The organism is Sphingomonas citri, assembly GCF_019429485.1.
Classification (GTDB): Bacteria; Pseudomonadota; Alphaproteobacteria; order Sphingomonadales; family Sphingomonadaceae; genus Sphingomonas; species Sphingomonas citri.
Genome location: NZ_JAHXZN010000001.1, coordinates 280,006 through 505,264 on the forward strand (window position 1 = coordinate 280,006; position 225,259 = coordinate 505,264).

At 70.4% G+C, this 225,259-nt stretch carries 217 protein-coding genes, 4 tRNA genes and 1 pseudogene (2 of these 222 running past the window's edge); 89 read left to right on the forward strand and 133 right to left on the reverse strand.

Going from position 1 to position 225,259, the window contains the following annotated elements; translation table 11 throughout:
• Positions 1–1,252, reverse strand: partial view of a ComEC/Rec2 family competence protein gene (locus tag KZ820_RS01405; RefSeq protein ID WP_258047670.1) — the 5' portion only. It extends 893 nt beyond the left edge of the window; only the first 1,252 of its 2,145 coding nucleotides appear in the window; the start codon lies at positions 1,250–1,252; its stop codon lies off the left edge, out of view.
• Between the two features lie 104 nt (positions 1,253–1,356).
• On the opposite strand from KZ820_RS01405, the gene gltX reads away from it, so the two are divergent.
• From gltX to KZ820_RS01425, 4 genes are all read left to right on the forward strand, one after another.
• Complete coding sequence (gene gltX, locus KZ820_RS01410; protein ID WP_219746934.1) at positions 1,357–2,781, forward strand: glutamate--tRNA ligase; 1,425 nt, start codon at positions 1,357–1,359, stop codon at positions 2,779–2,781.
• 13 nt (positions 2,782–2,794) lie between these two features.
• Positions 2,795–4,078 carry a citrate synthase gene (locus KZ820_RS01415; RefSeq protein WP_219746935.1) on the forward strand — a complete coding sequence of 428 codons (1,284 nt, stop codon included), beginning with the start codon at positions 2,795–2,797 and terminating at the stop codon, positions 4,076–4,078.
• A gap of 4 nt (positions 4,079–4,082) precedes the next feature.
• Positions 4,083–4,280, forward strand: a complete 198-nt coding sequence (locus KZ820_RS01420) for a hypothetical protein (protein WP_219748173.1) — start codon at positions 4,083–4,085, stop codon at positions 4,278–4,280.
• 263 nt (positions 4,281–4,543) lie between these two features.
• Positions 4,544–4,732: a hypothetical protein gene (locus KZ820_RS01425; RefSeq protein ID WP_219746936.1), complete on the forward strand. Its 189-nt coding sequence runs from the start codon at positions 4,544–4,546 to the stop codon at positions 4,730–4,732.
• Positions 4,733–4,755: 23 nt separating this feature from the next.
• Here KZ820_RS01425 and KZ820_RS01430 read toward each other — a convergent pair whose 3' ends face one another.
• The 6 genes from KZ820_RS01430 to KZ820_RS01455 form a co-directional block, all read right to left on the reverse strand.
• Entirely contained in the window at positions 4,756–6,069 is a 1,314-nt protein-coding gene (locus KZ820_RS01430) for a L,D-transpeptidase family protein (RefSeq protein ID WP_308462091.1), read from the reverse strand.
• 44 nt (positions 6,070–6,113) lie between these two features.
• Positions 6,114–6,362 (reverse strand): hypothetical protein, encoded by a 249-nt coding sequence (locus KZ820_RS01435; protein WP_219746938.1) that lies wholly within the window; start codon positions 6,360–6,362, stop codon positions 6,114–6,116.
• Positions 6,363–7,002: 640 nt separating this feature from the next.
• On the reverse strand, positions 7,003–7,770 hold the full coding sequence (gene flgH / locus KZ820_RS01440) for a flagellar basal body L-ring protein FlgH (protein ID WP_219746939.1): 768 nt from the start codon (positions 7,768–7,770) through the stop codon (positions 7,003–7,005).
• 16 nt (positions 7,771–7,786) lie between these two features.
• A complete protein-coding gene (flgA, locus tag KZ820_RS01445; protein ID WP_258047822.1) occupies positions 7,787–8,248 on the reverse strand; it encodes a flagellar basal body P-ring formation chaperone FlgA in 462 nt (153 codons plus the stop codon).
• A gap of 2 nt (positions 8,249–8,250) precedes the next feature.
• Entirely contained in the window at positions 8,251–9,036 is a 786-nt protein-coding gene (gene flgG, locus KZ820_RS01450; protein WP_183929975.1) for a flagellar basal-body rod protein FlgG, read from the reverse strand.
• Between the two features lie 40 nt (positions 9,037–9,076).
• Complete coding sequence (locus KZ820_RS01455) at positions 9,077–9,823, reverse strand: flagellar hook-basal body complex protein (protein ID WP_219746940.1); 747 nt, start codon at positions 9,821–9,823, stop codon at positions 9,077–9,079.
• Between the two features lie 189 nt (positions 9,824–10,012).
• Between KZ820_RS01455 and KZ820_RS01460 the strand changes: the two genes are divergently transcribed.
• From KZ820_RS01460 to KZ820_RS01475, 4 genes are all read left to right on the forward strand, one after another.
• Complete coding sequence (locus KZ820_RS01460) at positions 10,013–10,528, forward strand: flagellar basal body-associated FliL family protein (protein WP_308462092.1); 516 nt, start codon at positions 10,013–10,015, stop codon at positions 10,526–10,528.
• Positions 10,525–11,823, forward strand: coding sequence for a flagellar motor switch protein FliM (fliM, locus tag KZ820_RS01465; protein ID WP_219746941.1), 1,299 nt, complete (start codon positions 10,525–10,527; stop codon positions 11,821–11,823). The genes KZ820_RS01460 and fliM overlap by 4 nt, the downstream gene beginning before the upstream one ends.
• 56 nt (positions 11,824–11,879) lie before the next feature.
• The gene (locus tag KZ820_RS01470; RefSeq protein WP_219746942.1) at positions 11,880–12,476 is read left to right on the forward strand and encodes a hypothetical protein; all 597 of its coding nucleotides are present in this window, start codon (positions 11,880–11,882) and stop codon (positions 12,474–12,476) included.
• A 71-nt stretch (positions 12,477–12,547) separates the two neighbouring features.
• A complete protein-coding gene (locus tag KZ820_RS01475) occupies positions 12,548–13,327 on the forward strand; it encodes a MotE family protein (protein WP_219746943.1) in 780 nt (259 codons plus the stop codon).
• Positions 13,328–13,588: 261 nt separating this feature from the next.
• On the opposite strand, the gene KZ820_RS01480 is transcribed toward KZ820_RS01475, so the two are convergent.
• The gene (locus tag KZ820_RS01480) at positions 13,589–13,726 is read right to left on the reverse strand and encodes a hypothetical protein (protein WP_219746944.1); all 138 of its coding nucleotides are present in this window, start codon (positions 13,724–13,726) and stop codon (positions 13,589–13,591) included.
• A 338-nt stretch (positions 13,727–14,064) separates the two neighbouring features.
• Entirely contained in the window at positions 14,065–14,463 is a 399-nt protein-coding gene (locus KZ820_RS01485; RefSeq protein ID WP_219746945.1) for a hypothetical protein, read from the reverse strand.
• A gap of 115 nt (positions 14,464–14,578) precedes the next feature.
• Here KZ820_RS01485 and KZ820_RS01490 point away from each other — a divergent pair, with 115 nt between their 5' ends.
• Entirely contained in the window at positions 14,579–14,794 is a 216-nt protein-coding gene (locus KZ820_RS01490; protein ID WP_219746946.1) for a hypothetical protein, read from the forward strand.
• Complete coding sequence (locus KZ820_RS01495) at positions 14,791–16,557, forward strand: hypothetical protein (RefSeq protein WP_219746947.1); 1,767 nt, start codon at positions 14,791–14,793, stop codon at positions 16,555–16,557. Before KZ820_RS01490 ends, KZ820_RS01495 begins: the two co-directional genes overlap by 4 nt.
• Positions 16,558–17,203: 646 nt before the next feature.
• On the opposite strand, the gene KZ820_RS01500 is transcribed toward KZ820_RS01495, so the two are convergent.
• Positions 17,204–18,118, reverse strand: a complete 915-nt coding sequence (locus KZ820_RS01500; RefSeq protein WP_219746948.1) for an ROK family protein — start codon at positions 18,116–18,118, stop codon at positions 17,204–17,206.
• Positions 18,119–18,562: a MarR family winged helix-turn-helix transcriptional regulator gene (locus KZ820_RS01505; protein WP_219746949.1), complete on the reverse strand. Its 444-nt coding sequence runs from the start codon at positions 18,560–18,562 to the stop codon at positions 18,119–18,121.
• Positions 18,563–18,695: 133 nt separating this feature from the next.
• Here KZ820_RS01505 and KZ820_RS01510 point away from each other — a divergent pair, with 133 nt between their 5' ends.
• On the forward strand, positions 18,696–19,604 hold the full coding sequence (locus tag KZ820_RS01510) for an alpha/beta fold hydrolase (RefSeq protein ID WP_219746950.1): 909 nt from the start codon (positions 18,696–18,698) through the stop codon (positions 19,602–19,604).
• Between the two features lie 50 nt (positions 19,605–19,654).
• Positions 19,655–20,833 (forward strand): winged helix-turn-helix domain-containing protein, encoded by a 1,179-nt coding sequence (locus KZ820_RS01515; RefSeq protein WP_219746951.1) that lies wholly within the window; start codon positions 19,655–19,657, stop codon positions 20,831–20,833.
• Positions 20,834–21,158: 325 nt separating this feature from the next.
• Here the strand turns inward: KZ820_RS01515 and glmS are convergent, their stop codons facing one another.
• Positions 21,159–22,982 (reverse strand): glutamine--fructose-6-phosphate transaminase (isomerizing), encoded by a 1,824-nt coding sequence (gene glmS, locus KZ820_RS01520; protein ID WP_219746952.1) that lies wholly within the window; start codon positions 22,980–22,982, stop codon positions 21,159–21,161.
• 1 nt (position 22,983) lies between these two features.
• Positions 22,984–24,333 carry a bifunctional UDP-N-acetylglucosamine diphosphorylase/glucosamine-1-phosphate N-acetyltransferase GlmU gene (gene glmU, locus KZ820_RS01525; protein ID WP_219746953.1) on the reverse strand — a complete coding sequence of 450 codons (1,350 nt, stop codon included), beginning with the start codon at positions 24,331–24,333 and terminating at the stop codon, positions 22,984–22,986.
• A 61-nt stretch (positions 24,334–24,394) separates the two neighbouring features.
• Between glmU and KZ820_RS01530 the strand changes: the two genes are divergently transcribed.
• The 12 genes from KZ820_RS01530 to KZ820_RS01585 all read left to right on the forward strand — a co-directional run bounded on the left by KZ820_RS01530 (position 24,395) and on the right by KZ820_RS01585 (position 35,501).
• Complete coding sequence (locus KZ820_RS01530; protein WP_219746954.1) at positions 24,395–25,063, forward strand: HAD-IA family hydrolase; 669 nt, start codon at positions 24,395–24,397, stop codon at positions 25,061–25,063.
• Positions 25,060–25,470: a VanZ family protein gene (locus KZ820_RS01535; RefSeq protein WP_219746955.1), complete on the forward strand. Its 411-nt coding sequence runs from the start codon at positions 25,060–25,062 to the stop codon at positions 25,468–25,470. The genes KZ820_RS01530 and KZ820_RS01535 overlap by 4 nt, the downstream gene beginning before the upstream one ends.
• On the forward strand, positions 25,467–26,666 hold the full coding sequence (locus KZ820_RS01540) for an ATP-binding protein (RefSeq protein WP_219746956.1): 1,200 nt from the start codon (positions 25,467–25,469) through the stop codon (positions 26,664–26,666). Before KZ820_RS01535 ends, KZ820_RS01540 begins: the two co-directional genes overlap by 4 nt.
• Positions 26,667–26,794: 128 nt before the next feature.
• On the forward strand, positions 26,795–27,853 hold the full coding sequence (locus KZ820_RS01545; protein WP_258047673.1) for a substrate-binding domain-containing protein: 1,059 nt from the start codon (positions 26,795–26,797) through the stop codon (positions 27,851–27,853).
• Complete coding sequence (pstC, locus tag KZ820_RS01550; protein ID WP_219746958.1) at positions 27,853–29,229, forward strand: phosphate ABC transporter permease subunit PstC; 1,377 nt, start codon at positions 27,853–27,855, stop codon at positions 29,227–29,229. The genes KZ820_RS01545 and pstC overlap by 1 nt, the downstream gene beginning before the upstream one ends.
• Positions 29,222–30,517, forward strand: a complete 1,296-nt coding sequence (pstA, locus tag KZ820_RS01555; RefSeq protein ID WP_219746959.1) for a phosphate ABC transporter permease PstA — start codon at positions 29,222–29,224, stop codon at positions 30,515–30,517. Before pstC ends, pstA begins: the two co-directional genes overlap by 8 nt.
• The gene (gene pstB / locus KZ820_RS01560; RefSeq protein ID WP_219746960.1) at positions 30,517–31,284 is read left to right on the forward strand and encodes a phosphate ABC transporter ATP-binding protein PstB; all 768 of its coding nucleotides are present in this window, start codon (positions 30,517–30,519) and stop codon (positions 31,282–31,284) included. The genes pstA and pstB overlap by 1 nt, the downstream gene beginning before the upstream one ends.
• Before the next feature lie 17 nt (positions 31,285–31,301).
• On the forward strand, positions 31,302–32,000 hold the full coding sequence (phoU, locus tag KZ820_RS01565) for a phosphate signaling complex protein PhoU (RefSeq protein WP_219746961.1): 699 nt from the start codon (positions 31,302–31,304) through the stop codon (positions 31,998–32,000).
• Positions 32,000–32,692, forward strand: a complete 693-nt coding sequence (gene phoB / locus KZ820_RS01570) for a phosphate regulon transcriptional regulator PhoB (RefSeq protein WP_132907562.1) — start codon at positions 32,000–32,002, stop codon at positions 32,690–32,692. Before phoU ends, phoB begins: the two co-directional genes overlap by 1 nt.
• Before the next feature lie 222 nt (positions 32,693–32,914).
• Complete coding sequence (locus KZ820_RS01575) at positions 32,915–33,433, forward strand: hypothetical protein (protein WP_219746962.1); 519 nt, start codon at positions 32,915–32,917, stop codon at positions 33,431–33,433.
• Between the two features lie 76 nt (positions 33,434–33,509).
• Complete coding sequence (locus KZ820_RS01580) at positions 33,510–34,409, forward strand: SDR family NAD(P)-dependent oxidoreductase (RefSeq protein WP_219746963.1); 900 nt, start codon at positions 33,510–33,512, stop codon at positions 34,407–34,409.
• A 66-nt stretch (positions 34,410–34,475) separates the two neighbouring features.
• On the forward strand, positions 34,476–35,501 hold the full coding sequence (locus tag KZ820_RS01585) for a hypothetical protein (RefSeq protein WP_219748041.1): 1,026 nt from the start codon (positions 34,476–34,478) through the stop codon (positions 35,499–35,501).
• A 43-nt stretch (positions 35,502–35,544) separates the two neighbouring features.
• On the opposite strand, the gene KZ820_RS01590 is transcribed toward KZ820_RS01585, so the two are convergent.
• Together KZ820_RS01590 and epsC are read right to left on the reverse strand one after the other, a co-directional pair.
• Positions 35,545–35,886, reverse strand: a complete 342-nt coding sequence (locus KZ820_RS01590; RefSeq protein WP_219746964.1) for a DUF2794 domain-containing protein — start codon at positions 35,884–35,886, stop codon at positions 35,545–35,547.
• On the reverse strand, positions 35,886–36,572 hold the full coding sequence (gene epsC / locus KZ820_RS01595; protein ID WP_219746965.1) for a serine O-acetyltransferase EpsC: 687 nt from the start codon (positions 36,570–36,572) through the stop codon (positions 35,886–35,888). Before epsC ends, KZ820_RS01590 begins: the two co-directional genes overlap by 1 nt.
• A gap of 198 nt (positions 36,573–36,770) precedes the next feature.
• Here epsC and KZ820_RS01600 point away from each other — a divergent pair, with 198 nt between their 5' ends.
• Entirely contained in the window at positions 36,771–37,541 is a 771-nt protein-coding gene (locus KZ820_RS01600) for a sulfite exporter TauE/SafE family protein (protein ID WP_219746966.1), read from the forward strand.
• A gap of 40 nt (positions 37,542–37,581) precedes the next feature.
• Here the strand turns inward: KZ820_RS01600 and ahpD are convergent, their stop codons facing one another.
• The gene (gene ahpD, locus KZ820_RS01605; protein ID WP_219746967.1) at positions 37,582–38,103 is read right to left on the reverse strand and encodes an alkylhydroperoxidase, AhpD family; all 522 of its coding nucleotides are present in this window, start codon (positions 38,101–38,103) and stop codon (positions 37,582–37,584) included.
• Positions 38,104–38,227: 124 nt separating this feature from the next.
• Positions 38,228–38,773 (reverse strand): peroxiredoxin, encoded by a 546-nt coding sequence (locus KZ820_RS01610; RefSeq protein WP_219746968.1) that lies wholly within the window; start codon positions 38,771–38,773, stop codon positions 38,228–38,230.
• Positions 38,774–38,916: 143 nt separating this feature from the next.
• Here KZ820_RS01610 and KZ820_RS01615 point away from each other — a divergent pair, with 143 nt between their 5' ends.
• On the forward strand, positions 38,917–39,819 hold the full coding sequence (locus KZ820_RS01615) for a hydrogen peroxide-inducible genes activator (protein ID WP_219746969.1): 903 nt from the start codon (positions 38,917–38,919) through the stop codon (positions 39,817–39,819).
• A 148-nt stretch (positions 39,820–39,967) separates the two neighbouring features.
• Positions 39,968–40,639, forward strand: coding sequence for an energy transducer TonB (locus KZ820_RS01620; RefSeq protein ID WP_219746970.1), 672 nt, complete (start codon positions 39,968–39,970; stop codon positions 40,637–40,639).
• Positions 40,640–40,765: 126 nt separating this feature from the next.
• Here the strand turns inward: KZ820_RS01620 and KZ820_RS01625 are convergent, their stop codons facing one another.
• Genes KZ820_RS01625 through pgsA form a run of 3 tightly spaced genes read right to left on the reverse strand, consistent with a single transcriptional unit; the run spans position 40,766 to position 42,017 of the window.
• Positions 40,766–41,197 carry a molybdenum cofactor biosynthesis protein MoaE gene (locus KZ820_RS01625; protein ID WP_219746971.1) on the reverse strand — a complete coding sequence of 144 codons (432 nt, stop codon included), beginning with the start codon at positions 41,195–41,197 and terminating at the stop codon, positions 40,766–40,768.
• Positions 41,194–41,445: a molybdopterin converting factor subunit 1 gene (moaD, locus tag KZ820_RS01630; RefSeq protein WP_219746972.1), complete on the reverse strand. Its 252-nt coding sequence runs from the start codon at positions 41,443–41,445 to the stop codon at positions 41,194–41,196. Before moaD ends, KZ820_RS01625 begins: the two co-directional genes overlap by 4 nt.
• Positions 41,446–41,450: 5 nt before the next feature.
• Entirely contained in the window at positions 41,451–42,017 is a 567-nt protein-coding gene (gene pgsA / locus KZ820_RS01635) for a CDP-diacylglycerol--glycerol-3-phosphate 3-phosphatidyltransferase (protein ID WP_219746973.1), read from the reverse strand.
• 130 nt (positions 42,018–42,147) lie between these two features.
• Here pgsA and KZ820_RS01640 point away from each other — a divergent pair, with 130 nt between their 5' ends.
• Positions 42,148–43,443: an MFS transporter gene (locus KZ820_RS01640; protein WP_219746974.1), complete on the forward strand. Its 1,296-nt coding sequence runs from the start codon at positions 42,148–42,150 to the stop codon at positions 43,441–43,443.
• A gap of 547 nt (positions 43,444–43,990) precedes the next feature.
• Here KZ820_RS01640 and KZ820_RS01645 read toward each other — a convergent pair.
• Positions 43,991–44,164, reverse strand: coding sequence for a hypothetical protein (locus KZ820_RS01645; RefSeq protein ID WP_219746975.1), 174 nt, complete (start codon positions 44,162–44,164; stop codon positions 43,991–43,993).
• Between the two features lie 95 nt (positions 44,165–44,259).
• On the opposite strand from KZ820_RS01645, the gene KZ820_RS01650 reads away from it, so the two are divergent.
• Together KZ820_RS01650 and KZ820_RS01655 are read left to right on the forward strand one after the other, a co-directional pair.
• Positions 44,260–44,799, forward strand: coding sequence for a gamma carbonic anhydrase family protein (locus tag KZ820_RS01650; RefSeq protein WP_219746976.1), 540 nt, complete (start codon positions 44,260–44,262; stop codon positions 44,797–44,799).
• A gap of 49 nt (positions 44,800–44,848) precedes the next feature.
• On the forward strand, positions 44,849–45,820 hold the full coding sequence (locus tag KZ820_RS01655) for an NAD(P)H-dependent flavin oxidoreductase (protein ID WP_219746977.1): 972 nt from the start codon (positions 44,849–44,851) through the stop codon (positions 45,818–45,820).
• A gap of 274 nt (positions 45,821–46,094) precedes the next feature.
• Here KZ820_RS01655 and KZ820_RS01660 read toward each other — a convergent pair whose 3' ends face one another.
• Both KZ820_RS01660 and KZ820_RS01665 read right to left on the reverse strand, forming a co-directional pair.
• Entirely contained in the window at positions 46,095–46,556 is a 462-nt protein-coding gene (locus KZ820_RS01660) for a DUF1465 family protein (RefSeq protein WP_258047678.1), read from the reverse strand.
• A 69-nt stretch (positions 46,557–46,625) separates the two neighbouring features.
• Positions 46,626–46,835: a YdcH family protein gene (locus KZ820_RS01665; RefSeq protein ID WP_219746978.1), complete on the reverse strand. Its 210-nt coding sequence runs from the start codon at positions 46,833–46,835 to the stop codon at positions 46,626–46,628.
• Between the two features lie 196 nt (positions 46,836–47,031).
• Here KZ820_RS01665 and KZ820_RS01670 point away from each other — a divergent pair, with 196 nt between their 5' ends.
• Positions 47,032–47,190 carry a YdcH family protein gene (locus KZ820_RS01670; protein ID WP_219746979.1) on the forward strand — a complete coding sequence of 53 codons (159 nt, stop codon included), beginning with the start codon at positions 47,032–47,034 and terminating at the stop codon, positions 47,188–47,190.
• A 79-nt stretch (positions 47,191–47,269) separates the two neighbouring features.
• Here the strand turns inward: KZ820_RS01670 and KZ820_RS01675 are convergent, their stop codons facing one another.
• Together KZ820_RS01675 and KZ820_RS01680 are read right to left on the reverse strand one after the other, a co-directional pair.
• A complete protein-coding gene (locus tag KZ820_RS01675) occupies positions 47,270–47,725 on the reverse strand; it encodes a hypothetical protein (protein ID WP_219746980.1) in 456 nt (151 codons plus the stop codon).
• On the reverse strand, positions 47,722–48,474 hold the full coding sequence (locus KZ820_RS01680; protein ID WP_219746981.1) for a prepilin peptidase: 753 nt from the start codon (positions 48,472–48,474) through the stop codon (positions 47,722–47,724). Before KZ820_RS01680 ends, KZ820_RS01675 begins: the two co-directional genes overlap by 4 nt.
• Positions 48,475–48,761: 287 nt before the next feature.
• Between KZ820_RS01680 and KZ820_RS01685 the strand changes: the two genes are divergently transcribed.
• Complete coding sequence (locus KZ820_RS01685) at positions 48,762–49,949, forward strand: thiolase family protein (protein ID WP_219746982.1); 1,188 nt, start codon at positions 48,762–48,764, stop codon at positions 49,947–49,949.
• A 180-nt stretch (positions 49,950–50,129) separates the two neighbouring features.
• On the opposite strand, the gene KZ820_RS01690 is transcribed toward KZ820_RS01685, so the two are convergent.
• From KZ820_RS01690 to KZ820_RS01775, 18 genes are all read right to left on the reverse strand, one after another.
• The gene (locus KZ820_RS01690) at positions 50,130–50,525 is read right to left on the reverse strand and encodes a Dabb family protein (protein WP_258047679.1); all 396 of its coding nucleotides are present in this window, start codon (positions 50,523–50,525) and stop codon (positions 50,130–50,132) included.
• A 274-nt stretch (positions 50,526–50,799) separates the two neighbouring features.
• Positions 50,800–52,884 carry a prolyl oligopeptidase family serine peptidase gene (locus KZ820_RS01695; protein ID WP_219746983.1) on the reverse strand — a complete coding sequence of 695 codons (2,085 nt, stop codon included), beginning with the start codon at positions 52,882–52,884 and terminating at the stop codon, positions 50,800–50,802.
• 240 nt (positions 52,885–53,124) lie between these two features.
• Entirely contained in the window at positions 53,125–54,123 is a 999-nt protein-coding gene (gene nadA, locus KZ820_RS01700; protein WP_219746984.1) for a quinolinate synthase NadA, read from the reverse strand.
• Positions 54,124–54,160: 37 nt separating this feature from the next.
• Positions 54,161–54,868 (reverse strand): DUF4230 domain-containing protein, encoded by a 708-nt coding sequence (locus KZ820_RS01705; RefSeq protein WP_219746985.1) that lies wholly within the window; start codon positions 54,866–54,868, stop codon positions 54,161–54,163.
• Positions 54,853–55,716 carry an MBL fold metallo-hydrolase gene (locus KZ820_RS01710; RefSeq protein ID WP_219746986.1) on the reverse strand — a complete coding sequence of 288 codons (864 nt, stop codon included), beginning with the start codon at positions 55,714–55,716 and terminating at the stop codon, positions 54,853–54,855. Before KZ820_RS01710 ends, KZ820_RS01705 begins: the two co-directional genes overlap by 16 nt.
• Positions 55,717–55,778: 62 nt before the next feature.
• Positions 55,779–57,314, reverse strand: a complete 1,536-nt coding sequence (locus KZ820_RS01715; RefSeq protein ID WP_219746987.1) for a M56 family metallopeptidase — start codon at positions 57,312–57,314, stop codon at positions 55,779–55,781.
• A complete protein-coding gene (locus tag KZ820_RS01720; RefSeq protein ID WP_219746988.1) occupies positions 57,311–57,679 on the reverse strand; it encodes a BlaI/MecI/CopY family transcriptional regulator in 369 nt (122 codons plus the stop codon). Before KZ820_RS01720 ends, KZ820_RS01715 begins: the two co-directional genes overlap by 4 nt.
• Positions 57,680–58,106: 427 nt before the next feature.
• Positions 58,107–58,445: a Grx4 family monothiol glutaredoxin gene (gene grxD / locus KZ820_RS01725; protein WP_219746989.1), complete on the reverse strand. Its 339-nt coding sequence runs from the start codon at positions 58,443–58,445 to the stop codon at positions 58,107–58,109.
• Between the two features lie 24 nt (positions 58,446–58,469).
• Entirely contained in the window at positions 58,470–58,703 is a 234-nt protein-coding gene (locus KZ820_RS01730) for a BolA family protein (RefSeq protein WP_183920569.1), read from the reverse strand.
• 5 nt (positions 58,704–58,708) lie between these two features.
• Positions 58,709–59,032 carry a DUF1476 domain-containing protein gene (locus KZ820_RS01735; protein WP_219746990.1) on the reverse strand — a complete coding sequence of 108 codons (324 nt, stop codon included), beginning with the start codon at positions 59,030–59,032 and terminating at the stop codon, positions 58,709–58,711.
• Positions 59,033–59,346: 314 nt separating this feature from the next.
• Positions 59,347–60,348, reverse strand: coding sequence for an NADPH:quinone oxidoreductase family protein (locus KZ820_RS01740; protein ID WP_219746991.1), 1,002 nt, complete (start codon positions 60,346–60,348; stop codon positions 59,347–59,349).
• On the reverse strand, positions 60,311–60,943 hold the full coding sequence (gene leuD, locus KZ820_RS01745) for a 3-isopropylmalate dehydratase small subunit (protein ID WP_219746992.1): 633 nt from the start codon (positions 60,941–60,943) through the stop codon (positions 60,311–60,313). Before leuD ends, KZ820_RS01740 begins: the two co-directional genes overlap by 38 nt.
• A gap of 135 nt (positions 60,944–61,078) precedes the next feature.
• On the reverse strand, positions 61,079–62,509 hold the full coding sequence (leuC, locus tag KZ820_RS01750; RefSeq protein WP_219748044.1) for a 3-isopropylmalate dehydratase large subunit: 1,431 nt from the start codon (positions 62,507–62,509) through the stop codon (positions 61,079–61,081).
• 272 nt (positions 62,510–62,781) lie between these two features.
• Positions 62,782–63,471, reverse strand: coding sequence for a glutathione S-transferase family protein (locus tag KZ820_RS01755; protein WP_219746993.1), 690 nt, complete (start codon positions 63,469–63,471; stop codon positions 62,782–62,784).
• A gap of 4 nt (positions 63,472–63,475) precedes the next feature.
• Positions 63,476–64,126 carry a 3-oxoacid CoA-transferase subunit B gene (locus tag KZ820_RS01760; RefSeq protein WP_219746994.1) on the reverse strand — a complete coding sequence of 217 codons (651 nt, stop codon included), beginning with the start codon at positions 64,124–64,126 and terminating at the stop codon, positions 63,476–63,478.
• Positions 64,126–65,091, reverse strand: a complete 966-nt coding sequence (locus KZ820_RS01765) for an HAD family acid phosphatase (RefSeq protein ID WP_308462093.1) — start codon at positions 65,089–65,091, stop codon at positions 64,126–64,128. Before KZ820_RS01765 ends, KZ820_RS01760 begins: the two co-directional genes overlap by 1 nt.
• Positions 65,088–65,804: a CoA transferase subunit A gene (locus KZ820_RS01770; protein ID WP_219748046.1), complete on the reverse strand. Its 717-nt coding sequence runs from the start codon at positions 65,802–65,804 to the stop codon at positions 65,088–65,090. The genes KZ820_RS01765 and KZ820_RS01770 overlap by 4 nt, the downstream gene beginning before the upstream one ends.
• Before the next feature lie 15 nt (positions 65,805–65,819).
• Positions 65,820–66,461, reverse strand: a complete 642-nt coding sequence (locus tag KZ820_RS01775) for an HAD-IA family hydrolase (protein ID WP_219746995.1) — start codon at positions 66,459–66,461, stop codon at positions 65,820–65,822.
• Between the two features lie 176 nt (positions 66,462–66,637).
• Here KZ820_RS01775 and KZ820_RS01780 point away from each other — a divergent pair, with 176 nt between their 5' ends.
• The gene (locus tag KZ820_RS01780) at positions 66,638–68,284 is read left to right on the forward strand and encodes a thiamine pyrophosphate-binding protein (RefSeq protein WP_219746996.1); all 1,647 of its coding nucleotides are present in this window, start codon (positions 66,638–66,640) and stop codon (positions 68,282–68,284) included.
• Between the two features lie 239 nt (positions 68,285–68,523).
• On the opposite strand, the gene KZ820_RS01785 is transcribed toward KZ820_RS01780, so the two are convergent.
• Positions 68,524–68,724 carry a CsbD family protein gene (locus KZ820_RS01785; RefSeq protein WP_219746997.1) on the reverse strand — a complete coding sequence of 67 codons (201 nt, stop codon included), beginning with the start codon at positions 68,722–68,724 and terminating at the stop codon, positions 68,524–68,526.
• A gap of 95 nt (positions 68,725–68,819) precedes the next feature.
• The gene (gene thiS / locus KZ820_RS01790; protein WP_183920578.1) at positions 68,820–69,827 is read right to left on the reverse strand and encodes a sulfur carrier protein ThiS; all 1,008 of its coding nucleotides are present in this window, start codon (positions 69,825–69,827) and stop codon (positions 68,820–68,822) included.
• Between the two features lie 100 nt (positions 69,828–69,927).
• Between thiS and aroQ the strand changes: the two genes are divergently transcribed.
• The 9 genes from aroQ to bfr all read left to right on the forward strand — a co-directional run bounded on the left by aroQ (position 69,928) and on the right by bfr (position 78,780).
• Complete coding sequence (aroQ, locus tag KZ820_RS01795) at positions 69,928–70,362, forward strand: type II 3-dehydroquinate dehydratase (protein WP_219746998.1); 435 nt, start codon at positions 69,928–69,930, stop codon at positions 70,360–70,362.
• 36 nt (positions 70,363–70,398) lie between these two features.
• On the forward strand, positions 70,399–70,887 hold the full coding sequence (accB, locus tag KZ820_RS01800) for an acetyl-CoA carboxylase biotin carboxyl carrier protein (RefSeq protein ID WP_219746999.1): 489 nt from the start codon (positions 70,399–70,401) through the stop codon (positions 70,885–70,887).
• A 5-nt stretch (positions 70,888–70,892) separates the two neighbouring features.
• A complete protein-coding gene (gene accC, locus KZ820_RS01805) occupies positions 70,893–72,245 on the forward strand; it encodes an acetyl-CoA carboxylase biotin carboxylase subunit (protein WP_219747000.1) in 1,353 nt (450 codons plus the stop codon).
• Positions 72,242–72,580, forward strand: a complete 339-nt coding sequence (locus KZ820_RS01810; RefSeq protein WP_308462094.1) for an arsenate reductase family protein — start codon at positions 72,242–72,244, stop codon at positions 72,578–72,580. The genes accC and KZ820_RS01810 overlap by 4 nt, the downstream gene beginning before the upstream one ends.
• A complete protein-coding gene (locus KZ820_RS01815) occupies positions 72,577–74,004 on the forward strand; it encodes a phospholipase D-like domain-containing protein (protein WP_219747002.1) in 1,428 nt (475 codons plus the stop codon). Before KZ820_RS01810 ends, KZ820_RS01815 begins: the two co-directional genes overlap by 4 nt.
• A 193-nt stretch (positions 74,005–74,197) precedes the next feature.
• On the forward strand, positions 74,198–76,414 hold the full coding sequence (gene purL, locus KZ820_RS01820; RefSeq protein ID WP_219747003.1) for a phosphoribosylformylglycinamidine synthase subunit PurL: 2,217 nt from the start codon (positions 74,198–74,200) through the stop codon (positions 76,412–76,414).
• Between the two features lie 319 nt (positions 76,415–76,733).
• Complete coding sequence (locus KZ820_RS01825; protein ID WP_219747004.1) at positions 76,734–77,918, forward strand: DUF418 domain-containing protein; 1,185 nt, start codon at positions 76,734–76,736, stop codon at positions 77,916–77,918.
• Between the two features lie 75 nt (positions 77,919–77,993).
• The gene (locus KZ820_RS21710; protein ID WP_132909171.1) at positions 77,994–78,164 is read left to right on the forward strand and encodes a (2Fe-2S)-binding protein; all 171 of its coding nucleotides are present in this window, start codon (positions 77,994–77,996) and stop codon (positions 78,162–78,164) included.
• A gap of 100 nt (positions 78,165–78,264) precedes the next feature.
• Entirely contained in the window at positions 78,265–78,780 is a 516-nt protein-coding gene (gene bfr / locus KZ820_RS01830) for a bacterioferritin (RefSeq protein ID WP_132909170.1), read from the forward strand.
• Positions 78,781–78,889: 109 nt separating this feature from the next.
• Here the strand turns inward: bfr and KZ820_RS01835 are convergent, their stop codons facing one another.
• From KZ820_RS01835 to KZ820_RS01870, 8 genes are all read right to left on the reverse strand, one after another.
• Entirely contained in the window at positions 78,890–79,303 is a 414-nt protein-coding gene (locus KZ820_RS01835; RefSeq protein ID WP_219747005.1) for an Hpt domain-containing protein, read from the reverse strand.
• A gap of 69 nt (positions 79,304–79,372) precedes the next feature.
• Complete coding sequence (gene der / locus KZ820_RS01840; protein WP_219747006.1) at positions 79,373–80,737, reverse strand: ribosome biogenesis GTPase Der; 1,365 nt, start codon at positions 80,735–80,737, stop codon at positions 79,373–79,375.
• A 297-nt stretch (positions 80,738–81,034) separates the two neighbouring features.
• Positions 81,035–82,357 carry a PQQ-like beta-propeller repeat protein gene (locus KZ820_RS01845; RefSeq protein WP_219747007.1) on the reverse strand — a complete coding sequence of 441 codons (1,323 nt, stop codon included), beginning with the start codon at positions 82,355–82,357 and terminating at the stop codon, positions 81,035–81,037.
• Positions 82,354–83,094: a tetratricopeptide repeat protein gene (locus KZ820_RS01850; RefSeq protein ID WP_219747008.1), complete on the reverse strand. Its 741-nt coding sequence runs from the start codon at positions 83,092–83,094 to the stop codon at positions 82,354–82,356. Before KZ820_RS01850 ends, KZ820_RS01845 begins: the two co-directional genes overlap by 4 nt.
• Positions 83,095–83,205: 111 nt before the next feature.
• Positions 83,206–84,084 carry a 3-methyl-2-oxobutanoate hydroxymethyltransferase gene (gene panB, locus KZ820_RS01855; protein WP_219747009.1) on the reverse strand — a complete coding sequence of 293 codons (879 nt, stop codon included), beginning with the start codon at positions 84,082–84,084 and terminating at the stop codon, positions 83,206–83,208.
• Positions 84,085–84,106: 22 nt separating this feature from the next.
• Positions 84,107–84,520: a hypothetical protein gene (locus KZ820_RS01860; protein ID WP_219747010.1), complete on the reverse strand. Its 414-nt coding sequence runs from the start codon at positions 84,518–84,520 to the stop codon at positions 84,107–84,109.
• Between the two features lie 5 nt (positions 84,521–84,525).
• Complete coding sequence (locus KZ820_RS01865; RefSeq protein WP_219747011.1) at positions 84,526–84,870, reverse strand: ArsC family reductase; 345 nt, start codon at positions 84,868–84,870, stop codon at positions 84,526–84,528.
• 105 nt (positions 84,871–84,975) lie between these two features.
• A tRNA-Pro gene (locus KZ820_RS01870) sits at positions 84,976–85,052 on the reverse strand.
• A gap of 181 nt (positions 85,053–85,233) precedes the next feature.
• Between KZ820_RS01870 and yajC the strand changes: the two genes are divergently transcribed.
• The 4 genes from yajC (at position 85,234) to KZ820_RS01890 (ending at position 88,606) form a co-directional block, all read left to right on the forward strand.
• Positions 85,234–85,572 carry a preprotein translocase subunit YajC gene (yajC, locus tag KZ820_RS01875; RefSeq protein ID WP_219747012.1) on the forward strand — a complete coding sequence of 113 codons (339 nt, stop codon included), beginning with the start codon at positions 85,234–85,236 and terminating at the stop codon, positions 85,570–85,572.
• A 1-nt stretch (position 85,573) separates the two neighbouring features.
• The gene (secD, locus tag KZ820_RS01880; RefSeq protein WP_219747013.1) at positions 85,574–87,175 is read left to right on the forward strand and encodes a protein translocase subunit SecD; all 1,602 of its coding nucleotides are present in this window, start codon (positions 85,574–85,576) and stop codon (positions 87,173–87,175) included.
• 73 nt (positions 87,176–87,248) lie between these two features.
• Positions 87,249–88,220 (forward strand): protein translocase subunit SecF, encoded by a 972-nt coding sequence (gene secF / locus KZ820_RS01885; RefSeq protein ID WP_219747014.1) that lies wholly within the window; start codon positions 87,249–87,251, stop codon positions 88,218–88,220.
• Positions 88,220–88,606, forward strand: a complete 387-nt coding sequence (locus tag KZ820_RS01890; RefSeq protein WP_219747015.1) for an Mth938-like domain-containing protein — start codon at positions 88,220–88,222, stop codon at positions 88,604–88,606. The genes secF and KZ820_RS01890 overlap by 1 nt, the downstream gene beginning before the upstream one ends.
• 12 nt (positions 88,607–88,618) lie before the next feature.
• Here the strand turns inward: KZ820_RS01890 and KZ820_RS01895 are convergent, their stop codons facing one another.
• The 6 genes from KZ820_RS01895 to KZ820_RS01920 form a co-directional block, all read right to left on the reverse strand.
• Positions 88,619–89,266: a trimeric intracellular cation channel family protein gene (locus KZ820_RS01895; protein ID WP_219747016.1), complete on the reverse strand. Its 648-nt coding sequence runs from the start codon at positions 89,264–89,266 to the stop codon at positions 88,619–88,621.
• Between the two features lie 7 nt (positions 89,267–89,273).
• Positions 89,274–89,657: a PaaI family thioesterase gene (locus KZ820_RS01900; RefSeq protein WP_219747017.1), complete on the reverse strand. Its 384-nt coding sequence runs from the start codon at positions 89,655–89,657 to the stop codon at positions 89,274–89,276.
• The gene (locus KZ820_RS01905) at positions 89,654–90,103 is read right to left on the reverse strand and encodes a PaaI family thioesterase (protein WP_183920601.1); all 450 of its coding nucleotides are present in this window, start codon (positions 90,101–90,103) and stop codon (positions 89,654–89,656) included. Before KZ820_RS01905 ends, KZ820_RS01900 begins: the two co-directional genes overlap by 4 nt.
• 177 nt (positions 90,104–90,280) lie before the next feature.
• A complete protein-coding gene (locus KZ820_RS01910) occupies positions 90,281–91,018 on the reverse strand; it encodes an SDR family NAD(P)-dependent oxidoreductase (protein WP_219747018.1) in 738 nt (245 codons plus the stop codon).
• 5 nt (positions 91,019–91,023) lie between these two features.
• The gene (gene purF / locus KZ820_RS01915) at positions 91,024–92,481 is read right to left on the reverse strand and encodes an amidophosphoribosyltransferase (protein WP_219747019.1); all 1,458 of its coding nucleotides are present in this window, start codon (positions 92,479–92,481) and stop codon (positions 91,024–91,026) included.
• Positions 92,482–92,638: 157 nt separating this feature from the next.
• Positions 92,639–93,688 carry a histone deacetylase family protein gene (locus KZ820_RS01920; RefSeq protein ID WP_219747020.1) on the reverse strand — a complete coding sequence of 350 codons (1,050 nt, stop codon included), beginning with the start codon at positions 93,686–93,688 and terminating at the stop codon, positions 92,639–92,641.
• A gap of 59 nt (positions 93,689–93,747) precedes the next feature.
• Between KZ820_RS01920 and KZ820_RS01925 the strand changes: the two genes are divergently transcribed.
• The 7 genes from KZ820_RS01925 (at position 93,748) to KZ820_RS01955 (ending at position 100,557) form a co-directional block, all read left to right on the forward strand.
• A complete protein-coding gene (locus tag KZ820_RS01925; protein ID WP_219747021.1) occupies positions 93,748–94,749 on the forward strand; it encodes an alpha/beta hydrolase in 1,002 nt (333 codons plus the stop codon).
• A gap of 97 nt (positions 94,750–94,846) precedes the next feature.
• Positions 94,847–95,647, forward strand: a complete 801-nt coding sequence (gene cobA, locus KZ820_RS01930; RefSeq protein ID WP_219747022.1) for a uroporphyrinogen-III C-methyltransferase — start codon at positions 94,847–94,849, stop codon at positions 95,645–95,647.
• Positions 95,644–95,940: a DUF2849 domain-containing protein gene (locus KZ820_RS01935; RefSeq protein WP_219747023.1), complete on the forward strand. Its 297-nt coding sequence runs from the start codon at positions 95,644–95,646 to the stop codon at positions 95,938–95,940. The genes cobA and KZ820_RS01935 overlap by 4 nt, the downstream gene beginning before the upstream one ends.
• Positions 95,941–96,092: 152 nt before the next feature.
• Entirely contained in the window at positions 96,093–97,724 is a 1,632-nt protein-coding gene (locus KZ820_RS01940) for a nitrite/sulfite reductase (protein ID WP_219747024.1), read from the forward strand.
• 24 nt (positions 97,725–97,748) lie between these two features.
• Positions 97,749–98,180 (forward strand): DUF934 domain-containing protein, encoded by a 432-nt coding sequence (locus KZ820_RS01945; RefSeq protein WP_219747025.1) that lies wholly within the window; start codon positions 97,749–97,751, stop codon positions 98,178–98,180.
• Complete coding sequence (locus KZ820_RS01950; protein WP_219747026.1) at positions 98,173–98,931, forward strand: phosphoadenylyl-sulfate reductase; 759 nt, start codon at positions 98,173–98,175, stop codon at positions 98,929–98,931. Before KZ820_RS01945 ends, KZ820_RS01950 begins: the two co-directional genes overlap by 8 nt.
• 129 nt (positions 98,932–99,060) lie before the next feature.
• Positions 99,061–100,557, forward strand: coding sequence for a DUF4403 family protein (locus KZ820_RS01955; protein WP_308462095.1), 1,497 nt, complete (start codon positions 99,061–99,063; stop codon positions 100,555–100,557).
• A gap of 84 nt (positions 100,558–100,641) precedes the next feature.
• Here the strand turns inward: KZ820_RS01955 and KZ820_RS01960 are convergent, their stop codons facing one another.
• The 9 genes from KZ820_RS01960 to KZ820_RS02000 form a co-directional block, all read right to left on the reverse strand.
• The gene (locus tag KZ820_RS01960; RefSeq protein ID WP_219747027.1) at positions 100,642–101,007 is read right to left on the reverse strand and encodes a response regulator; all 366 of its coding nucleotides are present in this window, start codon (positions 101,005–101,007) and stop codon (positions 100,642–100,644) included.
• A gap of 88 nt (positions 101,008–101,095) precedes the next feature.
• Positions 101,096–101,572 (reverse strand): GAF domain-containing protein, encoded by a 477-nt coding sequence (locus KZ820_RS01965; RefSeq protein WP_219747028.1) that lies wholly within the window; start codon positions 101,570–101,572, stop codon positions 101,096–101,098.
• Between the two features lie 112 nt (positions 101,573–101,684).
• Positions 101,685–101,975, reverse strand: coding sequence for a hypothetical protein (locus KZ820_RS01970; protein WP_258047684.1), 291 nt, complete (start codon positions 101,973–101,975; stop codon positions 101,685–101,687).
• An 11-nt stretch (positions 101,976–101,986) separates the two neighbouring features.
• On the reverse strand, positions 101,987–103,513 hold the full coding sequence (locus KZ820_RS01975) for a L,D-transpeptidase family protein (RefSeq protein WP_219747029.1): 1,527 nt from the start codon (positions 103,511–103,513) through the stop codon (positions 101,987–101,989).
• A 240-nt stretch (positions 103,514–103,753) separates the two neighbouring features.
• Complete coding sequence (locus KZ820_RS01980) at positions 103,754–104,206, reverse strand: MaoC family dehydratase (RefSeq protein WP_219747030.1); 453 nt, start codon at positions 104,204–104,206, stop codon at positions 103,754–103,756.
• Positions 104,206–106,047 carry an acetyl/propionyl/methylcrotonyl-CoA carboxylase subunit alpha gene (locus tag KZ820_RS01985; RefSeq protein ID WP_219747031.1) on the reverse strand — a complete coding sequence of 614 codons (1,842 nt, stop codon included), beginning with the start codon at positions 106,045–106,047 and terminating at the stop codon, positions 104,206–104,208. The genes KZ820_RS01980 and KZ820_RS01985 overlap by 1 nt, the downstream gene beginning before the upstream one ends.
• An 8-nt stretch (positions 106,048–106,055) precedes the next feature.
• Complete coding sequence (locus tag KZ820_RS22110) at positions 106,056–106,658, reverse strand: endonuclease domain-containing protein (protein WP_308462096.1); 603 nt, start codon at positions 106,656–106,658, stop codon at positions 106,056–106,058.
• Complete coding sequence (locus KZ820_RS01995) at positions 106,541–108,142, reverse strand: carboxyl transferase domain-containing protein (RefSeq protein WP_219747033.1); 1,602 nt, start codon at positions 108,140–108,142, stop codon at positions 106,541–106,543. Before KZ820_RS01995 ends, KZ820_RS22110 begins: the two co-directional genes overlap by 118 nt.
• Positions 108,139–109,308, reverse strand: coding sequence for an acyl-CoA dehydrogenase family protein (locus tag KZ820_RS02000; RefSeq protein WP_219747034.1), 1,170 nt, complete (start codon positions 109,306–109,308; stop codon positions 108,139–108,141). Before KZ820_RS02000 ends, KZ820_RS01995 begins: the two co-directional genes overlap by 4 nt.
• A gap of 240 nt (positions 109,309–109,548) precedes the next feature.
• On the opposite strand from KZ820_RS02000, the gene KZ820_RS02005 reads away from it, so the two are divergent.
• The gene (locus KZ820_RS02005; RefSeq protein WP_219747035.1) at positions 109,549–110,451 is read left to right on the forward strand and encodes a LysR family transcriptional regulator; all 903 of its coding nucleotides are present in this window, start codon (positions 109,549–109,551) and stop codon (positions 110,449–110,451) included.
• 46 nt (positions 110,452–110,497) lie between these two features.
• Positions 110,498–113,233 carry a TonB-dependent receptor gene (locus tag KZ820_RS02010; protein WP_219747036.1) on the forward strand — a complete coding sequence of 912 codons (2,736 nt, stop codon included), beginning with the start codon at positions 110,498–110,500 and terminating at the stop codon, positions 113,231–113,233.
• Positions 113,234–113,293: 60 nt separating this feature from the next.
• Here KZ820_RS02010 and KZ820_RS02015 read toward each other — a convergent pair whose 3' ends face one another.
• From KZ820_RS02015 to KZ820_RS02045, 7 genes are all read right to left on the reverse strand, one after another.
• The gene (locus KZ820_RS02015; RefSeq protein WP_219747037.1) at positions 113,294–113,947 is read right to left on the reverse strand and encodes a glutathione S-transferase family protein; all 654 of its coding nucleotides are present in this window, start codon (positions 113,945–113,947) and stop codon (positions 113,294–113,296) included.
• A complete protein-coding gene (locus KZ820_RS02020) occupies positions 113,944–114,813 on the reverse strand; it encodes a class I SAM-dependent methyltransferase (RefSeq protein ID WP_219747038.1) in 870 nt (289 codons plus the stop codon). The genes KZ820_RS02015 and KZ820_RS02020 overlap by 4 nt, the downstream gene beginning before the upstream one ends.
• Positions 114,814–114,948: 135 nt before the next feature.
• Positions 114,949–116,022 (reverse strand): recombinase RecA, encoded by a 1,074-nt coding sequence (gene recA, locus KZ820_RS02025; protein ID WP_132910495.1) that lies wholly within the window; start codon positions 116,020–116,022, stop codon positions 114,949–114,951.
• A 104-nt stretch (positions 116,023–116,126) separates the two neighbouring features.
• Positions 116,127–116,858: an enoyl-CoA hydratase/isomerase family protein gene (locus KZ820_RS02030; protein WP_219747039.1), complete on the reverse strand. Its 732-nt coding sequence runs from the start codon at positions 116,856–116,858 to the stop codon at positions 116,127–116,129.
• Positions 116,831–117,661: a 4-(cytidine 5'-diphospho)-2-C-methyl-D-erythritol kinase gene (locus KZ820_RS02035; protein WP_219748049.1), complete on the reverse strand. Its 831-nt coding sequence runs from the start codon at positions 117,659–117,661 to the stop codon at positions 116,831–116,833. The genes KZ820_RS02030 and KZ820_RS02035 overlap by 28 nt, the downstream gene beginning before the upstream one ends.
• Positions 117,662–117,684: 23 nt before the next feature.
• The gene (locus KZ820_RS02040) at positions 117,685–119,319 is read right to left on the reverse strand and encodes a tetratricopeptide repeat protein (RefSeq protein WP_219747040.1); all 1,635 of its coding nucleotides are present in this window, start codon (positions 119,317–119,319) and stop codon (positions 117,685–117,687) included.
• Positions 119,320–119,565: 246 nt separating this feature from the next.
• Positions 119,566–121,224, reverse strand: a complete 1,659-nt coding sequence (locus KZ820_RS02045) for an electron transfer flavoprotein-ubiquinone oxidoreductase (protein WP_219747041.1) — start codon at positions 121,222–121,224, stop codon at positions 119,566–119,568.
• A 129-nt stretch (positions 121,225–121,353) separates the two neighbouring features.
• Between KZ820_RS02045 and KZ820_RS02050 the strand changes: the two genes are divergently transcribed.
• From KZ820_RS02050 to moaB, 3 genes are read left to right on the forward strand one after another with little or no spacing between them, the layout of a single operon-like run.
• On the forward strand, positions 121,354–122,094 hold the full coding sequence (locus tag KZ820_RS02050; protein ID WP_219747042.1) for a uracil-DNA glycosylase family protein: 741 nt from the start codon (positions 121,354–121,356) through the stop codon (positions 122,092–122,094).
• Entirely contained in the window at positions 122,091–123,920 is a 1,830-nt protein-coding gene (locus tag KZ820_RS02055; RefSeq protein ID WP_219747043.1) for a lytic transglycosylase domain-containing protein, read from the forward strand. The genes KZ820_RS02050 and KZ820_RS02055 overlap by 4 nt, the downstream gene beginning before the upstream one ends.
• A complete protein-coding gene (gene moaB, locus KZ820_RS02060; protein WP_219747044.1) occupies positions 123,917–124,444 on the forward strand; it encodes a molybdenum cofactor biosynthesis protein B in 528 nt (175 codons plus the stop codon). Before KZ820_RS02055 ends, moaB begins: the two co-directional genes overlap by 4 nt.
• A 180-nt stretch (positions 124,445–124,624) precedes the next feature.
• Here the strand turns inward: moaB and KZ820_RS02065 are convergent, their stop codons facing one another.
• Entirely contained in the window at positions 124,625–124,960 is a 336-nt protein-coding gene (locus KZ820_RS02065) for a VOC family protein (protein WP_219747045.1), read from the reverse strand.
• A 54-nt stretch (positions 124,961–125,014) separates the two neighbouring features.
• Here KZ820_RS02065 and KZ820_RS02070 point away from each other — a divergent pair, with 54 nt between their 5' ends.
• Positions 125,015–126,097 carry a PA0069 family radical SAM protein gene (locus tag KZ820_RS02070; RefSeq protein ID WP_219747046.1) on the forward strand — a complete coding sequence of 361 codons (1,083 nt, stop codon included), beginning with the start codon at positions 125,015–125,017 and terminating at the stop codon, positions 126,095–126,097.
• 126 nt (positions 126,098–126,223) lie between these two features.
• Here the strand turns inward: KZ820_RS02070 and KZ820_RS22285 are convergent, their stop codons facing one another.
• Together KZ820_RS22285 and dnaE are read right to left on the reverse strand one after the other, a co-directional pair.
• Complete coding sequence (locus tag KZ820_RS22285) at positions 126,224–126,472, reverse strand: monooxygenase family protein (protein WP_219748050.1); 249 nt, start codon at positions 126,470–126,472, stop codon at positions 126,224–126,226.
• A gap of 117 nt (positions 126,473–126,589) precedes the next feature.
• Positions 126,590–130,084, reverse strand: coding sequence for a DNA polymerase III subunit alpha (gene dnaE / locus KZ820_RS02080; RefSeq protein WP_219747047.1), 3,495 nt, complete (start codon positions 130,082–130,084; stop codon positions 126,590–126,592).
• Positions 130,085–130,185: 101 nt separating this feature from the next.
• Here dnaE and KZ820_RS02085 point away from each other — a divergent pair, with 101 nt between their 5' ends.
• Positions 130,186–130,764, forward strand: a complete 579-nt coding sequence (locus KZ820_RS02085) for an HdeD family acid-resistance protein (RefSeq protein WP_219747048.1) — start codon at positions 130,186–130,188, stop codon at positions 130,762–130,764.
• A 188-nt stretch (positions 130,765–130,952) separates the two neighbouring features.
• Here the strand turns inward: KZ820_RS02085 and KZ820_RS02090 are convergent, their stop codons facing one another.
• From KZ820_RS02090 to KZ820_RS02110, 5 genes are all read right to left on the reverse strand, one after another.
• Positions 130,953–131,432: a glutathione peroxidase gene (locus KZ820_RS02090; protein WP_219747049.1), complete on the reverse strand. Its 480-nt coding sequence runs from the start codon at positions 131,430–131,432 to the stop codon at positions 130,953–130,955.
• Positions 131,429–132,019, reverse strand: coding sequence for a GNAT family N-acetyltransferase (locus KZ820_RS02095; protein ID WP_219747050.1), 591 nt, complete (start codon positions 132,017–132,019; stop codon positions 131,429–131,431). Before KZ820_RS02095 ends, KZ820_RS02090 begins: the two co-directional genes overlap by 4 nt.
• On the reverse strand, positions 132,016–132,690 hold the full coding sequence (locus tag KZ820_RS02100) for an ABC transporter ATP-binding protein (protein WP_219747051.1): 675 nt from the start codon (positions 132,688–132,690) through the stop codon (positions 132,016–132,018). Before KZ820_RS02100 ends, KZ820_RS02095 begins: the two co-directional genes overlap by 4 nt.
• The gene (locus KZ820_RS02105; protein WP_219747052.1) at positions 132,683–133,933 is read right to left on the reverse strand and encodes a lipoprotein-releasing ABC transporter permease subunit; all 1,251 of its coding nucleotides are present in this window, start codon (positions 133,931–133,933) and stop codon (positions 132,683–132,685) included. The genes KZ820_RS02100 and KZ820_RS02105 overlap by 8 nt, the downstream gene beginning before the upstream one ends.
• A gap of 470 nt (positions 133,934–134,403) precedes the next feature.
• Entirely contained in the window at positions 134,404–136,863 is a 2,460-nt protein-coding gene (locus KZ820_RS02110) for a TonB-dependent receptor (RefSeq protein ID WP_219747053.1), read from the reverse strand.
• 205 nt (positions 136,864–137,068) lie between these two features.
• Here KZ820_RS02110 and KZ820_RS02115 point away from each other — a divergent pair, with 205 nt between their 5' ends.
• Positions 137,069–137,536 (forward strand): Hsp20 family protein, encoded by a 468-nt coding sequence (locus KZ820_RS02115; RefSeq protein ID WP_219747054.1) that lies wholly within the window; start codon positions 137,069–137,071, stop codon positions 137,534–137,536.
• A gap of 100 nt (positions 137,537–137,636) precedes the next feature.
• Here KZ820_RS02115 and KZ820_RS02120 read toward each other — a convergent pair whose 3' ends face one another.
• From KZ820_RS02120 to secG, 3 genes are all read right to left on the reverse strand, one after another.
• Positions 137,637–139,472 carry a methyl-accepting chemotaxis protein gene (locus KZ820_RS02120; protein ID WP_219747055.1) on the reverse strand — a complete coding sequence of 612 codons (1,836 nt, stop codon included), beginning with the start codon at positions 139,470–139,472 and terminating at the stop codon, positions 137,637–137,639.
• Positions 139,473–139,565: 93 nt separating this feature from the next.
• Positions 139,566–141,200 (reverse strand): CTP synthase, encoded by a 1,635-nt coding sequence (gene pyrG / locus KZ820_RS02125; protein ID WP_219747056.1) that lies wholly within the window; start codon positions 141,198–141,200, stop codon positions 139,566–139,568.
• A gap of 84 nt (positions 141,201–141,284) precedes the next feature.
• Complete coding sequence (secG, locus tag KZ820_RS02130) at positions 141,285–141,680, reverse strand: preprotein translocase subunit SecG (protein WP_219747057.1); 396 nt, start codon at positions 141,678–141,680, stop codon at positions 141,285–141,287.
• A 264-nt stretch (positions 141,681–141,944) separates the two neighbouring features.
• Between secG and KZ820_RS02135 the strand changes: the two genes are divergently transcribed.
• From KZ820_RS02135 to eda, 8 genes are all read left to right on the forward strand, one after another.
• Positions 141,945–142,280 carry a MarR family transcriptional regulator gene (locus KZ820_RS02135; protein WP_132908177.1) on the forward strand — a complete coding sequence of 112 codons (336 nt, stop codon included), beginning with the start codon at positions 141,945–141,947 and terminating at the stop codon, positions 142,278–142,280.
• A 28-nt stretch (positions 142,281–142,308) separates the two neighbouring features.
• On the forward strand, positions 142,309–142,587 hold the full coding sequence (locus tag KZ820_RS02140; RefSeq protein WP_219747058.1) for an SH3 domain-containing protein: 279 nt from the start codon (positions 142,309–142,311) through the stop codon (positions 142,585–142,587).
• Positions 142,584–143,513, forward strand: coding sequence for an N-acetyl-gamma-glutamyl-phosphate reductase (gene argC, locus KZ820_RS02145; RefSeq protein WP_219747059.1), 930 nt, complete (start codon positions 142,584–142,586; stop codon positions 143,511–143,513). The genes KZ820_RS02140 and argC overlap by 4 nt, the downstream gene beginning before the upstream one ends.
• 21 nt (positions 143,514–143,534) lie before the next feature.
• A complete protein-coding gene (gene zwf / locus KZ820_RS02150; protein WP_132907819.1) occupies positions 143,535–144,998 on the forward strand; it encodes a glucose-6-phosphate dehydrogenase in 1,464 nt (487 codons plus the stop codon).
• A gap of 363 nt (positions 144,999–145,361) precedes the next feature.
• On the forward strand, positions 145,362–146,066 hold the full coding sequence (pgl, locus tag KZ820_RS02155) for a 6-phosphogluconolactonase (RefSeq protein ID WP_219747060.1): 705 nt from the start codon (positions 145,362–145,364) through the stop codon (positions 146,064–146,066).
• A gap of 106 nt (positions 146,067–146,172) precedes the next feature.
• On the forward strand, positions 146,173–147,987 hold the full coding sequence (gene edd, locus KZ820_RS02160; RefSeq protein ID WP_219747061.1) for a phosphogluconate dehydratase: 1,815 nt from the start codon (positions 146,173–146,175) through the stop codon (positions 147,985–147,987).
• A gap of 101 nt (positions 147,988–148,088) precedes the next feature.
• Positions 148,089–149,054 (forward strand): glucokinase, encoded by a 966-nt coding sequence (gene glk / locus KZ820_RS02165; protein WP_219747062.1) that lies wholly within the window; start codon positions 148,089–148,091, stop codon positions 149,052–149,054.
• 4 nt (positions 149,055–149,058) lie between these two features.
• Positions 149,059–149,664 (forward strand): bifunctional 4-hydroxy-2-oxoglutarate aldolase/2-dehydro-3-deoxy-phosphogluconate aldolase, encoded by a 606-nt coding sequence (gene eda / locus KZ820_RS02170; protein WP_219747063.1) that lies wholly within the window; start codon positions 149,059–149,061, stop codon positions 149,662–149,664.
• A gap of 195 nt (positions 149,665–149,859) precedes the next feature.
• On the opposite strand, the gene KZ820_RS02175 is transcribed toward eda, so the two are convergent.
• The 14 genes from KZ820_RS02175 to KZ820_RS02240 form a co-directional block, all read right to left on the reverse strand.
• Positions 149,860–150,912, reverse strand: a complete 1,053-nt coding sequence (locus tag KZ820_RS02175; protein ID WP_219747064.1) for a Glu/Leu/Phe/Val dehydrogenase family protein — start codon at positions 150,910–150,912, stop codon at positions 149,860–149,862.
• A 93-nt stretch (positions 150,913–151,005) separates the two neighbouring features.
• Positions 151,006–151,082, reverse strand: a tRNA-His gene (locus KZ820_RS02180).
• Between the two features lie 48 nt (positions 151,083–151,130).
• On the reverse strand, positions 151,131–151,850 hold the full coding sequence (gene gspN, locus KZ820_RS02185) for a type II secretion system protein N (RefSeq protein WP_219747065.1): 720 nt from the start codon (positions 151,848–151,850) through the stop codon (positions 151,131–151,133).
• Complete coding sequence (locus KZ820_RS02190; protein WP_219747066.1) at positions 151,850–152,326, reverse strand: type II secretion system protein M; 477 nt, start codon at positions 152,324–152,326, stop codon at positions 151,850–151,852. The genes gspN and KZ820_RS02190 overlap by 1 nt, the downstream gene beginning before the upstream one ends.
• Positions 152,323–153,408: a type II secretion system protein GspL gene (gspL, locus tag KZ820_RS02195; protein WP_219747067.1), complete on the reverse strand. Its 1,086-nt coding sequence runs from the start codon at positions 153,406–153,408 to the stop codon at positions 152,323–152,325. The genes KZ820_RS02190 and gspL overlap by 4 nt, the downstream gene beginning before the upstream one ends.
• On the reverse strand, positions 153,405–154,367 hold the full coding sequence (gene gspK, locus KZ820_RS02200) for a type II secretion system minor pseudopilin GspK (protein WP_219747068.1): 963 nt from the start codon (positions 154,365–154,367) through the stop codon (positions 153,405–153,407). Before gspK ends, gspL begins: the two co-directional genes overlap by 4 nt.
• Entirely contained in the window at positions 154,354–155,058 is a 705-nt protein-coding gene (gene gspJ, locus KZ820_RS02205) for a type II secretion system minor pseudopilin GspJ (protein ID WP_219747069.1), read from the reverse strand. Before gspJ ends, gspK begins: the two co-directional genes overlap by 14 nt.
• Positions 155,055–155,444 carry a type II secretion system minor pseudopilin GspI gene (gspI, locus tag KZ820_RS02210; protein WP_219747070.1) on the reverse strand — a complete coding sequence of 130 codons (390 nt, stop codon included), beginning with the start codon at positions 155,442–155,444 and terminating at the stop codon, positions 155,055–155,057. The genes gspJ and gspI overlap by 4 nt, the downstream gene beginning before the upstream one ends.
• Positions 155,431–155,928, reverse strand: a complete 498-nt coding sequence (locus KZ820_RS02215) for a GspH/FimT family pseudopilin (RefSeq protein WP_219747071.1) — start codon at positions 155,926–155,928, stop codon at positions 155,431–155,433. The genes gspI and KZ820_RS02215 overlap by 14 nt, the downstream gene beginning before the upstream one ends.
• 172 nt (positions 155,929–156,100) lie before the next feature.
• Positions 156,101–156,541: a type II secretion system major pseudopilin GspG gene (gspG, locus tag KZ820_RS02220; protein WP_219747072.1), complete on the reverse strand. Its 441-nt coding sequence runs from the start codon at positions 156,539–156,541 to the stop codon at positions 156,101–156,103.
• Between the two features lie 8 nt (positions 156,542–156,549).
• Entirely contained in the window at positions 156,550–157,773 is a 1,224-nt protein-coding gene (gspF, locus tag KZ820_RS02225; protein ID WP_219747073.1) for a type II secretion system inner membrane protein GspF, read from the reverse strand.
• 188 nt (positions 157,774–157,961) lie between these two features.
• Positions 157,962–159,503 (reverse strand): GspE/PulE family protein, encoded by a 1,542-nt coding sequence (locus tag KZ820_RS02230; RefSeq protein ID WP_219748051.1) that lies wholly within the window; start codon positions 159,501–159,503, stop codon positions 157,962–157,964.
• A gap of 41 nt (positions 159,504–159,544) precedes the next feature.
• Entirely contained in the window at positions 159,545–161,761 is a 2,217-nt protein-coding gene (gene gspD / locus KZ820_RS02235; RefSeq protein WP_373368990.1) for a type II secretion system secretin GspD, read from the reverse strand.
• A complete protein-coding gene (locus KZ820_RS02240; protein ID WP_219747074.1) occupies positions 161,758–162,609 on the reverse strand; it encodes a type II secretion system protein N in 852 nt (283 codons plus the stop codon). The genes gspD and KZ820_RS02240 overlap by 4 nt, the downstream gene beginning before the upstream one ends.
• A 114-nt stretch (positions 162,610–162,723) precedes the next feature.
• Here KZ820_RS02240 and KZ820_RS02245 point away from each other — a divergent pair, with 114 nt between their 5' ends.
• Positions 162,724–163,350 carry a prolyl hydroxylase family protein gene (locus KZ820_RS02245; RefSeq protein WP_219747075.1) on the forward strand — a complete coding sequence of 209 codons (627 nt, stop codon included), beginning with the start codon at positions 162,724–162,726 and terminating at the stop codon, positions 163,348–163,350.
• Between the two features lie 40 nt (positions 163,351–163,390).
• On the opposite strand, the gene KZ820_RS02250 is transcribed toward KZ820_RS02245, so the two are convergent.
• The 5 genes from KZ820_RS02250 to lon all read right to left on the reverse strand — a co-directional run bounded on the left by KZ820_RS02250 (position 163,391) and on the right by lon (position 171,289).
• Complete coding sequence (locus KZ820_RS02250; RefSeq protein ID WP_219747076.1) at positions 163,391–166,249, reverse strand: TonB-dependent receptor domain-containing protein; 2,859 nt, start codon at positions 166,247–166,249, stop codon at positions 163,391–163,393.
• Positions 166,250–166,345: 96 nt separating this feature from the next.
• The gene (locus KZ820_RS02255; RefSeq protein WP_219747077.1) at positions 166,346–167,956 is read right to left on the reverse strand and encodes a beta-helix domain-containing protein; all 1,611 of its coding nucleotides are present in this window, start codon (positions 167,954–167,956) and stop codon (positions 166,346–166,348) included.
• A gap of 376 nt (positions 167,957–168,332) precedes the next feature.
• Positions 168,333–168,407, reverse strand: a tRNA-Val gene (locus tag KZ820_RS02260).
• A 52-nt stretch (positions 168,408–168,459) separates the two neighbouring features.
• Positions 168,460–168,732: an HU family DNA-binding protein gene (locus tag KZ820_RS02265; RefSeq protein ID WP_183920663.1), complete on the reverse strand. Its 273-nt coding sequence runs from the start codon at positions 168,730–168,732 to the stop codon at positions 168,460–168,462.
• 160 nt (positions 168,733–168,892) lie between these two features.
• Positions 168,893–171,289 carry an endopeptidase La gene (gene lon / locus KZ820_RS02270; protein ID WP_219747078.1) on the reverse strand — a complete coding sequence of 799 codons (2,397 nt, stop codon included), beginning with the start codon at positions 171,287–171,289 and terminating at the stop codon, positions 168,893–168,895.
• Here lon and KZ820_RS02275 point away from each other — a divergent pair.
• The gene (locus KZ820_RS02275) at positions 171,288–173,069 is read left to right on the forward strand and encodes a M1 family metallopeptidase (protein WP_219747079.1); all 1,782 of its coding nucleotides are present in this window, start codon (positions 171,288–171,290) and stop codon (positions 173,067–173,069) included. The genes lon and KZ820_RS02275 overlap by 2 nt on opposite strands.
• Positions 173,039–173,299, forward strand: a complete 261-nt coding sequence (locus KZ820_RS02280; RefSeq protein ID WP_219747080.1) for a hypothetical protein — start codon at positions 173,039–173,041, stop codon at positions 173,297–173,299. Before KZ820_RS02275 ends, KZ820_RS02280 begins: the two co-directional genes overlap by 31 nt.
• Before the next feature lie 9 nt (positions 173,300–173,308).
• Here KZ820_RS02280 and KZ820_RS02285 read toward each other — a convergent pair whose 3' ends face one another.
• From KZ820_RS02285 to KZ820_RS02310, 6 genes are all read right to left on the reverse strand, one after another.
• A complete protein-coding gene (locus KZ820_RS02285; protein ID WP_258047692.1) occupies positions 173,309–174,409 on the reverse strand; it encodes a calcium:cation antiporter in 1,101 nt (366 codons plus the stop codon).
• A 294-nt stretch (positions 174,410–174,703) separates the two neighbouring features.
• Entirely contained in the window at positions 174,704–175,969 is a 1,266-nt protein-coding gene (gene clpX / locus KZ820_RS02290; protein ID WP_183920667.1) for an ATP-dependent Clp protease ATP-binding subunit ClpX, read from the reverse strand.
• 255 nt (positions 175,970–176,224) lie between these two features.
• Positions 176,225–176,914, reverse strand: a complete 690-nt coding sequence (locus KZ820_RS02295; RefSeq protein WP_207913325.1) for an ATP-dependent Clp protease proteolytic subunit — start codon at positions 176,912–176,914, stop codon at positions 176,225–176,227.
• 56 nt (positions 176,915–176,970) lie between these two features.
• Positions 176,971–177,933, reverse strand: a complete 963-nt coding sequence (locus KZ820_RS02300) for a glycosyltransferase family 2 protein (RefSeq protein WP_219747081.1) — start codon at positions 177,931–177,933, stop codon at positions 176,971–176,973.
• Between the two features lie 141 nt (positions 177,934–178,074).
• The gene (gene tig / locus KZ820_RS02305; RefSeq protein ID WP_219747082.1) at positions 178,075–179,781 is read right to left on the reverse strand and encodes a trigger factor; all 1,707 of its coding nucleotides are present in this window, start codon (positions 179,779–179,781) and stop codon (positions 178,075–178,077) included.
• Between the two features lie 58 nt (positions 179,782–179,839).
• Positions 179,840–179,924, reverse strand: a tRNA-Leu gene (locus KZ820_RS02310).
• 112 nt (positions 179,925–180,036) lie between these two features.
• Between KZ820_RS02310 and KZ820_RS02315 the strand changes: the two genes are divergently transcribed.
• Positions 180,037–180,198, forward strand: coding sequence for a hypothetical protein (locus KZ820_RS02315; protein ID WP_165927005.1), 162 nt, complete (start codon positions 180,037–180,039; stop codon positions 180,196–180,198).
• 11 nt (positions 180,199–180,209) lie between these two features.
• Positions 180,210–180,410 carry a hypothetical protein gene (locus KZ820_RS02320; RefSeq protein ID WP_219747083.1) on the forward strand — a complete coding sequence of 67 codons (201 nt, stop codon included), beginning with the start codon at positions 180,210–180,212 and terminating at the stop codon, positions 180,408–180,410.
• Between the two features lie 39 nt (positions 180,411–180,449).
• Here the strand turns inward: KZ820_RS02320 and KZ820_RS02325 are convergent, their stop codons facing one another.
• The 8 genes from KZ820_RS02325 to gatC all read right to left on the reverse strand — a co-directional run bounded on the left by KZ820_RS02325 (position 180,450) and on the right by gatC (position 187,109).
• Positions 180,450–181,043 carry a hypothetical protein gene (locus tag KZ820_RS02325; RefSeq protein WP_219747084.1) on the reverse strand — a complete coding sequence of 198 codons (594 nt, stop codon included), beginning with the start codon at positions 181,041–181,043 and terminating at the stop codon, positions 180,450–180,452.
• 11 nt (positions 181,044–181,054) lie between these two features.
• On the reverse strand, positions 181,055–182,224 hold the full coding sequence (locus tag KZ820_RS02330; RefSeq protein WP_219747085.1) for a M48 family metallopeptidase: 1,170 nt from the start codon (positions 182,222–182,224) through the stop codon (positions 181,055–181,057).
• On the reverse strand, positions 182,224–182,988 hold the full coding sequence (locus tag KZ820_RS02335) for a hypothetical protein (protein ID WP_219747086.1): 765 nt from the start codon (positions 182,986–182,988) through the stop codon (positions 182,224–182,226). Before KZ820_RS02335 ends, KZ820_RS02330 begins: the two co-directional genes overlap by 1 nt.
• 76 nt (positions 182,989–183,064) lie before the next feature.
• Positions 183,065–184,528 (reverse strand): Asp-tRNA(Asn)/Glu-tRNA(Gln) amidotransferase subunit GatB, encoded by a 1,464-nt coding sequence (gene gatB, locus KZ820_RS02340; RefSeq protein WP_219747087.1) that lies wholly within the window; start codon positions 184,526–184,528, stop codon positions 183,065–183,067.
• Positions 184,521–184,937, reverse strand: a complete 417-nt coding sequence (locus KZ820_RS21715) for a type II toxin-antitoxin system VapC family toxin (protein ID WP_258047693.1) — start codon at positions 184,935–184,937, stop codon at positions 184,521–184,523. Before KZ820_RS21715 ends, gatB begins: the two co-directional genes overlap by 8 nt.
• Positions 184,934–185,233, reverse strand: coding sequence for an AbrB/MazE/SpoVT family DNA-binding domain-containing protein (locus tag KZ820_RS02350; RefSeq protein WP_219747088.1), 300 nt, complete (start codon positions 185,231–185,233; stop codon positions 184,934–184,936). Before KZ820_RS02350 ends, KZ820_RS21715 begins: the two co-directional genes overlap by 4 nt.
• Before the next feature lie 33 nt (positions 185,234–185,266).
• Positions 185,267–186,751 carry an Asp-tRNA(Asn)/Glu-tRNA(Gln) amidotransferase subunit GatA gene (gatA, locus tag KZ820_RS02355; protein ID WP_219747089.1) on the reverse strand — a complete coding sequence of 495 codons (1,485 nt, stop codon included), beginning with the start codon at positions 186,749–186,751 and terminating at the stop codon, positions 185,267–185,269.
• Between the two features lie 70 nt (positions 186,752–186,821).
• Positions 186,822–187,109 carry an Asp-tRNA(Asn)/Glu-tRNA(Gln) amidotransferase subunit GatC gene (gene gatC, locus KZ820_RS02360; RefSeq protein WP_219747090.1) on the reverse strand — a complete coding sequence of 96 codons (288 nt, stop codon included), beginning with the start codon at positions 187,107–187,109 and terminating at the stop codon, positions 186,822–186,824.
• A gap of 139 nt (positions 187,110–187,248) precedes the next feature.
• On the opposite strand from gatC, the gene KZ820_RS02365 reads away from it, so the two are divergent.
• The 6 genes from KZ820_RS02365 to KZ820_RS02390 all read left to right on the forward strand — a co-directional run bounded on the left by KZ820_RS02365 (position 187,249) and on the right by KZ820_RS02390 (position 192,648).
• A complete protein-coding gene (locus KZ820_RS02365) occupies positions 187,249–188,349 on the forward strand; it encodes a DUF3089 domain-containing protein (RefSeq protein WP_219747091.1) in 1,101 nt (366 codons plus the stop codon).
• Between the two features lie 142 nt (positions 188,350–188,491).
• Positions 188,492–189,022, forward strand: coding sequence for a Holliday junction resolvase RuvX (gene ruvX / locus KZ820_RS02370; RefSeq protein ID WP_219747092.1), 531 nt, complete (start codon positions 188,492–188,494; stop codon positions 189,020–189,022).
• Between the two features lie 12 nt (positions 189,023–189,034).
• Positions 189,035–190,024: an aspartate carbamoyltransferase catalytic subunit gene (locus KZ820_RS02375; RefSeq protein ID WP_219747093.1), complete on the forward strand. Its 990-nt coding sequence runs from the start codon at positions 189,035–189,037 to the stop codon at positions 190,022–190,024.
• Positions 190,021–191,238: a dihydroorotase gene (locus KZ820_RS02380; RefSeq protein ID WP_219747094.1), complete on the forward strand. Its 1,218-nt coding sequence runs from the start codon at positions 190,021–190,023 to the stop codon at positions 191,236–191,238. The genes KZ820_RS02375 and KZ820_RS02380 overlap by 4 nt, the downstream gene beginning before the upstream one ends.
• A 125-nt stretch (positions 191,239–191,363) precedes the next feature.
• A complete protein-coding gene (locus KZ820_RS02385; RefSeq protein ID WP_258047695.1) occupies positions 191,364–192,293 on the forward strand; it encodes a glycosyltransferase family 9 protein in 930 nt (309 codons plus the stop codon).
• Positions 192,250–192,648: a DUF6165 family protein gene (locus tag KZ820_RS02390; RefSeq protein ID WP_219747095.1), complete on the forward strand. Its 399-nt coding sequence runs from the start codon at positions 192,250–192,252 to the stop codon at positions 192,646–192,648. Before KZ820_RS02385 ends, KZ820_RS02390 begins: the two co-directional genes overlap by 44 nt.
• A gap of 79 nt (positions 192,649–192,727) precedes the next feature.
• Here the strand turns inward: KZ820_RS02390 and KZ820_RS02395 are convergent, their stop codons facing one another.
• Positions 192,728–195,769, reverse strand: a complete 3,042-nt coding sequence (locus KZ820_RS02395) for a TonB-dependent receptor domain-containing protein (protein ID WP_219747096.1) — start codon at positions 195,767–195,769, stop codon at positions 192,728–192,730.
• A gap of 184 nt (positions 195,770–195,953) precedes the next feature.
• Here KZ820_RS02395 and KZ820_RS02400 point away from each other — a divergent pair, with 184 nt between their 5' ends.
• The 6 genes from KZ820_RS02400 to nagE all read left to right on the forward strand — a co-directional run bounded on the left by KZ820_RS02400 (position 195,954) and on the right by nagE (position 204,202).
• Complete coding sequence (locus tag KZ820_RS02400; RefSeq protein WP_219747097.1) at positions 195,954–196,976, forward strand: glycosylasparaginase; 1,023 nt, start codon at positions 195,954–195,956, stop codon at positions 196,974–196,976.
• A complete protein-coding gene (locus KZ820_RS02405; protein ID WP_219747098.1) occupies positions 196,973–197,707 on the forward strand; it encodes a copper homeostasis protein CutC in 735 nt (244 codons plus the stop codon). Before KZ820_RS02400 ends, KZ820_RS02405 begins: the two co-directional genes overlap by 4 nt.
• Positions 197,708–197,776: 69 nt before the next feature.
• Positions 197,777–198,835 (forward strand): SIS domain-containing protein, encoded by a 1,059-nt coding sequence (locus tag KZ820_RS02410; RefSeq protein WP_219747099.1) that lies wholly within the window; start codon positions 197,777–197,779, stop codon positions 198,833–198,835.
• On the forward strand, positions 198,832–200,001 hold the full coding sequence (gene nagA, locus KZ820_RS02415; RefSeq protein WP_219747100.1) for an N-acetylglucosamine-6-phosphate deacetylase: 1,170 nt from the start codon (positions 198,832–198,834) through the stop codon (positions 199,999–200,001). The genes KZ820_RS02410 and nagA overlap by 4 nt, the downstream gene beginning before the upstream one ends.
• Positions 200,002–200,030: 29 nt before the next feature.
• Positions 200,031–202,505: a phosphoenolpyruvate--protein phosphotransferase gene (gene ptsP, locus KZ820_RS02420; protein ID WP_219747101.1), complete on the forward strand. Its 2,475-nt coding sequence runs from the start codon at positions 200,031–200,033 to the stop codon at positions 202,503–202,505.
• Positions 202,502–204,202: an N-acetylglucosamine-specific PTS transporter subunit IIBC gene (gene nagE / locus KZ820_RS02425; protein ID WP_219747102.1), complete on the forward strand. Its 1,701-nt coding sequence runs from the start codon at positions 202,502–202,504 to the stop codon at positions 204,200–204,202. Before ptsP ends, nagE begins: the two co-directional genes overlap by 4 nt.
• Before the next feature lie 195 nt (positions 204,203–204,397).
• Here the strand turns inward: nagE and KZ820_RS02430 are convergent, their stop codons facing one another.
• From KZ820_RS02430 to KZ820_RS02480, 11 genes and pseudogenes are all read right to left on the reverse strand, one after another.
• Positions 204,398–204,670: a virulence factor gene (locus KZ820_RS02430; RefSeq protein WP_308462097.1), complete on the reverse strand. Its 273-nt coding sequence runs from the start codon at positions 204,668–204,670 to the stop codon at positions 204,398–204,400.
• A gap of 105 nt (positions 204,671–204,775) precedes the next feature.
• Positions 204,776–205,108: pseudogene (gene trxA, locus KZ820_RS02435) on the reverse strand (thioredoxin); the annotation flags it as partial.
• A gap of 39 nt (positions 205,109–205,147) precedes the next feature.
• Complete coding sequence (gene addA / locus KZ820_RS02440) at positions 205,148–208,600, reverse strand: double-strand break repair helicase AddA (protein WP_308462098.1); 3,453 nt, start codon at positions 208,598–208,600, stop codon at positions 205,148–205,150.
• On the reverse strand, positions 208,593–211,589 hold the full coding sequence (addB, locus tag KZ820_RS02445; protein ID WP_219747105.1) for a double-strand break repair protein AddB: 2,997 nt from the start codon (positions 211,587–211,589) through the stop codon (positions 208,593–208,595). The genes addA and addB overlap by 8 nt, the downstream gene beginning before the upstream one ends.
• On the reverse strand, positions 211,582–212,337 hold the full coding sequence (locus tag KZ820_RS02450; protein WP_243693840.1) for a nucleotidyltransferase family protein: 756 nt from the start codon (positions 212,335–212,337) through the stop codon (positions 211,582–211,584). The genes addB and KZ820_RS02450 overlap by 8 nt, the downstream gene beginning before the upstream one ends.
• On the reverse strand, positions 212,334–213,311 hold the full coding sequence (locus KZ820_RS02455) for an aminoglycoside phosphotransferase family protein (RefSeq protein WP_219748056.1): 978 nt from the start codon (positions 213,309–213,311) through the stop codon (positions 212,334–212,336). Before KZ820_RS02455 ends, KZ820_RS02450 begins: the two co-directional genes overlap by 4 nt.
• Positions 213,308–213,772 (reverse strand): tRNA (adenosine(37)-N6)-threonylcarbamoyltransferase complex ATPase subunit type 1 TsaE, encoded by a 465-nt coding sequence (gene tsaE / locus KZ820_RS02460; protein ID WP_219747106.1) that lies wholly within the window; start codon positions 213,770–213,772, stop codon positions 213,308–213,310. Before tsaE ends, KZ820_RS02455 begins: the two co-directional genes overlap by 4 nt.
• A complete protein-coding gene (locus KZ820_RS02465; protein WP_219747107.1) occupies positions 213,769–216,105 on the reverse strand; it encodes a sensor histidine kinase in 2,337 nt (778 codons plus the stop codon). The genes tsaE and KZ820_RS02465 overlap by 4 nt, the downstream gene beginning before the upstream one ends.
• A 116-nt stretch (positions 216,106–216,221) precedes the next feature.
• On the reverse strand, positions 216,222–219,224 hold the full coding sequence (locus KZ820_RS02470) for a TonB-dependent receptor domain-containing protein (RefSeq protein ID WP_219747108.1): 3,003 nt from the start codon (positions 219,222–219,224) through the stop codon (positions 216,222–216,224).
• 171 nt (positions 219,225–219,395) lie between these two features.
• Positions 219,396–220,880 carry an adenosylhomocysteinase gene (gene ahcY / locus KZ820_RS02475; RefSeq protein WP_373368991.1) on the reverse strand — a complete coding sequence of 495 codons (1,485 nt, stop codon included), beginning with the start codon at positions 220,878–220,880 and terminating at the stop codon, positions 219,396–219,398.
• A gap of 72 nt (positions 220,881–220,952) precedes the next feature.
• On the reverse strand, positions 220,953–221,513 hold the full coding sequence (locus tag KZ820_RS02480; RefSeq protein ID WP_219747109.1) for a YqgE/AlgH family protein: 561 nt from the start codon (positions 221,511–221,513) through the stop codon (positions 220,953–220,955).
• Between the two features lie 95 nt (positions 221,514–221,608).
• On the opposite strand from KZ820_RS02480, the gene KZ820_RS02485 reads away from it, so the two are divergent.
• The 3 genes from KZ820_RS02485 to KZ820_RS02495 all read left to right on the forward strand — a co-directional run bounded on the left by KZ820_RS02485 (position 221,609) and on the right by KZ820_RS02495 (position 224,324).
• Positions 221,609–222,088 carry a peroxiredoxin gene (locus KZ820_RS02485; protein WP_219747110.1) on the forward strand — a complete coding sequence of 160 codons (480 nt, stop codon included), beginning with the start codon at positions 221,609–221,611 and terminating at the stop codon, positions 222,086–222,088.
• 109 nt (positions 222,089–222,197) lie between these two features.
• Complete coding sequence (locus tag KZ820_RS02490) at positions 222,198–223,628, forward strand: AMP nucleosidase (protein WP_219747111.1); 1,431 nt, start codon at positions 222,198–222,200, stop codon at positions 223,626–223,628.
• A 75-nt stretch (positions 223,629–223,703) separates the two neighbouring features.
• On the forward strand, positions 223,704–224,324 hold the full coding sequence (locus tag KZ820_RS02495) for a hypothetical protein (protein ID WP_219747112.1): 621 nt from the start codon (positions 223,704–223,706) through the stop codon (positions 224,322–224,324).
• Between the two features lie 125 nt (positions 224,325–224,449).
• Here the strand turns inward: KZ820_RS02495 and KZ820_RS02500 are convergent, their stop codons facing one another.
• Positions 224,450–224,986 carry a GNAT family N-acetyltransferase gene (locus tag KZ820_RS02500; protein ID WP_219747113.1) on the reverse strand — a complete coding sequence of 179 codons (537 nt, stop codon included), beginning with the start codon at positions 224,984–224,986 and terminating at the stop codon, positions 224,450–224,452.
• Positions 224,983–225,259: the end of a LysR family transcriptional regulator gene (locus KZ820_RS02505; protein ID WP_219747114.1), read on the reverse strand. 515 nt of this gene lie beyond the right edge of the window; 277 of the gene's 792 nt are visible here — the last part of the coding sequence; its start codon lies off the right edge, out of view; it ends in the stop codon at positions 224,983–224,985. The genes KZ820_RS02500 and KZ820_RS02505 overlap by 4 nt, the downstream gene beginning before the upstream one ends.

The window sequence follows — 225,259 nt, forward strand, 5'->3', positions numbered from 1 at the left end:
CGGCCTGGTGGAAGTAGAAGACGGCGATCGGCATCAGCGCGAGCTCGACCACCGCCCCGGTCACCAGCAGCGACACGGCCTCGCGCAGCCATTTGCGCGTCCAGGGCTCGTCGCGCGCGAGCAGCGCGGCGCGGACCCGCGGGTGATCGTGCAACGCGACGATCGAGGCGACCGCGGCGAAGGAGAGCTGGAAGCTCGGCCCCACCACCGCCTCGGGCCAGGCGACCAGCACCACCAGCGCGCCCATCGCCACCAGCCGCAGCGTCAGCGCCTCGCGCCCGAGCGCCAGCGCGGCGAGCACCATCAGCGCGGCGACACAGCTGCGGATCGTCGGCACCTGCGATCCCGTCAGCCAAGTATAGCCGATCGCCGCCCCCGCCCCCGCTCCGGCCGCGACGAGCGGGAGCAGCCCCGTCAATGCCAGTCGCCGCGACAGCGCGAGCAGCCGCAGCATCGCCGCCATCACGATCCCGACGGTCGCGGTGATGTGCAGCCCGCTGACCGAGAGCAGGTGCGCCAGCCCGGCACGCCGCATCGCCAGCGAGTCGGCGTCGTCGATCGCGCCCATGTCGCCCGTCACCAGCGCCGCCGCGATGCCGCCGGCGCTACCGGCGAGGGCCGTGGTGATATGCGCGGTGAGCCGGTCGCGCACGCCTGGCGCGCCAACTCCTCGAACGGTGACTGGCTCGAAGCCGCGTCCGCTCGCCCCCACGCCGTCGAACCAGGCCGCGCGGGCGGCATCATAGGCGCCAGGGACCGTGGGCGGCGCGGGCGGCATCAGCCGCGCGCGTAACGTCATCGCCGCCCCCGCTGCGAGCGTCGTCGGTACCGCGCGCTGGGGCAGGCTCACGCGCACGCGCAGCGGCGCGCGGCGCGGTGGCCGCTCCCACCGCAGCGTCCCCAACGTCACCCGCACCAGCCCGCGCGCTGGCAGCGGTTCGATCTTCTCTACCTCGCCCGCCAGCCGCACCACCGCGGGCCGGTCGAGCGTCGGCGCGGCGACTCGTGTCGCGCGCATCCACGCGAGCCCCGTCCCCGCCGCGACCGCGAGCCCGAGCATCGCCACGAACGGCGCCGCGCGACCGCCGCGCCAGCGCACCGCCGCGGCAGTGGCGAGACCGAGCGCGATCAGGATGAGTGCGACCCATTCGCGCCGCTCCGGCAGCACGAACCACGCCGCCGCGCCCGTGCCCAGCGCCACCGGCAGCCACAGGAAAAGTTGGTCGCGCTCCGCCTCCAGCCAACGTTCCAAAGCGTTGCCCGCCCAGGACGCGATTTGATGCGGGAGAGAGGCTTTGCTAGGGGCGGGCGCGGCCGATCGAGCCATCCGACCATCCAGCCTGGGAGCACGCGCGCTTGAGCGCAACCGAGATCAATGAGCGCGCCGTCGTCACGCGCTTCGCCCCGTCACCGACCGGGTTCCTCCACCTGGGCGGCGCGCGCACCGCGCTGTTCAACCTCCTCTTCGCGCGCCACCACGGCGGCACCTTCCGGCTGCGGATCGAGGACACCGATCGCGCGCGCTCCACGCAGCCGGCGATCGACGCCATCCTGAACGGGATGCGCTGGCTCGGGCTCGATTGGGACGGCGAGGAAGTCTATCAGTTCGCGCGCGCCGACCGCCACGCCGAGGTCGCTCACCGGATGATCGAGGCCGGGCACGCCTATCGCTGCTATCTCACCGCCGAGGAGCTGGACGCGATGCGTACCGCGGCGCAGGCGGCGAAACAGCCGCTGCGGATCCGCTCGCCGTGGCGTGATCGCACCGACTGGCCCGCCGACCAGTCCTATGTCGTCCGCCTGCGCGCGCCGACGGAGGGCGCGACGACGATCCACGACCGCGTTCAAGGCGAGGTGACCGTCCAGAACGCCGAGCTCGACGACCTCGTGCTGCTGCGCTCCGACGGCACCCCGACCTACATGCTCGCGGTCGTGGTCGACGATCACGATATGGGGGTCACGCACGTGATCCGTGGCGACGACCATCTCAACAACGCGTTTCGCCAGCTGCCGATCTATCGCGCGATGGACGCGATTGAGGGTGGCTGGCCCGATCCGGTCTACGCGCACATCCCGCTTATTCATGGTAGCGACGGGGCCAAGCTGTCCAAGCGCCACGGCGCGGTCGGCATCGAGGCCTACCGCGACGAGATGGGCATCCTCCCCGAAGCGCTCGACAATTACCTGCTGCGGCTCGGCTGGGGCCACGGTGACGAGGAGATCATCGCGCGCGAGGACGCGATCCGTTGGTTCGACCTCGACGCCGTGGGCAAGTCGCCGAGCCGGTTCGATCTCAAGAAGCTCGAGCATCTCAACGGTCATTATATTCGCTCCAGCGACGATCCGCGGCTCGCCGACCTGGTCGCGGAGAAGCTCGGGTTCGATCACGACGACACGCGCCGCCGCGCGCTCGCCGCGGCGATGCCGGCGCTGAAACCTCGCGCCGCCAACCTCAACGAGCTGACCGAGGGTACCGCGTTTCTCTTCGCAACGCGTCCGCTCGCGATCGACGCCGACGCGGCGCCGCTGCTGGCGGGAGAGGCGCCCGCGTTGCTGGCTCGGCTGCACGCCGCGCTTGACGCAGTGCACAACTGGGATACGGAGACCACCGAGGCCGCGGTGCGGCAGGTGGCCGAGGCGGCCGGGGTCAAGCTGGGGCAGGTCGCCCAGCCGCTCCGCGCCGCGCTCACCGGGCGCAGGACCTCGCCCGGCATCTTCGACGTACTCGTCCTTCTAGGACGCGACGAGAGCCTCGCTCGGATCGCGGACCACAAAGCCTGACAGGAGATCATCCATGACCGAAGCAGCCCAGTTCGCCCTGTCGGGCAAGGAGCTCGAATATCCGGTGCTGTCGGGCTCGGTCGGCCCCGACGTGGTCGATATCCGCAAGCTCTACGCGCAGACCGGCGCCTTCACCTATGACCCGGGCTTCACCTCGACCGCCTCGTGCCAGTCGAAGCTGACCTACATCGACGGCGACGAGGGCGTGCTGCTCCATCGCGGTTATCCGATCGGCGAGCTGGCCGAGCAGTCGACCTTCATGGAGGTCTGCTACCTGCTGCTCAACGGCGAGCTGCCCGACCAGGGCGAGCTCGACCGTTTCAGCCACACGATCACGCGCCACACCATGGTGCACGAGCAGCTGGCGCAGTTCTTCCGCGGCTTCCGCCGCGACGCGCATCCGATGGCGATCATGTGCGGCGTCGTCGGTGCGTTGAGCGCCTTCTACCATGACTCGACCGACATCCACGATCCGCAGCAGCGCATGATCGCGTCCCACCGGCTGATCGCCAAGATGCCGACGATCGCGGCGATGGCCTATAAGTACAGCGTCGGCCAGCCTTTCCTCTATCCCGACAACTCGCTGAGCTACACGGGCAACTTCCTGCGCATGACGTTCGGCGTGCCGGCCGAGCCCTATGAGGTGAACCCGGCGGTCGAGCGCGCGATGGACCGTATCTTCATCCTCCACGCCGATCACGAGCAGAATGCCTCGACCTCGACGGTGCGGCTCGCCGGCTCGTCGGGCGCGAATCCGTTCGCCTGTATCGCCGCCGGCATTGCCTGCCTGTGGGGCCCAGCGCACGGCGGCGCCAACGAGGCGGCGCTCAACATGCTGCACGAGATCGGCACGCCCGAGCGCATCCCCGAGTTCATCGCGCGCGCCAAGGACAAGAACGATCCGTTCCGCCTGATGGGCTTCGGCCACCGCGTCTACAAGAACTATGACCCGCGCGCGACGGTGATGCAGAAGACGGTGCGCGAGGTGTTCGCGGCGCTCAACGTGCAGGATCCGCTGTTCGAGACCGCGCTGCGACTCGAGGAGCTGGCGCTCAGCGACGATTATTTCGTCGAGAAGAAGCTGTTCCCCAATGTTGACTTCTACTCGGGCGTGATCCTCTCGGCGATCGGCTTCCCGACGAGCATGTTCACCGTGCTGTTCGCGCTGGCGCGCACCGTCGGCTGGGTGGCGCAGTGGAACGAGATGATCACCGACCCCGATCAGAAGATCGGCCGCCCGCGTCAGCTCTACACGGGGCCGACGCAGCGCAGCTACGTGCCCCTGGCGCAGCGCTGAGCCGATGCGCCTTCGGCCGATCCTGATCGTGCTCGGCGCCGTGATGGCGCTGATGGGTCTGCTCTGGATCGGCCAAGGGCTCGGCTACATTCACTGGCCGCGTTCGAGCTTCATGCTCGATCAGCGGGTCTGGGCCGATTACGGCAGCGCGCTCGCGGTCGGCGGGCTGCTGCTGATCCTGCTGGGCCGGCGGCTGCGCTAGCGCCTCCGACCGCCGCGAGTCGGCCACCTCGGGTCGAGGCGCCCAGGGCAGGAACACGGGCGATCGTTAGGGTCTTCGTCGTGGACTGTCGTTCGGGAGCGCGGCGGAGACGATGATGCGCCCGGGCGGAACGCCTGGCCTAAAGGCGCCGACGCTGGTGCTCGATGACGGCACACAGCTGATCGATTCGACGCTCATCCTCGCCTATGCCGAACGCTCTACTCAGGCCGAGCGTCATCTTACGCCGGCGGCGATGGTCGACGATGTCACCGCAGGTGGACGACTGGCTGGCGGAGAGCCGTCCACTGCAGGCCGACATCACCGAGGCGATCGCCTGGCATTACACTCGCGCGACCGTCCCGGACATCGTCACGCTGCGACGCGCGCCCGCGCCAGCGGCGCTGTCGCTCCGCGCCGCCGCCCTGCCCGCCTTCCTCGCTTACTCGGGCTGAGCGGCGCTCGACGGCAGGCCGCCTTAGCTCCTGGCGGCGTCGCGGCCGTAGATGTCGTCGCGGAACACCACGCGCGCCTTGCTCTCGGTCGCGGTGAGATAGGTGAGATAGACGGGAACGGGCACCTGGAGCGCCACCGCCTGCTCCGGGTTCTTTGTCGAGGGCGGCAGAGGGCGACCGATCAGCCAGCGTGCCAGCACCGGCGCTTTCTCCAGCCGGATACAGCCGTTGCTGAGATGGCGGTCGTCGCGGTCGAGCAGCTCGCGGTCGGGCGTGTCGTGGAGGTAGATGCCCTCGTCGTTGGGGAACAGGAACTTGACCCGCCCCATCGAGTTGCCGCGCCCCGGCAGCTCGCGCAGCCGGATCTCGCGCGTGCCGGCGGCGATCGCGTGCCAGTCGATCGCGCCGGCGGGTAACGTTTGCGCCGCCGCGCTCCAGTCGCTCAGCGCTTCCATGCGCAACGAGGCGAGCGAGCGGCCCGCCAGCACCTTCGGCGCGACGCTCTTGCGGGCGAGATAGGTCGGGACGTTCCAATAGGGATTGACGATCGCCCATTGCACTACGCCGGCGAGCAGCGGCGTCTGCGTCTCGCGCGCGCCCACCACCACCTTCATCGTGCCCACCTGGCGGCCGGCCTCATAATACCAAAGTCGGCCCGACGAGGCGTCGACGACGATGTGCCGCGTCCACGGGCCGGGTAGCAGCCGGGCGCGCTCGAGGTTGCGGCGAAGCCGCTGCTCATCGGCAGGTGCGACGCCGTCGCGGCGTGCGCGCGCGACCAGCGCACGGAGGCGAACGTAATGCGGGCTCATCCACTCCATGCCGGCGACATAGTCGGTGAAGGATCGCGGGAAAGTCGCGGCGCGCAGCACCGCCTCCAACTTCAAGCGCTTCGGCTTGAGCGACGGATCGGCCCAGATCATCCCCACGTCGCGAGCGCGGCGCTGGTCGCGGACGTAGCGCGTGAACGCCTTCGACAGCGCCAGCTCGACGCGCGCGACGCTGTCGGCGTCGCCGCGCTGGCGTGCGCCGGCGAGCTGAGCGCGAAGATCGCGCGCGCCATAGCTTGAGACGAGCCCGTCCAGCGCGCTCGTCTCGAGGTCGTCGAGCAGCGCGTCGGCGGCGGGACCGAGGCGGCCGTCGGCGGCCCAGAGCGGACGATAGCCGCGCTCGGCATAGACCCGCCCGATCCAGCCCCCTGCGCGGTCGCGCAGCGCCGCGGCGACGGCGCGCTCGGCGGCGTCGTCGGCCGTCGCGCGCGCCGATGCGGTTCGTGGGGCTGCTGCCGCTCCTCGCTCGGCGCCGGCCGGCGCGGCGGCGGCGAGCAGCAGCAGCACCGCCGTGCGCCAACGCCCCGCTCGCCGCAACGACGCGTCAGCGATCAGCCGCGCTCTCCGCGACGGGTCGGCGCGGGCGGCGGCGGCGGCGGGGCCGGCGGCGCATAGGGGTGATAGATGCCGTCCGACGTGTAATAGCCGTCGACGATACCGTCACCGTCGCGGTCGGCGGCGCTGCTGCCGGCGACCGCGCCCGGCGGCGGCGGCGGGGGCAGCGGCGTGACCGGCTTCTTCGAGCAGGCGGCGAGCATCGCGAGTCCGCAGGCGGCGATCAGGACGGTACGAACACGCATAGTTTTCTCCCTTTCGACGCGACCGGTTTCCGTGCCGCGCCTTCGACACTCCCTGTCCTCGCAGCAGCGCACGGCGTCGACAAGGGGTCATTAACCAAGCGATCAACGGAGCCGCGTGCGCGCCGACCTGTCACGCCCGCTCGAGGCGACGGTCAGCGCCGGTACCCTAGGGTGAGATCGTGGAGTGGCCCAGGCGATCCAGGTGGCCAAAAGAGGATGCGCTGAGGTGGTATGGCGTAACGCCCTGGATCCTTTCAGCGCTCTGGGTTCTCGCGGAAAGCGCCGTACTGTATGCGACGACGTCGTGGGACTGGCGACCCACTCTTCCTCGCGGCAGCGACGCCGGACTTCACGAAGCCGTCAGAAGAGTGCACGCCGCCCGACGGCCTAACTGACAAGCCCCTTCGTCAGACCGACCAGGTTGCGCTCGAGGGATGAGATCAAGACGACTGCTGCAGCTTGTGACGGGCCTCCTCATCGCGCCTGCACAGCGCCGGACTCACGGTCGCCCCATAGCGTCCTCCGCATCAAGTCGCGGACGCTGCTCAGGCAAGACCGGGACGTGTTCGGCGGCGCGTCGCCACGTGCCGTTCACGTCCTCGGGCGTGGCGAGACGAGATCAGCCGCGGACCCGCGCGGCTCAGAACGGAGAGACCGCCTCGATCACTTGCTGGCCCCAGCGCGGCTGCTGCACATCGGTAATCTGCCCGCGGCCGCCGTAGCTGATGCGGGCGTCGGCGATCTGGCTGCTCAGCACGCTATTGTCGCGCGCGATATCCTGCGGTCGGACGATGCCGCTGACGAGGAGCTGACGCAGCTCGAAATTGACTCGCACTTCCTGGTGACCGCGGATCACGAGGTTGCCGTTGGGCAGCACTCCCACGACGGTGGCAGCGACCACGGTGTTGATCTGCTCGCTGCGCGATGTGTTGCCCGTGCCGGTGCTGCCCGACGCGTTCTTGGTGTCGAGCAGCGACGCCGGGTTGGCGCCCGACGGCAGCACCTTCTTCAGCGTGTTCTCCAGCCCGAGGAAATTGGGCAGGCCGACGCTGTCGTTGCCGCTTCGCGCCCGGCTCGACTTATTGTCGAGCGTGGCGCTGTCGGCGATGCTGATCCGCACCGTGAGGATGTCGCCGACCTGCGAGGCGCGCTGGTCATGGAAGAAGGCGCCGGCGCCGGTACGGAACAGCGAGGCGCTGCCGCCCGGCTCGGTCATCGCCGAAGGGTCTCGCCCATATTGCGCCTGGTCGCCGAGCGAGGGGGTCACCGTCGGTGCCACCGGGGTCTCCGCCGGTTCGATCTTGGGCGGCTTGCCGATTGCCTTCAGTCGGCCGACCGAACCGCAGCCAGCGAGCAGCGGCACGATCGCGGCGAGCAGCAGGACGCCGCGGTAGGGCTGCAGTCTCATCACGCTCTTCCTTCCTTCAGCCGGCGACCACGACTCGGCCCGGCGCCTCGGCGCGACCCGAGAGCGTGCGCTTGGTCGAATCGCAGATCACGCGAACCGGCTCGCCCAAGCCGGCGGCGTTGAGCGCCTGGCCCTGGGTGCTGATCGTCAGCGCGCCGCTGCGCAGCACGAGCGTCACGGGCTCGCCGCGCTGGATGACCTGCGGCGCGCGCACGTCGCCCTCGCGCACGACCGCGCCCGCGGCGAGCCGGCGCGCCGCGGCCCGACCGACGATGTTCGCCGCCGCCAACGCGCCACGCATCGGCGGCGGATCGCCCGTGTCCCAGACGCGCAGATCGTCGGCGCTGATCACGGCGCCCGCCGCGACCGGTTGCGCCAGAACGACCGGCGCCGCTGGTGCCGCGGACTGCGCTGCCGCGGGCGCCCCCACCAGCGGCAGGAGTGCCACGGTGAGGCGCGCGAGCCCGAACCGCATCATCCTCACCGCAGCTGCGTCGTGGTGGCGAGCATCTCGTCGGCCGTCTTCACGATCCGGCTGTTCATCTCATAGGCGCGCTGCGCGCTGATCAGCGCGGTGATCTCGGCCACCGGGTTGACGTTCGACGCCTCGAGATAGCCCTGCTTGAGCGTCCCGAAACCCGGCTGACCCGGGTTGGCGACCGTCGGCTGACCCGAGGCCTCGGTCTCCTGGAACAGGTTTGAGCCGAGCGCCTCTAGCCCCGCCTCGTTGACGAAGGTCGCGAGGTCGAGCTGGCCGACGTCCTGCAGCTGCACCTGGTCGGCGAGCTTGACCTGCACGAGTCCGGTCGGGCTGATCGACACGTCGGTGGCGCCGTTCGGGATCGTGATGTCAGGCTGGACGCGATAGCCGTCGGTCGTCACCACCTCGCCCTGGTCGGAGAGCTTGAACGCGCCCGAACGCGTGTAGGCGACCTCGCCGTTGGGCAGCGCGATCCGGAAATATCCCTGACCGAGGATCGCGACGTCGAACTTGCTCTTGCTCTCGGTGGTCGCTCCCTGCTCCAGGACACGATACACGCCCGCGGCGCGCACGCCGCTGCCGAGCTGGATGCCGGCGGGCACGCGCGTGCCGTCGGCGCTGGTCGCCGCGCCGGGCCGGCTCACCTGCTCGTACAGCAGGTCCTCGAATTCCGGCCGCTGCCGCTTGAAGGCGGTGGTGTTCATGTTCGCGATATTGTTCGCGATGACGTCGACGTTGGTCTGCTGCGCCAGCATTCCGCTCGCGGCGATCGACAGGGAGCGCATCTAGGTTTTCCTGTTGTGAGAGGAGGAGGTCGGAGGAAAGTCAGTCGGGCTTGGCCAACCGGGAGATCGCCAGCTTGCGCAACGTGTCGATGTTGGCGGCGGCCTCGCTGGTACGCTGATAGGCGCGCAGCACCTCGATCATGTTGGTCGTCTCGATGATCGGCTGCACGTTCGAGCCCTCGACGCCGCCGCTTCGGAGGCGCGTCTCGGCGGCGGGCAGCAGCCGCCCGCCGGCACCGGTGAGCAGGCCGTCACCGCGCTCGTTCACGCGCATCTCGTCGAACTGGGTCACCGCCAGCCGTGCGATCGGGCCGGCGCTGGTCGAGACGGTGCCGTCCCCGGCGATGGCGAGGCTGCCCTGCTCCTCCGGCGATACCGCGATGTGGCGGCCGTTCTCGTCGAGCAGCGGCGCGCCCGAGGGCGTGCCGAGCTCCCCGTTGGTCAGCAGAGTGATGAACCCGGCGCGCGTGTAAGCGGTCGCACCGCTCGCGTCCTCCACGGAGAGATAGCCCGGGCCGTCGATCATCACGTCGAGCGGGTGGCCGGTCGCCTGGAAGGCGCCCGCGCGCGAGTCATGCACTTGGCCGTAATCGAGCACGAACGACAGGCGCTTGGCGTCCTCGATCGGGGCGCGGCGGACGCGCTCGACGTGTTCGCGAAAGACTTCCTGCTCGCGCTTGAAGCCGACCGTGCTGCTGTTCGCCATGTTGTTCGCGGTAACGTCTAGCTGACGCCGCAGCGCGGCCTGGTGGCTCAGCAGCACATAGGTGGATACGTCGGATCCCATCCGTCTCTCTCGCCCGTCCTTCTACGTTGCATCGCCGCGGCGCCGCCGTCGCGACCGGGATCGGCGCGGTCCTCGCACCAAAAACCAGCGCGTCGCGGCAACTGCCCGAGGCTCGCCCCTATAATAGGACCAACCGCGCCGGGTGGTGGCTCACCGCTCGAAATTGCGCGGCCAAGCATGAGGTATGACGTGGCAGAACGAGCCGACGTGTTGAGATTCAACCGGTCCCGCGGCCCCGCGGCGGTGACGACGGAACCGCGCGACGAGCAACGTCGCCTGCTGCTGGCGGTGATCGTCGCCTTGGCCGCTCTCCTGATCATCGGCGGTGGCATGGCACTCGCGGGCGTGTGGCCCTTCGCTGGCGGGGAGACCGCCGGGCAACCGAGCGGCCAGGCCGCGAGCGCGCGCTACGTCGACGTACCGCCGATGGTGGTGACGTTGCGCAGCGCCGACGGCCGGCAGCATTTTCTCAAACTGCACTTCGTCATCGTCGCTTCGGACTCCGCCCAGGTCGGCCGGATCACGTCGGCGATGCCGCTGATCCTCGACACGCTGCAATCGTTCCTGCGCGAGCTGCGCCCCGAGGATCTCAGCGGTTCGGCCGCCGTGTTCCGGGTCAAGGAAGAGATACTGGTCCGGTTGCGCGACGCGCTCGGCCATGATGGCGTGAACGAGGTGCTGATCCAGGACCTGATCGAGCAATGACCACCAGTCCCGACGGCCGCGCGCCCGGCTCCGCACGCCCGGAGCGCACCGATCCGGCGCGCGGCGACCGCGTCAACACCGATCGCTCGACCGCCGCCGCGACGCCGCGCCGGAGCGAGGTGCGCGCACCCGCGGCGGCCGGAGCGACGGCGCCCGGAGATCCCGGCGCCCCGCGGGCCGACGCACAAGCGAGTGGCTCGGCTGTAACGGCGCGGCCCGGCCCTGCTGCGCCGGCGGGGGACGCCGCCACCACGGGTCCCGCGCCGACTTCCACGGTGAGTGATCTAAGTCAGGCCAAGCCGACCGACACGGTCGAGCCAGGCCCGGGCAGCGACGCGCCGGACACGTTCGACCAGGCGAGCATCGACGCCCTCTTCGGCGTCGAGAGCGCCCCTCGACCGGCGCGGCGCACCGGATTGCGCGCGCTGATCGAGGCGGACGTTGCCAATCACGAGCGACTGCCGATGCTCGAGGTCGTGTGCGAGCGCATGGTCCGCACGCTCGGTACCAGCATGCGCAATCTGACCGCCGATTCGCTCGACGTCCGCGCCGAGCGCGTCAGCACCATGCGATTCGCCGAGTTCATGGACCATCTGCCGCTCCCCGCCATGATCGGCGTCTTTCTCGCCAAGCAATGGGGCAATTACGGCCTGATCACCGTCGACTCGTCGCTCGTCTACGCGGTGGTCGACTCGCTTCTGGGCGGTCGACGAGCCCCCAATACGATGCGCATCGACGGTCGCGCCTTCACCGCCATCGAGACGCATCTGGTCGGGCGCATGATGCAGCAGACGCTCGACGATTTCGCCCAGTCGTTCGAGGCGATCGAGCCCGTCGACTTCACGCTCGAGCGCGTAGAGGTGACGCCGCGTTTCGCCGCGATCGCGGCGCCGACCAATCTAACCGCGGTAGCGAGCTTTCGCATCGACATGGAGGGTCGCGGCGGCCGCTTCCTTCTCGTCCTCCCGCACGCCACGATCGAGCCGGTACGAGAGAAGCTGATCGAGCGCTTCGTCGGCGAGAAGATGGGGCGCAACACGATGTGGGAGAGCCATATCGCCGAGGAGCTGTTGCATACCGAGGTGCAAGTCGACGCCGTGCTCGGCGAGCGCGAGCTGCGGATCGAGGATTATCTCGCGCTCAGCGAGGGGCGCACGATCACGCTCGACCGCGCACCCGACGACGGCGTCGCGCTCGAGTGTCGCGGTGTCCCGCTCGCGACGGGGACGATCGGCACGCACAGCTCGCTGGCGGCGATCCGTCTGAGCACCCCGATCGGCCAGGTGGCGTCGTGACCGACCTCTCCTTCATCACCAATGTCATCACCTCACTGTTCTGCGCCGCGGTGTTGGTGCAGACGGTGCGGCTCTCGCGCGCCGTGCACAAGCTTCGCCACGCCGGACTGATCGAGGTGGTCGCCTCGCTCGAGGCCGCGACGGACACGTCGCAGCAGGCGCTCGGCGAGCTCACCAAGGTGCTGAGCGCGGAGGGTCCGCCGCTCGACGCGGCGGTGCGCGGCGCCCGCGACCTGCGGGCGCAGCTGGTCACCCTGCGCGACGAGCTGTCGCTGATGATCGACATCGGCAACGGGGTCGCCGAACGCATCCTGGCGGCGGCGAACGGCGCTCGCGGTGCGCCACCCCGCGACCTTGAGGCCGATGTGAGCGCCGCCAAAGACCCGGTGGGACGAGCGTCTTCGTCGCCCGCGCAGGAAGCGAGCGCGGAATTCGAGGACGCAGCTTCGATGCCCGGCCGATCCTCGCCGGCACCTACCGACGGGCCGGATGGAGTGGAGAAGGCTGGCCGCAATGGTCGCGGAAGAGCACTCGCGGCTGTCCGCGCGGCCGATGCGCCCTCCTCGACCGATCAGAGCGAGCACCTGCCCTCAGGTGAGGTCGATCGCGCCGACTCGTCGCCCGAAGCCGCCGCCAAGGAATCCCGATCGTGACCCAGCAAGTTGTTCCTCCACCCGCCGCGCGCGTTGGCGTAGCTTCTGCAGATCCCCTAAATCCCGCCAGTGTGGCAGCGGCGCCGGCGCGCGGCTGGACCAAACGCCTGTTGCGTCCCTCGCTGCTCACGCTCACCGCCGGCGCCGCGGCGGCCTCGACGATCGCGCATGCGGTGGCCGGAACGAGCGCGACCGAGGCGGTGAGCGACAATCGCTTCGGCAACGCGATCGCGCAGAGCATCAGCGAGCGTGACCAAGCGATCGCGCGACGCAATCGTGCGGCGGAGCTGCGCGAGCAGAGCGCGCTGGCGCTGGAGCAGCGGGTGCAGTCGCAGCTCGGTGCCCGGCGCGGCGACGAAACGCGTGCCGACCAGGCGGGCGGCTACGGCGATGCGCCGCAACCCATTGAGGATCTCGCGCGAATCTATCAGACGATGAAGCCGAATCGCGCGGCGTCCGTCTTCGCGGCATTGGACATCGATCTGCAGGCACAGGTCGCGCGGCGCATGCGCGGTCGGTCGCTGGCGCTGATGATGGGGGCGATGACCCCCGCGGCCGCGCTGAGGCTCAGCACCGCGCTCGCCGGGCGTGCCGCGCCCGATATGCCGGTGGCGCAGCAGCGCGTCGCCAGCGCGGCGGGAATCACTCTACCCTCAGCGGCGCCGCGACCGTCGACGCCGCGGCCGGTGGTAAACCAGCCGGCGGCACCGACGCGCACTGACCCGTCCCCCTTGGGCCCGGCCGCGCCGCGGGTGAGCACACCGCGCATCGCCGCCCCGCCGCTCGCCCCCGCTGACGCCGGCGGCTTGCCCGCTAGGTCCGCAGCCCAGCCGGCGCGACCTGCGACCTAAGTCGCGCACGGTTATGGCATGCCGTGCAACGCGAACTGATCGACGCCGCAGTGTCGGGTGCATGCCGGCCCCCGGGCGGCGTCATCGCCCGGTCGTAAGCGCCTCTGACCCGTGATCCTTTGCCCCCTCATGCTGGGCCCGCGGCGGACCACGTCGCCTGGCGCATTTCGCTGGCACTGCGCGACTTCAGCGGTAGCCAGCCCGAATGCTTCCCCGGCGCTCGCCCGTAATGATGTCAGCAAAGCGACACACGGCGGCCGGTTACAGGTAGGGCGCCGTCGGCACGTTGATCTGTTGGCCGATCAGCCCGCAGCTCGCGTCGATTTGGACGCGGAAGTCGCCGCCGGCGGTGTCGCCGAGCGCGTCGGAGCGCGCCAGTTGCGGGTCGCGCGTCTCCACACGGACGTCGAACGGGAACTCCTGCGACGAGCTCGATGTTGGCAGCGGCTTCTCGATGATCGCGTATCGCGGACAAGGGCCCTCGCGACCGGCGCGTCAGCTACCGGGTGGATCGGCGTGGCAGCGGTGCTCAGGAGGCGCTGATGACGCTCTGCGATCACGAGGCTCGCGTATCGAAGCGCGCGCTGGGCGCGCGCGTCGTAGCGGCCCTTGGCGGCAACAGCTCGGCGACGCGTTCGCTGAGACCCTGTCGCCCCGCGTTCGCACCGGGACCAGCGCGCAACGTGCATGACCCATCCGCGCTCGCCTCCCACCCGAGGTCGTGAAGTCAGCGTCGCTCAGATCGGTTCGCTGGTCACTTCCAGGATCAACACCCGGCGTGCGTCGCTCATCCCCGTGCGCTGCATGGCGCGGTTGAGCACGCCGCTCATCCGCTCGGCATTGATCGGCGCCAGCGGCCCACATTCGGCGCGATCGAAGTCGATGAGCGCGATCAGCAGCGCCGACCGCGCCTCCGGCCGCTGCTGGTAGAGCCGCAGTGCGCCGTTGGAGTCGGTGGCCTGCAAGGCCAGTCGCACCCGCATCCGACCGCTGATCGTCCCGCCCTCGAACAGCGGCAGCTCGATCGGATCGACGTACACGATCGGGCGGTCGGTAATGTAGCCGCGGATGTCGGCGCCGCGGTCAGCCGCAACCAGCACGAGCGGCAGCAGGGCACGCAGCAGCGAGCGTCTCAAGCGATCCTCCGAAAGCGACGCGGCGCCACCGCGCGCCGCTCATCCGCTCCTATGATAGGACGAGCAACTCGATGGATGGTCAATGCCCGGACGAAACCTTCCGCCACGCTATCGCGTGATCACCCGCGACAGGGAGAGACCGGCGTCGCGCGTCGAGCAGCGTGACCGCCCGTGGGACGATGCCCCATTAGAGGTCGAACCCTCGACAGCTCCGCGCGATCGCGGCGAGGATGGGCCGTCGTGGCCGTTGATCGGCCTGTTCCTCTCCGCGACCGCCGCGGGTGGTGCCGGCGTGGCGCTGCTCGGCCTGATCCCGGACGTGCTGTCGTGAGGGCGCGTCTTACCGCTGCGCTCGCGCTGGCATTCGCCGCCGGCGGCGCGACCGCGCAGACGAGCGGCGCCACCTTCGCGCCGACGCTCGCGCGGCTGCCGCTGCCCAGCGGCAAGGCGGCGTGGCCGATCGTGCCCGACTCCGCATCCTGGCGCGCGCTGAGCGTCTCCTCGAGCGAGCGGCAGCCGGCGCGCTGGGCGTTCGCCCGCAGCCTGATCGGGCAGGACCGCGGCGCCGAGGCGCTGGGCGTGCTCGAGACGATGCGTCAGGACGAGCCCGATCTGCTGCTGCTCGACTCGTTCCGGCTCGCCTACGGCGCCGCGCTGACGCTCGCGCACCACGACAATGAGGCGCTTATCGCGCTCACTCCGCCGTCCGGCGTGACGGACTCGCCGAGCGCCGAGCGCTGTGCCTGGCGGCTACGCGCGCTGACCGAGCTCGCTCGATATGAGGCCGCGCGCGCCTTGGTGAGCTGCGCCACGCCCGCACTGATGGCCCGACCGGCGGTGGCAAGGACGCCGTTCACGCTGGCGATCGCGATGGTCGCGCTCGAGACGGGTCGGCCCGAAGCGGCGACGGCGGTGCTCGCGGGCATGCCCGCGGATCACCCTACCGCGACGCTGTTGCGCGCGCGGGCGCAGGCGCTCGAGGGGCAATATGCCCCGGCGCGCACGCTTTTCGGCAAGATAGAGCGCGAGGGGCCGGCAGTGGACCGCGCGGCCGCCAGGCTGGGGCTGATCGAGGTCGGCCTGGCGGACCGGTCGCTCGCGCCCGAGGCGGCGATCAAACAGCTGAACGCGCTCACCTTCACCTGGCGCGGCGACGCTGTCGAGGAGCGTGCGCGCGCGCTCACCTTCCGGCTCGCGGCCGAGGGCGGCGACCACGCCACTGCTCTCGCCGCCGGCGGTGCGCTGCTCCGTTATTTCGACGTGACCCGCCGCCCGGCCGACTTCCGCGCCGAGGTGCAGCGCCAGCTCGAGGCGTTGATCGGCCCGGGTGCGACCACGCCGCTACCGCGCAGCGCGACCCTGTTGTGGGACTATCGCGACATCCTGCCGCCGGGCGCGAGCGGTAATCAGCTGATCGAGACCTTCGCGCAGCGCCTCGTCCAAGCGGGTCTGTACCAGCAGGCGGCCGACCTGCTCGCCTACCAGCTGCGCTATCGCATCAGCGACATCGCGCAGGGCCCGCTCTCCGCGCGCGTGGCCACGCTGCAGATCCTCGCCGGTAAGCCGGGCGACGCGGTGACGCTGCTGCGCACCACCGCGAGAAGCGATTATACGCCCGCGATGATCGCGGAGCGCCAGCGTATCCAGGCGATCGCGCTGTCGCAGCTCGGCCGGGTCGACCAGGCCGTCGCGATCCTGGCGGAGGTGCCGAACAGTGCCGCGCTGCGCAGCGAGATCCTGTGGAAGCAGCGGCGCTGGGCCGATCTCGTCGTCGCGGACCAGTCGCTGCTGCCCCGCGCCGCGGCGCCGCTCAGCGACGTCGAGCAGATCGTGGTGTTGCGTCACGCGATCGCGCTGGCGATGCTCGGGCGAATGAGCGATCTCGGCTCGCTGCACCAGCGCTACGCCGCGGGCTTCGAGGCCAAGCCGAGCGGCCGCGTCTTCGGCCTGCTCAGCGGACCGCTGAATAGCGTTAGCGGTACACGACTTGAGGAAGCGCTCGCGGCGCTGCCGACCGTCAGCCCTGTCGATGCGCTCGCGCCACTGTTGGACGCGCCCGTCACGCCTGTCATGTCGGAGAGGCAAACGACATGATGATGGGTCTGGCGCCGTGACGAAGGCGCGCCCGCGTCGGCGTCGACCGAGGCGCGTACGCTCGTCGCGCTCGAAGGGAGGGTCGCAGTGGAGGGTAGGCCACTCGATGGGCAGCAGCCTGGGGGTACGTATCCAAGCCCTGCATCCTCCCGCGCACGTCGCGGCGCGAGATATCCGCCGCGGCGCGACATACGTCATCCTCCGTAGTGTCGCCTCAGCCTCGCCAGTGGAAACCAGGATGGTGTCGGAGTGGCGGCAGGTGACAAGAACAAGGCGTGGGTTTGCCAGTATTGAGCTGCCCGCGCCGCCTTTCCAAGATCCTCTGCGATATTCTTCCGTCGTCCCCAACCCGTCCACGAGCTCAGGATGGTCTTGGTCCGGGATCCACCGTGCCGATGCGCATAGCCGCTGCTCTCGGAGAACTGGATCCCGGAACTAGTCCGGGATGACGAGAGGTGAGGAGTGTACCGCGGATGTCGCAGCGAGAAACTGAGAGACACCGCGCAATTACCTACGGCGGCGATCCTCGGCAGTACCGAGCGTCCTCCCTGGACAAGAGTCGCCGCCAGCGCTTCGGACAAGCCGAACCAGAGCTTCGCGGGCGAGGCATGCAGCATGCGCCGCTCGCTCCACCCCTTCCGAACCACTACCCCGCCAGCGCGGCGCCGAGCCGGTCTTCCACCGCCAAGGCGCCGAGCAGCACCGCACCGAGCGGCCCGGCGTTGCCACCGAGCGCGGCCGGGACGAGAAACGTGTCCATGTCCGTCACTTCGGGCAGCGCGACATAGCCGTTCAGATTGGCCGCGGTCGCCGCGCGCAGCCGCGGCAGCAGCCACGGGTTGCCCACCATCACCCCGCCGCCCAGTACGATCCGGCGCGGCACGCCGGTGAGCGTCAGCGTCGCGAACAGCGTCGATAGCGCACCGATCACCGTCTCCCACGCGGGGTGATCCGCGCCGAGGTCCTCGCCCTTGATCCCCGTCCGCGCCGCGATCGCGGGGCCGGCGGCGAGCCCCTCGACACAGGCACCGTGATAGGGACAGGCACCGATCCAGTCGTCGCCGGCGACGCGGGGTGGCCGAATATGGCCGAACTCGGAATGGGTCAGCCCGTCGACCGGGCGTCCATGCGCGATCATGCCCGCGCCGACACCGGTCCCCACCGTGACGTAAGCGAGGTCGGGCAACCCCTGCCCCGCGCCCCAGCGCGCCTCGGCCAGCGCCGCGCCGACGACGTCACTGTGGAAGCCGACGGGCACGCCGTAGCGCGCACCGAGGCGCCGCGCGACGTCGGTGTTCGCCCAGTGCGGCTTGGGGGTGGAGGTGATCTTGCCATAGTCGCCCGAGTGCGGGTCGATCGACACCGGACCGAAACTCGCCACGCCGATCGCCGCGAAGCCGCGCCATTGGTCGAGCGCCGCCTCGAGCGCGGGGAGTGTCTCCTCCGGGCGCGTGGTGGGCACGCGCACTTCCTCAAGGATCGCGTCCGGACCGCGCGACAGTACCGCGATACACTTCGTCCCGCCGAGTTCAACGCCCGCGATCAGCGGCAATTGCGCCATTCAACTTTCCTCCTGCACCGCGGCGTCGATCCGCCGCAGCATGTCCGTGAACTGGTCGAGCTCGGCCGCGGTGAAGCGACCGAAGATGCGCCGCTCCAGCGCCTTCGCCTCGGGCGCGACCTGGGCGTACAGCGCCTCGCCCGCCGTGCTCAGCCGCAGATGATGCGAGCGCCGGTCGGTGTCGTTGGGGCTGCGCTCGAGCAGGCCCCGCCCGGTCAGCGCGATAGCGGCGCGGCTCACCGTCACCTTGTCCATCCGGCTGCGCTCGCCCAGCTCGACTTGCGTGATCGGTGCGTGCTCCGCGATCAGCGTGATGAGCCGCCACTCCGGGATCGATAGCCCGAACAGCGCGTCATAGGCGCGCGCGATTCGGTCGCTCACCCGGTTAGAGGTGACCGACAGCAGATAGGGCAGGAAGCGGTCAAGGTGGAGGCGATCGGCCATGAAGCTGCTGCGCTATCACGGGACGCGGCGCAGCGGAACCAGGATGGAAATGTTGCATTCACGTGACGGTGATATGACGCCTATCATACAGGCAGAGGGCGCGGCGGGAGGCGCGCCCGGGACGGAGTGAATGATGACGCTGGTACGAGCGAACGGGATCGAGATCGACGTGGAAGAGAGCGGCCCGCGCGACGGGCCCGCGATCCTGCTGATCATGGGCCTGGGCGCGCAGCTGGTGCGCTGGCCGCCCGCGATGGTGGAGGCGCTCGCGGCGCTCGGCTATCGCGTGATCCGCTTCGACAACCGCGACGTCGGCCTCTCCACCAAGTTCGACCATGCCGGCGTGCCCAGCATCGTCTGGACGGTGATGCAGAAGCAGTTCGGCCGCGTGCCGCCGGTTCCCTATACGCTGACCGACATGGCGGCCGACGCGGTCGGCGTGCTCGACGCGCTCGGGGTCGAGCGCGCGCATCTGGTCGGCGCCTCGATGGGCGGGATGATCGCGCAGCTGATGGCGGCGCGCTGGCCCGAGCGCGCCGCCTCGCTCACCTCGATCATGTCGACCACCGGCCATCCCGGCTGCTCGCGCCCGTCGATGCGCGCCACCGCGCTGCTGCTGCGCCATCCGCGCAGCGACGACATCGAGGCAATCGTCGCACACGGCACGATGGCCGGCCGCGCCGTGAGCGGGCGCTTCCCGATGGAGGACGCGATCATGGCGGAGCGGATCCGCGCCGAGACGCTGCGGAACCGCTGCCCCACCGGCTTCCTGCGCCAGATGGCCGCGATCGTCGCCGACGGCGACCGCACCGAGCGGCTGCGCGCGATCGCGGCGCCGACCTTAGTGATCCACGGCAGCGACGACCCACTGGTACCCCCCGCGGGCGGGCGCGAGACCGCGCGCGCGATCCCGGGCGCGCGGCTGCTCGAGATCGAGGGCATGGGGCACACGCTCCCGCCCGAACTGATCGAGCCGATCGTCGCCGCGATCGATGAGCATGTGCGCGCCGGCACGTCACCGCTGGTGGCGCGCGCCGCCTGATCTGACCGAGGGTTGACGCCGCCGCCTGGTGGACGGCAGGGCAGGCGCGCATGACGCTGACCCTCTCGCAGCGCGAGGCGCGCCGGATCGCGCTCGCGGCGCAGGGTTTCGGCCGCCGGTTGCCCCTGAGCCCTGGCGCTGCGCAGCTGCGCGCGACCGCCGAGCGGCTCGGCCTGTTCCAGATCGACAGCGTGAACGTGCTGACGCGCGCGCATTACCTTCCCGCCTTCGCGCGGCTGGGCGGCTACGATCGCGGCTTGCTGGAGCGCGGCGCCTGGGGGCCGCTCCGCCAGCGTCGGCTGTTCGAATACTGGGCGCACGAAGCGTCGCTGCTGCCACTCGACCTCCACCCGCTGCTGCGCTGGCGGATGGCCCGGGCCGAGCGCGGGGAGACCGGCTATCTGCGGCTGCGTCGCTTCGCCGGTGAGGATCGACCGCGCGCGATGGCGGTGCTGGAGCGGATCGCCGCCGAGGGTCCGCTCACCGCGGCCGATTTCGAGAATGGTGCGAGCCGCAGCGGCTGGTGGGAGTGGAGCGACACCAAACACGCGCTGGAATGGCTGTTCTGGTCGGGCCGGATCACCACCGCGACGCGGCGCGGCAGCTTCGCGCGCGTGTACGATTTGCCCGAGCGCGTGCTGCCCGCGTCGGTGCTGGCACTGCCGACGCCCTCGCCCGAGGTGGCGCAGGCGGGGCTGGTAGAGCGGGCCGCCCGCGCGCTCGGGGTGGCGACCGCGGCGGACCTGCGCGATTACTACCGCCTGCGCCCCGCCGAGAGCGACCATGCGATCGCGGCGCTGGCGGAGGCGGCGGTGTTGCTGCCGGCGCGCGTCGAGGGCTGGCCGCAGCGCGCGTGGCTGCATCGTGACGCCGCGGCGCCGCGGCGGGTGCGATGCGCGGCATTGCTGGCACCGTTCGACCCGCTGGTGTGGGAGCGCGGACGGACCGAACGGCTGTTCGGCTTCCGCTACCGGATCGAGATCTACGTGCCGCAGGAGCGCCGGCAGCACGGCTATTACGTGCTGCCCTTCCTGCTCGACGAGGCGCTGGTGGCGCGGGTCGACCTCAAGGCCGACCGTGCCGCGGGCGTGCTGGCGGCGCGGCGCGTGACGCTCGAGCCGAACGCGCCTGCCGACACGATGCCGCGGCTGTTGGCGGAACTGGAGCGGATGGCGGCGTGGCTCGGGCTGCTACGGGTGGTGCTGGACGAGGTCACCGACAGCGGGTGAGGCGGTGGGGAGCGACGACCCTCCCCACCCTGCCGTCATCCTGCGCTTGTCTCAGGATCCACCGTGCCGTGCCGTGGGCCAACGGCTATCCATCTCGATGGAACCGTGCTCCGGCGAACGCCGGAGCCCAGGCCCGCACGAGGGCCGCGCGTCGCTCTAGGCTCCTGCGTCGGCAGGAGCACGCAACCGGTTCTCACGCGACGAGTCATACGCCTGCGGAACCGTGGATCCTGAGACACGCTCAGGATGACGCCAGAGGTGAGGGCGAGGACAGAACGAGGTGCCGCGGCTCCGCGCTGCTGCGCCCGCCGAAGCTTCGTCCGCATCACTCCACCGTGACGCTCTTCGCCAGGTTGCGCGGCTGGTCGACGTCGGTCCCCTTCGCCACCGCGACATGATAGGCGAGCAGCTGCACCGGCACCGCATAGACCAGGGGCGCGATCAGCGGGTGGACCTTGGGCATGGTGATGGTCGCGACGCAGCCCTCGCCCGCCGCCTCGACGCCGTCATAGTCGCTGATCAGCAGCACTTTGCCGCCGCGCGCCTGGACCTCCTGCATGTTGCTGACGGTCTTGTCGAACAGCGGCCCCGTCGGCGCGATCACCACCACCGGGACATGCTCGTCAATCAGCGCGATCGGTCCGTGCTTCATCTCGCCCGCGGCATAGCCCTCCGCGTGGATGTAGCTGATCTCCTTGAGCTTCAGCGCGCCCTCGAGCGCCAGCGGATAGTCCGTGCCACGGCCGAGGTAGAGCACGTCGCGCGCGCCGGCGACGGTGCCCGCGATCGCCTCGATCGACTCATCATAGGCCAGCGCGCCGTTGATCGCGGCGGGCGCCTCGGCGAGTTGGCGGACGATATTGCGCTCTTCCGCCTCGGTCAGCCGACCCTTGGCCTTGGCGAGGTTGGCGGCGAGCGCGGCGAGCACCGCGAGCTGGCAGGTGAACGCCTTGGTCGAGGCGACGCCGATCTCCGGCCCGGCATGGGTCGGCAGCAGCAGGTCGGCCTCGCGCGCCATCGTGCTGGTGGGCACGTTGACGACCACCGCGATCACCTGCTTCTCGGCGCGTGCGTGGCGCAGCGCGGCGAGTGTGTCAGCGGTCTCGCCCGACTGGCTGATGAAGAGCGCGAGACCGCCCTCCTCCATCACCGGCGCGCGGTAGCGGAACTCGCTCGCGACGTCCAAGTCGACCGGTACGCGCGCGAACTGCTCGAACCAATATTTGGCGACCATCCCGGCGTAGAAGCTGGTGCCGCACGCCACGATGGTGACGCGGCGGATGCCGGAGAGGTCGAAGTCGGGAATCGGCAGGACGATCCGCCCCTCGAAGCGCTGCAGATAGCTGCGCAGCGTCTGGGCGACCACGATCGGCTGCTCGTAGATCTCCTTCTGCATGAAGTGCCGGTGGTTGCCCTTGTCGATCAGCGCGCCGGTCACGCCCGAGATCGTCACCGGCCGCTCGACCGGTGCATTGTCACGGTCGTAGACCTGCGTGCCGTCGCGCGTGCAGACGACCCAGTCGCCCTCCTCGAGATACGCTATCCGCTGTGTCAGCGGCGCGAGCGCGAGCGCGTCCGAGCCGAGATAGGTCTCACCGTCGCCGTGGCCGACCACCAAGGGCGAGCCGAGCCGCGCGCCGATCAGCAGGTCGGGATGGCTGCGGAACAGGATCGCCAGCGCGAACGCGCCGTGGAGCCGCGGCAGCACCTCGCGCACCGCGTCCTCGGGTGCCGCGCCGGCCTCGACCTTCTCGCTGATCAGGTGCGCGACCACCTCGGTGTCGGTCTCGCTGGTGAAGACGCGGCCGCGGGCGATCAGCTCCTCGCGGAGCGCCTTGAAGTTCTCGATGATGCCGTTGTGTACCACCGCCACCTCGTCGGTGGCGTGCGGGTGCGCGTTGTTGGTGGTCGGGCCGCCGTGCGTCGCCCAGCGCGTGTGCGCGATGCCGGTGTGGCCCGGCAGCGGATCGGCGGCGAGTTCGCGCTGAAGGTTGATCAATTTGCCCGAGGCGCGACGACGCGCGATCTGGCCGTCCACCACGGTGGCGATGCCGGCCGAGTCATAGCCGCGATATTCGAGCCGCTTGAGCCCGTCGAGCAGGCGATCCGCCACGTCGTCGTGGCCGAGGATACCGACGATACCGCACATGCTATTGGCCGCCCTTCTTCGCCTTCATCGACGCGCGGAAGCGCGCCGCCCAACCCGCGCGCTCTTCCTGCCGACCTCGCGCCAAGGCAAGTGAATCCTCCGTAACATCCCGGACAATAATGGAACCTGCTGCGACGATGGCGCCGGCCCCGATCGTCACCGGGGCGACCAGCGCCGAGTTGGAGCCGACGAAGGCCCCCGCTCCGATGACGGTACGGCTCTTAAGATAGCCGTTATAGTTGCAGGTGATCGTGCCGGCGCCGATATTGGCCTTGGCGCCGACCTCGGCATCGCCGATGTAGCTGAGGTGGTTGGCCTTGGCGCCGGCGTGCAGCACCGCGTTCTTCACCTCGACAAAATTGCCGACCTTGGCGCCTTGCTCCAGCACCGCGCCCGGCCGCAGCCGCGCATAGGGGCCGACCTCGACCCCGCTCGCCACTTTGGCGCCCTCGACATGGCTGAAGGCGTGGATCGTCGCGCCGTCCGCCACCTCGACGCCGGGTCCGAAGACGACGTTCTGCGCGATCGTCACGTCGCGCCCCACCACCGTGTCGTGCGCGAACCACACCGTCTCGGGCGCCAGCAGCGTCGCACCCTCGGCCATCGCGCGCGCGCGGCGCGCCTGCTGCCACGTCGCCTCGACCGCGGCCAGCTCGGCGCGGCTGTTGACCCCGGCGACCTCGTCCGCCGCCGCCTCGATCACCGCGGCCTGCCCCGACAGCTCGACCACGTCGGTGAGATAATATTCGCCCGCCGCGTTGGCGTTGCCGAGCCGCGCGAGCAGCGCGAACAGCCGCTCGCCCTGCACCGCCATCAGCCCGGTGTTGCACAGGTCGACCGCGCGCTCAGTGTCGCTGGCGTCCTTATATTCGACGATCTTCTCGAGCCGGTCACCGCCGGGCGCGACGATCAGCCGGCCGTAGGCACCGGGGTCGGCGGGGCGGAAGCCGAGCACCACCACCTCGGGCGAATCGGCGGCGTGAAGCCGGTCGAGCATCTCGCGCATCGTCGCCGCGCTGACCAGCGGCACGTCGCCGTAGAGGATCAGCACGTCGCCCGCGAAGCCCGCCAGCGCCGCCTCGGCCTGCATCACCGCGTGGCCGGTGCCGAGCTGTTCGGCCTGGTGCGCGGTCCCGGCGCCGAGCGGGGCGACCGCCGCCTCGACCTGCTCGCGCCCGGCGCCGACCACGACGACGGTGCGCTCGGGCGCGAGCGCGGCCGCGCTGGCGAGCAGGTGGAGCAGCATCGGCCGTCCCGCGATGGGATGCAGCACCTTGTGCAGATCGGACTTCATCCGGGTGCCCTTGCCCGCGGCAAGGACGACGATAGCGACGGGCGGCTGGCTCGACATGGGCGTGCCCTGCCACCCTTTGCTTGCCAATTCCAGTATGAGGCGGCAACGCGGCGCGCGCATGAACGACTTTCCCTTCCAGATCGTCGGGTTCGACCTCGACGGCACGCTGCTCGACACCTCGGGTGACCTCACCGACGCGGTGAACCATGCGCTCGCCTCGGTCCGGCGTCCCACGCTGACCGTCGAGCAGGTCAAGCCGATGATCGGCGGCGGCGCGCGCCACATGTTGGCGCAGGGCATGGCGGCGACCGGCGGCTGCTCGGAGGAGGAGTTGGCGGTGCTGCACCGCCGGCTGCTCGACTATTACGAGGCGCATCTCACCGTCCACACCCAGCCCTATCCGCACGCCATCGACGCGCTCGACGCGCTCGCCGCGCGCGGCGTTCGGCTCGCGGTCGTGACCAACAAGCTCGAGCATCTCGCGCGTCAGGTGCTCGGCCAGCTCGATCTGACCGCGCGTTTCGTCACGATCATCGGCGGGGACACGATGGGGCCGGGCAACGGCAAGCCGTCGCGGCAGCCGATCGACGCCATGGTGGAACGCTGCGGCGGCGGGCGCGCGGCGTTCGTCGGCGACTCGATCTACGACATTCAGGCCGCGCACGCCGCCGGGCTCCCAGCGGTAGCGTGCCGCTTCGGCTTCCTGATGCAGCCGGTCGAGGAGCTCGGCGCCGAAGCAATCATCGACGGGTTCGACGACCTTCTCCCCACACTGGAGCGGCTATGACCGAGACCACGTCGCTGGCGCAGGTGCGCCCTCTGTTCCTCGTCGCTCTGATCATCGCGACCGCGGGCGCGGTGACGCTGGCGCTGATGCCGCATCCGCCGTCGGTCGGCCATATCAGCGACAAGTGGCAGCATATGTTCGCCTTCGGCACGCTCACGATCCTGTCGGTTCTCGCCTTTCCGGCGACCTCGCTGCTGCGGATCGGCGAGCGCATGTCGTTCCTCGGCGCACTGATCGAGGTATTCCAGTCGATCCCCTCGCTCCACCGCGACTGCGACGTGATGGACTGGCTGGCCGACACGCTGATCATCGTCGCGGTGTTGACCGTGATCGTGCTATTCCGCCGCCTATCCGCGAGCGCGCCCGCTGCCCAGCCGCGACGATCTGCGCTACATCGGCGCGCGTGATCGACGAGATCCCGCTCCGCACCTGGCTCGCGGTCGCGATCGCGATCGCGACCGCCGCGGTCGTGCTCGTGCTCGCGGACGATTACCAGACTGCGCTCGCCGCGCTGGCGGGCTGTGCGGCGCTGGTGGTGATCATCGCCACCATCCCGGAAGAGCTGCCCGCCGACGCCGCGCCCGAGCCGACCCGCGCCGAGGTGCCGTACGAGGCTGCGCTCGAGGCGATCGCCGAACCCGTGCTGGTGCTGCGCGCCGGCCGCGTCGTGGTCGCCAACGCCGCGGCGCGCGGGTTGCTCGGCCAGCATATCCTCGGCGAGGACGCCCGCGTCGCGATCCGTCATCCCGGCGCGGCCGAGCATCTCGCCCAAGGCGCCGAGCATCCGGTCGACCTGGTCGGGATCGGCACGCTCGACCAGCGCTGGCAGATGCGCACCGCCGCGCTCGGGCCCGAGCTGCGGCTGGTCCATCTCGTCGACCAGACCGACCAATATGCCGCCGAGCGGATGCGCGTCGATTTCGTTGCCAACGCGAGCCACGAGCTGCGCACCCCGCTCGCCTCGATCCTCGGCTATGTCGAGACGCTCGCCGACGCCGCGGGCGAGGACCCCGGGCTGCGCCAGCGCTTCCTCGGCATCGTCTTCGACGAGGCGAGGCGGATGGAGCGGCTCGTCGAGGACCTGATGAGCCTGTCGCGGATCGAGGCGGAGAAGTTCCGCCTGCCGCGCGCCGAAGTCGACCTCGCCGAGCTAGTGCAGGACGCGTGCGATTCGCTCTACACGACGCATGGCAACCGCGGCGACGACATCCGGCTGGAGCTGGCCGAGGACGTACCGCGCGTGATCGGCGACCAGGCGCAACTGTCGCAGCTGGTTCACAACCTCGTGGGCAACGCGATGAAATATGGCCGCGCGGGCACGCCGGTGGAGGTGTCGCTGAGCGCTGTCGATCGCAATCTCTGCCTCGTCGTGGCGGATCAGGGCGAGGGCATCGCATCGGAGCATCTGCCGCGCCTGACCGAGCGCTTCTACCGCGTCGATCCCGGCCGCAGCCGCTCGCTCGGCGGCACCGGGCTGGGCCTCGCCATCGTCAAGCATATCGTCGAGCGCCATCGCGGGCGGCTCGACATCGCCAGCCAGGTCGGGGTCGGCACGCGCGTGGCCGTCACCCTACCCGCCGCCATCCCCGCGCCGCTGGTCTGAGCGCGGCTCGGCCGCCGCTGTCATCAAGACGTAACTCACGTGTCACATTGGCGGCCCCATCGCGGCGCCGTGTCGGCCGCCCGCTCGGGGGAATGATGTCGCGCCTCGTCCAAGCGTTCGCGGCCAGGATGCCGGCGACGCTGCCGCACCTCGTGCTGGCGGCGATGACGCTCGGTGCGCTGGGGGCCTGTGTCGACCAGGCCGCCGGCGGTGCGGCGGGATCGCGCGACCAGATCCGCATCGTCGGCTCATCCACCGTCTATCCCTTTACGACCCTTGTCGCCGAGCAGTTCCTCGCCAACACCCCGGGCGCCAAGCCGCCGGTGATCGAGTCGACCGGCACGGGCGCGGGCATGAAACTGTTCTGCGCCGGCCTCGGTGCAGCACATCCCGACATCGAGGACGCCTCGCGACGAATGCATCGGGCCGAATATGACGCGTGCACGCGCCACGGTGTCGGTGCGGTGATCGAGGTACAGGTCGGCATCGACGGCATCGCGATGGCCGAGTCGCTGCGCGGACCGGGAGTGGCGCTGACCACGACCGACCTCTATCGCGCGCTCGCCGCGGCGCCCGGCGGACGCCGCAACACCGCGCGGCTGTGGCGCGACGTCAACCCGGCGCTGCCCGCGAGCCCGATCCAGGTCTACGGGCCACCGGCGACGAGCGGGACACGCGAATCCTTCGTCGAGCTCATCATGGCGCCGGGGTGCGAGGCGGTGGAGCCCGACACGCGCACGCTGCGCGAGCGCGCGCCCGAGCTGTTCGCCGCGCGCTGCCACCGGCTTCGCGACGACGGCGCCTATATCGACGCGGGCGAGAACGACAATCTCATCGTACAGAAGTTGCGGGCCAACCCCGACGCGATCGGGATATTCGGCTACGCCTATCTCGAGGAGAATGCCGGCGCGGTACGCGGCGTGACGCTCGGCGGCGTGGCGCCGAGCTACGCCACGATCGCCGACGGCAGCTACCCCGGAGCGCGGCCGCTCTACCTCTACGTCAAGAAGGCGCACCTGCGCGCCATCCCCGGGCTGCGCGCCTTCCTTCGCCAATATGGCGCTCTATGGGGCCGGCAGGGACCACTGGTGCGACGCGGGCTGATCGCCTCGCGCGAACCGGTGCAGCGGCGCGCCGCCGCGGTGATCGCGCAGGAGATCGCGCTCGATCCGGCGATGCTGCGCTGATGTCGCCGCTCGCGCTCGCCTTCGTGATCGCCGCGCTGGCGCTGATCGGCTGGGTTACCGCGCGCGCCCGCGCCGCGCGCTTCCGTCGCGGTACCACCCGCCGCTTCAGCTCGCTGCCGCAGCATCACGGCTGGTTCGTCGCGATGGGCACGCTATTGCCGGCGCTGCTGTTTCTCACGCTGTGGCATCTCACCTCGCCCGCGCTGGTCACCGAGGCGGTGCTCGCCACGCCCGGTGCCGCGACGCTGCCCCCGCCGGGGCTCGACCGCGCCGCGATCCTGGCGGAGGCGCGCAACCTTGCCGCCGGGCGCGCCTATGGCGCGTTTCACCCATTGTCCGAGCAGCTCGCGCCGGCCTATGCCGCGGCGCAGGCGCACTACGACTGGCTCGCCACCGCGGCGGCGCTGCTGCTCGCCTTCGCCGGGGGTACCCTCTCCTACCTGCGCGTACGCCCCGGCTTCTCGGCGCGCACGCACGTCGAGCGCGTGATCATGGGCGCGCTGCTCGGCGCCTCGCTGATCGCGATCGTCACCACGATCGGCATCATCGTCTCGCTGCTGTTCGAGAGCGCGCGCTTCTTCCGGATCGTGCCGCTCAGCGATTTCCTGCTCGGCACGCACTGGAGTCCGCAGGCGATCGATCCGCGCGATCCCGGCGCCTCGCTCGGCGCGGTGCCCTTGTTCTGGGGTACTTTCTTCATCGGCGCGGTGATCGCGATGGCGGTCGCGATCCCGTTCGGGCTGATGAGCGCGATCTACCTGACGCAATATGCGCGACCGGCGACGCGGCGCTGGGTCAAGCCGCTGCTCGAGATCCTCGCGGGCGTGCCGACCGTCGTGTACGGCTATTTCGCGGCGCTGACGGTGGCGCCGGCGGTGCGCGACCTCGGTGTCGCGCTGGGGGTGAGCTGGGCCTCGTCCGAGAGCGCGCTCGCCGCGGGTGCGGTGATGGGCGTGATGATCATCCCCTTCGTCTCGTCCATGGCGGACGACTCGCTCTCCGCCGTGCCCGCGGCGATGCGCGACGGCAGCCTGGCGATGGGCGCGACCAGCTCGGAGACGATCCGGCAGGTGCTCCTCCCCGCGGCGCTGCCCGGCGTGGTCGGCGGCGTGCTGCTGGCGGTGAGCCGCGCGATCGGCGAGACGATGATCGTGGTGATGGCCGCCTCGGGCGTGGCGACGCTGACGCTCAACCCCTTCGCCAGCGCGACCACCGTCACCAAGCAGATCGTCGACCTGCTCACCGGCGAGGCGGCGTTCGATTCGGCCAAGACGCTGGCCGCTTTCGCGCTGGGGCTCACGCTCTTCGTCATCACCCTGCTGCTCAACGTCGTCGCGCTGATCGTGGTGCGGCGCTACCGCGAGGCGTATGAGTAAGTCGCTGGTCCCCGAGGCGCCGGTGAGCGCCGCGCAGTCGGTTGAGCGACGCCCGACCGACTGGCGCACCGCGTCGATGCAGCGCCGCGTGCGCCAGCGCTACGCCGCCGAGCGGAGGTTCCGCTGGCTCGGGCTCGCCGCGGTGGTCGCCTCGGCCGCCTTCCTGCTCTTCCTGCTCGCATCGATGCTGGCGCGCGGTGCCGGTGGATTCGTCGAGACGCGGATCGCGCTGCCGCTCGACCTCGCGCGCGCCGGGCTCGACGTGACGCCCGCGCAGCTGCGCGGCCCGCGCGCCGATCTCGCGCTCGCCGGTGCCGGGCTGGAGCGGGCGGTCGATACGGCCGCCGAGACCGCCTTCCCGCGCGTCGGCGGCGCGGCGCTGTTGTCCGATGCGGCGTGGCTGCGCGTGCGCGAGGCTGTGAAGCGCGATCCCGGCCTGCTGGGTCGCCGCGCGACCATCGACGTACCCGTCGCCTCTCGGCTCGACATCGCCTTCAAGGGAGGCGGCACGCGTGCTGACCGGGCGATCGCGCGAACGCTCGCGCCCCAGCTCTCGCGCGGCCTCAACCGCGACTTCCTCGGCGGCGCCGACTCGACCGACCCGACCCGCGCGGGCATCTGGGGTGCGCTCAAGGGCTCGCTGCTGACCATGCTGGTGACGCTGCTGCTCGCCTTTCCCATCGGCGTGTTCTCGGCACTTTACCTCGAGGAATATGCGCCGCGGAACCGCTGGACCGACCTGATCGAGGTGTCGATCAACAACCTCGCCGCGGTGCCCTCGATCATCTTCGGGTTGCTCGGGCTCGCCGTGTTCCTCGGCACGTTCCACATGCCGCGCTCGGCCGCGCTGGTCGGCGGGCTGACGCTCGCGCTGATGACCACCCCGGTGATCGTGATCGCGGCGCGCAACGCGATCGGGGCGGTACCGCCCTCGATCCGCGACGCCGCGCGCGCGCTCGGCGCCTCGCCGGTGCAGGTGGTGTTCCACCACGTGCTGCCGCTGGCGCTGCCCGGCATCCTCACCGGCACGATCATCGGCATGGCGCGGGCGCTCGGCGAAACCGCGCCGCTGCTGATGATCGGCATGCGCGCCTTCATCGCCGCGCCGCCCGAGCGGCTGACCGATCCGGCGACGGTGCTGCCGGTGCAGATCTTCCTTTGGTCCGACGACGTGCAGGCGGGCTTCGTCGAGAAGACCTCGGCCGCCATCATCGTGCTGCTCGTGTTCCTGCTGGCGATGAACGGTCTCGCCATCTACCTCCGCAACCGCTTCGAGACCCGCTGGTGATGAGCAACGCCCCGCCCAAGATGACCGCGAGCGGCGTCGACGTCTTCTACGGCGCGAAGCAGGCGATCCGGAACGTCAGCATCGACGTGCGCCAGGAGGACGTCACCGCCTTCATCGGCCCGTCGGGCTGCGGCAAGTCCACCTTCCTGCGCACGCTCAACCGCATGAACGACACGATCCCGGGCGCGCGCGTCTCGGGCGATATCCGGCTCGACGGCGAGGACGTCTATGCCAAGACGATGGACGTGGTGCAGCTGCGCGCGCGCGTCGGCATGGTGTTCCAGAAGCCCAACCCCTTCCCCAAGTCGATCTTCGAGAATGTCGCCTACGGCCCCCGCATCCACGGATTGGCGCGCTCCAGGGCGGATCTCGCGCAGATCGTCGAGCGCTCGCTCACGCGCGCGGGGCTGTGGAACGAGGTGAAGGACCGGCTCGGCGACTCCGGCACCGCTTTGTCGGGCGGGCAGCAGCAGAGGCTGTGCATCGCCCGCGCCATCGCCGTCGATCCCGAGGTGATCCTGATGGACGAGCCGTGCAGCGCGCTCGATCCCGTCGCCACCGCGCGGATCGAGGAGCTGATCCACGACCTGCGCGGGCGCTACGCCATCGTAATCGTCACGCACAACATGCAACAGGCGGCGCGGGTGAGCCAGCGCACCGCCTTCTTCCACCTCGGCCAATTGGTCGAATACGGCGATACGTCCGACATCTTCACCAACCCGCGTGAGGAGCGGACGAAGGACTATATCACCGGGCGCTACGGCTGACAGACGGGACGGGACGGATGGCGAACAGCCAGGAACACACGGTCAAGGCCTTCGACCAGGACATCGGCCAGCTGCGCGGGCTGATCTCGCAGATGGGCGGGCTGGCGGAGAGCGCGATCGCCGAGGCGATGGTGGCGCTGCAGCGCGGCGACGCCGAGCAGGCGGCGCGCGTCGCGGCGGGTGATCGCAAGATCGACGCGCTCGAGGCGGAGGTGGAGCGCACCGCGGTGCGGATCATCGCACTGCGCGCACCGATGGCGGACGACCTGCGCGAGGTCGTCGCCGCGCTCAAGATCGCGGGCGTGGTCGAGCGCATCGCCGATTATGCCAAGAACATCGCGCGCCGCGTGCCGCAGATCGAGAGCGAGCATCGCATCGACCCGATCTCCACCCTCCCCGCGATGGCCAAGATGGCGTCGGAGATGGTCCACGCGGTGCTCGACGCCTTCGCCGCGCGCGATCCCGTAAAGGCACTGGCGGTATGCGAGAGCGACCGCGCGCTCGACGATTTCTACGACAGCATCTTCCGCACGCTCGTGACCTACATGGTCGAGAATCCGAAGACGATCAGCCAGTGCGCGCACCTGCTGTTCGTCGCCAAGAACCTCGAGCGGATCGGGGATCACGCCACCAACGTGGCGGAGATGGTCTATTTCGCGGCGACGGGGACGCGACTGACCGAACGCGACAAATCACACCACGGGGGTACCATCTGATGGCCAAGGCCCGCATGCTGCTGGTGGAGGACGACGCCAGCCTCGCCGAACTGCTCGTGTGGCATTTCACGCGCGAGCATTTCGCGGTCCAGCACACGATCGACGGCGAGGAGGCACTCCTCATGGCCAAGGAGACGCCGCCGGACATCGTGCTGCTCGACTGGATGGTCGAGGGGATCTCGGGGATCGAGGTGTGCCGCCGCCTCCGCCGCGCCGCCGAGACGCAGAACGTGCCGATCATCATGCTCACCGCGCGCGGCGAGGAGGAGGACCGCGTCCGGGGGCTGGAGACCGGCGCGGACGATTACGTCACCAAACCCTTCTCGCCGCGCGAGCTGGTGGCGCGAGTCGGCGCGGTGCTGCGCCGCGTCCGCCCCGCGCTGGCGGGCGAGCAGCTCACCTATGCCGACCTCGAGATGGACACGGTCGGCCACAAGGTCCGCCGCGGCGGCGAGGTGGTCGCGCTGGGACCGACCGAGTTTCGCCTGCTCAAGCATTTCCTCGAGCATCCCGGCCATGTCTTCTCGCGCGAGCGGCTGCTCGACAGCGTCTGGGGCCACGATAGCGACATCGAGAGCCGCACCGTCGACGTTCACATCCGCCGCCTGCGCAAGGCGATCAACGAGGGCGGCCGACCCGACATCATCCGCACCGTACGCTCCGCCGGTTACGCGCTAGATACGGGGCATTGAGCGCGTCTTCAAATACTTAGCTCTCAAGGACGCGGGACGGTGAAGCGCTGAAGGCGAAGCCCCGGGTTCCCACCTCCGGGTGATCGCGGTCTTTTCCGAGACATGTTGCCCGCTTCTCTTCGGTGCGCCGGCGCAACGAGGGACCTTTTCTCGCCGCCAGTTCGTTGGCCGACCCGCGTGACTTAACGCGTTTCTGACCGAACGCACGGCAGGAGAGAGAACATGAAGACGATCCTTCTGGCAGCAGCCGCCGTCATCGCCGTCCCGACGATGGCGATCGCCCAGGACACTCCGCAGCAGACGCCGCAAACCGGCACGATGCAGCCCGACACCACCACCGCGCCCGACGCCACCGCGCCGGCCGACGCGGCCCCGGCGCCTTCGGCCGACACCACCGCCGATCCGGCGATGAGCCAGCAGCAGGCGCCGATGCAGAGCGCGCCCTCGACCGGTGATGCCGCGACGCCGCCGTCGGCCAGCCCGGCGTCGCCGCAGCCCGCCGCGGGTGGTGCGATGGGCACCGAGACCGCTGGGGGCTACCAGCCGTCGCAGCCGGCGCTGTCCGGCACGCCGCAGCCCGGCGCGACCGTGCGCTTCCAGCCCGCGCCGTCGCCCGATCAGGCCTATCCGGCGCCCGCGGCCAAGTCGGAGTACCCCGTCTGCAAGAAGGGCCAGTATGACGGCTGCATGCAGGCGAGCGACGCCGGCGGCAAGAAGCGCGCGCGCGCGCGTCGTCGCTGATCCAACGGTACGGGCTTCTCGCCCGTCCCGCACCTGACTAGGAGAGGCGCTCCATCGCACGAGGGGCGCCTTTCCCATGTCCATCCGCTTCGACGACCGCGTCGCCATCGTCACCGGCGCCGGCGGCGGGCTCGGTCGGCACTATGCGCTCGAACTCGCGCGACGCGGTGCGCGCGTCGTTGTCAACGATCTCGGCGGCGACCGCTCGGGCCAGGGCGGCTCCGACGCGGCGCAGGCGGTGGTCGAGGAGATCCGCGCCGCGGGCGGCGAGGCGATCGCCAACGGCGCCAGCGTGACTGATGTCGCCGCGATGGAAGAGATGGTCGCGCGCGCCCGCGAGGCCTGGGGCGGCGTCCACATCCTGATCAACAACGCCGGCGTGCTGCGCGACCGCACCTTCGCGAAGATGACGCCGGAGGATTTCGCGTTCGTCGTGGACGTCCACCTGATCGGCTCGGCCAACGCGACCAAGGCGTGCTGGGAGACCTTCCGCGAGCAGCACTACGGTCGCGTGCTCATGACCGCGTCGTCGTCGGGCCTGTTCGGCAATTTCGGCCAGGCGAATTACGGCGCCGCCAAACTGGGTGTCGTCGGGCTGGCGCGCACCCTTCACCTCGAGGGCGCGCGCTACGGCATCCGCGTCAACACGATCGCGCCGGTGGCCGGTACGCGAATGACCGAGGAGCTTTTCCCGGCCGAAGCCTTCGCCGCCTTCGCCCCGGAAAAGGTCGCGCCTGCCGCGCTGTTCCTTGTCAGCGAGGACGCGCCGAGCAACCAGATCGTCGGTGCCGGCGCCGGCGTGTTCCAGGCGAGCCAGATCACGCTCACGCCCGGTGTGCTGCTCGAGGGCGAGGCGCTTTCGCCCGAGGGCGTCGCGGCGCACTGGTCGGCGATCACCGACCGCACCGAAGAGATCGTGCCCGAGTCCGGCGCGGCGCAGGCGATGCTGATCGGGGCGAGACTCACGCGCGGCTGAGCGACCGGTCCGATCGGGTCACGCGGTAGGTTGCGCACCGACGATATCGCCGCGACAGTCACCCGCATGTACAGCGACAGCGACCTCGATCAGGCGGTGACGGCGGGCGTGCTTCCGCCGCAGCTTGCCGCCGACTTCCGCGACTATGTCGCCGCCCAGCGCGCGACCCCGGCGGTGGACGAGGAGCACTTCCGCTTTCTGACCGGCTTCAACGACATCTTCGTCACCATCGCCATCACGTTGCTGCTCGTCGCGGTGGCGCAGCTCGGCGGGCTTTTGGCCCCCGCGGCGGGTGCGGCGGCGATCGCTGCCACTTCCTGGGTACTCGCGCTCTACTTCACCGCGCGTCGGCGCATGGCTCTGCCCAGCATCGTGCTGCTGCTGACCTTCGTCGGCGGCATCGCGGCCGCGATCGTCGCGATCCCGGCGCCGCACGCCATCCTCGTCGACGACCGATCGAGCGCCACCGCGGTCAGTGCGGCGGCCGGACTGGCCGCGCTCGGAGCCTGGGCGCACTGGCGGCGATTTCGCGTGCCCATCACCCCAGCGGCTGGCGCCGCCGCTTCGGTCGGCCTCGTCATCAGCCTGATCGTGGCGGCGGTACCGACCGCGCGGCCGCTCGTCTGGGCGATGCTCCTCGCCGGCGGACTCGCCGTGTTCGGCTATGCGATGCGCTGGGACATGAGCGACCCGCGCCGCGAGACGCGGCGAGCCGACGTCGCTTTCTGGCTCCACCTCGTCGCCGCGCCGATGATCGCGCATCCTGTGTTCCAGCTGCTCGGCGTGTTCGAGGATCAACTGGCGCTCGGCACCGCCGTCGTCGTGCTGCTGCTCTACCTGGTGTTCGCGCTGGTGGCCCTGGCGATCGACCGTCGCGCCCTGTTGGTGTCGAGCCTCGTCTATGTGCTCTACGCGATGTCGGCGCTGATCCGCACCACCGGGGCGGTGGAACTCTCCGCCGCGCTCACCGCGCTGGTCATCGGTGCGGCGCTGCTGTCGCTGTCCGCTTTCTGGCAGGGGATCCGCGCGCGCTTGGTCCTGCGACTGGGTGCGCTCGGCCGGCGGCTGCCGCCGATCGCCGCGGCGATCTGACGTCGGGGGACGCGACCGGCGGCGAAAGGGCCGCTACGTCGACCTACTCCTCGACGAGCTTCATCAGCCGCCGCTCGACCGGAGCGAGGACCGGGCCGAGCTCATGGCCGCGACGGACCACCTGCCCCGCCTCACCCACCAGCGCCCACATGCCCTGACGCTGGCGCAGCGCCGGGCGCTTCTCGATACGGAACTCGGGACGCTCGGCGGTCCGGCGGAAGGCGCTGAAGACCGCGGCGTCGCGGCCCAGGTCGATGGCGTAGTCACGCCAGTGGCCGGCCGCGACCATGCGACCGTAGAGATCGAGGATGCGATTGAGCTCGAGCCGCTCGAAGCCGACCTGGATCGGCCGCGTGCCGCCCGGGAAAGGTGTGACGATCCCCATCAGGCGCGATCGCGCTCCGGCTGGTCGCCGCGCTCGGCGATCAGCGCGTCGAGCCGCTTCTTCATTGCCTCGAGCTCGCAACGCAGGATCTCGACCTTCTGCGTCGCAGGATCGAACACCTCGCTGCATGGGGTCCCATAAGGCACGAAGCGCGGCTCGGGTGCGGCGCCGCCTTCGACCATCGTCGGGCGCGCCGGGATACCGACCATCACCGCGCCGGCGGGGACGTCCCGCGTCACCACCGCGTTCGCGCCGACCCTGGCCCGCGGGCCGACCAGGATCGGGCCGAGCACCTGCGCGCCCGAGCCGATGATCGCGCCGTCGGCGATGGTCGGGTGGCGCTTGCCCGCGACACCGTTGTCGGGGCTGGTGCCACCGAGCGTGACGCACTGGTAGATGGTGACGTCGTCGCCGATCTCCGCGGTCTCACCGATCACCACGAAGCCATGGTCGATGAAGAAGCGCCGACCGATCTTGGCGCCGGGATGGATGTCAATCGCGGTGAGCAGCCGCGACACATGGTTCACCACGCGCGCGCCCAGGAACCAGCGGCGGCGATAGAGCCGATGAGCGACGCGATGGAAGCCGAGCGCCCACACCCCCGGGTAGGTGAGGATCTCGAGCCGCGAGTGCGGGGCGGGATCGCGCGCGCGGATCGAGTCGAGATATTCGTTCAGTCGCGCCATCCGTATCCCCGCCGGCCCCCCTTCGACCGCCGGCCGCGCCGACGCTCGATCATGGTTGTCGCCCACAGATAAGGCGAACGCGCGGCGGTTTCCATAAGCGCCGCTTGCGTGCCGTAAACTCGAATTTCCTATCGCGGTTGTAGATGTTGGCTCAAGCCCTTAGCATCGGGCACGCGGCGGGCGCGATCAGGAAGGTGCATGCAGTTACTCTCTCAGCTGGACGTCGCCGGCCTGCTTCCGTTCATCGCCGTCGGTTTCGGTGCCCAGCTCGTCGATGGCGCGCTCGGCATGGCCTTCGGCGTGATCTGCAACACGCTGCTCGTGGCGGTGATGGGAGTGGCGCCCGCGCGCGCCTCGGCCAACGTCCATATCGTCGAGACCTTCACCACCGCGGTGTCGGGGATCAGCCACGCCTTGCACGGCAACATCGACCGTAGGCTGTTCCTGCGCCTGCTGATCCCGGGTGTTATCGGCGGGGTCACTGGTGCCTATCTGCTCACCAACCTCGACGGCAACACGGTCAAACCCTTCGTGCTCGGCTATCTCATCGCGGTAGGCGTCTATCTGCTGATCCGCGGGCTGCTCTTCCCGCCCAAGGTGAGCAAGCCCAAGGTGGTCGAGCCGCTCGGATTGATCGGCGGCTTCATGGACGCCGCGGGCGGCGGCGGCTGGGGACCGATCGTCACCTCCAACCTGCTCGTCCAGGGCGTCGAACCGCGCAAGGTGGTCGGCACGGTCAGCGCGGTGGAATTCTTCCTCACCACGATCGTCTCGGCGACCTTCATCTATCATCTCGGCGTGAAGGACTTCGCCACCGCCACGATCGGCCTGCTGATCGGGGGCGTCGTCGCCGCGCCGTTCGGCGCCCTGTTCGCCAGACGCATACCGATGAAGGTGATGCTGGTGCTGGTCGGTGCGGTGCTGACGATCACCAGCACTTACGGCTTCGTGCGCGCGGTGCTGATGTGACCTCGCTGCCCCGGCGCGTCCGCCGCGCCGGGGCGTCGGCTCAGGCGCTGACCGCGTGGACCGTGGCGACCGCCTTCATCACCGAGGCGACGCGCACCGCGGACTGGATCACCTCGGCGGTGACGCCCGCCTTTTTGAGCACCTGCTCGTGGCTGTCGATGCACATGCCGCAGCCGTTCATCGCGCTGACCGCCAGGCTGAACAGCTCGAAGTCGACCTTGTCGATCCCGGGCGCCGCGATCACGTTCATGCGCAGCTTGGCGGGCATGCGCTGGTACTCGTCGTTCCCGGCAAGGTGCGTGAAGCGATAATAGACGTTGTTCATCGCCATCACCGCCGCCGCGGCGCGCGCCGCATTGGCCGCCTCGGGCGAGAGCTTGTCGGCCGCCTCGGCCTCGGTCGCCTCGACCAGCGGCTTGTGCCCTGAACCGTGCGCGCAGGCGAGCAGCAGGCCGTATTTGCGCTGGTCGTTGAGCACCGTTTCGTTGAGCAAGGAACCGACGTTGAGCCGGATGTCCTTGGCGAAGTCGGGCAAGGTGCCCGCGAATTCCTTGAGTGCCATGTCTCTCTCTCGAACGTGAGTCGCCCCGGCGCGACCGGCCCCGGCGTATACGCGAGGGATCAGCCGCCGCCGGGGCGACAGGTAAGTGAAGGAGGCGGGACGCGCGGCCCCGCCCCCGGACAGATCAGGCCGCGACCTGGAGGACGTCGTCGCCCTTGTTCCAATTGCACGGGCACAGCTCGTCGGTCTGCAGCGCGTCGAGCACGCGCAGCGTCTCGGCCGGGTTACGGCCGACGTTGAGGCCGTTGACCTGCACCGCCTGGATCACGTTGTCCGGATCGACGATGAAGGTCGCGCGGAACGCGACATGCTCGTTCTTGTCGACGATGCCGAGCGCGTCGGCCAGCGTGCGGCCGTTGTCCGCCAGCCACGGGAAGTCGGCTGCGGCGAGGTCCGGGTCCGACTTGCGCCACGCCAGGTGGACGTGCGCGGTGTCGGTCGAGGCGCCGATCAGCACCGCATCGCGATCCTCGAAGTCGCCCTTGATCTGGCTGTAGCCGACGATCTCGGTCGGGCACACGAAGGTGAAGTCCTTCGGCCAGTAGAACAGCACCTTCCACTTGCCAGGGTAGGCGGTGGTGAGGTCAAGCGTCTCGCCGGCAGGCAGCGCGCTGGTGCCCTGCTGAACGGGAACGGTGATGGCGGGGAACTGATCGCCGATGGTCAGCATGGAAGCCTCCTGATGGAAATATGGGCTTCAGCCATCCTCTCGCGCACGGGCGGTTAGCCGCCTCTCGTTGAGCGGTCACTAAGGGGGTTCGCGTAATCGATCAAGTCGGTTATTACGAAGGCGTTGATCGACCGAGGCAATAAATGGCGGCCATCTACCTACCCACGTTGAAGCAGCTGCAATATCTCGTGGCGCTCAAGGATCACGGCCATTTCGGCCGCGCCGCCGAGGCCTGTTTCGTCACCCAGTCGACGCTGTCGGCGGGGCTGCGCGAGCTCGAGACGCTGATCGGCGTCACCCTGGTGGAGCGTACCCGCCGGGTCGTCCGCTTCACCCCGCTGGGCGAGCAGATCGCGGCCAAGGCGCGCACCGTGCTGCGCGAGGCGGAGGAGCTCGGCGACATGGCGCGCGCGGCAGGGCGGCCGCTGTCGGGCGAGATGCGGATGAGCGTGATCCCGACGATCGCGCCCTTCCTGCTGCCGCGCGTGCTGCCGCGGCTGCGACGCGACTATCCCGACCTCAAGCTGTTCCTGCGCGAGGAGCCGAGCGGCCCAGCGTGCGAGGCGCTCCACAACGGCCGCACCGACTGCGTGCTGCTGGCGCTGCCCTATGCCTGTGGCGAGGTGACGACGCTGCCACTGTTCGACGATCACCTCTTTCTCGCCTTCCCAGAGGGCGAAATGCCCGCCACCCCCGCGGCGGTGAGCCCCGCTGAGATCGACGAGACGCGTCTGCTGCTGCTCGAGGACGGTCACTGCCTCAAGGACCATGCGCTGGCGGCGTGCAACCGCGCCGAGCTGCGCGCCGAGGCGACGATGCTGGGTACCTCGCTCCACACGATGGTGCAGATGGTCGACAACGGGCTGGGCGTGACGATGCTGCCCAAGATCGCGCTCGACGCCGGCATATTGGAACATACCAACGTCGCCGCCCGCCCGCTCGACGCGGCGCATCCGGTGCGCACGCTGGCGCTAGTGTGGCGCCGCGCCTCGCCCCGCGAGCGCGACTTCCAGCTGCTCGGCGAGGTGCTCAAGGCCGCGGGCTAAGCGGGTGAAAACTGTCCCATCTTCCGCCCACAACGGGTCGAACCCAGGCTTGACCCTCCTCCGAGCCAAGCGCAGCCTCTCGGGTCCGGAGCTCGCCGATGGTCGGGCAAGATGGCCGCCACGGCACTCCAGGTTGGAGGGTTGTCGCATGGCTTATGCAGACCGGGTCCCCAGTTCGAGACGCCTCACCACCCTCGCCGCGGTCGCCGCGATCCATGGCCTGATCGGCTATGTATTCGTCAGCGGCATGGCGGCGAGCTTCGTGACGACGGTGACCACCGAGCTGACGATACGCAACATCCCGCTGGAGACGCCGCCGCCACTCGATCCGGCGCCGCAGCCGACGCAGATCGCGTCCAAGCAGCAGCCGACCCAGACGATCGTCACGCCCCAGCCCGTCGTGCGGACCGCCACCGACACGTCGTTCACGATCGAGCCTCTCACCCCGATCATTCCGATTACGCCGATCGTCGGTGGTGGCAGCGGCACCGTGGAGATCACCCCGCCCCCACCCCCGCTGAGCAAGGCGAGCGGCGTCCGCGCGCGCGGCGATCGCACGCGCTGGATCTCGACCGAGGATTATCCGCCCTCCTCGATCCGCGCCGGGGAGCAGGGCGTGGTCGCAATCGCGGTCCAGGTCGACGCCGCGGGCAAGGTCACCGGGTGCAGCGTCACCGCGCCGAGCGGGTATGGCGCGCTTGATCAGGCGACGTGCCGGCTCTACCAACGCCGCGGCCGCTTCACCGCGGCGCTCGACGATGCCGGAACGCCGGTCGCGGCGACCTTCGTCGACCGCGTCCACTGGGTGCTGCCGCGCTGAGGTGAGCGGAAACTCGGTGTTCCCCGGCGGGGGCCGGGGTCCAGCTGGGAAGGCGGGAGTGGGTCTCGCTATCGTCCCCAACTGGGCCCCGGCCTCCGCCGAGGCCCAGCAGATCGGAGACGCATCCTACTCCCAGCGCGTCGCCGCTACGTCGTCACTGTCACGCGCCTCGACCCAGCGAGCCGCGCCGTTCACCGTCTCTCGCTTCCAGAAGGGTGCGTCGGTCTTGAGCCGGTCGATCAGAAAGGCGCAGGCCTCCAGCGCCGCGCCGCGATGCGGCGCGCAGGTGCCGACGAAGACGATCCGCTCGCCCGGTGCCATCGGCCCGACGCGGTGGACGATCGTCGCCGCGGTGAGCGACCAGCGCGCGCTGGCTGCCTCGGCGAGCTGCCCCAGTGCTGCCTCGGTTGCTCCGGGATAATGCTCTAACTCCAGCGTCGCGACCCCGTCGTCGCCGCGGACCAGACCGGTGAAGCTCGCCACCGCGCCGTCGCGCTCGAGTGCCGCGAGTTCGGCCGCGAGGTCGATTACTGCGGTCGAGACGACGACGCGGATCACCCGCCCGTCACCGGCGGGAAGATCGCCACCTCGCGCGCGCCCGCGAACGTAGCGTCGAGCGGCACGAAGGCCTGGTCAACCGCGGCGCGCAGCCGCGCCGGCTCGGCGAAGGCGGCGGCGTGGCGCTCGCTCGCGGCGGCGCGCCAGGCGACCAGTTCCGCCACCGTCGTCACCGACGCGGGGGGTGTCACCTCCTCCTCGCCGACGCCGACGCGCTCGCGCACCCAGGCGAAATACAATAGCCGCACCGCGCTCAATCCATGTGCCGCAGACCGACGCGGAGGTAGTCCCACCCCGTCACGATCGTCAGCGCCGCCGCGCCCCACAGGCTGGCGAGCCCGACCTGGTGGACCCACACCGCCGCGGGCACCGCCCCCGAGAGGATCAGGGCGCCGAGCGACACCAGCTGGAGCGTCGTCTTCCACTTCGCCAGCCGCGACACCGGCAGCGACACCTGCAGGCCGGCGAGGAACTCGCGTAGTCCGCTCACCGCGATCTCTCGCAGCAGGATGACGAGCGCGGCGATGATATGGACGCCGGTGATCACCGCGATGTCGTCGTGCCTCGTCCCGACCAGCATGAGGATCACCGCGGCGACCATGATCTTGTCCGCGATCGGGTCGAGGAACACGCCCAGCTTCGAGACGGTGCCCTGCGCGCGCGCCAGGTATCCGTCGAAATAGTCGGTGATGCCCATCAGGCAGTAGAGGCAGAAGGCGATCGCGAAGCCGGCCTGCCAGCTCGGCCACCAGAGGAAGGCGACCAGCAGCGGCACCATGACGATCCGCGAGAGGGTCAGGAGGTTGGGCAGCGACAGCATCGCTTGCCGACGTGGACCGCGCGCGCCCGCGGCGCAACCCGCGCCCGCGAAAAACAGCGTTTGGAACGCGCGCCCCCACGGGCTATGGCCGCGCCACGTACCAACTTTCCGAAGGGCTTGGTCCCGCGTCATGATCAATGCCCTCGGGCTGCTCAAGCGGCGGCGCTTCCTGCCGCTGTTCACCACCCAATTCCTCGGCGCCTTCAACGACAATCTGTTCAAGACCTCGATGGTGCTGTTCGCCACCTACGAGATCTTCGCCGACGAGACGCAGGAGAGCTTCTTCAACGCGCTCAGCGCGGCGCTCTTCATCCTGCCCTTCTTCCTGCTCTCCGCGCTCGCCGGGCAGCTCGCCGACACGATGGACAAGGCGCGCATCATCCGCATCGTCAAGACGGTGGAGATCGCGATCATGGCGGTCGGCACCGCCGGGCTGATGCTGGCACGCACCGGCGCGGTGACCTTCCCGCTGGTGCTCATGCTCACCGCGGTGACCGGGCTGGGCGTCCACTCGACCTTCTTCGGCCCGATCAAATACGCCATCCTGCCGCAGCATCTCGACGAGGACGACGTGCTGGGCGGCACCGGGCTGGTCGAGGCGGGGACCTACCTCTCGATCCTGCTCGGCACCATCGTGGCCGGCTTCGTCTATCGCTCCACCGCGCTGGTGGCGGCGCTGACGATCGCGGTGGCGCTGCTCGGCTGGCTCACCGCGCGCGCCGTGCCGGCGGCGCCGCGGCTCGGGCCGAAGCTGGCGCTGGACCTCAACCCGTTTCGCGCCTCGTGGCGCTTGATCGCGGGGACGATGCACATCCCGCGGCTGTTCCTGGCGATCTGCGCGATCAGCTTCTTTTGGACGATCGGCTCGGTGCTGATCATCGTGTTCCCCCCGCTGGTCAAGAACGTGCTGACCGCGGACGCGAGCGTCGCCAGCCTGGTGCTGGCGGTCTTCTCGGTCGGCGTCGCGATCGGATCGGTGGTGATCAACCTGCTGCTGCGCGGGCAGATCTCGGCGCGCTACTCGCCCGTCTCGGTGATCGCGATGGGCCTCGCGGTGCTCGCCTTCCGCTGGGTGGTGGGGCTGTGGGCGCCGGCGGCACCAGGGCATCTGTTCGACATGGGCGGCTTCCTACACCAGCCGCACGCCGCGCTGGTGCTGCTGGCCCTGCTCGGCGTCGCGATCTTCGGCGGCATGTTCGTCGTGCCGCTCTACGCCTTCCTCACCACCACCGTGACCAAGGATCACACCGCGCGCACCGTGGCGGCGAACAACGTCGTCAACGCGGGTGCGATGACGATCGGGTCGATCGTGGTCGCGGCGATCACCGCGATGGGCGTGACCCCTTCGCAGCTGCTGCTGGTCGTCGCGGGCATGTGCGTCGTCTCCGCCTGGATCGCGCAGCGGCTGCACCGCGCCTGCGACTGACGGCGGCCACAGATCCAACGGGACTCAACATTCGCTGCGGCCGTGACGTGACGTGAAGTTGTCCTCGCAGGTTGTTGTTCTCTCCTGAAATTGACACATGATCGTGGCCGGGGCGAGAGGCCTGCCGGTCACGCGAATGTTGCGAATGTTGAGCCGGTGGCGCAGATCGCGCGAACGTTGAGTCGCTTCCGGACGCCGGAGCAGGGTCAGCTGAAATATGGTGCCGGAGTGCGTCGTCGCGCGCGACCGCCAGCGATGAGACAGAGCGCGGCCGAGCGTCGTGCCAGAGCGCTCGCGTGTAGGACAGCGGCGGACGAGGTGACCGCGCGCGCGATCGCCGCGCGTGCTGGACAGCGCAGCAACACCCACACTGGCATCATCCCGAACTTGTTTCAGGATCCCCGGGTCCGCACGAGCTACGCCATGGGCTCGTGACGCCGATGAGAGCGAACCGGCCGCTCTCTCTCCAAGGCCGACCGCCGCGAGGTCGCACGCGCCACGAGCCGGCCGCGCCACGACAAGCGCCCGCCGTCTCGCGATCAGGCGATCAGGCGATCAGCGTGTAGAAACAGGTGAAGAAGGCCGAGAAGCTCAGCAGAAACAGCTTCGCGTCCTCGCGCGTGCGCGAGCGCGATACGGCGACGAGCGGCGGGGGCGGCGGCAGCGACCGACGGAACGGGTGGCGGGCGCCTTCATTGGTGAGGACGAGTCTGCGATCCATGACTATGCTTTAACGCGATTTTTACTTTTTGGACCACGTTCCTCGTGCCGCGCGCGCTTCCCGCCGCGGGACAGCAGCGACAGGAGAGACGACCGATGCCGCTCTACGCCTTCAAGGGACAGCAACCGACGCTCGCCGCGCGCGCCTGGGTCGCGCCGAGCGCCGACGTGATCGGCGCGGTACGGCTGGGCGAGGACGTCGGCGTGTGGTTCGGCGCGACGATCCGCGGCGACAATACCGACATCGTGATCGGCGCGCGCAGCAACGTCCAGGAGGGCTCCACGCTCCACTCCGACCCCGGCGCACCGCTGACGATCGGCGCCGACTGCACGATCGGCCATCGCGCCATCCTGCACGGCTGCACCTTGGGCGAGCGCGTGCTGATCGGCATGGGCGCGATCGTCCTGAACCGCGCCGTGATCGGCGACGACTGCCTCGTCGGCGCGGGCGCACTGGTGACCGAGGGCAAGGTCTTCCCGCCGCGCACCCTGATCATCGGCAGCCCCGCGCGCGCGGTGCGCGAGCTCGACGACGCCGCGGTGGCGGCGCTGCGGGTTTCGGCCGCGCATTACGTCGAGAACGCGCACGCCGCCGCTGCGACGCTGGAGCGGATCGACGCGCCACCGATCGGTTGACGTGGCGTCAGCCTTGCCAGCGCCAAGGCGCCTCCACATAACCCGGATCATGTCGATCCCACCGCTCCTTTCCCGCCTCCGCCTGCCGATCATCGGCTCGCCGATGTTCATCATATCGGGGCCGGAGCTGGTCATCGCGCAGTGCAAGGCGGGGATCGTCGGGTCCTTTCCCGCGCTCAACGCGCGCCCCGAGGTGCTGCTCGACGAGTGGCTCCACCAGATCACCGAGGAACTCGCGGCGCACAATCGCGCGCATCCGGACCGACCGGCGGCACCGTTCGCGGTCAACCAGATCGTCCATCGCTCGAATGACCGGCTGGAGCGCGACCTCGCGGTCTGCGCCAAGTGGCAGGTGCCGATCACGATCACCTCGCTCGGCGCGCGCGAGGACCTCAACCACGCGGTCCACGCCTGGGGCGGGATCACGCTGCACGACGTCATCGACGACCGCTACGCGCGGAAGGCGATCGAGAAAGGCGCCGACGGGCTGATCGCGGTCGCCGCCGGCGCGGGTGGCCACGCGGGCAAGCTCTCGCCCTTCGCGCTCGTGCAGGAGATCCGCGCCTGGTTCGACGGCCCGCTGGCGCTGTCGGGCGCGATCGCCACCGGCGACGCGGTGCTGGCGGCGCAGGCGATGGGAGCGGACTTCGCCTATATCGGCTCGGCCTTCATCGCCACGGAGGAGGCGCGCGCCGACGCGCGCTACAAGCAGGGCATCGTCGACGGCGGTGCGGCCGACATCGTCTACACCGACCTCTTCACTGGGGTGCACGGCAATTACCTGCGCGGCTCGATCACCGCGGCCGGGCTCGATCCCGACGATCTGCCGCAGGGCGACTATCGCACGATGGACTTCGGCTCGGCCGCGGGCAACGAGGGCGGCGCGAAGGCCAAGGCATGGCGCGACATCTGGGGCTCGGGCCAGGGTATCGGCGCGGTTGACCGGATCGAGCCGGTGGCCGATCGAGTGGAGCGGATCGCGCGCGAGTATGCGGCCGCGCGGGCGCGGATCGAGGCGTGAGGGGCGCGAGGAGGTAGCGCGAGCGACTGCGTCAAACAGCGGGGCGCGCGGGCAGAGGCTCTGCCGCGAGCGTGACCGAACCCTTTCCTTCGTCATTCCCGCGAAGGCGGGAAACCAGACGCGCACGTCCTCGAGGGAGCGGCACCGTCAGCGCGTCTGGATCTCCGCTTTCGCGGGGATGACGGCGGAGGGCATGGAGCGGCGCCCCGCGGAGCCGCTATCTCCCGTTCCTCTCTCAATTTTCCGCCAACCCACCGTTGGCGCTGCGGCACTCTCAGAACGCGGTCGCGAGCCGATCGAGCATCGAGCGCGCCGGGCTCGCTGACGGCTGTTCCGCCACCTGCGCACGGTCGAGCCGGGCGACACGGCGGTGCAACTCACTGCTCGCCGCGATCATCGCGCGCGCGCGCTCCGGCAGCGACTCCACCTCGCCCGGCTCGGTCGCGGGCGCGGCGCCGAGCCGACGCGCCGGGTCCATTGCCTGCCCCGGCGTCAGCTCGCCCGCGATCACCGCACGCTGGGTCAGCAGCCAGGCGATCACGTGCATCAGCCGCGTCGTCACCTTGAGCGACTCGCAGCTGAACGTCACCCGCTCGATCGGGGCGAGCGCCTCGCGTTCGGCGCGCCCGCCCTCGTCGAAATAGTGGCGCGCCTCGTCGGCCAGCACCATCGCTTCCATGTAGAAGGTGTCGATCAGCCGCCGCTGCATCCGCTCGACGTCGAGTAGCTGTGCCATGCCGTTGATTCTGCCACGAACTGCCTCGCGCCGCCAAGCGCGTTGACCATCTTTCGCGCGAGCGCGCGGTCAGGCGATGATGTCGGGGATGATCTGATCCTCGAGCAGCGCGATCTCGTCGCGTAGTCGCAGCTTGCGCTTCTTCAGCCGCATCAGCTGGAGCTGGTCCGCGGTGGCGCCCTCGCCGAGCGCGGCGATCGCGGCGTCAAGGTCGCGGTGTTCGAGCCGCAGCGCCCCGAGCCGCGCCGCGATCTCCACCTCGTCCGCGTCCGCCTGCATCTGTCGCCACCCCTTCGATCGTGCACTACCGCCCCTAGCAGCGGCCCCCGCTCTCTCCCTAGCGAATTCGCGGCGCCCCGCACGAGTCGTCGCATCGTCGTCGCGGTCGATCGATCGACACCAAAAGACACGCGACTTCTCGGCCATTTCGTGGTTCACTCCGAAGTTCCGTTCAACCAAGAAGGAGGCTACTGCCATGCAGACCGCGCACCTCTCGGCCCTGGAAGCGAAGCACGCGACGCTCGAGCAGCGCATCGCCAGCGAGACGCAGCGACCGGCGCCGGACACGATCGTGATCGCGGACCTGAAGAAGCAGAAGCTCAGGCTGAAGGAGGAGATCGACTCGCTGCACTGACGCGCCAGCGTCGGCGGCACGAGCCGTGAGCAGGGGCCCGGCGGACATGATCCGCCGGGCCTTTCTCATGTGGCCCCGCTCAGCGCGGCTTGGCAGCGGCGGGCGCGCATCCGACCAGCCCGGCGAGCGGCACCACCAGCGTGTCCTGCCCCGGACGGTCGAGCCGCAGTGTCGCGCTGGGTACCGCGGCGCCGTTGTTGAGATTGGGACGCGGCTCGATCGTGAGCTGCACCGTCGCGGTCACTTCCCCGGCGCGATAGACCGACTCGGCGTTGAGCCCGAGCGCGACCGTTCCCGCCGCCGCGGCGCGCGGCAGGTCGCGGACCGAGCCGTCGAGCGCGATCCGCAGCGTCGCCGGATCGGCGGTCGCCACCGCGGCGAGCCCGCGCACCTGGCCGGTGGAGAAGAGATAGGCCGCGCAGCCGCGCGCGGGCAGTTCCTGGCGCGGCAGCGTGCTGAGCGGAAGACCGTCGATCGAGTCGGCCGGGAGCGCCGGCGCGGCCTGGGCCAGCGCGAGCAGGAGAGCGAGCGTCATGGCGCCGAGACTATCATGACGAGCCACGCCGGATAAGCAGCGATCGCCAGCAGCGTGCCCAACGGCAGTGCGTCGTCGCGCGCCAGCCCGCGCCCGCGCAGATGCTGGAACGCGACCCAGCCGAGCCCGACCAGTCCCGCCACCAGCAGCACCGCGGGGAGCAGCCGCCAGCCGAGCCACAGCCCGATCGCACCGAGCAATTTGGGGTCGCCCCCGCCCATCCCGTCGCGCCCGCGCCAGCGGCGATAGCCTACCGCGACAAGCCACAGCAGCGCGAAGCCGGCGACGCCGCCGATCGCGCGCTCGACCACGTCGGGCGGGCACCACCAGGCGCTCGCCGCACCGCCCAGCGCGAGCGCGGCGACCAGCTCGTCGGGCAGCCAGAAGTCGCTCGCGTCGAGCATCGCGAGCACCAGCAGCAGCCAGCCGAACACCGCACCCGCCGCCGCTTGCCAGCCCGGCGCCGCGAGCCCGGCGGCGACACCGATCGCGGCGCAGCCCGCCTCGACGAGAAGGTGGCGCTGGTCGATCGCGGCGCCGCAGCTGCGGCACTTGCCGCGCGCGACCGCGCCGCTGACGAGCGGCACCAGCTCGTGCGCGGCGAGCGTGCGGCCGCACGAGTCGCACGCCGAGCGGCCGGTCAGCACCGAGCGGCCGGCCGGCCAGCGCACCGCGATCGTGGCGAGGAAGCTGCCGACGATCGCCCCGAGCACGCCGAGCAGCGCGGGCCAGACGAGCGGGTCAGCCATCGGATCGATGTCGCCAGCGAGGCCTAGTGACCTTCGTCACCCCGGCTAACGCCGGGGTCCAGGTGGGAAGGCGGTGGCGACCCTCACCAGGCGTCCCCCACCTGGGCCCCGGCGTTAGCCGGGGTGACGCCCGACATGAGGGAACCGCGCGGCAACGCACGATCGGCTTCACCGTCCTGCCCCGCTAGCTGTCGTCCCGCTGGTCACCCGCGACCGCCTAGCGGTTTGTAAAGCACCCCGCGAGCGATTAGATGCGGCGCAACATATCGCACGAGAGGAACCCCGCCATGGCCACCGATCCCGTCGTCATCCTGTCCTACGCGCGCACGCCGATGGGCTCGATGCAGGGCAGTCTGGCAGGGCTGAGCGCGAGCGAGCTCGGTGCGGCGGCGGTGAAGGCCGCGGTCGAGCGCGCCGGGGTCGACGCCGCCGCGGTGGAGCGGATCTACATGGGCAACGTTCTCTCCGCCGGGGTGGGCCAGGCCCCCGCGCGCCAGGCCGCCATCCGCGCAGGGCTCGGCGAGCACGTCGAGGCCACCACCCTCAACAAGGTGTGCGGCTCGGGCATGCAGGCAGCGATCCTCGGCAGCGACGCGCTCGCCGCCGGCTCGGTCGATCTGGTGATCGCGGGCGGGATGGAGAGCATGACCAACGCGCCCTATCTCTCCAAGGCTCACCGCGGCGGCGCCCGGATCGGCCACGACCGGCTGTTCGACCATATGTTCCTCGACGGGCTCGAGGACGCCTATGAGCCGGGCAAGGCGATGGGCATCTTCGCCGAGGACACCGCACAGGAATACCAGTTCACCCGCCAGGCGCAGGACGATTTCGCCATCGCCTCGCTCCAGCGCGCGCAGGCGGCGCAGCAGAGCGGCGCGTTCGAGCGCGAGATCGTCAGCGTTGACGTGGTCGGGCGCAAGGGCACGACGACGGTGAGCGCCGACGAGCAGCCGAGCAAGGGCGACATCACCAAGATCCCGACGCTCAAACCCGCCTTCGCCAAGGAGGGCACGATCACCGCGGCCAACGCGTCGTCGATCTCGGACGGCGCCGCCGCGCTGGTGCTGACCCGGCTGTCGGTCGCGGAGAAGCTCGGCATCAAGCCGGTGGCGCGGATCGTCGCGCACGCGGGCCATGCGCACCGCCCCGCGCGCTTCACCACCGCGCCGGTGCCGGCGATGCGGAAGGTGCTGGAGAAGGCGGGCTGGAGCAAGGACGAGGTCGACCTGTGGGAGATCAACGAGGCCTTCGCCTGCGTCGCGATGGTGGCGATGCAGGAGCTCGCGCTCGATCACGAGGTCGTCAACGTCAACGGCGGCGCCTGCGCGCTGGGTCACCCGATCGGTGCCTCGGGCGCGCGCATCCTGGCGACGCTGCTGGCGGCGCTGGAGAACCGCGGCGCGAAGCGCGGCGTCGGCTCGCTGTGCATCGGCGGCGGCGAGGCGGTGGCGATGGCGGTCGAGCTGATGAACTGAGGGGCGGCGCGGGAGGGCGCGTGGCCTGGCGCGCGCGCCTCCGCAGCCTCCACCCCGGCGCACGCCGAGGTCCAGGTGGGGCACGCTCGTGGCCTTACACCGGCCTTCCCACCTTGGCCCCGGCGTGCGCCGGGGCGGTCGGCGCAGGGGGCTAGGTGTCACCTCCGACCGGTTCTCACCTCACGCGCTGAGCACGTCGTACACCGTCACCTTGCGCCACAGCTTCTCGCACTCGGCGACGAAGGCACGGTGAATCGGGTGGTCCTGATAGGCCTTCTGGTCGGCGACCGTGTCGAAGAACATGAGCTCGGACACGTCCCAGCTCGAGTCGATCACGTCGCGCTGCTCGGTCGGCGCGGGCACGCCGATATGCAGCCCGCGCAGCGCGGGGATGCCCGCCAGCGTGCGCAGGCCGGCGATCAGCTTGGCGCGGTCGGTCGCGTCGCCGGGGTTCTTGAGCCAGAAGAAGACGTGGTGGACCACCTTCGCCGGGATCGCGGGGGCGGCCGCCTCGGCCTCGCCCGCCACCCCGGTCGCGGCCACCGCGCCGGCGCCGCCGAGTGCCATCATCATCATCAGATCCCGCCGACTGCTCTCCACGCGCTTGCTCCCGTCAGTGTCTTGGAAGCCGCCCTTGTCTGGAGGCGGACGGGGGCAAGTCAAGGTGTTTGGACAAGAGACGGCGCGCCATCTCATCGGCCCACCCCGGCGAACGCCGGGGTCCAGGTGGGAAGGCCATCGTGGGACTCGCAGACGTTCCCCAACTGCATCCCGGCGAACGCCGGGGCGGAGGACGAGCAGCTACGGGCGTCACCCACCTCGCCCCCGGCCTCCGCCGGAGCACGTCACGTCACTTCCCCATCAGCTCGCGCCGCAGGAAGGCGTCGAGCAGCGCGGCGCGGTTGGCGTCCTCGGCATGGTCGGCGCCCACGGCGTGGCCACCTTCCAGATACTCGTGGAAATAGACCGGATTGCCCTTGGCCTTCAGCAGCGCCGCCAGCTTGCGCGCGTGGCCGGGGTGGACGCGATCGTCCTTGGTCGAGAGATAGAAGAAAGCGGGCGGGTAGCGCACCCCGTCGCGCACGTTCTGATAGGGCGAGTAGCGGCGGATGAACGCCCAGTCGGCCGGCTTGTCGGGATCACCATATTCGTCGATCCACGAGGCGCCGGCGGACAAGTGCGAGTAGCGCTTCATGTCCTCCAGCGGCGAGCCAGCGATGATCGCGCCGTACAAATCGGGCCGCTGCGTGAGCGCCACGCCCACCAACAGCCCGCCATTGGAGCGCCCCGACACCGCGATCTTCTTCTTGGCCGATACGCCGGTGCGGACCAGATCCTCCGCCACCGCGTGGAGGTCGTCGTAGACGTTCTGGCGCTTCTCGCGCAGTCCGGCCTGGTGCCAGCGCGGGCCATATTCACCGCCGCCGCGCAGGTTGGCGAGCACATAGGCGCCGCCCTGCTCGACCCAGAACAACGCCAGTGGCCCGGCGCGATAGGGTTGGCCGGTGAGATAGGTCGGCGTCTGCGCCAGCTTGAACCCGCCATAGGCGTGGATCAGCGCGGGCGCGGGTGCCGTCGCCCCCTTCTTGGTGACGAGGAAGTACGGCACGCGCGTGCCATCGCGCGAGGTGGCGAAGCGCTGCGTCACCGTGAAGCGGCTGGCGTCGAAGCGCGCCGGCAGCGACTGGACGACGCGCGGCGCACCCCGCTCGCCCGCGACGTACAGCGTCGGCGGCGTCAGCATGCCCTCGACCGAGACGAAGGTCTCGTCGCTGGCACCGATCTGCGTCGCGAGATGCACCGTGCTGTTGCCCGGCAGCGGCACCGCTTGCTGCGTCCACGTGCCGTCGCCGCCGCGGCGCAGCGCGAGCAGCTTGCCCGAGACGTCGTCGAGCAGCTTGACCCAGAGCACGTGGTCACTCGCGCCCGCCTCCTCGATCGCCTGACGCTCGGTCGGCGCGAGCACCAGGTCGGGCGTCGAGCGGCGACCAGCGGCGATGTCGGCGAGCGACCAGGCGACCAGCGCGCCGGCGGGGAAGCCAAGCGCGCTCTGGCTCAGCCGCGCGACGACGCGACCGTCGATCACCTCCATCACGTCGGCGTTCTTGGGCAGGCCGAGCGGGACGAAGCGGCCGTCATCGGTGCCGAGCAGCAGGGCGCGATCGAAGAAGCTGTTGCCGACGCTGATCATCGGCCAGCGCCGCATCGCGTCGGTGAAGGCGAGCGGGGTCACTTCCACGGCGGTCACCGGCGACTCATGCACCACGCGCGCGTCGGCGAGCGGGGTGCCGCGCCGCCAGCGCTTGACGATGCGCGGGTAGCCCGATTCGGTGAGCGAGCCCTTGCCCCAGTCGGTCGCGACCAGCAGCGTGTCCGCGTCGACCCATGTCGCGTCGTTCTTGGCCTCGGGAACGACGAAGCCGCCCTCGACGAAGCGGCCGCTAGTGAGGTCGAACTCGCGCACCACCTGCGCGTCGGTGCCGCCGTTGCTGAGCTTGACGAGGCAGCGCGTATAGGCGGGTTCGAGGCAGGAGGCGCCGTGCCATACCCAGCTCTTGCCCTCCGCCTTGCCGAGCGCGTCGACGTCGATCAGCGTGCGCCACCGGGGCTTGCCCGCGCGATAGTCGGCGAGCGGCGACACGCGCCACAGCCCTCGCGGGTTGCGCGCGTCGCGCCACAGATTGGTGACCTGCTGGCCGAGCACCGCGTCGGGGTCCGGGATCTGCGCCTCGTCGTCGAGGATCTCGCGCGCGCGGGCGCGGTCCTGCTCGAAGCGGGGGTCCTTGGTGAGCGTCGCCTCGGTCTCGGCGTTCCACGCCTTGACCTGGTCGAGCGCGCGCGTGCCCTCGATGTCCTCGAGCCAGCGATAGGGATCAGCGGCGGGCGCGGCGGCGGCGATCAGCGGCAGGAGCGCGAGCGGGAGAAGGGTCTTCATCGCCGCCCTGCGTAACGGCGGCGGCGGCAGAGGGGAAGCGCGCGGGTGACGGACGATGGTGGTGCGACCGAGGCTGGCACCACGCTCCGCTTCTCGCCGGCCGTCATCCCGGACTTGGTCCGGGATCCACTGTTCCGCGAACCCAGGTGCCGGTGAGAAGGTGGACGGGTGGATCCCGGACCAAGTCCGGGATGACGGAAGAGGGAGAGCAGAGGTGCGAGAGAGTCGGGGCCGCCCCCTTCAGTCCCCCGTCACCTTCACCTTGCCGAGGTCACCCTGCCCCACCGCGGCGCCGGCCATGCTCATCATCGCGTCGAGGCTCTTCTTCGCCTCGAGCCGTAGCCCCTCCTCGATCTCGATCCGCGGCGTGAGGTCGCGCAGCGCGAGGTACAGCTTCTCCATCGTGTTGAGCGCCATGTACGGGCAGATGTTGCAGTTGCAGTTGCCGTCCGCCCCGGGCGCGCCGATGAAGCGCTTGGTCGGCAGCGCCTTCTCCATCTGGTGGATGATGTGCGGCTCGGTCGCGACGATCAGCGTGTCGCCCGGCATCGCCATCGCATATTCGAGGATGCCGCGGGTCGAGCCGACGTAATCCGCGTGGTCGAGGATCACCGCGGGGCATTCCGGGTGCGCCACCACCGGCGCGCCGGGGTGCTCGGCCTTGAGCTTGAGCAGCTCGGTCTCGCTGAACGCCTCGTGGACGATGCACACGCCCGGCCACAGGATCAGGTCGCGCCCGGTCTTGCGCGCGAGATAGCCGCCCAGATTGCGGTCCGGGCCGAAGATGATCTTCTGCTCGGGCGGGATCTTGGCGAGGATCGCCTCGGCCGAGGAGGAGGTGACGATGACGTCGCTCAGCGCCTTCACCGCGGTCGAGCAGTTGATGTAGGTCAGCGCGATCGCGTCGGGGTGCTGCGCGCGGAAGGCGGCGAACTGCTCGGGCGGGCAGCTGTCCTCGAGCGAGCAGCCCGCGTCCATGTCGGGCAGCACGACGGTCTTCTGCGGCGACAGGATCTTGGCGGTCTCGGCCATGAAGCGCACGCCGCAGAAGGCGATCACGTCGGCGTCGGTCGCCTGCGCCTTGCGGCTGAGATCGAGACTGTCGCCGACGAAGTCGGCCAGGTCCTGGATCTCGGGCTTCTGGTAATAATGCGCGAGGATCACGGCGTTGCGCTCCGTGCGGAGGCGGTCGATCTCGGCGCGCAGGTCGAGCCCGGCGAGGTTGGTCGGCTGGTCCATGGCTGCGCAGATGGCCCGGCAGCGCCGCCGGATCAAGTCAGCTGCCGTTGCCGAGCACTTCCTCGAGCGAGCGGGTGAGGTCCCAGCGCTCGCTGCTGCCGGTGCGCGGCTCGCCGGCGAAGCGCACCGTCACGGTCACGGGCAGTCCCGCGGCGTCGAGGCTGCCCGCGAACAGCCGCTCCAGCGCCGCGCGGCCGTTCTCGCGCGCCTTGCGCATGTTCTCGGGCTCGCGCGCCTTGGCGGCGACGACCGTCGTCGCCTTGGCCGACACCATCTTCTGCAGCTCGGCCATCGCGCCGCGCGGCGGCAGGAAGCCGGTGGTGGTGTCGAGCGTGACGCGGCTCTCGTCGACGTTGGGAGTGCCGACGACGACGTCGGGCACCTCGACGAGCAGAGTCCGCCGACGCGCGTCGTAGCGGAAGTCGCGCGGCGCCAGCGCGCCGAGGTTCACGAAATAGTCGACGTCGTAGGGCGCCTTGATCAGCCGCACGTAGCGCAGCCAGCCCCACATCCGGGTGGTGGACGCGGTCGACTGCACCGTGCCCGCGAGATGGCTGACGCGCAGGTCACTGCTGCCGTACAGCCGCCCCGCGACGACGCGCGCCACCGCGACGCCGTCGTCGTCGGTCGAGACGGCGTAGCGCTCGGTATAGTAACGGTAGCCGACGAAGGTCGCGACCAGGATCGCGGTGGCGATCGCGAGCGACACCAGCAGCTTGCCCAGCCCGGTCAGATGATCCGCCACGCGCCCTCCTCCCGCGCCGCCACGCCGCGCCGCTCCAGATCGATGAGATGCGCCAGCACCGAGCGCGCCGCCGCTCCCGCGAGCCGCGGGTCGAGCCCGACGTACATGCGCTCGACCAGTGCGGCGACCGTGCGCGGCGCGGCGGTGAGCAGCCGGACGATCTGCCCCTCGCGCTGCTTGCGATGCCCGAGCATGCCGCGCACCAAACGCTGCGGCCGCTCCACCGCCTCGCCGTGGCCGGGGTAGTAGATTCGGTCGTCGCGCGCGAGCAACGTCTCCAGGCTCGCCAGATACTCGCCCATGTCGCCGTCGGGCGGCGAGATCACGCTGGTCGCCCAGCCCATGACATGGTCGCCCGAGAACAGCGCCTTGCTCTCCTCCAGCGCAAACGCGAGGTGCTGGCTGGTGTGGCCCGGCGTGGCCAGCGCGGTGAGCGTCCAGCCGTCGCCGCTCACGCCGTCGCCGTCGGTGAGGACGCGGTCGGGAGCATAGTCGCGGTCGAAGGCGGCGTCGACGGCGGCGCCCTCGCCGTCACCCCCGCGCACCGTGGCGGCGGCGCCGACGATCGGCGCGCCGGTGGCTTCGGCAAGCGCGCGCGCGGCGGGGGAATGGTCGCGGTGGTGGTGCGTGATCAGGATAGCGCGCACGGGGCGCCCCGCGATGGCGACGCGGAGCGCGTCGTGATGCGCGGCGTCGTTGGGGCCGGGATCGATCACCGCGACATCGTCACGCCCGACGATATGCGTCTGCGTCCCCGTGTACGTGTAGGCCGAAGCGTTGGGGGCGAGCACGCGGGTGACGAGCGGCTCGATCGGCACGGCCAGGCCGGTGGGAGGAGGCTTCGCCATCGCGCCACCAGATGGCGGCTGCGCGACGGCGAAGCAAGCCGGCGCGAAGCGGGCGGCGCGGCTCAGTCGTCGTCGCGCTGCGCCATCTCGTCGCGCACCTCGCGCATCGCCTGCTCGACCTCGCGCACCGCGTCGCGGCGCGCCTCGGCGGGCATGTCGCGGTTGGCGGCGAGCTGAGCGCGGGTCTGCTCCAGGCTGGCGAGCGCGGAGCGCATCGCGCCGTCGCGCTGTCCGCGCGCCTCCACTGCCGCGCGGCTCGCCTCGCGCGCGGCGCGCTCGATATGGTCGGTGCAGATCACGGTGACGCGCTGGCCGTTCTGCGTCGCGCTCGTCACGAAGCGCGTCGGCTCGCCGCCGCAGCGGCGGCTGGCCACCGGCGGGACGGGCGGCACCGAGGCGAACGCGGGCAGCGGGGGCAGCGGCGCGACCGGGGGCTCCGGCGGGGTCGGCACCGGGTGCGCGGCGATATAGTCGGCCGCTTCCTCGCCCTCGTAGGTCGTGGTCTGGCCGTCGCGCACGATCGTGACCCGCTGGCCGTGATGGCCGGCTGCCGGGGCCGCGGGCGCGCTCGGCACCGCCGGCGCGGCGGGCGGCTCGGGGAAAGACGCCATCAGCGACAGAGCGTCATCGAAGGCGTGCGGGTCGATCCCGACCGCCTCCTCGACCCCGCCGCGCATCCGCTCCGCCGCCTGCGTGCCCGAGGCGGTAAGCCCCAGCGCGCCGAGCGCGATCGCGGCGGTGGCGGCGACGCCGAGCGTCGTGCGAGTGCGCGAGGCGCGCGTCCTGCTCAGCATGCGCAGTCTCCCTTTCAGGTCCTTGACGGTGTGGAGGTGGCAGGTCGCGGTGATGGCACGGCCGTGCGCCGCCTTGACGATCGCGCAGCCATAGGCGTGGCGCGAGGCGCCGCCGAGCCGCGCGAGCACACCCGCGTCATTGGCCATCTCCTGGTCCGCCCGGAAAGCGCGGAAGGCTACCCACGCGAGCGGGTTGAACCAGTGGAGCGCGAGCACGGCCAGCGCCACCCAGTTGGCGACCAGGTCGCCGCGACGGTGGTGGCCGAGCTCATGCTCGAGCGCGAGCGCGCGCTCCTCGGCATCGAAGCGTGCCGCGAAGTCGCGCGGGAAAGCGACGACCTTGTCGAACACGCCGAACGCCACCGGCCCGCTCGCCGTCTCGCTCTGCACGATCATGACGCCGCCGATCTGGTCGAGCGCGAGGCCGTGGCGCAGCAGCCGGTAGCGGAAGCGCCAGTAATCGGCCACCTGCCACAGCAGCAGCGCGACCGCACCGGCGGCCCAGGTCCCCAGCACGATCGCCGGCAGCAGCGATGCCGTCTCGGGCACCAGCGCCGGCAGCGCGGCGACCGGCTCGAGCGCGTGCGCGATCGGCTCGGCCGCGGGGAGCGAGGCGAGCGTCGGCAGCGCCTCGGTGCGCCAGCCGGCGGGCAGCGGCGGGAGCAGCAGCCGCAGAGCCGGGATCGCCCACAGCGCATAGGCGACCGGCGCCCCGAAGGTCTTCCGCACCGGCGCGCGCAGCGCCAGCACCGCGAGCATCAGCAGCGCCGACGCGAGCAGGGATTCCATGGCCCAGGCGATCATTGCTTCAACTCCCGCAGAAGTGCCTCGATCTCGGTGATGTCCTGTTCGGTGAGCGCGTCGCGCTCGGCGAGGTGCGCGACCAGAGGGGTGAGCCGGCCGCCGAACAGCCGGTCGATCAGCCGGCGCGACTCGCCGTCGACATAATCCTCGCGCTGCACCGCCGGGCTATACAGGTAGCGGCGGCCATCGACCTCGTGGCGCACGGCCTCCTTGGCGAGCAGGCGCCCCAGCAACGTCTTCACCGTCGCGGCACTCCAGCCGCGGGCGGGGTCGACCCGCTCGGCCACGTCCTGCGCGGTGAGAGGGCTGTCGTCCCACAACACCTCCATCACCGCATGCTCGGCATCGCTGATCCGCTCGGCCACGACTCGCTCCTCGTTGACTACGACTGTAATCGTGTCGATTACGGATGTAGTCAAGGGCGCTGAGCGGCTGAAGCTTTGCTATTCCTTACAGTCGTTCGGGCGGCGCCAGTCGCTTGACCGAACGTCGCCTTTCCATTGCCCCGAACCTCGGCATTTCCGACGCGGGGCTACCGTCCTCGCGATCGCTGTCGCGCCGTGACGGATGGAACATCGAAGCGCACCCGATCTCGGGTCCCAGAGGTACGGTCCGATCGTGTGTGCGTCGTCCGTGCGCAGGCGCGATCCTCCACATACACGTCACCCCGGCGAAGCCGGGGTCCAGCTGGGAGCCGCCGGTGGAACACTCGACAGCCTTCCCAACTGGACCCCGGCTTGCGCCGGGGTGACAGGGAGATGATCGAGGTGGCGCCCAGGCCACCCATCCTTCTTACTTCGCCTCGGCGGCCGCCGCGCCGGCGTTCTGGAACAGCTCCGCCAACTCGCCCGACTCGTACATCTCCATCATGATGTCCGAGCCGCCGACGAACTCGCCGCCGACGTAGAGCTGCGGGATCGTCGGCCAGTCCGAATAGCCCTTGATGCCCTGCCGGATCGCCTGGTCCTGCAGCACGTCGACGCTCTCAAACGAGACGCCGAGCCGCTCCAGGATCGCCACCGCGCGGCTGGAGAAGCCGCACTGCGGGAACAGCGGCGTGCCCTTCATGAACAGCACCACCGGATTGTTCTTCACCACCGCGTCGATGCGGGCGTTCGTGTCGTCGGTCATCGCTTCAACCCTCTTGTACCGCGCCTACTTCGGGACGGCGGTGGTCAACTGCAAGGCGTGGAGCACGCCGCCCATGCGACCGCCCAGCGCGGCATAGACCGCCTGATGCTGCTTCACCCGCGGCATGCCCGCGAACGACGGCGCCACGACGCGCGCGGACCAATGGTCGCCGTCGCCGGCGAGATCGGTCATCTCCACCTCGGCATCGGGGATGCCCGCCTTGATCAGCGCGGCGATCTCCGCCCCTTCCATCGGCATCCTTCTTACTCCGACTGCAGCAGCTGGCGCCGCGCCTCGATCGTCTTCTCCTCGAGCGCGCGGCGTACCGCGGCCTCGTCGACGTCGACGTTGGCGGCGGTGAGGTCACCGTAGACCTTGCGCACCACGTCCTCGTCGCCGGCCTCCTCGAAGTCGGCCTGGACGACCGCCCTGGCATAAGCGTCGGTCTCGGCCGGGGTGAGTTGCATCAGCTCGGCGGCCCACTGCCCGACGAGGCGGTTGCGCCGCGCGACGATGCGGAACGCCACTTCCTCGTCGCGCGCGAACTTGGCCTCGAACGCGCGCTGGCGGTCCTCGAAGGTGGTCATGCTGGTTCCCCGCGGTGTAGCGCACCGGGATAGTGCGGGCGGCGACGCGGCGCAACGGGCGGACGGCGCGGCGGAGATCGCAGCCGGCCTCGCGACGCGTCCTCCCCTGCGAGGGGAGGAGGCAGGTCGCAGGCCTGACGAAGAGGTGCCGCCCGTGGTAACGTCAGGGCCGCGCGCCGGCCGGGTCACCCATCCGACGCGCTGCACGCGCCAGTGCGGGCGAGATGGTGTCCCCCGGACACCATCTTGGCTTGCCGGGGGCAAGCCAAAGCCCGCACTCCCCTTCAAGGGGAGGATCGATCACGCTGGTCGTTCTACCCCCCCACCCGCACCACCAGCTTGCCGACCGCCTCTCGCGCGGCCATGCGCGCGATCGCCGCGCCGCCGCGCTCGAACGGGAACACCTCCGTGACGCGCGGCGCGATCCTGCCCTCACCCCACAAGTCGAACAGGCGAGCGATGTGCGCGCGGTTGCGTTCGGGATGGCGCGCGGCGAACGCGCCCCAGAAGACGCCGCGGACGTCGCAGCTCTTCAGCAACGTGAGGTTGAGCGGCAGCCTGGGGATGCCGGCGGGGAAGCCGACCACGAGGTAGCGCCCCTCCCAGCCGAGCGAGCGGAGTGCCGGCTCGGCATAGTCGCCCCCCACCGGATCGTAGACGAGGTCGAAGCCATCCCGCCCTGCCGCCGCCTTGAAGCGGTCGGCCAGCGCCTTGCTCTGCGCCTTGTCGAACGGCGCGCGATCGTAGACCAGCACCTCGTCAGCGCCGGCCGCGCGCACCGCCGCCGCCTTGGCCTCGCTCGATACCGCGCCGACGACGTGCGCGCCGAACGCCTTGCCCAGCTCCACCGCCGCGAGCCCGACCCCGCCCGCGGCACCCAGCACCAGCAGCCGCTCGCCCGCGGCGATCGCGCCGCGGTCGACCAGGGCGTGGATCGTCGTCGCATAGGTGAGCAGCAGCGCCGAAGCTTCCTCGAAGCTGCGACCCTCGGGCACGGCGTGGAGCGAGTCCGCGGCGAAGCGCAGCCGCTCGCTCAGCCCGCCCATCATCGTGTTGCCCATCACACGGTCACCGACCTGCCAGCGGAAGACGCCTTCCCCGACCTCCTCGACCACGCCGGCGATCTCGCCGCCCGGTGCGAAGGGGCGCGGCGGGCGCATCTGGTAGCGATCCTCGATCACGAGCACGTCGGGATAATTGATCGCGCAGGCCTTGACCGCGACCACCACCTCGCCCGCGCCCGCGACGGGATCGGGCAGCTCGCCGATCTCCAGCGTGTCAGGCCCGCCCGGCACCCTCGACAGCAAGGCCCGCATGATCCGCTCTCCCGCGCCCGATCCAAGGGCGCTCGACGCCGAGCCGCTCCTCGAAATTCGAAATCACGGTATCCTTTGCCAGCGTGAGGCCGACCTCGTCCAGCCCCTCCATCAGACAGCGGCGGCGAAAGGGGTCGAGTTCGAACGTATAGCGATCCTGGTACGGCGTGGTGACTGTCATCGTCTCGAGATCGACGGTGACCGGATCGGTCTTCGCCACCTCGACGAGGCGGTCGACCGCCTCCTGCGGCAGCACCACGGTGACGATGCCGTTCTTGAACGCGTTGCCCGAGAAGATGTCGGAGAAGCTCGGCGCGATCACCGCGTGCACCCCCATGTCGGCGAGCGCCCAGGCGGCGTGCTCGCGGCTCGAGCCGCAGCCGAAATTGTCGCCCGCGATGAGGATCGGCGCGCCGGCGTAGCGCGGGTCGTCGAAGAGGTTGCCGGGCTGCGCGCGCACCGTCTCGAACGCGCCGCGGCCGAGACCGGAGCGCGTGATCGTCTTGAGCCAGTGCGCCGGGATGATGACGTCGGTGTCGACGTTCTTGGCGCCCCAGGGATAAGCGGTGCCGCTGACGCGGGTGACGGCCCGCATCAGCGCGCCGGGTTGCTCGGCGGCATCGCGGGCTTGGCGATCGCCGCATAGGCCGCCACGCCGCTCAGCACCGAGCCGGCGATCAAGAACATGAGCACTTTCTTCATGGAATATCCCCTCGGATGATCGCGCCGATTATCCCATCAGCTCGCGCACGTCGGCGAGCCGCCCGGTCACCGCCGCCGCCGCCGCCATCGCCGGCGACAACAGATGGGTACGCGAGCCAGGTCCCTGTCTTCCCACGAAATTTCGGTTCGACGTCGAGGCGCAGCGCTCGCCCGCGGGCACCTTGTCGGGGTTCATCGCCAGGCACATAGAGCAGCCCGGCTCGCGCCACTCGAAGCCGGCGGCGGTGAAGATGCGGTCGAGCCCCTCCGCCTCGGCCTGGCGCTTGACCAGCCCCGACCCGGGCACCACCAGCGCGCGCACCCCATCGGCGACGTGGCGGCCGTTCGCCACCGAGGCGGCGGCGCGCAGGTCCTCGATGCGGCTGTTGGTGCAGCTGCCGATGAAGACGTGCTGGATCGGCACGTCCTGCATCCGCATCCCCGGGGTGAGCCCCATGTAATCGAGCGACTTCTGCGCCGCCGCGCGCTTCGAGGCGTCGGCGAAGCTGTCGGGTGCGGGGACGCTGCCGGTGATCGGCACGACGTCCTCGGGGCTGGTGCCCCAGGTGAGCGCCGGCGCGATGTCGCTCGCCTCCAGCCGCACGACCTTGTCGTAGCGCGCGCCGGCGTCGCTCGGCAGCGTGCGCCACCAGTCGACCGCGCGCGCCCAGTCGTCAGCCCGCGGCGCCATCGGGCGCCCCTTGAGATAGGCGAAGGTGGTCTTGTCGGGCGCGATCATGCCGGCGCGCGCGCCGCCCTCGATCGACATATTGGCGATCGTCAGCCGCCCCTCGATCGAGAGGGCGCGGATCACCTCGCCGGTGAACTCGATGACATGGCCGGTGCCCCCCGCCGCGCCGATCCTGCCGATGATGGCGAGCACCACGTCCTTGGCGCTGACGCCATAGCCGAGAGTGCCGTCGACCCGCACCTCCATCGTCTTGGAGGGGGAGAGGATCAGCGTCTGGGTCGCGAGCACGTGCTCGACCTCGCTGGTGCCGATCCCGAACGCGAGCGCCCCCAGCGCGCCATGCGCCGAGGTATGGCTGTCGCCGCAGACCATCGTGATGCCGGGCAGCGTGAAGCCCTGCTCGGGGCCGACGACGTGGACGATCCCCTGCCGCGCCGACAGCGCGTCGATATAGGGCACGCCGAACTCGGCGACGTTACGGCGCAGCGCGGCGAGCTGCTCGGCGCTCTCGCGATCGGCGATCGGGAGCTCCTGCCCCGCGGCGTCGATGCGCGTGGTGGTGGGAAGGTTGTGGTCGGGCACCGCGAGCGTGAGGTCGGGACGGCGCACGCGACGGCCGGCGGCGCGCAAACCCTCGAACGCCTGCGGGCTGGTCACCTCATGAAGGAGGTGGCGGTCGATGTAGATCAGGCAGGAACCATCGTCTCGGCGCTCGACCACGTGAGCGTCCCAGACCTTCTCGTAAAGCGTGCGCGGGCTGGACATGATCAGGGGCTGTTAACCGAAAAGGTCTGTCGCTCCAAGGTGGAGTGACAGGAAATGTCGTGGGTTGCGGCTGATGACCGGCAAAACGGGTAAGTGCGACGCACGTCTCTCACGCGAGTGGCGGGCAACGTCACCCCATTTACCGGATGGAGTGTCGCTTGCCTCTTGAACGCCTCGTGTTCCTGCGCTCGCAGGAACCCAGCCTTGCGAGCGGCCCGCTCTGTCAACCTGGGATCCTGCGTGCGCAGGATCGCCAGGCCCCGCGACGCGCAGCCTCACACCGCGGCGCGAAGATCCTCGGTCACCTCGCCGTACGCCGCCACCTCGGCCTCGTGCCCGTCTTCGCGGAACGTCTCGGCCAGCGCCGCAGCCTCCCACTCGAGCGTCGCCGGGTGCGCCAGCAGCGTCTCGACCCAGCGCTTACCCGCGGCGCCAACGTCGATCCCCCATGCGCGAACGCGGAACGCCACCGGCGCGTAGAAGGCGTCGACCGCGGTGAAATGCTCGCCTGCCAGCCACGGTCCACCGAAACGTGTCAGCCCCTCGTCCCACAGCTCGGCGACCCGCGCGACGTCGCGCGCGAGCGCGTCCGAGCCGCGCGTCGGCGTGATCCGCTGCCCCACCGTCATCGTCCGCTCGCGCCGCAGCGCGCCGAAGCCGCCGTGCATCTCCGAAACCGCGCAGACCGCCCAGGCGCGCGCCGCCTCGTCCGTCGGCCACACGCCGGGATGGCGCTCGGCGAGGTATGAGGTGATGCCAAGCGAGTCCCACACCGTCCGCTCGCCGTCGATCAGCACCGGCACCTGTCCGGTCGGCGAGAAGGCGCGGAACGCCTCGTAATTGTCCAGTGTCGCGAACGGCTCGATCCGGTCCTCGAAGGCGATGCCGAGCACGCGCATCAGCAGCCACGGCCGCAGCGACCAGCTCGAGTAGTTCCGGTTGGCGGTGATCAGCGTGTACGCCATCGCGTCAGACCTCGTAGTGCGCGCTCGTCTTGGCGGCGACCTCGTCCGCGGTCACCCCCGGCGCCAGCTCGATCAGGCGAAACGCGCTGTGATGGTCGGGGCGCTGGAACACCGCCAGGTCGGTGACGATCATGTCGACCACGTCGCGCCCGGTCAGCGGCAGCGTGCACGCCGGGATGAATTTGGGCGCGCCGTCCTTGGCGACATGCTCCATCACCACGATGATCTTCTTCACGCCGGCGACGAGGTCCATCGCCCCGCCCATGCCCTTGATCATCTTGCCCGGGATCATCCAGTTGGCGATGTCGCCGCGCTCGGACACCTCCATCGCGCCGAGCACGGTGAGATCGATGTGCCCGCCGCGGATCATGGCGAAGCTCTGCTCGCTGCCGAAATAGGCCGATTGCGGCAGTTCGCTGATCGTCTGCTTGCCCGCGTTGATCAGGTCTGGGTCGACCTCGTCGTCATAGGGGAACGGACCGATGCCGAGCATGCCGTTCTCGCTCTGCAGCGTCACGGTGATGCCATCCGGTATATTGTTCGCGACCAATGTCGGGATGCCGATGCCGAGGTTGACGTAATAGCCGTCGCGCAGCTCGCGCGCGGCGCGCGCCGCCATGCCGTTGCGGTCCCAGCCCTTGGCGTCCACGGCCATCACTTCGCTCCTTCGGCCGGGGCGTCACCCCAGCGCTTGTCCTGCGGGAAGGTCTCGTCCCATCCGGTGCCGAGCCCGGTGCCATAGACGGGGTTGGGCAAGACGAACCATCCCTGCCCCCAACGCGCCTGGATCGGCCCCACGCCGGCGAGTGCGCGGCGGCCGAGCGCGGGCGCCGGGCCGGGCGGGTTGAAGAGGTCGGCGAAGTCGCCGAGCTGGTCGCCGACGAGCGCGAGCACGCAATAATGTTTGGCGATCTCGAGCCGACGCCCGTCCTTGCCCGAGCGGCCGTCGACGTCGCCCTTGAGGTAGAGCGTGTCGCCGTGGCGGAACTCGCCCAGCCCTGCGGTGCGCAGCGCCTTGGCGGCGGCGGCGGCGTTGTCGGCGGAGCGGTTGCTGTTGATCACCATCGTCACGCCGAGCGCGCGCAATTGGCGGAACGCCGCTACCGCGCCGGGCACCGCGACGACCTTGTCGGCGCCGGTCCGCTCCCAGCGATCCCAGCGCTTGACGTCATAGGCCGCACCGGTGCGCGCTTCGTCATATTCATAGCCAAGGTTGAGCACCGCGGTCTCGTCCATGTCGAGCACCACCGCGGGCGGCAGCGCGCTGCACGGGCTCGTCTCGGCGCTGGCCGCGGTCGCGCCGGGGACCAGCACCGCCGACTGCGGCCAGCGCGGCAGCGTGCCGGCGCGGCGCTCGGTCGGCAGCCGCCCGCGACGGTCGCGCGCGCGCTCGATCACGCCGCGGACATAGGCGGTGAGCGCGTTATAGGTCTGCTCGCTCAACGCCGCGGCCTCGGCCGAGCCGTACAGATAGGCCATCGCCCCGGCCGGCAGTGCGGCGGACACGGGCGCCGTCGGGACGGCGCTCACCGCGCGCGCTGGCGGGCGCTCGGGGTGCGCGGTCGCGCAACCGGCGAGCAGCGCCGCCGCCGCGCCCGATACCAGCAGCCGTGACGTCACGCCGCACCGGCCTCCGCGCGCGGGCGCGTCGTGCGGAACTCGATCTTCTTGTCGTAGGGCGCGCCGACGATCATCCGCTTCACGTAGATGCCGGGCAGGTGGACGTGATCGGGATCGAGCGCGCCGACCGGCACCACCTCCTCCACCTCGGCGACGCAGATCCTGCCCGCGGTCGCCATCGGCTGGTTGAAGTTGCGCGCGGTCTTGCGGAACACGAGGTTGCCGCTGGTGTCCGCCTTCCAGCCCTTGATGATCGACAGGTCGGCGCGGATGCCGCGCTCGAGGATATAGTCCTCGCCGTCGAACGCCTTCACCTCCTTGCCCTCGGCCACCAACGTGCCGACGCCGGTCTTGGTGTAGAAGCCCGGGATGCCGGCGCCGCCGGCGCGGCAGCGCTCCGCCAGCGTGCCCTGCGGGCAGAACTCTACCTCCAGCTCGCCGCTGAGATACTGGCGCTCGAACTCCTTGTTCTCGCCGACATAGCTCGAGATCATCTTGGCGATCTGGCGCGTGCGCAGCAGCTTGCCGAGTCCCTCCCCGTCGATCCCGGCATTGTTGCTGGCGACCGTGAGCCCGGTCACCCCCGCGGCCTGGATCGCGTCGATCAGTCGCTCGGGGATGCCGCACAGGCCGAAGCCGCCGGCGCAGATCGTCATGCCGTCGAACAGCAGCCCGTCGAGCGCCGCCGCGGCGCTGTCGTAGAGCTTGTCCACCACCCGCTGTCTCCCTCAGAAATGGCCCGGCGCGATGCCGAGCGCGGCGCACAGATCGTCGAGCGCCTGCCCCTCGCCGCTCACCTTGATCGCCGCCATGCCGAGCTGCGCCGCGGCCTTGCAGTTCACCCCCAGGTCGTCGAGGTAGACGCACTGGTCGGGGCGTTTGTTGAGCGTCTCGCACATCATCAGGTAGATGCGCGGGTCGGGTTTGCGGATGCCGACCTTGCTGCTCTCCACCACGTGGTCGAAGCGCGCGAGCACCGCCGCCACTGCGGCGACCGCCTGCGGGTCACGCGGCGTGTCGCCGGCGGGAACGTTGTTGGTGATGCAGCCGATGTGGAAGCCCTCGCGCTTCAACCAGTCGAGCGCGTGCACCATGCGCGGGCGGACGTCGCCGTACAGCAGCGCCAGCACGTCGCGTCCGCGCAGCTCATGACCGATCGCTTTCGCCTCGACGGCGAAGTCGCGGTCGAAGGTGGCGGCGTCGATCTCGGCGCGCTCGAACCGCGCCCAGGCGTTGCTGTCCGGATCGGTGGCGTTGAGGCGCCGGATCAGGTCGATCGGGAGGCCGCGTTCGCGCTCCAGCCGGTTGAACGCCGCGAACGGCGACGAGGTGATCACCCCGCCGAAGTCGAAGATCACCGTGTCCCGCATGCGCGCGATCCTTAGCGGTCGGCGCGGCGAAGGCAATCGGGGTGTGCGGTGGATCAGCGATGCAGAGCGGGACGATCGCTCGCCACACGCCGCGCCGGGCAGATGGCTGAGACGTTCCGCCGCTTCGGAACTAATACCCCTTTCGCCTAACCCTTTCGGGCGGCTAGGCTCGCCGCATGATCGAACCCCGCACCGGTGGACGCCTGCTCGTCGACCAGCTCGTCGCCCAGGGCTGCGACCGTCTCTTCACCGTGCCGGGGGAGAGCTTCCTCGCGGTGCTCGACGCGTTGCACGACACCCCCGCGATCGATGTGGTGACGTGCCGGCAGGAGGGTGGCGTCACCTTCATGGCCTGCGCCGACGGCGCGCTGACCCATCGCCCCGGCATCGCCTTCGTCACGCGCGGCCCCGGCGCGACCAACGCCGCCATCGGCGTCCATGTCGCGATGCAGGACTCGCAGCCGATGATCCTGTTCGTGGGCGACGTCGACCGCTCGACGCGCGATCGCGAGGCATTCCAGGAGATCGACTTCCAGGCGATGTTCGCGCCGATCGCCAAATGGGCGGCGCGGATCGACGACGCCGCGCGCATCCCGGAATATGTCGCGCGCGCTTATGCCACCGCGATCAACGGCCGCCCCGGCCCGGTCGTGCTCGCACTGCCCGAGGACATGCTGCTCGACACCGTCACCGTGCCCGATCGCGCGCGCGTCGAGCGCGTCGCCCAGGCAGTGGACGAGGACTCGATCGAGCATCTGCGCGACCTGCTCGCCACCGCCGAGAACCCGCTCGCGATCGTCGGCGGCGCGGGCTGGGACGTAGCCGCCGCGGCGGCGATGGCCGATTGGGCGACGCGCACCGGCGTGCCGCTCGCCGCCGCCTTCCGCCGCCAGGACGCGATCGCCAACGACTGCCCGGCCTATGCCGGCAACCTCGGCTACGGCCCCAGCCCCGCTTTGGTCGAGCGCGTGCGCGGCGCCGACCTGCTGATCGTGGTCGGCGCGCGGCTCGGCGAGGCGACCACCGACGGCTATCAGCTGATCACGCCCGATCACCCCGGCCAGCGGCTGGTCCACGTCCACCCCGATCCCGAGGAGCTCGGGCGCACCTACGCCACGGACCTCGCGATCTGCGCCGGCATGGCCGAGTTCGCCGAGGCCTTGGTGCCGCTCGACGGCGGCGTCCACCCGCATGCCGCCGAGGCGCGCACCGCCTATGAGGCGTGGAGCACGCCCCGCCCCCGCGACGGCGTCGCGCTCGATCTCGGCCCGTGCGTCGCGACGATGCGCGAGAAGCTGCCGGCGGACACGATCATCTGCAACGGCGCGGGCAATTTCTCAGGCTGGTGGCACCGCTACTGGCGCTATGCCGGGCCGGGCACGCAGCTGGCGCCGACCGCGGGCGCGATGGGCTATGGCGTGCCCGCCGCGGTGGCGGCGTCGCTGCGCCGGCCGGGTCGCAGCGTGGTCGCGCTGGCGGGCGACGGCGACTTCCTGATGAACGGCCAGGAACTCGCCACCGCGGTGCAGCACGGCGCCGACCTGCTCGTCATCCTCGTCGACAACGGCGCGTACGGGACGATCCGGATGCACCAGGAGCGCGAATATCCCGGCCGTCCGTCGGCGACGCGGCTGGTCAACCCCGACTTCGCCGCGCTGGCGCGCGCCTATGGCGGCTGGGCCGAGACGGTGGAGCGAACCGAGGCGTTCGCGCCCGCGCTCGACCGCGCCCTGGCTGAGCGCGGCGTGCGGCTGATCCACTGCCGCACCGACGTCGAGCAGATCACCGCGGGGCTGACGCTGAGCGCGCTGCGGCAGGGATGAAGGCGGCGGCGAGGGGCCGTGCGCCAAAGGTCCCCAAAACAGCTAGCGTCGACCTGAACTCGTTTCAGGATGAACGGTCCTGCGTCTTCCAACGCCGCTCCGTCGGCGGCACGGTGGATCCTGAAACGAGTTCAGGACGACGCCGGGTAATGGGGTAGCGCTCCTTTTACCAAACCCCGCGAACGAGGAAGGGCCGCCACGGTCTCCCGCGACGGCCCTTCCTCGACGAGGCTCGACGATCAGATGTCGTCGCCGAGCGCGCCCTTCACCTTGCCGGCGAACTGCTGGCCCTTGCCCTTCGTCTCCTGCGCGGCGCCCTCGGCGGCGAGGCGGTCGTCCGCCGCGGTGCGATCCGCCGGATCCTTGTCCGCCATCGCCTGCTTGGCCTTGCCGACCAGCTCGTTGACGTTGCCTTTGATCTTGTCGGTGAGCTCGCCCATCGTCGTTCTCCGTCTAGTGTAACCCGGTGACAGGACAACGGACCCGAAACGGCGATGTTCCGGCAGATGATTGACGTACGTCAATTCGTCGCGGCTCAGATCAGCCCCGACAACGGGCTCGACGGGTCGGCGTAGCGGCGCTTGCCCATGCGGCCGGCGCGGTAGCTCATCCGCCCCGCCTCCACCGCCGCGCGCATCGCCGCCGCCATCAGGATCGGGTCCTTTGCCTCGGCGATCGCGGTGTTCATCAGCACGCCGTCGCAGCCGAGCTCCATCGCCACCGCGGCGTCGCTCGCCTGGCCAACGCCGGCGTCGACCAGCACCGGCACGCCCGCGCCCTCGACGATCAGCCGGATCGTCACCTGGTTCTGGATACCCAGCCCCGAGCCGATCGGCGCGCCGAGCGGCATGATCGCGACCGCGCCGGCTTCCTCCAGCTGCTTCGCCGCGATCGGATCATCGGTGCAATAGACCATCGGCTTGAAGCCCTCGCGCACCAGCACCTCGGTCGCCTTCAGCGTCTCGCGCATGTTGGGGTACAGCGTGCGCGCCTCGCCGAGCACCTCGAGCTTGACGAGATCCCAGCCGCCCGCCTCGCGCGCCAGCCGCAGCGTGCGGATCGCGTCCTCGGCGGTGAAGCAGCCGGCGGTGTTGGGCAGATAGGTCACGCGCTTGGGGTCGATGAAGTCGGTCAGCATCGGCGCGCTGGGGTCGCTGACGTTGACGCGACGCACCGCGACGGTGACGATCTCCGCGCCCGACGCCTCCAGCGCGGCGGCGTTCTGCGCGAAGTCCTTGTACTTGCCGGTACCGACGATCAGCCGCGAGCGGAAGGTGCGCCCCGCCACGGTCCATGTGTCGTCGGTGAGCGGGGCGGCATGGTCGCCGCCGCCGACGAAATGGACGATCTCCAGCTCGTCGCCGTCTTCGACCTGCACCTCGCCGAGCGTCGAGCGCGGCACGACCTCGAGGTTGCGCTCCACCGCGAGCTTCTCGGGCACCAGCCCGAGCGACTCAGCAAGGCCCGCGATCGAGAGCCCGGCGGGGACTCGCTTGTGCTCGCCGTTGAGGGTGATGGTGATGGTGCCGTCGGAATGTGCCATGCGCGCCATCTAGGCCCGCGGACCCGCAGGGGCAACGTTGCGCCGCGCCGCGCCGGATGCAATGACACCTGCACGCAGGGCAACGACCCCAAGGGAGCGCATGACCGACACCGTCTTCGTCCTCAACGGCCCCAACCTCAACCTGCTCGGCACGCGCGAGCCGGAGATCTACGGCCACGACACGCTCGACGACATCGCCGGCCGGCTCGAGGATCGCGCGCGCGAGCTCGGCCTGCGCGTCGACCTCCGCCAGTCGAACCACGAGGGCCACCTGGTCGAGTGGCTACACGAGGCGCAGGCGGTGGACGCGCGCGCGGTGCTGCTCAACGCCGCGGCCTACACGCACACCTCGGTGGCGCTGCACGACGCGATCAAGGGCATCAAGACGCCCGTGATCGAGGTGCATCTTTCCAATCCGCACACGCGCGAGAGCTTCCGCCACGTCTCCCTGGTCGGCAGCGCCGCGAAGGGAACCATCGCCGGCTTCGGCGCGATGTCGTACATGCTCGCGCTTGAAGCCGCGGCCCGCTTCTGACAGGAGGCGCGCCCTATCTAGGGGAAACAGGGTTGCATGGCTGACATCTCTCACAACGGCGGCGCGATGCAGGTCGACGTCGATCTGGTCCGCCAGCTCGCCGAGCTGCTCGACACCACCCAGCTGACCGAGATCGAGGTCGAGGACGGCGAGCGCAAGATCCGCGTCGCGCGCAAGGCCGCCGCGGTCGCCGCACCGGCGGTGCATTATGCGCCGGCGCCCGCCGCCGCCGCGCCTGGTGCGGGCGCGCCGCCGCAGGTCGACACCGCCGGGCCGTCCGCGCCGTCGCACGCCAATGCGGTGCGATCGCCGATGGTCGGCACCGTCTATCTCGCCGCCGAGCCGGGCGCCAAGCCGTTCGCCGCGGTGGGCCAGAGCGTCGCCGCGGGCGACACCTTGCTGATCGTCGAGGCGATGAAGGTGATGAACCCGATCACCGCGCCGAGCGCGGGCACGGTCAAGGCGGTGCTGGTCGAGAACGGCCAGCCGGTCGAGTTCGACCAGCCGCTCGTGGTGGTCGAGTAACGCCCTTGCCCCAGATCAAGAAGCTGCTGATCGCCAACCGCGGCGAGATCGCGCTGCGGATCCACCGCGCGTGCCACGAGATGGGCATCAAGACGGTGGCGGTCCACTCCACCGCCGACGCCGACGCGATGCACGTCCGCCTCGCCGACGAGGCGATCTGCATCGGGCCGCCGGCGGCGACCGACAGCTACCTCAACATCCCCAACATCATCTCGGCCGCCGAGATCTCGGGCGCGGACGCGATCCACCCCGGCTACGGCTTCCTCAGCGAGAACGCCAAATTCGCCGAGATCGTCGAGCTGCACAACCTGATCTTCGTCGGGCCGAAGCCCGAGCATATCCGGGTGATGGGTGACAAGGTCGAGGCCAAGCGCACCGCGGGCGCGCTCGGTCTGCCGCTGGTGCCGGGGTCGGACGGCGCGATCAGCGACGTCACCGAGGCGCAGGCGTTGGCCGAGCGGATCGGCTACCCGGTGATCATCAAGGCCGCGAGCGGCGGCGGCGGGCGTGGCATGAAGGTGTGCCAGTCGCCCGACCAGCTCGAGACGCTGATGCAGCAGGCCGGGACCGAGGCCAAGGCGGCGTTCGGCGACGCCACGGTCTACATGGAAAAGTACCTCGGCAACCCGCGCCACATCGAGTTCCAGGTGTTCGGCGACGGCGAGGGCAACGCGATCCATCTCGGCGAGCGCGACTGCTCGCTCCAGCGCCGCCACCAGAAGGTGCTGGAGGAGGCGCCCTCCCCCGTCATTTCCGCCGAGGAGCGCGAGCGGATGGGCGGGATCGTCGCCAAGGCGATGGCCGACATGGGCTATCGCGGCGCGGGGACGATCGAGTTCCTGTGGGAGAACGGCGAGTTCTACTTCATCGAGATGAACACCCGCCTGCAGGTGGAGCATCCGGTGACCGAGGCGATCACCGGGCTCGACCTGGTGCGCGAGCAGATCCGCGTCGCCGAGGGCCACCCGCTGACGCTGCGCCAGGAGGACGTGGTGTTCCGCGGCCACGCGATCGAGTGCCGCATCAACGCCGAGGATCCGCGCACCTTCGCGCCCTCGCCGGGCCGCGTGGCGCAATATCACGCCCCGGGCGGGATGCACGTCCGCGTCGATTCGGGGCTGTACGCGGGCTATATGGTGCCGCCTTACTATGACAGCATGATCGCCAAGCTGATCGTCTATGGTACGACCAGGCAGGGAGCGCTGCGTCGTCTCCGCCGCGCGCTGGAGGAGTTCGTGATCGAGGGCATGAAGACCACGATCCCGCTCCACCAGGCGCTGCTCGACGACCCGGAGTTCCAGCAGGGTAGCTACACGATCAAATGGCTGGAGGAGTGGCTGGCGCGCCAGGACGCGTGACGGAGGCGAGCGGCGCGGCCGCGACGATCTACCACAACCCGCGCTGCTCCAAGTCGCGCGAGGCGCTGGCGATCCTTCGGGAGGCAGGCGCCGACGTGACCGTCATCGAGTACCTCAAGACCCCGCCCTCGCGCGACACGCTCGCCGCGCTGCTCGCGCGCGGCGGCATCGCGCCGCGCGACGCGCTTCGTCGCGACGCGCCGACGGTCTCCGACGACGCCGCCGCGCTCGACCTGATGGCGCGCGATCCCGCCAGCATCGAGCGGCCGCTGGTCGAGACCGACAAGGGCGTCCGGCTCGCGCGCCCGCCCGAGCTGGTGCGCGAGCTCCTGTGATCCTGCCCGAGGACACGCGCTGGCGGGTCGAGCGCGCCACGCAAGCCGCGGTGGTGATCGACGCCGACGCCTATTTCCGCGCGGCGCGCCAGGCGATGCTGCGCGCTCAGCACCAGATCCTGCTGGTCGGCTGGGACTTCGACGCGCGCATCAACCTCGCCTACGACGACGACCATCCCGAGGCGCCCACCGACGTCGGCGCTTTCATCACGTGGCTGGTGAAGCGCACGCCAGGGCTTCAGGTCCATATCCTTCGCTGGGACAAGGGCGCGATCAAGACGCTCGGGCGCGGCAAGACGCTGTGGACTCTGCTCAACTGGCGCTATCGCCAGCCGCGTATCCACCTGCTGCTCGACGGCCACCATCCGGTAGCGGCGTCGCAGCACCAGAAGATCGTGGTGATCGACGATTGCCTCGCTTTCTGCGGCGGGATCGACATGACCGACGAGCGCTGGGACACGCGCGCGCACGTCGACGACGATCCGCGCCGCACCTCGCCCGGCGGGCGCGCGTACAAGCCATGGCACGATGCCACCACCGCGCTGCAGGGCCCGGTCGCGGGCGCGCTGGGCGAGCTGTGCCGCACGCGCTGGGTGATCGCGGGCGGCACCGAGATCGCGCCGCCGCCGCCGCGCGAGGGCAGTTGCTGGCCCGAGTCGCTCACGCCCGTCTTCACCGACGTCGACGTCGCGGTGTCGCGCTCGCAGCCTCGGTATGACGGGCAGGACGAGCTGCTTGAGATCGAGCGGCTGTACCTCGCGCTGATCGCCTCGGCCAAGCACCGCATCTACGCCGAGAGCCAGTATTTCGCCTCACGCCGTATCGCCGAGGCGATCGCCGCGCGACTGGTGGAGGAGGATCCGCCCGAGATCGTCGTGATCAACCCGGTGACCGCGCAGGGCTGGCTCGAGCCGATCGCGATGGACACCGCCCGCGCCCGGCTCGTCACCGAGCTGCGCCGCCGCGACCATCGCGGGCGCTTCCGCATGTACCACCCGGTCAATGAGAAGGGCACGCCGATCTACTGCCACGCGAAGGTGACGGTGATCGACGACCAGGCGATTCGCATCGGCTCGTCCAACTTCAACAACCGCTCGTTGCGGCTCGACACCGAGTGCGACGTGACGATCACCGACGGCGCCGCGACGATCGCGGCGATCCGGGACGACCTGATCGCCGAGCATCTCGGCGTCGACGCGGCGGTGGTGAGCGAGCGGGTCGAGCGCGACGGGCTGATCGCGACGATCGAGGCGCTTCGCGGCAGCGGGCGGACGCTGGTGCCCTATGGAGTGGACGACCTGAGCGCGGTGGAGAAGTGGCTCGCGGACAATGAGGTGCTCGATCCGGAAGGGCCGGGCGAGATGTTCGAGGCGTTCGAGAAACGCGGCCTGCTGCGGCGGCTGAGACGGAGGCGGGGCCGGTAAGATCCCGTTCGCGCTGAGGAGAGATTGAGCCTGTCGAAGCCTCCTCTCGATGCGGCCACGAACGTCGTGACTGATGCTTCGAGACGGCACTTCGACGAGCTCGGTGCCTCCTCAGCACGAACGGTGTGTTGGGCGTGCTGTCGAACTCGCACCGTCTGGCCACCGCCGCGCGCAGCCGCTATGCGCCGCGGCCATGACCGCCATCACGCCCGAGATCGTCGCCGAGCACGGCCTGTCCCCCGATGAATATGAGCGCGTGCTCAAGGCACTGGGCCGCGAGCCCAACCTCGTCGAGCTCGGCATCTTCTCGGTGATGTGGTCGGAGCATTGCAGCTACAAGTCGAGCCGCATCCACCTCAAGAAGCTGCCCACCGAGGGCCCGCAGGTGATCTGCGGTCCGGGCGAGAACGCCGGCGTCGTCGACATCGGCGACGGCCAGGCGGTGATCTTCAAGATGGAGAGCCACAACCACCCTTCGTACATCGAGCCCTATCAGGGCGCGGCGACGGGCGTGGGCGGCATCCTGCGCGACGTCTTCACCATGGGCGCGCGCCCCGTGGCGAACCTCAACGCGCTGCGCTTCGGCCGGCCCGACCATCCCAAGATGCGCCACCTGATCTCGGGCGTGGTGCACGGTATCGGCGGCTACGGCAATTGCGTCGGCGTGCCGACGGTGGGCGGCGAGGTGAACTTCCACCCCGCCTATGACGGCAACATCCTCGTCAACGCGATGACCGTGGGCGTCGCCGACACCGACAAGATCTTCTACTCGGCTGCCTCGGGCGTGGGCAATCCGATCGTCTATGTCGGCAGCAAGACCGGGCGTGATGGCATCCACGGCGCCACCATGGCCTCGGCCGACTTCGGCGAGGATGCGGACGAGAAGCGCCCCACCGTCCAGGTCGGCGATCCCTTCACCGAGAAGCTGCTGATCGAGGCGTGCCTCGAGCTGATGGCCTCGGACGCGATCGTCGCGATCCAGGACATGGGGGCGGCCGGGCTCACCTCCTCCTCGGTCGAGATGGCGAGCAAGGGCGGCGTAGGCATCGAGCTGGTGATGGACGACGTGCCCCAGCGCGAGACCGGCATGACGCCGTACGAGATGATGCTCTCCGAGTCGCAGGAGCGCATGCTGATGGTGCTCAAGCCCGGCCGCGAGGATTTCGCGCGCGCGATCTTCGAGAAGTGGGAGCTCGACTTCGCGGTGATCGGCCATGTCACCGACAGCGGGCGGATGGTGCTCACATGGCGGGGCGAGACCGTGTGCGATATCCCGCTCGCGCCGCTCGCCGACGACGCGCCATTGTACGATCGCCCGCATGTCCCCACCCCGCCCGCCAAGGCGCTGGTCAACATTCCCGACTGCAAGGACCCGGCGGCCGACCTACTCGAGCTGATGGCCTCGCCCGACATCGCCAGCCGGCGCTGGATCTGGGAACAATATGACCACATGGTCGGCGCCGACACGGTGCAGCGCCCCGGCGGCGATGCCGCGGTGGTGCGCGTCCACGGCACCGACAAGGCGCTGGCGATGACGACCGACTGCACCCCGCGCTATTGCTTCGCCGACCCGGTCGAGGGCGGCAAGCAGGCGGTGGCCGAGGCGTGGCGCAACCTCACCGCGGTGGGCGCGACCCCGCTCGCCATCACCAACTGCCTCAACTTCGCCAACCCGCAGCGCCCCGAGATCATGGGGCAGATCACCGGCTGCCTTGACGGCATGGCGCAGGCGTGCCGCGCGCTCGACTTCCCGATCGTGAGCGGCAACGTCAGCCTCTACAACGAGAGCAAGGCGACCGGCGGCGGCTCGGCGATCCTGCCGACACCCGCGATCGGCGGCGTCGGGCTGCTCAGGGACTGGCAGAAGAGCGCGACGATCGCGTTCAAGCAGACCGGCGACGTCATCGTCGTGGTCGGCACGCGCCGCGGTGATCTCGGCCAGTCGCTGTGGCTGCGCGAGCTCCACGGGCGCGAGGAAGGCCCGCCGCCGCGCGTCGACCTGGCGGCGGAGCGCCGCACCGGCGACTTCATCCGCGCGCAGATCGACGCGGGGCATCTCGGCGCCGTCCACGACGTCGCCGATGGCGGCATCGCGGTGGCGATCGCGGAGATGGCGCTGGCGGGCAACATCGGCGCGATGATCGACCGCGCGCTGCCGTTCGAGACCGCCGCTGCGCTCTTCGCCGAGGAGCAGGGCGTCTATGTCGTGACGGTGCACGATCATGCGTTGCTCGACTTCCTCCAGGCCGCGCTCGACGCCGGCGTCGACGCCGAGCCGCTCGGCCGCACGATCGGCACGCGCGTGATCTTCGAGCTGCGCGAGGGCGACTATTGCGTGCCGCTCGACCAGCTCCGCGCGGCGCACGAGGGCTTCTTCCCCAAGCTGATGGCGGGCGAAGCGGCGATCTGAGGAGACCCTCCCCGCTCGCGGGGAGGGTCGTACAGGTCGCCATGTCGCCCGGACATGGCTGGCATCGCCGGGGGCAATTCCACCTGCACGGCAGCCGAAAGCTGGCGGAGGGGGCTCGCACGAGCGCGGCGCTGCGCGGAGAGCCCCCTCCACCACCGGCCTGCGGCCGGCGTGTGGGCTTTGGCGTGCTTTCAGCATGCCAAGATCGTGTTCGGGGGACACGATCTCGCCCGCACGCCCCCTCCCCGTGCCGGGGAGGAATGAGCCCGCCCTCACCAGCGTTGCCAGCCCCGCGCCGCGCGCCTAGCACGCCATCGCAATGTCCGACGCCAACCGCCTCGTCGCGCTCGATATCCTGCGCGGCGTCGCGGTGTTGGGGATCACCGTCGCCAACCTCCCCGGCTTCGCGCTGCCGCAGGCGGCCTATTTCTCTCCGCTCGCCGCGGGCGGCACCGGACCCGCCGACCTCACCGCCTGGGCACTCACCTTCGTGCTCGTCGAGGGCAAGATGCGCGGGCTGTTCGCCGCGCTGTTCGGCGCCTCGCTGCTGCTCGTCGTGGAACGCGCCGACGCGGCGGGGCAGAATGGCGCCGCGGTCCACCTCCGCCGCATGGGCGTGCTCTACCTGATCGGCGCGGCGCATCTTTACCTGCTGTGGTACGGCGACATCCTCCACCATTATGCGCTGGTCGGCGTCGCCGCGCTGCTGTTCGTCCACGCGCCGGCGCGCGTGCTGCTGCTCGCCGCCATGGCCGCGCTGCTGGTGGCGACCATCGGCGGGGTCGGCCTGGTCCAGGCCGCCGCGCTGCCCGCCTCGCGCGCCGCGCTGGAGCAGAGCTTCGGACGTCCTCCCGCACCGCTGCTGGCGAGCGAGATCGCGGCGCTGCGCGGGTCGCTGGCGGACGGCATCGCGTGGCGCTGGCGGCACGACGCCGGCGCGCTTGGCGGGTTGCTCGCCAACGGGCCGGAGACGCTCGGCTACATGCTGCTCGGCATGACGGCCTATCGCAGCGGCTTCGCCACCGGCGCCTGGTCACGTCGCCGCTACGTCGCCGTCGCGGCGCTGACCTTGCCGCTTGGGCTGGCGGCCGAGCTGGCGCTCGCGCGCCACGGCATCGCGCGCGGTTTCACGCTCGAAGCGGTGCTCACCGCCTCCTTCGCGCTCGGGCCGCTGATCCATGCGCCGTTGGTGGCGGGCTATGCCGCGCTGCTGCTCTGCTGGCTGCCGGGAACGCGCGCGGGAGAGCGGCTCGCCGCGCTGGGGCGCAGCGCGCTGAGCAACTATCTGCTGTCGAGCCTCGTGCTCGCCGCGATTTTTTACGGCTGGGGACTGGGGCAGTTCGCGCGCTGGGGCCGCGCCGAGTCTTACGCGCTATTACCGCCGCTCTGGGCGCTGCTGCTGCTAGGGGCGCCGCTTTGGCTCGCCCGGTTTCGTTATGGACCGGCCGAGTGGATGTGGCGCTCGATCGCGCGCGGCCAGGCGCAGCCGATGCGCCGCGGGTAATGCGAACGCGTCGCATTTCCCTTGCGAGCGGTTCGCAACTCGGCTAGGACGATTCGCAGCCGGGAAGGAGACCGCATGGTCGTCTGCGTCTGCAATGCGATTAAGGAGTGCCAGGTGCGCGAGGCCGCGCGATCCGGTGCTGCCACCCCCTGCCAGGCTTACCGCTGCCTCGGGCGCTCGCCGAAGTGCGGCCAATGTGTTCAATTTGCCCGCGCAATCATCGATGAGGAACGTGCGGCTGCGTAGCGGTCGCAGCAAATAGTCGCCGTATCGCGAAGGACTTTCAGCTTTCTTCCCGCCCCGTTCGGGGCTATTCGCCATGCCGTTCCGGATAGTGGAGACTGGCATGAAGGGCGATCCCAAGGTCATCGAGTTCCTCAACGAGTCGTTGAAGAACGAACTGACCGCGATCAATCAATATTGGCTGCACTATCGCCTCTTCGATCACTGGGGCGTCTACAAGCTCGCCGCGTTCGAGCGCCACGAGTCGATCGACGAGATGAAGCACGCCGACTGGCTGGCCGAGCGCATCCTGTTCCTCGACGGATTGCCCAACTTCCAACTCCTCGGCCGCCTGCGCATCGGCGAGACAGTGGAAGAGGCGCTCAAGGCCGATCTCGCGATGGAGATCGAGGCGGTGGCGCAGCTCAAGGCGGCGATCGCTTATTGCGAGGAGGTCAAGGACTTCGTCAGCCGCGAGTTGTTCGCCAACATCCTCGCCAGCGAGGAAGAGCATGTCGACACGCTCGAGCGACAGTTCGAGATGATCGAGCGGATGGGAATCCACAATTATATCCAGCTCAACTCGGTGAGCGAGCATGACAAGCCGGAGAGCGGCGCGGCACCTTACCTGAAGGGGTGAACGACGGCGCCGGTCCGGCCGCACGGAACTTGGTACGTCCGCAAGCGGGGTGGCCGAGGGTAACCGCCAGTGGCGCGCACGGCACCGATGCGGACCCGGCCCCCTTCCGCTACGCGACCCGGCGCCCGAAACCTCCAGGCCGCCGCACCGCGACGGGCGCGGCGCCCTCACTCTCCAGCACGGCGAGCGTGCGCAGGAACAGCGGGCGCAGCGCCACCACGTGCTCGATCGCATCCTGCGGGGACTCATGGTGCTCGACGCAGGCGCGGGCGTGATCCTCGATCTTCTCGGCCAGCGCGGCGAGCACGTTGGCGCCGAACTGGCGCGCCTCGCCCTTGAGCGTGTGCGCGGGGATCACCAGCGCCGCAGCATGGCCCTTGCGCATCGCGTCCTCGAGTGCGCTCAGCGACTTGACGCCATCCTCGCGGAAATAGCCGAGGATACGCGCGAAACCGGCGCCCAGCTCGGCGCGCGCACGCGCCAGCGCCACCCGATCCACCAATTCCACTGGCTCGTCCGCCACGCGCCCGCCTCCTCTTTTGCGCTCAGACACTTAGCGCCTTAGAGGTAAAGAGGAGGTAACCGCGTCCGCTCAGTTCCCGCCATAGGGATTCTTCGGTGCGCGCAGCATCAGTCGCACCGGCACGGCGCCGAAGCCGAGCTCGCGCCGGATCCCGTTGATGAGGTAGCGCTGGTAGCTCATCGGCAGCTCGTCGACGCGCGTGCCGAACAGCACGAAGCCGGGCGGGCGCGTCTTCGCCTGGGTGAGATAGCGCAGCTTGATCCGCTTGCCGCCGGGCGCGGGCGGCGGATTGGCCTCGATCGCGCGCTCGAACCAGCGGTTGAGCTCGCCGGTGCCGACGCGACGCGACCAGGCCTCGCGGGTCGCGAAGGCCGCGCCGATCAGCTGGTCGATCCCCTTGCCCGTCGCTGCCGAGACCGCGAGCAGCGGCACGCCGCGGACCTGCGCCAGCCCCTCGTCGAGCGCGGTCCGCACGCCGTTGAACAGCTTGGAGGGATCCTCGGCGACGTCCCATTTGTTGAGCGCGATCACCAGCGCGCGCCCCTCTTCGAGCACGCGGTCGGCGATGCGCAGGTCCTGCGATTCCAGCCCCAGCGTGGCATCGAGCAGCAGCACCACCACCTCGGCGAAGTCGACCGCGTGGAGCGCGTCGGCGACCGACAGTTTCTCCAGCTTGTCCTGCACCTTGGCGCGCTTGCGCATGCCTGCCGTGTCGATCAGGCGGACGTCGCGCGGGCCGTCGGGGCCGTGCCACACCCAGTCGATCGCGATCGAGTCGCGCGTGATCCCCGCCTCGGGGCCGGTGATCATCCGGTCCTCGCCGAGGATGCGGTTGACCAGGGTCGACTTGCCCGCGTTGGGGCGACCGACGATGGCGAGCTTGAGCGGGGCGTCGGGGTTCTCGTCGTCCTCCGCCGCCTCCTCTGCGTCGAGCGCCTCGAGGTGGGGCAGCAGCGCCTCGAACAGGTCGGCGACCCCCTCGCCGTGCTCGGCGGAGAGCTGGACCGCGTCACCGAAACCGAGCGACAAAGCCTCGATCAGCCCGGCCTCGGCGGCGCGCCCCTCGGCCTTGTTGCCGACCAGCACGATCGGGGTGGAGGCGCCGCGCAGCCAGCGCGCGATCTCCTCGTCGAGCGGCACGATCCCGGCGCGCGCATCGATCATGAACAGCGCGACGTCGGCACTATCGACCGCGGCCTGGGTCTGGCGGCGCATGCGGCCGGGCAGCGTGTCCGGATCCTCGTCCTCGTAGCCGGCCGTGTCGATCACGCGGAAATCGAGCCCGAGCAGATGCGCGTCGCCTTCGCGGCGGTCGCGCGTCACGCCGGGGCGATCGTCCACCAGCGCCAGCCTCTTGCCGACAAGGCGGTTGAACAGCGTCGACTTGCCGACATTGGGGCGACCGACGATCGCGACGGTGGGGAGACGGGACATGGGACGGGGACCTGGAACATGGTGGCTCAACGCCTCGCCGTTCGTGCCGAGGAGCCATTGAGCCTGTCGAGACGGCGTCTCTAAGCACCGACGCTTCGAGACGAGGCTTCGCCAAGCTCAGCCTCTCCTCAGCGCGAACGGAGTGACGCGAAAGCATATGGCTGCCTCCTAGCCGCTTACGCGCGATAACGATAGTCGAGCCGCACACTGCGATGCGTCCGCACGCAGAAGCCGATCTCACCAACCGCAGCGCAGGTGAGCCTGAGATCAAGCCTCTACGAGCGCGTGATGCCTACCTCACCGCCAGGCGGTGATCACGCCCTTCTCGTCGAGGGTGTAGAGCGTCTGGTTGGCGACGATCGGGGCGAGCGAGAAGCTGTCGCCGGCGCGGATCGTGGTCTGCACCTTGCCGTCGGCGACCGACAGCGCCACCAGCTCGCCGCGCGAGTTGGTCAGCCACAATTTCTCGCCGGCGAGCACGGGCCCGAACCAATTGTACGGATCCGAACGCTTCTCCTCGTTCTTGTAGGCGCGCAGCTGGCTGATCCAGCGGATCTTGCCGTTGGCGCGCGACAGGCACACCATTCGCGCGTCATCGGTGACGACGAAAATCCACTCGCCCGCGATCCACGGCGTCGAGATGCCCGCCAGATTCTGTTCCCACAGCCGCTGTCCGGTGGCGAGCTCGAGCGCGATTATGCGACCGCCCTGCCCGATCGAGTAGACGCGGCCGTCCTCGATCACCGGATCGGCGTCGATGTCGGCGAGGCTCGACACCGAGGTGGTGATCGAGGTGCGCGACAGCGCGTCCTGCCACAAGGAGCGCCCGTTCTCGTAGCGATAGGCGTTGAGCTCGCCGCTGGAGAAGCCCGCCACCACGGTGCCCGAGCTCGCCGCCGGCGCGGCGACGCCGAACACGCCCTGCGTCTCGAGGCTGGCGGTCTGGGTCCACACCACCTTGCCGTCGGCCTGGTTGAGCGCGACGATCTGATTGTCCTGGCTCAAGACATAGACCTGGCCGTTGGCGATCGTCGGCGCGCCGCGGAGCGGACCGCCCGGCTTGGCGCGCCACAGCACCGCGCCGTCCGCAGCGTTGGCGGCGATCACGTCGCCCAGTCCGTCGGTGGCATAGACCTTGGCGTCGTCGTAGCTCACCCCGCCGCCGAAACGCGCGGCGCGGTTCTCGTCACCCTCGGTGATCGCGCGGGTCCATAGCTTGGCGCCAGTGTCGGCGGCGAAGGCGTTGATCACGCCGTCGACGTCGACGACGAACAACTTGTTCTCGGCGATCACCGGCATGGCGGCGAGCCGCGCGCGGTTGCTGCCGCCGTTGATCTCGGCGCTCCAGCTCTTCGCCGGCGTCGCGGCGAGCAGCAGGTGCCCCATCGACTTGGCCGCGCTGCCGCCCGGCTGGGTCCAGCCGTCGTTGGCGGCCGGGGTCGGCAGCGTGACCTGGACGTCGGCGAGCCCCTTGTCGATCTCGGCCGGGTTCTCCGACACCAGGATCGGCACGCGCTGGCCGACCGTGGGCGTCTTCTTGGGCGCGCTCTTGAAGATGCCGCAGCCGCTCAGCCCCACCAGCGCGGCGATCGCCACGCCGGTCGCGAACCTCGTCTTCATCGCTTGCTCACACCTTCATCCTTGGCCGGCGCGGCGGGCGCCTGGGCGTTCTTGGCCGGCGCGCTCGGCGCCTTGGTCTCCAGTACGCCCGCCATCTGAACCGCACGTTGACGCAGCGAGCTGGGCACGCCGGAGTCGGCGGCGATGCGCGCGAAGGTCTGGCCGGCGAGATCGCGCCGACCTTCGCGCAGATAGGCCGCGGCCATCAGCTCGCCCGCGCTGCCGAGCCATGCCCCGCCCGTCACCGCCAACGGTCGCATCCGCTCGACGATCACCTGCGGCTGGAGCTGGTCGAACTCGGCGCTGGTCTGGCGGATCACCGCCAGGTCACGGAACGGCTGCGCCAGCGAAGTGTCCGCGGCGATCTTGGCGAAGGCGGCAGCGGCGCCGCGCAGATCGTCCTTCTGCAGCAGCACGTCGGCCTGGGTGAAGCGCGCGGCGGCACGATAGCCGTCACGCGACGAGTCGCTCAGCCCGGCGAGCGGCGCCGCGGCCGCCTTGGTATCCTGCGCGGCGAGCGAGTCGAACGCCTGCTGCAGCTGCTCGCCCTCGCGCTCGGCCGCGACCGTCTGGCGGTGCTGCCAGAACAGGAAGGCGGCGAGCGCGGCGAGCGCCAGCACCACGGCGGCGATGATCGCCCGGCCGTAGCGCTTCCACACGTGGATCGCCTGGTCGCGGCGGAGCTCGTCGTCGACCTCGCGCAGGAACGCTTCATTGTTTTGCGGCGTCAGAGCCACCGATCACTCCGGGCTGAAGGGGAACCGCCGCGCTGTAGCGACTCGGCCGGCGGGAGGAAAGAGCACGCGCGAGCGCTTCGTCCCGCACCGCGTGGCGGGCCACCCGCACGCTCACTCCTTTGGCGCGTAGACCTGGTCCGCACCGGGGAAGGCGCGGGCGCGCACCTCGTCGGCGAAGGCGGTGACTCGCTCGGCGACATAGCCTGCCATGTCGCCGTAGCGCTTCACGAAGCGCGGCGTGCGCTCGAACAGCCCGAGCATGTCCTCGGCGACGAGCACCTGGCCGTCGCACGCGGCGGAGGCGCCGATGCCGATCGTCGGCACCCCGACGCTGTTCGTTATCTCGACCGCGATCGGCTCGACCACGCCCTCGATCACCACGGCGAAGGCACCGGCCTCGGCGACCGCGCGCGCGTCGCCGACGATCTTGGCGGCCTCCGCCGCGCTGCGCCCGCGCGCGCCATAGCCGCCCAGCGCGTTGACCGCCTGCGGCGTGAGCCCGACATGACCCATCACGGGGATACCGCGCTCGGCGAGGAAGGCGACCGTGGGCGCCATCGCGCTGCCGCCTTCCAGCTTGACCGCCGCCGCGCCGCTCTCCTTGAGCAGCCGCGCCGCGCTCTCGAACGCCTGCTCCGGCGACGCCTCGTAGCTGCCGAACGGCATGTCGACGACGACGAGCGCGTGATAGCTGCCGCGCACCACCGCAGCGGCGTGCGCGGCCATCATCTCGAGCGTGACAGGGACGGTGGAGGGAAGACCGTAGATCACCTGCCCCAGGCTGTCGCCGACCAGCAACATGTCGCACTGCGGGTCCATCAGCTGCGCCATGCGCACGGTGTAAGCGGTGAGCATCACCAGCGGCTCGCCCTCGCCCGCCGCGATCGCGGCCTTGCGCCGGCGGATCGCGGGGACGGTGAGCCGCTTCATTGGCGCGGCGACCGGCGTGGCGCGGCTGGTGGCGGAGTCGATCGTGAAGGTGGTGGACATGCGCCCTGCTACTCCGGCGCGCTCACCCGATCCAGCCGCGCCGCGCGGCGAGATGCGCGAGCTGGAGCGCGACCGCGCCGACCAGCAGGATCAGCAGCGGGAAGAAGAGCGTCCCCGCCCCGCGCCGCGCGAGCAGATCGGTCATCGCAAACAGCCAGCCGAACTGGATCAGCGCCGCGACCAGCGACACCGTTAGCGCGGGCACCGCGACCCGGCGCCGCAGCAGCAGCGCGAGCGCGCCGACGAGCAGGCCGAGACTCGCCACCGCATAGTCGAGCCAGTACCAGCCCGGCAGCGCGGCGAGGAGCGCGCGGTCCGCCGGATCGGCCGCCGCACCCGCGCCTGCCATGAGCTGTGTGACGCAGGCATAGGCGGAGAGCGCCGCCCAGAGCAGCAGCATGCCGACGAGCAGCCGGTACCAGCGCGGCGGGCGCACCCGGCTCAGCCGAACAGCGCGGCGTAGCGCTCGGGCTTGAAGCCGAGCTCCACGCCGCCGTCATGGACCAGCACCGGCCGCTTGATCATCGCGGGCTGCGCCATCATCAGCGCGGTCGCGCGCACCCGGTCGAGTTCGGCGCGATCCTGCTCGGGCAACGTGCGGAAGGTGGTGCCGGCACGGTTGAGCAGCGGCTCCCAGCCGAGCCGGTCGATCCACGAGTCGAGCAGCGCGGGGTCGAGCCCGTCCTTGCGGAAGTCACGGAAGGTATGAACGACGTGATGGTCGGAGAGCCAGGTGCGCGCCTTCTTCACCGTGTCGCAATTGGGGATGCCGTGGAGCGTGATCATGCGCCCGCCGTGACACCGCCGAGCACCGATGGGAAGCGCCGTCTGACGCTGCGCGCGCCGCGAACGTCGCTTCGTCCGCTGCCGCCGATCCGCTCTGTTTGAAATTGGTCGGGGCGACAGGATTCGAACCTGCGACCCCCACACCCCCAGTGTGATGCGCTACCAGGCTGCGCTACGCCCCGACCGAGGGGGCGCCTCTACGCGCGGTCGCCGGGCATTGCAAGCGGCTAGGCGGCGGCCACCGCGGACAGCGCGCACGCCGCTGCGGGGCGAGCGTCTGTTGCGCCCGCGCGCCGGCGATGATAGCGGCAGCGGCTTCGTGCGGCCGGGCTTCGGCCGCCCCAATGTCATGCACGGAATCCGATGCTCATTCCTCCCGCTTACGCGCAGACGGCCGGTGGCGCCGCCCAGGGCGGCGGCCTCGCCGGCTTCATCAGCCTGGCGCCGCTCCTGCTGGTATTCGTCGTCTTCTATTTCCTCATGATCCGGCCGCAGCAGAGCCGCATGAAGTCGCTCCAGAGCGCGATCGCCGCGGTCAAGAAGGGCGATTCGGTGGTCACCGCGGGTGGCCTGGTCGGCCGCGTCACCAAGGTGGAGGAGGGCTTCGTCGAGGTCGAGATCGCGCCCAACACCCGCGTCCGCGTCGTCAAGGCGACGCTGGCTGAGGTGACGCCGCTCGGCGGCAAGCCGGCGAACGACTGAAATGCTGGACTTTCCCCGCTGGAAAGTGACCGCCATCTGGCTCGTGCTGGCGGTGCTGGCGTCGCTCTCGATCCCCAGCTTCCTGCCCGATCGGGTCACGCGGGGGCTCGGCTTCACACCGCCGCAGATCAACCTCGGGCTCGACCTCGCCGGCGGCAGCTACCTGCTGCTCGAGGCCGACACCAACGGGCTGGCTGCGGCGCGGGTCGAGGCGATGCGCGAGCAGGTGCAGACCGAGATGCGGCGCCAGACCCCGCGCATCGACATCGGCGAGATCTCGAGCCGCAACGGCCAGCTCTCCTTCCTGCTGCGCGATGCCAGCCAGGTGGATGCCGCGCGCGAGCGATTGCTCCAGATCACCGGCACCGGCGCGGGCATGACGGGCCAGCGCCAGTGGGACATCCAGGTCGTCGACACCAGCCGCTTCGTGCTGACGCCGACCAAGGCCGGGCTCGACCAGGCGATCAAGACCGCGATGAGCGACACGGTCGAGGTGGTCCGCAAGCGCATCGACGCGCTCGGCACGCGCGAGCCGACGATCATCGGCCAGGGCACCAACCGCATCGTCGTCCAGGTCCCCGGTTTGCAGGATCCGCAGCAGCTCAAGGCGCTGGTCGGCAAGACCGCCAAGCTCGAGTTCAAGCTCGTCGACATCAACGCCGACCCGCAGGCGCTCGCCAAGGGTGAGGCGCCCGCGGGCGACCAGATTCTGCCCTACCCCGGCAACCCGGGCGGTATCCCGCTGATCGCGGTCAAGCGTCAGGCGATCATCACCGGCGACATGCTGAGCGACGCGCGCCAGGAGTTCCAGCCGGAGACCAACGCGCCGCAGGTGGCGATCACCTTCGACAGCCAGGGCGGCCGTCGCTTCGCGCAGGCGACCAAGGAGAATGTTGGTCGGCCGTTCGCGATCGTGATCGACAATCAGGTGATCTCGGCGCCCAACATCAACGAACCGATCCTCGGTGGCCGCGCCTCGATCAGCGGCGGCTTCACCGTCGACAGCGCCAACCAACTGGCGATCGCGCTGCGCTCGGGCAAGCTCGCCGTCGACCTCAAGGTGGTGGAGGAATCGACCGTCGGCCCCGATCTCGGCATCGACTCGGTGCGCGCCGGCATCCTCGCCTCCGCGGTGGCGGTGGCGCTGGTGGTGGCGTTCATGTTCGTCACCTACGGTCGATTCGGTTTCTACGCGAACCTCGCCGTGGTCATCAACGTGTTCGTCATCCTCGGCGTGCTCGCGCTGATCAACGGCACGCTGACGCTGCCGGGAATCGCCGGCTTCGTGCTGACGATCGGTACCGCGGTGGACGCCAACGTGCTGATCAACGAGCGCATCCGCGAGGAGCGTCATCGCGGGCGCGGGGTCGTCCAGGCGGTCGAGCTGGGTTATAAGGAAGCCAGCCGCACGATCTTCGAGGCGAACGTGACCCACGCCATCTCCGGGATCATCATGTTCCTGCTGGGCTCGGGCCCCGTGAAAGGCTTCGCGGTGGTGCTGCTGATCGGCATCGCCACCAGCGTGTTCACCGCGGTGACCTTCACGCGCATGCTCGTCGCGGGCTGGCTGCGCCGCACCAAACCGAAGACGATCAACATATGACGGCGGCGACGCTCGCCCGCGGGCTCACCATGATCACTCGCACGGCGCCCGCTCTCCGCGGCGACGAGGTACTATGAAACTGCTCAAGCTCGTCCCCGACGACACCAACATCGACTTCGTCCGGCTACGCGGCATCGCCTTCGCGCTCACGCTGCTGCTCAGCGTGCTCGCGGTCGGCCTCACGGTCTACAAGGGCCTCAACTTCGGCGTCGACTTCGAGGGCGGCCTGATGATCGAGGAGAAGTTCGCGCAGCCGCCGGCGATCGAGGCGGTGCGCGCCACGGTCGATTCGCAGGGGCTGGGCGAGGCCAACATCCAGCCGATCGGCGACGGCAAGACGCTGACGATCCGTCTGCCCGTGCAGAAGGGCGGCGACGAGGGCGCCACCAACGCCGCCGTGCGCAAGGTGGAAAGCGCGCTCGCTGCCAAATTCCCGGGCAGCACCTTCCTCCGTTACTCTACCGTGTCGGGCAAGGTGTCCGACGAGCTGATCCGCAACGGCGTGCTCGCGGTGGTGCTGGCGATCCTGGGCATCGGCCTGTTCGCCATCTTCCGTTTCGAGTGGCAGTTCGGCGTCTCGACGATCGTCGCGATCGTCCACGACCTGCTGATGACGCTGGGCTTCTTCGCGATCACGCGGTTCGAGTTCGATCTCAACATCGTCGCCGCGGTGCTGACGATCATCGGTTACTCGATCAACGACAAGATCGTTATCGACGACCGTATCCGCGAGAACATGCGCCGCTATCGCAAGATGGACATGCGCGAGATCATCAATCTGTCGGTCAACGAGACTCTCCCGAGAACGGTGATGACCTCGGTGACGATCCTGCTGGCGCTGCTGGCGCTGCTGTTCCTCGGCGGCCACGTGCTGCGCGGCTTCACCGCGGCGATGATCCTGGGCATCGTGGTCGGCACCTATTCGTCGATCTACGTCTCGTCGTCGCTGCTGATCTCGCTCGGCCTGCGCGCCGAGCCCGAGCCCGGCGCCACGCCGAAGCGCGGCGGGATCGAGAACGCCGAGCGCGTCGGACCGCGCAGCTGATGCGGATAGACCGCGAGCGGCCGGCGCCGGGGCCGCTGGTCCGCGGCTTCGGCCCGGGCGGCTACCGCGTCGACGCGCCGGACGGGACGATGGGCGTCTATCCCGCGCTGCTGCTCACCGCGACCCGCGCCGATACCTGGTCGCCGCCGGCGCTGGAAGCGCTCGACGAGGCCGCGCTGGCGCCGCTGCTCGCCGGCCCGATCGAGTTCCTGCTGCTCGGCACCGGCGACACGCTCCGCCGCGCCCCCAAGGCGCTGGTGGCGGCGCTGGACGCCCGCGGGATGGGGATCGAGGCGATGGACAGCCGCGCCGCCGCGCGTGCCTGGGGTGTACTGCGCGCCGAGGAGCGCCAGATCGCCGCAGCCCTCTACCCGCTGGACTTCTGAGCGTCGCCGGCCTCAAGCCCGGTCAGCTTGCTCCCCATAGGCCGGCAGCGCCAGCTTCCACCGGATCGCGGCGGCGCGCAGCGCGAAGCCCGCGCTCGCCGACACGCTTGCGGCGACCACCGGCGGCACGCCGAGCTGGCGCAACGCGACGTGCAGCCCCGCCGCCAGCGCCGCGGCGGTGACGTAGAGCTCGGGGCGCATCAGGATCGACGGCTCGCCCGCGAGCACGTCGCGGATGATGCCGCCGACGCAGCCGGTCACCACCCCCATCAGCGCGGCGGGCACCGGCGGCACGCCGTAGCCCAGCGCCTTCGCCGCGCCGTACACCGCATAGGCGGCGAGGCCGACCGCGTCGAACCAGTCGAGCGCGGCGCCGCGCCACCAGCGCTCGGGCGTCGCCCAGATCACCGCCGCCATCACCAGGCACACCGCGGCCACCCGCGCGTCATGCACCCAGAACACCGGCGCGCCGATCAGCAGGTCGCGCACCGTGCCCCCGCCCACGCCAGTGACCAGCGCGAAGAAGGCGAGCGTCACCGGCGTCTGCGCGCGCCGCGCCGCCGCCAGCGCGCCCGAGGCGGCGAACACCGCGATCCCGGCGACGTCGAGATAGGGCGCGAAGGCCGGCAGCAGCACCGCGGGCTCGAGCGGCGGGGTCATCGCGGACCTAGTCGCGCTCGATGAGATAGTTCATTCGCGCCGCCGCGATCGAGCGGTCGCGATCGTCCTGCCACGCCACCGCCTCGACGTTGGCGACGCGCGTGCCCAGGCGCGTGATCGTACCCGCCGCGCGGGTGACGTGATCGCGCCCGCCGCGCATGAAGTCGACGGTGACGTTGATCGGCTTGACGCGCGCGCCGCCCTCCTCCGCCAGCGCGTGGCGCAGCGCGGCGATCGCGGCGACCTCGAGCAGCCCCGAGATCGCGCCGCCCTGGAGGAAGCCCGGTCGCCCGACGACGTCCTCGCCGAACGGCATGACGATCAGCGGCGCGCCGTCGGCGCCGAACTCGAGCGCGGCGCCGAGCAGCTCGGCATAAGGCGGGAGTTTCACGGCGCCACCTTGGGGTAGGTGCCGCTCGGCACCATGAAGGTGGCCGCGACATGCGCCACCGGGTCGGCGAGGTCGCCATCGTGCGCGATGCCGCGCGTGAAGGCGATCGAGCGTGCCACGCGCAGGCACTCGGCGCGGCCGATCACGGTCTGGCCGGGGCGCGCCGGCCGAAGATAGTCGATCCGCAGGTCGAGCGTCGCGTGCGGCGCGAAGGCGGCGATGCGCTGCCACACCGCGATGCTGGTCGCCACGTCCATCAGCGCGATGATCGGTCCCGAGGCGAGCACGCCGCTGTCCTCGTCGCCGATCAGGTCGGGCGAGAAGGGCAGCGCGAGCTCGACCCAGTCGGGCCCGCGATCGTGGTAGCGGATGCCCAGCCGCGCGCTGTGCCCGCCGAAGTTGCGGCTCTGGAGCGCCTTGAGCGCGGCGGCCGGGTCGAGGTCCATGCCCCCGCGTCTACACGCGCGGCGGCGCGGTGCAACCGCAGGCGTGCGCCTGGTCGGCCGATCCGTGCGGAGGCGAGCGCGACATCGAACGTCACCCTCTGCCCCGCGTCACTGCGGCGCCTGCGGCCGGTCAGTTCGAACGAGGAAGCCGAGCAGCGGTCGTGAGGCCGCTATGACTCATGCCGCTCCTTGAGGTAGGCGGTGAGTGGACAGGTTGCTGTCGCGGTGGTTCGGCTCGAACCCGTCGATCGCCAGCGCCGCGATCCGCGCCGCGACCGCCTCGGGCGGCTTGACTGACGCCGGGTCCTCGCCCGGGTACGCCCGCGCGCGCATCTTGGTCCGCGTCGCGCCCGGGTCGAGCACCGCGACTCGCACCTTGCTCACCTCGGCCATCTCGTCGCCATAAGCTTCGAGCAGCGTCTCGAACGCCGCCTTGGAGGCGCCGTATGCGCCCCAATAGGCCCGCGGCGTCCGGCCCACCGACGAGGTCACCCCGATGACCCGCGCGCCCGCCGAGCGTCGCAGCATCGGGTCGAACGCCTGGATCATCGCCACCTGCGCGGAGACGTTGAGCGTCAGCACCTGCGCCAGCTCCTTGGCATCGATCGCGGGCACCGCGGCGAGCGAGCCCAGCATCGCGGCGTTGAGCACCAGCACGTCGAGCGCCTCCCAGCGCTCGCCGATCGCGGTCGCGAGCCGCGCGATCGAGTCGCTCTGCGCGAGGTCGAGCGGCGCGATCGTCGCCGAGCCGCCGGCGTCGAAGATCGCCTGCTCGACCTCCTCCAACCCCGCGGCGGTGCGCGCGGTGAGCACGACGTGCGCCCCCTCGGCGGCGAGCGCGATCGCGGTGGCGGCGCCGATGCCGCGGCTCGCGCCGGTGACCAGCGCGAGCTTGTCCGTCAGTGGCTTGGTCACGACGCTCAGTTCACCCGCTCGGCCAGCATGGCGAACTGGTCGACCGCGCTGCTCTCGTCATGGTCGGTCAGCGTGGTGGGATAGTCGCCGGTGAAGCAGGCGTCGCAATATTTCGGGCGGATATCGGCGCGGTGGCTCTCGCCCAGCGCCTTGTAGAGCCCGTCGATCGAGACGAACGCCAGGCTGTCGGCGTGGATGAAGTCGGTCATACCGCCGAGGTCGTGCTTGGCCGCGAGCAATTTGGCGCGCTCGGGCGTGTCGACGCCGTAGAAGCAGCTGTGCCGCGTCGGCGGCGAGGCGATGCGCATATGCACCTCCGCCGCGCCGGCCTCGCGCATCATCTGCACGATCTTGAGGCTGGTGGTGCCGCGCACGATCGAATCGTCGATCAGCACCACCTTCTTGCCCTGGATCAGCGCACGATTGGCGTTGTGCTTCAGCTTCACGCCGAGGTGACGGACCTTGTCCCCCGGCTGGATGAAGGTGCGCCCGACATAGTGCGAGCGGATGATGCCGAGCTCGAACGGGATGCCCGACTGCTGCGCATAGCCGATCGCGGCGGGCACGCCCGAGTCGGGCACGGGGATGACGAGGTCCGCCTCCACCGGCGATTCGATCGCGAGCTGGGCGCCGATCTCCTTGCGCACCGAGTAGATCGAATGGTCGTCGACGATTGAATCGGGGCGCGAGAAATACACCCACTCGAAGATGCATGGTCGCGGCGCCAGCTTGGCGAAGGGGCGGATCGAGCGCACCTGGCCATTCTGCACGATCACCAGCTCGCCCGGCTCGACCGAGCGCTCGAACTCCGCGCCGACGACGTCGAGCGCGACCGTCTCCGAGGCGAAGATCACGGCGTCGCCGAGGCGCCCCATCACCAGCGGGCGGATGCCGAGCGGGTCGCGGCACGCGATCATGCCCTCGGGCGTCATCACGATGAGCGAATAGGCGCCCTCGATCTGCTTCAGCGCGTCGATGAACTTGTCGAGCAGCGTGCGATACTGGCTGGTCGCGACGAGGTGGATGATCGTCTCGGTGTCCGACGTCGACTGGAAGATCGAGCCGCGCCGCACCAGCTCGCGCCGCAGCCGCATCGCGTTGGAGATGTTCCCGTTGTGCGCGATCGCGAAGCCGCCCGACTGGAGCTCGGCGTAGAGCGGCTGGACGTTGCGCAGCGCGGTCTCGCCCGTGGTCGAGTAGCGCACGTGACCGCAGGCGACCTCGCCCGCGAGCGCGCGGATGATGTCGTCGCGGTCGAAATTGCCCGCGACGTGGCCCATCGCGCGGTGAGTGTGGAAGTCATGGCCGTCGAAGCTGGTGATGCCGGCGGCCTCCTGGCCGCGATGCTGCAGCGCGTGCAGCCCCAGCGCCACCAGCGCGGCGGCGCCCTCGGAGCCGGAGGCGCCGAAGATGCCGCACTCCTCGTGCAGATGGTCGTCGTCGAACGGGTTCGTGGTCAGCATGTGCGGAGGCTCGCCTGGTGCGCGGCCGCATATAGCGACTGTCGCGGGAATGTCATCCGGCTGCGGGCGCTTGCGGCGGAACCAGGCGGCATTTCGCGCGTGCAGGCGCGCCGATCGATCCTCGCTCGCGTCAGGATCCCTGCCTTCCACCTCTCCGTCATCCCGGACGTGATCTGGGATCCAGGGTGCCGCGTACATCGAAGCCGCCGCTCTCGCGGGAGGGAGTATCCCGGGCTGGGTCCGGGATGACGGAGGATAGTGAGGCGTCTAGATCATCCGTGCCCGCCCCCGCGGAGGCAAGTGACTCGGCTCCCCCATAGACCGCCGCCAACCGCTCGATCACGGCGACGTGGCGCGCCGCGATCGCCATCACGTCGTCGCCGTAGCCGCCGCCCACCGTGCTCGCCAGCGGCACGCCGCGCGCGAGCGCCAGACCCGCCACCAGCCGGTCGCGCCGCGCTAGCCCCGCGTCGCTGAGCGCGAGTCGCCCCAGCCGGTCGCCGGCATAAGGATCCACCCCGCCCTGGTAGAGGATCAGGTCGGGCCGTGCCTCGTCGAGCAGCGGCACCAGCGTCTCCTCCAGCCGCGCCAGATACTCGTCGTCGCCGACCGCGTCCGGCAGCGCGACGTCCAGCGTCGAGCACGCCTTGCGCACCGGAAAGTTCTTCTCGGCGTGGATCGAATAGGTCGCGATCCCGGCGTGACCGGCGGTCAGTGCCGCGGTGCCGTCGCCCTGGTGGACGTCGACGTCGACGATCAGGATCCGCTCGGCCGCGCGCTCGGCGGCGAGCCGTATCGCCGCCACCGCGAGGTCGTTGAACACGCAATAGCCCGCGCCCGTGGTCGCCAGCGCGTGATGGCTGCCGCCCGCGGTGTTGGCGGCGAAGCCGTGCGCCAGCGCCAGCCGCGCCGCCAGGTAGGTCCCGCCCGGCACCAGCGCGGCGCGGCGCGCGACCACCTCCGTCACCGGGAAACCGATGCGGCGCTCCTTCTCGCGCGGCACCGCGGCGGCGAGCACCTCCGCGACATAGTCGGGATCGTGCGTCGCCTCCAGCCAGTCGCGCGGCATCGCCGCGGGCTCGTGCCACGCCACCGCGGCGCCGCGCTCCAGCAGCAGGTCGCGGATCGCGCCGTTCTTGCCCCAGCGATACGTGCTGCGCGCGGGCGCCTCGGTGACATAGGCGGGATGGTGGACGACCCGGATCATCCGCCTAAGATAAGGAGAGGATCGCGGCGCGCCATCGCGCCGCCCGCACAGGAGCGCGCATGACCGACCGAACCGTCCCCGAGATCGAGCGGACACCGTTCGTCCGCCCCGACGTCGCGGCGTTCCTGACCTATCTCAACAGCGTGCCGGGGCCGAAGATGCACGAGCTGCCGCCGGCCGAGGCACGCGCGGTGATGGTCGCGATGAAAGACGTCGCCGACCTGCCGCGCGGCGAGCTGGCGGTGGTGCGCGACCTGACCCTGCCCGGCCCCGGCGGCGCGCTGCGCGTCCGCCTGTTCGACGCGCGTGAGACGCGTGCGCCGGGGCCGGCGGTGGTGTTCTTCCACGGCGGCGGCTGGGTGATCGGCGACCTCGACACGCACGCCAGCTTCGCGGCCGAGATGGCGCGCCAGCTCGATCTGCCGGTGGTCTCGGTCGACTATCGCCTCGCCCCCGAGGCGCGCTGGCCCGCCGCGCCCGACGATGCCGAGGCGGCGGCTCGCTGGGTCGCTTCGGCGCCCGAGGCGCTCGGCCGCGGCGTCACCTCGCTGGTGCTCTCGGGCGACAGCGCGGGAGGCAACCTCACGATCATCGTCGCCGCGGCGCTGCGCGACCGGCCCGCGGCGGTGCCGGTGATCGTGCAGGCGCCGATCTATCCCGCTACCGACGCCAGCCGGCCCTATGCCTCGTTCGACGCCTTCGCCGACGGTTATCTTCTCACGCGCGAGGGGATGATCTGGTTCAACGACCATTACGCTGGCGACCCGCGCCACCCGCGCTTCTCGCCCTTACTCGGGGACGTCGCGGGGCTGCCGCGCGCGGTGATCGTCACCGCGGGTCTCGACCCGATCCGCGACCAGGGGCGCGCCTATGCCGCCGCGCTGGCACAGGCGGGCGTCCCGGTGAGCTTCCGCGAGGCACAGGGCAACATCCACGGCTTCATCACGCTGCGTCGCGCCATTCCCTCGTCGCAGGGCGACGTCGCCGGCTTCCTCACCGCGGTCCGCGCGGCGGTCAGCGAGGCCGAGGGTGAGCGCGTGCTGCGCCAGGCGGCGGGGTGAGGTCGATCAGGTCGCCGCACGCGGAAAAAGCCAGGCTAAGCACAGGACAAGCGAACAACGGTTGCGCGCCCCCCTGCCCGCCGCCCATGTAGCGGGCATGGCAAGCCTCCTCGATCCCGACGCGCGCGGCCGCGTCATTCTCGTCGGCGCGGGACCGGGCGATCCCGGCCTGCTCACCGTGCGCGCGGTGGAAGCGCTGCGCCAGGCCGATGTCGTGGTTCACGACGGGCTGATCGACGACCGCGTGCTCGCGCTGGCACCCGCCACCGCGCAGCGCATCTCGGTGGCGAAGCGCCGCGCGCGGCACACGCTGCCGCAGGAAGCGATCAACGCGCTGATCGTCGCGCACGTCCGCGCCGGCAGCGTGGTGGTGCGGCTCAAGGGCGGCGATCCCTTCATCTTCGGACGCGGCGGCGAGGAGGTCGAGGCGGTGCGCGCCGCCGGCCTGGCGGTGGAGGTGATCCCCGGTGTGTCTGCCGCGCTCGGCTGTGCCGCCGAGGCGATGCTGCCGCTCACGCACCGCGATCACAGCTCGGCGGTCACCTTCGTCGCCGGCCAGTGCAAGGGGCTGACCGATCAGGACTGGTCGGGTCTTGCCGGCCAGGGCCGCACGCTGGTGATCTACATGGGCGTCGCCACCGCCGAGGCGATCGCGGACAAATTGATGGCCGATGGCGTCGCGCCCGACATGCCGGTCGCGGTGCTCGAGAAGGGCACGCTGCCGGGCCGCCGCGCGCTGCGCACGCTGCTCGCCGATCTCGGCGCGATGGTGGCGCGCGAGGGCGTGGCGAGCCCGGCCATCATTGTCGTCGGCGAGGTGGTCGAGCTATCCGACGCCGAGGACCGGCTCGCCGGCTACGCGCGCGTCGCCGAGAGCGTCGGGAGTCTCTCGGCATGAGGCTGGTGACCGGCAACGACCTGCCGACGGGTGACGTGGTCTGGTGGGCGGGCGGCGGCTGGTCGCGGCACATCGAGGAGGCGGTCGACGCCGGCGATCGCGCCGAGGCGATCGCCCGCGAGGAAGAGGCGGCCCGGCGCGTCAACGTGCCCTATGTGATCGAGGCGACCGCGACGCCCGACGGCCCCCGCCCCGCGCACATCAAGGACCGTATCCGCGCGCTCGGCCCGACCGTGCGCACCGACCTGACGCTCAAGCCGGCCGACCCGAACGCGGGCAGCTGGGTGATATGATCTCCTCCCCGGCACGGGGAGGGCGACCGCCGCGTGCAGCGCGGTGGTGGAGGGGGGCTTCCGCGAGCGCAATGTGCGCGGCGAGCCTCCTCCACCACTCGCCTGCGGCGAGCGGTTGCCCTCCCTGTGCCGGGGAGGATTAAGGACGTACTATGTACCGCTACGACGAATATGATCAGGCGATCGTGGACGCACGGGTCGACGAGTTCCGCGACCAGTGCCGGCGCCGGCTCGCGGGCGAGTTGAGCGAGGACCAGTTCAAGCCGCTGCGGCTGATGAACGGCCTCTATCTCCAGCTCCACGCCTATATGCTGCGCGTCGCCGTGCCCTATGGCACGCTCAACGCGCGGCAGATGCGCATGCTCGCCCATGTCGCGCGCACATACGACCGCGGCTACGGCCATTTCACCACGCGCCAGAACATCCAGTACAATTGGATCAAACTGGAAGACGCCGCCGACATCCTCGCCGAGCTGGCGACGGTGGAGATGCACGCGATCCAGACCAGCGGCAATTGCATCCGCAACATCAGCTCGGACCAGTTCGCCGGCGCCGCCGCGGACGAGGTCACCGACCCGCGCCCCTGGGCCGAGCTGCTGCGCCAGTGGAGCACCTTCCACCCCGAGTTCACCTACCTGCCGCGCAAGTTCAAGATCGCGGTGATCGCCGCCGACGAGGATCGCGCGGCGATGCGGCTCCACGATATCGGGCTCCAGCTGGTCGAGCGGGACGGCGCGCTCGGCGCGCGCGTCTATGTCGGCGGCGGCATGGGGCGCACGCCGATGATCGCGCCGCTGATCCGCGACTTCGTCGGCGCGGACGAGCTGATGAGCTATCTCGAGGCGTGTCTGCGCGTCTACAATCGCTACGGCCGCCGCGACAATATCTACAAGGCGCGGATCAAGATCCTGCTCCACGAGATCGGCGCGGACGAGTATCGCCGCCAGGTCGAGGAGGAGTTCCTCGCCGTCAAGCAGCTCGGCATCGACCCGCCCGCGGCCGAGCTGGCGCGGATCAGCGAAATGTTCGCCTCCCCGCCCTTCGACCCCGCCGCGCCCGACAGCGTCGACCGCACCGATCCCGACTTCGCTTTGTGGCTCGACCAGAACGTCAAGCCGCACAAGCAATCGGGCTACGCGATCGTCAACATTTCGCTCAAGCCGATCGGCGGCATCCCCGGCGACGCCTCGGCCGAGCAGATCGACGTGATGGCCGATCTCGCCGAGCGCTACAGCGCCGACGAGCTGCGCGTCACCCACGCGCAGAACATCGTTCTGCCGCACGTGCGCAAGGCCGACCTGTACCCGGTGTGGCAGCAGCTCGGCGAGGCGGGGCTGGCCGAGGCCAATCTCGACCTGATCAGCGACATCATCGCCTGCCCGGGCCTCGATTATTGTGCGCTCGCCAACGCGCGCTCGATCCCGCTGGCACAGAAGATCGGGCAGCGCTTCGCCGGCGCCGGGCGGCAGCGCGACCTGGGCGAGCTCAAGCTCAAGATCTCGGGCTGCATCAACGCCTGCGGCCACCATCACGCCGGGCATATCGGCATCCTCGGCGTCGACAAGAAGGGCACCGAGAATTACCAGTTGCTGCTCGGCGGCTCGGGCGCGGAGGACGTCAGCCTCGGGCGCATCACCGGCCCCGGCTTCGACGAGGACGGCGTCGTCGACGCGATCGAGCGCGTCACCGACACCTACCTTCAGGTGCGCGAGCAGGGCGAGCGCTTCGTCGACACCTATCGCCGCGTCGGCATGCAACCCTTCAAGGAGGCGATCTATGGTTGAGCCGCGCGCCCGGGGGATCACCGCATGAGCGACAACGTGCTACGCTACCGCGACGACGAGGCGCACGACGAGCCCGCGGTGACGTTGGACGCCTTCGTCGCCGGGCAGACCAACGCCGGCGCGGTGCGGCTCGAGGCGGGCGATGACGCGCGCGCGCTGCTGCCGCATATCGACCGGCTCGCGCTGGTCGAGGTGTCGTTTCCCAGCTTCCGCGACGGGCGCGGCTATTCGAGCGCGCGGATCCTGCGCGAGGCGGGCTATGCCGGCGAGCTGCGCGCCGCGGGCGACGTGCTGGTCGACCAGATCCCGCACATGCGTCGCTGCGGCTTCGACAGTTTCGCGCCCGAGTCCGCGATCGACGGGGCGATGCTGGAGCGCTCGCTGGCGCGCTATCCGACACCGTATCAGCGCGCCGCCGACGCCAAGGTGCCGGTGTGGAAGCTGCGGCATGGCTGAGCCCGCGCGCCAGCTCGACACGATCGACGTGGCGCCGTCCTTCACCGCGGAGGAGGCGGCGGCGCTCGACGCGCGCTACGCCGACGCCACCGCGCCCGAACTGCTCGCCGAGATGATCGGCGGACCGCTCAAGGGACGGATCGCGGCGGTCTCGTCGTTCGGCGCGGAGTCCGCCGTGCTGCTCCACATGGTCGCCGCGGTGGACCGCGACGTGCCGGTCATCTTCACCAATACGCAGAAGATGTTCGGCGAGACGCTGGCCTATCGCGACGAGCTCGCCGAGCGGCTCGGCTTCACCGACCTGCGCGTGTTCCGCCCCGACCCGCGGCTGCTGCGGCTCAAGGACGAGAAAGGTCTGCGCTGGTCGTACGACCCGGACGGCTGCTGCGAGCTGCGCAAGGTCGAGCCGCTGCGGCGGGCGCTCCAGCCGTTCGCGGGGTGGATCTCGGGGCGCAAGGGCTTCCAGGCGTCGACCCGGCGCGCGATCCCGCGCGTGGAGGTCGATGACGGCCGGCTCAAGATCAACCCGCTCGCCGACTGGTCGAAGGAGCGGCTCGACGCCTATTTCATCGAGCACGACCTGCCGCACCACCCGCTCGAGGCGCAGGGTTATCTATCGATCGGCTGCGCGCCCTGCACCTCCAAGGTCCGCCCCGGCGAGGATCCGCGCGCGGGCCGTTGGCGCGGCTGGGACAAGGTGGAGTGCGGCATCCATGTCGCGGGCAAGCCGGGCGAGGAGCCGGCGTTCTAGGCGGCGGATCATCCCGGAGGTGACGTCCCCCGCCTGCCGCCCTCCCCTGCTATTGACACCTGGGTCAACGCCACGGATCAATCGACCTGCCGACGGCGCGGTGCCCGGCCGCCCCTCGCGGAGTCGATCGTGCCTCGTACCGCCTTCTCCGCCAGTCCCGGCCTCGCCATCCTCACGCTCCTCGCTGCAGCGGCGCTGCTGAGCGGCTGCGGCAAACAGCGCGACGACCCGGCACCGCCGCGCGTCGAGGCACAGGCCGGGCAGCTGCCGGCGGAGAGCTCGACCATCGTCGTCCCCGTCAGCGCCGATCTCGCCGCGCTCGAGCGCGGGCTCAACCAGGAGACGCCGCGGGTGCTGTGGACGATTGACCAGCATCGCGACCGTTGCGTCGCCGCCAAGAAGATCGATCTCGGCATCGGCAAGGTGAAGGTGCTGCCCGATCTCGGCTGCCGCCTCGTCGGCCAGGTCACCCGCGGCGCGATCCGGCTGTCTGGCAAGGGCGAGCGGCTCGATCTCGTCATGCCGGTGAGCGCGGCGATCACGGCGCAGAACGTCGGCGGCGTGCTGAGCAAGACCGCCACGGGGAGTGCCGTGGTGCGCGCCACCGGGCGGCTCGGCATCGTCGGCGACTGGCAGCCCACCGCCAAGCTCGACATCGCCTATGACTGGCGCGAGGAACCCGGCGTCGACGTCGCGGGCCAGCGCGTCACCTTCACCTCGCGCGCGGACGCCAAACTGAAGGGCATCGTCCGCAAGCTGGAGCGCGACCTGCCGCGCCAGTTGGCCAAGCTGCACCTGCGCGACCAGATCGCGCAGCTCTGGCCGCAGGGGTTCACCTCGATCGAGCTGAGCAAGCGCAACCCGCCCGCCTGGCTGCGCGTGACCCCGCGTGCGCTCGGCTTCGGCGGTTATCGCGTCGAGGGCCGCACGCTGCGGCTGACGCTCGCCGCCGAGGCGCTGACCGAGACCTTCGTCGGCCAGCGCCCGCCCGATCCGCCGGTGACGCCGCTGCCCGCCCCGACGCGGGTCGGCGATCGTGCTGGGCTGCGCTTCTCGGTGCCGGTGCTGGCGAACTACGCCACGCTCGAGCCGGTGGTGGAGCGCACACTGCGCAAGCTCGCCGCGCGCAGGATCAGCGTCACGGGGGTCGGGCCGGTCGACGTCGCCTTCGGCAAGGTCACCGTTTACGCCACCCAAGGCGGCCGTCTGGCCGTGGGGGTGCGAGCCAAGGTGACGCCGCGTGCGGTCGGCAGCGCCTCGACCAGCGGCGAGGCCTGGCTCACGGCCGTGCCGTACAACGATCCCGGCTCGCAGCTGGTGCGCGCGCGCGACGTCCAGCTCGTCGCGCACACGGACTCGGCCGCGCTCGACCTGCTCATCCGGCTGCTCGGCGAGGCTCAGGTGCAGCGCGCGGTCGCACTCGCGCTCCAGCACGATTTCCGCGGCGACTATGCCGAGGTGCTCGGCAAGGCGCAGCGGGCGATCGGGGCCCGGCAACAGGGCGACTTCTTCCTCTCGACCGACGTCACCTCGGTGGAGAACGGTCGACTGCAAGTGACCGGCGCGGGGCTGTTCCTGCCAGTACGCGCGCAGGGCACCGCGGAGATCGCCTACCGGCCACGGTGAGACTGCGCCGCCACGGCGGGTAAGGCGGATGCTCGACACGCATCGGCTCGACGCTGTCCGCCACCCACCTCATGTGCTCCCACGTCACCGCAGCAGGTCGGAGACCTTGTCGAGGAAGCTGGCGATATGGTCGGGCTTGGACACGAAGGCGTCGGCGCCGGCGGCATAGCAGGCGTCCATGTCATGCTGGCTCTGGAGCACCGTGAGCGCCATCACCGGGATCGCGCGCGTCGCGGGCGCGCCCTTGAGCGTCTCGATGACGTCGAGGCCGCTGACATTGGGCAGGCGGATGTCGACGATGATCGCGTCGGGCGCGATCGTGGCGGCGGCGTCCAGCGCGCCGCGCTCGTCGTCGATCACGCGCGGATCGTAACCCCCGATCTTCAGCCAGGAGGAGTAGAGTTTACGGTGGCTCGGATCGTCCTCGACCAGCATGATGCGCTTCTTCATCCGTCTCCCTCGCTGGGCTGCGCTCCGGGGCAGCCGACGGCTTCGTCGTTGGTATCGCTGGTTCTCGTCGGCGATGCGGGGTCGCGCGTCAATGCGCGATCAATCGCTCCGCCCCGCGCGCGAGCTCGCCGAGCCGGTACAGGTCGGGCATCTCATCATGCAGCTTGTCGTCGATCACGCACAGAGCGCCGAGCGGATAGCCGGCGCGATCGACCAACGGCAGGCCGGCGTAGAAGCGGATGAAGGGCGCCGCGGTGACGAGCGGGTTGTCGAAGAAGCGCTTGTCGTGACGCGCGTCGGGAACGATCATCGGCTCGCCCGGGCGATGGATCGCGTGCGCGCAGAAGGAGATGGCACGCGGCATCTCGTCGTCGACGTCGCCGGTCTTGGAGACGAAGCATTGGCGGCGGCGGTCGATGATCGAGACCGCCGCGATGGGCGTGTGCGCGACGCGCGCCGCCTCCTCCACCACATCCCGCAGCGCAGCCTGCTGATCACGTGCCGGCTGCCACACGCGCTCGACCGCCTCGAGCCGGCGCTCCTCGTCGAAGGGCACGAAGGCCACCTTCCTATCCCCTATAACTACTACTCACGTAGTAGATCGGATAGTTCTGCGCGCGTTAACTTTGGTCAAGCCCGAACCGATCCGTTCCGACATCGACCTCGTCATCGCGCGATCACTCGTGCTCTGCGTCGCGGCTGGCGCGGGCGGTCATCCCGGTCGCCGACGCGTCGTCGAGCATCTGCTCGTCGGGCGCTGGTTTGTCCTCGGGGGGCAGCGCGGCGGTGGCGTTGGTGAGCTCGCTCGGTGACGCCACCGGCGAGGGCTCGGGCGTCGGGGTCGGCTCGGGCGTCGGCGTCGCCTCCTCGCTGGGCGTCGGCTCGGGCGCCGGGGCGGGCTCGCGCGAGCAGCCGGCGATCGCCAGCGCCGCGGTCGCGAGCAGCGGGAGCATCAGTCGCTTCGTCATCGTCATCGTCCTCATCGCGCCGCCACCTGCACCTGCACCGCCGAGCGCCGCTCGACGCTAACGGCGAGCCGCGCGTCCCAGCTGTACGGATCCTCGCGGAAGCCTACCTGCCCGCTCGGGCTGGCGAAAGCCGTCCAATAAAGCAGGTAGACGCTGACCGGTGTCGCCATCGCCGCGCGCACCGTCTTGCCGGCCGCCACGGTCGAGTCGATCGTCTCCGGCGGCCACTCGGGCGTGTCGCGCAGCATCAGCCGCGCCAGATCGGCGGGCTTCTCCAGTCGCACGCAGCCATGGCTCGACAGCCGGTCGAAGCGGGAGAAGCCCGACCGCGCCGGCGTGTCGTGCAGATAGACCGCGAAGTCGTTGGGGAAATCGAACTTGTAGCGGCCGAGCGCGCTTTTCTCGGACGATTGTTGCAGGCGCTTGCCGCCGTTCCCGGTGTCGATCACGCGGAAGCCGTTGCGCTTCAGATAACCCGGGCTCGCCTTCTCCTTGGGCCACAGCTCCTTGGTGGCGATCGAGGTCGGCACGTTCCACGGCGGATTGAGGACGATGCTGTTGATCTTGGAGATCAGCATCGGCGTCTCGTTGCCCGGCCGGCCGGTCACCGCACGCATCGACATCACCGGCTCGTCGCCGTCGAACACGGTGAGCACCGCCGCGGCGATGTTGACCTGAACCCGCTTCTTGTCGAGCTCGGGCGGCAGCCAGCGCCACCGCTCGAGATTGGCCATGATCTGGCGCATCCGCCGCTCGACCGGCACGTTGAGCGCGGCGAGCGTCTGTGCGCCGACCTGCCCGGCCGGGTTGAGCCCGTAGCGCCGCTGCGCGCGCCGCACCGCCTCCAACAGCGCGGCGTCGAACGTGTCGCCCGATGACGGTGCCTGCGGATCCTCCAGCGCGAGCCGCTCGCGCAGTCTGGCTACATCGGCGCCGCGGCTGCCGAACGCGGGCGTGGCGGTCAGCGTGCCCCAGCCGCCCTTGTCGGCGATGGCGCGATAGCGCGCGAGCCCGGCGACGAGCGTATCATAGCCCTGGTAGGGCGGCGGCAGCGAGCGAAGCCAGCTCGACAGCCGATCGCGCGACACCGCCTCGGCGAAGGCGGGCAGCGGATCATAGGTGGTCGGGCGGACGCCCCAGTCCTTCTGGAAGTCCTCGGGCATCAACCGCCCGGCATGGACCGCGCGCGCATGGTCGAGCGCCGCGCGCACCATCGCGGCGGAGTCGAGCGTGTCGAGGTCGGTACGCCGCGTCAGCCGCAGCCCCTGCGCCAGCTCGTCGTCGGCGATCAGCGTGGCGAGCTGTTGGCGCTGCACCGCGCTGAGCGTCGGCAGCGGGACGCTCGGCGCCACCGGCGGGACGGGGATGACCGGCACCGGCGCTGGCGGCACCGGCGAGGCCGGTACCTGGGTCGACGCGGGCGGGACAGCGGGCGCGGCGACCTGCGCCGCCGCGGGCGCGACCAGCGCGGCGATGGCGGCGAACGTACCGGTGCACCAGGGCAGGCGGCGGCGCGAGAGAGCGGGACGCTGGTTCATCGCGCTTCCTCTAGTGCGCCGCGCGGTCGGTGGGAACACCTCCTCGCGGGGTGATGGTGCACGAGGCGCCGCCGCGGTGCTTCGGCGTCAGAGCCTTTCTCCTCCTGCTCCCCGGGGAACGCCGGGGTTCAGGTGCGGGACGTCGGCAAGACTCACGATAGCCTTTTCACCTGGCTCCCGCCATCGCCGGGGAACGGTGGTCGCGGCGCCCTCGCGCTACCCCTCGACCGAAGAAGCCGCTCACTCGCCCCTTCGCGTCAGCAGCGCGGTGCGCAGGCACTGGCACACCAGCTCGTCGCGCTGGTTGTGCAGCCGGTGCTCGAAAGTCACGAGCCCGGCTTCCGGCCGCGAGCGGCTGTCACGCAGCGCGAACACCTCGGTCGACGCGCGCAGCGTGTCGCCGATGAACACGGGCGCGGGCATGACGAGCTTGTCATAGCCCAGATTGGCGACCAGCGTTCCCAGCGTCGTCTCCGCCACCGACAGCCCCACCATCAGCGCGAAGGTGAAGGTGCCGTTGACCAGGATCTGCCCGAACTCGGACGCGCGCGCCGCCTCGGCGTCGAGGTGAAGCGGCTGCGGGTTGTGCGTCATCGTCGAGAACAGCAGGTTGTCGGTCTCGGTGACGGTACGGCGGATCGGGTGCTCCACCCGGTCGCCCACCGCCCATTCGTCATAGTGACGTCCTGCCATCACGAATCCTCCCGCTCGACCCGCACCAGCGCGGCCCCGTCGGCCACCTGTGCCCCGACGGCGACGTCGAGCGCGGCGATGACACCATCGAACGGTGCGGACAGGCTGTGCTCCATCTTCATCGCCTCCAGCGTGACGAGACGCTGCCCCGCGCGGACGCGCTCGCCCGCGCTGACCTCGACCGCGATGACGCGCCCGGGCATCGGTGCGAGGATTGCGCCGTCACCCGCCGCGCCGCCACCCGCCGCCGCGGCGCGGAACGGCGTCAGCGCGTAGGTCTGGCCAGCCTCGGTGATCAGCGCGCGCTCGCGGCGATCGCTCGGCACGGCGGTCGAGGCGAGCGCCACCTCAATCGGCTGGCCGTCGAGCAGGAACGCCGCCTCGCGTCGCGGCGACGCGTTGAGCCTGAACCCGGGCACGAGCGCAGCGCTCGCCAGCTCGCCCGCGGCGGCGGTCAGCGCGGCCTCGCTCGGTCGCTCGCGCGGCATCAGCGCCTCGCCGGCGCGCTCGATCAGTCCGGTGTCGACCGCACCCGCCGCGAAGTCGGGATGATCGAGCGCGCGCACCAGGAAGCCGGCGTTGGTTCGCACCGGCCACACCTGCGTGCCGGCGAGCGCCGCGCCGAGCCGCGCGCGCGCCGCGTCGCGCGTGTCGGCGTGCGCGATCAGCTTGGCGATCATCGGGTCGTAATGCGGCGAGATCGTCGCGCCCTGCTCCACCCCTGTATCGACGCGCACGCCCGCTCCCGGGCCGAAGGCGATCAGCGTGCCGGTCGAGGGCAGGAAGCCGCGCGCGGGATCCTCGGCGTAGAGCCGTGCCTCGATCGCGTGGCCGCTTATGGCGAGCTGGTCCTGGCGCAGCGGCAGCGGTTCGCCGCTGGCGACGCGGAGCTGCCACTCGACCAGATCGACGCCGGTGATCGCCTCGGTGACCGGATGCTCGACCTGAAGCCGCGTGTTCATCTCCATGAACCACACGCGGTCGGCGCGCAGGCCCTCGCTCGCGTCGGCGATGAACTCGATCGTGCCCGCTCCAACATAGTCGACCGCGCGTGCGGCGCGCACCGCGGCGTCGCACACCGCGGCGCGGGTGACAGCGTCCATGCCGGGCGCGGGCGCCTCCTCGATCACCTTCTGGTGGCGGCGCTGAAGCGAGCAGTCGCGCTCGAACAGATGGACGACGTTGCCGTGGCGGTCGCCGAACACCTGCACCTCGACGTGGCGCGGCGCGAGGATGTAGCGCTCGATCAGCACGCGCTCGTCGCCGAACGCCGCCGCCGCCTCGCGCCGGCACGCGACGAGCGCGGCGGCGAAGTCGGCGGGATCGTCGACGCGGCGCATGCCCTTGCCGCCACCGCCCGCGACCGCCTTGATGAGAACGGGGTAGCCGACGCGCTCGGCCTCGGCGGCGAGCCGCTCTGGCGACTGGTCTTCGCCGAGATAGCCCGGGGTGACGGGCACGCCCGCGGCGATCATGCGCTGCTTGGCGGCGTCCTTGAGGCCCATCGCGCGGATGCTGGCGGGATCGGGACCGACCCAGATGAGCCCGGCCTCGATCACGGCTTCGGCGAAGTCGGCGTTCTCGGAGAGGAAGCCATAGCCCGGGTGGATCGCGACGGCGCCGGTCTCGCGCGCGGCGGCGAGGATCAGGTCCCCGCGCAGGTAGCTGTCGCGCGCGGGCGGCGGGCCGAGCCGCACTGCGGTGTCGGCGAGGCGGACGTGGAGCGCGTCCGCGTCCGCGTCGGAATAGACGGCGACGGTGCGGACATCGAGCGCGCGCGCGGTGCGAATGACGCGGCAGGCGATCTCGCCGCGATTGGCGATGAGGAGCGAGGGCAGCATGAGGTTACCTATCGAACCTCCCCGGCACGGGGAGGGGGACCGCGACGCGCAGCGTCGTGGTGGAGGGGCGCGCGCTCACGGCACGCGGCGACGATCGCGGCGATGACCGCGTCCAGGTCCGCGACGACGTCGCGCGCGGCAAAGCGAATGGTGGCAACGCCGAGAGCGGCGAGTGCCTTGTCGCGCGCACGATCGCGGCCGAGGTTGTGGCCGCGCTCATGTACCTTGCCGTCGATCTCGATCGCGAGTCGGGCGGCGAGGCAGGCGAAATCGAGCGCATATCCGGCGACCGGATGTTGTCGACGAAACTTGAACCCGCCGGGACGCGTCCGAAGTGCGAACCACAGACGCACTTCCGCGGGATTGCCGCTGCGGCGTTCGCGGCGCGCTAGCAACACCGTCCGGCGTGGCGCGGCGCCCACCCCTCCACCACCGCGCTGCGCGCGGCGGTCCCCCTCCCCGTTCCGGGGAGGTTCTCGGTCGTCCGAGTGGCTCACATCCGGAACACCCCGAAACGCGGCGCCTCCTCGACCGGCGCGTTGAGGCACGCCGCCAGCGCCAGCCCGAGCACGTCGCGCGTCTGCGCCGGGTCGATCACGCCGTCGTCCCACAGCCGTGCGGTGGCGTAATAGGGATTGCCCTCGTCCTCATACTTCTGCCGCACCGGCGCCTTGAACGCCTCGGCCTCGTCCGCCGACCACGTCGCCGCGTCGCGGTGGACGGTGGCGAGCACCGCCGCGGCCTGCTCCCCGCCCATTACGCTGATCCGGCTGTTGGGCCAGCTGAACAGGAAGCGGGGTCCATAGGCGCGGCCGCACATGCCGTAATTGCCCGCACCGAAGCTGCCGCCGATCAGCAACGTCAGCTTCGGCACGCTGGCGGTCGCCACCGCGGTCACGAGCTTGGCGCCATGCTTGGCGATCCCCTCCGCCTCGTACTTGCCGCCGACCATGAAGCCCGAGATGTTTTGCAGGAACAGCAATGGCACGCGGCGTTGGCACGCCAGCTCGATGAAGTGCGCCCCCTTCTGCGCGCTCTCGGAGAAGAGCACGCCGTTGTTGGCCAGGATCGCCACCGGCATGCCGTGGAGGTGTGCGAAGCCGCACACCAGGCTGCTGCCGAACAGCGGCTTGAACTCGTGGAAGCGCGAGCCGTCGACCAGCCGCGCGATCACCTCGCGCACCTCATAGGGTGCGCGCCCGTCCGACGGCACGATCCCGTACAGATCCTCGGCCGGGTAAAGCGGCGCGGTAGCCGGCGCGATATTGACCGTCGGCGGCACCACCGGCGGCAGCGTGGCGACGATGTCGCGCACGATCGTCAGCGCGTGAAGATCATCCTCGGCGACATGGTCGACCACGCCCGAGCGACGGCCATGCGTGTCCGCGCCGCCGAGCTCCTCCGCGCTGATCTCCTCGCCCGTCGCCGCCTTCACCAGCGGCGGCCCGGCCAGGAAGATCGTCCCCTGCCCGCGCACGATCACCGTCTCGTCCGACATCGCGGGGACATAGGCGCCGCCCGCGGTGCAGCTGCCCATCACGCACGCCACCTGGGCGATGCCGCGCGCCGACATCTGCGCCTGGTTGAAGAAGATCCGGCCGAAATGATCGCGGTCGGGAAAAACCTCGGCCTGGTGCGGCAGGTTCGCGCCGCCCGAATCTACAAGGTAGATGCAGGGCAGCCGGTTCTCGAGCGCGATCTCCTGCGCGCGCAGATGCTTCTTGACGGTGAGCGGGTAATAGGTGCCGCCCTTCACCGTCGCGTCATTGGCGACGATCATCACCTGCCGTCCGGAGACGGTGCCGATGCCGCAGATCAGCCCCGCGCCGGGCACCTCGTCGCCGTAGAGCCCGCCGGCGGCGAGCTGGCCGATCTCGAGGAACGCCGCTCCCGCGTCGAGGAGCCGCTCGACCCGCTCGCGCGGCAGCAGCTTGCCGCGCGCGGTGTGGCGCTCGCGCGATGCCGCATTGCCTCCCAGCGCCGCCGCGGCGACACGCTCGCGCAGCTCGGCGGCGAGCGCGCGATGGTGCAAGTCATTGGCGCGGAAGCGGTCGTCGTCGCGCGCGATCGTCGAGGCGAGGACGGGCGCGCTCACTGCGCCACCGGCTCGGTCGCGCCGACCAGCTCGCGCCCGATCAGCATGCGGCGGATCTCGTTGGTGCCCGCGCCGATGTCGAGCAATTTGGCATCGCGCAGGAAGCGCTCGACCGGCCAGTCCCTGGTATAGCCCGCGCCGCCGAGCGCCTGCACCGCCTCACCCGCGACACGGAACGCGCTCTCCGAGGCGAGCAGGATCGCGCCCGCGGCGTCGAAGCGGGTCGTTCGCCCCGCGTCGCAGCTGCGCGCCACCGCATAGACGTACGCGCGCGCCGAGTTGAGCGCGACGTACATGTCCGCCACCTTGGCCTGCATGAGCTGGAAGCTGCCGATCGCGCGGCCGAACTGGCGCCGCTCGCGCAGGTACGGCAGCACCGTGTCGAGGCACGCCTGCATGATACCGAGCTGGATGCCCGCGAGCACGGTGCGCTCATAGTCGAGCCCACTCATCAGGATGCCCACACCGCCGTTGAGCGGCCCCATCACGTTCGCCTCGGGCACCTCGCAGTCGGCGAACACCAATTCGGCGGTGGGGGACCCGCGCATCCCCATCTTGTCGATCTTCTGCCCGATCGAGAAGCCCGGCATGTCCTTCTCGATCAGGAAGGTGGTGATCCCGCGGCTGCCCTCGCCCGTCTTGGCGTAGACCACCAACGTGTCGGCAAACGGGGCGTTGGTAATCCAGAACTTCGTCCCGTTGAGCACCCAGCCGCGGTCGCTGCGCCGAGCAGCAAGATTCATCGAGACGACGTCGGAGCCGGCCCCGGCCTCGGACATGGCGAGGCTGCCGACATGCTCACCCGAGATCAGCTTGGGCAGGAAGCGCGCCTTTTGCTCGGCGTTCGCCCAGCGGCGGATCTGGTTGACGCACAGGTTGGAATGCGCGCCATAGGAGAGCCCGATCGAGGCCGAGGCGCGCGCCACCTCCTCCTGCGCCACGACATGTTCGAGATAGCCCAGCCCGAGCCCGCCGTCGGCCTCGTCCACGGTGATGCCGTGTAGGCCCAGCTCACCCATCGCGGGCCAGAGCTCGGCGCGCGGAAACCAATCCTCGGCGTCGATCCGCGCGGCGAGCGGGGCGATCTTATCCGCGGCGAAGCGCCGCGTCGTGTCGCGGATCATCTCCGCATTCTCGCCCAGCGCGAAATCGAAATCGGGCGTCATGGCCGCATCCTCTACCGTTCGGAAGGATCGCCCGGCCACCTCGATCACTACCCCGGCGGAAGCCGGGGTCCAGGTGGAAGGGCCGACGGGTTAGCCGCCAGCGTTCCCCGACTGGGCCCCGGCGTTCGCCGGGGTGGTGTCCGACGCGATGCGGCGTCCTTCCCTCGTTCGCTCGAGCATAGCCGCGCCGCGAGACCATCCCAAGTTGAAGCGCACGAACACTTTCCATAGATGGCGTCTATGATCGACCGCTACCTGTTGCGCTACTTCCTCGCGGTGGTCGATCAGGGTACCTTCTCGCGCGCCGCGTCGCACTGCCGGGTGACGCAGCCGACGCTCTCGGTCGGGATCGCCAAGCTGGAGACGTTGCTCGGCCAGCCGCTGTTCGAGCGCAGTAGCCGTCGCGTCGCGCTCACCGCGGCCGGCGCGCGGCTGGCCGAGCACGCGCGCCGGATCGAGGCGGGCTTCCTCGCCGCCGAGCAGGCGGTGAGCGACTCGCCCGCCGCCAAGCTGATCCGGCTCGGCCTGTGCGCCACCTTGCCCGACGCCTGGATCGAGGAAGCCCTGCGCACCGCTGCGGTCGCCGGCGAGCGGCTCGAGCTGGTCGAGGGGCGCGCCGGCGAGCTGCGCGCCGCGCTCGACCGCGGACGGGTCGACGCGATCGTCGCGCCGCTCGACGCCGCGCTGCCGCACCGCGCCCTGTTCGACGAGCCCTATGCGATGGCGTTCGCGCGCGACCATCCCTTCGCGGCACGGGTCAGCGTCGAGGCGGAAGAACTCGCCGCCGAGCCGATGGTGGTGCGACGCCACTGCGAGATGCTGGCCGAGACCAGCCGCTTCTTCACCGCGCGCGGGATCCGCCCGTTCATGGCGGCGCGCACCCACAGCGACTCGCGCGCGCTCGCCTATGTCCGCGCCGGCCTCGCGACGACGCTGCTCCCCGCCTGCTACGCCGATCCGGCGCTCGCGCTGGTGCCGCTCGCCGGCTTCGACCAGCGCCGTACTGTCGCGCTCTGCTTCGCGCCGGACAGCCGTGCGCGCGCCGAGGGAAGCGTCGCGCTTGCCCGCATCGGCGATCGTCTGGCGGAGCTCGGAGCCGCAGCGGGCGCGATGTTTACCATTAATTATCCCACTTCGGCCTAATCGCTCGCCGCTACGGCGCATGCGCCGCATGGGGGGGTGTCTATCTATGTCGAAGTCCGCGTTCCTGCTCTCGGCGGCGGTGCTCGCCGGTTTCGCCGCCCCCGCCGCGGCGCAGAACCTGCGCGGGTCCGCCGCCGACGCCAAGCCGAGCGACGCCAAGTCGGGCGACTCGCCCAACACCGCCGACATCGTCGTCACCGCGACGCGCCGCTCCGAGCGACTGTCGAATGTGCCGATCGCGGTGTCGGCGTTCGGCCAGGCCGCACTGCAGAACTCGGGCGCGACAGACATCCGCCAGATGACCCAGATCGCGCCGTCGCTGCTGGTCTCGTCGACCGGCTCGGAGGCGAACGCCGCGGCGCGTATCCGCGGCATCGGCACCGTCGGCGACAACCCCGGCCTCGAGAGCTCGGTCGCGGTCTTCATCGACGGCATCTATCGCAGCCGCACCGGCGCCGGGCTCAACGACCTCGGCGAGATCGAGCGGATAGAGGTGCTGCGCGGGCCTCAGGGCACGCTCTCAGGGCGCAACTCCTCGGCGGGTGCGATCAGCATCTACACCAAGCTGCCCGAGTTCAAGTTCGGCGGCTTCGCCGAGGCGACCTATGGCAACTACGACGCGGTGCGCCTGTCGGGCGCGCTGACCGGGCCGGTGATCAAGGACCTGCTCGCCTTCCGTGTCGACGGTGTCTACTCGAAGCGCGACGGCTTCCTCCGCGATGTCGTCAACGACACCGATTACAACAACCGCGACCGATATTTCGTGCGCGGCCAGCTGCTCTTCACCGTCACGCCCGACCTCGCGATCCGCCTGATCGGCGACTACACCCACCGCGACGAGAAATGCTGTGGGGCGGTCTATACCGGCACCGCCGAGACGACCGATCCGACCCCCGGCGTCCCCGGTGACTTCGCCTTCAACGCGAATGGCAACCGCATCACCGCGATCCTGCGCAGCCTCGGCGGCGTGCTGCCGAGCGAGGGTGATCCGTACAACCGCAAGATCGCCTTCACGCCGGGCCGGGCCTATTCGAACCTCACCACCGACGGCGGCATCTCGGCGCGCGTGCGCTGGAACATCGGCGCGACCCAGCTGACCTCGCTGACCGCCTACCGCGAGTATAAGTCCGCCGGCGCGGCCGACATCGACTATGGCAATGTCGACATCGGCTACCGCCCCGATGACGGCAACAACTACCGTCGCTTCAAGACCTTCACGCACGAGAGCCGCTTCTCGGGCTCGATCCTCGGCAACAAGCTCGACTGGCTGGTCGGCGGCTATTACGCGCACGAGGACCTCGAGGTCGTCGACAATCTCCGCTTCGGCACGCAGTACGGCGCCTTCGCCGCGTGCCGCATCGTCGCGACGATCAATCCGCTGGCGGCGCTGCGCAACCCCGCCAACCCGGGTTGCCTCAGCACGGCCGGGCGCGGCGCACTGACCGGTGCGGTGGGCCCGCAGATCGTCGGCGGGATCGATCGGCTGAGCCGCCTCAACGACCTCGGCAGCCTGCGCGACGTCTACGACCAGACCAGCGAGAACTGGGCGTTCTTTACGCATAACATCTACAAGCTGACCGACCGGCTCAACGTCACGCTAGGGCTGCGCTACACGCACGAGAGCAAGAGGCTCGCCGCCGCGTTCAACAACAACAACACGGTCTGCCCGGCGCAGCAGGCCGCGCTCGCACCGCTGCTGCGCAGCACCAACGCGACGCTCCAGTCGCTGGCCGCGGGGATCATCACGCTGAGCTGCACCGGCAACTCGACCTCGGCGCTGACCGGCGTCGGGCTCAATGACCGCTTCAAGGAGGGCCAGCTCACCGGCACCGGCGTGGTGTCGTGGAAGCCGGTCGACAGCACGCTCGTCTATGCCTCCTACGCGAGAGGCTACAAGGCGGGCGGGTACAATCTCGACCGCTCCGACCTGAGCGCGACGGTGTTCGCGACGCCGACCGCGGCGAGCGCGAGCAACCTGCGCTTCGATCCCGAGACGGTGAACGCCTATGAGCTCGGGCTCAAGTACAGCGCGCACCAGATCACCGCCAACGTCGCGCTGTACCGCTCGGAGTTCGCCAACTTCCAGCTCAACACCTTCAACGGCACCAACTATATCGTGCAGAACATCGGCGGCTGCGACCAGTCGCTGAACGGCGCCGATCACGACAACAACTCGGCCACGGGCGCCTGCACCGGCAAGGTCGGCAAGGGCGTGGTCACCCAGGGCGTCGAGCTCGAGCTGGGCCTCTACCCGGCGCCGGATGTCACGGTTAACCTCGGCTACACGCTCGCCGACGCGAAGTACCAGCGCGATCTCGTCGGCAGCAAGTCGGGCGAGCCGCTCAACGCGGCGCTGTTCCTGCTGCCCGGCAGCCAGATGTCGAACGCCCCCAAGCACACCGTCACCAGCGCCGTTACGTGGAGCCCGGCGCTGGGCGGCGGCGGGTTGACCGGCCTATTCTACGTCGATGGCCGTCTGACCAGCGACTATAATACCGGCTCGGATCTGTTCGTGGAGAAGGCGCAGGACGGGTTCTTCGTGATGAACATGCGCCTCGGCGTGCGCGGCCCCGAGCAGCGCTGGGCCGTGGAGTTCTGGGCGCAGAACCTGCTCGACGCGGATTATCAGCAGGTCGCGTTCAACCTGCCGTTCCAGGGCGCGGGCAGCCGCTCGCAGGTGCAGGCCTTCGGCGCGCCGTCCTTCGCCACGGGCAACGCGCTGTTCGGCGCCTTCCTCGCCGAGCCGCGCACCTATGGGGTGACGCTGCGCTCGCGCTTCTGAGCTATGCTGCGCGCCGGCGCGGTCAGGGTGCAGACTACCCGACCCGCGCCGCCCGTCCGCTCACCGCGCATAAGCATAGGGTCCGCCGCGTTCGAGTGCGCGCTGATACGCCGGCCGGGCGTGGATCGTCGCGAGCCACGCCACGGTCGCCGGCCGCGACTCACCCAGCCCGGCACGATGGCGCGCCGCCTCGAGCGGGAAGCTCATCATGATGTCCGCAGCGGTGAAGGCCTCGCCGGCGAACCACGGCCGCTGCGCCAGTTCCGCCTCGACGAAATCGAGGTGGCGGTCGATCATCGGCTGCACCCGCGCGACCGCGCGCTTGCCGATCAGCGGCAGCCGCGAGAGCACCAGCTTGAGCAGCAGCGGCGGCATCATCGATCCCTCGGCATAATGGAGCCAGAAGCGGTAACGCAGCGCGTCGTCGCGTCTCGTCGGGGCGCCGAGCCTTCCGTCGGCCCGATCGACGAGATACTCGACGATCGCGCCGGTCTCCGCCACCACGCGACCGCGCTCGCCCGCCGCGGCACCGTCGCGGTCCTCGATCACCGGTGACTTGCCGAGCGGATGGACGCGGCGCAGCTCGGGCGGCGCGAGCATCGTCTTGGGATCGCGTGCGTAGCGCTCCACCTCATAGGCGAGCCCGAGTTCTTCCAACAGCCACAGCACCCGCTGCGAGCGCGAGTTCTCGAGATGATGGACGACGATCGTCATGACGGCTTCCCTGCGCGCGCGACCCAGATCCAGATCGCTGCGGTGAACGCGACCGTGCCCTCGCGTATCCGCGCGGCGAGAGCGGCCACGATCCGACGCTCGATCGCCGCCCGCTCGTCCGGCGCCGCGGCGGCGAGTGCCGAGGCAGCCGGGCCGATGCGGCGGAAGAAGGCCAGCGCGTCGGCGATCGGATCGTCTCCGGCGCCGACCACGTAGCGGACGTCGTGGCGGGTGGCGGTCGCGCCGATCCAGCCCGCGGCGGCGAGGACGTTCTGCGTCAGCGCATGATCGGCCAGTCCGAACGGCCCGGGCGCGTAGGCCCCGGTAGATCGGGGTAAGACGCCGACCGCGGCGTCGAGCGCGGTGGCCCAGTCGTTCTCCTCGCGCGCCCGGAAGCACGAGAAGACGAGCGACGCGCCCGGTCGTGCCGCGCGCGCCATCGCCGCGAAGGAGGTGACGGGATCGTCGAAGAACATCACGCCGTGGCGCGAGACGATGAGGTCCAACGGGGCGAGTGTCGGCAAGAGAGCCGCGGCGTCACCGACGAGGAAATCGACCCCGCGATCACCCCCGGCACCGCGGACGGTGTGAGGAGCGACGACAGCGGCACGTTCCCGCGCGATCGCAGTGAGCGGCGCGGCGAGGTCGATCCCTGTCACATGCAGCCCCGGACGCGCTGCCGCGAGTGCCAGCGCGGTGCTCCCGACGCCGCAGCCAACGTCCGCCGCAATCCCGTTCTCCGGCGCGACCGCGACGATTGCGTCGTCCAGGAGCCTGGCCACGTCGCCGAAGGCGCGCTCGGTGCGCCGCCACTCCGCCGCCCAGGTCGCCCCGACGCGCGCGCTCCAGTCCCCGCCCGACGTCATCGGTCAGTCCCCTGCGCACCGCGATCGATGGGCGGCCGCGGAGACGGACGCCCGATCACCACGTGCCGGCCGCGACCAGATCGCCCGACCCGCCGCCCGCGCGGTCGCCGCCGCCCCGCTTGGAAGGCGAGCGGCTCAGACGTCGTCGTCCTCGCTCGGTCCGGCCATCATGCCGTCGGCGACCTGCTCGGTCCGCGCGCGGATCGCCTTTTCCAGCCGCTGCATCATCTCGGGGTTCTCGCGCAGGAAGGTCTTGGCGTTCTCGCGCCCCTGCCCGATCCGCACCGAGTCATAGGAGAACCAAGCGCCCGACTTCTCGACCAGCCCGGCCTTCACCCCGATGTCGAGGATCTCGCCGATCTTAGAGATGCCCTCGCCATACATGATGTCGAACTCGACCTGCTTGAACGGTGGCGCGACCTTGTTCTTGACCACCTTCACGCGGGTGGCGTTGCCGATCACCTCGTCGCGGTCCTTGATCGCACCGGTGCGGCGGATGTCGAGCCGGACCGAGGCGTAGAATTTCAGCGCGTTGCCGCCCGTCGTCGTCTCCGGGTTGCCGTACATCACGCCGATCTTCATGCGCAGCTGGTTGATGAAGATCACCATGCAGCGCGAGCGGCTGATCGAGCCGGTGAGCTTGCGCAGCGACTGCGACATCAGCCGCGCCTGCAGGCCGACGTGGCTGTCGCCCATCTCGCCCTCGATCTCGGCGCGCGGCACCAGCGCGGCGACCGAGTCGACCACCAGCACGTCGATCGCGTTGGAGCGCACCAGCGTGTCCGTGATCTCGAGCGCCTGCTCGCCGGTATCGGGCTGCGACACGATCAGCTCGTCGATGTTGACGCCCAGCTTCTTGGCATAGACCGGGTCGAGCGCGTGCTCGGCGTCGACGAAGGCGGCGGTGCCACCGTTCTTCTGCGCCTCGGCGATCACGTGGAGCGCCAGCGTCGTCTTGCCCGAGCTCTCCGGCCCATACACCTCGATCACGCGGCCGCGCGGCAGTCCGCCGACGCCCAGCGCGATGTCGAGCCCGAGCGAGCCGGTCGAGATCGCCTCGACCTGCATCGTCTCCTTCTGCCCGAGCTTCATCGCCGAGCCCTTGCCGAAGGCGCGGTCGATCTGTGCCAGCGCGGCGTCGAGCGCCTTCTGACGGTCTGCGTTCGCGGTAGCCATGCCGGTATCGATCACCTGAAGTTTGGCGGCCATTGCCGTGGACCCTTTCGCTAGAGCAACCGCGCGTCGCGTTCAACGCACGGCGTTCTTGTATTCTCTTTGTTCCGCGAGAACAAGTAGGGAACTATGCCGCGATATCAAGCCTTGTCGCGATAGTGCGCGACCCCGGCGGCGAAGCGCGCGCTGGCGAAGCAACCCTCGAAGGCGGCGTCGAGCGACTCGTCGAGCGGGTCGTCGAGCGTCCGCTTGAGCAGCCACAGCGCGGTCTCGTCGTTGCGCACGATGTCGTCGATCACCTTGGCGGCGTCGCCGATCATGTCGACCAGCCCGATCCGGAGCGCCTCGGCCGAGTCGATCGATGTGGCGGTGAACAGCAGCCGCGCCGCCTGCGCGCGCCCGACGCGCTGCGCCAACCGCGCGACGTCGCCGACCGGATAGCCGATCCCGAGCCGTGCCGGCGGGAGCCCGAAGCGTGCGGCGGGCGAGGCGACGATGAGGTCGCAACCGAGCGCCAGCGCGACGCCCGCACCGAAGCAGGCACCCTCTACCGCCGCCACCGTCGGTATCGACAGCCCGGCCAGTTCACCCACGGCATCCTCCAGCGCGACGCGGAACGCGGTTCGCGCCTCGACATCGTCGACCAGTCGCGCGAGGTCGGCGAGGTCGGCGCCCGCGCAGAACACGCCCGGCACCATGGAGCGCAGCAGCAGCGCGCGCACGCTGCTCGGGATCGTCCGGATGCTGGCCGCGAGCGCCTGCCACGCGCCGGTCGGCAGCGCGTTGCGCGCGTCGGGCCGCTCGAGCGAGATGACCGCGACATGGTCGAGGATCTTGAGCGCGATCATGCCACCGAGGTCGCGAGCTGCCACCAGGCCGGGTGCCGCGCGGCGATCGCGGCCGCGGCGGTGTCGCGCGCCGCGCCGTCGTCGAACAGCGCGAAACAGGTGGCGCCGGAGCCGGACATGCGCGCCAGGATAACGCCCCCCTGTTGCCGCAGTGCTTCGAGCAGATCGCGCACGGCGGGGGCGATCGCCTCGGCGGCGGGCTGGAGGTCGTTGCGCCCCGCCAGCGCCAGCGCCAGCGTGCCGCCGTCGCCGATCGCGCCGCGGTCCACACCGTCCCACCGCGCGAACACCGCCGCGGTAGAGACCTTCTCGAGGGGGTTGACGAGCAGCGCCGGGCAATCGCCCAGACCCGCGATCGGCACCAGATCGTCGCCGCGCCCGGTGCCCAGCGCGGCGCGGCCGAGCAGGCAGGCGGGCACGTCGGCGCCGAGCGCGCGCGCGACCGCGTCCAACCGGGCGTCGTCACCGGCGACACCATGATGCCGCGCGAGCGCGCGCAGCGTCGCCGCGGCATCGGCCGAGCCGCCGCCGATCCCCGAGGCGACCGGCAGCCTCTTGTCGAGCATGATCGCGTAGCGCCCGTCCACGCCGAAAACCGCCCGGAAGGCGGTGACCGCGCGGACGATAAGATTGTCGGCATCGTCGCCGATCACCGCCGCGAAGGGGCCGGTGACGGTGAAGCTGTCGCGTTCGGCCGGTGCCAGCGTCACCACGTCCCCGTCGCGCGCGAAGGCGAACAGCGTCTCCAGCGCGTGGTAGCCGTCTGCGCGGCGCGCGCGGACATGGAGTGCGAGGTTGAGCTTGGCCGGCGCCGGCTCGACCAGCACCGTAGCGTCCACCGTCGGCGCGCTCACCGCAGCGCCCCGATGCCGCGCGTGATCTTCGCGTCGAGCCGTGCGGCGTCCGCGGCCTCTGCGACCTGACGCGCCGCGGTCCAGGCGTAGCGCGCCTCATAGCGCCGGCCCGCGGCCCAATATGCGTCGCCAAGATGCTCGCCGATCTCGGCGTTGGCGGGATCGCCGAGCGCGGCGCGTTCGAGCAGCGGCAAGGCGCGCGCGCGCTGGCCGCGCACCAGCAGCGCCCAGCCGAGCGAATCCGCGATCGCCGCGTCGTCGGGCTTGAGCGCGGCGGCCCGCTCGAGCAGCTTCTGCGCGTCTCCCAGTCGCTCGCGCCGCTGCACCAGCGCGTAGCCGAGATAGTTGAGCGCGAGCGGCTCGCTCGGCCCCAGCTTGACCGCCTGCTCCAGCGCCGGGCGCGCCTGGTCCCAGCGCTTCGCCTCGTCGAGCGCGGCGCCATATTGCAGCCAGTCGGCCCAGTCGGCGGCAGCGCCGGCGCGATCGATCAGCCGCCGGTACAGCGGCACCGCCTCGGCGGGCCGGCCGAGCCGGACGTTCAGATCGGCCAGCCGCTGCACGTCGTCGGTCGCGGCGTCGGGGGCGGCGCCCAGCACACGCGCCGCGGCGAGCGCCTCGTTGTCGCGATCGTCGTCGACGAGCAGCTGGACCCGCCCGGTCGCCGCGATCGGGGCGTAGAGGCTGGTCGGCGGCACCGCGTCGAGCACCGCCAGCGCGCGGTCGACCGCGTCGTCGCGTGCGAGCACGCCGGCGAGCAGCACGCGCGCCCGATCGTTGCCCGGATCGGCCCGCAGCGCGGCCTGGAGCAGCGTATAGGTGAGCGGGCCGGGTGCGCCGACCGCCAGGTCCGAGGCGACGCGCGTGAACAGATAGGAGGCGCCGAACGCCAGCGACGGCTTGGCGGCGTAGCGCTGGGCCAGTGCCGGGTCGGCCGCGGCCGCGCGCAGCGTGGTGATCGCGGACTCACCGCCGGCGGCGAGCAACTGGGCCGCCGCCTGCCGCTCGCCGCGACCGAGCAGCAGTCGCGCGGCGGCGACGCGGTGGTCCTGGCTGGCGAGGTCGTTGCCGAGCAGCGGGCGCAGCGCGGCCTCGCCGTCCACCACCTTGCCGGTGGCGATCAGCAGCAGCGCGCGTGTCTCCTCGACGAAGCGGCGCGAGACGGCGTCCGACGGCGCGCGCGCGAGCGGCGCGAGCGCGTCGCCGCCGGCGTCGAGCGCGGCCCAGGCGGCGAGCGGCGCGGCGAGGATGCGGAGCTGGTCGTCGCGCAGGCGCGCGATGGCGGCGCCGGCGGCAACCCGGTCGCCGGTGCGCGCGGCGCGCGCGAGCGCGAGCAAGGCGGCATCGGCGGGCGCGACGCCCTGATCGGCGAGCGACGCCGCCGCGCGATCGGCGAGAGCGAGGTCGCCCGCGCGAACCGCCTCGCGATAGGCGCGCACCGCGATCACGGCGTTGTCGGGGGCGGCGGCGAGCGCGCGCGCATAGTCGCTGGTTGCGGCGGCGACCTCGCCGTCTGCCGCCGCGGCCCGCGCCTTCATGTAGGCGCCCAGATCGCCGGTCGCAGCCGCGGCGGCGCCCGGCGCGAGCAGCACCAGCAGCGCGGCGGAGGCGAGACCGGGAGGGCTGAACCGCATGGCCCGCTGTCGCGGCTCGGGCGCGGTCGCGTCAACCCCGACGCCCAGGTTTATTGCGCATGATGGGGACAGCGAGGGCGTGACGACGAAGGCGTCCTCTCCTACTCTGTCTCCCGGACTTGGTCCGGGACCCACCGAGCCGCACGTTCGCAAAGAGTTGCTCTCGCGGAAGGCTGGATCCCGGACCAAGTCCGGTATGATGGTAGCGAGGAACGTCATCCGCCTCCGCGCTACCCCCAAACCTCCTCACATGTTCGGGTAGTTGGGCCCACCGCCGCCCTCGGGGACGACCCAGTTGATATTCTGCGTCGGGTCCTTGATGTCGCAGGTCTTGCAGTGGACGCAATTCTGCGCGTTGATCACGAACTTCGGCTCGCCCACCTCCTCGCCGACGATCTCGTACACGCCGGCGGGGCAATAGCGCTGCGCCGGCTCGTCGTAGAGCGGCAGGTCGTAGGCGACCGGGATGGACGGGTCCTTGAGCGTGAGATGAACCGGCTGGTCCTCCTCGTGGTTGGTGTTCGACAGGAACACCGAGGACAGCCGGTCGAAGGTCAGCACGCCGTCGGCCTTGGGATAGTCGATCTTCCTGACGAGGTCCTTGCGCCACAAGGTCTCGTGGTCGGGATGGTGGTGCAGCGTGAACGGCATGCGCAGCCCGAGATACTCGAGCCACATCGTCACGCCAGCCAGCCCCGAGCCGAGCAGGTCGCCGAAGCGCTTCACCAGCGGCACGACGTTGCGGACGATCGACAGCTCCTTCTTGACCCAGCTGCGCTCGAACGCCTCGGGGTAAGCGACCAGCTCGTCGCCCGCGCGCTGCGAGACGATCGCTTCGACCGCGGCCTCGGCGGCGAGCATCGCGCTCTTCATGGCGGTGTGCGTGCCCTTGATCCGCGGCACGTTGAGGAAGCCCGCGCTGTCGCCGATCAGCGCGCCACCGGGGAAGACCAGCTTGGGGATGGACTGCAGCCCGCCGTCGTTGATCGCCCGCGCGCCGTAGCTCACGCGCTTGCCGCCCTGGAGCAGCGCCGACACCGCCGGATGGGTCTTCCAGCGCTGCATCTCCTGGAAGGGCGAGACATAGGGATTGCTATAGTTGAGCCAGGTGACGAACCCGATGCTCACCTGCCCGTTGGCCTGGTGGTAGATCCAGCCGCCGCCGTTCGAGCCGCTCTCGCTGAGCGGCCAGCCCTGCGTATGGATCACCTTGCCGGGCGTGTGCAGCGCGGGATCGATGTCCCACAGTTCCTTGACGCCGAGGCCATAGACCTGCGGGTCGCAGTCGCGCCGCAGGTCGTACAGGCGCATCAGCTCTTTCGACAGGTGTCCGCGGCAACCCTCTGAGAAGAAGGTGTATTTTGCGTGCAACTCAAGCCCGGGCTGATAGTCGGGCTTGTGCGTGCCGTCGCGCGCGACGCCCATGTCGCCGGTTGCGACGCCCTTCACGCTGCCGTCGTCGTGGAACAGGATCTCGGCCGCGGCGAAGCCGGGGAAGATCTCGACGCCCAGCTCCTCGGCCTTGCCCGCGAGCCAGCGGCACAGGTTGCCGAGCGAGCCGGTATAGGTGCCCTTGTTGTGGAGGAACGGCGGGGTCCAGAGATGAGGCAGCGTGAACCTGCCCTTCTTCGTCAGCACCCAGTGGAGGTTCTCGGTGACGGGCACCTCGGCCAGCGGGCAGCCCTGCTCGCGCCAGTCCGGCAGCAGCTCGTCGAGCGACTGAGGATCGATGACGGCGCCGGAGAGGATGTGCGCGCCGACCTCGGAGCCCTTCTCGAGCACGCAGACCGAGATCTCGGCGCCCTTCTCCGCGGCGACCTGCTTGAGCCGGATCGCCGCCGACAGGCCCGCCGGCCCGGCGCCGACGATCACCACGTCATAGGGCATGGACTCGCGTTCGCTCACGTCATCTTCTCCTCGGGAGCGCCCGGCGCCGCCTCACCGCGGGCACTCGTCGTATCGTCGCAACGGCTGATCGGGCCGGCGGTGCCAGAAAGTTGACGCTCACGTCAACCGCGATCCTATGATGCGTCCATGGGGGCTGACCAGAATCACGACTGGGCCAAGATCGCGGCGAGCGCGCTCGACTGGTGGCGCGAGGCGGGGGTCGACATGCTCGTCGCGGACGCGCCGTTCGACTGGCTCGCCGCGGTCGAGACCGCCGCACCGGCCGCCTTCGCTCCGCTCGCCGCGCCGACGGCCGCGCCGGCGCCCGCGCCCGCCGCGCTGCCCGACACGCGCGAGGCGTTCGCGACGTGGCGGCTGGGAGAGGACGCGCCCGAGGCGCGCTGGGGCGGCGTCGCGATCGCGGCGAGCGGGCCGGCCGACGCCGAGCTGATGGTGTTCGTCGACTGTCCCGAGCGCGACGACCGCGAGACGCTGCTGGAGGGCGAGACCGGGCGTCTGTTCGATCGGATGCTCGCCGCGATCGGCCGCTCGCGCGCCGACACCGCGCTCGCCTCGGTCTGCACGCGCCGCCCCACCACCGGCCGCGTGCCGCGCGACATCGCCGACCGGCTCGGCGAGATCGCGCGCCACCACGTCGCTCTGGCGGCGCCGATACGGCTGCTCGCGATGGGAGATGCGGCGAGCCGTGCGCTACTGGCGATGAGCGTCGCGGACGCGCGGGGACGTACGCACCTGATTAACCATAAGCAGGGCAAGATCACGCACGTCGTGGCGACCCATCACCCGCGCTTCCTGCTGGATCGCCCCGCGGCCAAAGCCGAGACTTGGAAGGACCTGCTGATGCTCACCGGGGAGATCGCGTCATGAGCCCCCGCCGCGCCGCGCTGGCCGCCACCGCCGCTCTCGTCGCCGCCGCTCTCCCCGTCATGGCCTCGGCGGCGCCCGCCCCTGCCCCGGTCGCCCCGCCGGTAACGGTCGCGACCGCTCGGACCGCGGGCATCCCGGCGCAGCTCACCCCCGAGCAGCGCTCGGGCTATCGCCAGGTGTTCGCCGCGATCCGCGACGCGCGCTGGAGCGACGCGCAGATCACACTCGACACGATGGCGAGCGGCCCGCTCCACGCTTACGCCCGAGCCGAACTGATACTCGCCAAGGGCTCGCCGCGCGTCAGCGACGAGGCGCTGACACGGCTGATCGCCGAGGCGCCCGAGCTGCCCCAGGCCGAGGCGCTGATGCGGCTGGCGAGTGCGCGCGGCTTCACCGACCTGCCCCTGCTGCCAAGCGCGCAGCGGCTGATCTGGCAGGATGGCGCGCCCGCGCGCGTCCGCGCCCGCGCCACGCGCAGCGACCAGGTCGCCGCCGACCTCGCGCAGCGCATGCAGCCCTATGTCAAGGCTGACATGGGCGCCGAGGCGCAGGCGCTGCTCGAATCGACCGACGGTCTCTCGCCCGAAGCGGAGACCGAGTGGCAGGCGCGCGTCGCCTGGATCTATTTCCTTCAGGGGCTCGACCCGCAGGCGCGCGCGCTGGCGGCCAAGGCCGCGGCGGGCAGCGGCGACTGGGCGCTGCACGGCCGCTGGACCGAAGCGCTGTCGGCGTGGCGCCAGCACGATTGCGCCGCGACGCAGGTGGATTTCGAGGCCGTCGCCGCGCGCGCGACCGACACCGACCTGCGCGCCACCGCGCTCTACTGGGCGGCCCGCTCGGACATGGCATGCGGCCGACCCGACCGGGTCGAGGCGCGGCTCAAGACCGCTGCGCAGTATAAGGAGACCTTCTACGGGCTGCTCGCGCGCCAGGCGCTCGGGCTGCCGGTCGAGCGGGTCCGCCCCGAGCTGGTGAGCGAGGAATGGGCGCGGCTGGAGCGCCGTCCCAATGTCCGTGTCGCCGCCGCGCTCGCCGAGCTCGGCGAGGGCGAGCGCGCCGACGCGGTGGTGCGCCAGCAGGCACGGATCGGCGATCCGTCCGAGTTCGCCAGCCTCGTCCATATCAGCGAGACACTCGACCTGCCCGCCACCACCGTGTGGCTCGCGCACAACATGCCGCAGGGCGCGGTCGCCACCGCCGACACGCGTTACCCGATGCCCAATTGGACGCCCGACACCGGCTGGCGCATCGACAAGGCGTTGGTCTACGCGCACACGCTCCAGGAATCGGGTTTCCGCAACAAGGTGCGCAGCCCCGCCGGCGCGTTCGGGCTGATGCAGATCATGCCCGCCGCGGCGACCGACTATATGCGCGAGCGCGGCGTCGCGATCGACCAGGACGCGCTGGCGCGCCCCTCGACCAACATCGACATCGGCCAGCGCCACATCGAGAAGCTGCGCGACATGGGGCTCACCGGCGGGCTGCTGCCCAAGGTGATCGCGGCCTATAATGCCGGGCCGAAGCCGGTCGGCGAGTGGAACGCGATCGTCCGCGACGGCGGCGATCCGCTGCTCTACATCGAGAGCATCCCTTACTGGGAGACGCGCGGCTATGTCGTGACGGTGCTGCGCAACTATTGGATGTACGAATCGCTCGGCGGCAAGGCGAAGAGTCCCAGCCGCGTCGCGCTGGCGCAGGGCATGTGGCCGCGCTTCCCCGGCCTGCCCGGCGACAGCGCGGTGCGGATGACGTCGCAGTCGCCCGTCACCGCGATCGCGATCAACGGCACGGTCGCGGCGCAGTCGACGACCCACGCCGAGCGATGAGCCTCGACCTCACGCGCACCTTCGTGCCGGTGCGCATCGCGGTGCTCACCGTCTCCGACACGCGCGGCCTGACGGAGGATCGCTCGGGCGACGCGCTGGTGGCGCGGCTGAGCGAGGCGGGGCATGTGCTCGCCGAACGCGCGATCCTGCGCGACGACGTCGACTCGATCGTGACGCAACTCGACCGCTGGATCGACGACGCGGGCGTGGACTGCGTCATCACCACGGGAGGAACCGGCGTGACCGGGCGTGACGTCACCCCCGAGGCGATCGAGCGGGTCGCCGACAAGATGATCCCCGGCTTCGGCGAGCTGTTCCGCTGGTTGAGCTATCAGACGATCGGCACCTCGACGGTGCAGAGCCGCGCCTGCGCCTGCGTCGCGCGCGGCACCTATGTCTTCGCGCTGCCCGGCTCGACCGGCGCGGTCAAGGACGCGTGGGACGGCATCCTCGCCAGCCAGCTCGACATTCGCCACCGCCCCTGCAACTTCGTCGAACTGATGCCGCGACTGACCGAGCGCTGAGCGGCGGCCGGAGTGTGGCACCCGTTCGCTGAAACGTGATCCGAAGCACGAAGAATTCCGAGGTATCCAGCGTCGCGCTCACCGCCCGAGCGATGAGCCATGTGGTGTGAGCCAGCGGTGTGCTCCGGCGTGCGCCGGAGCACACTGCAACCGAGTGGATCAACCGTTCGCCGCGCGCCGTCAGCCCGCGGTCACCGCCGCGAGCTCGTGACCGTCGGGATCGGTGAAGTGAAACCGCCGGCCACCCGGGAACGCGAAGATCGGCCGTGTCACGCGGCCACCCGCGCTCGTCACGGCAGCCAGGGCCGCCTCAAGGTCGTCGACCGCGATGACCGGCAGCGCGGCGGCCGTCTTCTCCACCAGATCGGCCTGGAAGCCGATATCGGTATCGCCGCTCGTCGTCGCCGCATAGGTCGGGCCGTAGTCCGCGAACGCCCAGTCGAACGCCGAACCGTAGAAGGCTTTCGCCCGCGCCGTGTCCGCGACCGGCAGTTCCAGGTAATTGAGCCGCGCCATCTCGCCATCTCCCATGTTCTTGCTATGTTCTAGGAGCTCGGCTAGGCTGATGCAATGGCCGACCGACCGTCCAGACCTGCCCGCGGCGCCACGCTGAACGCAGCGAGCACGCGCTTCAACCTGCCGCAGGCGGAGGAGGACGGCGATTGGCTCGACGCACGCGCGACGATCGACGGCAGCCCTGACTCGGCGCGCACCACCGTCACGGTCGAGCGCGCACGCACGATCATCACGCGTAACCAGTCGCCCGACGTGCCGTTCGACCGCTCGATCAACCCGTATCGCGGCTGCGAGCACGGCTGCATCTATTGCTTCGCGCGACCGAGCCACGCCTTTCACGACCTCTCGCCCGGGCTCGACTTCGAGACCAAGCTCTTCGCCAAGCCCGACGCCGCGTCGCTGCTTCGCGCCGAACTCGGCCGACGCGACTATCGCTGCGCGCCGATCGCGATGGGCACCAACACTGATCCCTATCAGCCGATCGAGCGCGAGTGGCGAGTCACGCGCGAGGTCATCGAGGTGCTCGCCGCCTGCGACCACCCCTTGGTGATCACCACCAAGTCGGACCGGGTAGTGCGCGACATGGACCTGCTCGCACCGATGGCGGCGAAAGGCCTCGTCGCAGTGGCGATCTCGGTCACCTCGCTCGATCCGCGCGTGGCGATGACGGTCGAGCCGCGCGCGCCCGCCGCCGCGCGCCGGCTCGCCGCGGTGCGGCGGCTCAGCGACGCGGGGGTGCCGACCTATGTCAACATGGCGCCAGTCATCCCAGCGATCACCGACGAGGAAGTGGAGGCGGTGGTCGCCGCCAGCGCCGCGGCTGGCGCGCTGGGCGTCTCGTACATACCGGTGCGGCTGCCCTGGGAAGTGGCGCCGCTGTTCCGCGCCTGGCTCGACGAACATTATCCCGAGCGTGCCGCCAAGGTGATGGCGATCATCCAGAGCCTGCGCGGCGGCAAGGACAATGATCCCCGGTTCGGCGAGCGGATGCGCGGCCAAGGTCCTTGGGCCGAGCTGCTCCGCACCCGCTTCCGCATCGCGCGGGCGCGCGCCGGCTTCAGCGACGAGCGGCGTCGTCTCGACCTGCGTTGCGACCTCTTCCGTGCGCCGGCGGGAGCGCAGGGCGAGCTGTTCTGAAGCTGTTCTCCTCGAGCGCGCCGCGACGCCTTTGTTGGAGCGCGAGCTGGTCGCCCTTGAACCCTCGTCATCCCGGACCCAGTCAGCGATGACGGAAAGGGTCAGCGGATGATCGTCCAGCGGCTCCTACCGCCCCAACCGCCCGCGGCTCGATAACAGCGGCCCCGGCGCCGCCCTCGGTGGGGCGAAGGCGCCGAGCCCCAATGGCTCGGGCATGTCGACGTAGATCGACTCCATCCCGCCACGCGCCGAGTAAGCCTCTTGCCAGAAGCCGTTGCCGTGGCGATCCGCCAAGAACTCGCGCCAGCAACCGCCATGCGGCTCGGAGGGGGTGAACGCCTCCAGGCTGTCCAGGTCGCGCCGATACCGCCGGATGCCAGACCTTGGGCTGTTGAGCGATCGTCCATGGCCTTGCCACGCTCGTGCTCGACTCGCGCATTGACACGCCCGCGCCGCAGGTACGCGCGGTGCTCGCGCTTTACGTTGCCGGGATCAGCCGACTGACTTGAGCCGGGTTTCCTCTATGTCGAAGTCGACCTTGGTGACGCCGGGCAGATGCTCGATCCGCTCCGCAAGCTCGGCGTCGAGCGCGAAGTCGCGGCCGAGGATCACGGTCGCCTGCTCGTCGCCGTCGAGCGGCACCTTGAGCGTCACCTTGCCCCGCGCGCCGCGCAAGTCACCGATCAGCGCCACCAGCCCCGCCACCGCCGCAGCGTCACTGACAAGGACCTCGAGCGCGAACCGCGTCGACGATGCCAGTCCTTCGAAGGGTCGGATCGCCTTGACGGTAACGCGGGGTGTCTCCTCACCGGGGCGACGGTCAAGCTCCACCGTCGCCAGTCCGCAGCCGCCGTTGCGCGCCGCTTCCTCCAGATCGGCGGCGGGCCCGTCGTCGAAACAGGTCGCGACGAACTGCCCCGTCGAGTCGGACAGCGTCGCCATCATGTAGCGCTTGCCGCGCGCCGAGGTGCGCCAGCGCGCGTCCTCGACCAGCACCGCCATCGTCGCCATCACGCGCGCGCCCTCGGCAATCGGCAGCTCGCCGAGGGCGACATAGCTGCGCGCGCCGTGCGTCTTGGCGAGATGGCGGTAGCGATCGACCGGGTGCGCCGAGAAATAGAAGCCGAACGCCTCTTTCTCCTGCTCCATCCGCTCGGCGAGCGACCAGCGCGCGTCGGGCAGCTTGATCGTGTCGCCCGCGCCCGCGTCGTCGCCGAACAGCCCGCCCTGTCCGCTCGCCCGTCCCTCGTGCGTCCGCGCCGCGATCGCGAGCATCGTCTCGGCGACAGCATGCACCCCGGCACGATGGGGCGCGATCGAGTCGAACGCGCCGCCGGCCGCGAGCGTCTCGAGCTGGCGCTTGTTGAGCAGCCGCGGGTCGACGCGCGTGGCGAGATCGTCGAGGCTGCGGAAGACGCCCGCGCCGGCGCGCTCCTCGCACAACCGCTCCATCGCGCCCTCGCCGACCGACTTGAGCGCGGCCAGCGCGTAGCGCACCGACGGCACGCCCTCGGCGTCGACCTCGACGTCGAACTCGGCCGCGCTGGCGTTGATGCAGGGCGGCAGCAGCCCGACGCCGAGCCGGCGCATGTCGTCGACGAAGATCGCCAGCTTGTCGGTGAGGTGCAGGTCGTAGCACATCGAGGCGGCGAAGAACTCGGCCGGGTGATGCGCCTTGAGCCAGGCGGTCTGATAGGCGAGCAGCGCGTACGCCGCGGCGTGGCTCTTGTTGAAGCCATAGCCCGCGAACTTGTCGATCAAGTCGAACAGCTGGTTGGCGTAGTCCTTCTTGATCCCGTTGTGCTCGGCGCAGCCGGCGACGAAGGTGGCGCGCTGCGCGTCCATCTCCGCCTTGATCTTCTTGCCCATCGCGCGGCGCAGGAGGTCGGCGCCGCCGAGCGAGTAGCCGGCGAGGATCTGCGCCGCCTGCATCACCTGCTCCTGGTAGACGAAGATCCCGTAGGTCTCCTTCAGAATCGGCTCGAGCAGCGGGTGCGGGTAGGTAATCTCCTCGGTACCCTGCTTGCGCCGGCCGAAAGACGGAATGTTGTCCATCGGGCCGGGGCGGTAGAGCGAGACGAGCGCGACGATGTCGCCGAAATTCGTCGGCCGCACCGCCGAGAGCGTGCGCCGCATGCCTTCGGACTCGAGCTGGAACACGCCGACCGTGTCGCCGCGCTGGAGCAATTTATAGACGCCCTCGTCGTCCCACAGCAGAGCGTCCAGATCGACCGCGATGCCGCGCTTGGCCAGCAGCTGCACCGCCTTCTTCAGGACCGACAGCGTCTTGAGACCGAGAAAGTCGAACTTCACCAAGCCGGCGCCCTCGACATATTTCATGTCGAACTGGGTCACCGGCATGTCCGAGCGCGGGTCGCGATAGAGCGGGACGAGCTGCGCCAGCGGCCGGTCGCCGATCACCACGCCGGCGGCATGGGTCGAGGAGTGACGCGGCAGCCCCTCCAGCTTCATCGCGAGGTCGAGAAGGCGCCGCACCTCATTGTCATTGGAATATTCGCGCGCCAGCTCGGACACGCCGTTGAGCGCGCGGTCGAGCGTCCACGGGTCGGTCGGGTGATTGGGGACGAGCTTGGCGAGCCGGTCGACCTGGCCGTAGCTCATCTGCAGCACGCGCCCGGTGTCCTTGAGCACCGCGCGCGCCTTGAGCTTACCGAAGGTGATGATCTGCGCGACCTGGTCGCGGCCGTATTTCTCCTGGACGTAGCGGATCACCTCGCCGCGCCGAGTCTCGCAGAAGTCGATGTCGAAGTCGGGCATCGACACGCGCTCGGGGTTGAGGAAGCGCTCGAACAGAAGCCCCAGCTTGATCGGGTCGAGGTCGGTGATCGTCAGTGCCCAGGCCACTGCCGAGCCCGCGCCCGAGCCGCGCCCCGGCCCCACGGGGATGTCGTGCGCCTTAGCCCATTGGATGAAGTCGGCGACGATCAGGAAATAGCCGGGGAAGCCCATCTGGATGATGACGTCGAGCTCGAACTCGAGCCGCTGGCGGTAGGTCTCCTGCCACGTTGGCTCCTCCGGCGCCTGACCCAGCGCGACGATCCGCTCGATCCGCGCCGCCAGCCCCTCACGCGCGCGCTCGCGCAGCATCGTCGCCTCGCCCTCGCGGTCGCCCGCGAGGCTGGGAAGGATCGGCTTGCGCTTGGGCGCGGCGACCGCGCAGCGCTGCGCCACCACCAGCGTGTTGGCGATCGCCTCGGGCAGATCGGCGAACAGCTCCCGCATCGTCTCGGCGGGCTTCATCCAGGCGTGACCGCAACTCTTCGGGCGATCGTCGCTCTCCAGATAGCTGGAGCTGGCGATGCACAGCATGGCGTCGTGCGCGGCGCCGAAATCGGCCTCCTCGAAGCAGCTCGGGTTGGTCGCGACGATCGGCCAGCCGCGCTCGTAGGCGAGGTCGAGCAGCGGCGCCTCGGCGCGCTCCTCGATCGCGTCGCCGCGGCGGCTTAGCTCGACGTAGAGGCGATCACCGAAGGTGGCGTGGAGCCGCTCGGCATAGGCGATCGCGCGCGCGGGCTGGTCCTCGGCGAACAGCCGCGCCACCCCGCCCTCGCCGCCCGCGGTGAGCGCGATCAGCCCGGCGGCGTGGCGCTCGAGCAGCTCGACGCCGACATGCGGCGCCAGCTCGAGCGGGCGGTCGAGATGCGCGTGGCTCACCAGGGCGCAGAGATTGTCGTACCCCGTTTCGTCCTGCGCGTAGAGCGCGATCCAGTCGACCACCGTGGCGGCGCCCTCTGGCATGTCGGGCCGCGCGACCCCCAGCATCGTGCCGATCACCGGCTGGACGCCCGCACCCATGGCGGCGTCCGAGAAGGCCATGGCCGCGTAGAGCCCATTGCGATCGGTCAGCGCCGCGGCGGGGAAGCCGAGCTTGGCGGCGCGCTTGGCGATCGCCTTGGGCTCGATCGCGCCGTCGAGCATGGTGTAGCTGGAGAAGATGCGGAGCGGCACGAAGCCCGAATGTGGCATCGCCCCTAGCTAAGCCTCCCGACCCGATTCGGCCAGCACCCGCGCGACCGCCGGAACCCGGCCCGCGCCGGCCCGTTCGCCGGCGCAGCAGGAGGACGGACATGAGCGATGTTAGAGGCGCGCCGCGCGCGATGGGCGCGGGCTGGGGCTGGATCATGGCCTATGGCGTGGTGTCGGTGCTGGTCGGTTTGGCGGCGATCATCTGGCCCTATGTGGCGACCTACGCCGCCACCGTGGTGATCGGCACCTTGTTCTTCATCTCGGGCGTGTTCTCGATCGCGGCGGGCGTGTTCGGCCATGGCAGCGAGAGCCGGATCTACGCGCTGCTGTTCGGTGTCCTGTCGGTCGTGGTCGGCGCGATCATGGTGTTCGAGCCAATGACGGGCGCGGTATCGCTGACCTTGATGGTGGCGGTATGGCTTGGCGTGCGCGGCGTGCTGGAGATCGTGGCGGGGACGCGGATGCGGCGCCGGCGCGTGATGATGATCGTGCTGGGCGCCATCAACCTGCTGCTGGCGCTGTTCATCCTGATGACGGTGCCATGGTCGGCGCTGACGCTGCCGGGCTATGTGCTGGGGATCAGCTTCCTGTTCGGCGGCGTGACCGCCATCGCCGCGGCGAGCGACCACCGCAGCGGCGCGAGCGCCTTCGCGGTGCCGGAGGAGATGGTGCAGCAATGAGGTGAGCCGGGGTGAGGACCGGCGGAGTGGCTCCCTCGCCTCTCCGCCTTGCGTCATCCTGAACTCGTTTCAGGATTTACCGTGCCGCGCACACAGCGGCCACGGCGGTCGCGGGACCGTGGATGCTGAAACGAGTTCAGGATGACGCTGTTGGTGGGGAGAAGGCAGTGAGTCGCGGCCACCCGCCGCTACAACAGCGCCTCGATATCGGCTCGCAGCGCCTCGGGCGCCGTGGTAGGCGCATAGCGGCGCACCGTCTCACCATCGCGCGCGACCAGGAATTTGGTGAAGTTCCACTTGATCGCGCGCGAGCCCAGCAGCCCCGGCGCGGCGCGCTTGAGCCGCTCGAACAAGGGGTCCGCCCCCGCCCCGTTCACCGCGACCTTGGCGAAGACCGGGAAGCTCACGTCATAGTGGGTCGAGCAGAAGGTCGCGATCGTGGCGGCGTCGCCCGGCTCCTGCGCGCCGAATTGGTTGCAGGGGAAGGCCAGCACCGCCAGCCCGCGCTCGGCATAGGCGCGGTGAAGCTCTTCCAGCCCGGCATATTGCGGCGTGAACCCGCATTGTGACGCGGTGTTGACCACCAGCAGCACCTTGCCGGCATAGTCCGCGAGCGGCTGCTCGCCGCCGTCGGCGATAGTCACGCTCAGGTCAGTGATCGCGCTCATCCGTGCCTCCGCAGCAGGAACTCGATGTTGGTCCGCACGCCCGGCCACTCGCTCGCGATGATCGAATAAACCACTAGGTCGCGCACCCGCCCGTTGAACAATTGGTGCGAGCGCAGCACGCCGTCGCGCTTGGCGCCGAGCCGCTCGATCGCGGCCTGCGAGCGCTTGTTGAACCAATCGGTGCGGATCTGCACCACCTGGCAGCCGAGTGCGTCGAAGGCGTGGCCGAGCAGCAGCAGCTTGGCCTCGGTGTTGACCCCGGTGCGCTGCACCGCGCGCGCGTAGAAGGTGCCGCCGATCTCGACGCGGCGGTGCGCCTCGCTCATCCGCATCAGCCGCGTGAGCCCGACGACGCGGCCGTCGGGCGTCTCCACCGCGAAAGGCAGCGCGCGGCCAAAGTCGCGCTCGCGCAGCGCAGCGGCGACGAAGGCGTCGGGATCGGTCAGGCCGGAGACGTTGGCGAAGAACAGCTCGGTCAGGTCGCCGTCCCCCGCCGCCGCGGCGAGCGCGGGTGCGTCCTCCGAGGTGAGCGGGCGGAGCACCACGTGCTGGCCGACCAGCCGCGGCGTCTCGCGCCAGCGGCTCACGCGATCGTGCCCTCGTGCAGCCGCACGACGCGGTCCATCTTGGCGGCGAGCCGCTCGTTGTGGGTCGCCACCAGCGCCGCCGAGCCCTCGCCGCGCACCAGCCGCAGGAACTCGGCGAGCACGACGTCGGCGGTATGCTCGTCGAGGTTGCCGGTCGGCTCGTCGGCCAGCACCAGCGCGGGCCGATTGGCGAGCGCTCGCGCCACCGCGACGCGCTGCTGCTCGCCGCCCGAGAGCTGCGCCGGGCGATGGGTCAGCCGGTGCCCGACGCCGAGCGCGGTCAGCAGCGCGGCGGCGCGTTCCTCGGCCGGCGCGCGCTCGGCGCCGTGGATCAGCTGGGGCAGCACGACATTCTCGATCGCGTTGAAGTCGGGCAGCAGATGGTGGAACTGGTAGACGAAACCGAGCCGATCGCGCCGCATCGCGGTGCGCCCGGCGGCGTCGAGCTGCGCCGCCTCCACGCCGCCGATGCGGATCGATCCGGCGAACCCGCCCTCGAGCAGCCCCACCGCCTGGAGCAAGGTCGACTTGCCCGAGCCCGACGGACCCAGCAGCGCGACGATCTCGCCCGGCGCGATGGCGAGGTCGACCCCGCGCAGCACGTGAATGGTCGCTCCGCCCTGCGTGAAGCTCCTCGCTAGGCCGCTCGTCTGGAGAACCGCCTCACTCATAACGCAGCACCTCGACCGGGTCGGTGCCCGCCGCCTTGAGCGCCGGATAGACCGTCGCCAGGAAGGTCATCAGCAGCGTGATCAGCACGATCGCGACGATCTCGACCGGGTTGGGCTTGGACGGCAGCTCGGTGAGATAGCGGATCGAGGGGTCCCACAGGTTCTGCCCGGTGATCGCCTGCACCGCGTTCACCACCGACTGCCGGATGAACAGGAAGCCGAAGCCGAGCAGCAGCCCCGCCACTGTGCCCAGCACCCCGATCGTCGTCCCCACCGTGATGAAGATGCGCAGCATCGCGCCGCGGCTCGCGCCCATGGTGCGCAGGATCGCGATGTCGCGCGTCTTGGAGCGCACCAGCATGATCAGCGACGAGGCGATGTTGAAGGCGGCGACCAGGATGATGATGCACAGCACGGTGAACATCGCCACGCGCTCGACAGCGAGCGCGTCGAACAGCTCGGCGTTGAGGCGGCGCCAGTCGGCCACCGCGGCATAGCCCTGCACCTTACGGGTCAATGGGGCGAGGATCTCGCCGACGCGGTCGGCGTCGCTGGTCTGCAGCTCGATGATGCCGACGCTGTCGCCGCTCAGCAGCAGCGTCTGCGCGTCGGCGAGCGGCATCACGACATAGGCCTTGTCATAGTCGTACACGCCGACCTCGAAGATCGCGCCGACGGTGTAGTTGACGTAGCGCGGCATCGTGCCGAACGGCGTCGAGGGGCCGAGCGGGTTGATCAGCGTGATCTCGGACCCGATCGTCGCGCCGAGCTGCTCCGCCAGTCGCGCGCCGATCGCGACGTTGTTGCTCCCCGGCGTCACGCTCGCCAGGCTGCCGACGATCACCTTGGAGTTGATCGTCCGGTTCGCGCGGATGTCCTCGGGCCGCATGCCGCGCAGGATGATGCCCTCGGCGCGGCCGTTGTACGTGACGAACAATGGCTGCTCGATCATAGGGATCGCGCTGGTGACACCGGGGGTGGCCTTTGCCTCGGCGAGCGCGCGACGCCAGTCGGGCAGCCGCCCGTTGTAGCCCTGGATCACGGCATGGCCGTTGAGCCCGACGATCTTGTCGAACAGCTCGGCGCGGAAGCCATTCATCACGCTCATCACGATGACCAGAGCGGCGACGCCGAGCATCACCGCGCCGAGCGAGAAGCCCGCGACCAGGACGATGAACCGCTCACCGCGACCGGGCAGCAGATACCGCCGCGCGATCATGCTCTCGTAGCGCGACAGCAACATGCCGCCGCCTCTAGGATGGCGCGCGCGGCGGCGCAACGGGGCGTGTGGCGGATTCGACACAGAGCTGCCGCAATCGGTTTTGCCGGCGTTCATTTCGGTCGACAGCCGAACGCCGCGCCAGCATACCTTCCCTCACTGGCACACAGGCAAAGGCCGTGGTTCGGGGAATGTCGTCGAGCTCCGCTTCACACCGAAGCGCGCGGGCAGACGGCGGGATAGGGGGCTGACGAGCGATCGTCACGCAGGCGCCCGGGTCGCGATGAGCGGCCCGGGCGTTTGCTTTGTGGCGGCAATGTGGTGGCGCCGCCCGCGCGTTCAAGCTGTGCGCGTCCTGGTCACCCCGGAATCGTTCCGGCGTCCACCCCGCCCCTGATCTCAAAGCGAACCTATGCGCGGCGGCGTGGATCCCCAAACGAGACCGGGATGAGGGAGAAGGTCGCGCGCGTCTTCGAGCCCGCGACCTCGCCCGCTCAGAAGCTCGCCGACACGGTCACACCATAAGTGCGCGGATCGCCCGGCTGGCCGACCACCAGCCCGGTGTTGCCCGACTGGGTCGCCAGCAGCTCGTAATAATCCTGGTCGAAGGCGTTGCGCAGCCATAGGAAAGCGTTGAGCCCGCGGTCGCTGCGATAGCCCAGCCGCACGTTCGAGATCGAGTAGCCATGGATGTTGGTGTAGATCGACTCCGACGGGTTGCTCGAGAAATCTGAGCGATAGCTGCCGTCATAGCCGAGATAGACGTTGCCGCCCTCCCCGCCCAGCGTCACCGGCACCGCATATTCGGCACCGTAGGAGAAGGCCCATTTCGAGATGCCGGGCAAACGCTGGCCGGAGATGTCGCAATTGGCCGGGCTGCTCGTGCCGCCCGACAGCTCGGGCGGGCACGGCGCGTCGGTGAAGTCGACGTATTTGGCATCGGTATAGGCCGCGTTGGCGTAGACGTTGAGACGCGTCGTCGGGTGGAACGCCGAGTCGAGCTCGACGCCACGCGTACGCACCTTCCCCGCGTTGGCGAGATAGCCGCGCAGCACCCCGAGCTGGCCGTTGGTGACGGTCGCCTGATAGTCCGAGATGTCGGTCCAGAAGGCCGCCAGGTTCACCGTAGCGCGGCGATCGAGGAACTGGGTCTTGAGCCCCAGCTCATAGTGGTTGACCTTCTCGGGCTTCACCGTCGCCGCGCTGAGGATAGGATTGTTGCCGGCGTCGAGCGGCAGACCCGAGAGGTTGATTCCCCCCGACTTGTAGCTGCGCGCGTAGGTGGCGTAGCCGTGGACGTCCGCGGCGATGTCCCAGGCCGCGGTGATGTCACCCGAGACGTTCCAATTGTCGAAGTCGGGCGCGTAGCTCTGCGGCGCGAGGACGCCGCGCTGGTCGCTGGTCAGCGTGGTCGAGCCGCTGCCCGTCGTCACCACCGAGACGTAGGAGCCGCGCTTCTTGTCATAGTTGACGCGCACGCCAGGCGCGATCGAGAAGCTGTCGCCGAGATGCCAGGTGAGCTTCCCGAACGCCGCGGCGGAGGTGTTCGTGAAGCCGATCGTGTTGCGCGCGGTCAGCCCGTCGAGGATCGCCGGGTTACAGGCCGCGCTGCTCGGGCGCGCGCAGCCGTTGGCGCCGAACGGCGGGTCGCCCGGGTTGAGCAGCCAGCGGCTCGCCGCCGGCCCCTGCACCTGTAGCCCCTGCGTGTCGATCGTCTGGCGGAAGTAGAACAAGCCGGCGACATAGTCGACGCGGTGCTGCCCGTTCGAGGCGACGCGCAGTTCCTGGCTCACCTGCTTCTGCTGCGACGGGCTGGCCGACACCGTGGTGATCGGCAGGCCGATGAAGTCGCGGTCGTTCGACGGATCCCAGTCCCAGAGGCGCCACGCGGAAACCGAGGTGAGCGTCGCCGCGCCGACGTCCCAGTTGGCCACCAGCGATACGCCGCCCAGCTCCTGGCGCGCGCGCAGGGGCGTGTCGAGGTCGGTCAGCCGGTCGAAGGCGTTGCGCGACGGCGGCTCGTACCCGAAGGCGGCGGCGAGCGCCTCATATTGCCGCGCCAGCGGCCGCTGCGTGCGGCCGACGCGCGCGAAGATCTGCGCGCAGCATTCCGGATCCTGGTGGTTGTAGTCGCCGGCGAGCGTGAGATCGAGGTTGGACGCGGCCTGCCAGAACAGCTGCCCGCGCAGGCTGCGATTGTCCTGCGCGTTGACATAGGCGCCGGTGCGCGTGTTGTAGATCGTGCCGCGCCGCGACGTCACGGAGGCAGACAGGCGGATCGCCAGCGTGTCGTCGATCAGCGGGCCGGAGGCCGAGGCCTTGGCCTGGAGGAACTCGAGGTTGCCCGCGGTGAGCTCGACCCGCGCCTCGGGCGTGAAGCTCGGCCGCCGCGTGGTGATGTTGATCGCGCCCGCTGTGGTGTTCTTGCCGTAGAGCGTGCCCTGCGGTCCGCGCAGGATCTCGATCCGCTCCGTGTCGGTGAAGTCGAAGGTGGCCGAGGCGATGCGCGAGTAATAGACCTGGTCGACATAGATGCCGACGCCCTGCTCGATGCCGTCGTTGGTGAGGCCGAACGGCGCGCCCAGGCCGCGGATGTTGGCGGCCGAGTTGCGCGGGTTGGTCGAGTAGAATTGCAACGTCGGCTGGATCTGTGTCAGCCGGCTGACATTGTACGCGCCCGTCTCCGCCAGCGCGGTGCCGCCGATCACCGAGACCGCGAGCGGCACGCGCTGCACGCTCTCGGCGCGGCGCCGCGCGGTGACGACGATGTCGCCCCCGCCCTGCTGCGCCGGGCCGAGCCGACCGCGCTCGTTGTCACCGCTGCCGTCGACCGCCCCGCGCACCACGGCATCGTCCTGCGACGGTGCCGCATCGGCGGGCGCACCGGCCGCCTGATCGGCCGCGGCGGACGGTACGGCGGCCTGCGCCAGTAGAAGCGCGAGCGTGAGCGACATGAAATTCCCCCTGTTTACCTCGACATCATCCTGCATCGCCGATCCCGCATAGTCCATCAACGAAGTAGGAGTATCAGGGGGACTTGAAACGCTTCGCGCTACTCCCATTTAGCTAGCGTGCGGTGCCGCTGGCCGGGCCGCACGGACACAGGCGCCGCGGATGACCGGGCGCCTTGCTTCAAATAGCTCATCGGAGGATTTGAACATGCGTTTCGACCTGACTCCCTACCGCCGCTCGACCATCGGCTTCGATCGTCTGTTCGACATGATCGAGGCGAACGCGCGCGGCGCATCCGAGAATTATCCGCCCTTCAACCTGGAGCGAGTCGCCGACGACCGCTACCGCATCACGCTGGCCGTCGCCGGCTTCAGCCGCGACGAGATCGAGATCACCGCGCAGCAGAACCTGCTGCAGGTGGCCGGCAAGAAGGACGATCGGGCGGAGAATGCGCAGTTCCTCCACCTCGGCATCGCCAACCGCAGCTTCGAGCGGCGGTTCGAGCTGGCCGACTTCGTGTTTGTGGAGGACGCGCGGCTGAACGACGGGCTACTGGTGATCGATCTGGTCCGCGAGGTGCCTGAGGCGATGAAGCCGAAGTCGATCGCGATCAAGACCGGCCCGCAGCTCGCCGCGGTGGAGGACAAGGCCACCGACGCGGCGCGCGCCGCGTAAGGGTCAGCCGCGCGAGCGGGATCGGCGTCTCTTTGCTCCCTTTCGAGGCGCCGGTGGGGGCGTCCGGGCCGACAGGTCCGGGCGCCTTTCCCTTATCGGCTCACTCGGCGCGTCGGGCGCCGTCGTCCTCACCCCCTCGCCCGCGCGGGGCGTGGCCGAGCCGCGGCGCGGGCTTGGGCAAGCGCCGCGCGGGGGCCTCGATCTGGCGGTGGCGCGGCAGGCCGGCGCGGGTAGGCGCCGGGCGGTCGAGCAGGAAGCACGCGACCTCCTGTGCGAGCGCGTCCGCCTCGCCGGCGAGCGCGCGCGCCGCTGCCGTCGTTTCCTCCACCATCGCGGCATTCTGCTGGGTGACGCCGTCCATCTCGGCGATCGCCTTGCTCACCTGCACCAGTCCGGTCGACTGCTGCTCCGCGGCCTCGGCGATCTGCGCCACGAGCGCGCCGATCTCGCCGACCCGCGCGATGATCCTGGTCAGCGCATTGCCCGCCTCCACCACCAGCTTGGCGCCCGCGCCGACCTGCTCGGTCGAGGCGCCGATGCGTTTCTTCACGTCGCGCGCGGCGTCTGCCGAACGCTGCGCCAGCGCGCGGACCTCCTGCGCCACCACGGCGAAGCCACGGCCCGCGTCGCCCGCGCGCGCCGCCTCCACCCCCGCGTTGAGCGCGAGCAGGTTGGTCTGAAAGGCGATACCGTCGATCACGCTGATGATATCGCCGATCTCGTGCGAGGCGCGCTCGATCCCGCTCATCGCCTCGACGGCGCGGCGCACCACCTCGCCCGAGCGCTCGGCGTCGCCGCGGGTCTCCACCACCACGCCGTTGACGCGCGACACGCCCTCGGCGGTCTGCCGAACCGTCTCGGTGATCTGCTGCATCGCCGCGGAGGTCTGCTCCAGACCGGCGGCATGTTTCTCGGTTCGGAGCGACAGATCGTCGCCCGCCTGAAGGATCTCGTCGGCGCCCTCGCTGATCCCGGCGGCACTCGCCTGCACCGCCGCGAGCACCGCTGCGAGCGCCTCGATCGCATCGTTGAAGTCGGTGCGCAGCTTGCCGAACGCGCCCTCCAACTCGGTGTCGACTCGAGTCGTCAGATCCCCGCGGGCGAGTGAGTCGAGTCCCGCGCCCACGCTGGTGACGATCAGTGCGGTCTGGCGCGCCTTCTCCTGCTCGGCGGCGAGAAGCCGGTCGCGCAGCGTGATCGCCGCGGCGGCGACGTCACCGACTTCGTCGCCGCGCCCCGACCCCGCGATCTCGACGCCCAGGTCGCCGTCGGCGAGCCGCAGCAGCCCGTTAGTGACGGCGTCGAGCGGACGCGCGAGGCCGCGGATCAGCAGCATCAGCAGCGCGATCACGAGCAGCGCCGTCAGCGCCATCGCGACAAACGTGATCCTTCGCGCCGCGTCGACGAGCGATCGCGCACTGGCCACGCCGTTATCGAGTGAGCCCGACTGCTGCACCAGCAGGCGGTTGGCATCGCGCTCGACATCGGAGAAGGCCGGCGCACGCGCGCGGAACGTCGCCAGCTCCAGCTCGCCGGCACGACGGTGCTGGCTCGATCCGGACGAACGGTAGGTCGACCAGTCGTGGGCGAACTCACGCAACAGGCCCTGTGTCACCGGTGAGCGTAGCCGGCCCTCGAGCTCCGCGACCCGCGTCTCCACCGCGCGCCCGCGCTCCGCGAGGTCCCGCTCCGCGGCGGTCGCCTCCGCGCCGTCGCGCGCCGCTACCAACGTGGCCTCGCCCAGCCGATACTGCGTGGCCGCTAGCGCCATCGCCGAGGCTGACTCATAATTGTGGCGGCGGTGAACGCCGATGTCTTCCGCGATCGCGTCCATGCGGCTCACGTTGGCGAGCGCGAGCAGGTTGATCCCCAGCATGACGACGAAGATCACCGCGTACGACAGGACCAGCCTGGGCGCGATGCGTAACTGACTCATCAGAGGCGAGCTCCGTTGACCGCGCCGCCACCCGGCTGCGGTTCCGCTGCCTCAATTATAAGACGACCGCTCCTAGGAGTGGTCGTCGCGACCCTACACTAGCCGGCTCTGCTTGAGCGCGGCCTCGATGAAGCTGGCGAACAGCGGATGCGGGTCGAACGGCTTGCTCTTCAGCTCCGGGTGGAACTGGACGCCGACGAACCACGGGTGGTCGGGCCGCTCGACGATCTCGGGCAAGGTGCCGTCGGGCGACATGCCCGAGAACACCAAGCCGCCCTTCTCCAGTGCCTCGCGATAGCCGGTGTTGACCTCGTAGCGATGGCGATGCCGCTCGGAAATCTGCGTGTCGCCGTAGATCGAGGCGACCACGCTGTTGCCGGCCAGCGTCGCGTCATAGGCGCCGAGCCGCATCGTGCCGCCGAGATCGCCCTGCGCCTCGCGCTGCTCGAGCCCGTCGCGGCCCATCCACTCGGTAATCAGGCCCACCACCGGCTGCTCGGTCGGGCCGAACTCGGTCGACGAGGCCTCGGCGATGCCGGCGAGGTCGCGCGCGCCCTCGATGCAGGCCATCTGCATGCCGAAGCAGATTCCGAAATAGGGAATCTCGCGCTCGCGCGCGAAGCGCACCGACTTGATCTTGCCCTCGGCGCCCCGCTCGCCGAACGCGCCGGGGACGAGGATCGCGTCGAGCGGCTCGAGCTGGCTGACGATCTCCTCGTCGTCGTGCTCGAACAGCTCGGCATCGATCCAGCGCACGTTGACCTTGACGCGGTTGGCGATCCCGCCGTGGACCAGCGCCTCGTTGAGCGACTTGTAGGCGTCCTGAAGGCCGACGTACTTGCCGACCACGCCGACCGTCACCTCGCCCTCGGGATGCTGGAGGCGATCGACGATCTCCTGCCAGCGGCTGAGGTCGGGCGGGGACGAAGGCGTGATGCCGAAGGCGCGCAGCACCTCCGAGTCGAGCCCCTCCGCGTGATATTGCAGCGGCACCGCATAGATGCTGGCGGCGTCGAGCGCGGGGATCACCGCGCTCTCGGGCACGTTGCAGAACAGTGCGATCTTGGCGCGCTCCGACACCGGTAGCGGCTTCTCGCAGCGGCACACCAGCACGTCGGGCTGGACGCCGAGCGCGGCGAGCTCGCGCACCGAATGTTGCGTCGGCTTGGTCTTCAGCTCGCCCGCCGCGGCGATGTACGGCACGAGTGTGACGTGGACCGAGATCGCGTTGCCGCGACCGACCTCGTTCTTGAGCTGGCGGATCGACTCGATGAAGGGCAGCGACTCGATGTCGCCCACCGTGCCGCCGATCTCGCACAGCACGAAGTCGAGGTCGTCGGTCTCGGCGCGCGCGAATGCCTTGATCGCGTCGGTGACGTGCGGGATCACCTGCACCGTCGCGCCGAGATAGTCGCCGCGCCGCTCACGCTCGATGATCGTCTTGTAGATGCGGCCGGAAGTGATGTTGTCCGACTGGCGCGACGCCACCCCGGTAAAGCGCTCGTAATGGCCGAGGTCGAGGTCGGTCTCGGCGCCGTCGTCGGTGACGTAGACCTCGCCATGCTGATACGGGCTCATCGTGCCGGGATCGACGTTGAGATAGGGGTCGAACTTGCGGATGCGCACGCGATAGCCGCGCGCCTGGAGCAGCGCCGCGAGGCTCGCCGCCATGAGTCCTTTACCGAGCGAGGAGACCACGCCGCCGGTGATGAAGATATACCGCGCCATGGGGCGAACTGCCTAACCTTATAGTACGAGCAAGGGCAAGCGCGCGGTGAGGCCGCGCGCGACGAGTCGACGCTGTAGGGGTGATCAGCGCGCCAGCGGCACGCCGTTGTCGGCCGGCGCCGGGGCGGGCGCGGCGGCATTCGCCGGCTCACCCGCGAGCGGGACCTGCGCGGCGGCGTCGGGCTGAGTCGGCGCCGGCTGCTGCGTCTGCGCCGCGGGCACGCGCCGCTGCAGCGAGGTGTCGACCGAGACCGCGCCGCGGTGCGCCGCGATGAAGGCGAGCACGATGCTCATCACCACGAAGATCCCAGCCAGCACCGAGGTGGCGCGCGTCAGGAAGTCCGCCGCGCCGCGCGCCGACATCAGCCCGGACGGGCTGCCCGACGAGGTCAGGCCGCCGCCTTCCGAGCGCTGCATCAGGATCACGGTGACGAGGGCAGCCGCGATGATGGCCTGGACGACGAGCAGGAAGGTGAACATGGGAGCGACGCGGGTCCGATACAGCGAGGGGCACGCGCGACCAGGTCGCGCACGCCGGATGGCGGGCACATAGGGGAGCGACGGGCGCGGATCAACCGCGCCGCTCGCCGCCGGAACGGCACGATTTCGCCTCGCTAATTCGTGACATGGCTGAAACCAGCCGCGGGAGCGGGCGTTATTCTCGCACAAACCCGGAACGGACCGGGCGTGATGCAGCGGGACGAGGACGTGGCAACATTGGCGCAACCCGAACTCAGTTCGTGGATGAACGCGCTGGTCGATTACGTGCGCTCGGGCGAGCCCGACCTCACCAATCGCCAGATGGCGCTCCTCCTGGTCGTTTACTTGCGGCCCGGTCCGCATACCGTGCGCGGTCTGGCCCGCGTGCTCAACGTCTCCAAACCCGTGGTGACGCGCGCCTTGAACAGACTGGGTGCGCTCGGCTATCTGCGCCGCCAACGCGACGACAGCGACAAGCGCAACATCTTCGTCGCGCGTACATCCGAAGGGGCAGATTTTCTTGAGGAGTTCGGCCAGTTCATCGGTGACGGCGACCACCCGCCCGCCCGCGCCGTCGGGCAGCAGCACGTCACCGCGTAGCGGCTTCACGCTGACGGGGCGGTCGCGTATGCTCGATCCGCGCACCCATGCCGTGCGCGCCGACATCGCCGACGTCCGCCTCGCCGACCGCGTCTTCGCGCCGCATTATGCCGCGCCGCTGCGCCGTGCACTCGCCACGTCGGCGACGTTGCGCGAGTCCCGCGACCCTGCCTCGACGGCGCTGGCGGAGCTGCCCGCTGGGGCCGCGTTCGATCTGCTCGACCTCACCGGCGGCGTCGCCTGGGGGATCGCGGTGGACGCCAACCTCGTCGGCTATGTCGACGCCGCGACGGTAAGCGCGGCGTGACGGTCTCGGTCTTCATCGACGGCGCCGCTGGCACCACCGGGCTGGAGATCCGCGAGCGGCTCGCGGGCCGCGGCGACGTCGCGCTGGTGACGATCGACGAGGTGCGTCGCAGGGACCACGCGGCGCGCGCCGAGGCGCTCAACGACGCCGATGTCGTGATCCTCTGCCTCCCAGACGACGCTGCGCGCGAGGCGGTGGCGATGATCGCAAACGATCGCACGCGAGTGATCGACGCCTCGACGGCGCATCGAGTCGCGCCGGACTGGACCTATGGTCTCGCCGAGTTGGAGCCCGATCAGGCCGATCGCATCGCGTCGGCGCGTCTGGTCGCCAATCCGGGCTGCTATCCCACCGGTTTTCTCGCGTTGGTTCGTCCGCTCGTGCGCGCCGGGCTGCTTGCCGCCGATGCGCCGCTCAGCGTCAATGCCACTTCAGGCTATTCCGGCGGCGGCAAGGCGATGATCGCCGAGTTCGAGGGCGGCGAGGCGGCCACCGCTTTCCGCCCCTATGCGCTGGCGCTCGCGCACAAGCATGTCGGCGAGATGACGCGGCACGCGGGGCTCACCGTCGCGCCGATCTTCCAGCCGGCGGTGGCGCGCACCTATCGCGGAATGGTGGTGCAGGTACCGCTCCACCTCAGCCAGCTCGCCCGCTCCTTCACGCTCAACGACCTCTCCGAGGTGCTGGCCGCTGCCTATGACGGCGAGCGCGTCGTCCGCTTCGCGCACGAGGCGGCGACCGTGGTGAAGATCGAGGACGACGCCGGGACCGATCGCATGACGCTGCGCGTCGTGGGCAACCAGGCCAGCGGCCAAGCCTTGCTGATCGCCACGCTCGACAATCTCGGCAAGGGCGCCGCCGGTGCGGCGGTGCAGAATCTCAATATCATGGCCGGCTTCGACCCCGTCGCCGGTCTGACCCTCTAGAAAGCGACGCAGGAGACTCAGATGGAGCGCAATCCGGTGGGCAAGCTGCTGCTGTTCGGTGCGACCGGCGACCTCGCCAAGCGAATGCTGCTGCCCTCGCTCTACGGGCTGCACGCCGACGGGCTGCTGCCCGCCGGGCTGACGATCACCGGCTCGGCTCGCAGCGACCTCAACGACGACGCTTTCCGCGACGTCACGCGCAAGGCGCTCGACGAATTCCTCCCCGCGGACCGCAAGGACGCGGGCGCGATCGACAGCTTCCTCCAGCGGCTCCAGTTCCAGCCCGCCGACCTGTCGGACCCGAACAGCTTCCAGCCGCTCGCCGACAAGATCGGCGACGTGTCGAGCGGACTGGCGATCTATCTGTCCACCGCGCCCTCGCTGTTCGAACCCGCGGTGCGCGGGCTGGAGAGCGTCGGCCTCGCCGGCGACACGGTGCGGATCGGGCTGGAGAAGCCGCTCGGCTACGACCTCGAGTCGAGCCGCGAGATCAACGACACCGTCGCCTCCGCCTTCCCCGAGGACCGGATCTTCCGGATCGATCACTATCTCGGCAAGGAGACGGTGCAGAACATCCTGGCGCTGCGCTTCGGCAACTCGATGTTCGAGCCGATCTGGAACGCGACGGGCATCGACAATGTCCAGATCACGATCGCGGAGACGGTCGGGCTCGAGGATCGCGCCGGTTACTACGAAGGCGCTGGCGCGCTGCGCGACATGGTGGCCAATCACGTGCTCCAGCTCGTCGCGCTGATCGCGATGGAGCCGCCGGCGCTGTATGACGGCACCGCGATCCGCGACGAGAAGGCCAAGGTGTTCCGCTCGCTGCGCCACATGAAGCCGGAGGAGGTGCAGGGCTATACCGTCACCGGCCAGTATGAGGAGGGCGCGGTCAGCGGCAAGGTCGTGCGCGGCTACGATTCCGAGCTCGGCTACGACAGCGATGTCGAGACCTTCGTCGCGATCAAGGCGTTCGTCGACAATTGGCGCTGGCAGGGCGTGCCCTTCTACCTGCGCACCGGCAAGCGCATGGCCAAGCGCCGCAGCGAGATCGCGATCCAGTTCAAGCCGGTGCCGCACTCGATGTTCTCGGGGCGGGGCGGGCTGCTCCAGCCCAACAAGCTGATCATCCGACTCCAGCCCGAGGAATATATCCAGCTGCTGGTGATGACCAAGGAGCCGGGGCTCGACCGCGAGGGGATCAAGCTGCGCGAGGTGCCGCTCAACCTGAGCCTCGACGCGCAGTTCGCGGGTTCGCGCCGGCGCATCGCCTATGAGCGGCTGCTGCTCGACCTGATCGAGGGCGACCAGACTCTGTTCGTCCGCCGCGACGAGGTCGAGGCGCAGTGGCGCTGGATCGATGCGATCCGCGCCGGCTGGGCCGCTGCGCAGACCAAGCCGAAACATTATGCGGCCGGTACCTGGGGCCCCGCCGGCGCGATCGCACTGACCGAGCGCGACGGCGTGAGCTGGCACGACGACTGAGACTGGCCGTGTTCCTGCGGACGCAGGAACCCAGGGTTTTAGGCCGGCGCGCCCATGACCCTGGGCTTCCGCCTGCGCAGGAGCAAGCGGCGCTGACATAGCTACCGCCCCGGCGTACGCCGGGGCTCAGGTGGGAAGGCCGCGCTGAGACTCACCAACACCTACCCAACTGGACCCCGACGTTCGCCGGGGAGGTGGCTTGCTGGGGAGGGCCGCTCACCAATGGACAACCCTGCCCTCGTCCCGCTCACCGCATTGCTCGGTTGACCTGACCGAACTTCCTGCGAAAGCAGGGCGACGACCCTGCCGGCGCGTACCCGCGCGGCGACCAGCGCGACCCCGAGCGTCGCGACGGAGAGAGACATGACCGAGATCGAATGGTGGGAATATGACGACGCGGCCGAGCTGGCCGACGCGGTCGCGGGCGACATCCAGTTCGTCATCGAGAGCGCGATCGACGCGCGCGGCTCGGCGGTGATCGCGCTGGCGGGCGGCAAGACTCCCCTGCCCGCCTATGAGAAGCTGGCCCAGGCCAAGCTCGACTGGAAGCGCGTGACCATCATCCCCGGCGACGAGCGCATCGTCCCGCTGGGCGACCCGCTCTCCAACGTCACCGCGCTGGGCAAGATCTTCATCCCCAAGGGCGCACGCGTGATGCCGATCGTGCCCAAAGCGACCGACGATTATAAGGCAGCGGGCCGCTCCGCCGACGCGCTGATGCAGGACCTGCACTGGCCGCTCGACCTATGCCTGCTCGGCGTCGGCGGCGACGGCCACACCGCCTCGATCTTCCCAGGACCCGATTATGACGAGGCGCTCAACGGACCCAAGGAGCGCCGCGCGCTCGGCGTGATGCCCGATCCGCTGCCGCCCGAGGCGCCGGTGGCGCGAGTCACGCTCAGCCGTCAGGCGATCGCCACCGCGCGCGCGCTGATGATCGCGGTGGCCGGCGACGCCAAGCGCAAGGTGATCGAGGACGCCATCAAGGAGGGCGCTGGCTCGCCCTATCCGATCGGCCGCGTGCTCGCCGACGTCGAGCTGCCCGTCGACATCCACTGGGCCGCCTGAGCCGCCAACGAATACGTATTCCGACCTCGCGGGACTTGAGTGCGGCAGGCCCCTGCCGCACAACCGCGCCGCCGCGCGACGACCCGCCCGAGCCGAAAGTAGCAGCATGAATCCAGCCGTCAGCGCCGTCACCGACCGGATCATCGAGCGCTCGCGCCCGACCCGCCAGGCGTATCTCTCGCTGATCGAGCGCGAGCGCGACGGCTGGATCGGGCGTCCGCGGCTCGGCTGCGCCAATCTCGCGCATGCCTATGCCGGCACGCCCGAGGACCGCGAGGCGATGACGACACGGCACGAGGCGATGAACATCGGCCTCGTCACCGCCTACAACGACATGCTCTCGGCGCACGCGGTCTATTACCGCTACCCCGAGCAGATGAAGGTGTGGGCGCGCGAGGTCGGCGCCACCGCGCAGGTCGCGGGCGGCGTGCCCGCGATGTGCGACGGCGTGACGCAGGGCTATGCCGGCATGGAGCTGTCGCTGTTCAGCCGCGACACGATCGCGCTCAGCACCGCGGTGGCGCTGAGCCACGGCACATTCGAGGGCGCCGCGTTGCTCGGCATCTGCGACAAGATCGTCCCCGGGCTGCTGATGGGCGCGCTGCGCTTCGGCCACCTGCCGATGATCCTGATCCCCGGTGGGCCGATGCCCTCGGGCCTGCCCAACAAGGCCAAGGCGGCGGTGCGCGAGCGCTTCGCCGAGGGCCAGGCGACGCGCGACGAGCTGCTCGACGCCGAGATCCAGGCGTATCACACGCAGGGCACCTGCACCTTCTACGGCACCGCCAACACCAACCAGATGATGATGGAGGTGATGGGCCTGCACATGCCGGGTGCCGCCTTCGTCAATCCCGGCACCAAGCTGCGCCAGGAGCTGACCCGCGCCGCGGTCCACCGGCTCGCCGCGATCGGCGTGCACGGCGACGATTACCGCCCGCTCGGCGCCTGCGTCGACGAGAAAGCGATCGTGAACGCCGCGGTCGGACTGCTCGCCACCGGCGGTTCGACCAACCACCTGCTCCATCTGCCCGCGATCGCGCGCGCCGCGGGCATCGTGATCGACTGGGAGGATTTCGACCGGCTCTCCGCCGCGGTGCCGACCGTCGCAAGAGTCTATCCCAACGGCTCGGCCGACGTGAACGCGTTCGAGGCGGCAGGCGGCATGCCGTTCGTGATCCGCGAGCTGATCGGCGCGGGCTATCTCCACCGCGACCTGATGACCGTAGCGGGCGACGATCTCTCCGCCTACGGCGAGCGCCCGGTGATCGAGGGCGAGCAGCTGACGTGGCAGCCGGTCCCGGCGAGCGGCGACGAGACGATCCTGCGCCCCGCCGACCGGCCCTTCTCGCCCGACGGTGGGATGCGCATCCTCCAGGGCAATATCGGCCGCGCCTGCATCAAGGTGTCCGCAGTCGAGCGCGGGCGCTGGGTGGTCGAGGCGCCCGCGCGAGTCTTCGCCGACCAGCTCGAGGTGCTCGCCGCCTTCCGCAACGGCGAGCTCGAACGCGACGTGGTCGTGGTGGTCCGCTTCCAGGGTCCGCGTGCCAACGGCATGCCGGAGCTGCACAAGCTGACCCCGCCGCTGGGCGTGTTGCAGAACCGCGGCTTCAAGGTGGCGCTCGTCACCGACGGGCGCATGTCGGGCGCGAGCGGCAAGGTGCCGTGCGCGATCCACTGCTCGCCCGAGGCGCTCGGCGGTGGCGCGATCGGGCTGATCCGCGACGGCGATCTGATCCGGGTCGACGCCGAGGCGGGCACGCTCACCGCGCTGGTCGACGCCGACGAATGGGCGGCGCGCGCGCCCGCCGCGGCGCCCCCGCCCGCCAGCGGCATGGGACGCGAGCTGTTCGGCCTGTTTCGCGGGCTGGCCGACGAGGCGGAGAAAGGTGCCAGCGCGATACTGGCGGGCGCCGGATTGTAGTAGCGAAGGACCCTCTCCCGCGGGAAGAGGGTCGCGAGCGCGGTACCGCGACACGCATCACGGTGACCGGCGGCCCGCGCGGCGGGGAGAGGGAGAAGAGCATGCAGATCGTATCGGTGGACATCGGCGGCACCCACGCCCGCTTCGCGATCGCCGAGGTCGACAAGGGCCGCGTCCAGTCGCTCGGCGAGCCGGTGACGCTCAAGACCGCCGAGCACGCCAGCCTGCAGACCGCCTATGAGGCGTTCCGCGCGCGCCAGGGCGGCACGCTGCCCCCCGCCGCCGCGATCGCGGTGGCCTCGCCTATCACCGGCGACGTCATCCGCCTGACCAACAATCCCTGGGTGATCCGCCCCTCGCTGATCCCCGAGCGGCTCGGCGCCGAGCAATGGACGATCATCAACGACTTCGGCGCGATCGGCCATGCCGTGGCGCAGCTGCCCGCGGGCGATTTCGAGCATCTCTGCGGCCCCGACACCGACCTGCCGGGCGACGGCGTCACCACCGTCTGCGGCCCGGGCACGGGCCTGGGCGTGGCGCAGGTGTTCAAGCGCGACGGGCGCTATTGGGTACTGCCGACCGAGGGCGGGCACATGGACTATGCCCCGCTCGACGGCATCGAGGACGCTATCCTCAAGCGGCTGCGCAAGACCTACACGCGCGTCTCCGCCGAGCGCATCGTCGCCGGCCCCGGCATCGTGGCGATCTACGAGACGCTCGCCGAGCTCGAGGGCCGCGCGGTGCTGCGTCGCGACGACAAGGCGATCTGGACCGAGGCGCTGGACGGTACCGACTCGATCGCGCTCGCCGCGCTCGACCGCTTCTGCCTCGCGCTCGGAGCGGTGGCGGGCGATCTCGCGCTGGCGCAGGGCGCACAGGGCGTGGTGATCGCGGGCGGGCTCGGGCTGCGGATCAAGGACAAATTGCTGCGCTCGGGCTTCGACCAGCGCTTCGTCTCCAAGGGCCGGTTCCAGTCGATGATGGCGGCGATCCCGGTCAAGCTCATCACCCATCCCCAGCCCGGCCTGTTCGGCGCCGCGGCGGCTTTCGCGCAGGAGCATCAGTGAGACCATGAGCGATATCGAAACCGTGATGCGCACCAGCCCGGTGATCCCGGTGCTGGTGATCAAGGACGCCGCGCAGGCGCGCGGGCTGGCCGAGGCGCTGGTCGCCGGCGGGCTCAAGGTGCTGGAGGTGACGCTGCGCACCCCCGCCGCGCTCGACGCGATCCGCGCGATGAAGGAAGTGCCCGGCGCGATCGTCGGCGCGGGCACCGTCGTCACCGCCGAGCAGGTGGCGCAGGTGAAGGACGCGGGCGCCGAGTTCATCGTCTCGCCGGGCCTGTCGCAGAAGCTGGGCGAGACCATCCAGGCGAGCGGCATCCCGTGGCTCCCCGGCGTCGCCACCGCGGGCGACATCATGCGTGGGCTCGACATGGGCCTGTCGCACTTCAAGTTCTTCCCGGCCGAGACGAGCGGCGGGATCAAGGCGCTCAAGGCGCTGGCGGCGCCCTTCTACCGGTGCCGCTTCTGCCCCACCGGCGGCATCACCGAGGCGAGCGCGCCCGATTGGCTCGCGCTCGATCCGGTGCTGTGCGTCGGCGGCAGCTGGGTGACCGAAGGCACTTTGCCAGAGATCGAGGCGCGCGCGCGCGCGGCGGCGGGGCTGGCACGATAGGGCCGTCTGGGGGGTGGCGTTAGGCGCGAGCCACGGTCGCAGCGAACTACCCCGCCACCACTCCTGCCGTCATTCCGGAACAAGTCCAGGATGACGGCAGTGAGAGCGAAGGTCCCACCCGCCACGGAGTGTCTCGTGCCCACCTGAGCCGCCTATCATCCGCGCCGCATCGGACGTCAGCGGCGCGCCTTGCCCTCACTCGCGCCCGATCAGCCGCCGCGCGATACGGTCCGCCACCTCCGCGGTGGGGTCACCCGTCGCCGCGGCCTCGTCCCACACCTGATCGAGCCGGCCCGGGATCTGCGCGATCCGCGCCATGACCTCGGCCTCATCGCCGTGGCCGAGATACTCGAGCCCGACATTGATGATCCCGCCCGCGTTGATGACGTAATCGGGCGCGTAGACCACGCCCGCGTCATGGAGACGCCGCCCGTCCGCCGCGGTGGCGAGCTGGTTGTTGGCGCCGCCCGCGACGATCTTCGCCTTGAGCGCAGGAATAGACTGTTCCGTCAGGATCGCGCCGAGCGCGTTGGGGCTGACGATGTCGACATCGGCGCTCAGGATCGCCTCTGGCGCGACCACGGTCGCGCCCAGTTCGGCCGCGAGCCGCTCGGCGCGCGCCTGGTCGACGTCGGCGAGCGTCAGCACCGCGCCGTCGCGCGCGAGCAACTTGGCGAGCCCGCCGCCGACCGAGCCGAGACCCTGAATCGCGACCCGCACGCCGCGCACGTCGTCGCTGCCGAGCCCGCGCTTGGCGGCGGCGCGAACGCCTAGATAAACGCCATGCGCGGTGTACGGCCCGGGATCGCCGCCCGCCGCGCCTTGCGCCACCGGCAGGCCGGAGACGTAGCGCGTTTCCTCGGCAATCACCTTCATCCGCGCCTCGGACATGCCGACGTCCTCGGCGGTGACGTAGCGTCCGCCCAGCGACTCGACCGCGCGGCCGAAGGCGCGCAGCTGCGCCTCGCTGATCGTCTCGCCCGGTCGCGACGCGAGCACCACGCCCTTGCCGCCGCCCAGCGCCAGACCCGCCATCGCGTTCTTGTAGCTCATCCCGCGCGACAGTCGCAGCGCGTCGGTCAGCGCGCGCGAATCATCGGCATAATGCCAGAAGCGCACCCCGCCCGCCGCGGGCCCGAGCGCGGTGGAATGGACCGCGACCGCCGCCTTGAGCCCGGAAGCCGGGTCGGCGAACAGGTGAAGCCCTTCATGGGCGTCGAAATCGGGATAGTCCCACAGCGAGGTCATCACGCCTCCGTCAAGCGCAGCAGAATATTACCGCGAAGCGCAATATTCGTAGCCGGCGGCCGACGCCAGCGCGAAATGCAGATGAGGGAGAAATGGGGCGATCGACGGGACTTGAACCCGCGACCCTCGGTACCACAAACCGATGCTCTAACCAACTGAGCTACGATCGCCGCGAAGGCCGGTCCCCTAGCGGGGCGCGTGGCCTCTCGTCAAGGCGCTCAGAATCTTCCTTCCACCGCGAAGGTGCGCGCCGCACCGTTGGCGACGAAGCCGCCAGCGTCGAGCCGCGCCGCGACCGTCGGGTCGGTCGGCACCAGGGTCAGCTCGGCGCGGTAGCGGCCGTCCGGCCACAGCCGCAGGTTGACGCCCTCGCCCGCCCCGCTGCTCAGCGGCAACAGCAGCGCGCCCGCGTCGCAGCGCGCCGCGCCGCTGATCGCGCCGGGCAGCGGCTGGCCGAGGAACTGCCCCGACAGCGTCGCGCGGACGCGGCCCTCGGCCTGCTCGCACGCAGAATCGACGAAGCGCACGGTGACGTCGTCGAGGTCGAGCGCGGTCACGGGCAACGGACGGAAGGCGTTGCCGGGCGTCAGCGGCCCGCGCGCGCCGATGATCGCGGCGCGGTTGCGCGCCAGCTCGACCGTGCCCGACAGCTGGCGCGACGGATCGGCGCCCGCGCCTTCCAGCGCGATCCGGGCGCGGCCGATCAGCAACGCGAGCGGCGATACGCCGGCGTCGAGATCGCCCAGCGCTATGTCGCCGAAGCGCGCCTCGACCAGCCGGCCCGACCACAGGCTGCCGGTCACCTCGCGCGCGGTGAAACCCTGCGCGTCGAGCCCGGCCCAGCCGAGCGCCAGTCGCATCGGCAGGAAGGTCAGCACCGCCAGCACGAACAGCGCGATGAAGAGCGCGCGGCGCCCGGTAGCGAGCCGGATCCGCATCACTCGCCCCGCTGGCGCAGGCTGAGCTGCGCGGTGACGCTGCCCGCGCCGCTGCCGGTGACGCTGAGCGAGTCAACCAGGATGCCCTCCTGCTCCAGTCCCGCGACCCAGCGCATCAGCGCCCCGGCGCGCGCGCTGGTGATCGAGGTGCGGACCTGATCGGGCGCGACCACGTCGAGCGAGGCCAAAGCGAAACCCGCCGCATCGGCGCGCGCGCGCACCACGTCGGCGAGCGAGCCGCCGAGCGCGGTGGGGCCACGGCGCTGGAGCGACTTGACCTGGGTGAGCCCGCTCTGCGCCGCCCCCAGCCGCACCACCGCGTCGGTATAGCGCGCCCGCGACGACGAGAGGCCATTGCGCACCGGCAGGATCACCGCCGCCCAGATCAGCGTGAGGACCAGCAGCACGACCATCACCGCGATCAGCCGCCGCTCGCGCAGCGAGCGCGACTCGAACCAGGCGCGCGCGGGGTTCACGGCCGCACCGTCATGTCGCCGGTGAGCCGGTTGTTGGCCTGCTGGAACACGCTCGACTCCACCGTGAAGCCCGCGCCGGCGAGCCGCTGCTTGATCGTATTGGCCTGCGCCTCGCCGGCGAGCGAGAGCGACACGCGCAGCGATCCGTTAGGCTCAAACTGGAGCGCGGTGACCTCGCTCTCCGGCACCGCGTCGACGATCGCGTAGATCGCCGCGGCGGTGCGAGTGAAGCCCTGCCCCGGTCCGCGCAGCCGCGTCAGCCGCTCGCCGAGCAAGCGTGCCGAGTCGCCCGCGTTCGCACCGCGCGGCAGCGCCTGGCGCGCCACCGTGTCGGCCTGCGCCTCGATCGCGTCGGCGCCGAAGGAATAACGCAGGATCCGCACCAGATCGATCGCGAGCGTGGCGAGCAGGATGCAGCCGACCAGCACCGCCATGCGGCGCAGCAATGCCCAGTCGACCACGCGCTGGCGCCGCCGCGCGAAGGCGCCTTGGCGCAGGTCGATCGCGGGCGCGGCGATCGCGGCGACCGCGGCGCCGCGCACCGCGTCGCGCGCGAGCGGCGACGGGCGCTCGCCCCCGGTGATCAGCTCGGTGAGCAGCGGCTCGTCGGCCCAGCCGCTGGTGCGGCCGCGCACCACCCGCTGTCCCGGCAGATCGGCGGCGACATAGCCCGCCTCCGGCACGGGCAGCAGCAGCGGCGCGGGAACGATCGCGCCCGGGTCGATCCCGGCCCGCGCGAGCGACTCCAGCCAGGCTGCCATGCGCGCCGGCGCCACCACCGCGATCGCGCGCTCGCCGCCCTTCTCACCCCCCACCGCGACGTGGAGCTCCTGCGCCGGCTCGGCAGTGGCGTCACTCACCACCACGCGCGCCGCGGCGAGCGCCTGCGCGGGTGAGCGGGCGGGCAGCTCGGCCCAGTGGAGCGTCACCGCGTCGGCGGGGGCCACGGCGATAACCGGCACTTCCTCGTCGCGCACAGGGACACCCTCGCCCTCGCGCTCGACCTGGTCGTCGCGGATCCGCCACCAGCGCCACGGCTGGTCGTCGGCAGGGGGCAGGAAGAGGAGCGTGGCAGCGGTCATGGCGCATCTCCCCATTGCCGCGTCACGAGCCGGACGGGAAGGGTCCGCGCGTCGATCAATCCCTGTTCGTGCAATTCCGCGGTGCCGAGCGTCACGTCGACGCGCAGCGCGAACCATACGGTCTTGACGCTGGTCGACTGCGCGGCGCCGACCTGCGAGGCGCCGCCGCTCTGGGTCGAGAGCTGTGCCCACATCTGGTCGACGGTCGACCATCCGTTGGGCGGCCGGCGCAGCAGCACGCCCTGCGCCGCCTCGACGCTGAGCGACTCGCCCACCAGCATCGCCAGCAGCGGTGCCTGCTCGGGCAGCATTGTGTTGACGTTGAAGACGTTGCGCTGCGCCAGCGGCAGCGTGCAGAGGTAGGGACGAAGCACGCGATACACTTCGGGCGTGACGCCGCGCACCCCGCGCAGCTCGCTGACGTCCGCCATCAGCACGCCCGCTGTGCGATAGCCGCGATAGTCGTTGTCCTCGGCGCCGCCGGGGAGCGGGCTGTCGTCACTGTCGATCCAGTCGGCCGCCGCCGCGGCGACGCGGTCGCCGTCGGGCACACGCAACAGCCGCGCCAGCCGCTGGAATTGCTGGAGCGACTCGATGTTGACGGCGTAGCTGCCGTCGGGTGCGCGCAGGACGAGGCTGTTGAGGTTGAAGCAATTGCCGCCGTCGGTGACGCGCGCGGTGGCGGAACCGCCCGGGATCGGCAGGCCGAACGGCCGACCGCTCCATCCCCCGGTCAGCGCGACCCGGTCGCGTGCCTGGCTCAGCAGCGAGGTCACGCGCGTGGTCGCCAGCGTCTCGGCGGCATAGGCGTAGCCGCGCGCGGCGTCGAGCGCGACCGCGTTGGCCGCCAGCCGGGTCGACAGCCGCAGCCGCTCGAGCGCGCTGGCCGCCATGACGGAGATCACCGCGACGAGCAGCAGCACCGTCAGCAGCGCGGCGCCGCGCTCACCGTGGCGCATCGTCACCTCCCGGCACCCGCGCCGGCGCGCCCGACCCCGGCGACACCGTGCCGCCGCCCGCGCCGCCACCCGGCGCTCCGCTGCCGCTCTCCTGCACGCGCCCCGCGCCGGTGCCGACGAGGAACAACAGCCGGTACAGCCGCGAGTCGGCGCGGGTCACCACCAGCTCCACCGCCTGGGGCAGTGCGGCGCGCGGGTTGCCCTGCCAGGTGTCACTCCAGGCGCCCCGATAGCGGAAGCGCAGCTGCACCGTGCGCACGCGGTCGAGCAGCAGCGCCGGCGGCAGTGCCGCCGCACCGTCGAGCGCCGGATAAGCGACACGCTCGAGGCCGTCGCCGGCGAGGCGATATTCCACTTTCTGGAGCTCGGCGCGCGGGGCCTGATCGGGGTTGCTCCACCCGGCGCGGACCAGCCGCAGCAGCGGCGTCGCGGCGGCATCGCCGCTGAAGGCGGGCAGCAGCACGCCGTTCACGTCGCGCGTGTTGCGATCCTGCGCCTGGGCCAGGTCGGCGGTGAGGATCGAAGAGAGCCGGCTCAGTGCGCCGGTGTCGTCGAGCGCGACCTCGCTCGCGCCCTGCGCGCGCACGCTGAAGGCGAGCAGCGCGACGCCCGCGGCCGCGATCATGCCGAAGATCATCAGCGCGATCATCACCTCGACCAAAGTGAAGCCGGCGTCGCGACGCGTGCTCATCCCGCCACGTCCACCGACAGCGCGGGCGCTGGCGGGCGTACCATCGTCATGCGGCCGAGCACCGCGCCGCTGGAATCGCTCACGCTGACGTCGACCCGCATCACGTCGCCGTCGCCGAGCGGCTGTACCTCGCGCACCCAGGTCCAGGCGCGGCCGCCGTTCTGCTCCACGCCGGAGGAGCGCCCCCGCACGGGCGGCTCGGCGTCGGTCACTGCCTCGATCGCGACGTTGCGCGCCACCGCCTGCGCCAGCAGCGTCGCCGAGAGGATGCCGGTCGAGCGGATGGTCTGCCCCTCCAGCCGGATCAGCGCCAGCGCGGCGAGGCTGAACACCGCCAGCGCCACCATGATCTCGATCAGCGTGAAGCCGCGCTCAGCCCGCGACATGCGCGCGCCCGTCGGGCTCGATCACGACGTCGGTGCGCGCGCCCTCGCGCGTCAGCGTGATCGTCAGCGGGCGGTCGGCCAGCCCGGTGGTGTCGAAGGTGACGCGCTCACGCACCAACCCCGCGGCCGCGGTGCCGGGACGCCACTGCTCGACCCCGAGCGGCGGCTCCATCGGCGACCAGCGCCCGCCGCGCCACTGGTCGAAGCCGTAGCCGGTCTCGGTCACCCACAGGCTGACGGGACGCGACTCGACGATCGCGGCATCGTGCGCGCTGCGCGCGCGGGCGGCGAAGCGCGCCGCCTCGTCCGCCAACCGGCCGCGCGTATCGGGCATGGCGAGCACCGCCGCGGCCGAGGCGAGACCGATGACGGTGATCACGACCATGAGCTCGATGAGGGTGAAGCCGCTGGAGGGGCGCGAAGGCCCGCGGCGCTGCACGCGCGCTGCTCGTGCTTTCACCACCGTCCCCTCTCCTGCCGTCATCCCGGACTTGTTCCGGGATCCACTGTTCCGCAGGAGCCGCGGCTCCGGAATGCGCGGACGAGTGGATCCCGGACCAAGTCCGGTATGACGGAGGAATGTAAGGAAGACGCAGGATTCCGGCTCGGGCCGGGCGCCGCGCGCACCGCGCCCCGCGACCCGAGGCCGCCCGCGCTTACTGCCAGGAGCCGATGTCGGCATCGATCCCCTCGCCGCCGTCCTTGCCGTCGGCACCCAGGGTCCACACGTCGGCAGCGCCGTGCTGGCCCGGCGAGGCGTAGAGATAGTCGCGGCCCCACGGGTCCTTGGGCAGCTTCTTGACGTAGCCGCCGGTCTGGTAGCGCGCCGCGTCGGCGCCCGCGGGCGCGGTCACCAGCGCCTGGAGGCCCTGCGACGTCGTCGGGTAGCTGCCGATCTGCAAGCGATAGAGTTCCAGCCCCTGCTCGATCGTGGCGATGTCCGCCTTGGCCTTCTGGATCCGCGCGGTGTCGCCCGAGGGCAGTACGTTGAGCGCGACGATCGTGGCGAGCAGGCCGATGATCACGATCACCACCATCAGCTCGACGAGGGTGAAGCCGTTCTTCTTCTTGCGGCGCTTTGTCTGTTCGGTGTGCATCAGGGGTCTCACTGGCCGGCCAGGGTGTTGAGCTGGAGGATGGGTAGCAGGATCGACAGCACGATCGTGGCGACGATCGCGCCCATCACGACGATGATCAAAGGTTCGAGCAGCGACAGCGCGGTGGCGGTGAAGCGATCGAACTCGCGCTCGAGATAGTCGGCGGCGCGCTCGAGCATCTCGTCGAGGCGCCCCGCCGCCTCGCCGCTGGCGGCGAGATAGACGAGCAGCGGCGGGAACACGCCGGTGCGGCGCATCGCGGTGGAGAGGCTGCCGCCGCCTCGAATCGAGTCGGTGATCTCGTCCGACGCCGCCTTGAGCCGGCGGTTGTGGATCGTGCCGGCGGTGAGCGTCAGCCCTTCGAGCAGCGGTAGCCGGCTGGCGACCATGGTCGAGAGCGTGCGCGCGATCCGCGCGGCGTGGAGGTCGCGCAGCAGCCGACCAATCAGCGGGACGCGCAGCAGCCAGGTGTCGAAAGCGAGCCGTATCGGCGGCTGGCGCAGCGCGACCACGGCGCCGCCGACCGCCCCGACCACGATCAGCAGCAGCAGCCACCACCAGCCGACCAGCAGGTCGGACAGCGCGATGATCATCCGCGTGAGTAGCGGCAGCTCCTGCCCGACGGTGTCGAACTGCTCGACCACCTGCGGCACCACGAAGGTCATCAGCGCGATGACCACGCTGAACGCCACCGCCGACAGCACGCTGGGATAGGCCATCGCGGTGAGCAGCTTGCCGCGGATCTCCGCCTGCCGCTCGAGCAGGGCGGAGAGTCGCTCCATGATCTCGGGCAGCGTCCCCGAGCTCTCGCCCGCGGCGACCATGGCGCGGTAGAGCGGCGGGAAGCTCTTCGGCTCGCGCGCCATCGCGTCGGCGAGCCGACGTCCCTCGACCACGCCGCTGTGAACGGTCTGGACGATCGCGCGCACGCTCTCTTGCTCGGTCTGGCGCGTGATGGTGCGCAGCGACTCCTCCAGCGGCGAGACGCGGTTGAGCGTGGCGAGCTGGCGCGTGAACAAGGTCAGCTGCTTGCCCGACATCTTGGCGCGGCCGAGCTCGAGCCCGAACAGCGGGCGCCGCCGCGTCGAGGGCGCGCTGCCCGGCTCGATCCGGACGACGTAGAGGCGGCGGCGGTCGAGCGTCGCGCGCGCGGCGGCGAGATCGGCCGCGGCGACATGCCCGCGCGTCTCGTTGCCGCGCGTATCGATCGCGAGATAGTCGAAGTCAGCCATGAGGGGTGGCCGTGGACAGTGATCGCAGAGCAGTGTGGCAAGGCGTTCCCGCCCCACCACGTCCGTCATCCCCGCGGAGGCGGGGATCCATACACGCTGACGTCGCGGCTTCATCGCGAAGGTCCGCGCGTCTGGATCCCCGCCTGCGCGGGGATGACGGTGGTAGTGCGGGAAAGCGGCGGCCTCGATCACGCATCGGTGATGGCCAGCTCGGCGGCGTCGGCGTTCTCGCTGCGCGACACGCGCACCGCTTCCTCCGCGGTCGTCTGGCCGTTCTCGACCAGCCGGCGCGCCGCGATCGCGAGCGTGTCGCCGGTGGCGAAGGCATGGCGCGCGATCGCGTCCTCGTCGCCGCCCTCGTTGATCATGCGGCGCACCACCGCGTCGACGCGCACCGCCTCGAACACGCCGATGCGGCCGCGGAAGCCGGTGCGGTTGCACTGCTCGCAGCCGACCGCCTCGTACACGGTCGCGCCCGGATCGACCCCGAGCAGTGGCGCCACCGTCTCGCTCGCGCGCACCGCGCGGCGGCAGTTGGTGCACAGCCGCCGCACCAGCCGCTGCGCGATCACCGCGCGCAGGGTCGAGGCGAGCAGGAACGGCTCGACCTTCATGTCGCGCATGCGGGTGATCGCACCCACCGCGTCGTTGGTATGGACGGTGGAGAGCACGAGATGCCCGGTGAGCGAGGCCTGGACCGCGATCTCGGCGGTCTCGCGGTCGCGGATCTCGCCAACCATCACCACGTCGGGGTCCTGGCGCAGGATAGCGCGCAGACCGGCGGCGAAGGTGAGTCCGACCTTGCTGTTCACCTGCGTCTGCCCGACGCCCTCGACCGCATATTCGACCGGGTCCTCGACCGTCAGGATGTTGCGGCTGCCGTCGTTGAGGAGGCGCAGCGATCCGTAGAGCGTCGTCGTCTTGCCGCTGCCCGTCGGTCCGGTGACGAGCACGATGCCGTTGGGTTCGGCGATCACCTCGCGCAGCAGAGCGTACATCGCCGGCGTCATGCCGAGCGCGTCGAGGTCGATGCCGGCATTCTCCTTGTCGAGGATACGCAGCACCACGCGCTCGCCGGCGCGGCTGGGCAGCGTCGAGACGCGGACGTCGAGCAACTTGCCGCCGAGCGTCAGCCCCATGCGCCCGTCCTGCGGGACGCGGCGCTCGGCGATGTCGAGCCGCGCCATCACCTTGATGCGGCTCACCACCACCGGCGCGACGTGCGGCGGCATGCGCAAAGTCTCGCGCAGCACGCCGTCGATCCGCATCCGCACCACCAGCCCGGTCTCGTACGGCTCGATGTGGATGTCGGACACGCCGTTGCGCGCGGCGTCGGCGATGATGCCGTTGATCAGCCGGATCGCGGGGGCGTCGTCGGCGGTGTCGAGCAGGTCCTCCGCGGTGGGCAGCCCCTCGGCGAGCAGGTCGAGCTCGTCGCCCATGCCGACCGCGGCGGCCGCGGTGGCCTGGCCGTCCATCGCGTAATTGTCGCTGAGCAGGCGGTCGAACGCCGCGACCGGCACCACCGCCACGTCGAAGGCGCGGCCGAGCACGCGGCGCACCTCGATCAGCGCACGCGGGTCGGCCCCCTCGCGCAGCGCCACCTTGGGCGTCCCGACCGTCCCGCCCTGATCGAGCACCACGCCGAACTTGCGCGCGAAGGAATACGGAAGCGCCGCCGGCGGCAGCACCGCGGGCGGCACCGTCACCCCGTCACCGGGCGGCGGCAGCGGCGCGGCGACGGCGTCGATCTCGGCTCCGGTGCGCACGATCACTTCCGCTTGCCTCCTCCTGGGATCACGGTGGTGGAGTTGCGATAGACCGGCACCGCCACCCGCGGGTCCTCGATGCTGCCCGGCTGGCCCGCCGGGGGCAGCGGCGGGGTCGCGCCCATATAGTCGCGCACCAAGGTGTCGATGGACGGCTCGGACAGCGGCTCCTGCGCCGCCTGCTGGAGGCGGAGATAGCCGTAGCGCTGCTCGGTGACGCGGCGATTGTCGGCCGCGCTGCGGATCACGGTCGGGCGGATAAAGATCATCAGATTGGTCTTCGAGCGGCTCTTGGCGCGCGACTTGAAGAGGTTGCCCAGCAGCGGGATGTCGCCGAGCAGTGGGATCTTCTCGATCGTGCGGCGTTCCTCGTCGGAGAGCAGCCCGCCGATCACCCCGATCGCACCGTCGTCGACGGTCAGCACGGTCTCGACCTCGCGCTTGTTGAGGATCAGGTCGGAGTTGTTGTTCGACACGGGCCCCGCGATCGAGCTGACCTCGAGGTGGAGGTTCATCTTGATCGTGCCCGAGGAGTTCACCTGCGGACGCACGTCGAGCCCGATGCCGACATTCTGCCGCTGCGTGGTGCGGAAGGCATTGTCGAAATTGTTCGACAGCGCCTCGCCGGTGGTGATCGGGATCTCCTGGCCGACGAGCGTGTGCGCCTCCTGGTTATCGATCGTCATGATCTGCGGCACCTGGAGCAGGTTCGACGTGTTGTCGCGCTTCACCGCGTTGATGATCGCGCCGAAGACGGTGCTGCCGATCTGACCGCCGAAACCGCCGAACCCACCCGACGATCCGATAATCGACTGGATCGCCGACTGCGTCAGCGTGTCCGACGGAGTGTTGTTGGTCACGGTCGTGGTGACGCCGTTGGCGATCGTGGTGGTGGTCGAGCTCGCCAGCTCGCGCGCGCCGATCGCGCCGGCGATCTGGAGGATGTTGGGCGCCGAGTTGCTGAAGGTCGAGGCCGCGAAGGCGCCACCATCGAGGTTGCCGAGGATGAACTGCGCGCCGAGCTGGTTGACGGTCGAGTCCGACACCTCGGCGACGATCGCCTCGACCAGCACCTGCTGGCGCCGCTGGTCGAGCTGCTTCACCACGTCGGACAGCTGGCGCTGGATGTCGGCCGGCGCGGCGATCACGATCGCGTTGGCGCCGGCATAGCGGGTCACCACCGCCGCGGTGCGATTGCCTTGGCCGGTGATCGCGGCTTGCTGCGGCTGGCTGCCCGACTGCTGCGTGGTCGATTGCGTCGGCCGCGAGCGCGTCGCCGGCTGCGGCGTCGCGCCCACGCCGGTCGACCCGGTGCTCGAGCTGCTCAGCCCCGAGCGGGTGAGCGCCTGCTCCTCGATCGCGTCGGGCGCCTGGCCGACGAGCTGCTGGAGCACCGGCAGCAATTGGTTGGCATCGGCATTCTCTAGGAAGACGACGCGTATCTCGGTGGCGTTGCGCGCGCTTTGGTCGAGCTCGCGCGCCAGTGCCGCCAGCCGCGCGACGGTCTGCGGGTCACCGCGCAGCGCCACCGCGTTGGAGCTCTCGATCGCCACCGCCGAGGCGCCGCCCGCCGCCGCCGCGGCGCCGCCCGCGCCACCGCCGCCGATCAAGCCCTGGAGCGCGGTCGCGACCTCGCTGGCGCGCGCGTTCTTGAGCGGGATGATGCGTGTCGCCGACGTGTCCGAGTCGATCCGCCGCACGACCTCGCGCACGCGACGGACGTTGTCGGCGAAGTCGACCACCACCAGGCTGTTGCCGCCGCGGTTGGCGGTCACCGAGCCCTGTGCGCTGACCAGCGGGCGCACGGTGTCGACCGCCTGCGCGGCGTCGACCGAGCGCAGCCGGATGATCTCGGTGACGAGCTGGTTGCGCGGCGCGCCCGCCAGGCCGATCCGCCCGGGCTGGCTCGCCGCATTGTCGATCGGTTGCACGCGGAAGGCGCCGTTGGCGCTCGGCACCGCGACCAGGCCGTTGGCGCGCAAGGTCGAGAGGAACACCTCGAGATATTCGGAGCGCGACAACGGGCGATCGGTGACCACGGTCACTTTGCCCTGGACGCGATTGTCGATGATGAAGGTGCGTCCGGTCACCTTGGCGGCGTCGGCGATGAAGGCGCGGATATCGGCGTCGCGCACGTTGAGCGTGGTCTGCGCGAGCGCGGGCTGCGCCGCGGCGGCGAGCGCGAGGGGAGCGAGGAGGACGTGGGGACGCTTCATCATTTTACCGGAATGGAGAGGGCGACGGTCTGGCCGTTGCGCTGGACGGTGACCGGGACCGCGCCGCCGGGGGCGCGCTCGCGCGTAAACTGGTCGAGGTCGGCCGGGCCGGACACCGGACGACCCGCGACCTGGGTGACGACGTCGCCGTCGCGCAGCCCCGAGGCGCGGAAGGCATTGCCGCCCTGCCCGCGCACCGTCAGCCCGACCACGCGGCCGCCCTCGATCTGCGGGATGGCGGTGATGTCGGTCCGCAGCCGGTCGGGCGACATCGCGCCCCCGCCGGCGTCAGAGTCGCGCGGTACGCGCGGATCCGGGCCTGGCCTTGCCGCGGGGGCCGCGCCGGGTGGAGGCACGTCGGCACTCGGCTTTGTCGACTGGTCGAGGAACAGGTCCTCGCGCGCGCCGCCGCGCTCGAGCGTGACATGGTCGAAGGCCACGCCGCGCAGCACCACGCCGGGCACGACCTCCTCGCCGACGCTGACGCTGCGTTGCAGACCGTCAGGCCCCGCCAGGATCGCTGCGCCGCGCGCCTGCGCGTCGTCCATCCGCGTGCCGAACAGCGTGAGCTGAAGCGAGGTGACCACCGCGGGCCCCTGGGCCGGCTGCGCGCCGCTCACCCGGTAGAAGGGATCGACGCTGCCGAGCACGCCGGCGGGATCGACCGGGATCGTCGGGCCGGTCGGAACCCAGGCGCCGAGCGGCGACACCGGGGTGACGATCACCCACATCAGCCGCGCGCATTGCACCGCGAGCCCGGCGAGCAGCAGCAGCTCGACCGCCGAGTAAGCGTTCACCACCGGCAACCGCCGCAGGATCGCCCGTGCCCGGGCGTCGAACTTCAAACGCATGCGCTCGGCTGAACTCCCTGCGCCACCACGATAACCCTGTTACATCGGCGTCGGCGGCTTGTGTAATATTTCTGTGGCTGGTTCGACTTGCTTCAGGTGGAATATAGCAGGCCCATGGCGACCGACCCCATCATCGCGCGACTGAGTGCGCAGCCGCTGATCCAGCGTGTCCCCTCGTCCAAGCTGACCTTGTTCATCCGACGTGATTTCCTCAGCCCGGAGGAATGTGCCGCGCTCATCGAGCTGATCGACGCGGATCGGCGACCCTCGACCATCGCCGACCCGAACGGCGACACCGCCTTCCGCACCAGCGAGACGTGTGACCTGCGCGACGACGATCCGCTCGTCGCCGCGATCAACCGGCGCCTCGCCGACTTCGCCGGACTCGACCCGGGGCATGGCGAGCCGCTGCAAGGACAGCGCTACGCGGTGGGGCAGGAGTTCAAGGCACATACCGATTATTTCGAGCCGACCGGGGCCGACTTCGCGCGCTATTGCAGCGTGGCGGGTAACCGGACCTGGACGATGATGGTCTACCTGAACGCCCCCGAGGCGGGGGGCGCGACGCGCTTCAAGGCGATCGACAAGACGATACAGCCCGAGCCGGGCAAGCTGGTCTGCTGGAACAATCGTCGCCCCGACGAAACGCCCAACCCCGCCACGCTCCACCACGGCATGAAAGTGCGCGCCGGGGTGAAGTACGTGATCACGAAATGGTTTCGCGAGCGACCCTGGATCTGAGCGGCGACCGGCGTGTGACACCGCCGGCCACCGCGGCCGATCAGAAGCTGACGCTGGCGCCGAGCGTGAAGAGGCGACCCAGCCGATAGCGATTGATGTCGACCCGGTTGCCGCCGTCGAAGGTCTGGAACTCCTGGTAGCGCGTGCCCGTGAGGTTGCGCGCCTCGGCCTTGATCTCGACCTTCTGCCCGACGAGCTCGATCTGCTGGCGCATCACGAAGTCGAGCCGAATGCCGGGCTTCTCGATGATGTCCGGCTGGAAGCCAGAGCCGTCGAGCAGCGAGGGACCGCGGTTCGTCACGCGCTCGCTGGCGTAGTTGAACAGCAGCGTCGCCTGGGTGCCGTTCTCGGTGTCCTCGTACCCCAGCTGCAGGTTGACGAGATGGTCCGACTGGCCGGTGAGCGGCGCGCCGTCGCGGAACAGCGAGCGCGCCGGCGCGAAGTTCGCCTGGCAGCCCCCGAGGGTCGTCCCCTCGAGCACACCCGGCACGCAGCTGCCGTCGGCGGTGATCGCCGAGTGGGTCCAGGTGTAGTTGGCGATCAGCACCGCACGCTTGCCCGCCATGCCGGCGGAGATGAAGTCCAGCGGGACATACTTCTGCGCCTCGACCTCGGCGCCGTAGAGCTTGGCGCGCGGCAGGTTGGTGAAGCCGGTCTGGAGCCGCGCATCGGGCGTCGGGAAGAAGCCGACCTGCTCGATCGGATTGTCGATCCGCTTGTAGAAGCCCGCCAGCGTGACGCGCTGGTCGCGCGCGAAGAACCACTCGTATCGCGCCTCGAGGTTGTACAGCTCCGAGTCCTTCAGGCGCGGGTTGCCGAAAAACAGTCGGTCGGATTCGAAGTCGCGAAACGCCTGAGGAGCGAGTTCGCGAAATTGCGGCCGTGCAATCGTCTTCGACGCGGCGAGGCGCAGCTGCTGATTGCTGGCGAAGTTCCAGGTGATCGTCGCCGCCGGCAAAAAGTAATCGTTCTTGAGCCGCGTCGAAGTGGCGTTGATCGGAGTGACTCGCTGAGTCGCGGTCTCGTAGCGGAGGCCGATGATCGCGCGCAGCCCGTCGAGCGCCTCCGCCTCGACCTGAGCGTAGCCGGCGTGGACGCGCAGCAGCGCGTCATATTCGTACGAGCCGTTCTGCCCCGCGTCGAAGCGCATCTGCACCGCAGTGTCCGCCGGGTTGCCCGAGACCGGGGTCGGGCAACCGTTCACCACGTCGGGCGAGAGCAGATAGTCCGGACGCAGCAGGTTGCAAGGGAACGGGATCGCGCCGCCCGTGGCGGTCTGGTAAACGAACGGCAGACGCGTCGAGGTGCGGTCGTTCTCCGAGAAGTAATAGCCCGCGGAGAGGGTCATCGGACGCTCGCCCGGGATCTTGTACGCCACGTCGGCCTGCCCCGAGTAGAGATCCTCGTTGAGCTCGCTGAACACCACCGTCGCGAAGCGGTCGAACGCGTTGGTCGCCTGCCACGCGCCCGGGCAGTTGAGCCCGCGGTCGCTCACCGGCACGTCGCCGGTCTGGTCGCTCAGGCTGGTATTGCAGAGGTAGATGAACTGCCGCTCATAGGGCGAGTTGCGCTGCGTGTTGGCATAGGCGCCGCGCACATCGATCGACAGATCGGTGACCGGCTTGAACTCACCGACGAGCTGGGTCTCGATCAGCTTGCGTTCGAACCAGTTGGTGTTCTGCTGGAAGAGCGGGTTGCCGCTCGAGTTGTTGTACACGGTCGCGCCCGAAGCGCGGCCCTGCTTGAGCGTGTCGTGGATGTAGACGTTGGTCCAGCGCACCTTGTTCTCGCCAAACTCGGCGCCGAAGCCGAGCAGGCCGTTCACCACCGCGCGATTGTCGGTGATGACGGTGTGGAAGTCGTTGCGCAGCGTGCCGTCGACGCTGACCGTGTCCTGCTGCGTCGCGTCGCGCGTGCGCCAGGTGTTCGACACGCCCAGGCTACCGATCAGCCCGACGCGGGTGCCGCCGATGTCACCGGTGACGCCGAGGTCCATGCTGCCCGAGTAATTGGCGGGCGTATCGGTGGTGCGCTGAAGCAGGGTGGTGCGCGCGTTGGAGAGCTGGAGCACCTGCGCGCTCGGGATCACGCCGTTGCCGGTCGGCGCCTGCTTGATGAAGTCGGGAACGTTGCGCTCGCCACCGTCATAGCCGAGCCAATCGGTCTTGGAGCCGAAGTAGGTGTAACCCAGCTTGGCGGTGGTCTCGGTGTCGATCCCGCCCGAGGCGCCCACGGTGAAGAAGTTCTCGTCCGGGATCGCCTTGGTCGTGAGATTGATCACGCCACCGCCGAACTCACCCGGATAGTTGGCGGAGTAGGTCTTCTGCACCAGCGCCGAGCCGACCACGGTCGTCGGGAAGATGTCGAGCGGCACGGTGCGGCGCAGCGGCTCGGGGCTCGGCAGCGGCGAGCCGTTGAGCAGCGCCGAGGAGTAACGATCGCCCAGCCCGCGCACGAAGACATAGCCGTTGCCGACTACCGACAGGCCGGTAACGCGGGTCAGCGCGCCGGCGATGTCGCCCTCGCCCGTGCGCGCGATGTCGGCGCTGGAGAGGACGCTGACGACCTGCGCGGTGGCCCGGATCGTGTTGGGGATGTTACGCCCGACGACGACGATGTCGCCGCCGCCGCTGGCGTCGAGCCCCGGCGCGGAGACCTCGGCCTGGGGCTCGTTTGCCGCAGTGTCGGTGCCCTGCTCCGTACCGGGCGTCGCGGTGGTGGTTGCCTCGGCCTGCGCCGCCGGCGCGGCGTCGGGGTTGGTGGTGGTACTCGTCGGCGGCGGCCCGGCGGGCGCCGAGGTGGTGGGCGTGCCGGCCTGCGGCGCGACCTGCGCCAGCGCCGCGGGGGCGACCAACGTGGTCGTCAGGAGGAGGAACGAGGCGAAGGGGCGCTGGCGCATGGCGGAAGGTTCCAGTCTGTTTCTATGAGCGGGCCCGGGGCGGCGCTGAGAGGCGCTCCCCGGGCTCCGCCGAGCATCACGAGGGCTGGTGGCGCCTCAGCGGCCCTGGCACTGGAAGTAGACCGAGTTGAAGGTCGGCGGCCCGACGTCCTGGAGCGCGCTGTCCGCGGCGCGGATCGTGGTACGCGTGGCACCGTCGCCCGCGCCGGCGATGATGTTGACGCAGGCACCGCCGCTCGCCGTCTTCACGACACCGTTGACGAATGCGAAGTCCGCACCGCCGCGCAGGCGGATCGCGGCGGGCGCCGAGTTCGTCTGGACGAAGGTGAAGTTGGCGTAGCGCCCGTAGGTTCGCGGCAGCAGGTCCTCGGCTCCGTTTGAGTCGATCTCGGTGGCGAACGAGTCGGCGGTGGAGCCCGACGCCTTCTGCGCGGCGATGATGAACTGCATGAAGCCGCGCCAGCCATTGTCGACGTCGAACCCGTCGTCGTCGGCGCCGGTCACGACGAAGTACTTCAGGTTGGTCGCCCCGCCGAAGATCTCGACGCCATCGTCCGACGAATTATGGCTCTGGACGTGATCGATCGTCGTGCCCGAGCCGGTGCCGCCGAGCGTCAGGCCCTGCAGTTCGTTGCCCTCGCTGATCGCGATCCCGGTATAGCGGATCTGCACGTACTGGAGCGTGCCCGAGCTGTCCGCCTGGTTGGTGCCGCCGTAGAAACGGCCGGTAACGCCCTCGATCGCCTGCTGGCAGGTCGGCGAGCTGCCGTTGGCGTCGTTCGGGCCGGTGCCCGCGGCGCATACCGCGGTCGGCGCACGGCCGAGTAGGACCACACCGCCCCACAGGCCCTGGGTCGCATCCGAAACGCCATTGCTGGCGAGATTCTGCTGGGCGGTGAAGATGATCGGTGCGTCGGCGGTGCCCACGGCGTTGAGGCGACTGCCGCGGTTCACCAGCAGAAGGTCGTTCGACGTCTCGGACGAGTCGGCGGCGAGGACGACGCCTGCCGCTATGGTCAGCGTCACACCCGTGGTGGCGTTGATGTCACCCACCTCGGTCTGCCCGCGGAAGCGGTAGAACACGCCGGCGATCTTCGGCAGCGTCAAGTCCGAGGTGATCTGCTGCGGCAGACGACAGGCGCGGAAGGTCTGCACCAGACCGTCGTCGGTCGTGCCGGCCGGACAGGCCGCCGCCGAACCGCCGGTCCCGATGGCAGGCACCGCGGTGCAGCTCGCGCTGTTGAGGAAGCTCGCCGCGGTCGAGCTACAGGTCCAGCCGGAGAAGGCCGAGTCGTTCGGGCCGCTCAGCGCGCCTACATAGCTGGTGTTCTGGATGAAGCTGGTGTTGCCGAGCACCGTCTGCGGGTTGCTAGCGGCCGCCAGCGAGGTGCCGCTGATCGGATAAACGCCGTTGAGCGTGTTGCCGAAGCCCTGCAGATTGTTGTTCTGGCCGGCGTTGAGGATCGCGACCTGTTCGTCGGCGGTCACGGTGACCCCGGACTGGGTCGTCGCCAGCGCGATCTGCGCGTTGGTCAGCGCGGTCGGCGTGGCGGTGCCAGTCGGCGTCGGCGTCGGCGCGGGCTGAACGATCGTGATCGGCAGGCTGCCAGCGCCCGGCGAGGCGACGTCGTCCGCGCCGCACGAGGCGAGGAACAACGTGGCGGAGGTCGCCAGCAGGAACTTGCTGCGACGGCTGAAGCTGACCATGACTCACTCCCTGTTAGGACGAGCCCCGCGCTGGGGCCCGGTGCGGCGAGTCGAACTGTGTGCGCCCGCTCGCTCCCTGAGCAGCGCCGCTAGGCGCGCAGGATGACAGCTGAATGAGTCTTCAAAGACGGTTCGGCGTCGTTTCCGTTACGCTTACGTGACAGAGACGATCGTGCCCCGAAGTGGGACCAGGCCGGTGTCAGGCGCGTGTTCCTGCGCGCGCAGGAACCCAAAGCCGCGAACGCCGAGGCTAGTCCCGCCGGACTCCTGCTGACGCAAGAGCACGCTGTTCCAGGACATCGCTCACGATGACAGGCGCCACATACGAGAAGCCCCGCCCGTCACGGAAACGAGCGGGGCGTTCGGGCCGATCGGATGGTGGGCGCGACAGGGATTGAACCTGTGACCCCACCCGTGTGAAGGGTGTGCTCTACCGCTGAGCTACGCGCCCATCCGCGTCGGGAGCGGCGCAACTACGGGAGCGCGCCGGCCCTGTCCAGCACTTAATTGAGCGAGTCCTTCAGCACCTTGCCCGCCTTGAACTTGGGCTGGCTCGACGCCTTGATCGTCATCGGCTCGCCGGTGCGCGGATTGCGCCCCGTCGACGCCTTTCGCCGGCTGACCGCGAAGGTGCCGAAGCCGACCAAGCGCACCTCATCCCCCTTCTTCAGGCTCGTCGAGATCGCGTCGAACACCGCCTCGACCGCGCGACTCGCCTCGCTCTTGCCGAGCCCGGCCGCCGTCGCGACCTGCGCGATCAGTTCCTGTTTGTTCATGCGAAGAGACCCCGTTCCTTACCGTTACGCATTCGTGATGGATTCGCGGAGCGTGGCCCGCATCCCTCCAGTAAGGCGCGCGCCCGGCGTCGAGTCAAACGAAACCGCCGCGCCCCGAGACGGGACGCGGCGGCAGTAAGTTACGTCGCATTAATGTAAATTAGTGATGCAGCTCGCCGCCGACGGGCGTGATCGGCGCGGGCGGCAGCGCCGCCAGCTCGTCCGCCTCGGTCCAGTCGATCGCCTCGAGCGGCTGGGTCAGCGCGAGCTTGAGCACCTCGTCCACGTGACTGACCGGCACGATCCGCAGCCCCTCGCGGATGTTCGCCGGTATCTCCGTCAGGTCCTTCTCATTCTCCTTCGGGATCAGCACCGTCTCGATCCCGCCGCGGAGCGCCGCGAGCAGCTTCTCCTTCAGCCCGCCGATCGGTAGCACGCGGCCGCGCAGCGTCACCTCACCCGTCATCGCCACCTCCTTGCGCACGGGGATACCCGTGAGTGTCGAGACGATCGAGGTGACCAGCCCGATACCCGCCGACGGGCCGTCCTTGGGCACCGCGCCTTCGGGCAGGTGGATGTGGATGTCCTTGCGGTGGAACAGGCTGGGTTTGATCCCGAACGAGGGAGAGCGCGCCTGAACGAAGCTGTAGGCAGCCTGAACCGATTCCTTCATCACGTCGCCGAGCTTGCCCGTCACCTTGGCCTGGCCCTTGCCCGGCACCGTGACGCTCTCGATCGTCAGCAGCTCGCCGCCCACCTGGGTCCAGGCGAGGCCGGTGACCGCGCCGATCTGGTCCTCGGTCTCGGACAGGCCGTGACGGAACTTCTGCACCCCCGCGAAGTCGGCGAGATTGTCGGGCGTGATCGTCACGCTGGCGACCTTGCCCTCGAGGATCTGGCGCAACGCCTTGCGGCACAGCTTGGCCACCTCGCGCTCCAGCGTGCGAACGCCCGCCTCGCGCGTGTAGCGCTGGATCAGCGCGCGCAGCCCCTCGTCGGTGAGCGTGAACTCGCCCGGCTTGAGCCCGTGCGCCTGCACCTGCTTGGCGATCAGATGGCGCTCGGCGATCTCGACCTTCTCGTCCTCGGTATAGCCCTCGAGCCGGATGATCTCCATGCGGTCGAGCAAAGGCTGCGGCAGGTTGAGCGAGTTGGCGGTGCAGACGAACATCACGTCACTGAGATCGATGTCGATCTCGAGATAATGATCGTTGAAGCGTGCGTTCTGCTCGGGATCGAGCACCTCGAGCAGTGCGGACGCCGGGTCGCCGCGGAAATCCTGCCCCAGCTTGTCGATCTCGTCGAGCAGGAACAAGGGATTGCTGGTCCCCGCCTTCTTCAGGTTGGTGACCACCTTGCCCGGCAGCGAGCCGATATAGGTGCGGCGATGGCCGCGGATCTCGGCCTCGTCGCGCACACCGCCGAGCGACTGGCGGATGAACTCGCGCCCGGTCGCCTTGGCGATCGACTTGCCCAGCGAGGTCTTGCCGACGCCGGGCGGGCCGACGAGACACAGGATCGGCCCCTTCAGCTTGTTGGTGCGCGCCTGCACCGCGAGATATTCGACGATGCGGTCCTTGACCTTCTCGAGCGCATAATGATCCTCGTCCAGCACCGCCTGCGCGGCGGCGATGTCCTTCTTGATCTTGCTCTTCTTGCCCCAGGGCAGCCCAAGCAGCACGTCGAGGTAGTTGCGCACGACGGTGGCCTCGGCGCTCATCGGCGCCATGGTCTTCAGCTTCTTCAGCTCCGCGGTCGCCTTGCTGCGCGCCTCCTTGGAGAGCCGCAGCGTCGCGATCTTCTGGGTGAGCTCGGCGATCTCATCGCCCTCGCCCTCCTCGCCCTCGTTGCCCAGCTCGCGCTGGATCGCCTTGAGCTGCTCATTGAGATAATATTCGCGCTGCGTCTTCTCCATCTGGCGCTTGACGCGGCTCTTGATCTTCTTCTCGACCTGGAGGACGCCGAGCTCACCCTCCATCAGCGCATAAGCCATCTCGAGCCGCTTGAGCGGATCGGATTCCATCAGCAGCGACTGCTTCTCCGCGACCTTCACCTGGATGTTGCCCGCGACTGTGTCGGAGAGCTGCCCCGCGCTCGCGATCTCGGCCAGCTGCGCCGCCAGCTCGGCGGGAAGCTTGCGGTTGAGCTTGGCATAATTCTCGAACTGGTCGACTACCGAGCGCATCAGCGCGGCCAGCTCCGGCCCCTCCACCTCGGCGTCGGCGACCGGCGCGACCGTGGCGGTGAGATAGGCCCCGCTCTCCTCCAGCGTCTCCAGCGTGGCCCGCGCCTTGCCCTCGACCAGCACGCGCACGGTGCCGTCGGGCAGCTTGAGCAGCTGCAGCACCGTGGCAGTGACCCCCATCGTGTAGAGGTCGTCGCGCGACGGGTCGTCCTCGGCCGGATCGAGCTGCGCGACCAGGTAGATCTCCTTGTCCGCGGCCATCGCCGCCTCCAGCGCGGCGACCGACTTGTCGCGCCCGACGAACAGCGGCACGATCATGTGCGGGAAGACGACGATGTCGCGAAGCGGCAGTACGGGGAAAGTGGACGTCATGGGTACTCCGGCGCCGCCCGACGAGGACGGCCAAGGTCCTTTATATGGTGTGTGGGGGCGCCGCATCAATCTGGCAGTATTCGCGACCGCGCTGGCGCTGGCGTTGAGCGGCGCCGCCGCGGCGCAGCGGCTGCACCTGCCCGGGAGGGGCGAGCCCGCGATCACCGCACAGACGCAGCGGTCGGGCGGCGTCCGTCCGCCTGAGCAGGCCGCCATTCGGCTCGTCTCGGCCGAACTCTGGTTCGAGCTCGATCCGATGCGGCGGGCGCTGACGGCGCGCGCCCGGCTCGTTGTGCGCGCTTCGGCCACGGTGCCGCGGCTGCTGCTCGACCTCGATTCCAACTATGCGGTGCGCTCGGTCAGGGTGGACGGTCGCGTGCTCCCCGCCACGTCGGTAGAGCGCCCGGACGGGCAGCTCGCGCTCGCGTTGCCGCTGACTAAGGACGCGACCGCCGCCGTCGACATCACCTATGGCGGCACGCCGCACGTCGCGGTCAACGCACCGTGGGACGACGGCATCGTCTGGTCCACCACGCCCGACGGTCATCCCTGGATCGCGACCACGACCGAGGGCTACGGCTGCGACCTTCTCTGGCCCTGCCTCGACTTCCCCGAGGGCGAGCCTGGCGAGGCTCTGCTCCACATCACCGCACCGCAGGGGCTGAAGGCGCCATCGAACGGCCGCCTGCTCGGCGTCGACGCGCTGCCCGATGGGCGAAGCGTGTGGCACTGGCGCGCGCGCCAGCCCAACACCTACGCCATCGCGATCAACCTCGGCCCCTATGAGGTGATCGAGGGCCGCTACCGCAGCCGCTACGGCAACGAGATCCCGCTCGCTTACTGGTACCTGCCCGGCGAAGAGGCGCAGGCGCGCGCGCTCTTCGCCGAGTTCGCGCCGACGCTCGACTTCTTCGAGACGGTGATCGGCCCCTATCCCTTCGGCGACGAGAAGCTCGGCGTGGTCGAGACGCCGCACAAAGGCATGGAGCACCAGACGATCAACGCCTATGGCAACGGCTATGCCAAGGCGCCCGAGGGCTTCGACTGGCTCTTCCACCACGAACTCTCGCACGAGTGGTTCGGCAACCAGTTGACCGCGGCGAACTGGGACGATTACTGGCTGCACGAGGGGTTCGGCAGCTACATGCAGCCGCTCTACGGGCGCTGGCGCGAGGGCGAGGCGCGCTACGCCGTCATGCTCGAGGCACAGCGCAACCAGATCGCCAACCGCGCGCCGGTGGTACGCGACCGCGTGCTCACCGAGGAAGAGGTGTACGAGCCAGCCAAGGGCGGCGCGGGCACCGACATCTATTACAAGGGGTCGTGGACGCTCCACACGTTGCGGTGGCTGATCGGCGACGCCGCCTTCTACGAGTCGGTGCGACGGCTGATCTACGGCCGCCCGGACCCGCGCCCCGGCAACTTTCGCCCACGCTACGGCTCGACGCGCGACTTCGAGGCGATCGTCGCGCGCGTGACCGGCAAGGATTACCGCTGGTTCTTCGACACTTATCTGCGCGACCGCGCGTTACCCGAGCTGCTGGCGACGCGAGACGGCGACGTGCTGCGGCTGGCCTGGAAGACCGAGCGACAGCGCGCCTTCGCGATGCCGATCGAGGTCCAGGTCGGAGAGAGGGTGCGGCGAGTCGCGGTGCCGGGCGAGGTGCGCGTCCCGGCCGGAGCGCACGTCACGATCGACCCGGCGGCGCGCGTGCTGCGCCGCTCGGTCGCAGTGGAGGAATATCAGGCATGGCGCGCGCGACCGACGACCTCGAGATGAGCCATTTGCTGGCACGACGCGGCGCCGAGATGGCGGCGGTCTTCATGATCGGCGATGGCATCCTCGGGCTGCTCCAACCCCGCCGCCACGTCAAACTTTGGCAGGAACGCGCGCTCGGCGCGGAGGCGCTCGTCGCGCCGTTCGTCGACCGGCCCGGGCGGCGGCGTGCCTATGCGGTGCTGCAGATCGCGGCCGGCATCGCGCTGGCGGCGCGACAGCGGGCGCGGTGAGCTGCCCGCTCATGGCACCACCGTGGTGAACAGATAGACCGCGAAGATCATCAGGTGCACGGCGCCCTGTAGCACCGTCGTCCTCCCGTTCCCGAGCGAAATGGTCGCGACGAACAGCGAGAGCGCGAGCAGCACCAGGCTCTTCGCGCCGATACCGAGCGCGAGCGGCAGGTCAAGCACCAGGCTGACCATAGCTACCGCCGGGATCGTCAGCCCGATCGTCGCCAACGCCGAGCCGAGCGCGAGATTGAGGCTGGTCTGGATCCGATTGCGCCGCGCGGCCCGGACAGCGGCGAGGCTCTCCGGTGCGAGCACCAGCGCCGCGATGACCACGCCAACGACGGCGAGCGGCAGGCCGGCGTCGAGCACCGCGTGCTCGATCGTCGCCGAGAGCGCCTTGGCGAGCAGCACCACCGCGACCAGCGCGACGAGCAGCAGCGTGAAAGCGGTCCAGGTGGTGCGCGCGTCGGGTATGGCGCCATGATCCTCCTCGCCCTCGGCGCTGAGGAAATAGTCACGGTGGCGCAGCGTCTGCACCATCACGAACACGCCATAGAGGAAGAGGCTGACCACGGCGACGAGGATCAGCTGCGACGTCGAATAGCTCGGCCCGGCTGTGGTCGAGGTGTAATTCGGTAGGACCAGCGTCAGGATCGCCAGGGCAGCGAGCGTGCACAGCGCCGCGCTCGCGCCGCGCAACGAGAAGCGCTGCTCGCCGTGGATCAGCCCACCCACCATCAGGCAAAGGCCGATGATGCCGTTGAGGATGATCATGATCGCGGCGAACACGGTGTCGCGTGCCAACGCCGAGGCATCCCCGGCGTCGGACAACATCAGCGAGACGATCAGCGACACCTCGATCACGGTCACCGCGATCGCGAGCACCAGCGTGCCGAACGGCTCGCCGACGCGGTGCGCCACCACCTCGGCGTGGTGGACCGCGGCGAGCACCGCGCCGAACAGTATCACCGCCGCCGCGATCGTGCCGACGCTTCCAAACTTGGCGAGGCTGGCGAGCACCGCGACGAGGCCGGCGAGCGGGAAGCCGACCGCCCACCAGGGCATCAGCGTGGGGGGCGGCGGCAGCGGGGCGTCGGTCGTCGTCTCCATGCCCGAGGGAATGCGCGAGCCGGGCGGTGCGATCCGCCGGACATGATAAGCAAAGAAGAAGGGCGCCGCGGTGGTGCCGCGACGCCCTCCTGCGTGCCCCCAAAGGCCGGCGACGAGAAATCATGCCTTGCCCACCGGCGTCATCCTGAGCTCATCTCAGGATCCACCGTTTGGCCTACGCCACCCTATCCGAACGAGCGGCACGATGGATCCCCGACCAAGCCCGGGGTGACAGCAGGTTCCGGAGGAACCCGCCGCTCTCCACCGCGGCCGACCACCGGGGCGAAGGAACGATCAGGCGACCTCGCCGGCCTTCTTCTTCTCGGCATAGACGCGGACCGGCTCCTTGCGCCCCTCCACCACGTCGCGATCGATCATCACCTCGTCGACCGAGTCCATTCCGGGCAGATCGAACATCGTGTCGAGCAGGATCGCCTCAAGGATCGAGCGCAACCCGCGCGCGCCGGTCTTGCGCTCGATCGCCTTCTTGGCCACCGTGGTGAGCGCGTCGTCGGTGAAGCCGAGCTTGACCTCCTCCATCTCGAACAGCTTCTGATACTGTTTCACCAGCGCGTTCTTCGGCTCGGCCAAGATCTTGACCAGCGCGGGCACGTCGAGATCCTCGAGCGTCGCGATCACCGGAAGGCGGCCGACGAACTCCGGGATCAGGCCGAACTTGAGCAGATCCTCCGGCTCGGTCTGGCGCAGCACCTCGCCGGTGCGCTTCTCCTCGGGCGAGGCGACATAGGCGCCGAAGCCGATCGACTTGCCCTGGAGACGGTCGCCGATGATCTTCTCGAGACCCGAGAAGGCGCCGCCGCAGATGAACAGGATGTTGGTCGTGTCGACCTGGAGGAACTCCTGCTGCGGGTGCTTGCGACCGCCCTGTGGCGGGACGCTGGCGGTGGTGCCCTCCATCAGCTTGAGCAGCGCCTGCTGCACGCCCTCGCCCGACACGTCGCGCGTGATCGACGGGTTCTCCGCCTTGCGGCTGATCTTGTCGATCTCGTCGATGTAGACGATGCCGCGCTGCGCGCGCTCGACGTTATAATCCGACGCCTGAAGCAGCTTGAGGATGATGTTCTCCACGTCCTCGCCCACATAGCCCGCCTCGGTCAGCGTCGTCGCGTCCGCCATGGTGAAGGGCACGTCGAGGATGCGCGCGAGCGTCTGCGCCAGCAACGTCTTGCCGCAGCCGGTCGGGCCGACGAGCAGGATGTTGCTCTTGGCGAGCTCGACATCCGCGCCCTTCGCGCCGTGGTTGAGCCGCTTGTAGTGGTTGTGCACCGCCACCGAGAGCACGCGCTTGGCCTGCTTCTGCCCGATGACGTAATCGTCGAGCACGTCGCAGATCTCCTGCGGGGTCGGCACGCCGCCGTCCTTCTTCGCGACCAGCGCCGACTTCGTCTCCTCGCGGATGATGTCGTTGCACAGCTCGACGCACTCGTCGCAGATGAACACGGTGGGGCCGGCGATCAGCTTGCGCACCTCGTGCTGCGACTTGCCGCAGAACGAGCAATAGAGCGTGCTCTTGCTATCGCCGCCACTGAGTTTCGTCATTCAGATCATCCTTCGTCGCAGGCATGGCGCCTGCCCTGGGCGCGGCGCAGGCTACCGCACTGCACCTTAAGCAACAACGTACAAAGCCACGTAATTCTGGCCGTCGCCGAGGCGGTCACGCGTTGTCGCCGAACCGCAATATCTATCCTCCGCCCCGCCGCTTCAAGGGCGTAGCGGCGCAGCGTTGACCCGCGGCGCCGAGTCCGCCGCCGCGGGAGACCGGCGCGCCGCGGTCGGCCGCGCCGGTCGAACGGATCACGCCGCGGCGCTGACGTCCTCGCTCGGTACCGGACGCTTGTCGAACACCTCGTCGATCAGGCCGAACTCCTTGGCCTCCTCGGCGCTCATGAACTTGTCGCGATCCATCGCGCGCTCGATCTCCTCGAGCGGCTTGCCGGTGTACTTGGCGTACAGCGTGTTCAGGAAGTGGCGCATGCGCAGGATCTCGCGCGCCTGGATCTCGATGTCCGCCGCCATGCCCTGCGCGCCGCCCGATGGCTGGTGGATCATGATGCGGCTATTCGTCGTGGCGACGCGCATGCCCGGCTCACCCGCGGCGAGCAGGAACGAGCCCATCGACGCGGCCTGGCCGATGCACAACGTGCCGACGCGCGGGCGGATGTACTGCATCGTGTCATGGATCGCCATGCCCGCCGTGACGACGCCGCCCGGCGAGTTGATGTACATGAAGATGTCCTTCTTCGGGTTTTCCGACTCGAGGAAGAGCAGCTGCGCGCAGATCAGCGAGGCCATGCCGTCCTCTACCCCGCCGGTGACGAACACGATCCGCTCACGCAGCAGCCGGGAGAAGATGTCGAACGAGCGCTCGCCGCGGTTCGACTGCTCGATCACGATGGGGACGAGCCCGGCCTGGGTCTGCTGCATGCCGACGCCGGCGCGCGCCAAGGCGCCTGCGAAATCGCCGGTCTCGAACGGATTGTGCATGGAATAACTCTCTTATGCCCTGAAGGCGGCTAACATCGGCGCTCGCCGCAGCTTGTTCAAGCCCCGTCGCCGGCGCCCCGCCGCGGCGCCGGCTGCGCGAGATAAGCGAGCCGTCTCACCTCGCGCCGACCACGCACCACCGTATCGAGGATCAGCCCCGCGAAGCCGCACAGCGCCGCCAGGATCATCAGCCCGGTCACCAGCACCGCGGTCGGCAGCCGGGGCACGAGGCCCGTGTGCGCGTAGGTAAGTGCCAACGGCGCGGCGAGCACCATCGCGAGCAGCGCGAGCAGCGCCCCTGCCCCGCCGAAGAACCACAGCGGCCGCTCGATCCGGTACAAGGTCGCGATCGTGCGCAGGATGCGCCAGCCGTCGCTATAGGTGCTGAGCTTCGACACCGAGCCTTCGGGGCGCGCGTAATAGGGCGTCTCGACCTCGCCGAGCGGCATCTTGAGCTCGAGCGCGTGGACGCTGATCTCGGTCTCGATCTCGAACCCGACCGACAGCACCGGGAAGCTCTTCACGAAGCGGCGCGAGAAGACGCGATAGCCGCTGAGGATGTCGCTGAAGCTCCGGCCGAACAGCCGCGTGAGCATGCCCGTGAGCAGGCTGTTGCCGAGCCGGTGGCCGCGGCGATAGGCGGCGGCCGCCTCGCCGACGCGCGTGCCGACGATCATGTCGAGCTGCTCGTCGAGCACGCGCGCGACCATCGCGGGCGCCGAGGCGGAGTCATAGGTCGCGTCACCGTCGGCCATGACATAGACGTCGGCGTCGACGTCGGCGAACATGCGCCGCACCACCGCGCCCTTGCCCTGGATGCGCTCGGTACGCACCACCGCCCCGGCGGCGCGCGCGACCGCGACGGTGCCGTCGCGGCTATTGTTGTCATAGACGTAGATGGTCGCTTCCGGCAGCGCGCGGCGGAAGCCGGCGATGGTCTCGGCGATCGCGGCCTCCTCATTGTAGCATGGCAGCAGCACCGCCACGCGCGGCATCGACCGCGTCTCGTCCACCGTCATGCCGCCCTGCATCCGCCGTCCCGCCGCCCTGATCCGCTCACCTTATCGTCATCCTAGACGATGAACCCGACCGAAACGTGAAAGAGCCGGGCTGCATCGGCAACCCGGCTCCTTCCCCGTCAAGGCGACGTCGTCGCCCGCTTACTCGGCCTTCTTGGCGCGCGTGCGCTTGGGTGCCGGCGCGTCGGCCGCCTCGGTGCCCGCCGCCGCCTCGGCCGCGACCGGATCGGACTCGAGGACCTGGGTCTCCTCGCTCACCGGCGCCGCCTTCTTGGCGCGCGGCTTCTTGGCGGGCGCCTGGGCCGCAGCCGGTTCGACCGCTGCCTCGTCGGTCGCGGTCGCCTCGTCGACCTTGGCCGCCTTCTTCGCGGCGGGCTTCTTCGCCGGCTTCTCGGCCGCGGGCGCCTCGCCGTCGGTCGCGCCACCCTTGCCGTCGCTCGCGGCCGGCTTCTTCTTGCCGCGCGTCTGCTTGGGCTTGTGGTTATCGTGATCGTGGTGGTGCGTGCCGGTCGCGAAGCCGTCCTCGCTCTCGATCGCGGCCTCGAGCTCCTCGCGGGTCGTCTCGCGCTCGGTCACCTCGGCCTTGTCGAACAGGAAGTCGACCACCTTGTCCTCATACAGCGGCGCGCGCAGCTGCGCGGCCGCCATCGGATCCTGCTGGATGTACTGGACGAAGCGCTGCTGGTCCTCGCCGCGATACTGCTGCGCGGCCTGGGCGATTAGCCGGTTCATCTCCTGCTGCGACACTTCGACGCCGTTCGCCTGACCGATCTCGCTCAGCAGCAGCCCGAGGCGGACGCGACGCTCGGCGATCTTGCGGTAATCGTCGCGCTCGGCCTCCATCTCGGCCAGCGCCGCCTGGGGATCGGGCTCGTGAGTCGCCTCGTGCTGGAGCTGCTGCCAGATCTGGTTGAACTCGGCCTCCACCATCGACGGCGGCACCTCAAAATCATGCCCCTCGGCGAGCTGGTCGAGCAGCTTGCGCTTCATATAGGTGCGCGTGAGCTGGTTGTGCTCCTGCTCGATCTGGCCGCGCAGCAGCCCGCGCAGCTGGTCCAGGCTCTCCAGCCCGAGCGCCTTGGCGAGCTCCTCGTCGATCGCGCTCTCGGCGGCGGTCTTCACCGCCTTGATCGTCAGGTCGAAGGTCGCCTGCTGGCCGGCCAGTTCCTTGGCGCCGTAATCCTCGGGGAAGGTCACGGTGATCTGGCGCTCGTCGCCCGCCTTGACCCCGACGACCTGGTCCTCGAAGCCCGGGATAAGCTGGCCCGCGCCGAGCTCGACCGCCATGTCGGTGCCGGTGCCGCCCTCGAAGGCGACGCCGTCGAGCGTCTTGCCGACGAAGTCCATCGTCACCTGGTCACCGGTCTCGGCCGCCTTGTCGCCGGCATCCTCCCAGCGCTTCTGCATGTCGGCGAAGCGCTTGAGCTGGACGTCGATCGCCGCGTCGTCGACCGGCACGGTGAGACGCTCCAGCTTCAGCCCTTCGATCGCGGGGGCCGGCACCTGCGGCAGCACCTCCAGCTCGACCTTGAGCTCGGCGTCCTTGCCGGCCTCATAGCCCTCGGTCAGCTCGACCGACGGCTGCATCGCGGGGCGCAGCTGCTTCTCGCTGATCAGCGCCTGGATGCCCTCCTGGATAGAGGTGTTGAGCGCGTCCTGGTGCAGCGCCGGACCGTGCATCTTGCGCACGAGGTTGGCAGGCACCTTGCCGGGGCGGAAGCCGGGCATGCGGATCTGCGGCGCGACGCGCTTCAGCTCGGCGTCGACCCGCCCCGCGATCGCACTGGCGGGGATGGTCACGGTGTAGGCGCGCTTCAGGCCCTCGTTCAACGTCTCGACAGTCTGCATAGGCCGCTTTCGTCTGGAATAGGATGAGTGATGGCCACCCCGCGTGAAGCGCGGGGACTGGTGCGGGCGAAGGGACTCGAACCCCCACATCTTGCGATACCAGAACCTAAATCTGGCGCGTCTACCAGTTCCGCCACGCCCGCAAGTCGGACACCGCCGGTCGGCGGGCTCTATACCGCGGGCGCGGCCGGAGCAAGCGCCGTGAACGGGCAACTCCGCGCGCGGCGATACGTTGACCCGTAAAGGAGAAAAGCGATGGCCACCAACCCCGTCAGCCCGCCCGACGTGCCGCAGCCGACCTCGCCCGGTACGCCCGACGCGCCGCCGCCCGAGATCAACCCGCCCGGCCCCGACATCGACGTCCCCGCCCCCGGCGCGCCCGCCGGCGACCCGGCCCCGGCCAACCCCAGCATCTGAGCGAGACCGACATGACCGAGCGAGAGATCGACCCCATCCCGAACCGCGACGACGAGCGCCCCGACATCCAGCAGGCGGTCGAGGCGCGCAGCGACGCGGTCGCACGCGGCGAGGGCGGCAAGGAGCCCGCGCGCTTCACCGACACCGGCGAGTTCGACGGCAACAGCGGTACCGGCGGCGAGGTGAAGAACCAGGATTTCAACCAGCAGTGAGGCGCGATGGGGCCGGCCGGGGCGCTCGCCTCGGCCGGCTCAGCGGAACCGCGCGGTCGCGGCGAGTCGGCGCCAGCTCTCCAGATCGCGCGCAAAATAATGGAGCGCGGGCGCCTCGTAGCTCATCCAGTAGAGCTTCTTGCCGCGGATCACCGCGAGCGCCTCGCCGTGCCGCTCCACCTCCTCCTCCTGTCGCGTGAAGGTGTAGCGGAAGCGGATCGCGCGCGCGCCGTCGATCAGCGCCGGTTCGGCCGAGTCGATCGTCATCAGCGAGGCGCCCAGCGCGATACGATAGCTCTTCTCGACAAGATCGGGCACGTCGGTGAGCAGCGTCGTCGTGGAGAAATGCGGCAGCGGCTGATCGTGCTTCGACACCTCGCGGAACAGCGGCCGACCGCTCTCGATCGCGCCGCAGAAGGTGACCGCGTTGAGCGCCGCGCCGTCGAGCGTCCAGCGGTCGCAGCGCGGCCCCGGCCGCCAGCCCAGCGCGTTCCATTCGCGGTCGGGCGTCACCGTCAGCGCGTCATGCGCCACCGCGACCGGGTGGCCGGCCTCGACCAGGCGATTGCTCGCGCAGGCGGGCGTGGCGGCGGCGACGAGCAGCAGCGCGCACGCGCCCAGCGAGCGGTTCATCGAGCGGTCCTTCACGAGATGAGCGCGCGCACCATCGCGGCGTCCCCGGCAGCGGGCGCGAGTTCGAGATAGCGTCGCAGCTCGGCGCGGCCTGGCTCCGCCTCCCCACTCCGCAACAGCGCCATGCCAAGCCCGCGGTGGCTCTCGGCGTGGCGCTGGTCGAGCGCGAGCGCCTGACGGTAGAAGTCGGCCGCGGCGACCAGGTCGCGCGGATTGCCGCGCTGGCGGTAGAGTTCGGCGCGCGCGAACAGCAGGTCCTCGCTCCAGCCGTCCTGTGCCAGCTGGCCGAGCAGATAGTCGGTGCCGCCGAAGTCGTTGAGCTTGATCTGATCGGCCAGGAACGCCGCGCGCCACGGCCGCAGCGCCGCGGCATAGGCCACCGCCTCGGTCACGCCCCCGGCGGGCAGCGTCGCCGCGGCGGCGCGCAGCGCGGTCATGCGCTGCAGATTCGTCGGGTGCGTGTCGAGGAGGTGGACCCCGTCGTAGCGGCGCGAGCGCTGTTTGCGCCCCGCCGCCCTGGCGTCGGCCTCGTCCATCTGGCGGGCCCACACCTCGGCGACGCGGCGTGGATCATAGCCCGCGGCGGCGACGAAGCGGAGGCCGAGCGAGTCGGCCTCGCCCTCCTGCGCGCGACTGAACGAATAGATGTTGGCCGTCGTGATCAGCCGGACCAACGGTGCCGCGCCGCCGGCGAATAGCGCCGTCCAGGCAGCGAGATCGCTCGCGCCAAGCCGGCGATGCTGGAGCGCCAAGGTATGGCGCTGCTCGAAATGCGCGAACTCATGCCCCAGCACCGCGCCGAGCTCGGCCTCGTCGCGCACGCGCAGCAGCAACCCGCTCCACACCGAGATAGCGCCATTGGGATGGGTGGTGGCGTTCATCGCCGGGATGCGGAGCACGTACAGCCGGACGGCGTGGCAGCGTTCGTCGCCGACGGTGCGGCACAGCACGTGGCGGACATAGGCGTTGAGCGCGACGTCGTCGATCAGCAGGTGCGAGTCGCGCAGCTGGCGCTCGTCCTCGTCCGCCTGCATCCAGATGCCGCGCTCGGCCACCGTGCGGGGCTGATACGCACCGGCGAAAGGCGGCAGAGTCGAGTCGGTGGCCCGCGCGGCGACGGACTCGAGCGGGAGGCAGAGAATGGCGAGCGCGAGCGCCACGCGGACGATCGGACGCGGCATCACCGTGCCTCCTGTGAAGTCGCGGAAGCGGCAGGCACCTCGGCTCGACCCGGGAAGCCTTCGAGCAGCTCGGCGACCCGCTTGGCGGCGCCCTCGGGCGTGCGCACGTCCCCGCCCATCTGCCGGTCGGCGTTGAGCCACACCAGATCGCCGGTGCGCAGGTCGACCAGCCCGGCATAGCCCGTGTGCTCGCCCGATCTGACCCCGACCCCGACCGTCGCCGCGGCGAGCAGCTGGAAGATCTTGCGCCCGGTCGAGCCATAAGCATCCTCGGTGTCGACGAAGAGCGCATAGTCGCACCCCTGCCCGCGCGCGATCCGCGCCACGTCCGGGCCGAGCGTCCAGTCGAACTGGTCGGCGCGCTTCTTGGTGGGCAGCCGATTGCCCTTGAAGAACTGATAGTCGATCACCGACTGGGCGACCACGGCGAAGAGCGCCTGATAGTCGGCGACCAGCCGCGTGTCGGCGCCGATCGCCTCGGGCGCGCGCACCACTTCGTTGCCGAGCGTGCGCTGCGCCGCCGCCAGCGCGGCGTCGATCCGCTCGCGCGCCTGCGCGGTCCAGTCGGCGTTGGCCTGGAACAGACCCGCGGTCGACTGCGCACCGACCGTGATCCGCGGGCGCAGCAGCAGGATCTGCACCGTGCCGCGCGGCAGCGTGAAGCCCGGCCGCACCGCCGATCGCTCCTGCGCCGACACCGGCTCAGTGGCCCCGATAGCGAGCGCGACACAGCAGGCCGCCACGGCGGCGCGACAGACTGACATTCACTCCCCCGTCGACGACCCCGCCGGCGAGGGAGAAAGTACCGCCCGCCTGCCGACCGGCAAGCGGGCGGCTGGCTCAGTTCAGCGCCTTCTTCAGCAAGTCGTTGACGACCTGCGGGTTCGCCTTTCCGCCCATCGCCTTCATGGTCTGCCCGACGAAGAAGCCGAACAACGCCACCTTGCCGCCGCGATACTGCTCCAGCTGGCCCGGGTTCTTGGCCAGCACCTCGGCAATCACCGCCTCGATCGCGCCGGTGTCGCTGGTCTGCTTGAGCCCGCGCTCCTCGACGATCTTGCCCGGCGCGTCGCCGGTTTCCAGCATGGCCTCGAACACCTGCTTGGCGAGGCTGCCCGAGAGCGTACCGTCCGCGACCAGCGCGAGCAGCTCGGCCGCCTGTCCCGGCTGCACGGGGCTGTCGCCGATCGACTTGCCCAGGCGGTTGAGCGCGCCGAACAGCTCGCTGGTCACCCAGTTCGCCGCCGCGACCGGCGCCGCACCCTGCTCCAGCAGCGCGTCGAACCAGCGCGCGCTCTCCACCTCGGCGGTGAGCACCGCGGCATTGTACGGCGTGATGCCGAGCGCCTCGTAGCGCTGGCGCTTGGCGTCGGGCAGCTCGGGCAGACTCGCGCGGCACGCCTCGAGGAAGGCGTCGTCGAGTTCGAGTGGCAGCAGGTCGGGATCGGGGAAGTAGCGATAGTCGTGCGCGTCCTCCTTGGAGCGCATCGACCGTGTCGTGCCGCTGTCGGGGTTGAACAGCCGCGTCTCCTGCACGACCGTGCCGCCGCCCTCGATCAGCTCGACTTGGCGCTTGGCCTCATGCTCGATCGCCGCCATCACGAAGCGGACCGAGTTGACGTTCTTGGTCTCGGTGCGAGTGCCGAACTCGGCACCGGGGCGCCGCACGCTGACGTTGACGTCGGCACGCATCGAGCCCTCCTCCATGTTGCCGTCGCACGAACCGACATAGCGCAGGATCGCCCGCAACTTGCGCAGGTAAGCCCCTGCTTCTGAAGGAGAACGCATGTCGGGGCGGCTGACGATCTCCATCAGTGCCACGCCCGACCGATTGAGGTCGACATAGGAACGTGTCGGGTGCTGATCGTGCATCAGCTTGCCCGCGTCCTGCTCGACATGGATGCGCTCGACCCCGATCGTCTTGACCGTCTCGCCGTCCTCGATCTCGACCGAGCCTTCGCCGACAAGCGGATGATAAAGCTGAGAAATCTGGTATCCCTGCGGGAGATCGGCGTAGAAGTAGTTCTTGCGGTCGAAGCGCGACCAGCGGTTGATCTGCGCGTCGATAGCCATGCCGGTGCGCACCGCCTGGCGGATGCACTCGCGGTTGGGCACGGGCAGCATGCCGGGCATCGCCGCATCGACCAGCGACACCTGGGTGTTGGGCTCGGCGCCAAAGGCCGTTGCCGCGCCCGAGAAGAGCTTGGCCTGGCTTGTCACCTGCGCGTGGACCTCGAGGCCAATCACGACCTCCCACTCGCCGGTGTCGCCCTTGATACGATAGGGGGTGAATGCGTCAGCCATGATCGGTCTCGGGTGTGATGAGGGTAAGGTCGGGGAAATAAGCGGCGAGATGTTGGCGATCGCGGGTGATCAGCACCGACTGCGGTGTCGTCGCCGCCTGAGCTTCGATCAGAAAGTCGGCGAGCACCGCGGTTCCAGGGCCGCCAGCGTGGCGGTAGGCGCGATGGGCGACACCGGCGCGGAACGCCGCCGCGGCATCGAGCGACTGCACCACTATACCGAGCCGATCCAGGTAACCGCGCTGTGAGTCGAGGTCAGCGAAGCGGCCAGCACATTCGGCCAGCACGACGACGCTGATCGCGACCGCACCGATCGCGGTGGCCGACGCGAGCTGGGACGCGCTCCAGTCGCCGAACGCCGAGGCGGGCGCGAGCAGATCGAGCGGGACATCGCTGTCGAGGAAGGTCATTCGCCGGTCTCGCGCGGCAAAGGGACCGGTTCGCGCAGGTCAGCCATGTAGCTGTCTGGGTCGAGGCCCTTGGCGAGGTGATGATAGTCGCGCTGGACCCGCCGGATGCGTTCAATCGCCGCCGCGACCCTGGCTGGGTCGGGCACCACCCGAACGGGACCGCGGCGGATCACCGCCTCCCCCTCGCCGCGCAACTCGAGACCGACGGGCTTGCCGGGACGAAGGCCGAGCGCGTCGCTAACGTCCTTCGGGATCGTCACCTGCCCCTTCGACGTCAGATTGGTCAGCTTGCCCATCCGCAGAGTGTTATTCGCCAGCGGTATTACCGTCTACCACCAGCGCTCGGGTCGCGCGACGAAGCCGGCGCGCTCCTCGATCGCCAGGGCGGCGTCGAGCACGCCCTGCTCGTCGAGCGGCTTGCCGATGATCTGCAGCCCCAGCGGCAGCCCGCCCGCGTCGACCCCGCCCGGCACGCTCATCGCGGGCAGGCCAGCGAGCGACGAGGGCACGGTGAAGACGTCGTTGAGGTACATCGCCAGCGGATCGGCGGCCTTCTCCCCCAGCGCGAAGGCCGCCGAGGGCGCGGTCGGCGTCAGCAGCACGTCGCACTGCTCCCAGGCGCGCTCGAAGTCGCGCGCGATCAGCGTGCGCACCTTCTGCGCCTGGGTGTAATAAGCGTCGTAGAAGCCCGCCGACAGCACGTAGGTGCCGATCAGGATGCGCCGCTTGACCTCGTCGCCGAACCCCTCGGCGCGCGTCCGCGCGTACATCTCCTGGAGGTTGGCGCCGTCGGGCAGGTCGCGCAGGCCGTAGCGGACCCCGTCGTAGCGCGCGAGGTTCGACGAGGCCTCCGCCGGGGCGATGATGTAATAGGCCGGCAGCGCGTAGCGCGTGTGCGGCAGAGACACCTCGACGATCTCGGCGCCGGCGTCGCGCAGCCAGTCGATGCCGCGCTGCCACAAAGCGTCGATCTCGGCCGGCATGTCGTCGACGCGATATTCCTTGGGGATGCCGACGCGCTTGCCCCTGAGCGAGGCGTTGAGACCCGCCTCCCAGCGCGGCACCTCGAGATCGAGCGAGGTCGCGTCCTTCGAGTCGAAGCCCGCCATCGCCTCGAGCATGATCGCGCAGTCGCGCACGTCGCGCGCCATCGGCCCGGCCTGGTCGAGCGACGAGGCGAAGGCGATCACGCCCCAGCGCGAGCAGCGGCCGTAGGTCGGCTTGATCCCGGAGATGCCGGTGAACGCCGCGGGCTGGCGGATCGAGCCGCCCGTGTCGGTGCCGGTCGCGCCCGGCGCGATCCGCGCCGCCACCGCGGCCGAACTGCCGCCGGACGAGCCGCCGGGCGCCAGCGGCGCGTTGCCGCCGTCGGCGCGACGCCACGGGCTCACCACGTTGCCAAAGTGGCTCGTCTCGTTGGACGAGCCCATCGCGAACTGGTCCATGTTGAGCTTGCCGAGCATGCCCGCGCCCGCGTCCCACAGCTTCTGCGAGACGGTAGACTCATATTCGGGAGTGAAGCCCTCGAGGATGTGGCTCGCGGCGGTGCTCGGCACACCCTTGGTGCAGAACAGGTCCTTCATCCCGATCGGCACGCCGGCGAGCGGCTTGAGCGCCTCGCCCCCGGCGCGCGCCGCGTCGGCGGCGTCGGCGGCGGCGAGCGCGTGCTCCGGGGTCTCGACAAGGAAAGCGTTGAGCGGCTTGGCGGCGGAGACCGCGGTGGTGAAGGCCTCGGCCACCTCGCGCGCGCTGAACGTGCCGGCGCGCACGCCGTCGCGAATGTCGCGGATGCCGAGATCAGTGAGGTCGGTCACTAGAGGTCGTCCATGCGGGAGGAGATCCCGGCATGCGCCGGGATGATCGAGTGCCGATCGAAGGCGATCGTCACTCGATCACCTTCGGCACCGTGAAGAAGCCATGCTCGGCCTGGGGCGCGTTGGCGAGCACCGACTCGCGGATGCCGCCGTCGGTCACGAGGTCGTCGCGCAGCCGCAGACGATTGGCGATCACCGCCGTCATCGGCTCGACCCCGGCGGTGTCGACCTCGCCGAGCTGCTCGATCCAGTCGAGGATGTTACCCAGTTCGGGGGAGAGCCGCTCGGCCTCCTCCTCGGTGATGGCGATGCGGGCGAGCCCAGCGATGCGCCGCACGGTTGCGATATCAACGGACATAGCCGGCGCGCTACCGCGAGCCCCGCCGCAACGCAACCGCGGCGGCACGCGCGCGGTTGCGCGGATCGCAACTCTGAGGCACCTCCTTTGCGATTGCGGCGCCGGCGACTTTGCTGCACCGCAGCATGGTGACATACGCTTGGTTCGCAGATTCCTCTACGTCGTCGCCGGCCTGATCGTGCTCGCGCTCGCCGGTCTGCTCGCCTATCGCATCTGGGGCGTTCCGTTGATGCGCGCCGCGCTCGTGCCCGGTGAGAGTTTCCGCGCGCAGCCGACACTGAGCATCGCCGACTATCGCGACGATCGGATGTGGCTCGCGCGCCCGTCGCTGGTGAACGACCCGTCGCGCTGGACCCCGCCCGGCTATCGGCCTCGCCAGACGCACGGCGGCGCGGCGGTGTTCTTCATTCACCCGACCTCTTACCTCAGCCGCGCGCATTGGAACGCCCCGCTCGACGATCGCGAGGCCAACGATCGCGCCGCCCTGTTCCTGCGCGGCCAGGCGAGCGCGTTCAACGAGGCAGGCGAGATCTGGGCGCCGCGCTACCGACAGGCGACCTTCGGCGCCTTTCTCACCGACAAGGCCGCCGCCGACCAGGCGCTGGCGCTCGCCTATCGCGACCTGCTCGCCGCCTTCGACGTCTTCCTCGCCGAGATCGCGCCGGACCGGCCGATCATCCTCGCCGGGCACAGCCAGGGTGCGCTCCACCTGACGCACCTGCTCAAGGACCGCGTCGCGGGCAAGCCGCTGGCGAAGCGGATCGTCGCCGCTTACGCGATCGGCTGGCCGATCTCGATCACCACCGACCTTCCCGCGCTCGGCCTGCCCGCCTGCACCGCGCCCGAGCAGCGCGGCTGCGTGCTGGCGTGGCAGAGCTTCGCCGAGCCCGCCGACCCGTCGCTGATCCTCGACACGTTCGATCGCACCACCGGCTTCGACGGCCGCCCGCGCCGCGGCACGCCGCTGCTGTGCACCAACCCGCTAACGGGGGCGAACGGCGGCAGCGCGCCCGCCAGCGCCAATCTGGGCACGCTCTACCCCAACGCCGATCTGTCGAGCGCGACGATCCGCACCGGCACGGTCGGCGCGCGCTGCGCCGGGCGTGGGCTGCTGCTGATCGGCAGCCCGCCCGACCTCGGGCCGTACACGCTGCCCGGCAACAATTACCACGTCTACGATTACAGCCTCTTCTGGGCCAACGTCCGCGCGGATGCCGCGCGGCGCCTGGCGGCGCAGTGAGCGTGTACCGTCGACCTCCCCTTTCCCGTCATCCCGGCCTCGAGCCGGGATCCATGTCTCGGCACGAGCAACGACCGCTGTGTTCGCGACACGATGGATCCCGGCTCGAGGACGGGATGACGGGGAGAGCGAGCCACCATCGATGACCGCGCCCACCCCCCGCGTGGCGATCGCCACTACCGCCGCCGCCTTCCGCGCCGCGCTACCGCACGGCGGTCGGCTGCTCGGGCTCGACGTCGGCACCAAGACGATCGGCACCGCGCTGTGCGACGCGGGCTGGAGCTTCGCCAGCCCCGCGCTGCTGATCCGCCGCAGCAAGTTCACCGCCGAGAAGGCCACGCTACTGGCGCTCTCCACCCAGCAGCAGGTCGTCGGCTGGGTGATCGGCCTGCCGCTCAGCCTCGACGGCAGCGAGAGCCCGCGCACCCAGTCGACCCGCGCCTTCGCGCGCAACTGCGCCGACCTCGGCCTGCCGCTGCTGCTGTGGGACGAGCGCTGGTCCACCGTCAGCGCCGAACGCGCGCTGATCGCGCAGGACATGAGCCGCGCCAAGCGGGCCGAGCGGATCGACAATCACGCCGCCGCGACGATCCTCCAGGCCGCGATCGACGCGCTGGTGCTGGCGCCGGTCGAGCCGGGCGTACCGCTTGCGCCGCCGGGGAGCGCGGACTAGGCACCGCGCTCGATGACCCAATCGGACCACCGCCCCGGCACCCTGATCCCCGGCGGCGCGGTATTCCCGCATCGCCATCTCACCGGCATCGAGGGGCTCGAGCCGCACGAGATCACCTTCCTGCTCGACGAGGCCGAGACCTGGGTCGAGGCCAACCGCACCCGCGCCGCGCCCGACCGTCGCCTCGCCGGCTTCACCCAGATCAACGCCTTCTTCGAGAATTCGACGCGCACGCTGCTGAGCTTCGAGATTGCGGGCAAACGGCTGGGCGCCGACACGGTGAATATGCACGCCGCCCAGTCGAGCGTGAAGAAGGGCGAAACGCTGATCGACACCGCGCAGACGCTCAACGCGATGCGCGCCGACGTGATCGTGATCCGCCACATGTCCTCGGGCGCGGTGCGACTGATCGCGGACAAGGTCGACTGCCCGGTGCTCAACGCCGGCGACGGCCGCCACGAGCATCCGACGCAGGCGCTGCTCGACGCGCTGACGATCCGGCGCCGGCTCGGCGGCATCGCGCACAAGCGCGTCGTGATCTGCGGCGACCTGCTCCATAGCCGGGTGGCGCGCTCGAACATCCTCGCGCTCACCGCGCTAGCCGCCGAGGTGCGCGTCTGCGCGCCCTCGACGCTGATGCCGCCCGCGATCGAGCGGTTCGGCGTCACCGCCTTCACCGACTTCGACCGCGCGATGGAGGGCGCCGACGTCGTGATGATGCTGCGACTCCAGACCGAGCGGATGGCGGGCGGCTATGTCCCGTCGAGCCGCGAATATCACCTGCGCTACGGGCTCACGCTCGAGCGGCTGGCGAAGCACGCGCCCGGCGCGCTGATCATGCATCCCGGGCCGATGAACCGCGGCGTCGAGATCGACTCGGCGGTGGCCGATCACGTCGAACAGTCGGCGATCACGGAGCAGGTGCAGATGGGTGTGGCGGTGCGCATGGCCTGTCTCGACGTGTTGACGCGGCGCGCGCGCGGCGTGGAGGGCTGGGCATGAACCGGTCCGTCCACTTCACCAACGCGCGGCTGGTCTGCCCCGAGCGCGGCGAGCGCGAGGGCGAGCTGCTGATCGTCGACGGCGTGATCGCTGACGGTCCCGCTCCCGCCGACGCGCTGCGGGTCGACTGCCGCGGCAAGCTGCTCGCCCCCGCGCTGATCGACGTCGGCGTGGCGCGGATCGACCGCGCCGCGGCGCGGGCCGGCGGGATCGTCCGGGTCGCGCCCATGCCCGACCAGGTGCCGGTGCTGGACGAGCCCGGCGCGGTGCAGCGGCTCGCGCTGATCGGTCGACCCGACCTGTGGATCCATCCGATCGCGGCGGCGACGCGCGGGCTGGCCGGCGCCGACCTGGCGGAGATGGCGATCTGTCTCTCCGCCGGCGCGCGCGCCGTCGGCACCGGCCGCGGCTGGATCGCCGACTCGGGAGTCATGCACCGCGTGCTGAGCTACGCGCGCGACCTCGACGCGGTCGTGATCACGCATGCCGAGGACGGCGGGCTGACGCGCGGTGCGGTCGCCAGCGAGGGCGAGACCGCGTCGCGGCTCGGCCTGCCCGCCGCCCCCGCCGTGGCAGAGGCGCTGGCGATCGCGCGCGACCTGATGCTCGCGGAGGAGACCGGCGCGCGGCTCCACCTCCGCGCGGTCACCACCGCGGCGGGGTTCGCGCTGGTGCGCGCGGCCAAGGCGCGCGGCGTGCGCGTGACCTGTGGGATCACCCCGGCGCATCTGCTGCTCTCCGACAATGCGATGAGCGACTTCCGCACCTTCGCGCACCTGTCGCCGCCGCTGCGCAGCGAGGCCGACCGCCACGCCGCGCTCGCCGCCCTCGCCGACGGGACGATCGACCTGCTGTGCTCGGGCCACGACCCGCGCGGGCCGGAGGAGAAGCGCCTTCCCTTCGCCGACGCCAGCCCCGGCGCGGCCGACGCCGCGGCCTTGCTCGCTCTGGGGCTCGGGCTCGCACGCGACGGGCGGGTGTCGCTGCCGCGGCTGTTCGCATTGCTCGCGCGCGCGCCGGCCGCGCTGCTCGGGCTGGAGACGGGCGCGCTGCTGCCGGGCCTGCCGGGCGACGTCATCCTCCTCGATCCCGACGCGCCGTGGCAAATCGACGCGGACACGCTGCCGGGCAAGGCGGGCAACACGCCCTTCGACGGGCTGCCGGTGCAGGGCAAGCTGCTGCGCATGTGGAAAGGCGGGCGCGAGTTGGTCTGAGCGGGCTTGCGCTCGACCGTCGGACGGTCGTTCCGTCCGCGACGAAGCTCACCAAATCAGACGCTTAATTCCGTCACGCCGGCGCAACGAGGGAACCGGCGCCGCTCTCGCGCGGTTCGTCCCGCATGGAGCTACATAGCAGCTGGGCGGAGGCGATGCGCGCGCGCGACTATGCCGCCGCCTGGGCGCTCGAACGCCGGGTCATCGCCGCGCGCGATCCCGCGACGTGCGATGACCCCAGCCTGCCCTATCACCAACGCTGGGTGCGGAACGGGAGCCCCGTCGATGACGTGGACGTGCTGGTGCGCTGTTACCACGGCCTCGGCGACACGCTCCAGTTCGCGCGCTACCTACCCGCGCTCGCACGTCGCGCCAGGAGCGTGACGGTCGAGGCGCCGCTGCGGCTGCACCCCTTGCTCGCGGGGATCGCCGAGGTGAGCCTTCACAGCTTTGACCCGGCGCGCCCGCTAAAGCCGCGCGCCTGCGACATCGAGATCACCGAGCTGCCCGGCGCGCTAGAACTGGCGCCTGACGATGTGCCGGCTTCCTACCTCCGCGTCGCCTCGGCGCCGATCCCGGCGCTAACCGTCGGACTGTGTCACCAGGCGGGAGACTGGGACCTCGACCGCTCTTTACCCGAGGCGCTGCTCGCCCCGATCGCCGATCGTCACCGGTGCCTCTCACTGGTTGCCGCACCGTCGACGCTGCCGGTGATCAATCCCGACGGCTGTCCCTTCGATCTCGCCGCCACCGCGGCGCTGGTCGCGGGCTGCGCAGCGGTGATCACGGTCGACACGATGGTGGCGCATCTCGCCGGCGCGCTCGGGCGCCCGACCTGGCTGTTGCTCAAGCATCGGCCAGACTGGCGCTGGGACCCGACCCGCCACGACAGCGACTGGTACCCGACGCTGCGCCTCCACGCGCAATCTCGCGCCGGTGATTGGACGCCGGTGATGGCCAAGGTGGCCAGCGAGGTCGACGCTTTCTTCGACGATCAGGGAGAGACGATCCATGGCCAGCCTGCCCAGCCCGTCGGTACCCGTCTCTTGGGGTGAGCTGCTCGACAAGATCACGATCCTGGAGATCAAGCGCGAGCGGATCGCGCGCGCTGACGCCCGCGCCAACGTCGCTCGCGAGCATGAGGCGCTGAGCGAGATCGGCGCCGGCGTGATCGGACAGCAGGCGATCGCGCCGCTGTTCGGCCAGCTTAAGTCGATCAACTGCGAATTGTGGGAGATCGAGGACGCGATCCGGCAGGAGGAGGCCGCCGCATCGTTCGGCAGCGACTTCATCCAGCTGGCGCGCTCGGTTTATTTCAAGAACGACGAGCGCGCGCGGCTGAAGCGCGCGATCAACCTCGCGCTCGAGTCCGAGCTGATCGAGGAGAAGAGCTACCCGGCGATGAACTGACCGCCGCCCCACCGGCAGCGGTCTACCCGCCGGGCGTGACGCCCCCGAGGCTCTCGCCTCGGAAGCGTCACCGGGCCAATCAGAACTTGATCGTCGTGGCAATGGCGATGTTGCGACCGAGCGAGTCGTAGCGCTGCGGGATCGTGTTGCTGCGCGCCAGGCTGATATTGTACGAATCGGGGACGATCGGCGCGGCCTTGTCGAGCAGGTTGTTCGCGATCAGCCGCAGCGAGAACTGCTTCGACACCGCGAAGTTGAGCGCGAGATCGAAATAATCTGCCGGGTCGACGCGGTAATAGTCGGTCAGCGCGCGCTCGGGCGTGCCGCCGATCGCCTCGTCTCCCGAATTGTTGGCGTTGGTCAGCGAGCCGACGTGGCGCCAGTTGAGCGACGCGCCGAACTTCTGGTCGGGCGTGGTGTAGGTGCCGCGCAGCCCGTGGCTCCACTTCGGGATGAGCTGGCCGCAGCCGTTGCCGTAATAGCCGGCGCAGTTGCGCTCGGGCTGGAGCGGCGAGTCCTGCCCACCCGCGTTCGTCGTCAGCGAGCCGTTGAACGACATGTCGAAGCGGCCGACCGACTCGAGGTTGAGCGTGTACTGAGCCTGGAAGTCCCAGCCGCGCGCGATCGACGTGTAATAGTTGGTCGTGCCCTGGCGAATGAAGCCGGTGCTCGACCCAGCCGCCGAGAACAGCGTCCCGTTGGCGTTGCGGACGATGCCCTGACAGAAGAACTGGTCGCCGCCCGAGCGCAGGCAACCGTCAGTGTAATAGCTATAGTCGTTGTAGCCGAGCGAGTCGTTGATCTTGATGCGATAACGATCGACCGAGAAGACGAAGCCGCGAAGGAAGCGGGGCTTCACCACCAGGCCGTAGGTCTGGGTGTAGGCGGTCTCCGGGTCGGCGGTGAAGCCGCCCGAGCGCACCGAGCAGGCGGCAGTGCCATTGGGCGTGGTGCCGTTGCTGCACAGCAGCGTCTGGCTGCCGTAGAGCGCGTCCGACAGGCCGGTGGCGCGACACACCTCGCGCGAGGCGACCGGCGCACCGTAGCTGACGCCGTTGGCGCCGTTGATCACGGTCGGCGCGCAGAAATCGTTGAACGTGCCCGAGCCGCCCGCGGCGAACTCGATGTTGGTGGCCTGGCGGATCTCCACCACGGTCGGCGCGCGCTGCGCCTTGTTGAACGACGCGCGGAAGGTCAGGTCGCTGATCGGGGCGTAGATGCCCTCCACCTTCCAGGTGGTGAAGGTGCTCGGGTTGCTGCTGTACTTCGAGACGCGGAAGCCGCCGTTAAGCTGGACCAGCTCGGCGAACGGCTTGTGCTCGACCAGCGGCGCCTGGACCTCGATGTTCGACTCCCACACGTCCTGGCTGAGGTACGTGTCGTTGCCGCCCAGCGTGCCGCGATAGGACGCGTCGGCGACCGACTTGAGCGTGTCCTTGCGGTACTCGGTGCCGAGCGCGATCGCGAGGCCCTGCTCGGCGAACGGCGAGGTGATGCCGTATTTGCCCAGGTCGCCGGTCATGTTGGCCTGGACGTCGTACAGCGTGCCCGTGGTCGTCGAGGTGCCCGTGCCGAAGAGATAGTTGATCAGCGCCGGGTCGCTGTTGCCAGGGCTGAAGATATCGAACGGCACGCAGCCCGCCGCGCCGCTGGCGCAGGTCGGCGACGCCGCGGTGCCGCCGACGTTGACCGCGTCCTGCAGGCGACCCGGGATGCCGAAGCTCGGGGTATAGTCCTGATGGTTGCGCGCGTAGACGCCGCCGATGTCATAGGTCCAGGCGTCGCCCACCTTGCCGCGCACGCCGCCGGTCAGCCGCACGCCGGTGTTGATGTAGGTGTCGGGACGATCGCTGCCCTCGCCGAGGCGGTAGCGCAGGTCGACCGGTACGCTCGCAATGCCCGCCGCGCAGCCGATCGCGCCGGCCTTCGCCGCGGACAGATAGGGGTTGCCGCAGCTGACGTCGACGGTGCCGCTCGCGATAGTCGGATAGTTGTTATAGGACTTGTCGCGGAACCAGATGCCCGAGGTGTAGAGCTCGGCGTCGGACCCGAGGTCGAGGCTGGCGAAGCCGCCCGCGTTCACCCGCTCGGACGGGCGCTGATAGGCATAGCCGCTGAAATAGTTGGAGGCGTTGCCCGCGCCCGCCGCGAACGGCACGAAATTGCGCGTGCCGTCGGGGTTGTTGACATATTGCGCGCCGGCGTTGGCGCCCGCGCGCGGCGTGATCAGGCCGCTCGTCGAGCTGCTCGGTGTCAGCCCGCACGACAGCGGGCCATTGGCCTGGAGCTGGGTCAGATAGCAGCCGGCGTTCGAGCGATCGGTGAGCCCGACCTCCTCGGTCTTGCGATAGTTGACGAAGCCGCTCAGCCGCAGCGCGCCGTCGAACAGCTTCTTGCCTGCGGTCAGCGTCACGTCGGCGCGGCCACCGTCGTTGGTCCAGCCGCGCGGGCTGCTGAAGCCCGCCGCGCGTGCCAGCGGCGACACGATCGTGTCCTTGTTGTTATGATTGTAGAAATTGTAATTGGCGTCGAGCTGCAGCCCCTCGAAGTCCTTCTTGAGGACGAAGTTGACCACGCCCGCGACGGCGTCGGAGCCGTAGACCGAGGAGGCACCGCCGGTCAGCACGTCGACGCGCTCGAGCAGCGAGGGTGGGATGATGCCGACGTCCTGGCCGTTCTGCGTGCCCAGCCGCTTGCCGTCGATCAGCACCAGGGTGCGTTCGAACCCGAGGCTGCGCAGCTTGATACGCTGGCGACCGTCCGAGTCGTTGTAGGTCTGCTGGCTGTCGGGCGCGATCTGCGGCAGGCGGTTGAGCACGTCCTCGACGTTGACCGGCGCCTGCGCGCGGATGTCCTGCGTGGTCACCGAGGTGATCGGCGCGGCGGAGGTGACGTTGGGGCGCTGGATGCGTGTGCCGGTGACGACCACGTCGCCGGTCGAGGCGGCGGCGGGCGCCTGGTTGCCCTGCTCGCCCGCGATCGCCTCGGCGCGCTCCGGGGTCGCCTGGCCCGCGGTCTGGGTGGAGTCGGCGGGTGCCTCCGCCTGCTGTGCGAACGCCGGCGTGGCGGCGAGGAGGGCCGCGGCGAGCGCCGCGAGGGAGACATGGTGCTGCGACGTCATCGGCGAACCCTCTAATTTGTTTTTATTGGTAAAGCTTACTTTCGCCCCTGTTTCATCAATCTGCCATAAAGGTCAATACCTGACAGGACCACTGACGTGACCAATCACGCGAGCGGTTGCACCGCGGCGTCGATCCGTGCTTCTCGTGCGCCGGGCCGCGCCGCGGCGACACGGAGGGGAGCGGATGACGACGAGACGATCCTTGCTGGCGACGCTCGCCGCGATGGGCGGCGCGCTGCCGCTGGCCCGCGGCGCCGCTGCGGCCGGCGCGCCGGCGGGCGATGTGCGCGTGCTCTCCACCTGGGACTTCGGCGCCGCCGCCAACGACGCCGCCTTCGCGCGGCTGCGCGCGGGCGGCACGCTGCTCGACGCGGTCGAGGCAGGCGCGCGCGTGCCCGAGGCCGATCCGGAGAACCACTCGGTCGGCTATGGCGGCTACCCCGATCGCGACGGTCATGTCACGCTCGACGCGGTGATCATGGACGATGCCGGCGCGGTCGGCGCGGTCGCCGCGCTGGAGGAGACGGTCCACGCCATCTCGGTCGCGCGGCGAGTCATGGAGAAGACGCCGCACACCTTCCTGGTCGGCGAGGGCGCCACCCGCTTCGCGCGCGAGCAGGGCTTCGAGAAGGTCGACCTGCTCACGCCTCCGGCGGAGCAGGCGTGGCGCGAGTGGCTCAAGACCGCCAAGTACCAGCCCGTCGCCAACAGCGAGACCGGCACCTACGGCACCGCCGCGCCGCATCGCACGCCCGGCGGCGCGCTCGACCATGACACGATCGGGCTGCTCGCGCGCACCGCGGACGGGCGGATGGCGGGCGCCTGCACCACCTCGGGCATGGCGTTCAAGATCCGCGGGCGCGTCGGCGACTCCCCCCAAGTCGGCGCCGGCCTCTACGTCGAGCGCGGCGTCGGCGGCGCCACCTCGACCGGGGTCGGCGAGGAGGTGACCCGTGTGGCAGGCAGCGCGCGCGTGGTCGCCTCGATGCGCGCGGGTCGCTCGGCGCAGGTGGCGTGCGAGGAGGTGGTGCGCCATATCGCCGCGCTGCGCGGCGACGCGATCAAGGGCATGCAGGTCGGTTTCCTCGCGCTCGACACGAAGGGCAACGTCGGCGCCTTCTGCCTGCTGCCCGGCTTCACCTATGCGGTGACCGACGCGCGCGGGACGACCACCGTTCACTCCGCCCCCTCGCTGTACCGCGCGTGAGGCGGCTGCTCGAGGTCTGCGTCGAGGACGCGCACGGCATCGCCGCGGCGGTAGAGGGTGGCGCCGACCGAATCGAGCTCTGCGCCGCGCTCGACGTCGGCGGCCTCACTCCCCCGCCCTCGCTGATTCGCGCCGCCGCGAGCGCACCGATCCCGGTCCATCTGCTCGTGCGGCCGCGCGCGGGCGACTTCGTCTATGACGCGGGCGAGCGACGGCTGGTCGAGGAGGACATCGGCGCCGCAGCGGACGCCGGGCTCGCCGGCGTGGTGATCGGTGCCAACGCGCGCGACGGCAGGCTCGACACCGACTGCCTCGCGCGCTGGGCGGAGGTGGCGCGCGAGCGAGCGCTGTCCCTGACGCTGCACCGCGCCTTCGACCTCACCCCCGACCCGCTAGCGGCGCTGGAACAGGCGGTGGCGCTCGGCTTCGATCGGATCCTCACCTCGGGCGGGGCGCCGCGCGCGATCGACGCGACCGACACCTTAACGTCGTTGGTCGCCGCGGCCGGCACCCGCATCAACGTGCTCGTCGGCAGCGGCGTCTCGCCCGCGACGCTGCCGACCCTGCTCGCCACCGGCGCGCGCGAGGTCCATGCCTCGTGCCGCGTCGCACGCGCGGGCACCGGCGACGCCACGTTGCGCCGCTTCGGCTTCGTCGCCGAGACGAGCTACGCGACCGATCAGGCCACCGTCGCTCGGATCGCCGCGATGCTGCGCGACGAGGCCGCTTGAACAATACCAATTTATAACTTAACCCTCTGGGAAACGCCGTCGCGGTCCCGCGCGGCAGGGGAGCCCAGCATGATCGCGACGACCGACCAGCCACCGGCGAAGGACGCGACCGCCACGCTGATGCACGCCGAGGCGGCCGAGGCGGGCGCGGCGGTGGCACGGCTGCTCGCGGCCAATCGCGCGACGCTCGCCGCGCTGGGCGAGCGGCTCCGCGCCGCCCCGCCGGCGGTGGTCGTCACCTGCGCGCGCGGCTCGTCGGATCACGCCGCGACCTACGGCAAATATCTGATCGAGACCTTCATCGGCGTGCCCGTCGCCTCCGCCGCCCCCTCGGTGGCCTCGGTCTATGCCGCCGACGTCGCCCCCTCCGGCGGCCTCTGCATCGCGATATCGCAGAGCGGGCGCAGCCCCGACCTGCTCGCCAGCGTCGCCGCGCAGAAGGCGGCCGGCGCGCACGTCGTCGCGCTGGTCAACGACACCACCTCCCCGCTCGCCGAGACCGCCGACACGCTGGTGCCGCTGATGGCAGGGCCGGAGCGCTCGGTCGCCGCGACCAAGTCGTACATCGCCGCGCTCGCCGCGCTGGCGCTGCTCACCGCCGAGTGGAGCCAGGACGCCGCGCTCACCGAAGCGCTTGACCGCCTGCCCGAGCGGCTCGGCGCCGCCTGGGCGCTCGACTGGAGCGGCGTGGTCGCGCTGCTGCGCGACGCCAGCAACCTGTTCGTGATCGGCCGCGGCCTCGGCTTCGGCATGGCGCAGGAGGCAGCACTCAAGCTCAAGGAGACCTGCGCGCTCCACGCCGAGGCGTTCAGCAGCGCCGAGGTGCGCCACGGCCCGATGGCGATCGTCGACGCCGGCTTCCCGCTGATCGCCTTCGCCACCTCGGACCAGGCCGGCGACGGCGTGCGCGAGGCTGCTGCCGAGTTCGCGCAGCGCGACGCGCGCGTCGCGCTCGCCGACGCCGCGCAGGACGGGGCGGGCAGCCCGGCGGCGCTGCGCGACCATCCCGCGCTCGAGCCGGTGCTGATGATCCAGAGCTTCTACCGCATGGCGAACGCGCTCTCGGTCGCGCGCGGGCTCGATCCCGACTCGCCGCGCCATCTCAGCAAGGTCACCAAGACGCTATGACGACGCACAGCTTCCGCAACGGCCGGATCGCGACGCGCGACGGCGTGCTCGACGCGGCGACGATCGAGGTCGCCGCCGACGGCACGATCGCGGCGCTGCGCGCGGGCGCCGAGCGCGAGGCGGTCGACCTCGCCGGCGGCTGGGTGATGCCGGGCTTCATTGACACCCAGGTCAACGGCGGCGGCGGCGTGCTCTTCAACGACACGCCGACGGTCGAGGGCATCGCCGCGATCGGCGCGGCGCACGCGCCCTACGGCACCACCGGCTTCATGCCGACGCTGATCAGCGATCGCCCCGCGGTGATCGCGCGCGGGCTCGACGCCACCGATGAAGCGATCGAAGCGGGCGTGCCCGGCGTGCTCGGCACCCACGTCGAGGGACCGGTGCTGAGCCTCGCGCGCAAGGGCATCCACGATCCCGCGCGCTTCCAGCCGCTCGACGACGAATTGATGGCGCTGCTGCTCCAGCCGCGCCGCGGCGTGGTGATGGTGACGCTGGCGCCCGAGCGCGTGAGCGCCGAGCAGATCGCGACGCTGGCGCGCGCCGGCGTGCGCGTCTGCCTCGGCCACACCGACGCCGACTATGCCACCGCCACCGCCGCCTTCGCCGCGGGTGCGACTGGCGTCACTCATCTGTTCAACGCGATGTCGCCGCTGGTGCATCGCGCCCCGGGCGTGGTCGGCGCGTCGCTCGACGACCAGCACGCATGGTGCGGGATCATCGTCGACGGCTTCCACGTCGACGACGCCGCGCTGCGCATCGCGCTGCGCGCGCGGCCGGTCGACCGCTTCATGCTGGTGTCCGACGCGATGCCCTGCGTCGGCGCGGCGCGGAAGGACTTCGTGCTCCAGGGCAAGCCGATCCACGTCGAGGACGGCCGCTGCGTCGGTGCCGACGGCACGCTCGCCGGCTCGGACCTCGACATGGCGGGCGCGGTGCGCAACGCGGTGCGGCGGCTCGGCCTTGCGCCCGAGATCGCGGGAGCGCTGGCGGCGACCAGCCCCGCCGCCTTCCTCGGCCTGGAGGCGGAGCGCGGCGCGCTCGCCGCCGGGCTGCGCGCCGACTGGGTGCGGCTCGACGCCGACCTCCAGCCGCTCGGCACCTGGATCGGCGGCGAGGAGCGCGTCGTGCTGCCGCAGCAGGCGCGCGGCGAGCCCGTCACCTGACTTCTCCTCATCCCCCGTCCGGAGCACTCATGGCCACCATCTCGCTGACCGCACCATTGGAGGGCTGGGTCAGCCCGCTCGACGAGGTCGTCGACGCGGTCTTCGCGGAACGGATGCTGGGGGACGGGCTGGCGATCGATCCGACCGGTGACGTGCTCGTCGCGCCGTGCGACGCGCGCGTGCTGGTGGTGCAGCCGAGTGGGCACGCGATCACGCTGGAGACGCCCGAGGGGGCGCAGCTGCTGATCCATCTCGGGATCGACACGGTCGCGCTCGACGGGCGGGGGTTCGAGCCTTTGGTCGCGGCGGGAACGACGGTGACGCGCGGCCAGCCGCTGATCCGCTTCGACCTCGACCTGATCGTGCGCGAGGCGCAGGCGGCGATCACGCCGGTGATCGTCACCAACGGCGAGCGCTTCGCCATCGCCGGGCGTGCCGAGACCGGGGCGGTGGCGATCGGCGCGCCGCTGCTCACACTGGTGGCGCGCGAGGCCGCGGCGGTGGAGGATGCGAGCGACGGCCCGACAGTCCGCCGCGCCGTCACCGTGGCGCTGTCGCACGGCATCCACGCCCGTCCCGCCGCCAAGATCGCGGCGGCGGCCAAGACCTTCTCCGCCGAGGTCACGCTCACCAAGGGCGAGCGCTCAGCCAGCGCGCGCAGCCCGGTCGGTCTGCTCTCGCTGATCGTCGCGCACCGTGACGAGCTGACGATCGAGGCGCGCGGTGTGGACGCCGAGGCGGCGGTCACCGCCATCGCCGAGCTGCTCGCCACCGATCTCGACGAGGGCGAGACCGCGCCCTCGCCCGCTCCCGCCCCGGCGAAGCCGCGCAGGGTACCGGTGGGCGCCATCGCCGGCGTCACCGCATCCCCCGGTCTCGCGATCGGCGCCGTCGCGCGCTGGCAGGTGCGCGACCTCGACGTCCCGACCACCGGCGTCGGCATCGCCGCCGAGGAGGCGTGCTTCGAGTCGGCGCGCGCCGCGCTCGCCGACGACCTCGCCGCGCGCTCGGCGGGAGCGACCGGGCCGGCGCGCGCGATCTTCCAGGCGCATGCCGACATGCTCGCCGACCCGGCACTGCTCGACGCCGCCCACCGCGCGATCACGGGTGGAGCGAGCGCGGCGCAGGCGTGGCGCGACGCCATCCGCCCGCAGGCCGAAGCGCTGCGCGCCGGCGGCGACCCGCGGCTGGCCGAGCGCGCCGACGACATGCGCGACCTCGAGCGCCAGCTGATCGCGCGGCTGATGGGAGTGGAGCAGGAGGTCGCGTTGCTGCCCGACGGCGCGATCGTGCTCGCCGACGACCTGCTGCCGTCGCAACTGATGGCGCTCGACCTCGATCGGGCGGCAGGGCTCGCGATCGAGCGCGGCGGCCCGACCTCGCACGTCGCGATCCTGGCCGCCTCGCGCGGACTGCCCGCGCTGGTGGCGTTGGGTGCGGCGGTACGCGACCTGGCCGAGGGCACCCGCGTCGTGCTCGACGCGAGCGAGGGTCTGCTCCATGTCGCGCCGTCGCCCGAGCTCGTCGCTGACGCCGAGGCGCGCCTCGCTGCCGTCGCCGAACGTCGCGCCGCCGCGCGCGCGCGCGCCGCCGAGGAATGCCGCACCGCCGATGGCACGCGGATCGAGGTGGTCGCGAACTGCGGCTCGGCCGAGGACGCACGCGTCGCCGCCGCCAACGGGGCCGAGGGATGCGGGCTGCTGCGCACCGAGTTGCTGTTCCTCGAACGCGCCACCGCCCCCGACGTCACCGAGCAGACAGCGGCGTATCAGTCGGTCGCCGACGCGCTGGCGGGCAAGCCGGTGATCGTCCGCCTGCTCGACATCGGCGGCGACAAGCCCGCGCCCTATCTGCCGATCGGGCCGGAGGAGAATCCCGCGCTCGGCCTGCGCGGCATCCGCGTCGGGCTGGCGCACCCCGACATCCTCGACGACCAGTTGCGCGCCATCCTCGCGGTTCGGCCCTTGGGCCAGTGCCGCATCATGGTGCCGATGGTGGTCGGGCTCGACGAGCTGCGCCAGGTGCGCGCCGCGCTCGACCGCGTCGGCGGCGGCGACGGCGTCGAGCTCGGCATCATGGTCGAGACCCCCGCCGCAGCGGTGACCGCGGCGCAGCTCGCGCGCGAGGCCGATTTCCTGTCGATCGGCACCAACGATCTCACCCAATATGCACTGGCGATGGACCGCGGCAACGCCGCGGTCGCGGGCGCGCTCGACGGGCTCCATCCCGCGGTGCTGCGCCTGATCGAGCAGACCGTCGCCGGCGGCGCGCGCCACGCGCGCTGGACCGGCGTGTGCGGCGGGCTCGCCTCCGATCCGCTCGCGGTGCCGATCCTGGTCGGGCTCGGCGTCACCGAACTGTCGGTCGCGCCCGCCGCAGTCGCCGACATCAAGGCGCTGGTGCGCGACCTCGACATGGTCTGCGCGCGGGATCACGCCCGCGCCGCGCTCGACTGCGCGGGTGCCGCCGAGGTCCGCCAGCTCGCACGGGAGTTCGCACGATGAAGTCGATCCTGGGAACGCTCCAGCCGCTCGGCCGCGCATTGATGCTGCCGATCGCGGTGCTGCCGATCGCGGGGCTGCTGCTGCGGCTCGGCCAGCCCGACCTGCTCGACATCGCCTTCGTCAGCGCGGCGGGTGACGCGATCTTCAACCATCTCGGGCTGCTATTCGCGATCGGCGTCTCCACCGGCTTCGCGCGCGACGGCAACGGCGCCGCCTGCCTCGCCGGCATGGTGTGCTTCCTCGTCGCCACCGAGGCGAGCAAGGTGCTGCTCACCGTGCCGCCCGAGGCCATTGCCGGGCTGACCGGCGCGAGCGTCGACCTCGCGGTGGCGGCGTGGAAGGCCAAGGCGATCGCGCGGCTGGACGTGCCGATCGGGATTATCTCGGGGCTGGTCGGGGGCGGCTTCTACAACCGCTTCTCGACCGTGAAGCTTCCGGAGTATCTCGCCTTCTTCGGCGGGCGGCGGTTCGTGCCGATCGTCAGCGGCGTCGCCGGGCTGGTGCTGGCGGTCGCGGTCGGGCTCGGCTTCGCCGGGATAAGCAGCGGGATCGACCAGCTGAGCTACGCGATCACGGGCGCGGGGAGTGTCGGGCTGTTCCTGTTCGGCCTTCTCAACCGATTGCTGCTCGTCACCGGACTGCACCATCTGATCAACAACATCGCCTGGTTCGTGATGGGCGACTTTCACGGCGCCAACGGCGACCTGCGGCGCTTCTTCGCGGGCGACCCGAGCGCGGGCGCGTTCATGGCGGGCTTCTTCCCGATCATGATGTTCGGCCTGCCCGCCGCCTGTCTCGCGATGTACCACGCCGCCCCGCGCGACCGGCGCAAGGAGGTTGGCGGCATGCTGTTCAGCCTGGCGCTGACCTCGGCGCTGACCGGCGTAACCGAGCCGATCGAGTTCAGCTTCATGTTCCTCGCGCCCGTGCTCTACGCGGTCCACGCGGTGCTGACCGGACTGTCGATGGCGCTGATGGCGGCGCTGGGGGTGAAGCTCGGCTTCGGCTTCTCCGCCGGATTGCTCGACTATGTGCTGAACTTCTCCAAGGCGACGCGGCCGCTGCTGCTCCTGCCGGTCGGGGCGGTGTACGGCGTGCTCTATTACGGGCTGTTCCGCTTCTTCATCGCCAAGCTCAACCTCAAGACGCCGGGGCGCGACGACGCCCCCGCGGCGACCGCGGCGCCGGTGGCGGTGGGCGAGCGCGGTGCGGCCTTCGCGCGCGCGCTGGGCGGGGGCGCGAACCTGACCAACGTCGGCGCCTGCACCACCCGGCTGCGGCTCGGCGTGCGCGACCAGGCGGCGGTAGACGAGGCCGCGCTCAAGGCGCTCGGCGCGCGCGGCGTGATCCGCCCCTCCCCGACCGCGCTCCAGGTGGTGCTCGGCCCGATCGCCGACAGCGTCGCGGTCGAGATCCGCGACGCGCTGGCGGCGGGCGGCGGCGTCGCCGTCGCGGCGGTCGAGGAGCCGGCGGCCGCCGCCACCACGGTGACGCTGGCGCCGGCGCTGCTCGCTGCGCTCGGCGGCGCCGGCAACGTGCGCGAAGCGAGCGTCCACGCCGGCCGGATACGGGTCAAATTGAGCGGCGCGGTGATCGACGAGGCGGCGCTACGCGACGCAGGGGTCCGGCAGGTAGCGCGACCGAGCGAAAGCGTCGTCCACCTGCTCACGGGCGAGCCGGAGGCGCTGCTGGGTTAGTTCCTACGGGCGCTGAGGAAGATTGTCGATCCGCCTCTTCGGGGAAAGTGGCGCGCGAAGCGCGTCGGATGGGTGTGTCCGGTGGTGAGTCCGTGGTCCCTCCCCGCGCGGGTCATCCCTCCGTCAGGAGTTCGGCCTGCCAACCTTCCCTTGCAGGGGAGAATGGTTTCGATGTCGGCTCAACCCAGGGAGTCCTCACCGCAGAGCGGCGGACAGATCACTCTCCTCGTCGATGCGCAGCATGCGGATGTCCAGCACCGACGGCGCGAACCAGGCGCACAGCCGGCTGAGGTCCTGCACCGCGAGCACGCAGTCGACCGCTCTGGCGGCCTCGCTGACGTAAAGGCTGGCGCCGTCTCGCTGGGCAAAGCCGTGGTGGCGCAGGATGTCGCTCACCTCGCGATAGGCATCGCGCAGCGACGGACTGGGATATCGCCGTTCGAGGATGGTCGCGTCGAGGTCGAACACGATCGCGTACATGCATCCCCCTGAAACGCCGAAGCCCGCGCCTATCCCTAGGCGCGGGCAGCGGCTGCCGGGAGACCGGGCTGACCCGGTCCGGCGATCAGCGACTCAGGCGAGCTCGCCCTCGAGCCACGACTTGATCCGTCCCTTGGGCTCGGCGCCGATCTTGGTCGCGGCCGGCGCGCCGCCCTTGAACAGGATCATCGTCGGGATTCCACGCACGCCGTAGCGGCCGGGCGCGTCGGGATTGTCGTCGATGTTGAGCTTGGCGATGGTGACCTGCTCGCCCAGCTCCTCGCTGATCTCCTCGAGCGACGGCCCGATCATCTTGCACGGCCCGCACCATTCGGCCCAGAAATCGACCAGCACCGGCTTGTCCGCCTGGAGCACGTCGCTCTGGAAGCTGGCGTCGGTGATCGTCTTGGTGGCCATCGTGTTTCTCCTTCGTTGCGCCTTAGCTAGGGCGCGGCGTGCCCGGGCTCAACCGTCCAGCCCCAAGCTTTGCTCCGGCCCCGCCAAGCGCCGCTTGACCGGGGCGAGCAGCTCCTCGGGCAGTACGATCAGACGCGCCGCCGCGGTGTAGAGCAGCGCCGCCTCGACACGCGCGCCGGGCACGATCACCTCCAGCGCGGCGGCGTAGGCGGCCATCTGGCGCAGGTGGTAGTCGGGCACGTCCGCCGCGCTCTCCGGCACGACGCGCGACGATTTGTAGTCGATCACGCGCACCACGCCGTCACCCAGCAGCAGCCGGTCGACCGTACCCGAGATCACGCGCCCAGACGGCAAGGTCGCGCTGATCGGCGCCTCGGCGAGCGAGTCGGGGCCGAACAAGGGGGCGAGCGCGGGGTCGTCGAGCACGGCGAGCACCGCCGCCACCATCGGTGCGGGCTCGGCGACGCCGCGCTGGGCGAGCCACGCGGCCGCGGCCTCGGCGCGACGCTCGGGCGCGAGCGGGGGCAGCCGCTCGAACAGCGCGTGGAGCAGCCGACCGCGCTCGGCCGCCGCGCTGGTGGCGGGTGTCGGCGGCGGGTCAGCGACCGAATCGTCGCCGATCGACGAGGGCGTGAGCGGGCGCGGCGGCTTGGCGTCCTCAGGCGCGTCGCGACGTGCCCAGCCCGGCAGCGGCGCGGCGGGCGCGCCCGCCGCGGTGGCGCGCTTCGCCATGACAGGGGCGGCGGGCGCGTGGCCGAGGAATGTTCGCTCGCTCCCCTCCGCCGAGGGAACGCCGAGCGCGTCGAGCGTACGCGCCGCCGCGGCGTACCAGCTCGCCTCGGGCGGCACGCCCTGCCACTTGGCGCTGAGCGAGCCGGCGATCACCAGCCGCTCCTCCGCGCGCGTCGCGGCGACGTAGAACAGGCGCCAATGTTCCTCGCGCTCGCGCTGCTCGGCCGCGGCAAGTGCGGCGTCGATGGCGCCGGCGCGCTCGGTGGCACGCGGGCGGAACACGGGGACCGCTGCCTCCATGTCCTCCGGCGTCCAAGCCAGCACCGACCGCGGCGCCGCGTCGGGATCGGCGGTGGCGTCGGCGAGGATCACCAGCGGCGCCTGCAAGCCCTTCGCCCCGTGCGCGGTCATCACGCGCACCGCATCGAGCGGCGCGGCGGCGTCGCGCACGATCTCGACCTCGTCGCGCTCGAACCAGTCGAGGAAGCGCTGCAGCGACGGGGTCGAGTCGAGCTCGAAGTCGAGCGCGGCGTTGAGCAGCTCCTCGATCGGGTCGCGCGCCTCCTCCCCCAGCCGCGCCAGCAGCTTGCGCCGCCCATTCAGCGGACCGGACAGCAGCTGCTCGAGGAAGCGATAGGGCGTGTCATAGTCGGCGCTGGCGAGCAGCGCGGCGACCGGCGCGACCGCGTCGCCGCAGGTCCGCTGGAGATGCCGCCACAGTCCGCCCTCGCGCGGCACCGCGCGCGCCATCAGCTCGTCCTGGCTCCAGCCGATCAGCGGCGAGACCAGCAGGCTGGCGAGGCTGAGATCGTCCTCCGGCTGAAGCACGAAGCGGATCGCGGCGAGCAGGTCCTGCACCGCGAGCGGCGCGGACAGCCGCAGCCGGTCCACCCCCGCCACCGGCACGCCCTCGGCATAGAGCCGCGCGACCAACAGCTGGGCGAGCTCGCCGCGGCGCTTGACCAGGATCATCACGTCCTCGGGCCGCAGTCCGCGCCCCTTGCTGCCGAGCAGCAGCCCGCCGTCCTCGACCGCGCGCAGCCAGTCGCGCACCTGGCGCGCGATGTCCGAGGCGTTGCGGCGCACGGCGTCGTCGGCCCAGCCCTCCTCGCCGTCCTCCTCGGCCTCGCTGGTGCCGGCGGCGATGGCGGGCAGCAATGTCACCGCGCCGGGGCCAGCGACGCGGCTGGCGTGGACGGGAATGGCGTCGAGCGAGCCGAGCGCGTCGGCGCCGAGCTGACCCATCGCGGCATCGACGAACTCGAGCACCGGCGCGGTGGAGCGGAAGGATTCGGTCAGCGACAGTCGGTCGAACGGCAGGCCGCGCTCGTCGTCGGGCATGTCGTCGCTGCCCGCCACCTCGCCCGCCTTGCGCTGGAAGTGGCGCTCCGCGGCGAGGAAGGTGAAGGGGTCGGTGCCCTGGAAGCCGAAGATCGCCTGCTTGAGGTCGCCCACCGTGAACAGCGTCCGCACCGAGGGCGCGAAGACGCCGCGGCCGACGAAATATTCGTCCACCAGCGCGCGCACGATCGTCCATTGCGCCACGTTGGTGTCCTGCGCCTCGTCGACCAGCACGTGCTCGGTCTGCTGGTCGAGCTTGTAGCGGATCCACTCGCCGATGCCGTCCTGCTGGAGCAGCGCGACCGCGGCGCCGATCAGGTCGTCGAAGTCGACCGCGCCGGCGCGGCGCTTGGCGGCGGCATAGCCGCGCGCATAGTCCCGCCCCACCTCCAGCGCGGCACCGAGCAGGTCTGCGTAGGCTGCACGGCTGCGCAGCAGCAGCAGCTCGCCGCACCAGCCGTGGAGGCGTAGCGCGTGGTCGGCGTAATCGGGGTCGGCGGGGGCGCGCCCCTTGCCGAACGACTGCGGCTCGCCGTCCTTGCGCGCCCAGACGAGGTGGAGCGTGTCGAGCGTGGCGGCACGTTCGGCCGGCGCGGCGGCCAGCCACGCGCCGATCGCCTCGGCGCGCTCCATGCCGCTCTTGGTGCCCCAGCCGCGGTTGAGCGCCGCGAGCCGGTCGAGCGCGGCACGGTCGACGCGGTCGTCACCGCACGCATCGTGGACATGTAAGTCGAGGTCGCCGAGCGGCACGCCGAGCTGGCCGCGGACGAAGGGCGCGATCCCGCTCGGCAGCGCGTCCAGCGCGGCGCCGGCTCGCGCGCAGGCGACGAGGAACTGTTCCGCGCCCTGCTCACCGAGCCGAAGGCTGAGCCGACCGATCGTCTCGACCGGCGTGGTGCGACCTTCGCGCTCGGAGCCGACCAGCAGGTCCGACAGCGCCTGGCGCCGCAGCAGCGCCTCCTCGCGGGGCTCGAGCGGGCGGAAGCCCGGCACCAGCCCCGCCTCGATCGGGAAAGCGGCGAGCAGCCCCTGGCAGAAGCCGTGGATGGTCTGGATGCGCAGCCCGCCGCCGGGCGCGTCGAGCACCTTGGCGAACAGCGTCCGGGCGCGCGCGATCAGCGCTGGGGTAGTGCGTTCGCCGAGCGCGAGCAGGTCCGCGGCGAGCTCGGTCTCGTCCATCCGCACCCAGGCGGCGAGCTGGCGGTTGATCCGTCCCGCCATCTCGGCCGCGCCCGCCTTGGTGAAGGTGAGGCACAGGATCGCGCCGGGCTCGACGTCGCGCAGCAGCAGCCGGAACACGCGCGCGGCGAGCACCTGGGTCTTGCCCGTCCCCGCCGAGGCCGAGAGCCAGACATGCGCCTCGGGTCGGCTCGCGCGGAGCTGCTCGCCGCGCAAGGTGGGCAACGGTCCGACCGCGCGCTCAGCCACGCGCCTGCTCCCGGCCATACCATTCGTCGCGGCGCATCAGCTGGTCGTACTCGGCGTAGGGCGCGAACTCGGGGTGGAGCTTGGCGGTGAACGCCTCCTCGCCGGTGAGCCAGCGCGCCGCCGCCTGAGCGAAACTCTCGCGCGCGGCGGCGACGAACTCGCCGGTCGGGATGCGACCGCCCTTGCCCACGGGATCGGCGGGCGAGCTGACCGAGCCGAAGCCCTCGCCCTTCTTGGCGAGCGACCAATATTCGAACGCGGTCGCGGCGCCGCGGACGCCGTCGAACCCGCCCTGCTCGGCGATGGCACCGAGCAGCCCGAGCTGGAGGTTGAAGCCGCCGCGCACCGCCGCGACCGAGGGGGCCTTGCCGGTCTTATAGTCGATGATCCCCAGCCCGCCGTCGGGCATACGGTCGATCCGGTCGAAACGACCGTCGAGCGCGATGCCGGAGAGCTCGGCGCGGCCGCGCCCCTCCACGGCGAGCACCCCCCGCCCCTCCGCACGATCGGCCAGCGTGCGCGTCGCGATCCACTCGAACGCCGCGACCAGCCGCGGCTGCCAGAGCGCGCGCAGCAGCGGGTGCGCCGCGGGATCCTGGAGCAGGAGCCGCGCGCGCGGCAGCAGCGCCGCTGGATCGCAGCGGTCGTCGCGCGCCCAAGCCTCGAGCACGGCATGGACCGCGGTGCCGCGCCACGCCGCGCTCGGGTCGGCGTCGACCGGGTCGAGCGGCAGCAGCTTGAGGATGCGGCGCGCGTAGAAGGCGTAGGGATCGGCCTTGAGCCGGTCGACCTCCGTCACCGAGATCGCTCGCGGGCGCAGCACCGCAGGCGGCAGCGGCGCCGGGCGTGCGGCGGGGGAAGGTGTCCCGCCATGGTCGAGCGCGCGCGCCCAGTCGGCCAGCGCGCTCGTGCGCGGGAAGCGCTCGCCCGTCATGGCCTCCAGCCGCAGCCAGAAGCGCGAGGCGAGCGCCGGCGAGCGCTGATCCCGTCGCGCCCGCGTAAGCAGCACGCGGCGCGCGCCGAGCGCCTGCGCGAAATCGTGCGCGGCGGTGCCGATACCGCGCTCCAGCCCGGGCAGGCCCAGCTCGGCGCGGACGCGCGGCGCGAGCCACGGGTCTGGCGCTGGCAGGCCGGGCCACACGCCCTCGTTGAGCCCGGACAGGATCATCAGGTCGGCGGATTGGAGCCGCGCCTCCATCAGCCCGTAGATCGCCAGTCGCGGGTGACGCTCGCGCGGGAGCAAGCGGACCGCCGACTCGTCCATCAGCTGGCGCAGCATCGTCGCGAATCCGGCCGGGGTCACCAGTGCCGGACCGCGCGGCGCCTGCTCCTCCAGCGCGGCGAGCAGGTCGGCCGCGGCGCGCCCGGCGAGGCCGCGCCACGCCTCGTCGCCGGCGAGCCGCTGTGCCGCCTCGCGCAGCCCCGCGACGAGCGCCGCCAGGCTCGTCTCGCCGTCGCCGAACACGCGCGCGATCGGATCGAGCAGGACGCGCGTCTCGCCCCACCACTCGGCCGCGCGCGAGCGGATCGCGCGCTCGCGATCATTGCCACCGGCGAGATGGCGGTCGATGCCGTCGAGCCCCGGCCCCGGCCGCGGCCCGCGCAGCGCGCGGTCGAGCCGGCGCACGCCGTCGAGCCACGCCCCGCGCTCGGCACCCGCGCGGATCAGCGGATGCTTGAGCAGGGTCAGCAGCGCCATCGGCGCGAAACCCTGCGCCGCCGCCTCCACGATCGCCGCGAGCAGGGTGCCCGGCGGCAGGATCGTCAGCGGTCGTCCCGCGCTGTCATCCACCTGGATGTTCCAGCGGCGACAGTGCGCGGCGACGCGGCGTGCCAGCGCGCGATCGGGAGTGACGAGCGCGGCGGTGCGGCCCGGCTCCTCGACCGCCTCGCGCAGCTTGAGCGCGATCGCCTGCGCCTCCTCCGCCGGTGTGGCGAGTTCGACCGCTTCCACCTCGGCTAGCCGACGGTCGGCGGCGTCGAGCCGGGTCCATTTGGCGGTGAAGGCGGCGGGCGCGAGCGCGTTGGCGATGGCACGGCCACGCGCCGCGCCCGCGTCCTGCTCGCTCACCGCGCCCCAGCGGGTGACCTCGCCGCGCGCGGCGCCGATCCGCTCCAGCAGCAGCTTGAGGTGGAACTGCGGGTGAACCTCGATCGCGCGGCGGCGCAGCCCCGTGAGCGGGTCGGGCCGGCGCGGGCCGAGCGCCTCCCACTCCTCCTCGGGGAGGTGCAGGTCGAGGTCGGCGAACACCACCGCTCCCTCGGGCAGGCCAGCGACGACGCGGAGCAGCCGCGCCACCGCCGGCGCGGGATCGGTGATGCCGGCGGCGCAGACGAAGCGCGCGGGTGGGTCGGCCCGCCACCGCGCCGCCTGGCGGTCGAGCAGTTGCACGCGCCGCCACGCCGCATCGACGCGGCCGAGTCGCTCGCGCTCCTGCGGCCAGCGATCGAGCAGCAGCCGGAACAGCCGCAGCGATGCCTCCCAGTGGTCGGAGAGCCCCTCGCCGGGATCGATCGCGGCGAGTGTCTCGGGCGGCACCTCCTCGACGATCAGCTGGTCGAGCGTGCGCGCCAGCTCGCCCGCGAGCCGCACCGCCTCGGCCGCGTCGACCGCGCGCCCGCTCGCGGCGCGCTCCTCGCTGACCAGCCGCGCGAGGATCATGCGGCGCTCGAGCGGGTCGATCGCGGGCGGCAGCGGCGGGACTGCGTCGGCGGGATCGAGCGCCGCGCCGACGGCCGCCTCCAGATCGTCGCCGCCCAGCGCGACGATCCGCGGCAGCAGCAGCGCGCCGCCGCTGGCGCGCACGAAGGCGTCGCTGATCGCGAGCCCGGCGCGATTGTTGGGTACCAGCACGACGCCGCGCGCGAGCGCCATGCGGTCGGCGCCGTAGCGGCGCAGCAGCCCCGCGACGAGCGCGTCGGCGAAGGCGCGGTGCGCCGGGATGGAATAGAGCCGCAGGCCGCGCCGGCGGCCGGGCGATTCAGACATCGGCGAGCAGCGCCTCGGTACGCGCGATCGCGCCCGGCACGTTGACCTCGGACCACAGGCCCTGATGGACGAAGCCGTAGGCGCGCCCGGTCTCGATCGCGCGGTTCCAGAAGAGGTTGGTCGAGAACGGCCCCTCCGGCCAGTCGCGGATCAACGAGGGCGCCATGATCTGCACGCCGGTATAGACGAAGGGCGCGACGCGGCCGGGCTTGCGCCGCCCGGTCACCCGCCCGTCGGGCGCGAGGTGGAAGTCGCCCTGCCCGCCGTGATTGTGCGCGCGCGCGCACGGCACCATCAGCATCAGCGCGTCCATCGTCGCGCCGTCCCAACGCGCGGCGAGCTGGCGGATCGCGTCGGTCGGTCCGTCGAGCCAGAAATTGTCGCTGTTGACGACGAGGAACGGCTCGTCCCCGAGCAGCGCGCGCGCCTTCACCAGCCCGCCGCCGGTCTCCATCAGCCGCTCGCGCTCGTCCGACACGATCACCTCGATGCCGCGGACGCGGTGGCGCAGATGCGCCTCCAGCGCGTCGGCGAGATAATGGACGTTCACGACCGCGCGCTCCACCCCGGCCGCGCGCAGCCGATCGAAGACATGGTCGAGCAGCGCGCGCCCGGCCACCTCGACCAGCGGCTTGGGCCGAGTCGCGGTGAGCGGTCGCATGCGCTTGCCGATCCCCGCCGCCATCACCATCGCGGTGCGCGGCACGCGCGCGCCGGGGTCGGGGCGGATGTAGCGCGGGCGGGTCACGCGCGCGCGCCGACGATCAGCATCGGATCACCGCGCAGCTCGGGCGGCAGGTTGGCGGCGAACCAGCGCGCCACCGGGGCGAGCACGGGCTGGCCGAGATCGCGCTCGAGATAGCCCCAGACGCGTGGGCACAGCGCCGGGTAGCGCGGCTTGCCGTCGCGCTGCCACAACCGGGTGAAGATGCCGATGATCTTGGCGTTCCGCTGCGCACCGAGCACGTGATAGGCGCGCAGGAACGCGTCCCCCTCGCCCGTCGCGGCACAATAGCGCGCCAGCATCCGCTCCTCGAGCGACGGATCGACGTCGCGCCGCGCGTCCTGCAGCAGCGAGACGAGATCATAGGCCGGATGCCCTGCGAGCGCGTCCTGGAAGTCGAGCAGGCCGAGCGAGCGCCCGGCGCCGACCAGCATCAGATTCTCGGCGTGATAGTCGCGCAAAACGGTGACCGGCACCGCCGCCTCGGCGTGGCCGAGCACCTCGTCCCAAGCGGCGCGATAGCCTTCGAGGTCGACCGCGACGCCGATCGCGGGGCAATACCAGTCGGTGAGCAGCCCCGCCTCGCGCTGCAGCTCGGCGCGATCGTAGGCGCGCACTTCGGCGGCAGGATGGCCGCGCAGGGCCACGAGCAGGTCGATCGCGGCGGCGTAGAGCGGCACCGCGGCCTCAGGATCGGCGTCGGCGGTCTCGCGCAGGCGCTCGTCGCCGAAATCCTCCAGCAGCACCAGCCCGCGCTCGAGATCGACCGCGTGGACGGCGGGCGCCGCGAAGCCGCGCTCGGCGAGCCAGCGCGCGACGTCGAGGAAGGGGCGCGGGTCCTCGTGCGGCGGCGGCGCGTCCATCAGGATGCCGCGCCGCTCGCCCGCGACGACGCGGAAATAGCGGCGGAACGAGGCGTCGCCCGCGAGCGGGTCGATCCGCGCCTGGTGCCAGCCGTGGGTGTCGAGAAAGGCCGCGGCGTCCGCCGGCGGCGTCATCGGGGTCGCCATCGCGCTCCCCAAGCGGGCGGCGCTTCCCAAGTCAAGCGCCGCGCGCCGTCCGGCTCGACCGCGAAGGTGAGCGCCAGCGCATCGCGCCAGCGCCCCGCCCCAGCGCGCTCGGGCCACTCGATCAGCAGCGCCGAATCAAGCCGCGCCTCGTCGAGGCCGAGTTCCTCGACCTCTTGCGGATCGTCGAGTCGGTAGAGGTCGACGTGAAGCAGCGGCAGCGCCACCTCGGGCGGCGCATAGGGCTGGACGATCGCGAACGTCGGGCTCGGCGCCTCCTCGGCGAGCCCGAGCGCCGCCAGCACGCCGCGCGCCAGGCTGGTCTTGCCCACGCCCAGCCCGCCCGACAACGTCACCACGTCGCCGGCGCGCAGCAGGGGCGCGAGCGCTGCGCCGAGCGCCAGCGTGTCGGAGGAATCTGCCAGCCGCAGCGAGCCCTGCGCCACACTCATCGCCGCGGCAGCTCGATCGTGATCAGCGTGCCCTCGCCGCGCTCGCTCACCAAATTGATCGTTCCGCCATGCGCCTCGACGAACTGCTTGGCGAGCGGCAGCCCCAGCCCGAGCGCGCGCTCGCTGCCGGCGGAGACGCCGCTCTGCGCGAAGCGGTCGAAGGCGCGCGCGGCGACGTCGGGCGACAGGCCCTCGCCGTCGTCGGACACGATGATCCGCGCGGCCTTGGCATTGCCGTCGACGTGGAGCAGCACCCGGCCCTCGCTGCGTGCCGATCCCACCGCGTGACGCAGCAGATGCTCGATCGCCTCGCGGATGCGCCGCGCGTCGCCGGTGAGTCGGCCGGCCGACCTTTGCACCTCGATCGCTAGCTCGACGTGGTGGCGCTTGGCCGCCGCGCGCAGCGCGTCCGCCGCGGCGCGCGCGACCGCGCCGAGATCGACATCGCCGCGCTCGAGCGGGCGCGCGCCGGTGTCGGTGGAGGTCAGATCGAGCACGTCGTCGATCAGGAGCCCGAGGCGATCGACCGAGTCGAGGATCGCGTCGAGGTAGGCGGTCGCGTCGGCAGACAGCTCGCCGGCATAGCCGCCATGCAGCATCTCCGCGAAGCCGCTGATCGAGGTGAGCGGCGTGCGCAGCTCGTAGCTCATGTTGGCGACGAAGGCGGTCTTGACGCGGTCGGCCGCCTCCAGCGCGTCGTTGCGATCGCGCAGCGCCTGCTCCATCGCGCGGCTGTCGGTGACGTCAAGCATCGTGAACAGCGCGTTGCCATCGGGCAGCGGCACCGCGGCGAACTCGAAGTTACGCCCGTCCGCCAAGGCGATATGCCCCGCGCGCTGCTGGCGCTCGACGGTGGCGACGCGCACCAGCTCGGCGATCGAGCGCGCACGCCGCGGGTTGGAGAGCTTGGCCGCCACCTTCTCGGCGATGACGTCGACCCGCGGATGGCCGGTGAGGAACTCTTCGTCGAGATCCCACAGCGCACGGAAGCGATTGTTCCACAGCTGCAACCGTCCGTCGGCGGCGAAGACCCCCAGCGCCTCGAACAGGTTGTCGAAGGTGGCGGTGCGGACGCGCAGCAGCGTGTCGCGCGCGCTGGCGAGCTGGACCTGCTCGGTGCGGTCCTCGAAGATCAGCAGCAGCCCGCCGTCGGGCAGCGGCTGCGCGACGACGCGCAGGTGCGTGCCGCCCGGCAGGTGCCAATTCTCCTCGATCGCGCCCTCGGCGTCGACGAACCATCCGCGCCGCTCAGCTTTCCAGCCCGGGAAGTCGCGTACCTCGGGCACGCGGTTGGCCTCGCGCATCCGCTCCAGCACGCGATCGAACTCGGGGCGGTCGGCGAGCCACTCCAGTCGCATCGCGAACATGCGGCGGAACGGCTGGTTGCAGAAGACCAGGCTGCGGTCGCGCCCGAACTGCGCCACGCCGGCGGAGAGGCGGTCCAGCATCGCCCGCTGCGCCTCGGCGAAGCGGCGCTCGCGCGCGTGGCTCTGCTCCAGTTCCTCGATGTCGATCGCGTAACCGGCGACCCCGCCGACTGGCAGCGGCACGTCGTGGATCCGCAGCGACCGCCGCGCCCCGCCGATCGTGGCGGGCAAGACGCGTTGCTGCGGCCGGCCCTCGGCGAGCGCCACCTCCGCGCCGGCGCTGGGACCACCCTGCCCCGAACCATCGACGAGCTCGAGCCCGCGCCCGACCACGTCGGCGGCGTCGCTGCCCTCGACCGCGCTGACATAGGCGGAGTTGACGATCGCGATGTGCAGATCGGTGTCGCGATACCACATCGGCAGCGGTGCCGCCTCGACCAGGCCGGTGAGCGCGTCGAAGGCGTCGGACAGCTCGGCATATTCGGCGCGGAGCCGGCGGCGCTCGCCCTCGCTGACGGTCGAGTCGTAGAACCACAGCAGCACCGCGCTGCCGCGCCGCTCGCCCTGCACCGTCAGCGTGCGTTGGCCGTCGCGCGCGTGCAGGCTGCGCGTGAAGCCGCGTGCCGAGCGCTGGCACGCCGACAGCTCGCGCGCCATCGCCTCGGCGTCGGACGAGTCCATGCCCCAGCCCGCCGCCTCCAGCTCCTGCAGATAGGAGGGCACCCCCGAGAGGCCGAGCCAGTCGGCGACGCGACGGGCCATCTCGACGCGTCCGTCGGGATGAACCACCACCGGCTGCATCGGCGCCACCGCCAGCAGCGACTCGAGCGCGTCGCGCCCGCGGATCGCCCCCGCCGCGGCGGCACGCGCGCGCAGCCCGAGTGCGAGCAGCACCGCACCGGCGACCAGCAGCAGCGCCACGACGGTGCCGACGATCACCGCGGTAGCGGGCGCGATCGTGATCATGGACGCTGCACCATGGCACGCAGGGACGGCATGTCCCGTGATTTAGCAAGCCCTTCGCGCGGGAAAAGCGCCTGAACGAGGAAAAAGGGGCGACCGAGCGGCCGCCCGCGCGCCGATCAGAACAGCCGGTCCAGCGCGACCCGAGCACCGGCGTAATAATAACGACCCAAGAAGGAGTAAGAATATGGGCTGTAGCCGGTCGGCTCCACACCAGCGCCGGTCAGGTTGTTGGCACCAAAGTAGAAGCTGAAATTCTTTTCGACCGCGATCGAGGCCTGGATGTCGTGCTCCCAGCGCTCGCGATAGTAAAGATATTCGGGCGCAGCGATGTCGGGATTGGCGCTCACCTGGTCGCGGGTGAAGCGCCTGACCTTGCTGGAGTAATTGAGGCCATAGTTGAGCGTCACCCCGCCTTTGGTCCAGGTCAGGTCAAACGTACCCGCGTATTTCGGTGCCGGCAGCGTCGGCAGCTCGAGCTGATCTTCACGGTCGGCGCCTGGTGTCGGCACGAAATCGAGCCGATCGAGGTAGTTGCCGACCAGCTTGAGATTAAACCGTCCGAGATCGCCGGCATTGAGGTTATACGCGACCTGAAGATCAAGGCCCTGCGTGCGGAACGCAGCCACGTTCTCAGGTTGCAACAGATAATCACTGACGTAACCGGTCACGCCACTGCGCGACACGTTCGAGCAATAGGGATTGTCGAGCGTCGGCTGATCGACGCAAAGGTCAACGAGCTGCTGCGCGGTGGGCGAGTTCACTGCGTTGGTCAGATTGATATTGTACCAGTCCGCCGTGATCGACAGACCAGGCAGGAAGCGCGGCAGTAGCACGACTCCCGCGGTCCAGGTCTTGGCGGTCTCCTCGCGCAACCCCCTGTTGCCGCCCGTCCGTCCCGGTAGGCTGGCGGTCGCGACGGGATCATTAACGGGATTGAACGCGGCGATCTGCGCCGGCGACAGACCCGCCGCGGTGAGCGCGGCCTGGCAGTTGGCGGCGCGGTACTGTGTGCCCTCCGGCAGGTTCTCCGGATCGCACGGATCGTCGATGAAGGAGAAAGCGCCGCTGACCGGCGCATAGAGCTCGCTGATGTTGGGCGCGCGAACCGCTTCGGAATAGCCGCCGCGGAAGCGGATGTCGCGGATCGGCGCCCAGATGCCGCTCACCTGCCATGTCGTGGTGTTGCCGACGGTGGAGTAATCGGAAACACGAAGCGCGGCGTTGAACTCGAGCGTGTTAGCGAGCGGCAGGTCCTTGAGCAGCGGCACGCGCAGCTCGCCGAATGCTTCCTTCACGTCGAAGCTGCCGCTCTGAGGCCCGACTTGGGAGAAGTCGAGCAACTCGCCCCGTTCGACCCGGGGATCGGGATCGAAGCGGCTGCTTTCCTTGCGATATTCGGCACCCAGGGCGAAGCCGATAGGGCCGCCGGGCAGCTCGAAGAACTGGCCGAAGTCACCGCTGATCGAACCAGAGACCACGTGCTGCTGCACCCGGTAGAAATTGACCATGTCGGCCTGGACGAACCCGAGCGCCGCGGCGCTGGGCGAGCCCTCCCCCAGGATGTTGAGCGGCTGGCAGCCGCTGCTCGCGCCCGGCGTGAAGGTCGTCGCCGGCGCATCGAAGTTGTTCGGGTCGATATTGGCCGTGGGATCAAGGTCGGAGCGGCAGACGATCTGCCCGCTCGCCGGATCGCGTACCGCATCGAGCGCGGCGTAATAGCGGTCACTGATGCGATAATTGGTGGAAAGGAAGCGGCTGTCGGTGCGACCGTAGGTGTACGAGAACTCGTAGCGGGCGTGATCGCTGATCTGCCCGTCCGCACCGATGACCGAGCGGTAGGTCTCGCGCTTGGACGACTCGCCGCGCACGCCGAAGTCGAAATTGTCGCGCGAGACGAGCGCGCCGTTCGCCGCCGCGTCTGCGCCGAAGCGATCGATGAGGAAGGCGTTGTCGGGTGCGAGATAAGTGAAGAAGTCGAAGCTCGGCTGCGACACCGTGTAGCTATGCGTGTTGGTGTATTTGCCCTGCGCGAACAGCCGCAGCACGGAAGACACCTCGAAGCTGCTCAGCAGATTGACGTTGTGAATGCGGTTCTTCGGTTGGAGGTCGCCCTGATAGCCGGCCTGCGGTGTGCTGTCGCCGCCCTGGACCAGACCGGTACCCGGCAGGCTGACCCCGCGGTCGTAGAAACGACCGTCTCCGTTGAAATCAGGTATGCCGTCTAGATCGAGGTCGACGGCGCCTCCTCGCGAGCTGTCGGCGTAGCGCAGGTTGTTTGTGCGGATGCGATCAAATCGTGCGGGATCATCGGGAAAGTCAGTAGGGTCCCGTACGATCCCATAACTGCGCAGGGGGTTGCCGGTACGCTCGCGAGCGAACGAACTGACACGATCATCGTCGCGGAACTCATAGTTCAACGCTATATTGCCGCGACCGCCGGCGAAGTTCTTGCCGCCGGTCAGCGAGAAGAAGCGGCTGCCCGCGTCGCCATATTCCGAGACGCCCGTCTGCGCGCGCGCGACCAGCCCCTCGAAGTCCCGCTTCAGGACGAAGTTGACCACGCCGGACACGCCGTCCGCGCCGTAGATCGCGGAGGCGCCGCCCGTGGTCACGTCGATGCGCTCGATGAGATCGGCGGGTATGGTGTTGATGTCGACCGCCGCGGTGCCCGGAAGACCAGCGACGTGGCGACGACCATCAACTAGGACGAGCGTTCGGTCCGCCCCGAGATTGCGCAGGTTGAGCAAGTTGACCCCGGCGGCGCCGTTGTCGGCGGTGGAACCGGACTGGCTGGCGCTGGTCGAAGAGCCGATCAGCGCGGGGTTCTGCGTCAGGAAGTCTGTGACGTTGACTCGGCCGGACTGCTGCAACGACGCCGAGGAGTAGCTCGTGACCGGGGTCGGCGAGTCGATCTCGGGCCGAGCGATGCGCGAACCGGTGACGACGATGTCGCTGGGATCATCGGCCTGCGCCGTATCCGCTGCGATCGGCGCCGCGGCAGGTGCGTCCTGCTGGGTAGCCGTTTCCAGCGTCTGCTGCTGCGCGCGCGCCGGCAGGCTGACTCCGCCCGCCACCAGCGCGACCAGCGCGCACCCGCTCCGCCAATGCGAGATCGCCATCGTCTTCCCCTGTTCCGACGCCGTGATTTTCTCTGTCCTATTAGGGACATCTCGGCATCATCGTCGCAAGGGTTAATGTACTATTCAGCCACGGTGTTGCGCCGCAGCAACATACGCGAAGGGCGGCACCTCGCGGCACCGCCCTCCTCGTTCTCGCGATCGCGACGGCGATCAGTAGCGGTAATGATCCGGCTTGAACGGGCCGGCGACGGGCACGCCGATATACTTGGCCTGCTTCTCGCTCAGCTGCGACAGCTGGACGCCGAGCTTCTCGAGGTGGAGCGCGGCGACCTTCTCATCGAGGTGCTTGGGCAGGACATAGACCTCGTTCTTGTAGGTCTCGCCCTTGGTCCACAGCTCGATCTGCGCCAGCGTCTGGTTGGTGAACGAGGCCGACATCACGAACGACGGGTGGCCGGTCGCGCAGCCCAGGTTCACCAGGCGACCCTTGGCGAGCACGATGATCTGCTTGCCGTCGGGGAACTCGACCAGGTCGGTGCCCGGCTTCACCTCGGTCCACTTGTAGTTGGACAGAGCCGCGATCTGGATCTCCGAGTCGAAGTGGCCGATGTTGCAGACGATCGCCATCGGCTTCATCGCCTTCATGTGATCGGCGGTGATGACGTCGGCGTTGCCGGTCGCGGTGACGAAGATGTCGGAGCGCTTCACCGCTTCCTCCATCGTCACGACCTCATAGCCCTCCATCGCGGCCTGCAGCGCGCAGATCGGGTCGATCTCGGTGACGAGGACGCGCGCGCCGCCGTTGCGCAGGCTGGCGGCCGAACCCTTGCCGACGTCGCCGAAGCCGGCGACGGTGGCGACCTTGCCCGCCAGCATCACGTCGGTGGCGCGGCGGATCGCGTCGACCAGCGACTCCTTGCAGCCGTAGAGATTGTCGAACTTGGACTTGGTGACCGAGTCGTTGACGTTGATCGCCGGGAACGGCAGCTCGCCCTTCTTGGCGATCTCGTACAGCCGGTGGACGCCCGTCGTCGTCTCTTCCGAAACCCCCTTAAGGTTCTTGACGGTCTCGGTCAGATAGCCCGGCTTCTTGGCGATGAACGCCTTGACCGAACGCTGGAACTCGACCTCTTCCTCATTCTCCGGCTCGCCGAAGCTCTGGCCGGCCTCGAGCTTGGCGCCCCACAAAGCGAACATCGTCGCATCGCCGCCGTCATCGAGGATGATGTTGGCGGTCTGGCCGTTGCCGTCGTCCCAGTCGAAGATCGAGCCGACATAGTCCCAGTAATCGGCGAGCGTCTCGCCCTTCACCGCGAACACCGGGATGCCGGCGGCGGCGATCGCGGCGGCGGCATGGTCCTGGGTCGAGAAGATGTTGCAGGTCGCCCAGCGCACGTCGGCGCCCAGCGCGGTCAGCGTCTCGATCAGCACCGCGGTCTGGATCGTCATGTGCAGCGAGCCGGTGATGCGCGCGCCCTTGAGCGGCTGCGCGGCGCCATACTCGGCGCGCAGCGCCATCAGGCCAGGCATCTCGGTCTCGGCGATGTTGATCTCGGCGCGGCCGAAATCGGCCAGGCCGATGTCCTTGATGACGTAATCGTTGGTGTCGAGCGTGCGGTCAGACACTGGGGCGGTTGCCACGGCGTTGTCTCCAGACTGATAGGGCCGACCAAGGCGCCACGCACCGGTCGGCATCCGCGCGCCTTAGCCCGCCCGATGCCGCCAATCAAATATAAAGATATCTTTATATCGTCCTGCGAGAGCGGCTCAGCTGTGTCCGCTCTCGCTCGACAGCAGCCGCGGGTCGACGCCGGCGGCGGCGAAACCACGGGTCCAGCGCCGCTCGACGGGTGTGTCGAACAGCATCTCGGGCGAGTCGGCGACGTTGAGCCATCCGTGGCGCGTCATCTCCGCGTCGAGCTGCCCCGGCGCCCAGCCGGCGTAGCCGAGCGCAACCAGCCACCGCGACGGGCCGTTACCTGCCGCGATCGCGCGCAGCACGTCGAGCGTGCCGGACAAGGCCCAACGCCCCGCGACGTCGAGCGTGTCGTGCCCGCCCCAGTCGCTCGAGTGGAGCACGAACCCCCGCCGCGTCTCCACCGGCCCGCCGAAGTGGACCGGCGCGTCGGGTGCCTCGCCGGGCGCGATCTCGAGCTGCTCGAGCACGTCGTGCAGGCCGAGCCCGTTGACCACCGCGCCGATCCCGACGCCGAGCGCGCCGCTCTCGTCGTGGCTGCAGATCGCGATCACCGAATGCTCGAAGCGCGGGTCACCGATCCCCGGCATGGCGAGCAGGAACTGACCGGTGAGATATTGGGCTTGCTCCATCGGCCCGAACCTAGTGCGTGCGGCGGCGCTTGCCAAAGCTTGAAATCGCCCGGGGCGGCTGCGACACCGTCGCGCCTTTCGAACCGGAGACCCCTATGACGATCAGCGTCGGTGACACTCTGCCTTCCGCCCGCCTCACCAAAGTGACCGCCGAGGGACCGGAGCCGGTCGATTCGGCCGAATATTTCAAGGGCCGGCGCGTCGCGCTGTTCGCGGTGCCGGGCGCCTTCACGCCGACCTGCTCGGCGCGGCACCTGCCGGGCTATCTCGACAAGGCCGGAGAGCTGCGCGCCAAGGGAGTCGACGAGATCGCCTGCACCGCGGTCAACGATGCGTTCGTGCTCGGCGCCTGGGCCAAGCAGAACGGCGCCGAGGGCGTGACGATGCTGGCCGACGGCAACGGCGAGTTCGCGAGCGCGCTCGGGCTCGACATGGACGGCAGCAAATATGGCATGGGCAAGCGCAGCCAGCGCTACGCGATGGTGGTGAACGACGGCGTGGTCGAGTCGCTCGAGGTCGAGGCGCCGGGCGAGTTCCGGGTGAGTTCGGCGGAGCATCTGCTGACGCTGCTGTGAAATCCTTTGATCCTCCCCGCACGGCGGGGAGGATCTTCTTTGATCACTGCGCGCCACGCCGGTGGATGGGCGACTTGCCGCGGTCACATCGCAAATGTAACCGTCGGGAATGACAGCGAACGACATCGTACAGGAACTGGACCGGCTCTACAGCGCGTCGGTCGACCGGCTGAAGGCGGCGATCTCCCGCTACATCGCCGATGGCACGCCCCCTGCCCCCGACGCGCGGCGCGACGGCTCCTTCGCCTACCCCGAGATCCGGCTCCGCTTCGCCGGCGGCGACGATCGCCCCACGCCGCTGCGCTCCTTCGGCCGGCTGGTGAGCCCCGGCGAGTATCGCATCAGCGTCACCAAGCCCGCGGTCTTCGCCGATTACCTGATCGAGCAGCTGACCCTGCTGATCGAGGATTATGACGTCACCGTCAGCGCCGTGGCGGGGACGCAGGAGATCCCCTTCCCTTATGTGATCGACGCCGGTCACGCGCTGAGCCTCGACACCGTCTCCGCCGCCGAGCTGGCGCGCTGGTTTCCGACCACCGAGCTCGCCTATATCGGCGACGAGATCGCCGACGGCCTGTGGGCCTCGATCGACGGCACGCGCCCGCTCGCACTCTTCGACGGGCTGCGCACCGACTTCAGCCTCGCGCGGCTGCGCCACTACACCGGCACCCCGCCCGAGCACGTGCAGCGCTACGTGCTGTTCACCAACTATCACCGATACGTCGACGAGTTCGTCCGCTGGGGCGCGAGCCAGGTCGGGGGCGACAGCCGCTTCACCGCGCTGTCGGGGCCGGGCGGCGTGCTGTTCCAGGCGGGCGACGATCCCGCGAGGCTCGACGATAGCGCGTGGCGGCGGCTGCAGATGCCCGCCTATCACCTGATGGCGGACGATCGCACCGGCATCACGCTCGTCAACATCGGTGTCGGCCCCTCGAACGCCAAGACGATCTGCGACCATCTCGCGGTGATGCGGCCCGAGGCCTGGGTGATGATCGGCCATTGCGGCGGGCTTCGTCCGTCGCAGCGGATCGGCGACTATGTGCTCGCGCACGCCTATCTGCGCGACGACCACGTGCTCGACGACATGCTGCCGCCCGAAATACCGGTGCCCGCCATCGCCGAGGTGCAGCAGGCGCTGGCGCGCGCGGCCGAGACCGTCAGCGGCCAGTCGGGCGACGCGCTCAAGCGGCGGCTGCGCACCGGCACGATCGTCACCACCGACGATCGCAACTGGGAGCTGCGCTACGCCCGCTCGGCGCTGCGCTTCTCGCTCAGCCGCGCGGTGGCGATCGACATGGAGTCGGCGACGATCGCGGCGCAGGGCTACCGCTTCCGCGTGCCCTACGGCACCCTGCTGTGCGTCTCGGACAAGCCGCTGCACGGCGAGCTCAAGCTCCCCGGCCAAGCCAACCGCTTCTACGAGCGCGCGATCAGCGAGCACATGCGGATCGGCATCGAGACGTGCGAGGAGCTCCGCCGCGAGGGCGCCAAGCTCCACAGCCGTAAGCTGCGCGCCTTCAACGAGCCGCCCTTCCGCTAAGTGTCGGCGGCTACCGGGGAAACGAAGCGGCGGCCGCGCGTTACGCGGCCGTACCATTTCGCCAGGGAGCAGATGATGGCCGACGACAACAGCGACACGCCGACCCCGGCGCCGACCTCGTCCAAGCCGGCGACGCCGCGCCGCCGTGCGCCGCGCAAGGCCAATGCGAGCGCGGCGAGCAAGCCGGCGACGAAACGCAAGACCGCGAGCGACACGCCCGCGCCCAAGCGCCGCGCCGCCACCAAGCGCTCCGCCGCGGCTGAGCCGTCGACTCTGGAACAGGCCGGCGAGGCGGTGACCGCGGCGACCAAGAGCGTGTCGCGCTCGGCCGACGCTGCACGCAAGCGCGCGACCCGCGCCGCGACCGACACGCGCAAAAGCGCCACGCGCGGGGCACGTAACGCCGGCAAAGCGGCATCGCGCGCGACCGACAAGGTCGGCGGCAAATGGGGTGCGGCGGCGATCGCCGGCGGCGTGGCGGCGATCGGTGCGGCCGCGACCGCCGCGCTGCTGTCGCTGCGCAGCTCGACGCCGAAGCAGCCCTCGCTGCCGGCACCCAAGCCCGACGGCAAGGCCGGCACGAAGCCCGAGGGCAAGGCCGGCGCCAAGCACGGTGGGGCGCACCAGCCGGACGGCACCGACTCGAGCAAATCGTTCGAGGCGAAGATCGCCGACGAGAACACCGTTCCGGAGTGAGGGGCCCACGATCGCCTGCGTACCCCGGTGGAAGCCGGGGTGCAGGAAAGGTCGCCGTGGTGATCACAAGGACCCGTTCAACTGGGCCGCGGTTGTCGCCGGGACGACCGCCACCGCCTAGCTGCTCAGGCTGGACGACCCACTACCCCGCGCCACTCGTCGCGCAGCAGCCCCCACAGCACCGTGTCGCGCACGCCGATGTGAGTCTCCCACTCGGCGCGCAGCAGCCCTTCGCGGCGGAACCCGAGTGCCTCGAGCAGGCGGTTGGAGCCGACGTTCTCCGGATCCGTATCGGCGAACACGCGCCGATAGCCCTCCGCGAACAGCTGATCGATGACGGCGCCGACCGCCTCGCGCGCGTAACCATGCCGCTGCGCCGCGGGTACCAGCAGGTAGCCGATCTCGATCACGCCGGCGCGCTTCTCGCCCGCGGCGACGAAGCCGATCGCGACGTCGTCGTCCGCGCGAGTGACCGCCCAGGTGCGCCAACTGCCATCGTCGCGCGCGATGAACCGCTCGCGCAAGGCCGCCACCGACTCAGCCGGCGCGTGCGACCACCAGGTCATCGCCGTCGCGTCGCCCATGGCGGCGAAGAGCGACTCGGCATCGTCGGGCACGCGCGCGCGCAGCGCCAGCCGCGCGGTCGCGAGCCGCTGGGTCATCCGCCGAGCGCCTCGACCAGCGCCTGCACCTTGCGCTGGCGCCACTGCGGCGTCGGCGCGATCAGCCAGTAACCGAGCCGCGACGGCACCGCCTCGCCGACCACCACCAGCCGCCCGGCCTCGACGTCGCGCGTCGCGAGCAGTTCGGGCACGGTGGCGCGCCCCAGGCCGGCCGCGGCGGCGTCGATCGCCAGCCCCGCGTCACCGACGCGCACTTGCGGCGCGCCGTCGCCCGCGGGCGCGCCGGGCCATTGGATCACCGCCGACGCGCCG

Bases quoted from the DNA above. Each gene is read 5' to 3' on its own strand.
- KZ820_RS01415 (WP_219746935.1), top strand. From the start codon at position 2,795: ATGACCGAAGCAGCCCAGTTCGCCCTGTCGGGCAAGGAGCTCGAATAT.
- KZ820_RS01420 (WP_219748173.1), top strand. From the start codon at position 4,083: ATGCGCCTTCGGCCGATCCTGATCGTGCTCGGCGCCGTGATGGCGCTG.
- KZ820_RS01425 (WP_219746936.1), top strand. From the start codon at position 4,544: ATGTCACCGCAGGTGGACGACTGGCTGGCGGAGAGCCGTCCACTGCAG.
- KZ820_RS01435 (WP_219746938.1), bottom strand. From the start codon at position 6,362: ATGCGTGTTCGTACCGTCCTGATCGCCGCCTGCGGACTCGCGATGCTC.
- flgH (WP_219746939.1), bottom strand. From the start codon at position 7,770: ATGAGACTGCAGCCCTACCGCGGCGTCCTGCTGCTCGCCGCGATCGTG.
- flgA (WP_258047822.1), bottom strand. From the start codon at position 8,248: ATGATGCGGTTCGGGCTCGCGCGCCTCACCGTGGCACTCCTGCCGCTG.
- flgG (WP_183929975.1), bottom strand. From the start codon at position 9,036: ATGCGCTCCCTGTCGATCGCCGCGAGCGGAATGCTGGCGCAGCAGACC.
- KZ820_RS01455 (WP_219746940.1), bottom strand. From the start codon at position 9,823: ATGGGATCCGACGTATCCACCTATGTGCTGCTGAGCCACCAGGCCGCG.
- fliM (WP_219746941.1), top strand. From the start codon at position 10,525: ATGACCACCAGTCCCGACGGCCGCGCGCCCGGCTCCGCACGCCCGGAG.
- KZ820_RS01500 (WP_219746948.1), bottom strand. From the start codon at position 18,118: ATGGCGCAATTGCCGCTGATCGCGGGCGTTGAACTCGGCGGGACGAAG.
- KZ820_RS01505 (WP_219746949.1), bottom strand. From the start codon at position 18,562: ATGGCCGATCGCCTCCACCTTGACCGCTTCCTGCCCTATCTGCTGTCG.
- KZ820_RS01510 (WP_219746950.1), top strand. From the start codon at position 18,696: ATGACGCTGGTACGAGCGAACGGGATCGAGATCGACGTGGAAGAGAGC.
- KZ820_RS01515 (WP_219746951.1), top strand. From the start codon at position 19,655: ATGACGCTGACCCTCTCGCAGCGCGAGGCGCGCCGGATCGCGCTCGCG.
- glmS (WP_219746952.1), bottom strand. From the start codon at position 22,982: ATGTGCGGTATCGTCGGTATCCTCGGCCACGACGACGTGGCGGATCGC.
- glmU (WP_219746953.1), bottom strand. From the start codon at position 24,333: ATGTCGAGCCAGCCGCCCGTCGCTATCGTCGTCCTTGCCGCGGGCAAG.
- KZ820_RS01530 (WP_219746954.1), top strand. From the start codon at position 24,395: ATGAACGACTTTCCCTTCCAGATCGTCGGGTTCGACCTCGACGGCACG.
- KZ820_RS01535 (WP_219746955.1), top strand. From the start codon at position 25,060: ATGACCGAGACCACGTCGCTGGCGCAGGTGCGCCCTCTGTTCCTCGTC.
- KZ820_RS01545 (WP_258047673.1), top strand. From the start codon at position 26,795: ATGCCGGCGACGCTGCCGCACCTCGTGCTGGCGGCGATGACGCTCGGT.
- pstC (WP_219746958.1), top strand. From the start codon at position 27,853: ATGTCGCCGCTCGCGCTCGCCTTCGTGATCGCCGCGCTGGCGCTGATC.
- pstA (WP_219746959.1), top strand. From the start codon at position 29,222: ATGAGTAAGTCGCTGGTCCCCGAGGCGCCGGTGAGCGCCGCGCAGTCG.
- pstB (WP_219746960.1), top strand. From the start codon at position 30,517: ATGAGCAACGCCCCGCCCAAGATGACCGCGAGCGGCGTCGACGTCTTC.
- phoU (WP_219746961.1), top strand. From the start codon at position 31,302: ATGGCGAACAGCCAGGAACACACGGTCAAGGCCTTCGACCAGGACATC.
- phoB (WP_132907562.1), top strand. From the start codon at position 32,000: ATGGCCAAGGCCCGCATGCTGCTGGTGGAGGACGACGCCAGCCTCGCC.
- KZ820_RS01575 (WP_219746962.1), top strand. From the start codon at position 32,915: ATGAAGACGATCCTTCTGGCAGCAGCCGCCGTCATCGCCGTCCCGACG.
- KZ820_RS01580 (WP_219746963.1), top strand. From the start codon at position 33,510: ATGTCCATCCGCTTCGACGACCGCGTCGCCATCGTCACCGGCGCCGGC.
- KZ820_RS01585 (WP_219748041.1), top strand. From the start codon at position 34,476: ATGTACAGCGACAGCGACCTCGATCAGGCGGTGACGGCGGGCGTGCTT.
- KZ820_RS01590 (WP_219746964.1), bottom strand. From the start codon at position 35,886: ATGGGGATCGTCACACCTTTCCCGGGCGGCACGCGGCCGATCCAGGTC.
- epsC (WP_219746965.1), bottom strand. From the start codon at position 36,572: ATGGCGCGACTGAACGAATATCTCGACTCGATCCGCGCGCGCGATCCC.
- KZ820_RS01600 (WP_219746966.1), top strand. From the start codon at position 36,771: ATGCAGTTACTCTCTCAGCTGGACGTCGCCGGCCTGCTTCCGTTCATC.
- ahpD (WP_219746967.1), bottom strand. From the start codon at position 38,103: ATGGCACTCAAGGAATTCGCGGGCACCTTGCCCGACTTCGCCAAGGAC.
- KZ820_RS01610 (WP_219746968.1), bottom strand. From the start codon at position 38,773: ATGCTGACCATCGGCGATCAGTTCCCCGCCATCACCGTTCCCGTTCAG.
- KZ820_RS01615 (WP_219746969.1), top strand. From the start codon at position 38,917: ATGGCGGCCATCTACCTACCCACGTTGAAGCAGCTGCAATATCTCGTG.
- KZ820_RS01620 (WP_219746970.1), top strand. From the start codon at position 39,968: ATGGCTTATGCAGACCGGGTCCCCAGTTCGAGACGCCTCACCACCCTC.
- pgsA (WP_219746973.1), bottom strand. From the start codon at position 42,017: ATGCTGTCGCTGCCCAACCTCCTGACCCTCTCGCGGATCGTCATGGTG.
- KZ820_RS01640 (WP_219746974.1), top strand. From the start codon at position 42,148: ATGATCAATGCCCTCGGGCTGCTCAAGCGGCGGCGCTTCCTGCCGCTG.
- KZ820_RS01645 (WP_219746975.1), bottom strand. From the start codon at position 44,164: ATGGATCGCAGACTCGTCCTCACCAATGAAGGCGCCCGCCACCCGTTC.
- KZ820_RS01650 (WP_219746976.1), top strand. From the start codon at position 44,260: ATGCCGCTCTACGCCTTCAAGGGACAGCAACCGACGCTCGCCGCGCGC.
- KZ820_RS01655 (WP_219746977.1), top strand. From the start codon at position 44,849: ATGTCGATCCCACCGCTCCTTTCCCGCCTCCGCCTGCCGATCATCGGC.
- KZ820_RS01660 (WP_258047678.1), bottom strand. From the start codon at position 46,556: ATGGCACAGCTACTCGACGTCGAGCGGATGCAGCGGCGGCTGATCGAC.
- KZ820_RS01665 (WP_219746978.1), bottom strand. From the start codon at position 46,835: ATGCAGGCGGACGCGGACGAGGTGGAGATCGCGGCGCGGCTCGGGGCG.
- KZ820_RS01670 (WP_219746979.1), top strand. From the start codon at position 47,032: ATGCAGACCGCGCACCTCTCGGCCCTGGAAGCGAAGCACGCGACGCTC.
- KZ820_RS01675 (WP_219746980.1), bottom strand. From the start codon at position 47,725: ATGACGCTCGCTCTCCTGCTCGCGCTGGCCCAGGCCGCGCCGGCGCTC.
- KZ820_RS01680 (WP_219746981.1), bottom strand. From the start codon at position 48,474: ATGGCTGACCCGCTCGTCTGGCCCGCGCTGCTCGGCGTGCTCGGGGCG.
- KZ820_RS01685 (WP_219746982.1), top strand. From the start codon at position 48,762: ATGGCCACCGATCCCGTCGTCATCCTGTCCTACGCGCGCACGCCGATG.
- KZ820_RS01690 (WP_258047679.1), bottom strand. From the start codon at position 50,525: ATGATGATGATGGCACTCGGCGGCGCCGGCGCGGTGGCCGCGACCGGG.
- KZ820_RS01695 (WP_219746983.1), bottom strand. From the start codon at position 52,884: ATGAAGACCCTTCTCCCGCTCGCGCTCCTGCCGCTGATCGCCGCCGCC.
- nadA (WP_219746984.1), bottom strand. From the start codon at position 54,123: ATGGACCAGCCGACCAACCTCGCCGGGCTCGACCTGCGCGCCGAGATC.
- KZ820_RS01710 (WP_219746986.1), bottom strand. From the start codon at position 55,716: ATGGCGAAGCCTCCTCCCACCGGCCTGGCCGTGCCGATCGAGCCGCTC.
- KZ820_RS01715 (WP_219746987.1), bottom strand. From the start codon at position 57,314: ATGATCGCCTGGGCCATGGAATCCCTGCTCGCGTCGGCGCTGCTGATG.
- grxD (WP_219746989.1), bottom strand. From the start codon at position 58,445: ATGACCGACGACACGAACGCCCGCATCGACGCGGTGGTGAAGAACAAT.
- KZ820_RS01730 (WP_183920569.1), bottom strand. From the start codon at position 58,703: ATGCCGATGGAAGGGGCGGAGATCGCCGCGCTGATCAAGGCGGGCATC.
- KZ820_RS01735 (WP_219746990.1), bottom strand. From the start codon at position 59,032: ATGACCACCTTCGAGGACCGCCAGCGCGCGTTCGAGGCCAAGTTCGCG.
- KZ820_RS01740 (WP_219746991.1), bottom strand. From the start codon at position 60,348: ATGCGGGCCTTGCTGTCGAGGGTGCCGGGCGGGCCTGACACGCTGGAG.
- leuD (WP_219746992.1), bottom strand. From the start codon at position 60,943: ATGCGGGCCGTCACCCGCGTCAGCGGCACCGCTTATCCCTGGGGCGCC.
- KZ820_RS01755 (WP_219746993.1), bottom strand. From the start codon at position 63,471: ATGGCGTACACGCTGATCACCGCCAACCGGAACTACTCGAGCTGGTCG.
- KZ820_RS01760 (WP_219746994.1), bottom strand. From the start codon at position 64,126: ATGGCCGTGGACGCCAAGGGCTGGGACCGCAACGGCATGGCGGCGCGC.
- KZ820_RS01775 (WP_219746995.1), bottom strand. From the start codon at position 66,461: ATGCGGGACACGGTGATCTTCGACTTCGGCGGGGTGATCACCTCGTCG.
- KZ820_RS01780 (WP_219746996.1), top strand. From the start codon at position 66,638: ATGATCGAACCCCGCACCGGTGGACGCCTGCTCGTCGACCAGCTCGTC.
- KZ820_RS01785 (WP_219746997.1), bottom strand. From the start codon at position 68,724: ATGGGCGAGCTCACCGACAAGATCAAAGGCAACGTCAACGAGCTGGTC.
- thiS (WP_183920578.1), bottom strand. From the start codon at position 69,827: ATGGCACATTCCGACGGCACCATCACCATCACCCTCAACGGCGAGCAC.
- aroQ (WP_219746998.1), top strand. From the start codon at position 69,928: ATGACCGACACCGTCTTCGTCCTCAACGGCCCCAACCTCAACCTGCTC.
- accB (WP_219746999.1), top strand. From the start codon at position 70,399: ATGGCTGACATCTCTCACAACGGCGGCGCGATGCAGGTCGACGTCGAT.
- purL (WP_219747003.1), top strand. From the start codon at position 74,198: ATGACCGCCATCACGCCCGAGATCGTCGCCGAGCACGGCCTGTCCCCC.
- KZ820_RS01825 (WP_219747004.1), top strand. From the start codon at position 76,734: ATGTCCGACGCCAACCGCCTCGTCGCGCTCGATATCCTGCGCGGCGTC.
- KZ820_RS21710 (WP_132909171.1), top strand. From the start codon at position 77,994: ATGGTCGTCTGCGTCTGCAATGCGATTAAGGAGTGCCAGGTGCGCGAG.
- bfr (WP_132909170.1), top strand. From the start codon at position 78,265: ATGAAGGGCGATCCCAAGGTCATCGAGTTCCTCAACGAGTCGTTGAAG.
- der (WP_219747006.1), bottom strand. From the start codon at position 80,737: ATGTCCCGTCTCCCCACCGTCGCGATCGTCGGTCGCCCCAATGTCGGC.
- KZ820_RS01845 (WP_219747007.1), bottom strand. From the start codon at position 82,357: ATGAAGACGAGGTTCGCGACCGGCGTGGCGATCGCCGCGCTGGTGGGG.
- panB (WP_219747009.1), bottom strand. From the start codon at position 84,084: ATGTCCACCACCTTCACGATCGACTCCGCCACCAGCCGCGCCACGCCG.
- KZ820_RS01865 (WP_219747011.1), bottom strand. From the start codon at position 84,870: ATGATCACGCTCCACGGCATCCCCAATTGCGACACGGTGAAGAAGGCG.
- yajC (WP_219747012.1), top strand. From the start codon at position 85,234: ATGCTCATTCCTCCCGCTTACGCGCAGACGGCCGGTGGCGCCGCCCAG.
- secD (WP_219747013.1), top strand. From the start codon at position 85,574: ATGCTGGACTTTCCCCGCTGGAAAGTGACCGCCATCTGGCTCGTGCTG.
- secF (WP_219747014.1), top strand. From the start codon at position 87,249: ATGAAACTGCTCAAGCTCGTCCCCGACGACACCAACATCGACTTCGTC.
- KZ820_RS01890 (WP_219747015.1), top strand. From the start codon at position 88,220: ATGCGGATAGACCGCGAGCGGCCGGCGCCGGGGCCGCTGGTCCGCGGC.
- KZ820_RS01895 (WP_219747016.1), bottom strand. From the start codon at position 89,266: ATGACCCCGCCGCTCGAGCCCGCGGTGCTGCTGCCGGCCTTCGCGCCC.
- KZ820_RS01905 (WP_183920601.1), bottom strand. From the start codon at position 90,103: ATGGACCTCGACCCGGCCGCCGCGCTCAAGGCGCTCCAGAGCCGCAAC.
- purF (WP_219747019.1), bottom strand. From the start codon at position 92,481: ATGCTGACCACGAACCCGTTCGACGACGACCATCTGCACGAGGAGTGC.
- KZ820_RS01920 (WP_219747020.1), bottom strand. From the start codon at position 93,688: ATGATCCGGGTCGTCCACCATCCCGCCTATGTCACCGAGGCGCCCGCG.
- KZ820_RS01925 (WP_219747021.1), top strand. From the start codon at position 93,748: ATGACCGACCGAACCGTCCCCGAGATCGAGCGGACACCGTTCGTCCGC.
- cobA (WP_219747022.1), top strand. From the start codon at position 94,847: ATGGCAAGCCTCCTCGATCCCGACGCGCGCGGCCGCGTCATTCTCGTC.
- KZ820_RS01935 (WP_219747023.1), top strand. From the start codon at position 95,644: ATGAGGCTGGTGACCGGCAACGACCTGCCGACGGGTGACGTGGTCTGG.
- KZ820_RS01940 (WP_219747024.1), top strand. From the start codon at position 96,093: ATGTACCGCTACGACGAATATGATCAGGCGATCGTGGACGCACGGGTC.
- KZ820_RS01945 (WP_219747025.1), top strand. From the start codon at position 97,749: ATGAGCGACAACGTGCTACGCTACCGCGACGACGAGGCGCACGACGAG.
- KZ820_RS01950 (WP_219747026.1), top strand. From the start codon at position 98,173: ATGGCTGAGCCCGCGCGCCAGCTCGACACGATCGACGTGGCGCCGTCC.
- KZ820_RS01960 (WP_219747027.1), bottom strand. From the start codon at position 101,007: ATGAAGAAGCGCATCATGCTGGTCGAGGACGATCCGAGCCACCGTAAA.
- KZ820_RS01970 (WP_258047684.1), bottom strand. From the start codon at position 101,975: ATGACGAAGCGACTGATGCTCCCGCTGCTCGCGACCGCGGCGCTGGCG.
- KZ820_RS01975 (WP_219747029.1), bottom strand. From the start codon at position 103,513: ATGAACCAGCGTCCCGCTCTCTCGCGCCGCCGCCTGCCCTGGTGCACC.
- KZ820_RS01980 (WP_219747030.1), bottom strand. From the start codon at position 104,206: ATGGCAGGACGTCACTATGACGAATGGGCGGTGGGCGACCGGGTGGAG.
- KZ820_RS01985 (WP_219747031.1), bottom strand. From the start codon at position 106,047: ATGCTGCCCTCGCTCCTCATCGCCAATCGCGGCGAGATCGCCTGCCGC.
- KZ820_RS02000 (WP_219747034.1), bottom strand. From the start codon at position 109,308: ATGACGCCCGATTTCGATTTCGCGCTGGGCGAGAATGCGGAGATGATC.
- KZ820_RS02005 (WP_219747035.1), top strand. From the start codon at position 109,549: ATGATCGACCGCTACCTGTTGCGCTACTTCCTCGCGGTGGTCGATCAG.
- KZ820_RS02010 (WP_219747036.1), top strand. From the start codon at position 110,498: ATGTCGAAGTCCGCGTTCCTGCTCTCGGCGGCGGTGCTCGCCGGTTTC.
- KZ820_RS02015 (WP_219747037.1), bottom strand. From the start codon at position 113,947: ATGACGATCGTCGTCCATCATCTCGAGAACTCGCGCTCGCAGCGGGTG.
- KZ820_RS02020 (WP_219747038.1), bottom strand. From the start codon at position 114,813: ATGACGTCGGGCGGGGACTGGAGCGCGCGCGTCGGGGCGACCTGGGCG.
- recA (WP_132910495.1), bottom strand. From the start codon at position 116,022: ATGGCCGCCAAACTTCAGGTGATCGATACCGGCATGGCTACCGCGAAC.
- KZ820_RS02040 (WP_219747040.1), bottom strand. From the start codon at position 119,319: ATGCGGTTCAGCCCTCCCGGTCTCGCCTCCGCCGCGCTGCTGGTGCTG.
- KZ820_RS02050 (WP_219747042.1), top strand. From the start codon at position 121,354: ATGGGGGCTGACCAGAATCACGACTGGGCCAAGATCGCGGCGAGCGCG.
- KZ820_RS02055 (WP_219747043.1), top strand. From the start codon at position 122,091: ATGAGCCCCCGCCGCGCCGCGCTGGCCGCCACCGCCGCTCTCGTCGCC.
- moaB (WP_219747044.1), top strand. From the start codon at position 123,917: ATGAGCCTCGACCTCACGCGCACCTTCGTGCCGGTGCGCATCGCGGTG.
- KZ820_RS02065 (WP_219747045.1), bottom strand. From the start codon at position 124,960: ATGGCGCGGCTCAATTACCTGGAACTGCCGGTCGCGGACACGGCGCGG.
- KZ820_RS02070 (WP_219747046.1), top strand. From the start codon at position 125,015: ATGGCCGACCGACCGTCCAGACCTGCCCGCGGCGCCACGCTGAACGCA.
- dnaE (WP_219747047.1), bottom strand. From the start codon at position 130,084: ATGCCACATTCGGGCTTCGTGCCGCTCCGCATCTTCTCCAGCTACACC.
- KZ820_RS02085 (WP_219747048.1), top strand. From the start codon at position 130,186: ATGAGCGATGTTAGAGGCGCGCCGCGCGCGATGGGCGCGGGCTGGGGC.
- KZ820_RS02090 (WP_219747049.1), bottom strand. From the start codon at position 131,432: ATGAGCGCGATCACTGACCTGAGCGTGACTATCGCCGACGGCGGCGAG.
- KZ820_RS02100 (WP_219747051.1), bottom strand. From the start codon at position 132,690: ATGAGTGAGGCGGTTCTCCAGACGAGCGGCCTAGCGAGGAGCTTCACG.
- KZ820_RS02105 (WP_219747052.1), bottom strand. From the start codon at position 133,933: ATGTTGCTGTCGCGCTACGAGAGCATGATCGCGCGGCGGTATCTGCTG.
- KZ820_RS02110 (WP_219747053.1), bottom strand. From the start codon at position 136,863: ATGTCGCTCACGCTCGCGCTTCTACTGGCGCAGGCCGCCGTACCGTCC.
- KZ820_RS02115 (WP_219747054.1), top strand. From the start codon at position 137,069: ATGCGTTTCGACCTGACTCCCTACCGCCGCTCGACCATCGGCTTCGAT.
- KZ820_RS02120 (WP_219747055.1), bottom strand. From the start codon at position 139,472: ATGAGTCAGTTACGCATCGCGCCCAGGCTGGTCCTGTCGTACGCGGTG.
- pyrG (WP_219747056.1), bottom strand. From the start codon at position 141,200: ATGGCGCGGTATATCTTCATCACCGGCGGCGTGGTCTCCTCGCTCGGT.
- secG (WP_219747057.1), bottom strand. From the start codon at position 141,680: ATGTTCACCTTCCTGCTCGTCGTCCAGGCCATCATCGCGGCTGCCCTC.
- KZ820_RS02135 (WP_132908177.1), top strand. From the start codon at position 141,945: ATGAACGCGCTGGTCGATTACGTGCGCTCGGGCGAGCCCGACCTCACC.
- KZ820_RS02140 (WP_219747058.1), top strand. From the start codon at position 142,309: ATGCTCGATCCGCGCACCCATGCCGTGCGCGCCGACATCGCCGACGTC.
- zwf (WP_132907819.1), top strand. From the start codon at position 143,535: ATGGAGCGCAATCCGGTGGGCAAGCTGCTGCTGTTCGGTGCGACCGGC.
- pgl (WP_219747060.1), top strand. From the start codon at position 145,362: ATGACCGAGATCGAATGGTGGGAATATGACGACGCGGCCGAGCTGGCC.
- edd (WP_219747061.1), top strand. From the start codon at position 146,173: ATGAATCCAGCCGTCAGCGCCGTCACCGACCGGATCATCGAGCGCTCG.
- glk (WP_219747062.1), top strand. From the start codon at position 148,089: ATGCAGATCGTATCGGTGGACATCGGCGGCACCCACGCCCGCTTCGCG.
- eda (WP_219747063.1), top strand. From the start codon at position 149,059: ATGAGCGATATCGAAACCGTGATGCGCACCAGCCCGGTGATCCCGGTG.
- KZ820_RS02175 (WP_219747064.1), bottom strand. From the start codon at position 150,912: ATGACCTCGCTGTGGGACTATCCCGATTTCGACGCCCATGAAGGGCTT.
- gspN (WP_219747065.1), bottom strand. From the start codon at position 151,850: ATGCGGATCCGGCTCGCTACCGGGCGCCGCGCGCTCTTCATCGCGCTG.
- gspL (WP_219747067.1), bottom strand. From the start codon at position 153,408: ATGACCGCTGCCACGCTCCTCTTCCTGCCCCCTGCCGACGACCAGCCG.
- gspK (WP_219747068.1), bottom strand. From the start codon at position 154,367: ATGCGCCACGGTGAGCGCGGCGCCGCGCTGCTGACGGTGCTGCTGCTC.
- gspJ (WP_219747069.1), bottom strand. From the start codon at position 155,058: ATGAGCACGCGTCGCGACGCCGGCTTCACTTTGGTCGAGGTGATGATC.
- gspI (WP_219747070.1), bottom strand. From the start codon at position 155,444: ATGTCGCGGGCTGAGCGCGGCTTCACGCTGATCGAGATCATGGTGGCG.
- KZ820_RS02215 (WP_219747071.1), bottom strand. From the start codon at position 155,928: ATGACGGCAGGAGAGGGGACGGTGGTGAAAGCACGAGCAGCGCGCGTG.
- gspG (WP_219747072.1), bottom strand. From the start codon at position 156,541: ATGCACACCGAACAGACAAAGCGCCGCAAGAAGAAGAACGGCTTCACC.
- gspF (WP_219747073.1), bottom strand. From the start codon at position 157,773: ATGGCTGACTTCGACTATCTCGCGATCGATACGCGCGGCAACGAGACG.
- gspD (WP_373368990.1), bottom strand. From the start codon at position 161,761: ATGATGAAGCGTCCCCACGTCCTCCTCGCTCCCCTCGCGCTCGCCGCC.
- KZ820_RS02240 (WP_219747074.1), bottom strand. From the start codon at position 162,609: ATGCGTTTGAAGTTCGACGCCCGGGCACGGGCGATCCTGCGGCGGTTG.
- KZ820_RS02245 (WP_219747075.1), top strand. From the start codon at position 162,724: ATGGCGACCGACCCCATCATCGCGCGACTGAGTGCGCAGCCGCTGATC.
- KZ820_RS02250 (WP_219747076.1), bottom strand. From the start codon at position 166,249: ATGCGCCAGCGCCCCTTCGCCTCGTTCCTCCTCCTGACGACCACGTTG.
- KZ820_RS02255 (WP_219747077.1), bottom strand. From the start codon at position 167,956: ATGGTCAGCTTCAGCCGTCGCAGCAAGTTCCTGCTGGCGACCTCCGCC.
- KZ820_RS02265 (WP_183920663.1), bottom strand. From the start codon at position 168,732: ATGAACAAACAGGAACTGATCGCGCAGGTCGCGACGGCGGCCGGGCTC.
- KZ820_RS02275 (WP_219747079.1), top strand. From the start codon at position 171,288: ATGGGTACTCCGGCGCCGCCCGACGAGGACGGCCAAGGTCCTTTATAT.
- lon (WP_219747078.1), bottom strand. From the start codon at position 171,289: ATGACGTCCACTTTCCCCGTACTGCCGCTTCGCGACATCGTCGTCTTC.
- KZ820_RS02280 (WP_219747080.1), top strand. From the start codon at position 173,039: ATGGCGCGCGCGACCGACGACCTCGAGATGAGCCATTTGCTGGCACGA.
- KZ820_RS02285 (WP_258047692.1), bottom strand. From the start codon at position 174,409: ATGGAGACGACGACCGACGCCCCGCTGCCGCCGCCCCCCACGCTGATG.
- clpX (WP_183920667.1), bottom strand. From the start codon at position 175,969: ATGACGAAACTCAGTGGCGGCGATAGCAAGAGCACGCTCTATTGCTCG.
- KZ820_RS02295 (WP_207913325.1), bottom strand. From the start codon at position 176,914: ATGCACAATCCGTTCGAGACCGGCGATTTCGCAGGCGCCTTGGCGCGC.
- KZ820_RS02300 (WP_219747081.1), bottom strand. From the start codon at position 177,933: ATGACGGTGGACGAGACGCGGTCGATGCCGCGCGTGGCGGTGCTGCTG.
- tig (WP_219747082.1), bottom strand. From the start codon at position 179,781: ATGCAGACTGTCGAGACGTTGAACGAGGGCCTGAAGCGCGCCTACACC.
- KZ820_RS02315 (WP_165927005.1), top strand. From the start codon at position 180,037: ATGGCCACCAACCCCGTCAGCCCGCCCGACGTGCCGCAGCCGACCTCG.
- KZ820_RS02320 (WP_219747083.1), top strand. From the start codon at position 180,210: ATGACCGAGCGAGAGATCGACCCCATCCCGAACCGCGACGACGAGCGC.
- KZ820_RS02325 (WP_219747084.1), bottom strand. From the start codon at position 181,043: ATGAACCGCTCGCTGGGCGCGTGCGCGCTGCTGCTCGTCGCCGCCGCC.
- KZ820_RS02330 (WP_219747085.1), bottom strand. From the start codon at position 182,224: ATGCCGCGTCCGATCGTCCGCGTGGCGCTCGCGCTCGCCATTCTCTGC.
- KZ820_RS02335 (WP_219747086.1), bottom strand. From the start codon at position 182,988: ATGTCAGTCTGTCGCGCCGCCGTGGCGGCCTGCTGTGTCGCGCTCGCT.
- gatB (WP_219747087.1), bottom strand. From the start codon at position 184,528: ATGGCTGACGCATTCACCCCCTATCGTATCAAGGGCGACACCGGCGAG.
- KZ820_RS21715 (WP_258047693.1), bottom strand. From the start codon at position 184,937: ATGACCTTCCTCGACAGCGATGTCCCGCTCGATCTGCTCGCGCCCGCC.
- KZ820_RS02350 (WP_219747088.1), bottom strand. From the start codon at position 185,233: ATGGGCAAGCTGACCAATCTGACGTCGAAGGGGCAGGTGACGATCCCG.
- gatC (WP_219747090.1), bottom strand. From the start codon at position 187,109: ATGTCCGTTGATATCGCAACCGTGCGGCGCATCGCTGGGCTCGCCCGC.
- ruvX (WP_219747092.1), top strand. From the start codon at position 188,492: ATGACCGCGCCCACCCCCCGCGTGGCGATCGCCACTACCGCCGCCGCC.
- KZ820_RS02375 (WP_219747093.1), top strand. From the start codon at position 189,035: ATGACCCAATCGGACCACCGCCCCGGCACCCTGATCCCCGGCGGCGCG.
- KZ820_RS02380 (WP_219747094.1), top strand. From the start codon at position 190,021: ATGAACCGGTCCGTCCACTTCACCAACGCGCGGCTGGTCTGCCCCGAG.
- KZ820_RS02385 (WP_258047695.1), top strand. From the start codon at position 191,364: ATGGAGCTACATAGCAGCTGGGCGGAGGCGATGCGCGCGCGCGACTAT.
- KZ820_RS02390 (WP_219747095.1), top strand. From the start codon at position 192,250: ATGGCCAGCCTGCCCAGCCCGTCGGTACCCGTCTCTTGGGGTGAGCTG.
- KZ820_RS02395 (WP_219747096.1), bottom strand. From the start codon at position 195,769: ATGACGTCGCAGCACCATGTCTCCCTCGCGGCGCTCGCCGCGGCCCTC.
- KZ820_RS02400 (WP_219747097.1), top strand. From the start codon at position 195,954: ATGACGACGAGACGATCCTTGCTGGCGACGCTCGCCGCGATGGGCGGC.
- KZ820_RS02410 (WP_219747099.1), top strand. From the start codon at position 197,777: ATGATCGCGACGACCGACCAGCCACCGGCGAAGGACGCGACCGCCACG.
- nagA (WP_219747100.1), top strand. From the start codon at position 198,832: ATGACGACGCACAGCTTCCGCAACGGCCGGATCGCGACGCGCGACGGC.
- ptsP (WP_219747101.1), top strand. From the start codon at position 200,031: ATGGCCACCATCTCGCTGACCGCACCATTGGAGGGCTGGGTCAGCCCG.
- nagE (WP_219747102.1), top strand. From the start codon at position 202,502: ATGAAGTCGATCCTGGGAACGCTCCAGCCGCTCGGCCGCGCATTGATG.
- addB (WP_219747105.1), bottom strand. From the start codon at position 211,589: ATGTCTGAATCGCCCGGCCGCCGGCGCGGCCTGCGGCTCTATTCCATC.
- KZ820_RS02455 (WP_219748056.1), bottom strand. From the start codon at position 213,311: ATGACGCCGCCGGCGGACGCCGCGGCCTTTCTCGACACCCACGGCTGG.
- tsaE (WP_219747106.1), bottom strand. From the start codon at position 213,772: ATGAGTGTGGCGCAGGGCTCGCTGCGGCTGGCAGATTCCTCCGACACG.
- KZ820_RS02465 (WP_219747107.1), bottom strand. From the start codon at position 216,105: ATGATCACGATCGCGCCCGCTACCGCGGTGATCGTCGGCACCGTCGTG.
- KZ820_RS02470 (WP_219747108.1), bottom strand. From the start codon at position 219,224: ATGGCGATCTCGCATTGGCGGAGCGGGTGCGCGCTGGTCGCGCTGGTG.
- ahcY (WP_373368991.1), bottom strand. From the start codon at position 220,880: ATGCCGACCGGTGCGTGGCGCCTTGGTCGGCCCTATCAGTCTGGAGAC.
- KZ820_RS02480 (WP_219747109.1), bottom strand. From the start codon at position 221,513: ATGGAGCAAGCCCAATATCTCACCGGTCAGTTCCTGCTCGCCATGCCG.
- KZ820_RS02485 (WP_219747110.1), top strand. From the start codon at position 221,609: ATGACGATCAGCGTCGGTGACACTCTGCCTTCCGCCCGCCTCACCAAA.
- KZ820_RS02490 (WP_219747111.1), top strand. From the start codon at position 222,198: ATGACAGCGAACGACATCGTACAGGAACTGGACCGGCTCTACAGCGCG.
- KZ820_RS02495 (WP_219747112.1), top strand. From the start codon at position 223,704: ATGGCCGACGACAACAGCGACACGCCGACCCCGGCGCCGACCTCGTCC.
- KZ820_RS02500 (WP_219747113.1), bottom strand. From the start codon at position 224,986: ATGACCCAGCGGCTCGCGACCGCGCGGCTGGCGCTGCGCGCGCGCGTG.